This window comes from Gymnodinialimonas sp. 57CJ19 (assembly GCF_038396845.1).
Classification (GTDB): domain Bacteria; phylum Pseudomonadota; class Alphaproteobacteria; order Rhodobacterales; family Rhodobacteraceae; genus Gymnodinialimonas.
This window is the reverse complement of record NZ_CP151587.1, coordinates 1,423,119-1,653,804: the sequence shown is the minus strand read 5'-3', so window position 1 is coordinate 1,653,804 and position 230,686 is coordinate 1,423,119. Positions and strand designations below refer to the sequence as shown.

The 230,686-nt window shown below is 60.7% G+C and carries 184 protein-coding genes, 2 tRNA genes, 7 pseudogenes and 1 riboswitch (2 of these 194 only partly in view); of the genes and pseudogenes, 91 read left to right on the top strand and 102 right to left on the bottom strand.

Annotated elements, in window-relative coordinates:
* The 3 genes in view from hpaD to AADW23_RS08115 are tightly spaced (each overlapping or abutting the next) and all read right to left on the bottom strand, a layout consistent with a single transcriptional unit that may run on beyond the window.
* A protein-coding gene (gene hpaD / locus AADW23_RS08125) for a 3,4-dihydroxyphenylacetate 2,3-dioxygenase (RefSeq protein ID WP_341864003.1) crosses the window boundary here: on the bottom strand, positions 1-183 show its start. Its footprint begins 801 nt before the window's first position; only the first 183 of its 984 coding nucleotides appear in the window; the start codon lies at positions 181-183; the stop codon falls past the left edge of the window.
* Positions 183-1,694, bottom strand: coding sequence for a 5-carboxymethyl-2-hydroxymuconate semialdehyde dehydrogenase (gene hpaE, locus AADW23_RS08120; RefSeq protein ID WP_341864002.1), 1,512 nt, complete (start codon positions 1,692-1,694; stop codon positions 183-185). Before hpaE ends, hpaD begins: the two co-directional genes overlap by 1 nt.
* Positions 1,691-2,080 (bottom strand): 5-carboxymethyl-2-hydroxymuconate isomerase, encoded by a 390-nt coding sequence (locus AADW23_RS08115; RefSeq protein ID WP_341864001.1) that lies wholly within the window; start codon positions 2,078-2,080, stop codon positions 1,691-1,693. Before AADW23_RS08115 ends, hpaE begins: the two co-directional genes overlap by 4 nt.
* Positions 2,081-2,181: 101 nt before the next feature.
* Here AADW23_RS08115 and hpaR point away from each other — a divergent pair, with 101 nt between their 5' ends.
* On the top strand, positions 2,182-2,616 hold the full coding sequence (hpaR, locus tag AADW23_RS08110; RefSeq protein WP_341864000.1) for a homoprotocatechuate degradation operon regulator HpaR: 435 nt from the start codon (positions 2,182-2,184) through the stop codon (positions 2,614-2,616).
* 36 nt (positions 2,617-2,652) lie between these two features.
* Here the strand turns inward: hpaR and AADW23_RS08105 are convergent, their stop codons facing one another.
* The 5 genes from AADW23_RS08105 to AADW23_RS08085 form a co-directional block, all read right to left on the bottom strand.
* The gene (locus AADW23_RS08105; protein WP_341863999.1) at positions 2,653-3,414 is read right to left on the bottom strand and encodes a PhnD/SsuA/transferrin family substrate-binding protein; all 762 of its coding nucleotides are present in this window, start codon (positions 3,412-3,414) and stop codon (positions 2,653-2,655) included.
* Positions 3,415-3,461: 47 nt separating this feature from the next.
* The gene (locus AADW23_RS08100; RefSeq protein ID WP_341863998.1) at positions 3,462-4,544 is read right to left on the bottom strand and encodes a DUF1513 domain-containing protein; all 1,083 of its coding nucleotides are present in this window, start codon (positions 4,542-4,544) and stop codon (positions 3,462-3,464) included.
* Complete coding sequence (locus AADW23_RS08095) at positions 4,544-5,551, bottom strand: imelysin family protein (RefSeq protein WP_341863997.1); 1,008 nt, start codon at positions 5,549-5,551, stop codon at positions 4,544-4,546. Before AADW23_RS08095 ends, AADW23_RS08100 begins: the two co-directional genes overlap by 1 nt.
* 1 nt (position 5,552) lies before the next feature.
* Positions 5,553-7,112 (bottom strand): di-heme oxidoredictase family protein, encoded by a 1,560-nt coding sequence (locus tag AADW23_RS08090; RefSeq protein ID WP_341863996.1) that lies wholly within the window; start codon positions 7,110-7,112, stop codon positions 5,553-5,555.
* Positions 7,113-7,200: 88 nt separating this feature from the next.
* Positions 7,201-8,472 carry an imelysin family protein gene (locus tag AADW23_RS08085; RefSeq protein WP_341863995.1) on the bottom strand — a complete coding sequence of 424 codons (1,272 nt, stop codon included), beginning with the start codon at positions 8,470-8,472 and terminating at the stop codon, positions 7,201-7,203.
* A gap of 221 nt (positions 8,473-8,693) precedes the next feature.
* On the opposite strand from AADW23_RS08085, the gene AADW23_RS08080 reads away from it, so the two are divergent.
* The 5 genes from AADW23_RS08080 to AADW23_RS08060 all read left to right on the top strand — a co-directional run bounded on the left by AADW23_RS08080 (position 8,694) and on the right by AADW23_RS08060 (position 12,276).
* Positions 8,694-9,719, top strand: a complete 1,026-nt coding sequence (locus tag AADW23_RS08080; RefSeq protein WP_341863994.1) for an AraC family transcriptional regulator ligand-binding domain-containing protein — start codon at positions 8,694-8,696, stop codon at positions 9,717-9,719.
* A gap of 108 nt (positions 9,720-9,827) precedes the next feature.
* The gene (locus AADW23_RS08075) at positions 9,828-10,208 is read left to right on the top strand and encodes a glycine zipper family protein (RefSeq protein WP_341863993.1); all 381 of its coding nucleotides are present in this window, start codon (positions 9,828-9,830) and stop codon (positions 10,206-10,208) included.
* Positions 10,209-10,359: 151 nt separating this feature from the next.
* Positions 10,360-10,734 (top strand): hypothetical protein, encoded by a 375-nt coding sequence (locus AADW23_RS08070; protein WP_341863992.1) that lies wholly within the window; start codon positions 10,360-10,362, stop codon positions 10,732-10,734.
* Positions 10,735-10,752: 18 nt separating this feature from the next.
* Entirely contained in the window at positions 10,753-11,598 is an 846-nt protein-coding gene (locus AADW23_RS08065) for an SDR family oxidoreductase (RefSeq protein WP_341863991.1), read from the top strand.
* Between the two features lie 12 nt (positions 11,599-11,610).
* Positions 11,611-12,276: a hypothetical protein gene (locus tag AADW23_RS08060; RefSeq protein WP_341863990.1), complete on the top strand. Its 666-nt coding sequence runs from the start codon at positions 11,611-11,613 to the stop codon at positions 12,274-12,276.
* Here the strand turns inward: AADW23_RS08060 and arsB are convergent.
* The 11 genes and pseudogenes from arsB to AADW23_RS08005 all read right to left on the bottom strand — a co-directional run bounded on the left by arsB (position 12,273) and on the right by AADW23_RS08005 (position 23,168).
* Positions 12,273-13,295: pseudogene (arsB, locus tag AADW23_RS08055) on the bottom strand (ACR3 family arsenite efflux transporter). The gene AADW23_RS08060 and the pseudogene arsB sit on opposite strands and share 4 nt — an antisense overlap.
* Positions 13,295-14,569 carry an organoarsenical effux MFS transporter ArsJ gene (gene arsJ, locus AADW23_RS08050; RefSeq protein ID WP_341863989.1) on the bottom strand — a complete coding sequence of 425 codons (1,275 nt, stop codon included), beginning with the start codon at positions 14,567-14,569 and terminating at the stop codon, positions 13,295-13,297. Before arsJ ends, arsB begins: the two are co-directional and overlap by 1 nt.
* The gene (locus AADW23_RS08045; protein WP_341863988.1) at positions 14,566-15,564 is read right to left on the bottom strand and encodes an ArsJ-associated glyceraldehyde-3-phosphate dehydrogenase; all 999 of its coding nucleotides are present in this window, start codon (positions 15,562-15,564) and stop codon (positions 14,566-14,568) included. Before AADW23_RS08045 ends, arsJ begins: the two co-directional genes overlap by 4 nt.
* Positions 15,561-16,397 carry a helix-turn-helix domain-containing protein gene (locus AADW23_RS08040; RefSeq protein WP_341863987.1) on the bottom strand — a complete coding sequence of 279 codons (837 nt, stop codon included), beginning with the start codon at positions 16,395-16,397 and terminating at the stop codon, positions 15,561-15,563. Before AADW23_RS08040 ends, AADW23_RS08045 begins: the two co-directional genes overlap by 4 nt.
* 78 nt (positions 16,398-16,475) lie before the next feature.
* Positions 16,476-17,297, bottom strand: coding sequence for a 3-methyl-2-oxobutanoate hydroxymethyltransferase (locus AADW23_RS08035; protein ID WP_341863986.1), 822 nt, complete (start codon positions 17,295-17,297; stop codon positions 16,476-16,478).
* Between the two features lie 11 nt (positions 17,298-17,308).
* Positions 17,309-17,767, bottom strand: a complete 459-nt coding sequence (gene rbsD, locus AADW23_RS08030; RefSeq protein WP_341863985.1) for a D-ribose pyranase — start codon at positions 17,765-17,767, stop codon at positions 17,309-17,311.
* The gene (locus tag AADW23_RS08025; RefSeq protein WP_341863984.1) at positions 17,754-18,707 is read right to left on the bottom strand and encodes a ribokinase; all 954 of its coding nucleotides are present in this window, start codon (positions 18,705-18,707) and stop codon (positions 17,754-17,756) included. Before AADW23_RS08025 ends, rbsD begins: the two co-directional genes overlap by 14 nt.
* Positions 18,704-20,254, bottom strand: coding sequence for a sugar ABC transporter ATP-binding protein (locus AADW23_RS08020; protein WP_341863983.1), 1,551 nt, complete (start codon positions 20,252-20,254; stop codon positions 18,704-18,706). The genes AADW23_RS08025 and AADW23_RS08020 overlap by 4 nt, the downstream gene beginning before the upstream one ends.
* Positions 20,255-20,336: 82 nt before the next feature.
* Positions 20,337-21,308, bottom strand: a complete 972-nt coding sequence (locus tag AADW23_RS08015) for a substrate-binding domain-containing protein (protein WP_341863982.1) — start codon at positions 21,306-21,308, stop codon at positions 20,337-20,339.
* Between the two features lie 43 nt (positions 21,309-21,351).
* Complete coding sequence (locus AADW23_RS08010; RefSeq protein ID WP_341863981.1) at positions 21,352-22,311, bottom strand: ABC transporter permease; 960 nt, start codon at positions 22,309-22,311, stop codon at positions 21,352-21,354.
* Positions 22,312-22,406: 95 nt separating this feature from the next.
* The gene (locus AADW23_RS08005) at positions 22,407-23,168 is read right to left on the bottom strand and encodes a phytanoyl-CoA dioxygenase family protein (protein WP_341863980.1); all 762 of its coding nucleotides are present in this window, start codon (positions 23,166-23,168) and stop codon (positions 22,407-22,409) included.
* 143 nt (positions 23,169-23,311) lie between these two features.
* On the opposite strand from AADW23_RS08005, the gene AADW23_RS08000 reads away from it, so the two are divergent.
* The 9 genes from AADW23_RS08000 (at position 23,312) to ureG (ending at position 29,463) form a co-directional block, all read left to right on the top strand.
* Positions 23,312-24,148: an AraC family transcriptional regulator gene (locus AADW23_RS08000; RefSeq protein ID WP_341863979.1), complete on the top strand. Its 837-nt coding sequence runs from the start codon at positions 23,312-23,314 to the stop codon at positions 24,146-24,148.
* A 372-nt stretch (positions 24,149-24,520) separates the two neighbouring features.
* The gene (locus AADW23_RS07995; protein WP_341863978.1) at positions 24,521-25,219 is read left to right on the top strand and encodes an urease accessory protein UreD; all 699 of its coding nucleotides are present in this window, start codon (positions 24,521-24,523) and stop codon (positions 25,217-25,219) included.
* Between the two features lie 3 nt (positions 25,220-25,222).
* Positions 25,223-25,525, top strand: a complete 303-nt coding sequence (locus tag AADW23_RS07990) for an urease subunit gamma (protein ID WP_341863977.1) — start codon at positions 25,223-25,225, stop codon at positions 25,523-25,525.
* A 22-nt stretch (positions 25,526-25,547) separates the two neighbouring features.
* On the top strand, positions 25,548-25,718 hold the full coding sequence (locus tag AADW23_RS07985) for a hypothetical protein (protein WP_341863976.1): 171 nt from the start codon (positions 25,548-25,550) through the stop codon (positions 25,716-25,718).
* A complete protein-coding gene (locus AADW23_RS07980; RefSeq protein ID WP_341863975.1) occupies positions 25,715-26,020 on the top strand; it encodes an urease subunit beta in 306 nt (101 codons plus the stop codon). The genes AADW23_RS07985 and AADW23_RS07980 overlap by 4 nt, the downstream gene beginning before the upstream one ends.
* Positions 26,021-27,730 carry an urease subunit alpha gene (gene ureC / locus AADW23_RS07975; RefSeq protein WP_341863974.1) on the top strand — a complete coding sequence of 570 codons (1,710 nt, stop codon included), beginning with the start codon at positions 26,021-26,023 and terminating at the stop codon, positions 27,728-27,730.
* An 8-nt stretch (positions 27,731-27,738) separates the two neighbouring features.
* Positions 27,739-28,212 (top strand): urease accessory protein UreE, encoded by a 474-nt coding sequence (locus AADW23_RS07970; RefSeq protein WP_341863973.1) that lies wholly within the window; start codon positions 27,739-27,741, stop codon positions 28,210-28,212.
* Entirely contained in the window at positions 28,202-28,849 is a 648-nt protein-coding gene (locus AADW23_RS07965; RefSeq protein WP_341863972.1) for an urease accessory UreF family protein, read from the top strand. Before AADW23_RS07970 ends, AADW23_RS07965 begins: the two co-directional genes overlap by 11 nt.
* Entirely contained in the window at positions 28,846-29,463 is a 618-nt protein-coding gene (gene ureG, locus AADW23_RS07960) for an urease accessory protein UreG (RefSeq protein ID WP_341863971.1), read from the top strand. Before AADW23_RS07965 ends, ureG begins: the two co-directional genes overlap by 4 nt.
* A gap of 38 nt (positions 29,464-29,501) precedes the next feature.
* Here the strand turns inward: ureG and pcaF are convergent, their stop codons facing one another.
* The 3 genes from pcaF to AADW23_RS07945 are packed head-to-tail and all read right to left on the bottom strand — an operon-like array spanning position 29,502 to position 32,085.
* Complete coding sequence (gene pcaF / locus AADW23_RS07955; protein ID WP_341863970.1) at positions 29,502-30,695, bottom strand: 3-oxoadipyl-CoA thiolase; 1,194 nt, start codon at positions 30,693-30,695, stop codon at positions 29,502-29,504.
* Complete coding sequence (locus tag AADW23_RS07950) at positions 30,692-31,381, bottom strand: 3-oxoacid CoA-transferase subunit B (protein WP_341863969.1); 690 nt, start codon at positions 31,379-31,381, stop codon at positions 30,692-30,694. Before AADW23_RS07950 ends, pcaF begins: the two co-directional genes overlap by 4 nt.
* Entirely contained in the window at positions 31,378-32,085 is a 708-nt protein-coding gene (locus AADW23_RS07945; protein WP_341863968.1) for a 3-oxoacid CoA-transferase subunit A, read from the bottom strand. The genes AADW23_RS07950 and AADW23_RS07945 overlap by 4 nt, the downstream gene beginning before the upstream one ends.
* A 105-nt stretch (positions 32,086-32,190) precedes the next feature.
* Here AADW23_RS07945 and AADW23_RS07940 point away from each other — a divergent pair, with 105 nt between their 5' ends.
* The gene (locus AADW23_RS07940; RefSeq protein WP_341864303.1) at positions 32,191-32,952 is read left to right on the top strand and encodes an IclR family transcriptional regulator C-terminal domain-containing protein; all 762 of its coding nucleotides are present in this window, start codon (positions 32,191-32,193) and stop codon (positions 32,950-32,952) included.
* 22 nt (positions 32,953-32,974) lie between these two features.
* Here AADW23_RS07940 and AADW23_RS07935 read toward each other — a convergent pair whose 3' ends face one another.
* Both AADW23_RS07935 and AADW23_RS07930 read right to left on the bottom strand, forming a co-directional pair.
* Complete coding sequence (locus tag AADW23_RS07935) at positions 32,975-33,286, bottom strand: ETC complex I subunit (RefSeq protein ID WP_341863967.1); 312 nt, start codon at positions 33,284-33,286, stop codon at positions 32,975-32,977.
* 65 nt (positions 33,287-33,351) lie between these two features.
* Positions 33,352-34,524 (bottom strand): hypothetical protein, encoded by a 1,173-nt coding sequence (locus AADW23_RS07930; RefSeq protein ID WP_341863966.1) that lies wholly within the window; start codon positions 34,522-34,524, stop codon positions 33,352-33,354.
* A 369-nt stretch (positions 34,525-34,893) separates the two neighbouring features.
* On the opposite strand from AADW23_RS07930, the gene uvrB reads away from it, so the two are divergent.
* The gene (gene uvrB, locus AADW23_RS07925; protein WP_341863965.1) at positions 34,894-37,095 is read left to right on the top strand and encodes an excinuclease ABC subunit UvrB; all 2,202 of its coding nucleotides are present in this window, start codon (positions 34,894-34,896) and stop codon (positions 37,093-37,095) included.
* A gap of 56 nt (positions 37,096-37,151) precedes the next feature.
* Here uvrB and AADW23_RS07920 read toward each other — a convergent pair whose 3' ends face one another.
* Positions 37,152-37,847 carry a hypothetical protein gene (locus tag AADW23_RS07920; RefSeq protein WP_341863964.1) on the bottom strand — a complete coding sequence of 232 codons (696 nt, stop codon included), beginning with the start codon at positions 37,845-37,847 and terminating at the stop codon, positions 37,152-37,154.
* A gap of 517 nt (positions 37,848-38,364) precedes the next feature.
* Here AADW23_RS07920 and AADW23_RS07915 point away from each other — a divergent pair.
* Positions 38,365-40,545: a YjbH domain-containing protein gene (locus AADW23_RS07915; RefSeq protein ID WP_341864302.1), complete on the top strand. Its 2,181-nt coding sequence runs from the start codon at positions 38,365-38,367 to the stop codon at positions 40,543-40,545.
* Positions 40,536-41,213 (top strand): YjbF family lipoprotein, encoded by a 678-nt coding sequence (locus AADW23_RS07910; protein WP_341863963.1) that lies wholly within the window; start codon positions 40,536-40,538, stop codon positions 41,211-41,213. The genes AADW23_RS07915 and AADW23_RS07910 overlap by 10 nt, the downstream gene beginning before the upstream one ends.
* A gap of 289 nt (positions 41,214-41,502) precedes the next feature.
* Here the strand turns inward: AADW23_RS07910 and AADW23_RS07905 are convergent, their stop codons facing one another.
* A complete protein-coding gene (locus AADW23_RS07905) occupies positions 41,503-42,864 on the bottom strand; it encodes a polysaccharide biosynthesis/export family protein (protein WP_341863962.1) in 1,362 nt (453 codons plus the stop codon).
* A 271-nt stretch (positions 42,865-43,135) separates the two neighbouring features.
* Between AADW23_RS07905 and AADW23_RS07900 the strand changes: the two genes are divergently transcribed.
* The gene (locus tag AADW23_RS07900) at positions 43,136-43,876 is read left to right on the top strand and encodes a metallophosphoesterase family protein (RefSeq protein WP_341863961.1); all 741 of its coding nucleotides are present in this window, start codon (positions 43,136-43,138) and stop codon (positions 43,874-43,876) included.
* Positions 43,877-43,882: 6 nt separating this feature from the next.
* Here the strand turns inward: AADW23_RS07900 and AADW23_RS07895 are convergent, their stop codons facing one another.
* A complete protein-coding gene (locus tag AADW23_RS07895; RefSeq protein WP_341863960.1) occupies positions 43,883-44,560 on the bottom strand; it encodes a sugar transferase in 678 nt (225 codons plus the stop codon).
* A 222-nt stretch (positions 44,561-44,782) separates the two neighbouring features.
* Here AADW23_RS07895 and AADW23_RS07890 point away from each other — a divergent pair, with 222 nt between their 5' ends.
* Positions 44,783-45,979: a DUF1972 domain-containing protein gene (locus tag AADW23_RS07890; RefSeq protein ID WP_341863959.1), complete on the top strand. Its 1,197-nt coding sequence runs from the start codon at positions 44,783-44,785 to the stop codon at positions 45,977-45,979.
* On the opposite strand, the gene AADW23_RS07885 is transcribed toward AADW23_RS07890, so the two are convergent.
* The 4 genes from AADW23_RS07885 to AADW23_RS07870 form a co-directional block, all read right to left on the bottom strand.
* On the bottom strand, positions 45,921-46,226 hold the full coding sequence (locus tag AADW23_RS07885) for a DUF5665 domain-containing protein (RefSeq protein ID WP_341863958.1): 306 nt from the start codon (positions 46,224-46,226) through the stop codon (positions 45,921-45,923). The two genes, AADW23_RS07890 and AADW23_RS07885, sit on opposite strands and share 59 nt — an antisense overlap.
* A 169-nt stretch (positions 46,227-46,395) precedes the next feature.
* Positions 46,396-46,611, bottom strand: a complete 216-nt coding sequence (locus tag AADW23_RS07880) for a hypothetical protein (protein ID WP_341863957.1) — start codon at positions 46,609-46,611, stop codon at positions 46,396-46,398.
* Positions 46,612-46,733: 122 nt separating this feature from the next.
* Complete coding sequence (locus AADW23_RS07875; protein ID WP_341863956.1) at positions 46,734-47,252, bottom strand: tRNA (cytidine(34)-2'-O)-methyltransferase; 519 nt, start codon at positions 47,250-47,252, stop codon at positions 46,734-46,736.
* Positions 47,245-48,081, bottom strand: coding sequence for a DUF6206 family protein (locus tag AADW23_RS07870; RefSeq protein ID WP_341863955.1), 837 nt, complete (start codon positions 48,079-48,081; stop codon positions 47,245-47,247). The genes AADW23_RS07875 and AADW23_RS07870 overlap by 8 nt, the downstream gene beginning before the upstream one ends.
* 178 nt (positions 48,082-48,259) lie before the next feature.
* Between AADW23_RS07870 and AADW23_RS07865 the strand changes: the two genes are divergently transcribed.
* The 3 genes from AADW23_RS07865 to AADW23_RS07855 are packed head-to-tail and all read left to right on the top strand — an operon-like array spanning position 48,260 to position 50,106.
* On the top strand, positions 48,260-48,985 hold the full coding sequence (locus AADW23_RS07865) for a hypothetical protein (RefSeq protein ID WP_341863954.1): 726 nt from the start codon (positions 48,260-48,262) through the stop codon (positions 48,983-48,985).
* Between the two features lie 45 nt (positions 48,986-49,030).
* A complete protein-coding gene (locus AADW23_RS07860; protein ID WP_341863953.1) occupies positions 49,031-49,519 on the top strand; it encodes a pyridoxamine 5'-phosphate oxidase family protein in 489 nt (162 codons plus the stop codon).
* 56 nt (positions 49,520-49,575) lie between these two features.
* On the top strand, positions 49,576-50,106 hold the full coding sequence (locus AADW23_RS07855) for a hypothetical protein (protein ID WP_341863952.1): 531 nt from the start codon (positions 49,576-49,578) through the stop codon (positions 50,104-50,106).
* 6 nt (positions 50,107-50,112) lie between these two features.
* On the opposite strand, the gene AADW23_RS07850 is transcribed toward AADW23_RS07855, so the two are convergent.
* The 4 genes from AADW23_RS07850 to AADW23_RS07835 all read right to left on the bottom strand — a co-directional run bounded on the left by AADW23_RS07850 (position 50,113) and on the right by AADW23_RS07835 (position 55,422).
* Positions 50,113-50,574, bottom strand: a complete 462-nt coding sequence (locus AADW23_RS07850) for a DUF427 domain-containing protein (RefSeq protein ID WP_341863951.1) — start codon at positions 50,572-50,574, stop codon at positions 50,113-50,115.
* A gap of 127 nt (positions 50,575-50,701) precedes the next feature.
* On the bottom strand, positions 50,702-52,993 hold the full coding sequence (locus AADW23_RS07845; protein ID WP_341863950.1) for a right-handed parallel beta-helix repeat-containing protein: 2,292 nt from the start codon (positions 52,991-52,993) through the stop codon (positions 50,702-50,704).
* Positions 52,994-53,370: 377 nt separating this feature from the next.
* Positions 53,371-53,790 (bottom strand): DUF4864 domain-containing protein, encoded by a 420-nt coding sequence (locus tag AADW23_RS07840; RefSeq protein ID WP_341863949.1) that lies wholly within the window; start codon positions 53,788-53,790, stop codon positions 53,371-53,373.
* Positions 53,791-53,841: 51 nt separating this feature from the next.
* Positions 53,842-55,422, bottom strand: coding sequence for a lysine--tRNA ligase (locus AADW23_RS07835; RefSeq protein WP_341863948.1), 1,581 nt, complete (start codon positions 55,420-55,422; stop codon positions 53,842-53,844).
* Positions 55,423-55,537: 115 nt separating this feature from the next.
* Here AADW23_RS07835 and AADW23_RS07830 point away from each other — a divergent pair, with 115 nt between their 5' ends.
* On the top strand, positions 55,538-55,954 hold the full coding sequence (locus tag AADW23_RS07830) for a tellurite resistance TerB family protein (protein ID WP_341863947.1): 417 nt from the start codon (positions 55,538-55,540) through the stop codon (positions 55,952-55,954).
* Positions 55,955-55,963: 9 nt separating this feature from the next.
* Here the strand turns inward: AADW23_RS07830 and AADW23_RS07825 are convergent, their stop codons facing one another.
* Positions 55,964-56,506 carry a gamma-glutamylcyclotransferase family protein gene (locus AADW23_RS07825; protein ID WP_341863946.1) on the bottom strand — a complete coding sequence of 181 codons (543 nt, stop codon included), beginning with the start codon at positions 56,504-56,506 and terminating at the stop codon, positions 55,964-55,966.
* 173 nt (positions 56,507-56,679) lie between these two features.
* A riboswitch (glycine riboswitch) is annotated at positions 56,680-56,759 on the top strand.
* 68 nt (positions 56,760-56,827) lie between these two features.
* Here AADW23_RS07825 and gcvT point away from each other — a divergent pair.
* From gcvT to gcvP, 3 genes are all read left to right on the top strand, one after another.
* The gene (gene gcvT / locus AADW23_RS07820; protein WP_341863945.1) at positions 56,828-57,934 is read left to right on the top strand and encodes a glycine cleavage system aminomethyltransferase GcvT; all 1,107 of its coding nucleotides are present in this window, start codon (positions 56,828-56,830) and stop codon (positions 57,932-57,934) included.
* A 33-nt stretch (positions 57,935-57,967) separates the two neighbouring features.
* The gene (gcvH, locus tag AADW23_RS07815; RefSeq protein ID WP_341863944.1) at positions 57,968-58,330 is read left to right on the top strand and encodes a glycine cleavage system protein GcvH; all 363 of its coding nucleotides are present in this window, start codon (positions 57,968-57,970) and stop codon (positions 58,328-58,330) included.
* A 151-nt stretch (positions 58,331-58,481) separates the two neighbouring features.
* Positions 58,482-61,316: an aminomethyl-transferring glycine dehydrogenase gene (gene gcvP / locus AADW23_RS07810; protein WP_341863943.1), complete on the top strand. Its 2,835-nt coding sequence runs from the start codon at positions 58,482-58,484 to the stop codon at positions 61,314-61,316.
* 137 nt (positions 61,317-61,453) lie between these two features.
* Here the strand turns inward: gcvP and AADW23_RS07805 are convergent, their stop codons facing one another.
* Both AADW23_RS07805 and AADW23_RS07800 read right to left on the bottom strand, forming a co-directional pair.
* Positions 61,454-61,996: a DUF4329 domain-containing protein gene (locus AADW23_RS07805; RefSeq protein ID WP_341863942.1), complete on the bottom strand. Its 543-nt coding sequence runs from the start codon at positions 61,994-61,996 to the stop codon at positions 61,454-61,456.
* 961 nt (positions 61,997-62,957) lie between these two features.
* Positions 62,958-63,164, bottom strand: coding sequence for a cold-shock protein (locus AADW23_RS07800; RefSeq protein ID WP_219003840.1), 207 nt, complete (start codon positions 63,162-63,164; stop codon positions 62,958-62,960).
* A gap of 211 nt (positions 63,165-63,375) precedes the next feature.
* Between AADW23_RS07800 and AADW23_RS07795 the strand changes: the two genes are divergently transcribed.
* Positions 63,376-63,933, top strand: coding sequence for a transposase (locus tag AADW23_RS07795; RefSeq protein ID WP_341863941.1), 558 nt, complete (start codon positions 63,376-63,378; stop codon positions 63,931-63,933).
* Positions 63,934-64,270: 337 nt separating this feature from the next.
* On the opposite strand, the gene ettA is transcribed toward AADW23_RS07795, so the two are convergent.
* On the bottom strand, positions 64,271-65,926 hold the full coding sequence (gene ettA, locus AADW23_RS07790; RefSeq protein ID WP_341863940.1) for an energy-dependent translational throttle protein EttA: 1,656 nt from the start codon (positions 65,924-65,926) through the stop codon (positions 64,271-64,273).
* Positions 65,927-66,021: 95 nt separating this feature from the next.
* Entirely contained in the window at positions 66,022-67,977 is a 1,956-nt protein-coding gene (locus AADW23_RS07785) for an EAL domain-containing protein (protein WP_341863939.1), read from the bottom strand.
* 201 nt (positions 67,978-68,178) lie between these two features.
* Between AADW23_RS07785 and AADW23_RS07780 the strand changes: the two genes are divergently transcribed.
* Complete coding sequence (locus tag AADW23_RS07780; protein WP_341863938.1) at positions 68,179-68,778, top strand: nicotinate-nucleotide adenylyltransferase; 600 nt, start codon at positions 68,179-68,181, stop codon at positions 68,776-68,778.
* An 8-nt stretch (positions 68,779-68,786) separates the two neighbouring features.
* On the opposite strand, the gene AADW23_RS07775 is transcribed toward AADW23_RS07780, so the two are convergent.
* Entirely contained in the window at positions 68,787-69,656 is an 870-nt protein-coding gene (locus AADW23_RS07775) for a DMT family transporter (protein ID WP_341863937.1), read from the bottom strand.
* A gap of 246 nt (positions 69,657-69,902) precedes the next feature.
* Here AADW23_RS07775 and dacB point away from each other — a divergent pair, with 246 nt between their 5' ends.
* Positions 69,903-71,273 (top strand): D-alanyl-D-alanine carboxypeptidase/D-alanyl-D-alanine-endopeptidase, encoded by a 1,371-nt coding sequence (dacB, locus tag AADW23_RS07770; RefSeq protein ID WP_341863936.1) that lies wholly within the window; start codon positions 69,903-69,905, stop codon positions 71,271-71,273.
* Between the two features lie 114 nt (positions 71,274-71,387).
* Here the strand turns inward: dacB and AADW23_RS07765 are convergent, their stop codons facing one another.
* From AADW23_RS07765 to gltX, 4 genes and pseudogenes are all read right to left on the bottom strand, one after another.
* Positions 71,388-71,576, bottom strand: coding sequence for a PLD nuclease N-terminal domain-containing protein (locus tag AADW23_RS07765; protein WP_341863935.1), 189 nt, complete (start codon positions 71,574-71,576; stop codon positions 71,388-71,390).
* Positions 71,577-71,649: 73 nt separating this feature from the next.
* Positions 71,650-73,042, bottom strand: a pseudogene (locus tag AADW23_RS07760) (MATE family efflux transporter).
* A 58-nt stretch (positions 73,043-73,100) separates the two neighbouring features.
* Positions 73,101-73,466 (bottom strand): mannan-binding lectin, encoded by a 366-nt coding sequence (locus AADW23_RS07755; protein ID WP_341863934.1) that lies wholly within the window; start codon positions 73,464-73,466, stop codon positions 73,101-73,103.
* Positions 73,467-73,685: 219 nt separating this feature from the next.
* Entirely contained in the window at positions 73,686-75,011 is a 1,326-nt protein-coding gene (gene gltX, locus AADW23_RS07750) for a glutamate--tRNA ligase (protein ID WP_341863933.1), read from the bottom strand.
* Between the two features lie 82 nt (positions 75,012-75,093).
* Here gltX and AADW23_RS07745 point away from each other — a divergent pair, with 82 nt between their 5' ends.
* Both AADW23_RS07745 and AADW23_RS07740 read left to right on the top strand, forming a co-directional pair.
* A complete protein-coding gene (locus tag AADW23_RS07745) occupies positions 75,094-75,495 on the top strand; it encodes a metallopeptidase family protein (protein WP_341863932.1) in 402 nt (133 codons plus the stop codon).
* Between the two features lie 96 nt (positions 75,496-75,591).
* Positions 75,592-76,752 (top strand): ATP-binding protein, encoded by a 1,161-nt coding sequence (locus AADW23_RS07740; RefSeq protein WP_341863931.1) that lies wholly within the window; start codon positions 75,592-75,594, stop codon positions 76,750-76,752.
* Positions 76,753-76,797: 45 nt separating this feature from the next.
* Here AADW23_RS07740 and AADW23_RS07735 read toward each other — a convergent pair whose 3' ends face one another.
* Positions 76,798-77,226, bottom strand: a complete 429-nt coding sequence (locus tag AADW23_RS07735) for a DUF1801 domain-containing protein (protein WP_341863930.1) — start codon at positions 77,224-77,226, stop codon at positions 76,798-76,800.
* 78 nt (positions 77,227-77,304) lie between these two features.
* Positions 77,305-77,964 (bottom strand): SDR family NAD(P)-dependent oxidoreductase, encoded by a 660-nt coding sequence (locus tag AADW23_RS07730; protein ID WP_341863929.1) that lies wholly within the window; start codon positions 77,962-77,964, stop codon positions 77,305-77,307.
* Positions 77,965-78,216: 252 nt separating this feature from the next.
* On the opposite strand from AADW23_RS07730, the gene AADW23_RS07725 reads away from it, so the two are divergent.
* The 8 genes from AADW23_RS07725 to AADW23_RS07690 all read left to right on the top strand — a co-directional run bounded on the left by AADW23_RS07725 (position 78,217) and on the right by AADW23_RS07690 (position 87,239).
* A complete protein-coding gene (locus AADW23_RS07725) occupies positions 78,217-79,776 on the top strand; it encodes a 2-isopropylmalate synthase (RefSeq protein ID WP_341863928.1) in 1,560 nt (519 codons plus the stop codon).
* 111 nt (positions 79,777-79,887) lie between these two features.
* Entirely contained in the window at positions 79,888-80,478 is a 591-nt protein-coding gene (gene wrbA / locus AADW23_RS07720) for an NAD(P)H:quinone oxidoreductase (RefSeq protein WP_341863927.1), read from the top strand.
* A gap of 141 nt (positions 80,479-80,619) precedes the next feature.
* Positions 80,620-81,660: a rod shape-determining protein gene (locus AADW23_RS07715; protein ID WP_219003819.1), complete on the top strand. Its 1,041-nt coding sequence runs from the start codon at positions 80,620-80,622 to the stop codon at positions 81,658-81,660.
* A 37-nt stretch (positions 81,661-81,697) separates the two neighbouring features.
* The gene (gene mreC / locus AADW23_RS07710; protein ID WP_341863926.1) at positions 81,698-82,642 is read left to right on the top strand and encodes a rod shape-determining protein MreC; all 945 of its coding nucleotides are present in this window, start codon (positions 81,698-81,700) and stop codon (positions 82,640-82,642) included.
* The gene (locus tag AADW23_RS07705) at positions 82,639-83,166 is read left to right on the top strand and encodes a rod shape-determining protein MreD (protein WP_341863925.1); all 528 of its coding nucleotides are present in this window, start codon (positions 82,639-82,641) and stop codon (positions 83,164-83,166) included. Before mreC ends, AADW23_RS07705 begins: the two co-directional genes overlap by 4 nt.
* 31 nt (positions 83,167-83,197) lie before the next feature.
* Positions 83,198-85,147 carry a penicillin-binding protein 2 gene (gene mrdA / locus AADW23_RS07700; RefSeq protein ID WP_341863924.1) on the top strand — a complete coding sequence of 650 codons (1,950 nt, stop codon included), beginning with the start codon at positions 83,198-83,200 and terminating at the stop codon, positions 85,145-85,147.
* Positions 85,144-86,283 carry a rod shape-determining protein RodA gene (rodA, locus tag AADW23_RS07695; protein ID WP_341863923.1) on the top strand — a complete coding sequence of 380 codons (1,140 nt, stop codon included), beginning with the start codon at positions 85,144-85,146 and terminating at the stop codon, positions 86,281-86,283. Before mrdA ends, rodA begins: the two co-directional genes overlap by 4 nt.
* 11 nt (positions 86,284-86,294) lie before the next feature.
* On the top strand, positions 86,295-87,239 hold the full coding sequence (locus AADW23_RS07690) for a glyoxylate/hydroxypyruvate reductase A (RefSeq protein WP_341863922.1): 945 nt from the start codon (positions 86,295-86,297) through the stop codon (positions 87,237-87,239).
* A gap of 95 nt (positions 87,240-87,334) precedes the next feature.
* Here AADW23_RS07690 and AADW23_RS07685 read toward each other — a convergent pair whose 3' ends face one another.
* Together AADW23_RS07685 and AADW23_RS07680 are read right to left on the bottom strand one after the other, a co-directional pair.
* Positions 87,335-88,108 carry an SseB family protein gene (locus tag AADW23_RS07685; protein ID WP_341863921.1) on the bottom strand — a complete coding sequence of 258 codons (774 nt, stop codon included), beginning with the start codon at positions 88,106-88,108 and terminating at the stop codon, positions 87,335-87,337.
* The gene (locus AADW23_RS07680; RefSeq protein WP_341863920.1) at positions 88,105-88,689 is read right to left on the bottom strand and encodes a uracil-DNA glycosylase family protein; all 585 of its coding nucleotides are present in this window, start codon (positions 88,687-88,689) and stop codon (positions 88,105-88,107) included. The genes AADW23_RS07685 and AADW23_RS07680 overlap by 4 nt, the downstream gene beginning before the upstream one ends.
* A gap of 76 nt (positions 88,690-88,765) precedes the next feature.
* On the opposite strand from AADW23_RS07680, the gene AADW23_RS07675 reads away from it, so the two are divergent.
* The 14 genes from AADW23_RS07675 (at position 88,766) to AADW23_RS07610 (ending at position 101,964) form a co-directional block, all read left to right on the top strand.
* A complete protein-coding gene (locus tag AADW23_RS07675; protein WP_341863919.1) occupies positions 88,766-89,113 on the top strand; it encodes a metalloregulator ArsR/SmtB family transcription factor in 348 nt (115 codons plus the stop codon).
* Positions 89,106-90,131 (top strand): permease, encoded by a 1,026-nt coding sequence (locus AADW23_RS07670; protein WP_341863918.1) that lies wholly within the window; start codon positions 89,106-89,108, stop codon positions 90,129-90,131. The genes AADW23_RS07675 and AADW23_RS07670 overlap by 8 nt, the downstream gene beginning before the upstream one ends.
* 61 nt (positions 90,132-90,192) lie before the next feature.
* Positions 90,193-91,455, top strand: a complete 1,263-nt coding sequence (locus AADW23_RS07665) for a Na+/H+ antiporter NhaA (protein WP_341863917.1) — start codon at positions 90,193-90,195, stop codon at positions 91,453-91,455.
* Between the two features lie 174 nt (positions 91,456-91,629).
* On the top strand, positions 91,630-92,289 hold the full coding sequence (locus AADW23_RS07660; protein ID WP_341863916.1) for an ATP-binding cassette domain-containing protein: 660 nt from the start codon (positions 91,630-91,632) through the stop codon (positions 92,287-92,289).
* Positions 92,267-94,051 carry a capsule biosynthesis protein gene (locus AADW23_RS07655; RefSeq protein WP_341863915.1) on the top strand — a complete coding sequence of 595 codons (1,785 nt, stop codon included), beginning with the start codon at positions 92,267-92,269 and terminating at the stop codon, positions 94,049-94,051. Before AADW23_RS07660 ends, AADW23_RS07655 begins: the two co-directional genes overlap by 23 nt.
* A 41-nt stretch (positions 94,052-94,092) precedes the next feature.
* Positions 94,093-94,926: a 3-deoxy-8-phosphooctulonate synthase gene (kdsA, locus tag AADW23_RS07650; RefSeq protein ID WP_341863914.1), complete on the top strand. Its 834-nt coding sequence runs from the start codon at positions 94,093-94,095 to the stop codon at positions 94,924-94,926.
* The gene (locus AADW23_RS07645; protein ID WP_341863913.1) at positions 94,926-96,254 is read left to right on the top strand and encodes a mechanosensitive ion channel family protein; all 1,329 of its coding nucleotides are present in this window, start codon (positions 94,926-94,928) and stop codon (positions 96,252-96,254) included. The genes kdsA and AADW23_RS07645 overlap by 1 nt, the downstream gene beginning before the upstream one ends.
* A gap of 75 nt (positions 96,255-96,329) precedes the next feature.
* A tRNA-Gln gene (locus AADW23_RS07640) sits at positions 96,330-96,404 on the top strand.
* A gap of 539 nt (positions 96,405-96,943) precedes the next feature.
* Positions 96,944-97,384 (top strand): FdtA/QdtA family cupin domain-containing protein, encoded by a 441-nt coding sequence (locus AADW23_RS07635; protein WP_341863912.1) that lies wholly within the window; start codon positions 96,944-96,946, stop codon positions 97,382-97,384.
* On the top strand, positions 97,381-98,484 hold the full coding sequence (locus AADW23_RS07630) for a DegT/DnrJ/EryC1/StrS family aminotransferase (RefSeq protein ID WP_341863911.1): 1,104 nt from the start codon (positions 97,381-97,383) through the stop codon (positions 98,482-98,484). Before AADW23_RS07635 ends, AADW23_RS07630 begins: the two co-directional genes overlap by 4 nt.
* A gap of 18 nt (positions 98,485-98,502) precedes the next feature.
* A complete protein-coding gene (locus AADW23_RS07625) occupies positions 98,503-99,417 on the top strand; it encodes a glycosyltransferase family 2 protein (RefSeq protein WP_341863910.1) in 915 nt (304 codons plus the stop codon).
* Positions 99,418-99,422: 5 nt separating this feature from the next.
* A complete protein-coding gene (locus AADW23_RS07620; protein WP_341863909.1) occupies positions 99,423-100,094 on the top strand; it encodes an acetyltransferase in 672 nt (223 codons plus the stop codon).
* A 3-nt stretch (positions 100,095-100,097) separates the two neighbouring features.
* Positions 100,098-101,021 carry a hypothetical protein gene (locus AADW23_RS07615; RefSeq protein WP_341863908.1) on the top strand — a complete coding sequence of 308 codons (924 nt, stop codon included), beginning with the start codon at positions 100,098-100,100 and terminating at the stop codon, positions 101,019-101,021.
* Positions 101,014-101,964, top strand: a complete 951-nt coding sequence (locus tag AADW23_RS07610; protein ID WP_341863907.1) for a GNAT family N-acetyltransferase — start codon at positions 101,014-101,016, stop codon at positions 101,962-101,964. The genes AADW23_RS07615 and AADW23_RS07610 overlap by 8 nt, the downstream gene beginning before the upstream one ends.
* A gap of 142 nt (positions 101,965-102,106) precedes the next feature.
* Here the strand turns inward: AADW23_RS07610 and AADW23_RS07605 are convergent.
* The 3 pseudogenes from AADW23_RS07605 to AADW23_RS07595 form a co-directional block, all read right to left on the bottom strand.
* Positions 102,107-102,651 (bottom strand): annotated as a pseudogene (locus tag AADW23_RS07605) (integrase core domain-containing protein); the annotation flags it as partial.
* A 32-nt stretch (positions 102,652-102,683) separates the two neighbouring features.
* Positions 102,684-103,813: pseudogene (locus tag AADW23_RS07600) on the bottom strand (IS3 family transposase).
* A gap of 63 nt (positions 103,814-103,876) precedes the next feature.
* Positions 103,877-104,008 (bottom strand): annotated as a pseudogene (locus tag AADW23_RS07595) (recombinase family protein); the annotation flags it as partial.
* Positions 104,009-104,098: 90 nt separating this feature from the next.
* Between AADW23_RS07595 and AADW23_RS07590 the strand changes: the two are divergent.
* Positions 104,099-104,443, top strand: a pseudogene (locus AADW23_RS07590) (integrase core domain-containing protein); the annotation flags it as partial.
* A 729-nt stretch (positions 104,444-105,172) separates the two neighbouring features.
* On the opposite strand, the gene AADW23_RS07585 reads toward AADW23_RS07590, so the two are convergent.
* On the bottom strand, positions 105,173-106,327 hold the full coding sequence (locus AADW23_RS07585) for a BamA/TamA family outer membrane protein (protein ID WP_341863906.1): 1,155 nt from the start codon (positions 106,325-106,327) through the stop codon (positions 105,173-105,175).
* A gap of 134 nt (positions 106,328-106,461) precedes the next feature.
* Here AADW23_RS07585 and AADW23_RS07580 point away from each other — a divergent pair, with 134 nt between their 5' ends.
* The gene (locus AADW23_RS07580) at positions 106,462-107,223 is read left to right on the top strand and encodes a hypothetical protein (protein WP_341863905.1); all 762 of its coding nucleotides are present in this window, start codon (positions 106,462-106,464) and stop codon (positions 107,221-107,223) included.
* A gap of 9 nt (positions 107,224-107,232) precedes the next feature.
* Here AADW23_RS07580 and AADW23_RS07575 read toward each other — a convergent pair whose 3' ends face one another.
* From AADW23_RS07575 to AADW23_RS07540, 8 genes are all read right to left on the bottom strand, one after another.
* A complete protein-coding gene (locus AADW23_RS07575) occupies positions 107,233-107,955 on the bottom strand; it encodes an efflux RND transporter periplasmic adaptor subunit (protein WP_341863904.1) in 723 nt (240 codons plus the stop codon).
* Positions 107,956-107,970: 15 nt separating this feature from the next.
* Positions 107,971-109,881 (bottom strand): DEAD/DEAH box helicase, encoded by a 1,911-nt coding sequence (locus AADW23_RS07570; RefSeq protein WP_341863903.1) that lies wholly within the window; start codon positions 109,879-109,881, stop codon positions 107,971-107,973.
* 11 nt (positions 109,882-109,892) lie between these two features.
* On the bottom strand, positions 109,893-112,010 hold the full coding sequence (locus AADW23_RS07565; RefSeq protein WP_341863902.1) for an HlyD family efflux transporter periplasmic adaptor subunit: 2,118 nt from the start codon (positions 112,008-112,010) through the stop codon (positions 109,893-109,895).
* Between the two features lie 6 nt (positions 112,011-112,016).
* The gene (locus AADW23_RS07560; protein WP_341863901.1) at positions 112,017-113,837 is read right to left on the bottom strand and encodes an HlyD family efflux transporter periplasmic adaptor subunit; all 1,821 of its coding nucleotides are present in this window, start codon (positions 113,835-113,837) and stop codon (positions 112,017-112,019) included.
* Between the two features lie 28 nt (positions 113,838-113,865).
* Positions 113,866-139,908, bottom strand: a complete 26,043-nt coding sequence (locus AADW23_RS07555) for an LEPR-XLL domain-containing protein (protein WP_341863900.1) — start codon at positions 139,906-139,908, stop codon at positions 113,866-113,868.
* 165 nt (positions 139,909-140,073) lie between these two features.
* Complete coding sequence (locus AADW23_RS07550; RefSeq protein ID WP_341863899.1) at positions 140,074-140,850, bottom strand: SapC family protein; 777 nt, start codon at positions 140,848-140,850, stop codon at positions 140,074-140,076.
* A 45-nt stretch (positions 140,851-140,895) separates the two neighbouring features.
* Positions 140,896-142,266, bottom strand: a complete 1,371-nt coding sequence (locus AADW23_RS07545) for a TolC family protein (RefSeq protein ID WP_341863898.1) — start codon at positions 142,264-142,266, stop codon at positions 140,896-140,898.
* Between the two features lie 379 nt (positions 142,267-142,645).
* A complete protein-coding gene (locus AADW23_RS07540; protein ID WP_341863897.1) occupies positions 142,646-145,225 on the bottom strand; it encodes an adenosylcobalamin-dependent ribonucleoside-diphosphate reductase in 2,580 nt (859 codons plus the stop codon).
* A 233-nt stretch (positions 145,226-145,458) separates the two neighbouring features.
* Between AADW23_RS07540 and AADW23_RS07535 the strand changes: the two genes are divergently transcribed.
* Complete coding sequence (locus tag AADW23_RS07535; protein WP_341863896.1) at positions 145,459-145,890, top strand: DUF1489 domain-containing protein; 432 nt, start codon at positions 145,459-145,461, stop codon at positions 145,888-145,890.
* A 59-nt stretch (positions 145,891-145,949) separates the two neighbouring features.
* Here the strand turns inward: AADW23_RS07535 and AADW23_RS07530 are convergent, their stop codons facing one another.
* From AADW23_RS07530 to hisS, 4 genes are all read right to left on the bottom strand, one after another.
* Positions 145,950-146,183, bottom strand: coding sequence for a hypothetical protein (locus AADW23_RS07530; RefSeq protein WP_341863895.1), 234 nt, complete (start codon positions 146,181-146,183; stop codon positions 145,950-145,952).
* A 243-nt stretch (positions 146,184-146,426) separates the two neighbouring features.
* Positions 146,427-147,125, bottom strand: a complete 699-nt coding sequence (gene hisG / locus AADW23_RS07525) for an ATP phosphoribosyltransferase (RefSeq protein ID WP_341863894.1) — start codon at positions 147,123-147,125, stop codon at positions 146,427-146,429.
* On the bottom strand, positions 147,122-148,219 hold the full coding sequence (locus tag AADW23_RS07520; protein ID WP_341863893.1) for an ATP phosphoribosyltransferase regulatory subunit: 1,098 nt from the start codon (positions 148,217-148,219) through the stop codon (positions 147,122-147,124). Before AADW23_RS07520 ends, hisG begins: the two co-directional genes overlap by 4 nt.
* Positions 148,216-149,694 carry a histidine--tRNA ligase gene (gene hisS / locus AADW23_RS07515; protein WP_341863892.1) on the bottom strand — a complete coding sequence of 493 codons (1,479 nt, stop codon included), beginning with the start codon at positions 149,692-149,694 and terminating at the stop codon, positions 148,216-148,218. Before hisS ends, AADW23_RS07520 begins: the two co-directional genes overlap by 4 nt.
* A gap of 75 nt (positions 149,695-149,769) precedes the next feature.
* Here hisS and AADW23_RS07510 point away from each other — a divergent pair, with 75 nt between their 5' ends.
* Entirely contained in the window at positions 149,770-149,976 is a 207-nt protein-coding gene (locus tag AADW23_RS07510) for a SlyX family protein (RefSeq protein WP_341863891.1), read from the top strand.
* Positions 149,977-150,054: 78 nt separating this feature from the next.
* On the opposite strand, the gene AADW23_RS07505 is transcribed toward AADW23_RS07510, so the two are convergent.
* Entirely contained in the window at positions 150,055-151,272 is a 1,218-nt protein-coding gene (locus AADW23_RS07505; RefSeq protein WP_341863890.1) for an MFS transporter, read from the bottom strand.
* Between the two features lie 181 nt (positions 151,273-151,453).
* Here AADW23_RS07505 and AADW23_RS07500 point away from each other — a divergent pair, with 181 nt between their 5' ends.
* Both AADW23_RS07500 and AADW23_RS07495 read left to right on the top strand, forming a co-directional pair.
* Positions 151,454-151,882, top strand: coding sequence for a hypothetical protein (locus AADW23_RS07500; protein ID WP_341863889.1), 429 nt, complete (start codon positions 151,454-151,456; stop codon positions 151,880-151,882).
* Between the two features lie 276 nt (positions 151,883-152,158).
* A complete protein-coding gene (locus AADW23_RS07495; RefSeq protein WP_341863888.1) occupies positions 152,159-153,328 on the top strand; it encodes an HPP family protein in 1,170 nt (389 codons plus the stop codon).
* A gap of 42 nt (positions 153,329-153,370) precedes the next feature.
* Here AADW23_RS07495 and dnaE read toward each other — a convergent pair whose 3' ends face one another.
* Positions 153,371-156,904, bottom strand: a complete 3,534-nt coding sequence (gene dnaE, locus AADW23_RS07490) for a DNA polymerase III subunit alpha (RefSeq protein ID WP_341863887.1) — start codon at positions 156,902-156,904, stop codon at positions 153,371-153,373.
* Positions 156,905-157,019: 115 nt separating this feature from the next.
* Between dnaE and AADW23_RS07485 the strand changes: the two genes are divergently transcribed.
* The 18 genes from AADW23_RS07485 (at position 157,020) to AADW23_RS07400 (ending at position 174,371) form a co-directional block, all read left to right on the top strand.
* Positions 157,020-157,340 (top strand): metalloregulator ArsR/SmtB family transcription factor, encoded by a 321-nt coding sequence (locus AADW23_RS07485; RefSeq protein WP_341863886.1) that lies wholly within the window; start codon positions 157,020-157,022, stop codon positions 157,338-157,340.
* Positions 157,337-157,783 carry a hypothetical protein gene (locus AADW23_RS07480; protein WP_341863885.1) on the top strand — a complete coding sequence of 149 codons (447 nt, stop codon included), beginning with the start codon at positions 157,337-157,339 and terminating at the stop codon, positions 157,781-157,783. Before AADW23_RS07485 ends, AADW23_RS07480 begins: the two co-directional genes overlap by 4 nt.
* A gap of 131 nt (positions 157,784-157,914) precedes the next feature.
* The gene (gene xdhA, locus AADW23_RS07475) at positions 157,915-159,363 is read left to right on the top strand and encodes a xanthine dehydrogenase small subunit (RefSeq protein ID WP_341863884.1); all 1,449 of its coding nucleotides are present in this window, start codon (positions 157,915-157,917) and stop codon (positions 159,361-159,363) included.
* Positions 159,360-161,798 carry a xanthine dehydrogenase molybdopterin binding subunit gene (xdhB, locus tag AADW23_RS07470; protein WP_341863883.1) on the top strand — a complete coding sequence of 813 codons (2,439 nt, stop codon included), beginning with the start codon at positions 159,360-159,362 and terminating at the stop codon, positions 161,796-161,798. Before xdhA ends, xdhB begins: the two co-directional genes overlap by 4 nt.
* Positions 161,795-162,544 (top strand): xanthine dehydrogenase accessory protein XdhC, encoded by a 750-nt coding sequence (gene xdhC / locus AADW23_RS07465; protein ID WP_341863882.1) that lies wholly within the window; start codon positions 161,795-161,797, stop codon positions 162,542-162,544. Before xdhB ends, xdhC begins: the two co-directional genes overlap by 4 nt.
* Positions 162,541-164,058, top strand: a complete 1,518-nt coding sequence (locus tag AADW23_RS07460) for an ABC transporter ATP-binding protein (protein WP_341863881.1) — start codon at positions 162,541-162,543, stop codon at positions 164,056-164,058. The genes xdhC and AADW23_RS07460 overlap by 4 nt, the downstream gene beginning before the upstream one ends.
* Complete coding sequence (locus AADW23_RS07455) at positions 164,055-165,140, top strand: ABC transporter permease (RefSeq protein WP_341863880.1); 1,086 nt, start codon at positions 164,055-164,057, stop codon at positions 165,138-165,140. The genes AADW23_RS07460 and AADW23_RS07455 overlap by 4 nt, the downstream gene beginning before the upstream one ends.
* On the top strand, positions 165,137-165,544 hold the full coding sequence (locus tag AADW23_RS07450) for a hypothetical protein (RefSeq protein WP_341863879.1): 408 nt from the start codon (positions 165,137-165,139) through the stop codon (positions 165,542-165,544). The genes AADW23_RS07455 and AADW23_RS07450 overlap by 4 nt, the downstream gene beginning before the upstream one ends.
* Positions 165,541-166,461, top strand: coding sequence for an ABC transporter permease (locus AADW23_RS07445; protein WP_341863878.1), 921 nt, complete (start codon positions 165,541-165,543; stop codon positions 166,459-166,461). Before AADW23_RS07450 ends, AADW23_RS07445 begins: the two co-directional genes overlap by 4 nt.
* A gap of 6 nt (positions 166,462-166,467) precedes the next feature.
* A complete protein-coding gene (locus AADW23_RS07440) occupies positions 166,468-167,226 on the top strand; it encodes an ion transporter (protein WP_341863877.1) in 759 nt (252 codons plus the stop codon).
* Positions 167,226-168,308, top strand: a complete 1,083-nt coding sequence (locus AADW23_RS07435) for a BMP family ABC transporter substrate-binding protein (protein WP_341863876.1) — start codon at positions 167,226-167,228, stop codon at positions 168,306-168,308. Before AADW23_RS07440 ends, AADW23_RS07435 begins: the two co-directional genes overlap by 1 nt.
* Before the next feature lie 174 nt (positions 168,309-168,482).
* A complete protein-coding gene (locus AADW23_RS07430) occupies positions 168,483-169,565 on the top strand; it encodes an FAD-binding oxidoreductase (protein ID WP_341864301.1) in 1,083 nt (360 codons plus the stop codon).
* Between the two features lie 167 nt (positions 169,566-169,732).
* Positions 169,733-170,188, top strand: a complete 456-nt coding sequence (locus AADW23_RS07425) for a hypothetical protein (RefSeq protein WP_341863875.1) — start codon at positions 169,733-169,735, stop codon at positions 170,186-170,188.
* The gene (locus tag AADW23_RS07420) at positions 170,185-170,637 is read left to right on the top strand and encodes a hypothetical protein (RefSeq protein ID WP_341863874.1); all 453 of its coding nucleotides are present in this window, start codon (positions 170,185-170,187) and stop codon (positions 170,635-170,637) included. The genes AADW23_RS07425 and AADW23_RS07420 overlap by 4 nt, the downstream gene beginning before the upstream one ends.
* Positions 170,634-171,284, top strand: coding sequence for a DUF938 domain-containing protein (locus AADW23_RS07415; RefSeq protein ID WP_341863873.1), 651 nt, complete (start codon positions 170,634-170,636; stop codon positions 171,282-171,284). Before AADW23_RS07420 ends, AADW23_RS07415 begins: the two co-directional genes overlap by 4 nt.
* A 100-nt stretch (positions 171,285-171,384) precedes the next feature.
* A complete protein-coding gene (locus AADW23_RS07410; RefSeq protein ID WP_341863872.1) occupies positions 171,385-173,193 on the top strand; it encodes a patatin-like phospholipase family protein in 1,809 nt (602 codons plus the stop codon).
* A gap of 125 nt (positions 173,194-173,318) precedes the next feature.
* Positions 173,319-173,840 (top strand): dihydrofolate reductase family protein, encoded by a 522-nt coding sequence (locus AADW23_RS07405; RefSeq protein WP_341863871.1) that lies wholly within the window; start codon positions 173,319-173,321, stop codon positions 173,838-173,840.
* Between the two features lie 66 nt (positions 173,841-173,906).
* Entirely contained in the window at positions 173,907-174,371 is a 465-nt protein-coding gene (locus AADW23_RS07400; RefSeq protein WP_341863870.1) for a hypothetical protein, read from the top strand.
* Between the two features lie 122 nt (positions 174,372-174,493).
* Here the strand turns inward: AADW23_RS07400 and AADW23_RS07395 are convergent, their stop codons facing one another.
* The 5 genes from AADW23_RS07395 to dctP all read right to left on the bottom strand — a co-directional run bounded on the left by AADW23_RS07395 (position 174,494) and on the right by dctP (position 181,389).
* Complete coding sequence (locus AADW23_RS07395; protein WP_341863869.1) at positions 174,494-177,022, bottom strand: FAD-dependent oxidoreductase; 2,529 nt, start codon at positions 177,020-177,022, stop codon at positions 174,494-174,496.
* A 138-nt stretch (positions 177,023-177,160) separates the two neighbouring features.
* Positions 177,161-177,937, bottom strand: coding sequence for an IclR family transcriptional regulator (locus tag AADW23_RS07390; protein ID WP_341863868.1), 777 nt, complete (start codon positions 177,935-177,937; stop codon positions 177,161-177,163).
* A gap of 10 nt (positions 177,938-177,947) precedes the next feature.
* Positions 177,948-179,327 carry a TRAP transporter large permease gene (locus AADW23_RS07385; protein ID WP_341863867.1) on the bottom strand — a complete coding sequence of 460 codons (1,380 nt, stop codon included), beginning with the start codon at positions 179,325-179,327 and terminating at the stop codon, positions 177,948-177,950.
* Positions 179,327-180,034 carry a TRAP transporter small permease subunit gene (locus AADW23_RS07380; RefSeq protein ID WP_341863866.1) on the bottom strand — a complete coding sequence of 236 codons (708 nt, stop codon included), beginning with the start codon at positions 180,032-180,034 and terminating at the stop codon, positions 179,327-179,329. Before AADW23_RS07380 ends, AADW23_RS07385 begins: the two co-directional genes overlap by 1 nt.
* Positions 180,035-180,156: 122 nt before the next feature.
* Positions 180,157-181,389, bottom strand: coding sequence for a TRAP transporter substrate-binding protein DctP (gene dctP, locus AADW23_RS07375; RefSeq protein ID WP_341864300.1), 1,233 nt, complete (start codon positions 181,387-181,389; stop codon positions 180,157-180,159).
* A 129-nt stretch (positions 181,390-181,518) separates the two neighbouring features.
* Here dctP and AADW23_RS07370 point away from each other — a divergent pair, with 129 nt between their 5' ends.
* A complete protein-coding gene (locus tag AADW23_RS07370; RefSeq protein WP_341863865.1) occupies positions 181,519-183,135 on the top strand; it encodes a choline dehydrogenase in 1,617 nt (538 codons plus the stop codon).
* Positions 183,136-183,285: 150 nt separating this feature from the next.
* Positions 183,286-187,677: a Hint domain-containing protein gene (locus tag AADW23_RS07365; RefSeq protein ID WP_341863864.1), complete on the top strand. Its 4,392-nt coding sequence runs from the start codon at positions 183,286-183,288 to the stop codon at positions 187,675-187,677.
* Here AADW23_RS07365 and AADW23_RS07360 read toward each other — a convergent pair.
* From AADW23_RS07360 to AADW23_RS07345, 4 genes are all read right to left on the bottom strand, one after another.
* Positions 187,674-188,504 carry a carbon-nitrogen hydrolase family protein gene (locus AADW23_RS07360; RefSeq protein WP_341863863.1) on the bottom strand — a complete coding sequence of 277 codons (831 nt, stop codon included), beginning with the start codon at positions 188,502-188,504 and terminating at the stop codon, positions 187,674-187,676. The genes AADW23_RS07365 and AADW23_RS07360 overlap by 4 nt on opposite strands.
* Positions 188,497-189,966, bottom strand: coding sequence for a glycerol kinase GlpK (gene glpK / locus AADW23_RS07355; protein ID WP_341863862.1), 1,470 nt, complete (start codon positions 189,964-189,966; stop codon positions 188,497-188,499). Before glpK ends, AADW23_RS07360 begins: the two co-directional genes overlap by 8 nt.
* Complete coding sequence (gene glpD, locus AADW23_RS07350) at positions 189,963-191,525, bottom strand: glycerol-3-phosphate dehydrogenase (RefSeq protein ID WP_341863861.1); 1,563 nt, start codon at positions 191,523-191,525, stop codon at positions 189,963-189,965. Before glpD ends, glpK begins: the two co-directional genes overlap by 4 nt.
* Before the next feature lie 107 nt (positions 191,526-191,632).
* A complete protein-coding gene (locus AADW23_RS07345) occupies positions 191,633-192,241 on the bottom strand; it encodes an arylesterase (RefSeq protein ID WP_341864299.1) in 609 nt (202 codons plus the stop codon).
* Between the two features lie 76 nt (positions 192,242-192,317).
* On the opposite strand from AADW23_RS07345, the gene AADW23_RS07340 reads away from it, so the two are divergent.
* The 8 genes from AADW23_RS07340 to AADW23_RS07305 all read left to right on the top strand — a co-directional run bounded on the left by AADW23_RS07340 (position 192,318) and on the right by AADW23_RS07305 (position 201,692).
* Positions 192,318-192,986 (top strand): ABC transporter ATP-binding protein, encoded by a 669-nt coding sequence (locus AADW23_RS07340; RefSeq protein ID WP_341863860.1) that lies wholly within the window; start codon positions 192,318-192,320, stop codon positions 192,984-192,986.
* On the top strand, positions 192,983-195,535 hold the full coding sequence (locus AADW23_RS07335) for an FtsX-like permease family protein (RefSeq protein WP_341863859.1): 2,553 nt from the start codon (positions 192,983-192,985) through the stop codon (positions 195,533-195,535). The genes AADW23_RS07340 and AADW23_RS07335 overlap by 4 nt, the downstream gene beginning before the upstream one ends.
* Before the next feature lie 141 nt (positions 195,536-195,676).
* Positions 195,677-196,402: a metallophosphoesterase gene (locus AADW23_RS07330; RefSeq protein ID WP_341863858.1), complete on the top strand. Its 726-nt coding sequence runs from the start codon at positions 195,677-195,679 to the stop codon at positions 196,400-196,402.
* A 155-nt stretch (positions 196,403-196,557) separates the two neighbouring features.
* Positions 196,558-197,259 carry an Ldh family oxidoreductase gene (locus AADW23_RS07325; RefSeq protein WP_341863857.1) on the top strand — a complete coding sequence of 234 codons (702 nt, stop codon included), beginning with the start codon at positions 196,558-196,560 and terminating at the stop codon, positions 197,257-197,259.
* A 3-nt stretch (positions 197,260-197,262) separates the two neighbouring features.
* Positions 197,263-198,225, top strand: a complete 963-nt coding sequence (locus AADW23_RS07320; protein WP_341863856.1) for a LysR family transcriptional regulator — start codon at positions 197,263-197,265, stop codon at positions 198,223-198,225.
* Positions 198,226-198,785: 560 nt separating this feature from the next.
* A complete protein-coding gene (gene acs, locus AADW23_RS07315; protein ID WP_341863855.1) occupies positions 198,786-200,723 on the top strand; it encodes an acetate--CoA ligase in 1,938 nt (645 codons plus the stop codon).
* Between the two features lie 128 nt (positions 200,724-200,851).
* The gene (locus AADW23_RS07310) at positions 200,852-201,541 is read left to right on the top strand and encodes a GntR family transcriptional regulator (RefSeq protein WP_341863854.1); all 690 of its coding nucleotides are present in this window, start codon (positions 200,852-200,854) and stop codon (positions 201,539-201,541) included.
* A 74-nt stretch (positions 201,542-201,615) separates the two neighbouring features.
* Positions 201,616-201,692, top strand: a tRNA-Met gene (locus AADW23_RS07305).
* Here AADW23_RS07305 and AADW23_RS07300 read toward each other — a convergent pair.
* The 12 genes from AADW23_RS07300 to trbB all read right to left on the bottom strand — a co-directional run bounded on the left by AADW23_RS07300 (position 201,649) and on the right by trbB (position 212,907).
* Positions 201,649-203,265 carry a recombinase family protein gene (locus tag AADW23_RS07300; RefSeq protein WP_341864298.1) on the bottom strand — a complete coding sequence of 539 codons (1,617 nt, stop codon included), beginning with the start codon at positions 203,263-203,265 and terminating at the stop codon, positions 201,649-201,651. The two genes, AADW23_RS07305 and AADW23_RS07300, sit on opposite strands and share 44 nt — an antisense overlap.
* Positions 203,266-203,384: 119 nt before the next feature.
* Entirely contained in the window at positions 203,385-203,654 is a 270-nt protein-coding gene (locus AADW23_RS07295) for a DUF2274 domain-containing protein (protein ID WP_341863853.1), read from the bottom strand.
* Positions 203,651-204,850, bottom strand: a complete 1,200-nt coding sequence (locus AADW23_RS07290; RefSeq protein ID WP_341863852.1) for a TrbI/VirB10 family protein — start codon at positions 204,848-204,850, stop codon at positions 203,651-203,653. The genes AADW23_RS07295 and AADW23_RS07290 overlap by 4 nt, the downstream gene beginning before the upstream one ends.
* Positions 204,847-205,833 carry a P-type conjugative transfer protein TrbG gene (gene trbG, locus AADW23_RS07285; protein WP_341863851.1) on the bottom strand — a complete coding sequence of 329 codons (987 nt, stop codon included), beginning with the start codon at positions 205,831-205,833 and terminating at the stop codon, positions 204,847-204,849. Before trbG ends, AADW23_RS07290 begins: the two co-directional genes overlap by 4 nt.
* Positions 205,830-206,519 (bottom strand): conjugal transfer protein TrbF, encoded by a 690-nt coding sequence (trbF, locus tag AADW23_RS07280; protein ID WP_341864297.1) that lies wholly within the window; start codon positions 206,517-206,519, stop codon positions 205,830-205,832. The genes trbG and trbF overlap by 4 nt, the downstream gene beginning before the upstream one ends.
* Positions 206,516-207,799 (bottom strand): P-type conjugative transfer protein TrbL, encoded by a 1,284-nt coding sequence (gene trbL, locus AADW23_RS07275; RefSeq protein ID WP_341863850.1) that lies wholly within the window; start codon positions 207,797-207,799, stop codon positions 206,516-206,518. Before trbL ends, trbF begins: the two co-directional genes overlap by 4 nt.
* Before the next feature lie 4 nt (positions 207,800-207,803).
* Positions 207,804-208,073, bottom strand: a complete 270-nt coding sequence (gene trbK-alt / locus AADW23_RS07270) for a putative entry exclusion protein TrbK-alt (RefSeq protein ID WP_341863849.1) — start codon at positions 208,071-208,073, stop codon at positions 207,804-207,806.
* Between the two features lie 4 nt (positions 208,074-208,077).
* Positions 208,078-208,860 (bottom strand): P-type conjugative transfer protein TrbJ, encoded by a 783-nt coding sequence (gene trbJ, locus AADW23_RS07265; RefSeq protein WP_341863848.1) that lies wholly within the window; start codon positions 208,858-208,860, stop codon positions 208,078-208,080.
* Positions 208,844-211,327 (bottom strand): conjugal transfer protein TrbE, encoded by a 2,484-nt coding sequence (gene trbE / locus AADW23_RS07260; RefSeq protein ID WP_341863847.1) that lies wholly within the window; start codon positions 211,325-211,327, stop codon positions 208,844-208,846. Before trbE ends, trbJ begins: the two co-directional genes overlap by 17 nt.
* Positions 211,328-211,331: 4 nt before the next feature.
* Positions 211,332-211,604 carry a VirB3 family type IV secretion system protein gene (locus AADW23_RS07255; RefSeq protein WP_341863846.1) on the bottom strand — a complete coding sequence of 91 codons (273 nt, stop codon included), beginning with the start codon at positions 211,602-211,604 and terminating at the stop codon, positions 211,332-211,334.
* Positions 211,604-211,927 carry a TrbC/VirB2 family protein gene (locus AADW23_RS07250; RefSeq protein ID WP_341863845.1) on the bottom strand — a complete coding sequence of 108 codons (324 nt, stop codon included), beginning with the start codon at positions 211,925-211,927 and terminating at the stop codon, positions 211,604-211,606. Before AADW23_RS07250 ends, AADW23_RS07255 begins: the two co-directional genes overlap by 1 nt.
* Complete coding sequence (trbB, locus tag AADW23_RS07245; RefSeq protein ID WP_341863844.1) at positions 211,924-212,907, bottom strand: P-type conjugative transfer ATPase TrbB; 984 nt, start codon at positions 212,905-212,907, stop codon at positions 211,924-211,926. Before trbB ends, AADW23_RS07250 begins: the two co-directional genes overlap by 4 nt.
* A gap of 399 nt (positions 212,908-213,306) precedes the next feature.
* On the opposite strand from trbB, the gene AADW23_RS07240 reads away from it, so the two are divergent.
* The gene (locus AADW23_RS07240) at positions 213,307-213,813 is read left to right on the top strand and encodes a hypothetical protein (RefSeq protein ID WP_341863843.1); all 507 of its coding nucleotides are present in this window, start codon (positions 213,307-213,309) and stop codon (positions 213,811-213,813) included.
* A 116-nt stretch (positions 213,814-213,929) separates the two neighbouring features.
* Here the strand turns inward: AADW23_RS07240 and AADW23_RS07235 are convergent, their stop codons facing one another.
* The 11 genes and pseudogenes from AADW23_RS07235 to AADW23_RS07185 form a co-directional block, all read right to left on the bottom strand.
* A complete protein-coding gene (locus tag AADW23_RS07235; protein WP_341863842.1) occupies positions 213,930-215,855 on the bottom strand; it encodes a hypothetical protein in 1,926 nt (641 codons plus the stop codon).
* 10 nt (positions 215,856-215,865) lie between these two features.
* Positions 215,866-220,248: a hypothetical protein gene (locus AADW23_RS07230; protein WP_341863841.1), complete on the bottom strand. Its 4,383-nt coding sequence runs from the start codon at positions 220,246-220,248 to the stop codon at positions 215,866-215,868.
* Positions 220,249-220,429: 181 nt separating this feature from the next.
* Positions 220,430-220,864, bottom strand: coding sequence for a CopG family transcriptional regulator (locus AADW23_RS07225; protein ID WP_341863840.1), 435 nt, complete (start codon positions 220,862-220,864; stop codon positions 220,430-220,432).
* Positions 220,865-220,869: 5 nt separating this feature from the next.
* Positions 220,870-222,864: a conjugal transfer protein TraG gene (locus AADW23_RS07220; protein ID WP_341863839.1), complete on the bottom strand. Its 1,995-nt coding sequence runs from the start codon at positions 222,862-222,864 to the stop codon at positions 220,870-220,872.
* A 15-nt stretch (positions 222,865-222,879) separates the two neighbouring features.
* On the bottom strand, positions 222,880-224,628 hold the full coding sequence (locus AADW23_RS07215) for a DUF3363 domain-containing protein (protein ID WP_341863838.1): 1,749 nt from the start codon (positions 224,626-224,628) through the stop codon (positions 222,880-222,882).
* Positions 224,629-224,875: 247 nt separating this feature from the next.
* A pseudogene (locus tag AADW23_RS07210) lies at positions 224,876-225,430 on the bottom strand (lytic transglycosylase domain-containing protein); the annotation flags it as partial.
* A gap of 154 nt (positions 225,431-225,584) precedes the next feature.
* Positions 225,585-226,094: a S26 family signal peptidase gene (locus tag AADW23_RS07205; RefSeq protein WP_341863837.1), complete on the bottom strand. Its 510-nt coding sequence runs from the start codon at positions 226,092-226,094 to the stop codon at positions 225,585-225,587.
* Entirely contained in the window at positions 226,091-226,549 is a 459-nt protein-coding gene (locus tag AADW23_RS07200; RefSeq protein ID WP_341863836.1) for a DUF2840 domain-containing protein, read from the bottom strand. The genes AADW23_RS07205 and AADW23_RS07200 overlap by 4 nt, the downstream gene beginning before the upstream one ends.
* A gap of 4 nt (positions 226,550-226,553) precedes the next feature.
* On the bottom strand, positions 226,554-226,835 hold the full coding sequence (locus AADW23_RS07195) for a helix-turn-helix domain-containing protein (RefSeq protein ID WP_341863835.1): 282 nt from the start codon (positions 226,833-226,835) through the stop codon (positions 226,554-226,556).
* Positions 226,836-227,584: 749 nt separating this feature from the next.
* Positions 227,585-227,755: a DUF6499 domain-containing protein gene (locus AADW23_RS07190; RefSeq protein ID WP_341863834.1), complete on the bottom strand. Its 171-nt coding sequence runs from the start codon at positions 227,753-227,755 to the stop codon at positions 227,585-227,587.
* Positions 227,756-227,854: 99 nt separating this feature from the next.
* Positions 227,855-228,127, bottom strand: a complete 273-nt coding sequence (locus tag AADW23_RS07185) for a DUF2285 domain-containing protein (RefSeq protein ID WP_341863833.1) — start codon at positions 228,125-228,127, stop codon at positions 227,855-227,857.
* 82 nt (positions 228,128-228,209) lie between these two features.
* On the opposite strand from AADW23_RS07185, the gene AADW23_RS07180 reads away from it, so the two are divergent.
* Positions 228,210-228,440 (top strand): helix-turn-helix transcriptional regulator, encoded by a 231-nt coding sequence (locus AADW23_RS07180; RefSeq protein WP_341863832.1) that lies wholly within the window; start codon positions 228,210-228,212, stop codon positions 228,438-228,440.
* Between the two features lie 13 nt (positions 228,441-228,453).
* On the opposite strand, the gene AADW23_RS07175 is transcribed toward AADW23_RS07180, so the two are convergent.
* The 3 genes in view from AADW23_RS07175 to AADW23_RS07165 are tightly spaced (each overlapping or abutting the next) and all read right to left on the bottom strand, a layout consistent with a single transcriptional unit that may run on beyond the window.
* Positions 228,454-229,452: a hypothetical protein gene (locus AADW23_RS07175; RefSeq protein WP_341863831.1), complete on the bottom strand. Its 999-nt coding sequence runs from the start codon at positions 229,450-229,452 to the stop codon at positions 228,454-228,456.
* Positions 229,449-230,012, bottom strand: coding sequence for a hypothetical protein (locus tag AADW23_RS07170; protein WP_341863830.1), 564 nt, complete (start codon positions 230,010-230,012; stop codon positions 229,449-229,451). Before AADW23_RS07170 ends, AADW23_RS07175 begins: the two co-directional genes overlap by 4 nt.
* Positions 230,009-230,686, bottom strand: the 3' portion of a protein-coding gene (locus AADW23_RS07165; protein ID WP_341863829.1) for an autoinducer binding domain-containing protein. Its footprint extends 78 nt past the window's final position; only the last 678 of its 756 coding nucleotides appear in the window; the start codon falls outside the window, past its right edge — the gene reads right to left on this strand; its stop codon occupies positions 230,009-230,011. Before AADW23_RS07165 ends, AADW23_RS07170 begins: the two co-directional genes overlap by 4 nt.

Sequence of the window (230,686 nt, the reverse complement as noted above, 5' to 3'; positions counted from 1 at the left end):
GTGGTGCCCCCGTTCCTCCATGGCGCGCAGGTAGACGTGGGTCGCATCCTCATCGGTGATTTGCAGGCCAAGGGTATCGACGTAGAACGCCTTGGACGCCGCCAGATCGGACACATTCAGGCACAGGTGGCTAAGGCGTATCGTATTGAAATCAGGGTAAAGATTTGGCGAAGGCACGGGCATCAGAGCGCTCCTAACTTGGTGATCTTGTGGTGACCCAGGGCAAATCCCACGTGCTTTTGCTCCATGTAGAATTCAAACGACCAATCGCCGCCGTCACGCCCGATGCCGCTGTTTTTCACGCCACCAAAGGGCGTCGGCAAATGGCGCACGTTTTCCGAGTTTACCCAGATCATGCCCGCCTCCAGCGCATCGGTGAACCGCAGGGCGCGGGTGAGGTCGTTGGTCCAGACATAGCCCGTTAACCCATAGGGCGTGTCATTGGCGATGTTCAGCGCCTCCTCTTCCGTAGTGAAGGGGATGGAGGTGAGGACGGGGCCAAAAATCTCTTCCTGAGCGATGCGCATTTGGTTGGTCGCCCCGGTGAACAACGTCGGTTTGACGAAATAGCCCGCCTCGCCCACCGCTTCACCACCCGCCGCAATGGTCGCGCCGTCTTGCTTGGCGATATCGAAGTAGCTGGCCACTTTGGCGAAATGTTCTTCGCTGATCAAAGGCCCGATTTCCGTGACAGGATCCAGCGGGTGACCCACGCGGATGTTGTTGACCCGTTCGACTAGCTTGGCCTCGAATTCCTCACGGATGCTTTCTTGCACAAGAAGTCGGGAGGACGAGGTGCAGCGTTCGCCGTTGATCGAGTAGATCATGAAAATTACCGCATCCAGCGCCCGATCCAGATCGGCGTCCTCGAACACGATAACGGGGTTCTTCCCACCGAGCTCCAGATGGTTGCGCTTGAGCGTGTCTGCGCCCTGTTTGGTAATCAGGCTTCCCGTGCGGCTTTCGCCCACAAAGGCAATGGCGCGGATTTTCGGGTGTTCGCACAGGGCTTTGCCCGCTTCTTCCCCAAACCCGTTGACGGTGTTCAATACGCCGGGTGGCAGGCCCGCTTCTTCCGCAATCTCCACCAAAAGTCGCGCAGTCAGAGGCGAGGCTTCGGCCGGTTTGTGGACCACCGTGCACCCCGCCGCGAGGGCCGGCGCGATCTTCCAGGTGGACAGCATGAACGGCGTGTTCCAAGGGGTGATGACCCCCACGGGGCCAATGGGCACGCGGCTGGTGACGTTCATCAAGGTCGGCGATTTCAGGTGTTGGCCGTCGCGGGCCTGCACGACTTGATCGGCGAAATAGCGGAAGTTCTCGGCGCCGCGCAGAGCAGCCTTGGACATGAACTTGAAGGCTTGGCCCGTGTCCCAGCATTCGCAAAGGGCGATTTCCTCGGCGCGGGCTTCAATCGCCTCGGCCACGCGGATCAGGATGCGCTTACGCTCTGCCGCGGGCATGTCGCGCCAAGCCGGAAACGCGGCAGCGGCAGCCTGTGCCGCCTTGTCGATATCAGTCGCCGTGCCATGGGCGACGTCGCAGATCACGCTTTTATCCACGGGCGATATTGTCTGAAACACGCCCCCTGCCCCGGCCACATCTTCCCCCGCAATCCGGTTGCGAATGCCGGTGTCTTGGAACCGCGCCAGATAGCCGCTTAGTTTCGCAATGTTGTCGTCCAGCTTGCTCATGGGGTGCCTTTCAGGTGATCTCGGATCGTGCCGCATTTGGGGGACAGCGTGGCGTCAATGTCGCGCATTTCAGCGGACAACGCGATGGAATGAGAGGCTATCGCAGGCGCAAGAGCCGCCTTGGCTGCATCAAAAATGCGGGTGATTGCATCTTGCTTCACCTCCGCCGGGCGGCCTTCGCGCAACCGGACAGAGATATCAATGAACCCATGTTTCGGGTCTCCATCGGCAATCGCATAATGATCGACACGCGTGGCGCGGACGCGGATGCCCGCCAAGGGAAAGGCCGCAATCGTCGCAGCCTCGGCCCGGATCACCTCACAAAAAGCGGCCATATCCACGGTGCCTTCTAGGTTGGCGGAATAGTCGATCTGGAAATGCGGCATGATACCCTTAACAAGTTAATTGTTGCGAAGTTAAATAAATACGTGTTGTATTGTCAAGCCTGCCTTGGCAGCACAAGACGACGTCACAGATGGCCCGCCCTATGCAGAAACTTCCCCCCACCGCGCGATCTTTGCCCATCGCGCTGATCCGCGCCCGCGAAGGCGTCATGGCCCCGATCCGCGACATGCTATCGGAGACCGGGATCACCGAGCAACAATGGCGTGTCTTGCGGGTCCTGTCCGAGAACGGCCCGTTGGACGCCACCACCCTGGCGGAGCGTGCCAGCCTGCTGTTCCCCAGCCTCACCCGGATCGCGGCGAAGATGCGAGAGAAGGGGCTGGTGACCCAGACGAGGGACGATGTGGACCGCCGCCGCCATTTCATCGCGATCACCGATGAGGGGCAGAAGATCATTGACGAATGCTCTGGCACCGCCGCCCAGATCGCCGCAGATACCCGCGCTCAATTGGGGGACGAGAACTTCGAGACGCTGCTGGATCTTCTTGCCCTGCTGGAGCCGGGCGCAAAGGGGTAGCCCAAGGGGGTGCCAATGCATGGGTGGCAGGCTGCACTAGGGCGCAGAAGTCGGCGTACCCGGCGGGTTTGGCACGGCCAGATAATCTGCCTTGGGGATGCGGATAATCCCCTTCAGACCAAGGGCTTGGGCGTCATCCGGCGCAAGGGTGGCGATGGCGTCTTGCACCGCTTCAAAGACCGTGTCTGCGTCGTTTCGTGCCGCTGTGATTAACGGCAGGCCGGGGGTGGGGGCGGTCCAGTCGAGCACCCTCAGCTGCGCGGCGAATGCCTCAAACCTCTCCATATTGCGCCATGACACCGCATCCAGCGCCGCGATATCGGCCACCCCTTCTGCCACCGCGCGGGCCGAGGCCAGATGCCCCCCCGTCTGCACCCGATCCGCGAAGAAAAACCCGCGCGCCTGAAGGTGCCAATAGGGGGCCGCGAAGCCCGACTGGGAGAAGCTTTGATTATACGCAAACCGCGCGGTTCGGAACGCGAGAAGGTCCATGCGCGGGTCATCGGCCCGCACCACAAGGGCGCTGCGATAGTACCCCGGAGGGCAGCCATCGACGCCGTAATCCGGCGTACCAACCAGCGAAACCTGATCGTGCAGAAACAGCCGATAGGGCATCCCGCAGGTCTGGCTCAGTGCTAACTGCGGGTCACGCCAGACGGTGAATTCATCGGTCTCCTGCGACAGGGCGTCGGGCGCTTGAATACCCCTGCCCCGCAATCCATCGCGGATCAGTGCCCACAGGCGATCATGGGCCGCCGACAGCTCGGCCCGTTGGTACATCATCAAGCTGGCAATCATCGGGTTGAGCCTTTCTGAGAGCGATCGGCGGAGCCGCACCGAAAAGCCTACAGGCGCACCAGATGATTGTCGAAGGCCCGCGGGTGGGAGGTAAGGTTGTGCACCATGCCCCCCCCATCAAACCGCCCCACAACGCCGCCGCCGTTGGTAAAGCAAAAGCCGCCATCCGGGTGTTGGTTCAACCCGCAAACATCGCCCGAGGAAGCGCTTTCGATGAAATCTCCGTTCGCCACGTCGAAGACCTGAAGCAGCCCGCCACGGGGCGAGGTGATGGCCACACGGCGATGATCGCCCGAGAATGACACGCTGCCCGCATAGCCTTGCATTACGCCGTGGCGCGAGGCGTCAGGGGCCAGCAAAACCGCCGCCTCCCCCTGCCGGTGCAGGCCCAGAAGCGCCGGGGCTGTCGTCGGATCACCCTGCCATTGCATTGCAAAGGCCACGGTGCCGTCGGGGGTCACATCAAGGTGCCGGATCGAGTTCAGATGATCTTCCGGCGCCGGCTCAAACTGGTCCAGAAGAGCGCCCTCGGACGACAGGTAGCTCAGGTTGGGGCGCATGATGGGCAGGTTCAGCTTGACCCGGCCGCTATCGGGATGCGTCTCGATCCCGCCATTGGCCACCACAAGGGTGCCGCTTTCCGGCAGGCGCAGAATGTCATGGGGGCCAACCCCACCCGAGGTGAATTCACCAATCCGTCGATAGCCCCGCGCCGCGTCCCATATGCCGATCATGCCACGGGCGGCGTCATAGTCATTCTCGGTGGTGAACAGCCGCGATCCATCGGCCGAAAACACCCCGTGGCCGTAGAAATGTCGGCCCTCTGGCGCCTCGATCCGGGCCACTTGCGTGCCGCTGCTGCAATCTATCACGATCGCGAAGGTGCCGGGACGACGAGCGAAGGCGATCGCCTCGGGGCGGCTTGGGTGCACAGCCGCTGCGTGGCCTCTGTCGGGCAACGGGACCTCGAACGTGAGGTGGCCGGAGGGGTCCAAACCACACAGGGAATAGACCCCATCGGGACGCAAAGACGCGGTGACATAAGCCGGATGCCCCGCATCGGCCCATGAGGTTTGAGGCGACAGGCCCGTCGCCATAAGCCCCGCCAGAACAGCCCGCCGCGCGACCATCAGTCCCCGTCCAGAGAGTTAAAGCCCGCCGAAACCCCAAGGCTTGGCCCCATCTCTGTCAGGATCAGCCTGCGCAATTCGTTGATACGCTGTTGCAAAACCTCGACCCGAAACCGCCCTTGCGGATCGCTGACACCCGCCAGCGACGGGTCCTCCAACGCATCTAGCCCCGCAATCACCGCGCCGAAATGCGCCGCGATATCGGCCTGCATGTCGGGGCTGCCGTCGGCCAACGCCCCGGCCAATTCCGAAAGACCCTGCTGGGAGGCCAAGAGCATTGGCACGCTACGCCCGGACCGTCTCGCCTCGGCCCGATTGGGGCGGGGGCGCTCAAAGGTGCCAAGGGGGCGGCCCAGGCGGACGTCGGCGTTGAACTCCAACCCGGTGGTGAGCGCGTTGAACAGGGCGCGCATCGCCTCGTCTGGGGATTGGTAGCGGTCATTGCTGCCCGCGCTGCGCATCAGATCGGCGTGGGTGTCTGCCCAATCCGCCGCGATCTCGGCGGTGGTCGTGGCAATGTCCGTGGCCATCACCTGAATCAGGTCACAGCGGTAATCCGCCCCGCCCCTTTCGGTGAACGCGGGGTCAAACAGCAGGAACTCCATCGCGTAAAAGCCCCGCCCTGCCACGGAAACGCTGGTGAACTCGGCCAGATCACCCACGACCGGATCGCTATCGTCGATCAGTTGCGCCAAAGCGCGCGGCGTGGCACCGCGACTGTCGGGCCAGAAGGCCAACGCGAAGGCGCGATTGTCGGCCTCGAACGGGCCGAAGCGCAAATGAGCCACATGGGCCCAAGCGTCAAACGCCGTGTGATAGGCCGGGATCAGCGCCGAAGGCGTGCAATCCTGCGCGGCGGCATCGGCAAAGGCGGCGCTGGCCGATGCGAGTTCCGCGACGCCCGGCAAGACATGGCTATCGAGGGCCGCTTCAATGGCCGCCGAATGGTCTTGAGCCGCAACCGATGTGGGCAAGGCGGCAAGCAGGGCAAGGGTGGGGAGGCGCATGTTAAAGGCTTTCCAAAAAGGCAATCAAAGCGGCCCGATCGGTGGCCGGCATGGTGACGACAGCATCGCGGGCGGCTTCGGCCTCACCACCATGCCACAACACAGCTTCCAGCAAGGACCGCGCACGGCCATCGTGGAGGAAATAACTGTGGCCACTAACGGTTTGCGTCAACCCGATGCCCCAAAGCGGCGCGGTGCGCCATTCGCGGCCCGTGGCGCGGCCCTCGGGGCGGTTGTCGGCCAAGCCCTCGCCCATGTCGTGCAGCAAAAGGTCCGAGTAGGGCCAGATCAACTGGAAGCTGGTGGCCGGGTCGCCTTCCTGCCGATGGGTCACGAAGCTTGGCACGTGGCAGGCGGCGCATTGGGCGGCGTGAAAAAGCTCTCTCCCCCGCAAAACGGTGGGATCATCGACGTCCCGACGCGCAGGCACCGCAAGGCTTTGGCTATAGAACGTCACCAGATCAAGGCCGATATCGTCGATCTCAAACCCGTCCTGCTCTGCGTCACCTCCATGGAGCGCCGCGCGGCAATCGGCCTGAGCCAAGGTGCATTCGCCCCACCCGCCGGGATGCAGCGGGTTGGAGATACCGATATCCCCCGCAAAGGCCGCCGCGCTTTGTTCGCGGATCGTGGGGTTGCCCGCCTTGTGGCCGAACCTGCCCAACATCGGTTGGTCGTGTTCCAGCGACCAGACAATCTGTGGGCGACCAGAAATTCCGTCGCTGTCAAGGTCATCGGGGTCGGCGTTGGCAAGGATGTCTTCTGCGGGAATGGCCTCGATCATCCCAAGTCCGATCATCTGGTTTGCCACCCGCGGGGATAGCATCGCGTCGGGGTGTAGCGGACCATAGCCAAGGTTCGTGGCCCGGTATGTGGGCGCGCGCAGGGTGGCAGTCTCGCCATCGGAAAGAGGCACTTCGACCTCCTCATAGGTCACGTCGAAGGCGTATTCCGCCGCGTGGCCCGGCAGGCTGAAGTCCTGCAACTGGGTGCCATAGGTCGGGTCGCCCTGGGTGGCGATGTAGTCCGCAATCTCGGACAATGGCCCGCCGGTGATTGTGGGCGCAGGGATAGAGATGCGCAGGAAAATGGACACGGCGCTATCGTCTGGCCCCTCGGGCGGATGCCCGCGCCCGTCCTTCAAATGACAGCGCTGGCAGGACCGGGCGTTATATAGCGGGCCGAGGCCGTCGCTGGCCAAGGTCGACGCAGGCGGCGTGACCCAAAGCCTGCGGAACAGCCCATTGCCGACGCGGAAGTTCAGTTCATCCTCAAAGCTCAGGTTACTTAGCGGCTGCGAAAACGCATCGGCATTGGCCCTTGGGCGCACGGTCCCTGCCCCGGCAGAGTTTTCCTCAAACGGCAACGCCGCAGAGAAATCCTCCGGCGCTGCGGTGACCGCCGCGATGCGGGCGCGTTCTTCATCGGTGCGGGGAATGACGTCAAGGTGCACATCCGCCAGCCCTTCCCACGCCGGCGCGGGCAACGACGTGTCGCCTTGGGCAGCGATGCCGATGGCGAGGGCAAGTGTGCCAACCAAAAGAGGGAGCGTCTTGTTCATTTTCAAAACCCTAAGGGGCGACACATAGATATCCCTTGTACCGCCCCCTTAAAGAAATGTGACCGACCAAGCGATCGGGAAGCTCCGTTTATTCGAACACGGCCGATGGGTTGTCGAGGCTGTCAGAGCCTTCAAACGCGATGGCATCAAGGTCCAGTTCAACCACGATCCGTTCAATCGTCTGGGTCTGTTCGATGAAGCCGTTGACGCCGCCCATGACCAGCGCTTCGCCTGCTTCATTGCCACGCTCCAACATCTGGTCGTAGGCGAAGCCGCTTTCCGCAGCGGTCACGATCTGGCCCAGTTCGCGCATCGTATTGGACAAACGCACGCGCATTTCCATATCGAGGTCGGGGTTACTTGCCACCACCAGATCAGACAGCGACGGCCCGCTGACAACCGAGCCATCGGCGCGGACGTATTCGCCCAAGTAGACGTTCTGCACGCCCAAACCATCAAGGTAGTGGTCGTTATGGGTGTTGTCGGCAAAGCAGGAATGCTCCTCTTCAGGGTCGTTCAGCATCACGCCAAGGCGCATCCGCTCGCCCGCGACTTCGCCGTAGGACAGCGAGCCCATGCCCGTCAGCATCGCAGAGATGCCCGCATCCGGGTTTTCCGCCAAGGCCGTGCGCACGTCGCCACCCGCAGACCATTGGACCGCCATCCATTCCAGATCGCTCACCAACAAATCGGTGGCGGCAACAAGGTACTGGGCGCGGCGGTCGCAATTGCCGCCGGTGCAATCGTCGCCGGTGGCGTAATCCGTCCAAGGGCGATTACCTGCACCTGCGCCGTGGCCGTTCAGGTCCTGGCCCCACAGCAGGAATTCAATGGCGTGGTAGCCGGTGGCCACGTTTGCCTCGATCCCGTCGGCTTCGTGCAGGGTCTCTTCCAGCAGCGCGGGCGTGATTTCGGACGCGTCAATCTCGGTGCCCGAAAGGGTGAAGGTCGCATTGGCGATCACGTTGAGCGCGGCAAATTCGTTTTCGTCGCTGGGGCCGCCATAGCCGCCATCCACATAGTCGATCAGGCCCTCGTCCAGCGGCCATGCGTTCACGCGGCCCTCCCAATCATCCACAACGGCATTGCCGAAACGGTACACTTCAGTCTGCTGGTAAGGCACGCGGGCCGCAAGCCAAGCGGCGCGGGCGGCCTGAAGGTTTTCGGCGGAGGGTGTCTCTACAAGGGCGTTCACAACCACCTGCAACGTCTGCGCGGTGGTCAGGCTGTCGGCATAGGCGGCCTCGGCAATGTTGCCATAGGTTTCCAGCACATCGGCACGAACTTGGGCGACGGCGAAACCCGTGGACAGCGCAAGCGCGCTGGTGGCGAGGGTAAGGAAGAGGGGGCGGCGGTTCATGTGGGGTGTCCCTTGGTCTGTATAAAACTGGCACCGCGACGACAGAACAGATGCAAGGCCCGCTGGTCGACTCGGCTTCATTGCCATAGCTGACTAATTTAGTCGACTATGGCAAGTCTTAGTTTTTCTATCAGGTATAAAGCCCCTCCCGATGGGCAGTTGTCGTTCAACAAAATTGGCACAATACTGGCGGAAAAGTTTTCTGAACGCGGTGCAATATTATGAGCACACCTACGATGGCGGCAGGGTTCGCCGCCTCATTCGCAGATTTCGCCGTAGACGCGGGCGCGGACCGTGAAAGCCTGTTGCAAGCCAGCAATGTGACCGAAACGGACCTGAGTAATCAGGACAATCGCATTCCCGTGGCCGCCTATCAGGCCATGATCGCTGCTGCGATCGCTCAGACGGGCGACACGGCCCTGTTGTTGCGCCACACGTTTCAATCCGATCTGGAAACCATGTCGGTTGTGGGCCAGATCGTCCACACCTCTGCCTCGCTTGCCCATTCCATCGAGCAGTTGAACCGATACATGCGGCTGATGTCCGACGAGATGCCCCGCCACGGCGGCGAACGGTTTGAGCTGTTTGAAACGCCCGAGGGGTTGTGGATCGTCGATCACGAGATCCTGCCGGCGACCGAATACATCGGCACCGAAACCAGTTTCGCGCGGTTCATCAGCGAATTCCGCACAGCCTTTCCGCAACTGACCTTCGGAATCAGTCTGGAGGTCGCCTACGCGCCGCCGCCCCATGTGGACGAATACCCCAATCTATTCCGCCTTCCCGTGACCTTCAACGCCCCGCGCAATGCGCTTCGGATTGATCCGATCTGGAACACGCCGGATTCCGATTTCGAACCGGGCCACGCCTATGCGTTCGGCATCTTCACCCGCCACGCTGATGCGCTGTTGCAAGAGCTGGAGACCGACACCACCGCCCGCGGGTTGGTGGAGACCCACGTTCTGCCGCATCTGCACGAGGGCAGCATCTCCATGGACCGTGTCGCCAAAGACGTCGGCATGAGCCGCCAAACCCTCTACCGTCGCCTGAAGGAGGAGGGCCTGACCTTCGGTGAGGTCCACGACGCCCTGCGCAAACGCATGGCGCTGGATTACCTTAGCGCCCAAAAGGTGTCGGTGAATGAGACCGCCTATCTGCTTGGGTTCTCGGAGGCGTCGTCGTTCGTGCGTGCGTTCAAGCGGTGGACGGGGCTCAGCCCCACGGCCTACCTGTCAAAAACCGCCTGAAGCCGCATTCTGTTACCAAGTGTCAAACACCTGATACCAGCGGTCATGCCGGTTTCAGGAGCGCTCCCCTATCTGCTTTCTCATCACATTGACGAGAAAGGTCACCCCATGAAGTCCCTCACGATCAGAGCATTTCCCGCCACCGCGATTGCGGGCGTTTGCTTTCTGACAGCCTGCGCCGATAGCGGCGCGAACTACACGCCCATTCTGGACGGCACGCCGACGCCCGCGTTCCAATCGGACCTATCGTCTTGCCAAACGCTGGCCCGCAACCAACGCCAGTTTGACGAAGACACCATGGGGGCGGCGGTTCTGGGCGCAGGCGCGGGGGCGCTATTGGGCCATGTGGATTCCGGCGGCGATGCCTTGGGCGGCGCGATTGCGGGCGCTTTGGCGGGCGGTGTTTCCGGCTCGGTCGAGGCGAACGAGCGGCGCGAGTCAATTGTTGTGGAATGCCTGCGGGGCCGTGGCCACGCGGTCGTCGGGTAAACGGGGGACCACACCATGATCCACCATAGCATCCTTCATTGCCGCAGCCGCCGCTACGTGGCGCTGCACGCGCTTCTGACCGGGTTGAGCCTGCGCTCAATGCCCCGGCGGCGCGGCTAACCCCCATGCCCAAACGAAACCGGAGCGTCCCATGACCCCAGCCACCCCCGCCCTGATCTACGCCGCCTGTAGCGCCCTGCCGATCACCATGCAAATCGGCCTTACCTTCGGGGCACCCTGGGGTCGCTTCGCCAATGGCGGGCGGCACCCCGGCGTCTTGCCACCCGCTTGGCGGGCGCTGGCCGTGGTGCAGGGGGCCTTGTTGGCCGCGATGGCTTGGGTCGTCTTGGCCCGCGCGGATATCATCGCAGCGCAGGTGCCGGCCCCAGTGTTTTGGGGCGCGGTGGGCATTACGGCCTTGTCGTTGATCGTCAACGCCATCAGCCCCTCGCGCCCCGAGCGGTTTCTATGGACACCGGTCCTTTTGGCCATGACCGCCGCCGCGCTGTGCGTTGCGTTTCGTTGAGCATTTGGAGTTAAGAGAATGAAAACCGTCTTTATTGCAGGAGCCACCGGCTATCTTGGCCGCTACCTCTGCGAAGAATATCAGCGGCGCGGCTGGTACGTTGCAGCCCTTGTGCGCGATGCGCCGCGAGCCAAATCCCTCTGCGCCGATCAGTTGATCGAGGCTGAGGCCACGGAACCGGCCACCTTGGTCGGCACGATGTCTGGCGCGGACCTTGTCATCTCGGCCCTTGGGATCACCCGCCAGGCCGATGGCTTGGGTTACTGGGACGTGGATTATCAAGCCAACCTGAACCTCCTGCGCGAAGCAGAAGCGGCGGGCGTTGGCCGTTTCGCCTATGTCCATGTGCTCCATGCGGGCACCATGGGCCATGTCCCCCTTGTTGCCGCCAAATCCGCCTTCGTGGAGGCGCTGCAACAAAGCACCCTGCCCTCCACCGTGATTGCCCCGTCTGGGTATTTCTCGGACATGGGCGATATTCTGGCGATGGCTGAGGCCGGGCGGGTGTGGCTGTTTGGCGATGGCTCTTGCCTGATCAACCCCATCCACGGCGCGGATCTGGCCCATGCCAGCGCCGAGGCGATTGCTCAGGAACGCCCCTGGATCGACGTAGGCGGGCCCGAAGTCTTTAGCCTGAAACAAGTGGCGAGCCTTGCGTTTGCCAGCCGTGAAGCGCCCACCAAGATCACTCTGCTTCCCGATGGCCTGCGTCGCGCGGCGCTTTGGCTGCTGCCTCGGGTCACGCCGCGCAAAATCCACGGACCAGCGCAGTTCTTCTTGACCGCAATGGCCCAGGACATGGTGGGAGAGCGGCACGGAACGCACCGCTTGTCCGACCATTTCAACAACACGCCTCCCCAGTGAATGGACACCGCAATGAACCTGCAAACAACTGGCGGTTTGGCCGCCCTGACCTGCGCCGGAACCTACCTGTCTGGCTTCGCCTTCCTGGTCACGCTTCTGGCCCCTTTGGGCTTTGGCACGAGCCAGATCGACATTAACGCAGCCGTCGCCTTTACGGCGGAAAACCCGGGTCTGATGATCATGTTCAACACGGTGATCTACATCGTGAACGCGCTGGCCTTGGCGGTTCTGGTGATGGCGTTGGACGCCCGGTTGCGGGGGGCTACGCCTAACTTCAGCTCTCTCACGCGCGGGTTTGGGATGGTCTGGGTGACGCTGGTATTGGCGGCTGGCATGGTGGCCAATGTCGCCGTTGAGCGGGTAGCCGTCCTGCCCCCCGACGCGGCTGTGTCCCTATGGCAAACCCTCCACGCGGTAGAGCTTGGTTTTGGCGGCGGTAATGAGATTGCGGGCGGCGTCTGGATCACCTGCATCTGCCTGACGGGATGGCGCGGCAACGGCCTTGCCAAGCCGGTCTGCGCCCTCGGTCTATTGGCGGGCGGCGCAGGCATCGTCACGTTGATCCCGGCGCTCGGGGATGTGGCAGGCGCGGTCTTCGGGCTTGGCGCAATCGCCTGGTTCCTTGCCGTTGCGCTGGTTTTCCTGTGGCCGGGCCGCAAGGGGCCTGTGCCCGCCTAGCGCTGCCCTTCTTCCGGGAACCGGGACCGGGTGCGATTGGCGAACGCCACAAGGGATAGCATCACCGGCACCTCTACCAACACGCCAACGACGGTGGCCAAAGCCGCGCCAGAGTTCAGTCCAAACAGGCTGATGGCCACCGCCACGGCGAGCTCGAAAAAGTTAGACGTGCCAATCAACGCGCAAGGCGCCGCAATCCGGTGCGGCACGCGCAACATCAAGGCAGCGCCGTATGCGACCGCAAAAATGCCGTAGGATTGCAAAAGGATCGGCACCGCGATCAGCGCGATCACCTGCGGGCGGTCAAGGATCACCTGCCCCTGCAAGCCGAACAAGATCACCACAGTGGCGATCAGGCCGATGACAGACCACGGCTTGATCCGCCCCTGAAACGCTGCGATCCGCGCCTCGGATTGCAAGTAGCGCCGGGTCAGGTAGCCCGCCAAGAAGGGCAATACCACGAACAGCACAACCGACAGCACCAGCGTTTCCCAGGGTACCACGATATCTGTCACGCCCAACAAAAACGCCACAATCGGGGCGAAGGCAAAGACCATCACCACGTCATTCACCGAGACTTGCAACAGGGTGTAGCTTTCGTCTCCACGGGTCAGTTGCGACCACACGAACACCATCGCCGTGCAGGGCGCGGCCCCCAGAAGGATCAAGCCCGCAAGGTATTGTTGCGCATCCTCTGGCGCGATCAGGTCGGCGAACACGACCTCAAAAAACAAGACGCCAAGGGCGGCCATGGTGAAGGGCTTGATAAGCCAATTCACCACCAACGTTATCGCCAGACCCTTGGGTTGCTAGACCACATCGCGCAGGCTGGCAGGGTCCACGCCCACCATCATCGGATAGACCATGGCCCAGATCAAAGCCGCAACGACAAGGTTAACGCTTGCCACCTCGGCCGCGGCAATGGCCGAGATCAGCCCCGGCGCGGCGCTGCCAAGGGCGATCCCCGCCCCCATCGCCAGCGCAATCCAAAGGGACAAATAGCGTTCAAACGTACCCATCAGTTCGTACCTTCCTTGAGTTCCGGGGCCAGTCGCCCCGCGGCCATTGCCGATGCCGCCACCATCACGGCCGCTGTCCCCAGCATCAGGGGCAAGCCGCCGACCTGATATGTCAGGCCAGACAAAAGCGTGCCCAACAGCCTGCCCGCAGCATTGGCCATGTAGTAGAACCCGACGTCCATCGTCACTCGGTCAGCGTGGGTGAACGACAGGATCAGGTAAGAGTGCAGTGCGGAATTGACCGCAAACACCGCCCCAAACACCAGCAGGCCCGCCACCAGCACAATCGTCAGCCAGAGCTGCGGCGCGTCCGTGGACAAAGCCGCCAACGTCAAGACGGCGGGCACGATGGCCAAGCCCCACGCCCACTGCCTTGCTGCGCCCAAAAGATCGGCCTGCGTCCGGGATTTGGCGCGAAGGATGCGAGGCGCATTGGCCTGGACAAGCCCGTAAAGGATGATCCAACCCGCCATGAAACTGCCAATCAGGAAGAAGGTGGCGCGGTTCCCGGCCTCGGACCCGTCGGACAGCACGGCGTAGAAATAGATCGGGATGCCAACAACGAACCATACGTCCCGCGCCCCGAATAGAAACACCCTTGCGGCGCTGAGCCAGTTCACATTGGCGGACTTGGAAAACACCTCGGAAAACTTCGCGCCTTTGCGGCCTTTGGGCAGGCCGGTGGGCATGGCAATCAGCACGGCGAGCAAGATCACGGCAAGGATCACGGCCAGCCCCAGAACGGCCGCGACAAACCCCACGCTCGCCAGCAACGCCGCCCCTAGAAGGAAGCCCACCCCTTTCACCGCGTTTTTCGACCCGGTCAGCAGGGCCACCCATCGAAACAACCCGCCCGCGTCCGACGGGGCCAGCAGCTTCACCGCCGATTTGGAGGACATTTTTGCCAAATCTTTCGCCACCCCGCTCGCGCCTTGTACCGCCATGACATAAGCGACCGAGGCGCCCATCGCCCAAGACGGGTCCAACATCGCCAAGGCCAACAAAGCGCCCACCTGCAATCCAAGTCCCGCATAGAGGGTGGAGGTCAGGCCAAATCGGGCTGCGATCCATCCTGCGCACAGGTTCGTGCCCACACCCGCCACTTCATAGAGCACGAACAGATAGGCCAATTGCACCGGCGAAAAGCCCAACGTGTGAAAGTGCAACAGCACCAACATCCGCAACGCGCCGTCCGTCAGCATGAAAGCCCAATAGGCGGCGGTGACAGCGACATAGGCCGCCGCCCCTCGGGGCTTTGCGGCGGCATCGCTCACAGGCGGGCCCCGACCATCATGGCCACATCAACCAAGCGATGCGCGTAGCCCATTTCGTTGTCGTACCAAGCGTAGATCTTCACCTGCGTCCCGTTCACGACCATGGTGGAGAGGGCGTCCACGATGCTGGAGCGTTCGTCGTTGGTGTAGTCGGTGGAGACAAGGGGCCGTTCTTCATACCCGAGGATGCCTTTCAGCGGCCCCTCGGCGGCGGCCTTGAACAGCGCGTTGACCTCCTCTGCCGTGGTGGCCTTTTCAACCTCAAACACGCAATCGGTGAGCGAGGCGTTCAACACCGGCACCCGAATCGCATGGCCGTTCAGGCGACCCTTCAGCTCGGGATAAATCAGGGTGATCGCCGTGGCGCTGCCCGTGGTTGTGGGGATCAGAGAGTTCAACGCTGAACGCGCCCGCCGCAGGTCTTTGGCCGGGCGGTCCACGATCGTCTGCGTGTTCGTCACGTTATGGATCGTGGTGATGGAGCCATGCTTGATCCGCAGGTTTTCGTGGATCACCTTCACCACCGGCGCGAGGCAATTGGTGGTGCAACTGGCTGCCGTCACAATGCGGTGCTGGTCGGGTGCATAGACGTCATCGTTCACCCCCATCACGATATTCGCGGCGTTTCCGTCCTTCACCGGAGCCGAGACCACAACTTTTTTCACCCCCGCCTCAAAATAAGCGCTCAGCGCGGCTTCGGTTTTGAAGACACCGGTGCAGTCGATGACGACATCCACGCCTTCCAAAGGCAGCTCCGCGATGGTGCGCGTCCCGATGAAAGGGAGCCGCGTGCCATTGATGGTCACGCTATCGGCATCATGGGCAAAGTCAGCTTCCCACCGCCCGTGCACCGTGTCGAATTCCAGTAAATGCGCGTGCATCTCGGGATCGCCCACGGCGTCATTGATCCAGGCAATTTTCGCGCCGCGTTCCAGCAAGGGCTTCAACGCCAGCTTTCCAATGCGGCCAAGACCGTTAAGGGCATAGGTCGTCACGTCAGCATTCCTTCGTTGTCAGATTGGCCCAAGGCATCCACCGCCCTTTGCACGGCCAAGGAATCCATGGAGGCGAGCGGCAGCGCGGCAAAGCCCCTTATGCGGTGCTCCAGCACGTCAAACGCCTTTTGAAACGCACGGGCCTTTTCCGCATCGCTGCCAGAGGCGGCGACCGGATCAGGCAGCCCCCAATGGGCGCTGACGGGTTGTCCGCGCCAAGTCGGGCACTCTTCATTCGCGGCTTGGTCACAGACGGTAAAGACGAAATCAAACGCCGGAGTGTCGGCGGTCTGGAAATCCGCGATGCTTTGGGGGAAGAGCCGATCGGCATCGTGCCCGCTTTGGCGCAACAAGGAAAGCGCCTCAGAATTAACCCCGTCGCGTGGATTGGTGCCTGCGGAGTAGGCCTCGAACCGGTCCCCCGCCACGTGACGCAATAGCGATTCCGCAAAGATCGACCGAGCAGAGTTCCCGGTGCAGATGAACAGGACATTGGCCTTGCGGGCGCGGTCTGGGCGCGGGACGGCAGCACTGGGCACGCAAACCTCGGGCCGGCCCCGGCAGCAATCGTTCAGCAGATAATCAACGGTTTCGCGGGCCGCATCCATATGGATTGCGTAGCGCAAAGAGGTGCCGACCCTTTCCTGCGTCACTAATCCGGCCTGCATCAGCGCGTTCACGTAAGTGGATAGCGTGTTGGGCTTGATCAAAAGGGCCCGCGCTAGCTCGGTTGCCGGGACGCGATCTGGATAACGACGCATCAGCAGCCGGAACACCGCAAGGCGCTGCGGATGACCAAGGGTCGACAGGCGGTTGGGAATTAGTATTTCCATAATTCACGAATATATGAATTATTAGGTCGTGCAAAGTGAATGTTTCATGGAAACCCTTTGCCGCGGGTGCCTCTCCGCTTAGCGGTCCACTTCGTTCAGAAACTTTTCCAACGCTTCATCCGGGATCGTCGCAGTCTCGCTATCTTGCGGAAACGCCGCGCCAGCCACATCTGTGCGGAACGCGCTGAGCGCACGGATACGCTCTGCTTCAACCTGCCGATTAAGGCTGGCAAGATCCCCATATTTGCGGGCGTGGCGAGGCACAGTGTCAGTTTCTCCGCAGATGTCGGAAGAGAACAGAAACGCCACCTCGGCGCTTGGACCAGACCCCAGTGAGATGGTCACAAGGCTTGATCGCTGCGTGATTTCCGCCATCAGGCGCGCGGGCACCAGCTCACATTCCACGGCGAAGGCCCCGGCATCTTCAAGGCGGCAGAACTTGTGAAACAGCTCTAGCGCTTCGTCCCCGGTTTTGCCGACAGCGCGGATGTTGCCAACCCATGTGGATTTGCGCGGCACGAAGCCGAGGTGGCCCACGACGGGGATGTCTTCAGACGCAAGAAGCGACACGACCTCGAGCCGCCGCCCGGTCAGCACAGCATCCGCCCCGTCGATCAGGGCGGCGAAGGCTGTGCGCAGGATTTCCTCGTCCGTGATGGCATTGGCGAACCCCAACGCGGCGGTGATGAAAGCGCGGGGTGCACCCTTGCGGACTTTGGCCACGTTGCTGGCGCGACAAACCAGCATCTCGATCCCGGCCTCAGACGCGGCATGGGCCTCGGCCTCTGTTTCGGCGGTCACTTGGGCAAAGGCCCCAAAGCTGCCCTTTGCCGCTTTCAATGACGCAACGGTTGCATCACGGTCGCTGACCTGCGCCGCCCAACTGAAAATCCGAGTCATGGGATACCTGTTTACTTGAGTTTCTTGGCGTATTCTGGCGGCGCGACGACACCGGGTTTCGAGAACCACTTGGGTACATCAACACCGGAATACAGCAGCACGTTGCCCCAAGGATCAAACGCCCCTGTACGCACGATTACCTTCGCCTTCGCCGCCATTTCGCCCAAGATCACCTCGTGGGGGATCATCTCGTGATCGGCGTCGTCAAACTGGTCCTTGAGGTAGTCGAGCAGCACCGGGTTATAATCGGGCAAGGCGTCTGCGTAGCTGACTTTTTCGGTAATGAAAGCATCATTGATCAGGGACAACACCGTTTGCACATCCGGCAAATCCTGCTTGATCGCCAAGTCGATCCGCCAGGCGTCCGACGGGATCGGGAACCCTGCATCGCACACGATCATCAAGTCGCCGTGCCCCATCTGAGCGATGGCCGCCGACAGTTCTGCGTTAAGCAATTCACCACGTTTCATTGAGGCTTCCTTTGTTCTGATGGTTGGTTTGGGCGCTAAAATCAGCCAATTCACGCCGGGTAGCGAGGCTGGGAATGACGCCAAGACGCGTGCAAGCGTGCGCACCGGCGGCAGTGCCCACAGCGATGCTGGACAGCAGCGGGTGCCCTTCGGCCAACGCCGCCGCGAAGCCCGCATTAAACGCATCACCCGCGCCGGTGGTATCGACGACCTCCACCTGAGGCGATGGTACGACGGTATCGTCATCAGGCCCCAGCACCAGCGCACCGTTGGGGCCCATTGTGACAATCACGGTTCCCACGCCGCGCTCTCGCAGGGCCATGGCCAAATCGCGGGTGCCGGTAGGATCGTCGGCGGGCAGACCCAGCAGAATGCGCAACTCGCTCTCGTTAGGCGTCAGGAAATCAACATTGGCGAAGGCATGATCTGGCAATGGCGTGGCGGGCGCAGGGTTCAGGATCGTCTTGGCCCCACCTGCCTTGCCGATTTCCATTGCCGTACAGGCCGCTTCTACCGGGATCTCAAGGACTGCCATGACGACATCACTGGCGGCAATCTGGTCGCTTGCCTTTTCTACGAAGAGGCGGTCCATCAACTCATTCGCGCCCATGTCGAGGATGATGAAGTTGTTCCCTTCCGAGTTCAGCACGATCACGCCCGCGCCCGTCGCGCGGCGGTCATCCTGAATAACGAAGTCACTGCTAACGCCTTCTTCGCGGTACAGGTTCAGCGCCACATTGGCCAATTCGTCCTTTCCCACACAGGTCACAAGACCCACATCCATGCCAAGGCGCGCCAGCCCAACCGCTTGGTTAGAGCCCTTTCCGCCCGGTCCGAAATCGAAGTCTGATCCCAAGATGGTTTGCCCAAAGATCGGCATTTCCGGCGTGCGAATGGTCAGCCCCACCGCGAAACTTCCGACGACTGTTAAACGGCTCATGCTACCGCCTCCTGATTGCGCGTTGCGGTGCCGTGATCATGGGCGCCCCCGACGGCAAGTTCCATGATCGCTTCTTCATTAATTTGCGGTCCCGAAAGATGGCCCGCCACGATACCGTCGGCCATCACAATCACTCGACCACTGTGCAAAACGACCTCGGGCAATTCCGACGAAATCATCAAGATCGCCAAGCCTTCAGCGGCGAGTTCCTTGAGGATACGATAGATTTCCGCCTTCGCCCCCACGTCGATGCCGCGAGTAGGTTCATGTAGGATCAGAATACGTGGTCCGTTCAGCAACCCGCGTGCAAGGATAATCTTCTGTTGGTTCCCGCCGCTCAGCGTGCCGATCTTCTGACCGAGACCCGAAATTCGCGCATCCAGGTTTTCGACACTTTTCTGTGCCTCGCTACGGATCGCGCGGTTCTTCAAAAATCCCATGCTCATGAACCGCTTAAGGGACGAAGATACCGTGTTTTCAGCAACGCTCATTTCCAGCAGAGCCCCTGCGCCGCGCCGATCAGCTGGCACAAGGGAAACACCTGCGGCGATGGTATGAAAAGGACGCTGCGGTAGCAGACGAATGCCGCCAACCATCACGTCGCCCCCGCGCGGGCAGAGGCCAAAAATCGCCTCCGCAAGAATGTCTTTGCCACTGTCAGGCAGCCCCGCCACCCCCAGAATTTCGCCCGCGCGGAGCGAGAAGGTTGCGTCGGCAATCTCGCCCGGGACAGAAAGCTGGGTGACATCCAGAACCACTTTGCCCAAATGCGTATTGGCATCGGGACGCAGGGCATATTGATCGTGGGCATCCAGCGTACGGCCCACCATATGAGTAACCAAGGCTTCAACCGAGATATCAGGTCCGGCGGGCACAGTCGTAATCATCTGCCCGTCGCGCATTACAGAGATGGTATCAGCAAGGTCCAAAACCTCTTGCAGGTGGTGAGAGACATAGATGATCGCCACACCTTCGGCTCGCAGCGCTTTTACGATGTCGAACAGCCGTTCGCTTTCACGAGGTGACAGGGCCGAGTTCGGCTCATCCAAAATCAGAACACGGGCGTTTTGGGAGATCGCTCGGGCGATCTCGACCAATTGCTTTTGCGCCACGGTCAAAGAGGCCACGGGGGTGCTTGTTTCGATTTCACCCAGTCCGATCCGGTCGAGCGCGGCACGAGCGGCCTTGGCACTGCGATGGGGCGACAACGGCGACAGCGCATTGCGGGCGCCAAATTCTGACAGCAAAACGTTTTCGCCCACCGTCAGGTTCTCACACAGAGACAGTTCTTGGAAAACGACGCTCACTCCTTTGGCGCGGCTGACCAAAGGAGAGGCCAGCACAATGGGCGCACCGTCGATAAAGACCTCGCCACCATTGGGCTGCAAATCGCCCGCGATGATGTTCATCATGGTGCTTTTCCCGGCACCATTTTCGCCGATCACAGCATGGACTTCGCCGGGGCGAAACTGGATCGAAACCGAGTCCATCGCCACGATGCTGGCAAAGCGTTTGGTGATGTTGCGTAGTTCTAGAATTGGCTGCATCAGCATCCCCGACAGCAAAATAGGCCCAACAGCAAAACAAGGCAGTGCTGCGCAGGCAGTTCCCGCGCAGCACATTGTGTAATTAGTTCAGGATTTCCGAGATGTTGTCAGGCGTGTAGACGCCGACACCGGTATCAAGGTCATCAATCGCCTCGCCGGACAGGAACTGAACCAGAAGGTTGACCGCCTCATAGCCCTGACGGGCGGGGGCTTGGTCAATGGTGGCCTGGATCACGCCATCGGCGACCAGCTCCACTGTTTGGTCCAGAAGGTCGAAGCCAACGATCTGGACGTCCCCGGCACGGCCATTGCGAGCCACCCATTCGCCTGCGGCAGGTGTTGTGCAGCATTCCATCGACAAGATACCGGTGATCGAGGGATCTGCCAGCATCGCGTTTTCGATGGCCGAATAGATCTCTTGCGGGTCGGTGCCGGTGTTCAGGGTGCGGACAACCTCGATGCCATCAAACTCGGCCAGGGCTTCGCGCGCGCCGCCTTCACGGTCGAGCGACCATTGCGCCGCCGCATCCAGCGTTGTGATGATAACCCTGCCTTCGCCGCCCAACACTTCGCCCATCAACGCGCCGGCCGCACGGCCAGATTCAATCAAATCTTGGCCCGCAAAGACCAAGCGTGCGCTGTCTGGGTTATCGGTGTTGTAAGTGATGACGGGAATGCCCTCACCCACCAAACGGTCAATCAGCGGCGACAAAGCGTCGGTGCTGACCGAAGAAATCGCCAAGGCGTCATACTGGCCAATCAGCGTCTCAATTTCCGAGATCTGCGCGTCCGCATCGGCACCCACGGGGCCAACCATACGGGCATTCACGCCCTCCTCCGCATCGGCGCGCTCCACGCCTTCCCGGATGAACGGCGCGAATTCGTTCGAGACATCATGATATGAGACCAAGATGTCGAAATCATCGCCCGCAGCGATGCCGTCCGCGATCCGTTGCGCCAGATCGAAGTCGGCCAGTGTCACTTCTTCCGCAAAACTTGCGGCAGGCACCATGGCGCCTGCGGCGACCATTGCCAGTGTCCAAGACAGTTTCATTGTTAGTACTCCTCCCTTTGAATTCTCTATGGGCGGGCCCCTCCTAGGCCCGGCCCTGACGGCTGCTCCACTTGTCGATTGCAACCGCAATGATGATCACCAGTCCGATCATCACTTCCTGCATGAACGGAGAGACCCCAGACAGGATCAGCCCGTTACGCAGTACGCCGATGATGAACACGCCCAAAACCGTGCCCAAAATTGTCCCCGTCCCTCCCGACAGGGATGCGCCACCGACGACGACGGCGGCGATCACGTCCAGTTCTAGCCCCACGCCCGTGCGGCCAGCCTGACCGCTTGGCAAAAACGCCATCGCCAAAAAGCCCGCAAAAGCGGCCAATAGGCCCATGATGATGAAGGACCAAATTTTTGTGGTTTCCACGTGGATGCCCGACACACGGGCGGCCTTGGTGCTGCCGCCAACGGCAAAAAGCCGGAAACCAAAACCGGTTTTCGACAGTAACAGCCAACCAAGCACAGCCACCAACAAGAAGAAGGCCAACTGCATCGGCACAACGCCAAACAGATAGCCCTGCCCCATGGCTGTAAAGGCATCGTAGGTGCTTTCCATCGCGCCACGGCGCACGTTGACGGTCACGGGCTGTCCATCGGTCATCAAAAGCGCAGAGCCTCGGATGACGGACATCATGCCAAGCGTCGCAATCAGTGACGGCAAGCGCCCATAGGTGGACAACAGACCGTTCACCAGGCCTGCGGCCGCGCCAATAGCTAGACCCATCATGATGGCCGGAAACAGCGTCCACCCCATCACAATCAAAGCGCCCGTGGACAGGCCGCAAAGCGCGTAGATGGAGCCGATCGACAGATCAATCTCGCCCGAGACCAGCACGAAGGTCATCCCCACGGCCATGATCCCCAGCAGCGAAATTTGTCGCCCGACGTTCAATAGGTTCGTCGTCGACAGGAAGTATTCGTTGCTGATCGACAGCACGACACACATGACCAGCAACGCCAAAAACACCCCCGTTTCTTTCTTTGCCAAGGCGGCGCGCAGAAAGGAGGTGTTCCCCCGAGCGTTTGCAGCTCGGGGTGGTTGTTGGCTGGCGGGGGGAGCGCTTGCTTTCATGTCACCCCCCATCATGCGACCATGAAGCTTCCGGCGGGCACCGTCTTCAATTGTTCAAAGTTACCGTAGTCCCGCATCCGCGCAAACGGCGCGTTGTGAACCGCATTGTAGGACACGATGTAGCCCCAGCGATAGGTGTCACTGTTATTGGCGTCCGAGCGGTGCAACAGGTTGCAGTGAAAGACCAATGCGTCGCCCGGCTCCATCTCTACGTAAATGCGCTCATAGCGTTCAATCGCGGCTTCCAGATGCTCGGCCTGCACGTTGGTCTGACCGTCTTCCCGCAGGTGGTTCAAGCGCCCAAGCTCGTGCGAGCCCTTCAGGACTTGCAAGCAACCGTTTTCCTTCGTGGCCGGATCAAGCGACACGTAAACCGATAGCATTTCGGGCGAAAGGCAGGCGTTTTCATACCAGTAGCCGAAATCTTGGTGCCATTCCCAAGCGCCGCCTTCACGGGGCTGCTTCATCGTCATCTTGTGACTGTAGAGGTAGATGTCCGAGCCGATCAGCGCCTCGGAAATGCGCACCATACGCTCGTCACGGGCCAGCAGACCGTACTTGTCATCGCCCGCCGTGTTCCACAGCTTCAGGAGGGTCGTTTTGCCGGACTTGTCGCCCTTTTGCATGACATCACCGGCGGCGTTTTCTTCTTCCAACTGCTGCCGGGCGGAATCGCGGAAATCACTCACTTCGTCGGTGTTCAGGAACCCTTTGCGAATGAAGTACCCATCGACTTCATATGCGCGTATTTCTTCTTTCGTCGGTGCCAGCATCGGGCCCTCCCATTCTATCTCTGCGCCATCGGTCGATGTTTGCGCAGTATCCTCTTCCCACCTCAACCCTAGGCCCAAATTCGCACCAAAAACATGGACACAATCATCCAATTCATGTATAAAACGCGCATGAGATATCTTCCATGACCGCGACAATCCACGAAAGCCATTACTACGTTCCTAGTAGCGTGCATGATATGAACCTGTTCACCGTTCTGCGCGCCGGATGGCTTGACGCCGCGGCTGGTGACACGGTACGGCGCGCCTTTTGTCCGGGGGATGATATTATCTACTGTCTATCGGGAAAGGGCACCGTCACGATCGACGGCACCAAGGTCACGGTTGCCCCCGGCCAGTTGGTTTGGATGCCCGGTGATCGGCCCCATGCCCATGCCGCATCGGATCAAGATCCGTGGTCCGTGATGTGGTGTCGGGTGCAGGGGAGAAACTTGGCGGCCCTGCGTGAACGGGTAATGGGGAAAACTGAAACCCGCCTTGCGATAAAAGAAGGTCACTCCCTAGTGCGTTGGTTCAATGAACTTTTTGGCGGACTTCGTACGCAAACCATCGACACAGACCTAAAGCTGAACACCGCTGTTTCTTCCCTGCTGGAGCTGATGGTGGAACAAAAGCGGATTGAGACAAAGCGCCAATCCCCCCGCAGCTTGGACCGTGCCGTGGCTGCCATGCGCGCAGACCCCAGCGCCCCTTGGACGGCTGCGGATATCGAGGAAACCGCAGGGGCAAGTGCGGCGCAAATCCGGCGGTTGTTCCAAAAACACATCGGCCTGACACCCCGAGAGTTCCTGCGGGGCCTGCGCCTAACCATGGCCCAAAAGCTGATGCTGGAAACGAGCCAGACGCTTGATGAAATCTCTCTGCATTGCGGGTTCTCGGACCCCTATCATTTCAGCAAGGACTTCCGCCGAGTTGTAGGAAAACCACCTTCAGAATGGCGCCGGATTGAAATTGGCGGATAGGCCACGTCTGACCTCGCAAAACTCTACCCCTGAATACAAGCTTTACCGGAAACTCTCCCCAAAGGCATCGCAGAACTTATCTAGCATAAATTTTAGGCAATTCCCTACACGTCGCCCAAAAATTCGCACCTCGCCGCCGAGCAGGGCCAATTCCGGCCATGCACGCTGCAAGAACGCGGCGTCCTATGCTCAGAGAGTGACCGTTGCGATAAACCTCGGGAGCGTCCGATCACCCTGCACACCGCCATACCTACGGCCGCCGCCAATGCGGCACAGCCTCGGTCCCTTGGGTCCGGGACACTATCGGTTCGCGCCGATAAGGGCGGGCGCACGCGGTTAAAGAACCTCCGTCAATCGGGCTCCACCAAGCTGGTGTTCCCCCGCACGTCGACGCCGGACATTGAAGTTGTCACGGTTAACACAGCGGGCGGCATTACCGGGGGCGATCAGTTTGGCCTGAACGTCGCGGTCGAGCCGCACGCAACCCTGACCCTGACGACCCAAGCGGCAGAGCGTGCCTACCGCGCCCAACGCAGTGAGGTCGGGACCCTGACCACCGAACTCGACGTCCAAGCGGGGGGCCGCCTGAATTGGCTCCCGCAGGAATTAATCCTGTTTGAACGCTGCAATCTACGCCGCAGGCTTAGGGTCTCTCTTCAAGCAGACGCGCAACTTTTGCTGGTCGAGCCCATTGTCTTTGGCCGCACCGCCATGGGCGAGGCCCTGCATGATGCACGGTTCCAAGACCGGATCTCGATCACCCGTGCAGGCCAACCACTTTACATTGATGGTATGAACCTGGGCGGCAACGTGGCGTCGCTACTGCAACGGCCCGCCACGGCGGCAGGGGCTACGGCCATGGCCAGCGTTGTGATGGTGGCACCCGATGCCGCCGCGCATTTCCCGGTAATTCAATCCGCCCTGCCCCCCACCGCGGGCGCCAGCCTATTGGCCGATAATTTATTGGTCATCCGGCTTCTCGCCGCCGACAGCCTCGAGTTGCGCCGCGTGCTGATCCCCGTGCTGGAGCGCCTGAACAACAACACTTTACCCATGTCTTGGAGGCTTTAGCCCATGCAACTTACGCCACGGGAAAAAGACAAACTGTTAATCGCCATGGCCGCAGAGGTCGCCCGTAAGCGATTGGCGCGAGGGGTGAAACTGAACCACCCCGAAGCCATCGCACTCATCACCGATACGGTGGTGGAAGGCGCCCGCGATGGCCGCTCTGTCGCAGATATGATGGAGGCCGGTGGCCATGTCATTACCCGCGATCAATGCATGGAGGGCATCGCCGAGATGATCCACGACGTGCAGGTCGAGGCCACTTTTCCCGACGGCACCAAGCTTGTCACCGTTCACAACCCCATTCGCTGATCCCGCTCAAGGAGACCTCACCATGAAAACCGTCCTATCCGCCCTCCCCCTTCTTCTGGCCACCAGCGCGGTCTCTGCCCATGGCACAGGCGCCATTCACCACCACGCGGGCGACCCGTTCTGGCTGCCGCTTATGGGGGGGTTGTTCTTTGGCGCGGCGGCCGTGGCTTACATCGCCTGGGGGCGAAAATGATCCCCGGCGAATTGCTTCCTGCCGAGGGGGCGATCACCCTGAACACTGGAGCCGAAGCGATCACGCTTGTTGTGGCCAATACCGGCGACCGCCCCGTGCAGGTCGGTAGCCATTACCACTTTGCCGAAACCAACCCAGCGTTGGATTTTGACCGTGACGCGGCGCGTGGGTTGCGGCTCGATATTGCGTCGGGCACCGCCGTGCGGTTCGAGCCCGGCCAACGCCGCGAGGTGCAACTGATCCCCATTGGCGGGCGTCGGCATGTCTATGGCTTCAACGCTCAGATCATGGGGGCGCTGTAAATGCCCGTAGAAATTTCCCGCGCGCAATATGCCGCCATGTACGGCCCCACCACCGGCGACAAGCTGCGCCTCGCCGATACCGACCTGATTATCGAGGTGGAACGCGACCTCACCACCTACGGCGAAGAAGTGAAGTTCGGCGGCGGCAAGGTGATCCGCGACGGCATGGGCCAGTCCCAGGTCACCCGCGCAGGCGGCGCAGTGGATACCGTAATCACCAACGCGCTGATCGTGGACCATTCGGGCATCTACAAAGCCGACGTCGCCCTGAAAGACGGGTTGATCCACGCCATTGGCAAAGCGGGCAACCCCGATACGCAATCGGGCGTCGATATCATCGTCGGCCCCGGCACCGAGGTGATTGCCGGCGAAGGGCGTATCCTGACGGCAGGCGGCATGGACAGCCACATCCACTTCATCTGTCCGCAGCAGATGGAAGACAGCCTGCATTCAGGCGTGACCACTTGCTTTGGCGGCGGCACCGGTCCTGCCCACGGCACCTTGGCCACCACCTGCACCCCCGGCCCTTGGCACATTGGGCGGATGTTGCAGAGCTTTGCCGGCATCCCGATGAACATCGGTCTGTCGGGCAAAGGCAACGCCAGCCAGCCCGATGCGCTGGTGGAGATGGTGAAAGGCGGGGCCTGCGCCCTGAAGCTACACGAGGATTGGGGCACCACGCCCGCCGCGATCGACTGCTGCCTGTCCGTGGCCGACGACATGGACGTGCAGGTGATGATCCACACCGATACGCTGAACGAATCCGGCTTTGTCGAACATACCGTGGGCGCCATGAAGGGCCGCACGATCCACGCTTTCCATACCGAGGGCGCGGGCGGTGGCCATGCGCCGGACATCATAAAAATCTGCGGTGATGCCAATGTCTTGCCGTCCTCCACGAACCCCACGCGACCGTTCACTGCCAATACGTTGGAGGAGCATTTGGATATGCTGATGGTGTGCCACCACCTCGACAAATCCATCCCCGAAGACATCGCCTTCGCCGAAAGCCGCATTCGCCGTGAAACGATTGCGGCGGAAGATATCCTGCACGATCTGGGCGCATTCTCGATCATCGCGTCCGACAGCCAGGCCATGGGTCGTGTGGGCGAGGTTCTGATCCGCACATGGCAGACCGCCGACAAGATGAAGAAACAGCGCGGGCGGCTTTCCGATGAGGTCGGAGAGAACGACAACATGCGGGTGCGCCGCTACATCGCGAAATACACGATCAACCCCGCCATTGCACAAGGCGTAAGCCACGTTTTGGGCGATATCAGCATCGGCAAACGGGCCGATCTGGTGCTGTGGGACCCGGCGTTCTTTGGGGTGAAACCGGAAATGGTTCTGATGGCGGGCTCGATTGTTGTGGCGCAGATGGGTGACCCCAACGCCTCTATCCCCACGCCGCAACCGGTCTACACGCGGCAGATGTTTGGGGCCTTTGGCTCGGCGCGTCAGCATACGTCCGTCAGCTTCGTGTCCGAGGCCGCGCAGGCGGATGGTTTGCGGGACACCCTTGGCCTCAGCAAGCAGACGATCGCGGTGAAAAACACCCGCAACATTGGCAAAGCGGACATGGTTTTGAACGACGCCCTGCCCCAGATCGAGGTGCATCCCGAAACCTACGAGGTCCGCGCCGACGGCGAACTGCTTACCTGCCAACCGGCAGAGGTTTTGCCGATGGCCCAACGCTACTTCCTGTTCTGAGAGGCTCCATGACATCCCTTCCCATCGCCCAAACCCTGCACCGCAAAGGCCATTGGTCCGACCCGACAGAACTGTGCGAGCTTGACTACGCCGAGCGGTTCTTGCGCCGCAAACGGTTGACCACCGCAAAGGGCCGCCCGTTTCTAGTGGACTTGTCCCAGACCACGTCGCTGGATCATGGCGACGCGCTGGAACTGGACGATGGGACGCTGGTGGAAATCGTCGCCGCGTCCGAGGCGCTTTTTCGTGTCACCGGCCCTGACATGGCGCGGCTTGCGTGGCACGTGGGCAACCGGCACACCCCTTGCCAGATCGCGGCGGATCATCTGTTGATCCAGGCTGATCCGGTGATTGGCCACATGCTGGAACACCTCGGCGCGACCGTCGCCCCCGTGACCCTGCCCTTCACGCCAGAAGGTGGCGCCTACGGGCACGGGCGCACGCACTCTCACGAACATGTCGCCACGGCCCATGCCCATTGAAGGCGACATTCTGGCGCTGGCCCAATGGCTGTCCCCCAGCTTCCCGGTGGGGGCTTTCGCCTATTCCCATGGGTTGGAGACCGCCATTCACGATGGCACAATCGCCATGTCAGAGGGGCTACAAACTTGGCTAGAGGATGTCTTGCGCCACGGCACAGGCCGCAACGATTGCATCTTGTTACGCGCCGCCCATGCGGCCCCAACACCTGATGACCTTTCGCAGATCGGCGACGTGGCGCGGGCGTTTTGCGGCTCGTCCGAAAGGGTGTTGGAAACGACCCTGCAAGGCACAGCGTTCAGCACAACTGCCGCCGCCATTTGGGGCGGTGACGCCGCAGATTTGCCCTATCCCGTGGCCGTTGGTGCCGCCAGTGCCGCCATGAACATTGATGTGACCACAACCGCAGCGATGTTCCTACACGCCTTTACCAGCAACCTTGTGACCGTCGCCGTCCGCGCCGTGCCCTTGGGCCAGACCGAGGGACAGGCCGTTTTGGCCGCCCTGGCACCGCTCTGCCTTGCCATCGTAGAAGAAACCGAAACCGCGACGCTGGATGACCTGCAAAGCACCGCGTTCCTCTCTGACATTGCCGCCATGCGCCACGAGGCGCTTCAGCCAAGGATTTTCCGTTCATGACCAAACTCAATGGCCCGCTTCGTATTGGCATTGGTGGCCCCGTGGGTGCTGGCAAAACCACCTTCACCGCCGCTCTAGCCCGGGCGCTGCATCCGCAGCTTTCTATCGGCGTCATCACCAATGATATCTACACACAGGAAGATGCCGAGGCGCTGATGCGGATGCAGATCCTGCCCCAAGACCGGGTAATCGGAGTGGAAACCGGCGGGTGCCCCCATACGGCGATCCGCGAAGATGCCTCGATCAATCTGGCCGCGATTGCCGAGATGGAGAAGCGCCACGACGACCTGCAAGTGGTGATGATCGAAAGCGGCGGCGACAACCTGTCGGCCACCTTCAGCCCCGAACTGGCCGATCTGACCGTCTATGTGATTGACGTTGCCGCGGGCGAGGAAATCCCCCGCAAGGGCGGGCCCGCGATCACGAAATCTGACCTACTGATTATCAACAAGACCGACCTCGCCCCCTATGTCGGCGCGTCGCTAGAGGTGATGAAACGCGATAGCGACAAGATGCGCGGTACGCGGCCCTACGTGTTCTGCGCCCTACGCCACGGGGAAGGCATGGATGAGGTTCTGGCGATCATAACGGAAATGGGCGGGCTACCGCTGTAACCCGCCCATTCCGACTGCGCTTGGTGCAAAATGGCGCTTCAGACCCGCTCTAGCGCGAAGGCGATGCCCTGACCGACGCCGATGCACATGGTCGAAAGGCTCTTTTCGCCAGATTTTAGATCATGGATCGCGGTGCCTGTGATCCGCGCGCCGGACATGCCCAGGGGGTGGCCAAGCGCAATCGCGCCGCCGTTGGGGTTCACCCGTGGATCATCGTCGGCAATGCCCAGGTCGCGCAATGTGGCCAGACCTTGCGAGGCAAATGCCTCGTTCAGTTCAATGGTGGCGAAGTCGTCGGTGCTCAGCCCCAATCGCGCCATCAATTTCTTGGACGCAGGCGCAGGCCCGAACCCCATGATCCGCGGCGCAACCCCAGCGGTCGCCCCACCCAACACGCGGGCAAGCGGGGTCAATCCGTGCGCGTTCACCGCCGCTTCCGAGGCTACGATCAACGCCGCTGCCCCGTCGTTCACGCCCGAGGCATTGCCCGCCGTGATCGACCCATCGGCCTTAACGAAGGTCTTGAGCTTGCCCAGAACTTCCAGCGTGGTGGCGCGAGGATGCTCGTCCGTGTCCACGACCTTCGGGTCGCCCTTGCGCTGTGGGATCGTGACCGGAGTGATCTCCTTGGCCAAACGCCCCGACGCAATAGCCGCCGCTGCACGGTCTTGGGAACGCAAAGCGAAGGCATCCTGATCGGCGCGGGAAATGCCGAAGTCTTCGGCCACGTTCTCTGCCGTCTCTGGCATCGAATCGACGCCATATTGCGCCTTCATCACCGGGTTCACAAAGCGCCAACCGATGGTGGTGTCGTAAACCGCGTTCGACCGGCTGAACGCCGATTCCGCCTTGGGCATCACGAAAGGCGCGCGCGACATGCTTTCCACGCCGCCCGCAATAGCCAGGTCCATCTCACCAGCCCGAATGGCCCGCGCCGCTGCAATCACCGCATCCATGCCAGACCCGCACAAACGGTTCATGGTCGTGCCCGGCACCTCCACCGGCAGGCCCGCCAGCAGCGCCGACATGCGGGCCACGTTGCGGTTATCTTCGCCCGCCTGGTTGGCGCAGCCGTAGTAGACTTCTTCGACCGCGGCCCAATCAATGTCATGGCGCGCCATCAGGGCCGCGATAGGGATCGCCCCCAGATCGTCGGCCCGAACCGACGAGAGGCTACCGCCAAAACGGCCAATGGGCGTACGCGTGTAATCACAGATAAAGACGTCGTTCATGCCAGTTCCTCCGGGCAGATTAGATCGCGCACCTCCGCGTCCCCATGGAGCGGTGCACCAGTTAAAGTTTGTAAATCGTCCATGGAAATGGCCGGGACTTTCTCTCGTAGAATAAAGCGGGCGTCGACCACATCCACAACAGCCAATGACGAATAGATGCGTGTGACACAGCCAACGCCGGTCAGGGGCATGGTGCAGGCCTCCACCAATTTTGGCGCGCCTTTCTTGGTTACGTGATCGGTCAACACGGCGATACGCTTGGCCGATTGCACAAGATCCATAGCGCCACCCACGGCCGGAATACCGCCCTTGCCCGTGGACCAATTGGCCAAATCGCCATTCTGTGCCACTTGGTACGCGCCCAACACGGCAAGGTCCAAATGCCCGCCCCGCACCATGGCGAAGCTGTCGGCGTGGTGAAAGAACGCGGTGCCGGGCTTGAGCGTAATCGCCTTTTTGCCCGCGTTGATCAGGTCCCAATCCTCGTCCCCCGGCGCAGGCGCTTCGCCGAAATCGAGGACGCCATTCTCGGTATGAAAAATCGCTTGCTTCCCCTCGGGCTGGAACCGCGCGACCATTTCCGGGAAGCCGATGCCAAGGTTCACATAGGCGCCGTCTTCAATGTCTTGCGCCGCGCGCCACGCAATCTGCGCGTTGGACAGTTTGATGTCTGAGATGTCGATCATGGGTAAACGGCCTCCGCCCGGTTCAGCGCTTCTTCTTGGGCGGGGTTTGCCACCTCGACCACGTTGGACACGAAAATGCCCGGTGTGATGACATGCTCGGGGTCGATCCCCCCCAAGGGCACGATCCTGGAAACCTGCGCGATGGTGGTTGTCGCGGCCATGGCCATGACGGGGTTAAAGTTCCGCGCGGCCATGCGGTAGGTCATGTTGCCATGGCTATCCCCGAGTTCGCCCTTGATCAGCGCGAAATCGGCCTTCAGCCAGCGTTCGCGCACATAAAAGCGCCCGTCGAATTCCTCGATATGCTTTCCCTCGGCCACTTCGGTTCCATAGGCGGTGGGGGTGTAGAACGCCGGGATGCCCGCGCCGCCGGCGCGAATGCGTTCGGCCAAGGTGCCTTGGGGGACGATTTCCAGCTCGATCTTGCCAGCGTGATAGGTTTCCACAAACACGCTCGGGTCCGCCGAGCGGGGAAACGAGCAGATCAGCTTGTCCACACGGCCCTGTTCGATCAGAGCAGCAAGGCCAACATGGCCATTGCCTGCGTTGTTGTTCACCACCGTCAGGTGCTTGGACCCGTGGTCGATGAGCGCGTGAATAAGTTCAATCGGCGCGCCAGAGCCGCCGAATCCGCCGATCATTACTGTCGCGCCATCGGGTATCCGGGCCACGGCCTCGGCCAGGTTGCCTAGGGTTTTATCCATCTCGCGTTCTCCTTCACCCGCTGGCCTAGCGACCCTGCGGGTCCGTGTTCCAGAAATTTCGTTCGCATGTTGACCTTTGTTCAGATCAAGGATCAATCTGTGCGCATGGTGAACAAATCGACAGATACAATCGCATCGCTCGCCAAGGGGCTTCAGGTGATCGAGTGCTTTGGCGCCGATAGCCCCCGGCTTACCATTTCCGAGGTGGCGCAGCGCACGGGGTTGGACCGTGCCACCGCGCGGCGATGCCTTCTGACGCTTCACGCACAGGGATATGCCGAGTTCGACGGGAAGTTCTTCACCCCCACGCCCCGCATTCTACGCCTTGGAATGGGGGCATTGGCGGCCCTGCCGTTGCCGCAGATCGTGCAGCCTTGGCTGGACCAACTCTCGGATCAGATCGGGCAATCCACATCGGTCTCGATCCTTGATGACACTGAAATCGTCTACCTCGCCCGCGCCGCGCAACGGCGGGTGATGTCCATTGGCCTCCTGCCGGGGTCGCGTTTACCCGCCCATTGCACGTCCATGGGGCGCGTGCTTTTGGCCGCTCTCCCGATCGAGGATCAACGCGCCGTGCTGGAACGATCCGACCTCAGCCCTCGCACACCCAACAGCCTGACCGAGCCCGCGGCGATATTGGCCGAACTAGCCGTGATCCAAGCCCAAGGCTTTTGCGTTATAGATCAAGAGGTTGAAATGGGGCTACGTTCTATCGCCGTGCCCCTGCTGAACGCCCATAACCAAGTGGTGGCTGCGGTGAACGTGGGGGCGGCGGCGTCACAGCCCACCGCCGCAGAGATGGTGACGCACTACAAGGCGCCATTGCTACGGCTTCAGGCGGGCCTGAAGCGCGTTCTTCGATAGGAAATCCGGCGGTTAGTGGCGCTTAGTGCGTCCACGCACCCCGGCGATTGGTGGCGAAATTCTCACCGTAGCCGCCCGGACGGATGATCGGCTTGCGGGACTTGGGCTTAAGGACAACCGCGTCGATCCCGTGGTCCGCTGCATAGGCCTTGGCCGCCTCCGCCGACTCGAACCGCAACCGCACCTGGCTGTCCATGTCCGAGGACGAGGTCCATCCCATCAAAGGATCAATCACGCGCGCCGAGGCAGGCGCGAATTCCAACACCCAATCCTTGGTTTTCGCCGTGCCCGAGGACATTGCGGTCTTTGCGGGTTTGAAAATGCGTGCGCTCATCGTGATCTCCGACTCTGATTGCTGGCTTTATGGGCAAAGGCGCGAGCCAGTTCAATGTGCCAAAATCACTCGGGATTGCGGATTGTCACGGGCAGTCGCACCAAATCCCTGTCCAGGTCGCCGGAGCCGAAGTTGAGCCGGGTAAAATAGAGGTAAGCGGACGCGCCCGTCGTCTCGAAGTTGGCGCTGTCGCTGTCATGGTCGATAAGCGTTGGGTAAAGGTAGACGGTGTCGCGCCCGGTGGCGCGCCAAGGCAGGCGCACCTCCAACAGCGGTTGGCGCATCTCCCACGTGATCAAGTCCTCCGACAGCGCATAGTAGAACCCATAAGGGTTCGGAGTACGCGATGGGTCGCTGCTGGTTCCCACCAGAATGAACCGGTCAAGAACAGTGTTCCACGTCACGCCCTCGTACATCTGGGCGATTTGCGGCAAGGCGATAGGCGCACAGGTCGTCGCACGTAGGGCGCGCAGGTCATCGCGATAAGGATCGGCGAAAAGACCATTGAACCCGGCCCCGTCCCAAAAGCGCCAACTGTCTGGATCCTCCAGCGTGGCCGTCCGCATCAGGCACGTATGCTGGGTCTCCAGCGGGTAGGTCTGCACTTTGAAGAAGGCGTAGAAATGCCCGCCATGTTCGATGATGTTGGACGGGCTGAAGGCGCCGAAAATGCGCTCATCCGGGGCGTATTGCTCGGGGATGGACGCGACCAGATGCGCGGGCGGGGCAAAAGGGTAGCGGAAGCTTGCGCCGCCGTCGTCTGAACGCGCATAGGTGATCGTGTTGTACCAACAACTGAAATAATCCGCCGTCTGGCATTCCGGGTAGCGGTTGCCTTGGTATTCGTTGTGCAACAGCGCGTGCACGATGTCGCCCTGCGCATAGGTGGCGGCGATCCATTCCATGTTGGCGAACTGGTCCGCGTGGCGGGCGCGGGTAGATGACAAGAGGATCTCACAGTCCACGGCGAGGGTATCGAAATCGGGGCCACGCATGCGGCGGGTGATATGGTGACCAAGGATCAGGTTAACGCCCCCATCGGCCTGCACCCCGTCGCGGTATGCGCGCACTGGAAGGTCGGGAATGTGGTGCGCCTCGCAGGCGTCCGTTGTCCAGTCGAACACGATCTCTGCCGGGCCGCTCACCTCTACCGTGCCGCCCATCACCGGGCGCGGCGGATCGGCATCGGCCAATGCCGGCTGCGAGGCTGCGAGTAGGATCAAAAGGACACGGCGCATCACGGGCTCCGACAACGAAAAAGGTGGGCGAAGCCTAGCACAGCCCGTTTGAGGACCGGTCGAAAAGAATTGCGATGTGGGGGGAGAAAGGGGTTGCCAGCCCTGGCTGTGGAGCGAGGGGTGGGTGGGTACGGCCGGGGCCGGCAACCGCTTCTGCTGCTTGCCTGTTCTGTTTACGTTCTTACCGCTTCCAGAGCAAAGGTATTGTCTGAAGAATTGCCCTTACTTCCCTAACCTTTTGGTCATACTTCTGGCCTCCAGCCCGCCATAGCATGACAGCCTCCTGACACCATGCTGTCACTAACTGACACCCTTGCCCCTTGTAGCTTCGCCCGAACGCTCCATTCTATGGAGTAAGGAGAGACGCCCATGCACAACAACTCGCCCGAGCAAATGCCCGACACGGGCCGCGCCGTTGACCAACTGCGCGCGCAATTAAAGATGGAAGGTGGCAAGCCCTTCGTCTTGCACACCGAGTTTGAACCGGCGGGCGATCAGCCCACCGCCATCACAGAGCTGTCTGAGGGCATCCGCAACGGCGACCGCGACCAAGTGCTGTTGGGCGCGACGGGCACCGGCAAGACCTTCACGATGGCGAAGATGATTGAGGAGACCCAACGTCCCGCGATCATTCTTGCGCCCAACAAAACGCTGGCCGCGCAGCTGTATTCCGAGTTCAAGAACTTCTTCCCCGACAACGCCGTCGAATATTTCGTCTCCTACTACGACTACTACCAGCCCGAAGCCTATGTGGCCCGCTCTGACACCTACATCGAGAAAGAGAGCCAGATTAACGAGCAGATCGACCGGATGCGCCACTCGGCCACCCGCGCGCTTCTGGAACGCGACGATGTGATTATCGTGGCGTCCGTTTCGTGCATTTACGGTATCGGATCGGTCGAAACCTACGGCGCGATGACCCAGGATTTGCACGCGGGGCGCGACTACGACCAACGCAAGGTGATCGCCGATCTGGTGGCGCAGCAGTACCGCCGCAACGACGCCGCGTTTCAGCGCGGTACCTTCCGTGTGCGCGGTGACAGCCTGGAGGTCTGGCCAGCCCACCTTGAAGACAGCGCCTGGAAGCTTTCGTTCTTCGGGGAAGAACTGGAAACGATCACCGAGTTCGACCCGCTGACCGGCCAGAAGACCGGCAGCTTTGACAAGATCCGCATCTACGCGAATTCCCACTACGTGACGCCTCGCCCCACGATGCAACAGGCGATGAAGGGGATTAAGGCTGAACTGGTCGCCCGCCTCGATCAGATGATCGGAGAAGGGAAACTGCTGGAAGCGCAACGGCTTGAGCAACGCACCAACTTTGATCTGGAGATGTTGGAGGCCACCGGCGTTTGCAACGGGATCGAGAACTATTCGCGCTACCTCACGGGCCGCGCCCCCGGCGAGCCGCCCCCAACCCTGTTTGAATATATCCCCGACAACGCCATCGTTTTCGCGGACGAAAGCCACGTCAGCGTGCCGCAGATCGGCGGCATGTATCGCGGTGACTTCAGGCGCAAGATGACGCTGGCCGAACACGGGTTCCGCCTGCCCTCTTGCATGGATAACCGCCCCCTGAAATTCGAGGAATGGGACGCGATGCGCCCGCAATCTGTCTTCGTTTCCGCGACCCCCGCCGCGTGGGAACTGGAACAGGCGGGCGGCGTTTTCACCGAACAGGTGATCCGCCCCACAGGCCTGATTGACCCAGTGATCGAGATCCGCCCCGTGGATATGCAGGTCGATGATTTGCTCGACGAGGTCCGCAAGGTCTCGGCCGATGGCTACCGCACCCTTGTCACGACGCTGACCAAACGCATGGCCGAAGACCTGACGGAATATATGCACGAACAGGGCATTCGCGTGCGCTACATGCACAGCGACATCGACACGCTGGAACGGATCGAAATTCTGCGTGACCTGCGCCTTGGGGCCTTTGACGTGCTGATCGGGATCAACCTTCTGCGTGAGGGTCTGGATATTCCCGAATGTGGCCTCGTGGCCATTCTGGACGCCGACAAGGAAGGCTTTCTGCGCTCTGAAACCTCACTGATCCAGACCATTGGCCGGGCCGCACGGAACGCCGATGGTCGGGTCATCATGTATGCTGACAAGATCACCGGAAGCATGGAACGCGCCATGCGCGAGACCGAGCGTCGCCGCGTCAAACAGTTGGCCTACAACGAAGAACACGGCATTACGCCCGCCACGATCAAGAAGAACGTCGATGATATTCTTCTGGGCGTTTACCAAGGCGACACCGACCAAAGCCGCGTGACCGCCAAGGTCGAAAAACCGCTTGTCGGTGCCAACCTGCAAGCCCACCTCGATGGCCTGCGAGAGAAGATGCGCAACGCCGCCGAAAACCTCGAATTTGAGGAAGCTGCAAGGTTGCGCGATGAGGTGAAGCGGCTGGAGGCTGTGGAGCTGGCGATTGCCGATGATCCGCTGGCGCGACAATCCGCCGTTGATGCCGCGGTGGAAGATGCCGCAAAGGCCGGCGGTCGTAGCACCGGGGGGCGCGGCGGCATGCGCGGCGGCAAAGCGCGGCCCGGAAGCTCTCGACGCTAAAAGTCGGGGCCTGCGCTATGCGGGCCCCAAATCGCCTCCCCCACGGGAAACCGGGGTCAGGCTACCAAGGCGCTATCGTCCAACCACAATGCGCCGGCCTTGTAGCCGCCCTTGATGAGTGTGCCGGGCTCGGCCACCTCGGGGAAATCCTTGGCCCAATCGCGGAAACGATCGTTGGTGATGACCTTGGCATTCAGCTCGCGCGCGGCGGCAAGAATGGTGGGGTCTGCGGGCTCTCCGTTCCGGACAACGACGACGCAATCGCCAGGCAGGTTCAGCAGCTTGGCAAAATCTGCGTCGTCCAGATAGCGATCACCCAGCTTATACCCTGCGTTCGCGTCGAAGATCACGCCGGGGCGGTAGCCCATTTCCTGCAACTGGGCCAAAACATCTTGCAGCGTGTCCAAGCGCGGCACCTTTCCGTTCCAATGCATCACGTTCGAACCGTCCACAACGACGCGCGGTTCGGGGCGGGTCAAAGCACCGGATTTCAGAAGGGTATCCGCCTTGCGGGCAACGCTGCGATTTCGGCGCGATTTCAGCTGCGACTTCAACGGCTGCGGCCGCTCCACCTGGCGTTGCGGCAAGGCGGGTGCCGCGCGGCGCAATCCAGCTTTCAGGGCCAAGAAGGCGGCCGCAATTGCCGCCAACAGTGAAATCGCAAGGGGGAGGGTTAACACCGGGCCAAAGGCCGCGATGGAGACGCCAGAACAGGCAAGGAACAGAACAAGAAGTACAAGTGGCGTGCGCATTAGGGGTCACATTGTTGAAAGTGCAGGTCCTACGTCGCATCGCTTGGTGGCTATTATATGGCATGAAGGTCGTATTTGAGTGGCGGCGTGCGGTTTTATGCCATCACTTGAGGGCGATTCCTCTTCGCGCTTTTTGGGGAGGGGGCAAGTCCGCCCTGACGCGCCGTCGGTGCCCTTATGAGATTGGCGTTCAATGGGGCGTTCGACCATCGCCTGTCCCTGGGGCCAAGGAGGCTATCCCTGCCCGGCATGTTGCGCCCTAACTTCACCTAAGCATCTGGACAAAAGCCAAAATCACGCCATGATCCGCAACGCTTCCCGCACAAAGATGCATCCTCCCCTCTGCCAATGACGCTCCAAATCCGGGTAACTTCCCCCTAACGGTTCACGTGTCTTGCGTGCATCGTTGCCCGGATAAAATTTTTGCATGTCGGGCCGAAGGTGTCACCCACGGGGCAAGGCACTTATGATGGATCATGCAGAATCTTTGCGGTCTATTCTTGGGAAGTCGAGTTTGATGATTGGGTATCGCGGGTATCTTGGACTAAGCGCGGCCGTCATGGCGTTGATGGTGCCGGGGTATCTGTTGCCCGGACGCGCCGACGATGCGCAGAGCCTTAATGGTCGCCCGACGCTCAACACCTACGGCCTTCCCGGTCTGATTGATATGCCCACTGCCAATGCGTTGCCCGACGCGGAGTTAGGCTTCACCGTGTCCAGCTCTGCCGTCGGCAATCGGGGCACCTTGGCGTTTCAAGTTCTGCCGAACGTGACGGCGACATTTCGTTACGCAGGCATTGATTTAGCACGCGCAGGCTCCCGGGTCTTAGCCTTTGACCGCAGCTTCGACATCCACTGGCAAGCGCTGGACGAGGATACCTGGGGCTGGTCACCCGCGGTCGCGATCGGCGTTCGCGACATCGCGGGCACTGGTCTTTATGGCGGCGAATACGTTGTCGCTACACGCCATTTCGGCGCGCGGGACCAACTCGCCGTGACCGCGGGCGTCGGCTGGGGCCGTTTGGGGGAACGCAACGGCTTCACCAATCCGTTAGGCGTCATCGACGACCGCTTTGAAACGCGTCCCGGGCGGTCGGTCGGGCGCGGCGGCACGGTTAATTTCGATCAGTTCTTCCGGGGCGATGCGGCGATTTTTGGCGGGGTCGAATGGCAGGCCACCGATCGCCTACGGCTCCAACTTGAATATTCCACCGATACCTACACCATCGAAGCGGCCGATGGGCTGACCGAGGCCAGCTCGCCCTTCAACTTCGGGGCCACCTATCAGCTTTCCGACGGCGTGCGCGGCGGCGCGTATTTTGTGGGCGGAGATACCTTCGGCCTGTCGTTGTCCATGACGTTGAACCCTTACCGCCCGCCCACGCCCCCAAGCTCCGGTGATCCGGCCCCTCGCCCGGTGGCGGTACGCGCCCCGCAAGCCACCCCCTACGGAACAGATTGGGTCAGCCAGCCCGGCGGCGGCGACGTGTTGCGCGATAACTTTGCGCTGTTGTTTGAAGGTCAGGGCCTTCATCTTGAACGGCTCACCATGGACGCGCACCGGGCCACGATCCGAGTGCGCAACACGCAATATAACTATACTTCCCAAGCCCTTGGTCGCGTCCTTCGCGCCATGAGCGCCGCGCTCCCCCCCTCGGTCGAGGTGTTCGAAGTCATCTTCGTTGAAGAGGGGCTTGATACGTCACGGGTGCGCATCGCGCGGCGTGATCTGGAGTTGCTCGAGTTCGATCCCGGCGGGGCCGAAGTTCTGTTGGCCGTGGCCGAGGTTGAAGATGCTCGCACCGTCCAAGACCCCGAGGGCCTTGACGTCACCGTTCCGGCATCGCGCTTCACGTGGGGCATCGGCCCCTATGTGGAAGGGTCGATCTTTGACCCCGACAACCCGATCCTTGTGAACGTGGGCATCCAGGCGCAGGCAGAATACCGCTTCGGCAACGGCTTTGTCGCGGAAGGGGCTGTGCGCGCCTCTCTTGCCGGGAACTTCGAGAATTCGCAGATCGTTAACGAAACTTACCCAGCCAATGCGCCCCCACCCGTCCGCACGGAAGCGGCCCTCTATCGGCAACAATCCGACATCTATGTGGAGCGCCTGACGCTTGCCCACTTCGGGCGGCCCGCTGAAAACCTCTATAGCCGCGTCAGCTTTGGCTATCTTGAGCGGATGTACGCGGGCGTCTCGGGAGAGCTTCTTTGGCAACCCGCGAACTCCCGTCTTGGCCTCGGGGTGGAGGTTAACCACGTTTGGTCCCGCGATTACGACGGCAGCTTTGGTTTGCGCGACTACAATATCACCACCGGCCATGTGTCGGCCTACTACCGCCTGAACGACAATTTCGACCTACAGATTGATGCAGGCCGCTATCTGGCGGGCGATTGGGGGGCGACATTTTCGGTCGATCGCACCTTCCGCAACGGCTGGCGGGTGGGGGCCTATGCCACCTTCACGGACGTGTCGTTTGAAAGCTTCGGTGAAGGATCGTTCGACAAGGGGATTGAGGTCGAGATTCCCTTGGCCTGGTTCCTGGGCACGTCCAACCAGCGCACCACGGACTTCCGGCTGCAACCGCTGCTACGCGACGGCGGGGCAAGGGTGCAAGTGGAAGGCCGTCTGCATGATCTGGTGATCGACTATACCCGGCCCCAGCTGGAAGATTCGGAGGCAATGATATGGCGGTAGCATCCCGTTGGGCCGCGCTGGTTGCGGTAGCCAGCCTTTCGGCCTGTGGCGCCGCGGCTGACGATCCGCTGTTGGGCGTGGCCCGTGACTTGTCCCAAGGCGTGTTCAACCGCTCGGAAGCAGCGCCGGCTGTTGATCCCCGACAGGTGCTGACCCGTGATCTGATAAACCAAGCGGCTGTGCCGCTAATCTTGGTGGACACCCCGCAAGGCACCTCTTCCACTGCGACCCGTATCCAGACGAACCGTTCCAGCGAAACATGGCAGGGCAATGGCGACGCGTCCTTCACGCTTAGTCGCGAAGGTGTCTTGAGCGCCACACGCGGTTTGGGACACGATCTGTTCGCCGCCGATATCGCGGCGACCCGTGCAGCCTTGGTCGCGCGGCGTTCCGGCCCGGTTGAGCGGCTCTATATCCGTGTGGCCGGCGACCTTGCACAAATCAATGAAGGCTACACCTGCGAGATTCGGTATTCCGGCCCAGAACGGCTTGCCAGCTTTGGCACAACCCGCAGCCTCACACGGGCAACCGAGACTTGTCGCCAGCACACCACCGGCGAGACAGTCGAAAACCGCTACTGGATTGACGGAGCGGGGTTTGCTTGGGCCTCGGAGCAGTGGGTTAGCCCGGAAGTAGGGCATTTGCGATTTGAACGCCTTTACCGGTAGCCAAGCCGCCGTAAGAAACCACCGATGATGCCCCTATTATCGACCCCATCGGGTCTGAAGCTCTTCGACGGGCACGTAATCCCGTTTGAAGAGGCCCCACGGAAACAGGCATTTTCGCTGCGGCCTTTTTCGCCATCGCTGGTGGCGTTGTTCCAGTCGCAACGGTTTCCGCCGGCCCGGGCCTAAGCGGCGGGTATCGGCCTCGCGCTGCTTACGATTGGCACGACAGGTGCCGTCTGGTCTTCTTCCGTCGGCACCTCGAAGCCACTTCGACGATGCAAAAAGCCAATTAGTTAACGGCCGCTGCACCAAGGTTGATGATCGACGGCGTAATCTGGTCAATCACCCGATTCCACCGCGTCACGGGCTGTTCTGCCACAAAGATCACATCACCCGGCCGCAGTTCCAACCGCGTGGCCAGCACAAGGTTGGCCGCGTTCGATCCATCCAGACGATACGCCGTGACCGCGCTGAGGTAGGCCGAGCTTTCCAACGCCCGCATCAGGTAAATCTGCGACGGGTTGCCGGTGCTTTCGCTCCACCCGCCCGCATCAAACAAGGCATCAGCAAGAACGGCAGTGTTTTCAAACGGCAGTTCGAAACGGCCCGGCTGGCCGACTTCTCCGGCGATATAGACATACTCGCCGCCTTCCGCGCCGAATTCTACGCGGTCACGGAAGTTCTGGCGGCTTTCTTCCAAAGCACCGCGACGAATGGAAACCTCGGTCTGCAATTCCGCAATTGCGTTGGCGCGGGCGGATTGCGTGTATTGAGCCCGGGCAATGATTTCCTCGAAATAGGCCGAGGCCTGCTCGAAATCATAGGCCGTATCCACAAACAGGCTATCGCCGTCCACAAGCCGAATACGTTGTAGGCCTTGATCGGAGTAAAGATCCGCCGTGGGAATTTGGTAGAGCGAGCCGTCGCGGTAAATTCGGATCACCGAGAAGTCGTCTTCAGTTGTCGACAAGCCACCGGCCGAGGCCAAAACCTCATCCAGATAAACCGGCGTCATACCCACGGGCACCACGCCCGGGTTGCGCACCGCGCCGCCCACCGAGACGCGCTGCGAATTGAATTCCGCGACTTCAAGGCTGAAAGACGGGTCGATCCGGGCAGCGATCAACCGCTCGAAGATCGCGTCTTCAGCCTCGGCCAAGGTCATGTCGCCGACGTTGATGCGGCCCACATCGGGGATCGCGATGCCGCCATCGTCTTGAACGGTGTATCCCTGCCGCTGGTTCTGTGCGGCGACCAATCCGGCCAATTCCTCGACCGTGGATTCACCGCGCGGCGTTGCCAAAAGCAGCACGTCCCCCACGCCGATCCGATAGGATCCCGGGTTTGCGGGGGGCGGCACACGAAGTTCCAGCGCGCCGGGGCGCGTTTGTGCATCGAACACCGGATCGGGCAACCGCGCGGCCCCCCGAGCGCCCGAGCCGCCGCCTGCAATACGCGAAAACGCGGCAGGCAAGGCTTGCGGTTGATAGGCTGAACGGTTCGCGTGGGCGACGACGGCGGGGGACAAGTCGATCACCTGGACGCCATCTTCACCGCCGAATTCCGACACATCGGACGAGATGTACGCCGCCCCGCAAGCGGACAAGCCCAAGAGCCCCAAGCCCGCGACTGCGGCACGAAAACTGAACATAAAGAGGCCTCCATCCAACCGCCGCGATTCTCGGCGACCCTAATAACCCACGCTCCGTTATAGCGTGTCGGACAGCCCGTGAACCGGGACAGGCAGGGATAAGGGCAGAGATTTGTCTATTCAGGTGCAATCAAGTCACGGTCAGGGCTACCTGGCGGATGCACAAACAAGTATTTTCTACTAAGAAGCACGAGCGCGCCCGTAACAGCATGGTTCTGGCGATAAATAAGTTTTTGGTCGGCGAGACTTCGCCGTTAAGGAATTGCGAATCATGACGAATTGGCCAGCGCCTGCCCCAAAGGAAGTTGTCTATGTGATCGGTGACGTTCACGGGTGCGTCGGGAAGCTGGAAAGGCTGCTCGCTCGGATTGATGAAGATGCAGCGCGGCAACCGGATGTACCAAGCAAAGTGATCTTTGTCGGCGACTACATTGATCGCGGCGAAGGCAGCGCCACAGTGCTGCAATTCGTGGCAGAAATGACGGCATCCCATCCCGGCCAAGTGATTGGTTTGATGGGTAATCATGAGCGAATGCTGCTCGACTTCCTCTCCGATCCCACGGGTTCCGCAAGACGCTGGATTCGCTATGGGGGGCTGCAAACCTTGGCAAGTTTCGGCCTTGGCGGCGGGCTTACCACCGATAGCAGAAATGCAGGTGATCTGCTCGATGCCGCAGGCGACTTGATGGAGGCGATGGGCCCCGCCTTGGTCGACTGGGTGGCAAACCTGCCGCTCTCGTGGTCGTCGGGCAATCTGTGGGTCGTGCACGCCGGGGCGAACCCGGAAAAAACGATGGAGAACCAATCCTCTCGGAGTTTGCTTTGGGGCAACGATGCCTTCCTGAAACAGCCACGGACCGACGGGCAATGGGTGGCGTTCGGGCATCAGCCGTTTGAAACGCCCTTCGCCGAGCAGGGCCGCATCGCCGTTGATACCGGGGCCGTGTACGGCGGGTCGATGACCGCCGCGCGGATTGATCCCAGCGGCGACGCGAGTTTTCTGAGCGCCTAAAGCGCCCTAATCACCGCGTCCTGTGGCAATCGTCACCAAGGTACGCCACACGATCCACAGGTCCATGCGAAACCCCGCTTGATTGATATACTCGATATCACTCAATGCCTTAGCTCGCGTGGCCTCCACCCCTTCGGCATAACCCAGAGTGATCTGCGACAGCCCGCTTATCCCCGGACGCACAGACAACCTCCGCCGATACTCGGGGATTTTCGCCAGAAACTCCTGCGCATGGGGCAGCGAATCCGGCCGGGGACCAATCAGGCTCATCTCGGCCCGTAGCACATTCACCGCCTGTGGCAGCTCATCCAGCCCCATGCGGCGCAGCAGCCCGCCAAGCGGCGTTATGCGGCCCGTTTCAACCGGATCAGCGGCGCCGCGCGTGGCCATGCCGCAAGTCATCGTCCTGAATTTATAGACAACAAACGCCCTCCCACCCTGCCCCATCCGAAGCTGGCGAAACAGCAAAGGGCCCGGGTTGAACACTGGGTTCAATCCCACCAAAACGCCGGCAAGGGCGGCGGCAAACGGCAAAAGCAACAGCGCAAAAACCCAGTCCAGCACGGGCCGCGCGCGCCAATAGGCTTCCGACCCGCCGACGCCCATGGGTCGAGTCTGTCTCGGCGCCGGACGCACCCCGACTGGCAGCGCAGTGGCACGGTCAAAATCGGGGACAATGGTCATCGCGTTCCCTTTACATCGGCGCGGCGGGCCAATGGCGGCCCTTACACAAGCAAAAGACCTGACACGCAGGCCCTGCCGCCACTCAATCTCAAGACGTTAAACATCCGGTTAAACTTTGAATGTAGAGTCGCGGGTCTAGGCGCTCAATTGCGCCAAGACGCGAGGGACGAGGCGACATCCCACGCGAGCAGCCAATGGCATTTGGGCTATCAAGGGATTGAAATGGCACATCAAAAGAACCACCGAATTGCGATCTTGGGATCGGTGGGCGCGCCTGCGCGATACGGTGGATTTGAAACACTTGCCGATAACCTCGTGCAATTTCACGCCGCCCATTCCCGGCCCGAGGCGCTTTGCGTCTATTGCAGCCGCCCCGCCTACCCCGATCAGCCGATGATTTATGGCAATGCAACGCTTCGGTATTCTCGGCTTCGCGCCAACGGGGCGTCCAGCGTGCTCTATGATGCCGCCACCCTGCGTGATGCGATCGCCAAAGGCTCCGATGTGGCGCTTTTGCTTGGGGTGTCCGGGGCCATCGCTCTGCCGCTCCTGGCGCGAAAAGGCACCCGGATCGTGACCCATGTGGATGGGTTGGAATGGCGGCGCAAGAAATGGTCCAAGCCCGCCCGCGCCTTCCTTCGCTGGTCAGAGCGTTTGGCCGTGCAGCATTCCGACGCCATCATCGCCGACAATCCCGCCATTGCTACCTACCTGCGCCGCACCTATCGGATTGAGCCAGAGGTCATCGCCTATGGCGGCGACCACGGCCAGCAAGCGCGTCAGATTGCGCCGGCCTCTCAGTGGAACCTACCCAAAGACTACGCGCTGGCCCTGTGCCGGATCGAGCCGGAAAACAACATCCGTATGATCCTCGCCGCCTGTCAAAAGACCGCTACCCCGCTGGTTTTTGTGGGGAATTGGGAAAGCAGTGCCTATGGGCGGGCATTGAAGCAGCAGTATTCGGGTGATCCGGGTCTGCGCCTTCTTGATCCGATTTACGGGGCTGATGCCTTGTTTACGCTGCGCAGCAACGCGGCGGTTTATATTCATGGCCATGCCGCCGGGGGCACCAATCCCGCGTTGGTAGAGATGATGCACTTCGGCCGCCCGACCCTGGCCTTTGAATGTGTGTTCAACCGCTCCACCACCGCGGGGGCAGCGCAGTTCTTTACCGGCGAAGCCTCCCTCGTGGCCGCGCTTCAGGGGCCAACGCCCTGCAATGGCGACGCGCTACGCGAAATCGCCAGGCGCGACTACCTGTGGGCGGATGTGGGTGCCCAATACTTTGAGTTGTTCAACCGACTTGCACAGCGGCGTGCGGCCACGACCACGCGCCCGGAAACGACGCGGGGGATGGTTCTCACCCCCCCACTGCCGCTTCAATTTGACGGGCAATCTCAACGGACCAAGCCCCGATGATGGGCAGAAACTCGATCTGGCTGAGAGCCCACACGATGATCGACAGAAGAACGGTCGCACCAATTACCGTGCCAAGGCCCACAGCCATCCCGACCGCGAATCTGAGCAGCAAGATACGGGGAACCGATTGATAGACCTGAAACATCCGGTGCTGGCGCAGAAAAGACAGCTCCTCCCTCAGGGCGCGCACCTCATCCTCCAGCCGGGGCGGTTGAGGGGCGGCAGGATCGGTCTCCGTGTCCGGCATAGGCTTCCCTTCCTTGTCAGGCGCTTGGGGCGGCTAAAACAGCAATGCCCCCTCGATTAGCTGGTCACGGCGGTCATGAGAAGCCTTTGCCTAATAATGGAGGGAGGCGCCAAGGGCCGGAAAACCGGCGTGCGCGACGGCCTGAGCGGTGAAAGAACCGGCCTCGCCCCTATTGAACGCCAAGGGTCACGGCGGCGTCGAATTCCGCTTCGAATTCGTGGCTCACCACGTCTGCATGGGCCTCCATGCTGTGGTAGCGGACAGACCCAGCGACCAACATCATGGATACAAGCCCCACGGCAACGCAGGCCGCACCGACCACGACCCAATCAACCTTGGGCGTGTCATGCTCATGATCGAGGCGTTGCTTGTTTTTGGCGAACATCAGGTTCCGCTCCGGGGCCATTACTTTCGTAGTCCAGTCGAAATAATCCCGAAAATATGGCGTTCTGCAGGCACATCCACGGCGGTGTTTTGATTTTTTGGGGTCCGGGCCACGGCCAGAGCTTATGAAAGAAAGGCCCGCATCGCCTGATAAATCACCGCTGTTGCCGCATTCGACAGGTTCAGTGACCGGATATGGGCGGATCGCATCGGCAAATGAAACGTGCGCTTGGCCCGCCCCGACAGCACCTCCGGCGGGAGACCCTTGGTTTCCTTACCAAAAATTAGAAACGCATCGGCAGGATATTCGGGCTCATAGACCGAGCCCCCTTCGCCGTCGTTCTCGAACAGAAAAAGCTGGTCTTCCCTTGGGCCGCGATCGCGGATGAAATCTTCCCAGGAGTCATATTCGCTCAGGCGGACGTGTTTCCAGTAGTCGAGCCCCGCCCGCCGCACCGATTTGTCCGAGATGTCGAAGCCCAAAGGGTGGATCAGGATCAACTCCATATCCAACGCGACGCAGGTCCGCCCGATCGTGCCGGTATTTCCGGGGATTTCCGGGTGGACCAGTACAACCTTCATGTCCGGCTGAACGCTGCGCGTTTCCGCCCCTGTGTCAGGGGCCAGCTCCGTATCAGGCATGGGGGCGGTCGCGTCCTGCAATGGCACCCCAACGCCCCGGAGCGGCTTTCGCGGCCCGCGCCTGCCGCGCCAGTTGCGCTTGCACCGCGTTGCGCCATGGCCCTTCCAGCCGGGTCTTGGCGAAGCCATCGGCCCAATCCAACACGTCTTCCGCATCATCGGGGCGCAGGCGCAGTGCACCGTCGATCAGCGTCTGAACCGAGCCTGCGGGGGTATACCACCGGTCCTGCATATCGCGCAGGCGACCCGGCAGAACTTTGCCCAATCCCCGCACAAGGCCATTATCCGCGAAACGCTGGATCAGATGGCCCATCTCGTCGCGGCTGTACGAGATCAGGGGCGGGAAAGTGTCCAGGAACAGCGGCCCGTTTTCATCCATGCCAAACCGTTCAATCCTGGCGTGAAAGCCGACCCGTTCCGGACGTTGCGCGACACGGCGCCAAAACTCGGCCACATCCGTTGCGACACGGTCCAGCAGGCCAATTGCGGCCTTGGGGCCGGCCTTGCGAAACAGGGGCTCGAACATCATATCGTCGGCCACGGCCTTCTGCACGATCACCGGGCGCTGCACGCCAGCATCGTCGATCAACCTCAGGTGCGTTTCCGGCACGCGAATGCCCGCCAGCCGCAGGCAATCCACATAGGCATCATGACGACGGGCCAGCAATTCTTGCACCTCGGGGTCACGACCGCCGCGATAAACTGTCAGGTAATGCCCCGCCAAAGGCCCCGACACTGGCATCAGCGGCGCACCAAAATAGCGCCGCTCCGCAGGGACGGTGCTGCCCTCGGCAAGGGCCACTCGGATCAGGCTGGTGAGGTCAGACATGATTAACAAAGGCCCAAGAAACGAGCGCGACAAAGGAACAGATGGTTGAACGTGCAGCGGCCAAAACAGCGATCCCCCCGAATCTGTAGCGTGGCTTTGGACGAGCATGGACGTCGCCCTGCGACAGCGGCAAGTCACGTTAGGGGTTTGTTAACGCTATCCGGCCTAAATCAAACTTATGCGTTGCGCGAGGGTCACGGTTTTGGGTCTTGGCATGGTGGTGGGGCTCGGTGCCCCTCCGGCCAGCGCCGGGCCGTGGGCAAGGGAGGCGGGCGATGTGTTCATCTCTTTCCAGATATCGGCGGAAGAAGCCCCCTCAGACGTCATCGCTGGCCTGTGGGAGCCGGAAACGTACCTCAGCGCCTATGGCGAAGTGGGCCTTGGGCGCAGCCTGACCCTTGGCGCGGATCTTGGGCAGGGCGATACCAGCCGGCAGGCCGTCGGGTTCTTGCGCTATTCCCTCAGCCCGCCCGAGGCGCCATGGCAGTTTGCCATCGATGCCGGGTTGGGGATGCGACAGGTCGGCGACGCGGACCCCCATGGGCTGGTGCGTCTTGGCGCATCGCTTGGGCGCGGCTTTGGCGCGGGCGGCGAGGCTTGGTATATGCCTCTGCACCACCGCGGTGGATGGGCCACCCTTGATCTGACCGCGTTTTATGATCTTGAGCTTCAGGAACCCATTTTGCAGGCCGAAACCACCCTTGGCTTCAATCTGTCTTCTCGGGCCTCGCTGATCTTCTCCCTCAAGGCCGAGGATTGGCCGGGTGCCGATTTCCTTGTCACGGCCTCCCCTTCCTTTGTGTTTCAGATCGTGGACAGCACCTCTCTTCGCTTAGGGGCGCGCGGCGCGTTGATGGGAAGTGATGCTGTCGGCATGTCGCTGTCGATATGGCACGAGTTCTGACGCGCAGCCCCTCGCCCCCTGTCACACGGGCTGGTAGAGTGCCCCATGGCCAAACGAGACCCGATCCGCCCCACCGATGACGACGCCCGCGCCCTTGCGCGATCGCTGATCGACAGCGCCCGTTTCGCCGCTCTCGCCGTGCTGGACCCGGCCACAGGCGCGCCGGTTGTGACCCGCATCGCCCTTGTTCCCGGCCCGGATGGCCTGCCGCTGACCCTGATTTCCAGCCTCGCCACCCACACCAGTGCCTTGGAAGCGAACCCGACATGTTCCCTCCTGATCGGAGAGCCCGGCCCCAAGGGTGATCCCCTCACCCATCCGCGCCTGACACTTCAGGCCACGGCCGCCCCGGCGCAGAAGGCGGAGCTGCGCGACCATTATCTTGGCCTCTACCCCAAGGCGCAGTTGTATTACGACTTTTCCGACTTCCAACTGATCCGGTTCACGCCAGTCAGCGCCCTTCTGAATGGCGGTTTCGGCAAGGCTTTTCACCTGGTGCCCGCCGATCTCGTGGCCCAAACGCCGCAAATCTGATCGGCACTGTGCGTTACCCATTAGGCACAGCGAAATTTCCGTGCCATTCTGGCGCCATGACAAATCACGCCCTCGACCAAGACCTGATCGGCATCTGGCTGTTGCCCGGCCAACCTCAGACCTATGAGATCACCGATGACGGCAGCTATTACATTGCCGAACCCGATGAGCCGCTGCATTTTCGCGAAGGCGGCTCCCAGATGGTGTGGGGCGGGCGCAGCTATTCCCGCGTGATCGGAGAGGGCGAAACTCCCGTCGGCACCTGGCGCGAGGATGCAACGGGCGACGGCTGGGATTTCACCGCCGATCACGCCTACACGATCCTTAGCGCCACCGACGAAACCGGCGAAACCTTCACCGGCATCTGGGCTTTGCGCAATGAAGGCACCAGTCTTTGGACCTGCGAGAAACAGGCCGATCTGGAGACCGACGGCGCGCATCTGACCTTCCTGACCCCTTCGGGCGAGGCGTTGCGCTATGGCTACGCCGTGGATGAGGGGTTGCTGACCCTTCTCGACCCCGACACCTGGCAAGAACTGACGCGCTATATCAGCGCCGAGCGCATGGTGCGCAGCGCCGCCGGATAAGCCACGCTACCGCCCGAATGTGCCCTTGATCCGCCCGGTCAGATTGGGCGTCACCCACCCGCCATAAATGTCGCCGGGCTGCGGCATCACGCGGTTGTCCCCCACATGGGCAGCATCCAGCGCCGTGGCGAAAAAGGCGATGTAATCGCGCAGCGGCTCGTACCGGGCGGTTGGGGCAGGAAAGCTCCACGCCGCGCGGCTGGCACGGCGGCCGTTGATCACAAGGTCATAGTGAACCGCCCGGCCCTTCCAGTTGCAAAAAGTCTCGTGCCCCACCGGCACAAGAGCAGACATCAAGATATCGGATTGAGGGAAATAATAGGCGGGCGCGTGGTCCGCCACGATCACACGAAAGCCTGCCTGCGTGTCAGCAATCGGGATACCCCGAAACACCGCGCGCAACCGAAGCGCCACGGGCTCTACCGCCGGAGGGCGCGGATATTCGGATACGTTTTCAACAGGTAGCATGGCGATTTTCCCCAAGGCTCGCCTGCGTCTACCGTGCCTGCGTCCCGGACGCCACAGCCCCCCGGACTGCCGCAGCAGGGTCCGGGGGGCTGGGGGTAGTTGCGAAAGCCGCTGCCGTCGGCTTGGGTCAGTTATCGCACCGCGCGGTGACATAGGCCGCGCCCTTCACGGCTTGCGACCACGTCACCCGCAGGGTCTGCCCGCCCACGCTTTGGTAGCCCTGCGCATAGGGGGCCGAGTAGATCACCACGTTCGAGCTGGAGTGCAAAGGCCCATCGGGCAAGACCGACAGCGCGTATTTCACCGGCGCGCCAAAGGGGAGGTAATCGCTCAGGTCGACGTTCCAGCTTTGCACCGCCGAGCCTTCGACCGCCCGAACCGAGATCGGGTTTTCGGTCCGTTTCACGATGCCTTGGAAAACGTTGCCCTTGAACTCCAGATCCGCCGTCCGGTTGAGATCAAGCGGCGCAATGGAATCGTCCACGCCGTCCACGGCCTCTAGCTGCGCGCCGTTTGTCTTCTTGAACAGGTTGCCAGTGATCGACATGCCGTTAATGAAATGATCATCTCCGTGGGGTTTGATCGAGATAAACCGCATCCAGGGTGCCGTGTTCGTGGCAAAGAAAATGTTGCCTTGCACGGTCAGCCCGTGGAACGACAGCCCGCCGGTGAAATTCGGGTTGGGGTCCTTTTCGTTCGTCCATTCGATGTAGCAATTGTCCACATAATTGCCCGTGAACGTGCACTTCGCATTGGCGTCCGCAATCACCAGCCCCGGTGACCGGACCCCTTCCACGATGCCATCGCCCTGGAAAAAGTGATTGCCCGAAATGATGTTGCCCGACCCGGAAATCACCCCGAAATGCAGGAACTTGTTGGCCCGGTTATCCCGGATCTTACAATCGCTGGAGTTGATGTTGAAGCAGATCGACTTGCGTTGGGGCACGTTGATTGTTTGCTCGTTCGACAGGAACTGACAGCGGTCGATCTGCATCCCCTGGCAGCCCTCATCGGCGCTGGTGATCGCCCGGTCCTTGGGGCCGGTGAAGTAGCAATCCTGGATTTGGAACACCAGGCCATCTAGCGCCAGATTGATCGCGGAACACAGGCCGCCGCACAGGAACTCGACATCGGACACAATGAACCGTTGCAGGTTTTGCCAGCCAATGAAGTCCAGCAAGTATTTGAAGCGCGTGAACGTATAGGTCTGGTTGGCCGGAGCCGCGCAGAGCGGTGACGACAAATAGACCTTGCTTTGGGCCGCATTGACGGCCCGTACATAGACCTCTCGCCCCACCCCTTGCGGCGCCGTGACAAGGGAGCCGATCTCGATCGAGGCGGCGTTGGATACGCCTGTCAGCTCAAACGATGAAGACGATGACCACCCGGCGCTGCGCGTCTCCACCGTGTCATTCCACGCTGTCGAGGCGGCCGCCGCGAACTGGCCATTTCGCAGAACACGCCGGTTGGCGTAGGTGTTCTTGTTGCCCACAACCCCTTGGATATCCAACGGCTCATCCAGAATGATCCGACGCCCACAGAGGTCAAACGCCTCAAAATCAGACTGGTTGAACAGCTGTTGCAGGCCCTTTTTCAGCCCGATGACCTCATCCCCGAACGCCTCGGCATAGCCATCCAGATCGAAGTTTTCGTTCAACGCAAGGCGGGTGCTGTCGCCCATGACAATGCGGCCTTCAAACCGGGCCGGATTGGTGAAGGTCAGGTTCGATCCAATAAAGAAATCGCCCGTCGGCACCATCACCTCGCGCCCGTTGGCGGCGGCGTCGGCAGCGGCAAAAGCCTCGCGGTCATCGGTGGTGCCATCGCCCACCGCGCCGAAGTCACGCACATCGACCCAATCCATCATCTGACGGTGGAAAACGCTCGTGACGTCCTCAACCGTGATGCTCTCAATCCGCAGTTGCGCGCCGTTGGGGCCGGTCAAATCGAGCCCAACGTGGGCGTAGCTCGGCCCTGCTCCCCAAGCCAGATCAACACCGCCGCGATCGCCCGTGCCAAGGATCGCGGTGACCGTCACGATCGAGCCGTAGGCGGTGATATCAACGTCAGCCGCCGCCTCGGTCAGACCGGGGACATGAACATCAGATCCCGAGCCCGGCCAAGCGGCAATTCGCACGTCCGGCAGGTTCCCCGACAGCACCTTCAGGCGGGCCGAGATGCGCAGATACATGCCCGGAATGATCGGCGTCTGCCCCATCCAGCGCAGCTTGGTGGTGGCGTCCGTCTTCAGGATTTCAAGGCAATCGCCGAAATCGCTGTCGGCGGCCACAATCGCCGCGTTCGGTGCCGTCGCCCATGTATCGCTACCGGGACGGCCGTCTTGCCGGGACCAATCGCCCAGGCCGTCGGCAAATGCTGGCGGCATCAGGATTAGGCCGTCTGTGATCACCTGGTTCATATCATACCCCTTTTCCGCACGGGACCATGCGCCCGTTTAAAAAAGGGGGCCCCGCGTCATCCAAGACCGGAACAGGGCAACCGAGGCACCTGAACGGTCACCTCGGTTGTTTTGCAATATCTGTAAGTCACCGGGTCCGGCCGACTGGGACGGCAGATAACCCGGATTGCACCGCCATGATTAGGCCATAAAGGTTAAGGGGTTGTTAATGGCGCCGATGACACCCCGAAACTTTCCGATGATCTTTGGCAAGAAGCGGTCGGCAGACCGCGCTCAACCAAGCGCCCGCAGGGCGCGAGGTCCGCACGGCGCGGAGCGCGTGGGCGACGGCGAAGCCGGCGCAATCCCATGGCCGGGCGCACCGCCCGAACAATGGCTCAGACCCCAATATCGGGTGCGCGCAAGATCTGCACCCCGTTGATCCGCCAGCCCTCGGCCAGTTCGACCATCGAATAGCCAAGGTAATGCAGGGTCCCCGCCTGATCGACAACTTCCACCCGCTGCACAATCATCGCGCCCAAGGTCTGCAAGTCGATGAATGCCACCTGCCCCGGTTGCCACACCATTGGGAAGGCTTGCTCAACCATGCGTCCAAAATTCTGAACGTCGCCGAATTGTCCCTGGATCGACGGGCTGGCGTATTGCCAGGCCTCCAACACATCCTCGGCGCGGAAGGCGTTCAACTGGCTGTCGATAACGGCCTCAATCTGCGGGTTGGGGGGCAGAAGCTCTTGAGCTGTGGCGGGCAATACGGCGGCCAATGCGATGGCGGCAGACAGGATCAAGGCACGGATCATGGGGCGTCTCCTTTTGGGATGCCCCATGATCTAGCGCACGCGACGAAAAAGTCAGCCCGCCAGCTTGCCCGCCAAGCCGTCCTCGATCAGTTTCACTGTCTCATCAATACCATAGAGAGCAATAAACCCGCCGAAACGCGGCCCCTGAGATGCCCCAAGGCAGACCTCATAGAGCGCCTTGAACCAATCGCGCAAAGGCTCGAACCCGTGATCCTTGCCCACGGCAAACACGATGGTCTGGATCGCCTCGTCCTCGATCGGGCCGTCATAGGCCTTCAGGCGCGCTGCCAGATCCTCCATCGCCGCCCGCTCTTTGTCGTCGGCCAGGCGGAAGACCCGTGTGGGTTTCACGAAGTCGTTGTAGTAGCGCACTGCAAAGCCTGCCGCTTGATCCAGATCGGGGTGCGTTTCGGCGCTGGCATCGGGCGCGTAGCGGCGGATAAAGCCCCACAGCCCCTCTTTATCCTCAGCCGAGGCGACCGACGCGAGGTTCAGCAGCATCGCGAAGCTGACAATCATGGTCGAGGTCGGCACGTTATGGCCGTGGATATGATAGACCGGGTTTGCCAAGCGCTTGGCGGTATCCTGGTCGGCATAGGCGCGCAGCTGTTGGTGATATTCGTCCACCGCCTTGGGGATCACGTCGAAATGCATCCGCTTGGCCGTCTTCGGTTTGCCGTACATGAAATACGACAGCGACTCGGTCGAGGCATAGGTCAGCCATTCATCAATGCTGATGCCGTTGCCGGAAGTCTTGGAAATCTTCTGGCCGCCTTCATCAAGGAACAACTCGTAGGTGTAGGTCTCGGGCGCTTTGGTCCCGAGAATCTCGCAGATGCGCGAATAAATCGGCGCATTGGTGGAATGGTCCTTGCCGAACATCTCGAAGTCCACGCCGAGGGCAGCCCAACGAGCGCCGAAATCGGGCTTCCATTGCAGCTTCACGTTGCCGCCGGTCACCGGCAAAGTCCATTCGCGCCCATCCTCGTCGTCGAAGGTGATCGTATGATCGGCGGCGTTCACCGACTTCATCGGCACATAGAGCACGCGGCCTGTTTCCGGGTGGATTGGCAGGAAGATCGAATAGGTCTGCTGGCGCTCTTCGCGCAGGGATTTCAGCATCACTTTCATGATGTCGTCGTAGCGTTCCACCGCCCGCTTCAAGACCTCATCGAACTGGCCGGACTGGTAGAACTCTGTGGCGCTGATGAAGTCGTACTCGAACCCGAAGGTATCGAGAAAGCGGCGCAGCATGGCGTTGTTGTGGTGGCCGAAGCTTTCGTGGGTGCCGAACGGGTCGGGCACGGCGGTAAGCGGGCGCTGGAGGTGCGGTTTCAGGCTCTCGGAATTGGGCACGTTCCCCGGCACTTTGCGCATCCCATCCAGATCGTCCGAGAAACAGATCATCTTGGTGGGAATGTCCGAGATTACCTCGAACGCGCGGCGGATCATCGTCGTGCGCAGCACTTCACCGAACGTGCCGATATGAGGCAGGCCCGAAGGGCCATAACCTGTCTCGAACAACGCGTATCCCTTTTCGGGCGGTGCCTTCTCGAACCGTTTCAAGACACGGCGCGCTTCTTCAAAGGGCCAAGCCTTGGAGGTCATTGCAGCGTCGCGCAGATCGGTCATCTCATCTCATCCTATGGAAACGGGCCTATCAATCGGGCCCAAAACGATGACACCGCCCTATTGTCTGAGACGCCCCTCGTCAATAAATGACAGGCACACAAGAGGAGAGACAGCAATGCCCGAACATAGCTTCACCCCAGAAGATAGCCTTGTGGCCGTGATGGTCGGCATTTCCGTGTCCGACCAGACAATCCGCACGTCCGAGTTGCTCTCGATCGAACAGATGGTGAACTATTTGCCTGTATTCGGGGCTTATGACGCGGATCGGATGCGGTTGGTGGCGAACATCGTCTTTGATCTGTTCGAGGATGAAGACGGGGTGGACGCGCTCTTTGGTCTGGTGAAGGAAGACTTGCCGCCGCATCTCTATGAGACAGCCTATGCATTGGCCTGTGACGTGGCCGCAGCCGATGGAAAACTGGCGCAGGCGGAACTGCGTTTCCTTCAGGAAATGCGCGATTCCTTCAACATTGACCGCCTCCACGCTGCCGCCATCGAACGCGGCGCCCGTGCCCGTCACATGACGGTATAGTGGCGCAGCCTAGGCCCGCAGGCGGGTCAGGTTTTCATCCACAAAGGCCCGTTCGCCGGGCGTCAGCACCGTGACCCGAGGGTAGACAGGGTCATGGCGGTCGTCACGGATCGGCATCTGCCAGCCGCGCGTGTCTTTGAAAAACGCTTCCGCACCGGCTTCTCCGAACTCTGCCAGGAAGCCCTGGATCACCGTATCAAGGTAGCTCAGAAGGATCGGGTATACGCCCGCATCCTGGTGCTGCGGCTCGACCGCATAAATTTGCACATCCAACGGGTCTGCATGGTTGTGGCTGATTTGCTCAACCCGGTGTCGGGCATAGGCCGCTTCCCTCTCATCCAGCGCGGCCCAATCGGCGCCGGGAACGGCCGCGATCAGCCCATGGGTCACGGCGGACGAATCACGCTCCACCGTCAGATAGGCCAGATTGCGCAGTTTCGTGCCCTTCCATACCCGCCGCCATCCGCGCACCTGCGCGGGCAACGCATGGGGGGAGTCGTGGGTTTTACGGTTCACCAGGCTGCCATAGCCAAAAAAGTACGGGGTCGTCATGGCATTCGGAATGGGCCAATTGAAGATATCTATCAACCCTCTTGATCCGGCCCCACGCATCTGTATTCTGCGCCTAGCACCCATAGGGAGACTTGGGCTTGCCGACCCCGGCAGGCTTGGGCCGAAGGAGCAACCGCCCCGGTAAACTCTCAGGCAAACGGACCTGTGTCGTGCAAAGATACTCTGGAGAGTGAGGGTAAAACCCCTCCGCCGAAGGGATAACGATCTCAGGCCAAAGGACAGAGGGGGCATCAGGAGGGCACTGCGCATTGCAGTGTTAGCGTGATGCCGGGCCATTCGCCCCGCAAAAAGGGGAAGAAGATGGCGACGGATGATCTGAAGACATTGGTACTGGCAGAGTTGCACGGCGAATTGGGCGCAAAGTTTGTGCCGTTCGCGGGCTATTCCATGCCGGTGCAATATCCTTTGGGCGTGATGGGTGAACACCAATGGACCCGCAAAAATGCGGGCCTGTTTGATGTCAGTCACATGGGGCAGGTGATGCTGCCCATGGGGGCTGTGGAAGCGCTGGAGAGCCTTGTGCCTGTGGATGTGGCCGGGCTGGCCGAGGGCCGCCAACGCTACGGCTTTTTCACCAATGACGCAGGCGGCGTGCTGGACGATTTGATGATCGCTCGCGTGCCAGAAGGGTTGTTTCTGGTCGTGAACGCGGGCTGCAAGGATGCCGACATCGCGCATATGCGCGCCCATATCGACGGGGTCACGGTGATCGAAGGGCGCGCGCTTCTGGCGCTGCAAGGCCCCAAGGCCGAGGCCGCCTTGTCGGCGTTACTGCCGGACGCGGCGAAGATGGCCTTCATGGACAGCAGCTGCCTGGACTGGAACGGCACCGAGGTCTGGATCAGCCGATCCGGCTACACCGGCGAAGACGGGTTCGAGGTTTCGATCCCGGATGAGCAGTCCGAGGCCTTCGCCCGCGCGCTTCTAGCCGATGAACGGGTGCAGCCCATCGGCTTAGGCGCCCGCGACAGCTTGCGGCTGGAGGCGGGCCTGCCCCTCTACGGCCAAGACCTGTCACCAACAATCAGCCCGATCGAGGCCGGGCAGGCATGGGCCATCGGCAAGGTGCGTCGCCCCGGCGGCGACCGCGCGGGCGGCTTTCCCGGCGCCGATGTGATCTTGCCACAACTGGGCGGCAACGCCCCGCGCCGCCGTGTGGGCCTTCTGCCCGAAGGCCGCGCCCCCATGCGTGCTGGCGTGCAGATCTTCGCCAGCCCCGAAGCCGACGCCCCGATCGGAGAGATCACCTCGGGTGGCTTCGGCCCCACCCTTGGCGCACCGATGGCGCTGGCCCTTATTGACGCAGCCACCCCGCGCAATATCCCCCTGTTCGGCGAGGTGCGCGGCAAACGCTTGCCCGTGACCCAGACAAAACTGCCTTTCACCCCTCCCGGCTACAAACGCTGATCCAAACCAACTCAGAAGACGGAGACCCTCCCCATGAAATTTACCGAAGAACACGAATGGCTCAGCGCTGACGGCAATGTCATCACCGTCGGCATCACCGAGCACGCCGCGACCCAGCTTGGGGATGTGGTCTACGTCGAACTGCCCGAAGTCGAGACGCAAGTTTCCAAAGGCGATGAGATCGTAGTGATCGAATCCGTCAAAGCGGCTTCTGACATCATCTCACCGCTGGATGGCGAGATCATCGAGGTGAACGACGCTCTGGCCGACAAACCCGCTTTGGTAAACGAAGACGCCATGGGGGAAGCGTGGTTCTTCAAGATCAAGGTCGAATCCGCCGATGCATTGGACGAATACATGTCCGAGGACGAGTACAAGGACTTGATCGCGGAATAGGCTTCGGTGCTGGGATTTTTTTTGGGGGGGCAGCCCTCCAAGACAAGCCCCCCAAACCACGCCAGTCAATTGGGGGGCCAGCCCCCCAAACCCCCGGCGATATTTTTGAAAAGATGAAGGAGCGCCCGCTTGGTGCGCGATGGAGCCTAATATGCCTTGGATGACCACAGACTATGATCCGACTGATTTCGCAAACCGTCGCCACATCGGTCCCTCGCCCGCTGAGATGACCGAGATGTTGGCCGCCGTGGGGGCGCCTTCGTTGGACGCATTGATTGACGACACTGTCCCCGCCTCTATCCGGCAGGCGAGCGCGCTGGACTGGCCCGCCTTGTCCGAAGCCGAGTTGCTGGATCACATGCGGGCAATCGCCGAGAAGAACAAGCCGATGATCAGCATGATCGGCCAAGGCTATTTCGGCACCCATACGCCGCCTGCGATCCAACGCAATGTGTTGGAAAACCCCGCTTGGTACACCGCCTACACCCCTTACCAGCCCGAAATTGCCCAGGGACGCTTGGAAGCGCTGCTGAACTTCCAGACGATGGTGGCGGATTTGACCGGTCTGCCGGTAGCCAATGCCTCTTTGTTGGATGAGGCGACCGCCGCGGCAGAGGCCATGGTGATGGCGCAGCGTGCGTCGAAATCGAAAGCGCGCGCGTTCTTTGTGGACAAGAATTGCCACCCCCAAACGGTGGCTGTCGTGCAAACCAGGGCCGAGCCGTTAGGGATTGAGGTCATTGTCGGCGAGGCGGACAGCCTGGACGCAACTGGGGTCTTCGGCGGGTTGTTCCAGTACCCCGGCACGTATGGCGCGTTGGCCGACCCGTCGGCCCAGATCGAGGCGCTCCACGCGGCCAAAGCTATCGCCGTGGTCGCCACCGACCTTTTGGCGCTGACCGTGTTGAAAGAGCCTGGCGCCATGGGCGCGGATATCGCTGTGGGCTCTGCCCAGCGCTTCGGCGTGCCGCTTGGCTATGGCGGCCCCCACGCCGCCTTCATGTCGTGCCGTGACGCGCTGAAACGCTCGCTCCCCGGGCGTATCGTTGGCGTCAGCGTCGATAGCCACGGCCAGAAAGCCTACCGCCTGTCGCTACAAACCCGCGAGCAGCATATCCGTCGCGAAAAGGCGACCTCCAACGTCTGCACCGCACAGGCGCTTCTGGCGGTTATGGCCAGCTTCTACGCCGTCTTCCACGGCCCCCAAGGCCTACGCGCCATCGCCGAGCGGGTGCATATGCGTGCCGTGCGTTTGGCCGCCTCCCTCGGCGCTGGAGGCTTCGCGCCAGAGAACAACACTTTCTTTGACACGATGACCGTGAACGTCGGCGACAAGCAGTCGCGGATCATGGCCGCCGCTGTGGCCCGTGGCATCAACCTGCGCGATGTGGGTGCGGATCGCATTGGCATCTCGGTGGATGAGGTCACGACCGACGCGCACCTTGGCGCGCTGTGCGAAGCCTTTGGCGTGGCTGTTGCCCCTGCCGCCGATAGCCCCGCGATCCCTGAAGCGCTGTTGCGCACGTCAGATTACCTGACTCACCCGATCTTCCACATGAACCGGGCCGAGTCCGAGATGATGCGCTACATGCGCCGCCTTTCCGACAGGGACCTTGCGCTGGACCGGGCGATGATCCCCCTCGGCTCCTGCACCATGAAGCTGAACGCCGCCGTAGAGATGATGCCCATCACATGGCCCGAATTCGGAAACCTGCACCCCTTCGCCCCCGCCGATCAGGCGGTTGGCTACGCCGAGATGCTAACGGACCTGTCCGACAAGCTTTGCGACATTACCGGCTATGACGCCATGTCGATGCAGCCCAATTCGGGCGCCCAAGGGGAATACGCGGGCCTCCTGACGATTGCTGCCTATCACCGCGCCAATGGCGAGGATCGCAGCGTCTGCCTCATCCCCGTGTCCGCCCATGGCACAAACCCAGCTTCTGCTCAAATGGCCGGAATGCAGGTGGTCGTGGTGAAGTCTCAGGAAGACGGAGACATCGACATCGCCGACTTCCGCGCCAAGGCCGAGGCCGCAGGCGACAAGCTGGCCGCCTGCATGATCACCTATCCCTCCACCCATGGTGTGTTCGAGGAATCCGTGCGCGAGGTCTGTGACATCACCCATGCCTTAGGTGGCCAGGTCTACCTCGACGGCGCCAACCTGAACGCCATGGTGGGCCTGTCCAAACCCGGAGAATTGGGCGCCGATGTCAGCCACCTGAACCTGCACAAGACGTTCTGCATCCCCCACGGCGGCGGCGGCCCCGGCATGGGCCCGATCGGCGTGAAGGCACATCTCGCCCCGCACCTGCCCGGCCACCCCGAAACCGGTGGCACCTCTGGCCCGGTCTCCGCCGCGCCCTATGGCTCAGCCTCGATCCTGCCAATTTCCTATGCCTATGTGCACCTGATGGGCGGCTCCGGCCTGACCCAAGCCACCAAGGTCGCGATCCTCGGGGCCAACTATATCGCCCGTCGCCTGGAAGAGGCCTACGGCGTTCTGTTCAAAGGCAAAACCGGGCGCGTGGCCCACGAATGCATCCTCGATACGCGCCCCTTCGCCGAGGCAGGCATCACCGTGGATGACATCGCCAAACGTCTGATGGACAACGGCTTCCACGCCCCCACCATGAGCTGGCCAGTGGCCGGCACCCTAATGGTGGAACCCACTGAATCGGAAACCAAGGCCGAGCTCGACCGCTTCATCACCGCCATGCTATCCATCCGAGCTGAAATCGCCGATGTCGAGGCAGGCAAACTAGCAGCCGATCAAAGCCCCCTCCACCATGCCCCCCACACGATGGAGGACCTGGTCCGCGATTGGGACCGGGCCTACTCTCGCGAACAGGGCTGCTTCCCCCCCGGAGCCTTCCGCGTGGATAAATACTGGCCGCCCGTCAACCGCGTCGACAACGTCGCAGGCGATCGCAACCTGATCTGTACCTGCCCGCCTTTGGAAGACTACCTCGACGCCGCTGAATAAACCAAAGCCCCGGCCGCAATCCAAGCGCGCCGGGGCCGTCATGGGCTCCTTCATCTTGGCCAATACACCTCTGGGGGTGGGCGATCTTTTTCCTTGGAAAAGATCGTACAGGGGGCTAGCCCCCTTCCCCCGTCCGCCTAGCGGGACCGTCCAAAGCGTTGGTACAAACCGTCCAACGTGTACGTTTCCGCCACGGGGCCGTGCTCTTCGGGGTAGAAGTTCGGATCAACCGGCACGCAATCGCGCCCGCAGGCCTGAACCATCGTTCCCGTGGTTCCATCCACATACCACAGCCGCCCTCCGGGCGTGCTCACCCAACCGTTCACGCCGTAACGCATGTCGCCCTCAACATCTTGAATGGACGGCACCTCTCCATCATACCCCAGCCCCCACGCGGCGTGGGTATGCCATGACGACACCGCCCTCTGTCCGTTCTCAATCGGCAATGAAGCGCAGCTGGCCTCCCCGCCCCATGACACTTTGGTCGAGCTGAAGTTCCCCTCCGCATCCTGCAAGATGAAGCCGCAAACCTCTCGGTTGAAGCGTACGGAAAGCTGGTTCATGGATTCCATCAGTCCCCTCACAAACGCCAGTTCCTCCGCGTCTTGCGCCAGCGCAGGCGTGCTCAGGAAGGCCGTGACAAGGGCTGTGGCCGCCAAAATCGGTTTGATAGAACGCATGGTTAACGAAACTCCTATGCGATGAGATTGTCGGAAAGCGTAGCGGAGAACGCCGTGCAAGCAACGCGAAACATCGGGGTTTGGCCGAAACTCAAGCGCTTTCGGTGAATGTTTTGGGTAACTGGACGCCAAAGCGCAGCGGCGCAGGGCTGGGTCACCATCATGTCCGGCTGATCGGATATGGCGCCCTCCATCGCGACCTCAAGGCATCGGCCCTTCGCAATGCTCCATGCAAGCGCAGGCGGCTCAGGTCGCGGGGAAAGTTAGTGCGTCGGCGCCCCGCTCGGCGCTAAGTGCTTTAAATCGCGGCCCAATCCGTAAAGCGAACGGGTTGGGGACGTGGCTTTCGTTGAGGGTGCTTTACTTGGCGAGGGGTCATCTCGGTTCTCCTTTGATGCCCCAATTTACCAAATGTCCCGGCCGCTGTCTGTGGATGCTCCACCGACTTGACAGCCCTAGATCGCGGCCCAATCGGTGAAGCGAAACGGCTTTGGCGCGGGCCTGCTGGGGATCGGGGTTGGTTGATTGCGGGGCTGTGCGGGGCGGGTCATGTTGTTTCCTTTGGGCTTGTGGTGATTTGGTGCCGCCACCCTGTTCGGTTCGGCCCTTGTCACACAAAATCGCCGCGCTGATATCCGATATCGCGCCCGCTTTCACAGTCCCTTTTTCGAGCCTGCTCAACCCCTTGGCGAAAATTGGCCGATGCCCTCGCGCCAGATCGGCTGTATCCGGCGCCGGCCTGGTTGCCTTGCCTGGAACGGCTCTACTCCGATGGGAATTGATGCCCCCTCAGGCTACACGCTCCACCCCGCCCGCGCAGCCACGGTCCAACTGCTCGGGGTATATCAATGGTATATCAATCTGCCCGCCCCCCCTGCGACATTCCCGTCTTCCGGGCACAAAAAAGGCGCGTCCGAAACCGGGCGCGCCATCGTCTTGTCAGCGAATGCTGAAGAGTCGCTTAGACAGTCTTCAGGTTCACGGCGCTCTCGCGGCCATCGCGGCCAGCTTCGAGGTCGTAAGTCACTTTTTGGTTGTCGGCGAGGCCAGTCAGACCGGAACGCTCAACAGCAGAGATGTGAACGAACACGTCTTTGCCGCCAGTTTCTGGTGCGATGAAGCCGAAGCCTTTAGTCGAGTTAAACCATTTCACGGTGCCATTAGCCATCGTGTGTCTCCTAGATTGTATTCCCGCCCGCGTGCCTGCGGCGGTTCGGCGTCAGTTGGGTAGCAGATCGAGACTGAGGCCTTGGTAGAGGAGACAGTAGATCGAGGTGCGGTAACGGTCGCAGAGTGCATATGGCGCAGATGGGGGTAGAAATCAAGGGGAAGGTGGGGCGTTCACCGCGCGTAAACCTTGTCGGGGGTAGGCTGCCAGTATGCCGAATTACAAGCGTCCTCGCCTAACTGGCCTGCCCGTCTTCTTCACCGTTTGCTTACAACAACGCGGTTCTTCCGCACTGCTCGACCATTTGGACATTCTGCGAAATGCGGTCATTGTCACCAAGCGTGATCGCCCGTTCGAGATTCTGGCTTACGTTGTAATGCCGGACCATATGCATGCGGTTTGGAGATTGCCGAATGAAGACCCGAATTATTCCCAGCGCTGGGGTCGCATCAAATCCCGGTTCTCTCGCGATGCCCGTAGGGCGGGACTTGTCCCGCCGTGGGAGGCAAGCGGCGGGGTGAACCCCGCCCTACGGCGCAAAGGCGAGGTTGGTATCTGGCAACGCCGGTTCTGGGAGCACCACTGCCGGGATGAGGCCGATTTGGAGAGGCACATCCGGTATTGCTGGATGAACCCGGTGAAACATGGGTTCGTCGAAAAGCCGACTGATTGGGCGGCATCATCGATACTCCGAGACATCCGGCTTGGACGCGTTGAGGCGAAGTGGTTCGGATTAGCAGAAGACGGTGAATTTGGTGAAGCCGCTTGAAGTTTGCTTTCCCTCAAGTTCAACAATGACACGGGCGCATCATGGGGGACCGCATGCTGCATCTATGCCTGCACCAATACAGACGATCACCAGCGCGGAAACCAATGGCCGAACATGCAGCCAAGGATAGGTCGACCATAGCCCCGCGCCCAATGGGTCTTTCAACGTAAGCCAGTTGAGATAAAGACGGCGGTACGCATCACAGCGCAACGCGCGCGTCCATTGGATCATTGCCGCGCCAACGCATAAAACCGCAATGATCCAGCCAAATTCATAGCCATTGCAGGTCAAACGACACATTCCCCTTTGGCGCGGGTTTCATCGCGAAGGCCGACGTTCACCGCACAAATTTCTTGTGCTTCAACCGCTTCGGCTCCAACGCATCTGGTCCCAGACGACGCTTCTTGTCTTCCTCATAGGCCGAGAAATCGCCCTCGAACCATTCGACGTGGGCCTCGCCCTCGAACGCCAAAATGTGCGTGCAAATGCGGTCGAGGAAGAAGCGGTCGTGGGAGATGACGACGGCGCAGCCTGCGAAATCGGTCAGAGCGTCTTCAAGGGCTCGCAGCGTCTCGACGTCGAGGTCGTTGGTCGGCTCATCGAGGAGCAGCACGTTGCCGCCTGATTTCAACAGCTTGGCCATGTGGACGCGGTTACGCTCACCGCCTGACAGCTGGCCAACCTTCTTCTGTTGGTCGCCACCCTTGAAGTTGAACGCCGAGCAATAGGCGCGGGAGTTCATGGTGGCGTCCCCCAACTCGATGATCTCGGCCCCGCCGGAGATTTCCTCCCACACGGTCGTGTTGGGGTCCAATGCGTCGCGAGACTGGTCCACGTAGGCGAGGTCCACCGTGTCGCCATATTCCAGCGTGCCCGCATCGGGCTGTTCCTGGCCCGTGAGCATGCGGAAGAAGGTGGATTTGCCCGCGCCGTTGGGGCCGATGACACCCACGATGCCGCCAGGGGGCAGCGCGAAGGAAAGGTCTTCGATCAGCAGCTTGTCGCCGTAACCCTTCTTGAGGTTCTCGATCTCGATCACCTTGGAGCCGAGGCGTTCGCCGTTGGGGATGATGATCGTGGCACGCGACAGCTTCTCGCGCTCGGACTTTCCGGCCAGATCTTCATAGGCGTTGATCCGGGCCTTCTGCTTGGCTTGGCGGGCCTTGGCACCCTGCCGGATCCACTCAAGCTCTCGCTCCAGCGTTTTCTGGCGGGTCTTGTCTTCGCGGGCTTCCTGCTCCAACCGCTTGGCTTTTTGCTCCAGCCATGCGGAATAGTTGCCCTCGTAAGGGATGCCGCGACCGCGGTCCAATTCGAGGATCCACGAGGTGATATCGTCAAGGAAATAACGGTCGTGGGTGACGATCAGGATCGTGCCTTTGTAGTCGATCAGGTGCTGTTGCAGCCATGCGATCGTCTCGGCATCGAGGTGGTTGGTCGGTTCATCGAGCAGCAGCATTTCAGGCGCTTCAAGCAACAGTTTGCACAGCGCGACGCGGCGGCGTTCACCGCCCGAGAGCGTTTCCACTGGCGCATCATCGGGCGGACAGCGGAGCGCTTCCATCGCAACGTCGATCTGGCTGTCGAGATCCCAAAGGTTGTTGGCATCGATCTCGTCCTGCAAGGCGGCCATTTCTTCGGCCGTCTCGTCGGAATAGTTCATCGCCAGCTCGTTGTATTTATCGAGCTTGGCTTTCTTCTCGGCCACGCCAAGCATGACGTTTTCGCGCACCGACAGGCTTTCTTCCAGCTGCGGCTCCTGCGGCAGGTAGCCGACCTTGGCACCTTCCGCGGCCCAAGCCTCGCCGGTGAAATCCTTGTCGAGCCCCGCCATGATCTTCATCAGCGTGGATTTACCCGCGCCGTTCACCCCAACGACACCGATTTTCACACCGGGCAGGAAGGACAGGCGAATGTTTTCAAAGCACTTTTTACCACCGGGGTAGGTCTTGGACACACCGTCCATATGGTACACGTATTGATAGGCGGCCATGGGTCCACTCCGTTCAAAAAAATCGCTGTTGCGCCCTTCTTTAAAGGGGCGTTGCGGGAACGGCAATCAATGGGTTTGGGAAGGCGACAAGCGGCCTAGGCGGACTTTGCCGCGAAGCTTTGTTCCGAAGGGATGATGATCGGCGCGCGGGCGTCCGCCATCGCGATCAGGGACGCCCGGTCCATCGGGCGGGCAATGCCAAAGCCTTGCAGGCGGAAGCAGCCATGTTCCACCAGAAACGCCGCCTGTTCAGCGGTTTCCACCCCTTCGGCCAAGGTGCCAACGCCCAGTTCATCGCACAGGCGCAGGATGGAGGTGGTGATGATCCGGGCAGAGCGGTCATGGTTAACATTCGAGATCAAAGACCGGTCCAACTTCACACCGCTGACGTCCAACTGGCTCAGGTGGGCGAGGCCCGCATAGCCCACCCCGAAATCATCAAGGTAGACGACGAAACCCTTGTTGCGCAGCTCCACAATTCGAGCGGCGGCGACGCTATCGGTGGTGTCCGAGCCGAAGAAGGTGGTTTCCAGCACCTCGGCGACAAGGGAGTGGGCATCAAGGCCCGCCTGGCACGCCTCATGCTCCAAACGCTCCATGAAGTCCGGATGGGCCAAGGCATCGGAAGAAGTGTTGAACGCCCCGCGGATTTCATGGCCGTTGGCCTGCAATTCCGACACCAGAGAGGTGGTCGCCCGGATCGCGGCGAAGTCGATATCGGCCATACGGTTAAGCCGGGCGGCATAGGAGAGAAAGGTGTCGGGGCCAACGGTTTCGCCATTGCTTCGCTGCCAACGGGCCAAAGCCTCAAACGCGCGAATCTCGCCTTTCTGGGCGTCCATGATGGGTTGGTAGACGAAGCTGATTCCATCGGAATCGAGCGCTTCTGAAAACTCCTCCATCAAGGCATTTTCGACCTCTTGCCGTTCGTGCAACAAGGCATCGTAGCGGGCCACGCGCGGCGCGCCGGGTTTTTTCGCTTCGTAAAGGGCGAAATCGGCGGACCGGATCAGGTCTTCGGCGGTGACATTATCCCCATTGCTGAGTGCGATCCCGATGGAGGCCCCACACGACAGGTTGGCATCGGCCCAGTAGATCGGCGTTCTGATGCGGTCCAACAGGGCATCGGCGATGTGCTGTAGTTCATCGAAGCTGGCGACGCCGGGACAGGCCATAACGAATTCGTCGCCGCCGATACGACACAGGCTATCTCCTTCGCGGGCCGTTTCACGCATCGCGTCGGCCACGTGGATCAGCAGTTGATCGCCCGCGGCGTGACCATTGCTGTCATTGACCGCTTTGAAGTGGTCGAGATCGATGAAAACCAACCCCAGTTCACGGTCTTCGCGCCGCCGTTCCCGAAGCACGGTTTCGATGTCGACCAGCAGCGCCGCCCGGTTTTTCAAGGCGGTCAGCGCATCGTGATTGGCGGCGTGGAATAGATAGGATTGGGCTTCTTTCAGCTCTTCCTCGCGATTGACCTGCGTGGTGACATCGCGAGAGGACAGGACAACCCGGTCATCGCCGTCACGGGATTCAACGACGGCGAGGTTGAATTCGTGCCAAAACACCTCTCCATTGCGGCGCATATTGGGCCGCCGTACAAGGTTGTTGAACTCATACCCCGATGGATTGAAACGGAAATTCTCAATCTCTTCCTCGGCGGGTTTCATATCGGGGGGGAAACAGAACTCCTGCGGGCGGCGGCCCAGAATCTCTTCCAAACTCCGGCCCATGGTATGGCAATAGGCCGGGTTGGCCCACAAGATGCGGCCCTCCATATCGTGGTACACCAAACCATCACTGGCGTGTTGCGCCACGGCCCGAAGGATCGATTCCTGCGCCGAGACATCATCAAGGGTTTGCGCCACTTCCTGAAGCGCATGTCTGGCAGTGTTTGACGCTCGCATCCTGATCAACAACACGGCAAGGGTCAGCATCAAGAGCGAAGCAAGGCCGACCTCCATCGCCGCGAACAGGATCGCGGGCTCAAGTATCATCGGCCAAAGCCCAACGGCCCAAGCGACAAGCATCATGGTTATATTGTTCATGGCAACAGCCCCTTGGAATCCACGGGAACATAGGCCGCTGCTTGCGAACCGGGAGTTAACGCCCCGACGCCATCCGCGCAAAATCAGCGGGCAACTTACCTCAACTTGTCGCTATCTCCCCGTCGCTCGCCTGCGGGGCCAAGCGATTGACAGCCCGCCCCCCGCGCCCCATCAAAGCGCGTCAAACGAAGGGGCCGCGACGTGCGCCACGACTTGCCATATGCTCAACCCGGCCAGACCATCGGCCTGTTTGGAGGGTCCTTCGACCCGCCCCACAAAGGCCATGTGCATGTCTCGCGCGAGGCGCTGAAACGCTTTGGTCTGGATCGCGTGTGGTGGCTGGTTTCCCCCGGAAACCCGCTAAAGGCCCGCGGCCCCGCCCCCCTGCCCCGCCGCATGGCCGCCGCAAGGGATTTGGTCACACACCCAAGGGTGGAGGTGACTGATATCGAAGCGAAACTTGGCACGAGATACACGGCCGAAACCCTGAAAGAGCTGTGCCGCTTGTACCCGGGCGTCCGGTTCGTCTGGTTGATGGGCGCTGATAATCTGGCGCAATTCCATCGCTGGCAGCAGTGGGAGTGGATTATGGGCAACGTGCCCGTGGGTGTTCTGGCCCGCCCCGGCGACAGGATAAGCGCAAGGACCTCCGTGGCCGCCCAAAGGTTCCGAAGCGCGAAGCTACCCGCCAGCGCGGCCCGCCTGTTGGGGCAATCCGATGCGCCGGCCTGGTGTTTCCTGAATGTGCCAATGCTGGATGTCTCAAGCTCGGCCATCCGCGCAAAAGGCGGGTGGAAATAAACGCCAAGTCAAGCGGCGGGGCGTTCGCGCACGGCAAGGGACGCAAAGCCAGACGCCAACACCAGAACGATCCCCGCAAGGGCCAAGCCATCGGGCAAGGCATCAAACACCAACGCGCCCAGCAACGTCGCCCAGATCAGTTGCGAATAGACGAAAGGTGCCATGCGGCTGGCTTCGGCCCGGCGGTAAGCAATGATCAGAAGCAGGTTGCCAAGCATGGAACAGGCCGCGGATATCAAGGTTAACCCCACCACGGGCGCAGTGATGGACGGCATGGCCCAGATCCCCGGCACCGACAGGATCAGCGCCCCGATCACCAATTGCGAGAACAACAAGGCCCGAGGCCGCGCAATGTTGGCCATCCAGCGGCTCATCACCAGGTAGCAGCCATAAAATAGCCCCGCCAGCACCGCAAAACCCATGCCCGGCGTCATGCCAAAGCCCGGTTTGACCACCAGGATCACGCCAACAAACCCGAGGCAGATCAGGCCGAAGCGCGGGGCCGAAAACGGTTCGCGCAGCAGCCACACGGACAGGAGCCAAGACACGATGGGCCCGACAAAGAAGGCACCGAATACGTTCGCAATCGGCTCTGTCGAGAGCGCCGTCAGGATCGAGGTAATGCCCCCCGCCACCAGAAAGCCTCGTAGCCACACGCGCCAATCAGTAAAAAGACGCGGCTCGACGAGATGGGCGACGAAGGGCGCGATCATCAGCGCCCCGATGGCAAAACGGCTCCAGGCGATGAAGATCGGCGCGACCGGGACGCCGCCTGTGCCGACGCCCGCAGACAGAAGTTTGCCCGCCGTATCCCCCGCGGGGATCAGCGCCATAGCAAGCAACATAAGGGGCAGTGCGCGAAGCGTGTTCTTGTCCATTGCCCCCTGCCCTACTCCGCTTCGTCAAGCAAGGAAACCCCGCAACATATTGCACAAGATCGTGTCATTACGGGGGGTTGAGCGTCGCCCCTTAGGCAAGGTAACCTACCCCACGCTGCCAAGTGATTTGAATCGATGATCTCCAGACGGATATTTCTGAGCGGGCTTCTTGCAAGCACCGCACCCGCTGCTTGGGCTGCCGCACCGGAACGGTCGTTGCGCCCGCTTGCGCGCCCCAGTGATTTTTTGCTCCGCACCATCCCCGAGGCCGCCGAGATCGTCCAGGCCGCCGGCCTGAGCGGGCGCATCGGTTTTGCCGTGGCAGACGCTGCCACCGGAGAGATGTTGGAGGTGATGAACCCACTCTTTCCGCTGCCCCCCGCCTCGGTCGCCAAGACCATTAGCAGCGCCTATGCCCTGGACCGGTTGGGCCCAAATTACCGCTTCCGCACCCGGCTTGTCTCGGACGGCGTTGTGGCCGACGGGCGGCTGGACGGAGACCTGTGGTTGGTCGGCTCTGGCGACCCGCTGTTTGACACCGATGCGCTGGCCACGATGGCCGAAAACTTGGTCAATCTGGGGGTCCGAGAGGTCACCGGAAGGTTCCGGGTGGCAACTGGCGCTCTTCCCGAGATATGGCAGATTGATCCCGGCCAGCTACCTCATGTGGGGTATAACCCGGCGATCTCTGCCCTGAACCTCAATTTCAACCGGGTCCATTTTGAATGGGAACGGGTGGGCGAGGATTACACCATCTCGATGGACGCAAGGTCCGCCTCCCTGCGCCCCGCCGTGCAGGTCGCCCGCATGCGGGTGGAGGAGCGCACGTCGCCGGTCTACACCTACTCGGACGCCGCCAGCCACGACGCCTGGACCGTGGCCCGAGGCGCACTTGGCAATGCCGGATCAAGATGGCTGCCCGTGCGCCGCCCCGCCGCTTATATGTCCGAAGTGTTCCAAACCCTGATGGACGATCACGGGGTCCGCCTTGAGACACCGGAATACGTCTTGCACGCCCCGGAGGAGGCACTGGTTCTGGTCGAGCATGTGTCAGACCCGCTCGATGAAATCCTGCGCGGGATGATGCGGTGGTCCACCAATCTGACAGCAGAGGTTGTGGGGCTGATGGCGACCCAGGCGGCAGGCGAAAGGGTGGCGAGCCTCCCCGAATCGGGGGCCGCGATGACCGCATGGATGGAAGAGGCCCTGGGCGCGAGAAATGCGCGGTTCGTCGATCATTCGGGGCTTGGCGTCGATAGCCGGTTGCGTCCGCAAGACATGACCCACGCGTTGATCTCAGCCGGTCCCGACGGTCCGTTGCGGGGGTTGATGAAAGACATCCCCATGCGCGACGGCGACGGCAACGTTATTCAGGAGCACCCGGTTGATGTGGTGGGCAAAACCGGCACGCTCAGCTTTGTCTCAACCCTGACAGGGTTTGCCCGCGCACCGTCGGGGAGAGACCTGGCGTTCACCATTTTCAGCGCCGATCTGGACCGCCGCGATGCGATTCCCGAGGATCAACGCGAACGCCCTGCCGGGTCACGCGCCTACAACGGCGCGGCCAAACGGATGCAGCAAGCGCTGATCGAACGCTGGGGCACCGTCTACGCCTGAACCGACACCGTTTTGACGAACGCCAAAAGGCCACCCCGAGGGGTGGCCTTTGACTTGAGCGAGCAAATAGCGAGGGCGGAAGGGAGGGTTCCGCGACAGCGCTGCGCCGGCCCGTTATACGTTGATCGAGTTGCCGCCCTTTGGACCAGCAACCAGCCAAGCGATGAAGCCCAAGACCGGCAGGACCAGAATAACGACAGTCCAGATGACCTTGGCCAAAGTAGAGGCCGCGGAGGTCCAGGTTTTGAAAATCGCGTAGATGTTGGCGATCAGTACGATGAGGCCGAGAATGCCATATTCCATTGGGTGTCTCCTTGTTGTTGCGTTGGTGGAACAACCTGCGACAGCAACAATGGTTCCCAATTTTTTTTGAGCGTCAGCGGTGGCGGTGGAAGAGCGCCAGCAAACGTGCCTGGCGGGCGAACGGCTCATCCGGCGGAGCCGTCTTCGCCGTCCCGATGATCCGCCGCACCAGCACAAAGGACAATATCCCGAAGACGACGCCGCCCAACGACTGCCCGATCAACACGCCCTCGGCCCCGAACCAGGCCGAGAAGACCAGCACCGGAAGAATGACGCCCACGGTGTGGCGGCCCCAGTTCACCCAAGTGGAGGTATAGGGATAACCGATGTTGTTGAGGCTGGCGTTCGACACGAAGATCATACCGTTGAAGAAAAACAGCAGCGCCAGGGGCCCGCAGAACAGGAACAGCAGGTCACGCGCCTCTCCGGTGGCTGTGAAAAGCGCGGCGATGGGTTCTCGGAGCCCGAAAAGCACCGCGCTGACGAAAACCACCACAAGGGCGGTGAACAGCATGGCGTCGCGGTACGCACGGGTCACGCGGTCCTGCTTCCCGGCGCCGAAGTTCTGGCCAATGATCGGCCCCACAGCCCCCGACAGCGCAAAGAGCACGCCGAAGGCCACGGGCGTCAGACGGCCGATGATGGCCATGCCCGCGACGGCCTCTTCCCCGAAAGCGGCCATGGAGCGGGTCACGAAGGCTTGTCCCACGGGCGTTGCCAATTGCGTCAGGACCGCCGGAGCGGCCAGCGCCACGATGGGTGCGAAATCCAGCCGCAGGTCAGGCAGCGTGGGCCGCGCCAAGCCGCCGTGGTGGCGAAAGATGGGGATCAGAGACACGACCGCAATCGACACCCGCGCACAGACCGAGGCGATGGCCGCGCCGGTCAGTTCCAGATCAAGGCCGAAGATCAGGATCGGGTCGAGCACGGCATTCACCACGCCGCCGACAATCGTCGCGATCATCGCCCGGCGTGCATCTCCGTGCGCCCGCAGGATCGCGCCCCCCCACCATGCCCAGAAGCAGCAAAGGCAGGGATGGCAGAATGATTTGCAGGTAACTGACCGCCAGATCATGGGTCTCGTCACTGGCCCCGAGCAGCGTCACCAGAAACGACAGGTTTAGCCAGACAGTCGCCGCAAAGGCACTGCCGAAGAGAAACCCGATCAGCAGGGTGGTCCCGGCCCGTCGCCGCGCCAGCGCCCCATCGCCTGCCCCCAAGGCCCGCGCCACCAAAGCGCCCGCGGCAATCGCCATGCCTATCCCGAATGACGAGGTGAAAAACAAGATCGCCCCCGCATAGCCGATGGCGGCGGCCAGTTCCTCTTTCCCCAGCATCGAGATGAAGATCATATCGACGAAATCGACAAGGAAAACGGCCATCAAGCCCACCGAAGATGTCAGGGACATGATGGAGATATGCTTGAAGAGGTTGCCTTCCAGGAAGACCGCTTGCGAGTTTGCCATAGGCCTTTCGTGCCACGGGGGCCGCCCCCGTGCCACTCAAATTTGCGGTGCGCCCGCTTTAGCGGATTTCACAGACCGACATCTCCGAGGCGACGGTGGTCCACCACTGGCCCGTCCAGGTCCCCCCATGGGAGGCCGCGACCGCGGGGCAGACCTGGTCGGCATGGCCTTGGTTCCAGATTGGCCCTGCTTCGACCGCGCGGGTGGGCGCGGCCGTGCTAACCTGACAAACCGACATCTGCCCCGCCACCGTTGTCCACCAATGGCCCGTCCAGGTCCCCCCATGAGAGGCGGCGACGGCAGGACAGACCTGGTCGGCATGGCCCTGGTTCCAGATCGGGCCGGCCTCGATAGCCTGCTGGGCAGCAGAGAGAGTGGGCGAAACCAATGCGGTAGCGGCAATCAGAAGAAAAATACGTGTCATGAAAGAAATCTCCGAAGGGGTTTAATGACTTCGATCCTAGGACATTTGCGCGATAAAAAAATCCCCCGGTTTTCCCGCATTTCACGTTTTGCTTATTGCGCCACCGCGCCCTCGGCCTTGGCCGAGGGCGCTTGGTCGCTCGTGCGCGCAGGCCGCAGGCCGAGCACGCGGCGAAACATCTGGGGTCTGGCGGTCACAACGCCGGATCAGCGCATTGGATCAAAGGGACGGCTTCACCTGCATCAGGCGCATGACCCCCGCCATCTCTGGCCCTTTCTCGCGCCCTGTCACCGCCTTGCGCAGGGGCATGAACAGGTTTTTGCCCTTGCGGCCTGTGGCCTCCTTCACGGCAGAGGTCCAGTTGCCCCAGGTCGTGTCGTCATAGGGCAGGTCCGGCAGCATCGCGAAGGCTTCAGCGATGAACGCCTTGTCTTCGTCATCGACCAGCGGCGTGGCACCATCACGGAACAGCGCCCACCAGTCGGCGGTCTCGGAGCGTTTGCCGATGTTGGCACGGGCCACGTCCCAGAACGCAGGCGCGATATCTGCGGGCACCCCAAGGGCCGCGACTTCATCGGCCACGTCCTCAAACGGGGTTTCGTGCAGCACGCTGGCGGTCAGCGGCCAGAGGTCTTCCACATCAAACTTGGTGGGGGCCGAGCCGAAGTGGTTCAAATCGAACCCTTCCGCCAAATCATCCACCGACGCCGCCAGCTCAATCGGCTGGGAAGAACCGATCCGCGCCATATGCGACAGCAGCGCCATCGGCTCCACCCCCGCTTCACGCAGATCACGCAGCGCCAAGGTGCCAAGGCGCTTGGACAGCGCCTCTCCCTGAGGGCCGGTCAGCAGGGAATGGTGGGCGAAAGCGGGCGCTGTCTTGCCAAGCGCCTCCATGATCTGGATTTGCGTCGCCGTGTTGGTCACATGGTCCGAGCCGCGCACCACATGGGTCACGCCCATATCCGTGTCATCCACCACCGAAGCGATGGTATATAGCACCTGCCCGTCGGCCCGGATCAGCACCGGATCAGACACCGAGGCGGCATCAATCGACAGGTCACCCAGAATGCCATCGTGCCATTCAATCCGCTCTTGATCCAGCTTGAAGCGCCAGACACCCTGGCCCCGCTCCGCCCGTAGATCGGCCTTTTCGTCATCAGACAAGGCCAACGCCGCGCGGTCATAGACCGGAGGCAGATGCATATTTAGTTGCTTCTTGCGCTTCAGGTCCAGTTCTGTTGGCGTTTCCCATGCCTCGTAGAACCGCCCCTTCTCGCGCAGCTCATCGGCCGCTGCGGCATAGCGATCAAAGCGGTTCGACTGCTTTTCGATCCGGTCCCACGTCAGGCCCAGCCATTCCAGATCCTCTTGAATACCGTCGGCAAATTCCTGAGTGGAGCGTTCCGGGTCCGTATCATCGAGGCGCAGAATGAACTCACCACCAGCTTTGCGCGCGATCAGGAAATTGAACAGCGCTGTGCGCAGGTTTCCCACATGCAGGAAACCGGTGGGGGACGGGGCGAACCGAGTGACGACGGACATGGGACCAGCCTTTCAGGCAAATGCGGGCAGGAATGCGGGCCTTCCTCTTTCATGTGTGCCCAGATTTGTCCATATCGGGGGGATGAGTGCCGATCTTACCGCCCCCGACCTTGCGACGATTGAAGCGCTGGCCCATGCCGCCCGCGATGCCTTGGGGCCGCCCTGGGCCGGACCTGCCCGAGACGTGATGATTGTCGTCGAAGACGTGGCCGATGTGCAGATGCTGACCGATCTGGGCATGGAAGACCCGTACGAGCTGACCGGGCTATATGATGGTATCCCGATGACCCAGAAATCGGTGCTGGATATGCCCGAAGGGCCCGATACGATCTGGCTGTTCCGCCGCGCCATTCTGGACGAATGGGTAGACCGAGGGAACGTCACCTTGGCCGAACTTGTGACCCATGTGCTGGTGCACGAATTTGCCCATCACTTCGGCTGGTCCGACGCCGATATCGCCTCGGTCGATCGCTGGTGGGAATAATTTTCACCCACGGCGGCACGGCGGGTCAACTCGCAACCATTTGTTAATTTATTTCTGGCACCCCTAGCCTGGGACCAAGGCGCGAAAGGCCCCCAGATGGCTAAGCAAGAGACTTTTGACACTATCGACGCGATGGAGCGGCTTATCGCGTGGGTAGATGGCATTGATGTGCCGATGTGCGTCATTGCGCTACGTCCTGGTGACCGTTTGGAATTTGTCCATGCCAACGCCGCGTTAAGCCGTGTCGCCGGTATCCCCTTAACAGAATTGGTAGGCGAAGCTTCATTGGGCAAGTTCCCGCGCCGCATGGTCGACCGGTTCGAGTCGAATATTCGCCAGTGTCTGGCCGGACATGAGCCGACTTCCTACGAAGAATGCACCATGTTGGACGGGAAAGAGACTTGGTGGCAAACGACCCTGTCCAAACCCTCTGGCTTTGGCGGAAAGGTCGTCCTGAGCGTGACCGCCTCAATCACCGGGGCCAAGGAAAGAGAATTTGCCGCCGCCGAGGCATTGGCAGACATGGCCGAACGCTTCGATGAATTGCGCTTGTTCACCACGATGGCGGCCCATGACGCCCGCAGCCCTCTGGCGACCGTGTCGAGCTTGATTGAACTGGTGCTGGAAGATGTCGAGGACGACGCCGATGGCAAGTCCGAGCTTCTGCGCATGGCCTTCGACACGGTGGACGAAGCCTTGACGCAGATCACCGCGACACTGGAACGCGCCCACGCGTTGGAGCGGGAAACACCGCCCCATAGTGCCGTCGATCTAGGCCGCCTTTGCGTCGATATTGCCGCAATGGTGGATCCAGAAAAGGCCTTGGCCATCGAAACACCGAAGGCCCACGTGGAATGTGACGAAGTGTTGGTCCAAATGGCGGTGCGCAACCTGATGACTAACGCGGCCCGTTTCTGCGACCACCACATCACCGTGGCCCTGTCCGATGACGCGCCACGGGGATTCGTTCACATGGACGTCGCCGACGACGGGCCAGGTCTGCCCGAAGGGACGACGTTGCAAGACCTCACCCAGAAAGGAGAGGAGCGAAGCGGTGCCCACGGCTTTGGGCTGCGCGGAATTGCCAAGCTCGTGACCAGTCGCGGTGGCGCTTTCGAGGTTTTGAAAACCGATGGGGCCGAAAACATGTCCGGGGCGCGGTTTCGGATCGCGTTACCGGGGCGCATCCTTCCGCGACCCCTGCCGGCTGCCGCGCCGCCTGCGCCCGATGCCAGTATCGCTGTGGTGGGCCTGTAGCCGAATACTTTGCGGAAGCATCGCGCCGGACCGCACCTGCGCCTCTTACTCAGGTTTCACGGGCCAGATACCGTCCAAATCACGCAATCCCGCCCGGATGATCTCTTCCAGCACGCTCAGATCAATGTCCGCCAGCTTGTTCACATACAGGCACGACGCGCCCTTCTTGTGCTTGCCCAACCGCGCCAGCATGTCCCCGAAATCCGCATAACCGGGCATGATATAGATCGACAGGTTCGCCTTGCGCGGGCTGAACCCCGTCGCCAGAGAAGAACCGGACCGACCAGATTTATAAGTGTAATCGTAGCGGCCATAGCCAATGATCGTAGGTCCCCACATGCGCGGCTCGAACCCGGTCACCCGGCGAAACAACGCGTCGAGAGCTTGGGCATCGGCGCGGCGGGTGGGATGTTCGACCGCGTCGATGAAGCTGCCAACATCCGCAGCCGTGGCTTTTGTCTTGTTCTCAGCCATTTGCTTGCGCCCTCCGCTTGCTTGAACTCAGCCTATCACAGGAAGCGCGGTCTCAGGAATGTCGGAGGTGCAGCCCTTTCACCAAGGGATCTCGGTGCCCGAGTAATCCACAAACACGCCCGTTCGCGTCGCCCCTTCCATCACATCGCAGAGCATGGCAGCCGTCGCGTCAGCAGGAGTGGTCTTGTGGGTCGCCGCATAATCCGCCGTGAAGGGCGTGGCGACCGTGCCGGGGTGCATGGCGGTGACGATGGCGTCCTTGTGGGTGCGCGCCAGTTCAATCGCTGCGCCTCGGATCAGCATATTGGCCGCCGCCTTGGAGGCGCGGTAGCTATGCCACCCGCCGATCCTGTTATCAGTGATCGAGCCGACCCGCGCCGTCAGGATCGCCGTGACCGAGCGCCCTTTTCGAGGCAAAAGGCGGGGCAAGTGCCGCAGGATATTGGCGGTGCCGATCGTGTTCACCGCAAAGACACGGGCCATGGTGTCTGCGTCGATGGCGCCTAGCTGCTTCTCGGGCGTGGCCCCCTCCGGCGCAAGAATACCGGTGGCCACAAAGACCGTTTGAAACGGCCCCTCCAGCCCGCCGAGCACACGGTCCACGCTTTGCGCATCGCTCACGTCCAAGCCGTCACCGCGCCGCGACAGGGCCGTTACATCACCGCCGCGCGCGCGCATTTCATCTACCATCGCCCGCCCGATCCCGCCGGAGGCACCTATAACCAGAGCTTTCATCATATTTCCAAAACTAGCGGGCGGTCGCACCGGGTCAAACGTCGCGCGGTCAATTTTAGGGTTTTCAAGCGGCGCGGGATCAGTATTGTCTGCGCCCATGACCACTTGCCCGCATATCATTGTTCCGACGGCCTCGCTGCCGTCTGCGCTGCTTGGTCTCCTCCTCCTTAGCCGCCTCTGAGCGTGCCTGTTGGCGCGACCGCTCAGAGGGGAAACCGCGCCGGAGACACCACCACACATGCTAAGGAAACCGATATGACCAACGAAAACCGCGTCCTGATTTTTGACACCACCCTGCGCGACGGCGAGCAATCGCCCGGTGCCACCATGAGCCATGATGAGAAGCTGGAGATTGCCGGCCTGCTCGACGACATGGGCGTCGATATTATCGAGGCCGGGTTCCCGATCGCCAGCGAAGGCGACTTCAACGCCGTGTCCGAGATCGCCAAGAACTCGGTCAATTCAACGATTTGCGGCTTGGCGCGGGCGAACTTCAAGGACATCGACCGCTGCTGGGAAGCAGTGAAACACGCCAACTCGCCGCGCATCCATACGTTCATCGGCACCTCGCCCCAGCACCGGGCGATCCCGAACCTGACGATGGACGAGATGGCCGACAAGATCCACGAAACCGTCACCCACGCGCGCAATCTGTGCGACAACGTGCAGTGGTCGCCAATGGATGCCACACGGACTGAATGGGATTTCCTCGCCCGCACCGTGGAAATCGCGATCCGGGCCGGGGCCACCACGATCAATATCCCCGACACCGTGGGATACACCGCGCCCGAGGAAAGCGCTGACCTGATCCGCCGCCTGATTGCCGAGGTTCCCGGCGCCGATGAGATCATCTTTGCCACCCACTGTCACAATGATCTGGGCATGGCGACCGCCAACAGCCTTGCCGCCGTCGCAGGCGGGGCGCGCCAGATTGAATGCACAATCAATGGTTTGGGTGAACGCGCCGGTAACACAGCCTTGGAAGAGGTCGTGATGGCGATGAAAACCCGCCACGACATCCTGCCCTACACCACCAAGATCGACTCGACCAAGATCATGCACCTCAGCCGCCGCGTGGCGACGGTTTCGGGCTTCAACGTGCAGCCCAACAAGGCCATCGTCGGCAAGAATGCCTTCGCGCATGAGTCGGGCATTCACCAAGACGGGATGCTGAAAAGCGCCGATACGTTCGAGATCATGCGCCCCGAAGATGTGGGTCTGGTCGAGACGAATATCGTCATGGGCAAGCACTCGGGCCGGGCGGCGTTGCGATCCAAGTTGAAAGACCTGGGCTTTGATCTGGCCGACAACCAGCTGAACGATCTGTTCGTGCGGTTCAAAGCTCTGGCAGACCGCAAGAAAGAGGTCTTCGATGATGACCTGATCGCGCTGGTCACGGATGCGGGCAGCGATGGAGAAGGACATCTGGAGGTTAACTTCCTGCGTGTCGTTTGCGGCACGGAAGCACCCCAAACGGCGGAATTGTCCCTGCGCGTGGGCGATGAGGACAAGCAGGCGACTGCGCAAGGTGACGGCCCCGTGGACGCCGCGTTCAACGCGGTGAAAGCCGTCTACCCGAACGAGGCCGTCTTGCAGCTGTATCAAGTGAGCGCCGTGACCGAAGGCATGGACGCACAGGCCACCGTAACCGTGCGGGTGGAAGAAGACGGGCTCATCGCGACGGGCCAGTCGGCGGATACCGATACGATCGTGGCCAGCGTAAAGGCCTACGTCAACGCGCTCAACCGCCTGATTGTCCGGCGAGAGAAGACCGGGGGCGACGTGGCCGAGGTCAGCTACAAAGATGTCGGCTGATCGAAAAGGGTTCCCGCTGATTTGCGCACAGCAGATGTGTGGGAATGCCGGTGGAGGGGCGAACCCCTCCACCATAGTTGTTCATGAGTGTTCTAACTGAAAGGAAGCCTCATGTCCGATGCCAAGCTCGCGATCGTATTTTACTCAACCTATGGCACGAACCACGCCATGGCCCTCGAAGCTGCCGATGCGGCGCGCGAGGCGGGTGCAGAGGTGCGCCTGGTAAGGGCGCCCGAAACAGCGCCGCAGGACGTGATTGACCAGCAGGAGCCCTGGAAGGCGCAACAGGAGAAGATGGCGGACATTCCCGAGGCGACGGCCGACGACATGGAATGGGCCAACGCCTATCTGTTCATCGGGCCAACCCGCTTCGGTGTCATCGCCAGCCAGATCCGCTCGTTCATCGACACGCTCGGCGGGCTCTGGCAGAACGGCGCGCTAGCCAACAAGCCGGTGTCGGCCATGACCTCGGCGCAGAACCCGCACGGCGGAATGGAAACCACGCTGCTCAGCCTTTACGTCACCTTCATGCACTGGGGCGGCATCATCGTGGCCCCGGGTTACACGGACCAGTCGGTGTTCGACGCCGGCGGCAACCCTTACGGCACTGTCACCACTGCGGGCAACGTGAGCGATGAGGCCAAAGCGGCCGCGCGCCATCAAGTGCGTCGTCTGGTGGAATACGCAGACAAGCTTGCCTGACCCCACAAGGCGGTTCCGTGCCGATGCCATTGCTCTGCCCCCCTTGCAGCACGAGGGGGGCAAAGGCTATATGCCGAGTCTGTGGCGGGCGTCCCTGGACAAGGGAGGCCCCTTTTTGAATTGACGATTGGACCGCGCCCCATGGTTGGATTTTTCAGCAACCTGTTTTCTTCTGACATGGCGATTGACCTCGGGACCGCGAATACGCTGGTCTATGTGCGCGGTCGTGGTGTCATTTTGAACGAGCCTTCGGTGGTGGCCTATCAGGTCAAGGACGGCGTCAAGAAGGCGCTGGCCTTTGGCGAGGATGCCAAGCTGATGCTGGGGCGGACGCCCGGTTCCATTCAAGCCATTCGCCCTATGCGCGACGGCGTGATCGCGGACTTTGACGTGGCTGAAGAGATGATCAAGCACTTCATCTCGAAGGTGCATAAGCGCACTACGTTCACCAAACCCAAGATCATCGTTTGTGTTCCCCACGGCGCGACGCCGGTGGAAAAACGCGCGATTCGCCAGTCGGTTCTGGGGGCGGGTGCGCGTAAAGCGGGCCTGATTGCAGAGCCGATTGCAGCCGCCATCGGCGCGGGCATGCCGATCACCGACCCGACCGGCTCCATGGTTGTGGACATCGGCGGCGGTACCACCGAGGTGGCGGTTCTGTCGCTGGCCGACATCGTTTACGCGCGGTCCGTGCGTGTGGGTGGTGACCGGATGGATGACGCGATCATCAGCTACCTGCGCCGCCAGCACAATTTGCTGATCGGCGAAGCCACGGCCGAGCGGATCAAGACCTCAATCGGGACCGCACGGATGCCCGACGATGGCCGCGGCGCCTCGATGCGTATTCGCGGGCGGGACCTGCTGAACGGTGTCCCGAAAGAGACCGAGATCAGCCAAGCCCAAGTGGCCGAAGCCCTCGCCGAACCGGTGCAGCAGATTTGCGAAGCGGTCATGGGTGCGTTGGAAGCCACGCCGCCCGATCTGGCCGCAGACATCGTGGACCGGGGCGTGATGCTGACCGGTGGCGGCGCGTTGTTGGGAGAGCTGGACTTGGCCCTGCGGGAGCAGACAGGTTTGGCGATCAGCGTGGCGGACGAGAGCCTCAACTGTGTGGCACTCGGCACGGGTAAGGCGTTGGAGTACGAAAACCTCCTGCGTCATGCGATTGATTACGATAGCTAAAGCCCCGCCGCGAAAAAGTTTCCCCGAAAGGCGATAGATGGCCCGGGACAGTTACGACGATTCCTATTCCCGACCCGTCCGGCGTTTGCTGTTGGCGGTGCTGGTGATATTGCTGTTCGTCTTCGTCCTGATCTGGCGCATCGACAACCCGCGTGTGGAACGGATGCGCGCCGCGGTGATTGACCGCTATGTCCCCAACATGGAATGGATGATGGCCCCGGTCACAGGCATCGCGCGGATGGCCGAAGATTTCCAAAGCTACGCCCGCCTGTTCGAGCAGAACCAGGAACTGCGCCGAGAGTTGCAGCAAATGCGTGCCTGGCGAGAGGCCGCTTTGCAGTTGGAACAGGAAAACGCTCGTCTGCTGGACCTCAACCGCGTGCAACTGGACCCAGCGCTGACCTTTGTGACGGGGATCGTGCTGGCCGACAGCGGCTCTCCCTTCCGGCGCTCGGTGTTGCTGAATGTGGGCGCGCGCGATGGCATTCTTGACGGATGGGCCACGATGGATGGCTTGGGCGTTGTCGGGCGAATCTCGGGTGTGGGCGAAAGCACCAGCCGGGTGCTGCTGCTGACCGACGCGGCAAGCCGTATTCCGGTGACCATCATGCCCTCGGGCCAACAAGCGCTGTTGATGGGGGATAATTCCGGCACGCCGGTACTCGATTTCATCGACGACCCGCAGGATGTGGCGGCGGGCGATCGGATCGTCACCTCGGGCGATGGCGGGTTGTTTCCGCCGGGTCTGCTGGTGGGACAGGCCGTGTTCACCTCGGACGGGCGGATGCGGGCGCGGTTATCCGCCGATCTGCGACGACTCAATTTCATGCGGGTCATGCGCAGCCACCCCGGCACCACCCTGGATACACCCGCCGACCTTATCGGCCCGCCGTGGCCGCCCGAGGGCATGGCGCTGGACGAGGACGGCGGCTTGGTGCCCGCGGATGCGGTTGGCAGTGAAGCGCCTGAAGCCACCCCATGAGCGTCTTTTCCGCCCGTCACATCTGGACCTACCGCGCCGCGTTCTTCGGATTGAGCCTGGGCATCATCACGTTGAAGCTCTTGCCGTTGAACCTTGCTGCATCGGGCATTCCCGGTCCCGATCTGCTTGTTTTGCTGGCTTTTGCGTGGATGGTGCGCCAACCCTTGCTGGTGCCTATCGGCCTGCTGCTTGTCGTGTTCTTACTGGCCGATTTCCTGTTCATGCGTCCGCCTGGCCTGTGGACGGCGCTCATGCTGATCGCCGCCGAAAGCCTGCGCCGTCGTCGCCTGACGATGACGGAACTGCCATTTCTGGTGGAATGGAGCATGGTTGCCGCGATGGTGTTGGGCATGGTTTTGCTCAACCGCCTGATCATGTGGATGTTGCTGGTGGAATTGGACTCTCTCGGGCTTACCTTGGCTCATGGAATTGTGACGGTCGCGGTCTACCCGATCGTGGTTGCCATCTCGAAATTCGTGTTCCGAGTCCGTAAACTCGGCCCGACGGAGCTTGAAGCTCTCTGAGTCGCTTTAATCCCAGGTCTGCATCGCCCCCATGAAACGAACCGTCAAAGAGCTTGAAGACAGCGCCCGCCAGATCGGGCGACGCGGGTTGATCGTGGGCGGCCTGTTTCTGGGCACCTCGGCGGTGCTGGCCGGTCGGATGCGGTACTTGCAGGTGGAACGCGCTGACGATTTCCGCCTTCTGGCGGAAGATAACCGCATTTCCATTCGCGTGTTGCCCCCGGAGCGCGGGCTGATCTTTGACCGCTCGGGCGTGTTGATCGCAGGCAATGAGCCCGTCTACCGCATCACTTTCGTGCGCGAAGATGCCGATGACGTGGACGCGGTGCTGGATCGCCTGAGCCAGATTGTGACGCTGGACATGGAGGGGCTTGCCCGAAAGCGCGAGGAAATATTCGCCGTGCGCCCCTGGGTGCCCGTCACCATCGCCGACCGCCTGAGTTGGGAAGAAATGTCCTCGGTCGCGGTGAACGCGCCCGCCCTGCCCGGCGTGAACCCCGAAGTCGGCCTGTCGCGCGCTTATCCGATGGGCGCGGACCTCGCCCATGTGGTGGGGTACGTGCGCAATGTGCCCGATGGCTACCGCAATGAGACAGGCGACAGTGATCCGGTCCTGAGCATTCCCGACTTTCAGGTCGGCCTGTTGAACGTGGAAGAAGGTCTGGAAGAAACCCTGCGCGGCAACGCCGGCACCAAACGAGTGGAGGTCAACGCCAATGGCCGCGTGATGCGAGAGTTGGACCGCGACCCCGCCGTCGCGGGCGGCGACGTGCAGTTGACCGTGGACGCCGGTCTGCAAAATTACGTCGAGGCCCGCCTGACGGGCGAAAGCGCGGGCGTTGTGGTGATGGATTGCCAGAACGGCGACATCATGGCGTTGGCCTCGGCCCCCTCCTACGACCCGTCGATCTTCACCCGCCCATTGTCGGCCACGATCTACAACGGCTTGCTGAACGACCCCTATCGCCCGCTGTCGAATAAATCGACCCAGGGCCTTTACCCGCCGGGATCGACCTACAAAATGATCGTGGCTTTGGCGGCGCTGGAAGGCGGCTTTATCTCGCCCGACGAAACCGTGCATTGCCCCGGCTATATGGAGGTCGGCAACCGCCGCTTCCACTGCTGGAGCCGAGGTGGCCATGGCCGCGTGGACCTTGCCCGCAGCCTGGAGCAATCGTGCGACGTCTATTATTACGAGCTCGCTCAGCGCGTGGGGATCGAGAACATCTCGGCCATGGCGGTCCGGTTGGGCTGCGGCGTGCGCCATGATTTGCCCCTGTCCTCCATCGCGCAGGGCCTTGCGCCAACGATGGCATGGAAGCGCCAGCGCTATGACCAGGATTGGGTGGTGGGCGACACGCTGAACGCCTCCATCGGGCAGGGGTTTGTCTTGTCGTCCCCGCTGCATCTTGCGGTGATGACCGCCCGCATCGCCTCGGGCCGCGCGCTGGAACCTTCCTTGGTCCGCTCCCTCAACGGGTTGCCGCGCCGTGGGGAAGCCGCGCCTGATCTGGGGATTGATCCCGAACATCTGGCGCTGGTCCATCGCGGCATGTGGCGGGTCAGCAATAGCTCGCGGGGCACGGCATACCGCAGCCGGGTTATGAGCGATGAATATGCAATCGCGGGCAAGACCGGCACCAGCCAAGTACGCAACATCACGGCTGCCGAACGCGCGGCCGGGGTCATCAACAACCGCGACCTGCCCTGGGAACGGCGCGACCACGCACTGTTCGTGGGCTTCGCGCCCTTCGATAACCCCCGCTATGCGGTTTCGGTCATCGTGGAGCACGGCGGCGGCGGGTCCACCGCTGCGGCCCCCATCGGCCGCGACGTGCTGCTACGGGCCCAAGTGGGCGACGTCCCCCCGTCCGACCTTTACCCCGTCAGCCAGCGCCGCGGCATCCAGCAGATGCACGATAGCCTTCCGATCCTGGAGACCCCTCCCGTGCCATCGGGAAGGGAGCCGCGCCGCGCATGAGCTTTCTGGAGTACAACGTCAAATCTACCCCCACAGGCTGGCGCAAGATCCTGCACCTGAACTGGGCCTTGGCGCTGCTGATCACCTCGGTCGCGGCAGTGGGCTGGCTGATGCTCTATTCTGTCGCCGGAGGCTCGTTCAGCCCCTGGGCCGAGGCGCAGATGATCCGCTTCGCGCTGGGCTTCACCGTGATGCTGATGATCGCCATGGTCCCGATCTGGTTCTGGCGCAACATGTCCGTGCTGGCCTATATCGTCGGCCTGATCCTGTTGCTGTGGGTGGAGTTCTTCGGCGTGTCCGGCGGCGGCGCCCAGCGCTGGATTGACCTTGGCTTCATGCGCCTACAACCGTCCGAAGTGGCGAAAATCACCGTGGTGATGATGTTGGCCGCCTATTACGACTGGCTCGATCTGGGGAAGGTGTCTCACCCGCTCTACGTGGCCATTCCTCTGGCGATCATCGGACTGCCGGTGGGGCTGACATTCATCCAGCCGGACCTTGGGACATCCATGCTGATCCTGATGGGGGGCGGGTCGGTGATGTTCATGGCGGGAATGCATTGGCTCTACTTCGTGTCAGTCATCGGCATCGCGGTGGGCGCCGTGTCAGCGGTCTTCGCCAGCCGAGGCACGGGGTGGCAACTGCTGGCTGATTACCAATACGGACGAATTGATACCTTCCTTGACCCCTCCTCCGACCCCTTGGGGGATGGCTATCACATCACCCAAAGCCAGATTGCCCTGGGCTCAGGCGGGTGGACCGGGCGCGGCTATATGCAGGGCACCCAGATCCAAGGGGATTTCCTGCCCGAAAGCCATACCGACTTCATCTTCCCCACATTAGCCGAGGAATTTGGCTTCATCGGCGGCGCTTCTCTTCTACTGCTCTACGTGTTGATCCTCGTCTTCTGCATCGCCACCGCGATGATGGCCCGTGATCGCTATGCGTCCCTCATGGTGATGGGCGTCGCGGTGACCTTCTTTCTCTACTTCGCGCTGAATATGGCGATGGTGATGGGCCTTGCCCCCGTGGTGGGCGTGCCGCTTCCGCTGGTCAGTTACGGCGGATCGGCGATGTTGGTCTTGATGGCAGCCTTCGGTTTGGTGCAATCAGCCCATGTGCACCGCGCCCGCTGAAGGAACTGCCCATGCCCGCCCCAAACATCCTCTTCGCCGCCAAATCCGAGCGGTGGATTATCTACGAGCCCCACCTGCGCCACGCCCTCGCGGCGGCAGGCATCAGCGACACGGGACTGACGACTGACACCGACACCCCGGCCGAGATCGACTATATCGTCTACGCCCCCAATTCCCCGGTACAGGACTTCACGCCCTACACAGGCCTCAAGGCCGTGCTGAACCTCTGGGCCGGGGTGGAAGAAGTTACCGGCAACACCACCCTCAAAGCGCCCCTCGCCCGGATGGTGGACACGGGCCTGACCGAGGGCATGGTGGAATGGTGCGTTGGGCACACCCTGCGTCATCACCTCGGCATGGATACCCATCTCCAAGGGCAAGACGGCACCTGGCGCAACGACAGCGTCCCTCCCCTGGCCCGCAACCGCCCCGTTACCGTCCTTGGTCTCGGCGCTTTGGGGCAAGCGGTTGCCAAAGCGCTCCACCAACTGGGCTTCCCGGTCAGCGGCTGGTCCCGCTCCGCCAAGACCATCGAGAATGTGCAAACCCATCACGGCGACAACGGCCTCACCGCGGCACTCTCTGAGGCGCAAATCGTCATCCTCCTGCTGCCCGACACCCCCGCGACCGAGAACATCGTCAACGCCGACACCCTCGCCGCGCTGCCCAAGGGGGCCATACTCATCAACCCCGGCCGTGGCCCCTTGATCGACGATGCGGCGCTCCTCTCTGCCCTCGACAGCGGCCATATCGCCCACGCCACCCTCGACGTGTTCCGAACCGAGCCTCTGCCCGCGACCGATCCCTATTGGGCCCACCCCAATGTCACCGTCACCCCCCACATCGCGTCCGAGACGCGCCCGGACACGGCCTCTCAGATCATCGTTGAAAACATCCGCCGCGGCGAAGCAGGAGAGCCCTTCCTCCATCTCGTCAACCGTGACCTAGGCTACTGACACGCAACCACCCCTTCACCTTGGCCTTACACCTCCGGGGGTAGGCGCGCTTTTTCCCTGAAAAAGTCGCCAAGGGGGCTGGCCCCCTTCCCCCCTCACCGCAAACGCGGCGGGTTCTCCGGGTCGCTGCCCGGTGCTGCGGCCACGATCGGGTCCGCCAGTTGCGGCAAGTCAAACCGCAAGCCGACCTTGGCGAACGTGGCGCACATCGGGTCCGTGGCTTTGAAAAAGCCCACATCCAAACTGCCCGCCTCCAACCCCGAGAAACTCAGCGCGTCGCCGACCAATTGCGCCAATGCGCCCTCATAGCCGTCCATCGCCTCAACGAACGCCAGCAAATGCCCCCGACGTCCGTCGTCGTATTTCGTCGCCACCAAATAGGCCAACGACGCCCTCCCGTGGGTCGTCGCCAACCGCGCGTCCAGCGCTGTCAGCAAGGTTTCCGGCAAGCCTTCGGGCGGCAACACCTCATCGGGGCGGTCTTCTACGGCCTCGGGTGCTTGCGCCAAGGTGCCCGACAACCAGCCAATCGCCTCTGCCTCCAGCACCGTCTCAAAGTCCGTTCCCAAATTCACTGCCAGACCCAAACCAGCCTCCGCCAACATGCCCGCCATGACCCGGCCCGACATGCCCACAAACGGCGCCACATCGCCCGCGAAAGCGACCAATCGTTCTTCCCGATCGAAGGCCACCACCAGATCCGCGCCATCCACGGCAAAGACCTTGGGTTTGATGCTGTCGCCGGCGGCCTCTTCCTCCAGCAGCAAGAACATCTCGGACGCGGCCAGACGGTCGAACCACGCCAAGCGCAGCTTTGCGTCATCGGGGGCGGTTTCCATGACCGTGAAGGCCTCGTCCAATGGGGTCATCTTGCCAATTCCTCAGCCACTCGGGCGCGTAGGGCGGGCAAAAGCTCCTCCTCGAACCACGGATTGCGTTTGAGCCACGCGGTATTGCGCCACGAGGGATGAGGCAAGGGAAAGACGTCGGGCCCATGGTCGCGCCATGCTTCAACCCGCGCGGTTACGGTGGCCTTGTCGCGCAAATGCCACGCCTGGGCGTAGCCGCCCACCAAAAGGGTCAGCCGGACGTCTTCCAAAGCGCCCAGCACCGGGGCGCGCCATGTCTTGGCGCAGATCTTCGGCGGCGGAAGGTCCGATCCCTTCGCGTCATAGCCGGGGAAACAGAACGCCATCGGCAAGATCGCCACAAGGTCGCGGTCGTAGAACGTCGCCTCATCCACCCCCATCCAGTCGCGTAGGCGGTCGCCCGAAGGATCGGTGAACGGCCGCCCCGAGGCATGGACCCTCGCCCCCGGCGCTTGCCCCGCGATCAAGATACGGGCGCTGGGGCGAAACCACACCACCGGGCGCGGCGCGTGGGCCGAGTGTGTCTGCGCGAATCGTTCCGCACAAAGGCGGCACCCTGCGATGTCGTCCGAAATATTCATCGGTCCAATCTAGCCAACAGACACAGGACCGAAAGGGGGGTAGACGACAATTCCTTATTTCTATAAATATAGAAACATGAAACAAACAGCACCGCCCCTACCCGAAATCACCCTTGCCGCCACGGCCTTTGCCGCCCTTGGGTCCGAGCAACGCCTCGCCATCGTGCGCCGTTTGGTGCGCGCCGGCCCGGAAGGGCTGACCATGGGCGATTTGGGCAACGACGTGGGTGTCACCGGCTCTGTCCTGACCCACCACCTGAAACAACTCGTCTCTGCGGGGCTCGTGGCCCAACGCAAGGACGGTCGGCGTATCTTGTCGAGCATCGATCATACAGCAATCAACGCCCTCTCGGCGTTTCTCGTGGCGGAATGCTGCGCGGACGTGGCTTGGGACCTTTCAGAAAACGGACATAATCATGGCTGATCAATCCCTTACCCCCCGGCTGTTGCCCACGCTCTGGGGCCGGGTGGACCGTGTAGCGCTGACCGGCGTTCTCATCCTGCTCGTCCTTGCGCTTTTTGACCGCCCCGCCGTGGTGCCAACGATCGAGGAAACGCTAGAGCATTTCTGGGGCACCCTGCCCTTCATCCTCTTCGCGGTACTGGCCATCGGCTACATGAAGGCCACCGGGTCCGAGCGTCTGTTGGACGGCGCCTTTCAGGGCCGCGAGACCCGGATGATCCTGATGGGGGCAATCGTTGGCGGGCTCTCGCCGTTCTGCTCATGCCAAGTCATCCCCTTCGTCGCCGCGCTTCTGGCGGCGGGCGCACCGCTTTCGGCGGTCATGGCCTTCTGGCTTGCTTCGCCGCTCATGGACCCAGCGATGTTCTCGATCACTGCGGGCGGCATCGGCTTTGACTTCGCCGTGGCCAAGACCATTGCCGCTGTAGGTCTTGGGATCATGGGCGGATTGACGGTGAAACTGCTGGCAAACAGCGCCATCTTCGCTGACCCTTTACGCCAACAACCCGCCGCTATGGGCTGCTGTAGCGCCAAGAAAATGACCCTGAACTGGAAGTTCTGGCAAGAGTCTGACCGACGCAGCACCTTTGGGCGCACGACTTGGGACAACTTTCTGTTCCTGGGCAAATGGTTGATGTTTGCCTACCTGCTGCAATCGCTTCTGATCTCTTACGTGCCCGCGGACCTGATCGCTCGGGTCATCGGCGGCGACGGCCTGACGCCAATCTTTCTGGGGGCCTTGGTGGGAGCGCCCGCCTACCTCAACGGCTACGCCGCGGTGCCGCTGGTCGGCGGTCTGATGGAGCAAGGCATGAGCCCCGGCGCAGGCATGGCCTTCATGGTTGCGGGTGGTGTCAGCTGCATCCCCGCCGCCGTCGCTGTCTGGGCGCTGGTGAAACCGCGCGTCTTTGTGGCCTATATCGGCCTTGCCCTGACCGGCGCCGTGATCGCCGGGATCGGTTGGAGCCTTGTCGCTTAAGAGGATGGACGCATACCCCCCCATTGGTTAATCACCCGTGGAGCGACCAGTGGGGGCAGAAATGTATCGGGTTTGGGACTTCATCAACGGCTATTCGCTGCTTCTGATCACGGGCGCGATCATTGCGTTGGTTTGGGCGAATATCGACATCGCCAGCTACCACGGGTTTACCGAATACGTGATCTGGGCCGATGCCCCGATCGGCCATCTGCACGATGACGGCCAAGGCCACATCACCCGAGAGTTGACCCTGCATTACCTTGTAAACGACGTGCTTATGGCGCTGTTTTTCGCCATCGCCGCAAAAGAGGTGTGGGAGGCCGTGGTGCTTGAAAACGGCGCCCTGCGCGGCAAGAAGGCGGCCACGCCCCTGGTTGCAACCCTCGGAGGCATGATTGGGCCGATCTCTGTCTATCTCGGCATCGCTTACGTCTTGGGCTCCACCACCTTTGACGCAGTGGCCAACGGATGGGCCATACCCACGGCGACGGACATTGCCTTTTCCTACCTGATCGGTCGCATGGTCTTTGGCGCGGGCCACCCTGCGGTGCGTTTCCTGCTTCTGTTGGCGATAGCCGATGACGCGGCAGGCCTGCTGATTCTGGCAATTTTCTACCCCTCGGGCGACTTGGCCCCGGTGTGGCTTTTGCTGTCGTTTGGGGCGGCGATCAGCGTTTATGTGCTGGCGAACTGGCTGCCGCGCTACCTGGACCGAGGCGACCAGGTGCGCCGCCGCTCCACTTGGGCGCGCAAGAAATTGTCGTTCTGGCCCTACCTCCTGGCGGGCTGCGCCAGCTGGTACGGGTTCATGCAAGCGGGTTTGCACCCGGCTCTTGGGTTGTTGCCCGTTGTTCTGACAGTCCCCCACGCAGACCGCGCTTTTGGCATATTTTCCGCCGCCGAGGTGCATCTGCACGATCTTTTGAACACCATGCAACAGGCGCTGAAATACCCCGTCGAAATCATTCTTGGCCTTTTTGGCCTGATGAACGCAGGCGTGGCGTTCTCGGCGATCGGAGAACCCACCTGGCTGGTGCTGGCGGGGCTGTTGATCGGCAAGCCGGTGGGAATTTTCCTGTTCGGCTGGTTGGCCGCGAAACCCCTTGGTCTGGGGCTGCCCAAGGGCATGCGGATGATCGACCTTGTGGTGATCGGATGCGTGGCGGCCATTGGTTTCACCGTGTCGCTTTTCGTGGCCTCCGTGGCGTTTGAGGCAGGCCCGATTCAGGATGCAGCGAAGATGGGGGCGTTACTTTCATTCGGGGCAGCGGCCATTTCCCTGGTCATGGGCAAGCTCACACGGGTCCAGAAGCGTGCGCTTTGACCTCCGGGAAGGCTTGCAATAGTCCGCCGAGTTGCGACAATTCATCGAAAATTCCCTGTGATTGGTAAGGGAATAGACATAATACTGCCCCAATGGGGTGGTATGTTTCCAGAATGGTGACATCTCGCGCCTAAGACGAGATGCGCTGGCAGGCAATATTGGGCGACGCAAACGATGTTGGAGTTTTCAGGAGTTTCGAAATCCTTTTGGACCGGGGAGCGCCGTAAGGTGATCCTGGACCGGGCCTCTTTTCGTGTGGATATCGGCTACTCGATGGGCATTCTGGCCCCCAACGGCACCGGCAAAACGACACTTATCAACATGATGTGCGGGCTGGAAAAACCCGATGAGGGCACGATCACGCGCAACGCCCGCATCTCGTTTCCTCTGGGGTTCATGGGCGGCATCATCACCAGACTATCCGCAATGGAAAATGCCCGTTACATCGCGCAGCTCTATGGGCTGGACCCCGACTACGTGGAGGCATTTTGCCGTTGGGTTTGCGGGATCGAAGAATATTTCGATATGCCCGTGGGCACCTATTCATCGGGAATGCGGGGCCGGTTCAACTTCTCTCTCCTTTTGGCGTTGGAATTTGATATCTATCTGATTGACGAAGGGATGCCGAACTCCACAGACGCCGAGTTCAATCGGCGCGCCGGTGGGATCCTTGCAGAACGGCTGAAGAACGCGACCGTGATTATCGTGTCGCACCAGGCCACAACGCTAGAAAAATTTGCGCGTCGCGCGGCCGTTCTACGGGATGGCAAACTATATCAGTTCGACACGCTGGAAGAGGCCAAGCAGCTTTATGACTACGAAACCCAAAGCTAGGAAGTTCCGCATTCGTCGCACAGATGGCGACGCACCGGGCGGTGAGGCGCGGGCGGCTGAGGCCGCGGACGCGCGCGCGACAGCCACAGGAACAACCGCAAGCGCGGCGGCGGCGGCGGCAGCCGCCAGTGTCGCGGCAGCGCGCACACCCCGCGCGGCGCCACAGCCTACGGTGGAAGACACAAGCCTGCCTAGCCACACAGAAGACGGTTTCGGCGACATGGCCCTGCCGGGTTCAGCGGCCGCAGACCGAGCGCAAGGCGCGGCGCCCGCGGCGGCCAGCCCCCAATCCGAAGAGGCCGAACTGGCCGCTATCCGGTCCGAGGGTTTGACAGGGCGACAGCTGCGCATGGCGCGGCGTTCCGCCCAGAAACACGGGCTTAGCCCCTCGTCCGACTTTGACGCCGTGCGCCAGCTGCGCAAACGCGGGATTGATCCGTTTGGGCAATCCAACATGCTGGAACTGGTCATCAACGAAAACCAGAATACCACCGCGCCCGCCGGTGCCGCCGCCAGCGGCAACACGCTACCGGTGCGGGCCGCAACAGCCCAAGTACCCGCAACCCAAGTTGGTGCAGCCCCACCCGCAGGCGTCGCCCATACCGCCGAATCCCGCGCGGCCGAGATCATGGGCGTGCAGCGCGACATCGCCAATCGCCGTCGCCGCAAGTTGATCCAACTCGCTACCCGGCTGGCGCTGTTTGTGTTCCTGCCCACGATGCTAGTCAGCTATTATTACTACGCCGTTGCCACGCCGCTCTACGCCACCAACACGGAATTCGTGATCCAGAAGGCCGAAGCCTCGTCTGGCGGCAGCGGGCTTGGCGGGCTGTTGGGGGGCTCCAGCTTTGCGACGGTCCAAGAATCAATCACCGTTCAGAGCTATCTGGAAAGCCGCGAAGCGATGCTGCGGCTGGATGAGGAATTGGGCTTTCGCGATCACTTCTCGGGCGATGATATCGACCCGCTCGTGCGCTTGGCCCCCGATGCCTCGGACGAGCAGATGTATAGCACCTACCTGCGCAACCTGACGATCGGTTATGACCCGACAGAGGGCCTGATCCGCATGGAAGTCCGCGCAGCCGATGCCCAAACCTCGCAAGCGTTTTCAGAAGCGCTGATCGGTTACGCCGAAGAGCGGGTGGACCAAATGTCATCGCGCCTGCGCGAAGACCAGATGGCCGGGGCCCGCGAAGGTTTCCAAGAGGCCGAAGAACGGTCCCTGCAAGCGCAGATGCGCGTGTTGGAACTGCAGGAACAACGGGGCGTTTTGTCGGCAGAAGCCGAGGTAAACCAAGTGTTTAACCAGATCGGCGTCTATGAAATGCAGCTGACAGAGGAACGTCTGCGCTTGGCCGAGATTAACGCCGCCGCACGCCCCAATGCGACCCGCGTGCAAGTGGCGGAGGCCAATATCGCCCGCTATGAAACCCTGATCGCGCAACTGCGTGCCTCTCTGACCAATGAAACCGCGGGCGAGGTCTCCCTTGCGCGCATCCAATCGGAACTGGTGATTGCCCAAGCCGATCTGGAAACCCGTCAATTGATGCTGACAGAAGCGCTGCAAGCGATGGAATCGGCCCGCACCGAAGCGAACCGCCAGTCGCTCTATATTTCCATGGGTGTCTTCCCGATTGCCCCCGACGAAGCCGCCTATCCCAAGGCATTTGAAAAGACCCTGCTTGCACTTGTCGTCTTTTCTGGCATCTACCTTCTGATATCAATGACCGCCTCGATCCTGCGTGAACAGGTAAGCTCCTGATCCGCACCACCTCGGGGCCAATGGCCCCGGGGGACCGATAGATGAAAACGGTAGAGATCGGATCGCTTAGCGTCTCGAACGCGGCACCTTTGCTGGTAATCGCTGGCCCTTGCCAGTTGGAAAGCATGGACCACGCGCGGATGATCGCCGGGCATATGGCGCAGGTCTGCGCCGATGCGGGCGCGCAGTTCGTGTTCAAGGGCAGCTATGACAAGGCGAACCGGACCTCCCTTTCCGGCAAGCGCGGGCTTGGGATGGACGAGGGATTGCGCATCCTGTCCACTATTCGCGACGAATTCGGCTGCCCCGTGCTGACCGACATTCACACGCCCGAGCAATGCGCTCCGGTGGCCGAAGCCGTCGATATCCTGCAAATCCCCGCCTTCTTGTGCCGCCAGACGGACCTTCTGCTGGCCGCAGGCAAAACCGGTGCCGCGATCAACATCAAGAAGGGGCAGTTCCTCGCCCCTTGGGACATGCAGAACGTGGCCGAGAAGGTCGCCAGCACGGGAAATGAGCGCCTGATGCTGACCGAGCGGGGCGTTTCCTTTGGCTATAACGCGCTGGTGGCCGACATGCGGTCCCTGCCCGAGATGGCGAAAACCGGCTACCCGGTCATCATGGACGCGACCCACGCCGTGGCGCAGCCCGGTGGGCTTGGCGGATCATCGGGCGGACAGCGAGAGTTTGCCCCCGTGCTGGCGCGTGCCGCCGTGGCCTTGGGCATCGGCGGGGTGTTCCTTGAAACTCACGAAGACCCCGACACCGCGCCGTCTGATGGGCCCAACATGATCCGGCTGGATGATATGGCGGGGGTCATCAACACGCTGATGGCGCTGGACGCTGTCGCTAAAGCGAACCCGGTACGCCTGTGATGCGGGGGCTGCTCAAACCCCTCCTCGCTGCGCTCCTCGCAGTGGCCCTGTGCGGGCCGGTTCTGGCGCAGACGGAAGGCAGCCAACCCGACGGCACGATTGCCGTGGAAAGCGACCGGGCCCAGGATTTCGCCACCCGCGACCGGATCATGGATATTCTCGGCCAGCTTGAGGGCTACGATGATGTGCGCGCTACGGTTTCCAACGGGATCGTCACCCTGCGCGGCACGGTGGTGGACGCCACCCGCATCGCCGCCCTGAACGAGCTGGTCGCCCGTGTCGAAGGCGTGGTGGCGATAGAGAACACCGTCGCCGAAAGCACCGATGTGGTGGAGCGTCTGAACCCCGCCCTGCACCGCATGCAGGAACGCGTGGCACAGGCGATCGCCTTCTCTCCGCTGATCCTAGTGGCGCTGGCGGCGGGCGTCTTGATGTGGCTGTTCGGGTTCTGGCTGGCCAAGCGATCTTGGCCATGGGACCGAATCGCCCCCAATGCCTTTATCGCTGACATCTACCGCCAGATCGTGCGCTTGGCCTTCATCGTGCTTGGCATTGTGCTGGCGCTCGATTTGCTGAACGCGACGGCGCTTCTGGGAACGATCCTGGGGGCGGCGGGTATCGTCGGCCTCGCCATCGGCTTCGCCGTGCGCGACACGGTGGAAAACTTCATCTCCTCCATCATGCTGTCGATCCGCCAACCGTTTCGCCCCAAGGATCTGGTGGAGATCGAAGGCGATCTTGGCCACGTCATCCGCCTGACCAGCCGCGCCACGATCCTGCTAAGCCTTGATGGCAACCACATTCGCATCCCCAACGCGACGGTCTTCAAATCCCGCATCATCAACTATACCCGCAACGACGAGCGCCGCTTTACCTTCCTCGTGGGGGTCGATCCCGCCGCTGATATCGCCGAGGCTCAGCGGATTATCCTGGCTGCCCTGAAAGAATTGCCCTTTCTGCTGGAAACCCCCGGCCCCGGCGTCTGGGTGGAGGGGCTTGGGGCCTCGACCATCGACATCACGGCGGCGGGCTGGATCAAGCAGCACGAAACCGGCATCGGCATGGCCAAGGGAGAGGCCATTCGTGTGGTCAAAGCCCGCCTGGAGGCCTCAGGTATTGCCCTGCCCGAGCCCACATACCGCCTCCTTAGGGCCGAACAGCCTGCCAAAACCGATGCAACACCGGCCCCCGCCAAGCCCGCCGCGGCACAGGTCGAAGTGCAGAACGTGGGAACCGAAGAAGGCGTCGCATTGGAACAGATAATCGAGGCCGAACGCGAGGCCCTGCCCGATGATGACCTCCTCCGCCAGGAAGCTCCGCAAGAATAGCGGGAGTTCGGAGCAAAAAAACGCAATCGGGGACTTGATCCCGATGCCTCCGCGTCGTATCTCCAGCGGCGTAGTTGGGGTGTAGCCAAGCGGTAAGGCAACGCTTTTTGGTAGCGTGTACCGTAGGTTCGAATCCTACCACCCCAGCCACTCCAATCTTTCCATACAAGATCTATAGTTTACTGTTAGCCTGTGCCGCTAAACGGTACAGGGCGCTGGTACGGGTTTGTGTGTCGGGATCACCTTGCTTCGCGAGTTGACATTGGGGAGGGCAAAAAACCGTTCCATAGTGCCCCAAAAGGGACGGGTTGGTCATCGGCATGATCAGGGAGAAGCATAGCGTGACGCGGTTGATGTCGAGGAGGCATTAGGCTTCTAGACATCCTCGACGTTCTGCGCTGTTGTAAGACAGATCGGTTCCCGGCTCCAGGCGAACACAAGTGCGAGGTTCCGGAACTAATTGCCTAGGACCCTTTGCCGACCTTGTGCATTGTGTTGGAGATGACCGCTCCTATCTCTCGGTGCAACTATTCTCGACCTATCGCGATTGTTGCCTACAAGCGCACGGCGATTGAAAGTGCCTGAGAGAAGCTGTAGTCGGGAGTTGATCGTGCAGCATGGTCTCATCCACACGTGCCCGTCTTACTTTAAATCGACTATCTGCTCAGGACAGGGAAAAGGTACTCGTGATGTATAGCATAAACGACTGTAAAATAGAAGATTTTCCCAAAATATCCGACGCTCGTGGAAACTTAACGTTCATCGAGGGACAAAATCACATTCCCTTTGACATCAAGCGATTTTACTATTTGTACGATGTACCCGGAGGGTCCGAGCGCGGTGGACATGCTCACAAAGGCCTACACCAAGTATTGATCGCTATGTCAGGTTCGTTTGATGTAGTCCTAAATGATGGTCAACAAACGCGTCGCTACCATCTAGCAAGATCACATTACGGACTGTATCTGACCCCGATGATCTGGCGCGAGATTGATAACTTCTCCTCAGGGTCGGTCTGTGCGGTACTTGCATCCGAGCGTTATGATGAAGACGATTACTACCGCGACTACGAAGATTACATCGTGGCTCGGGGTCTTGATCCCCGCACCGTAGTGCGCGGCAAACAATGATTAGTTTTCTGGACCTTGCGCAGACCTATGACGAACTGCGACCCGAAATCGATGCAGCCATTGCCCGTGTAACCGCTAGCGGTTGGTACATTCTAGGCCCGGAGATCGACCGGTTCGAGAGAGACTATGCCGCGTACATCGGCTCCGATGTCGCCATTGGGTGCGCGACCGGTCTAGATGCACTGATCTTGGTTCTTATGGCGATGGATATTGGCCCGGGCGATGAAGTTATAGTGCCAGCACATACCTTTGTAGCAACGTGGTTAGCGGTAAGCCGCGTCGGTGCCCGTCCGGTACCAGTTGACGTAAATTTCGACACGCTAAACATGACGGCAGAGGGATTAGAAGAAAAACTCTCACCGGCAACTAAGGCTATCATTCCCGTTCATTTGTATGGCAATCCCGTAGATCTTGCCCCGATCTTAGCGTTCGCACGGAAGCATGACTTGCGTGTCATCGAAGATGCAGCGCAAGCACATGGCGCGCGATGGGGTGGTCGAAGAGTTGGTGCTCAGAGTGATGCCGCCTGTTGGAGTTTCTACCCAGCCAAGAACCTTGGGGCACTAGGCGACGGAGGAGGTATCACAACGAATGACCCGGCTTTTGCCGCGCGTATTCGTCGCCTCGGTAACTACGGCTCAGTCCGGAAGTACGAAAACCTCGAAATCGGTCTGAATTCACGGCTCGATCCAATTCAAGCTGCTATTCTTTCAGTGAAACTAGGCAAACTGGATACATGGAACGCGCATCGATCTGAGATTGCTCGGATATACTTGAGTGGCCTTCGCGATTCTGAATTAATCTTGCCGAGCGTGCGCGATGAGGCGGACCCAGTTTGGCATTTATTTGTGGTGCGCACCGATCATCGCGATGCGATCCAAGCGGGGCTTGCCGACGCCGGCATCCAGACCCAGATCCATTACCCAATCGCTCCATTTGATCAAGCATGCTACTCGGACCTAAATCTGAGTGGACAGGACTTTCCGGTGGCGGCGGGGGCGGCGAAACAGGTGCTCAGCCTGCCGATCGGTCCTCATATGCCGCTCGACGACGCTCACCGTGTCGTAGACGCAATCAGGCAGCTATTACGTGCCGTTTAAAAATGGACGACTAGGCGAATGACTACTTTATCCATTCTGGTGCCCACCTACTTCCATGAAGCGTATCTAGATTCCTGTGTGACCTCTGCCTTATCTGCCAAGTTAGCCCCTCACCACCGAATTGAGGTACTGATCTTGGATGATGGCTCCACCGATGGCACGCCTGACGTCGGCAAGAGGCTACAGCGGCAGCATGGAGATAGTGTCACCTATGTCTGGCAGGAAAACACTGGTCACATACCGCGCAACCTCAACACCTTGGCGAAACTTGCATCAGGCGACCTCCTGATGCTGTTTGCTGGCGATGACGCTTTTCCGGAAGGGTGGGATGCATCTGCTCGAATAGCGCACTTTGAAGATGATCCTGAATTGGCACTAAGTTTGTGCCAAGGCCAAGTATTAAACGCCAATGGGAATCTTCAAGACGAGTTGCGGCAGCCATCTGACGTCATGGATGCACTTACAAGATTGCCCAGCACACAAATCCTGGATGAGTTTCTCGAACGACAACCGTTTCAGCTGTTTTTGCAGGCAGCTATCGTCCGGCGAGACGTTTATCGGGATGTGGGAGGCTACAACGAAACTTTGGCTGCCGATGATACCGCGATGGCACTGCGTTTATTCCGTACAATGGTAGCCGAGGGACTGACCCACCGCGTAGATGAAGACATATCCTTTCTCTATCGCAAGCACAGCGGTAATCTACATCGGAACCATCTGCGCGCCCTACACACCAAAATACAATTCTATGTGTCTGAGATTGCTCCAGAGCATCGGCCTCGGTTCGCAAAAAAGTTATTGTTCAATCTCGAAGGATTGTCTTGGCGCGTGCTGTGGTCGCATGCCGTTCGCGAAATGCTACATGGTGCGCTAGAGCCGAAACTAGTTCACAGGTTGTTAATTAAAGCGTCGTTAAGAAAAATTAAGAGGTAGAACCAATGAAGGACCTAATAATTATCGGCGCCGGAGAGTTTGCCGACATAGCCTACGAATACTTTTCTGTAGACTCCGATTATACTGTAGTGGGATTCGCTGTGGAGGAAGCTCATATTACGGATGCCACACACCGTGACTTGCCGGTTGTGGCGTTGGAAACTGTAGAGACGACGTTTCCTACAGAGAGTGTGCATGCGTTCGTTGCAATCACCAATACACAGCACAATCGCTTGCGTGAGCGCTTAATGCAAGTAGCGCGAAGCAAGGGGTACAAACTGACAAGCTTCATAAGCCCGCACGCGTTCGTCTGGCGGACCGCCAGAGTTGGCGAGAATGTATTCATCTTTGAAAACAATGTGGTGCAGCACGGTGTTGACATCGCGGATGGTTGCATTCTGTGGAGTGGAAATCACGTTGGACATCAGTCGAGGATCGGAGCGTGTTGTTTCCTTTCCTCTCAAGTCGTCATTTCGGGCTATTGCAACATTGGTGAACGTTGCTTCCTAGGTGTCAACTCGACGATTGCTGACCACGTATGCGTCCCTAAGGACAGCCTAATCGGCCTCGGGAGTGTTATTTCGAAATCCATTGATCAACCTGGCGCGATGATAACGGGAAATCCGGCCGAAGTATCGCGAGTTAGCACCTATCGCTTTTTTAGATTGAAAGATTGAAATATGGGCTGGACAAAGCTAGGTAAGATTTATTGCCCTGACGGCACGCAGAGCTGGGCCCAACATAGCTTCATGACTCCGGTTCCTGTTCAAATGTCTAGTGAAGTGATCCGCCTGTATGGCGGTATGCGTGACGGCAGCGGAGTTTCGCGAATTGGGTGGATTGACGTTGATAGTGCCGATCCTAAGAACGTTTTGCGAGTCTGCCAGTCGCCGGCCCTCGATGTTGGCGCTCCAGGGATGTTTGATGACAACGGGGTAATACTCGGTGACGTAATCCGCGTTTCCGACAATAAATTACGCATGTATTACGTCGGCTTCCAACTGGTTGAGAAAGCCAAATTTTTGGCTTTCACCGGGGTTGCCGAGTCGCATAGCCGTTTTGAATCATTTGAGAGGCTTCAACCTACACCAATTCTAGACCGCGCCCCTCAAGCCCCATTTATCAATGCACTTCACAGTATCGAGAGATCTTCGCAGGGATATCGGGCGTGGATTTCATGCGGCCAACAATGGCAAATGATTGATGGTACTGCCTACCCACAGTACAATTGCTGGACGGTCACTAGTAGAGATGGAGTGATCTTTGACATGCGGCAGAGCGTGAAGATCCTTGACGTTACCGGCAGTGAATACCGAATTGGCCGCCCAAGGGCCCATCGCTTGCACGACGGAACTTATGAACTTCGCGTAACCTCTGACACATGGGAGCGGCGTTATTCAAGCAATCTAGCTCGCTCGGAAGATGGAATCCATTTCGTCCGTACTCAGATCGATGAGTTGCCGCGTGGTCCGATAGGTAGTTGGGATTCTGACATGACTTGTTACCCGGCCCGCATCGACACTTGGTCAGGATTGAGCTTCATCTTTTACAATGGCAATGGAATGGGTCGGACCGGCGTAGGAGTCGCCGTATTAGATGAGTAGCGTGAGAGGACTTAAGATCCGGACGTATGCGCCCGAAGATTCAAAGCGGTGGAATGACTTTGTCGCAAAGTCGCGCAACGGTACATTTTTGCATAACCGCGGCTTTATGGAGTACCATTCGGACCGGTTCAATGATGCCTCACTGATGGTGGAACGCGACGGCAAGCTGTTGGCCATTATGCCCGCAAATTTAGATAACGATACGCTCTTTTCCCATGGCGGACTTACCTACGGCGGAATAATTGTCGGCCGGTCGATGGGCACTGCTTTAATGTGTGACGTCGTGGATGCGATCCTCACAGACCTGTCGAGGATGGGGATCTTGCGGCTCGTGTACAAACCGGCACCCCATTTCTATCACAACGCCCCGACGGAAGAGGATATTTACGCGTTAGTTCAAGCCGGTGGAACTCTAGTTCAATGTGATGCTTCTGCCGCTATCGCATTGAAACGCCCGTTGACTGCGTCCCAATCACGGCGTCAAGGAGCAAAGCGGGCAGCTGCTGCCGGTATTACTGTCAGGGAAAGCCGAGATTGGACTGCGTTTTGGGGTGTTCTAGAGATAGTTTTGTCCAGCCGCCACGAAGTACAACCAACCCATTCACTCACGGAGATCCGGTTGCTCGCCGAAAGATTTCCCGAGAACATTCGACTTTTCGGCGCTTACCAAAAAGATGAATTGTTGGCTGGCGTCGTGGTGTTTGATTGTGGCCGTACGGTGCACGTTCAATACATGGCGAACCATCCCGATAAAAGAATGTTTAGTGGCCTGGATCTGATCTTATTATCGCTGATAGGGGAAACTTTCGCAAATCGGGACTGGTTTGATTTTGGCATTTCCACAACTGAAGGCGGTGCGAAACTGAATTCTGGCCTGGCTCAGCAAAAGGAAATGTTCGGCGCACGGTGTGTTCTCTACAACCGCTATGAAGTTTCTCTTTAGGATGATCCGCTGCGGATCTGTATTTTGAGTACGGCGTAAGAAGTTGGAATATGTGAGCCAGTGATAGTTAATGCAAATTTTTTGACCTGAGCCCCAAGCTTCCTCCGCCTCGCGGAGAGTCCTTGGGATTGGGTTGATGGCCTTACGCGGTTAGTTTGTTCTTGTTCGTTCTCTCTGCAAATTCCTTTGGCGTCAGATTTCCGAGCGCCGAGCGTGGTCTGTCGCTGTTGTAGTCCTCTTGCCGTGCTTCCAGCGTCTCGCGAGCCTCGGCCAGTGAGCTGGAAAGCGTCTCCTTCAAGCATTCATCACGCAACTTGCCGTTAAAGCTCTCGATGAAAGCGTTCTGGGTCGGTTTCCCTGTCGCAATGTAGTCCCAGTTGATGCCGGTTTCCTGCACCCACTTGAGCACGGCCATGCTGATGAACTCGGTGCCATTGTCCGGGACGATGCTGTTAGGTGCGCCTCTCTCTGCAATCAGTCGATCCAACTCCCTCGTGACCCGTAGGCCCGATAGCGATGTATCGGCGACCAGTACCAGGTTCTCCCGCGTGTGGTCATCCACCACGGTCGGATACGAAATCTGCGACCGTCCGTCAGCGCGTCAGAGACGAAGTCGAGCGACCAGCGCTGGTTCGCACCATCTGGCACCACCATCGGCTTCCTCGTGCCCAGAGCCCGCTTTGGACCTGTCGCGCTTTTGTGCCGCCCCAAGTGCTCGTTTAAGCCACCTTGCGTTCGAAGGCGACAGGGCTTTTCCAGCCCAATGCTGAGTGGCGGCGGCGCGGATTGTAGAAGCCATTGATGTACTCGAAGATGGCCATCTCGGCCTTCCGCCGTGTCTTCCAAGGATGCCGCCAGATCAGTTCAGCCTTGATTGTTTTGAAGAACGTCTCGACGGCAGCATTATCATAGCAATTGCCTTTCCCAGACATCGATACCTTGAACCCGTCCTAGCGCAGGATCTTCTGAGAATCATGAGAACAATATTGCGACCCGCGATCCGTGTGATGGATGCACCCTTTGGGCGGTTGTCGGAACGCGATGGCCATCTTCAAAGCTCTGATCGCAAGGTCGCGTTTCATGCGGTTGCTCACGGCCCAACCGATCACACGCCGAGAATGTAAGTCCAAGATCACGGCCAGATACAACCAGCCCTCACGCGTCCAGACATAGCTGATGTCACCTGCCCATTTTTGGTTGGGCGCATCAGCGTTGAAGTCACGATCTAGTAGGTTTGGCGCGATATTGAACTTATGATTGCTGTCTGTGGTGACCTTGTATTTGCGTGTTCTAACAACGGATATGCCGTTCTGGCGCATCAACCTGCCAACACGACGGTGGCCCACGTTCAAACCGATCTCTTTCAACTCTTCGGTCATTCGTGGACGGCCATAACTGCCCAGGCTGAGGCGCGATTGTTCTTTGATATGCGCCAGCGTCACAAGATCAGACCGCTGCCTGCGACTGGCTGGACGACTGCGATACGCCCGTAACCCACGCGTGCTGACGCCAACGACATCACACAACCGACTGGCTGGGAAGCTGCACCTGTGTTCTTCGATGAATCTAAATCTTATTGCTTTAGACCCGCGAAGAACTGGGTGGCCTTTTTTAAGATCTCCCTCTCCTCCTTCAGGAGCCGTATCTCGCGTCGAAGCCGATCATTCTCTTTGGCGAGGTCTAAATCTTCGTTCGACACTAACTCCGTGTCTCGGTGCGCAGTGATCCATTTGTTCAGCGTCGACATGCCAACGCCCAGATCGTCGGCCACTTGCTTACGCGTAAGCCCACTGGTTAGCGCGATACGCACCGCATCCTGGCGGAATTCGTCCGTCCGTTTCAGTCCCATAGTCAGTCTCCTTTGTTGCAGTAAATGCTGTCAAAGGAGCGGCATCAAACCGCGACAGGTCCAGATTCCTTCCCGCTGGCGTCCCAGCATGATCTCCCGCTCGAACTCTGCAACACTGCCTAAGAGGTTCAGCATCAGCTTCCCGGTCGGGGTCGTCGTATCGAGATTCAGGTCGATAATCTTGAGGTGTGCGCCAAGGGTTGCCGCGGGTCGATGCGATCAGGCAGGTGCAGATAACGGAACAGACGTTTTACCGCTGGCGTAGGCAATATGCTGGAATGAGAGCCGGCCATCCGATCAGACAACGGCCCAGAGTTCATTGCTCAGGCTGTCAGGGATTGGATTGCGGCGGTCGGCACAAAGACCGCCTACATCGAGCCGGGATCACCCCTCTCGGGACATCGCTCTGCGATGCCTTACGGTCAGTGCTTGGGAGAACGGATACAGCGAAAGCTTCAACGCGCGCTTTAGAGACGTGCTGCTTAATGGAGAGATCTTTTACAGCCTGCGCGAAGCACAAATCCTGTTCGACCAATGCAGGACCCAAGACGGCCCCACAGTGCTCTGGGCTACCGCCCACCGGCCCCGGAAACTATCGTCCCGATGGAACCCAGGCCGATCATGCACTAACAATCAAACTGGATCATTTAGGTGGGGCTGATCACCCTGTCGTCTAGGCCATGCTCAGCTATCGCTCGCTCAAGAAGTATCTGTTACCGGATTTCTATTTCAGTAAATTCCCTTGCTTCTACTGACTCCTGACGCGAAAGAGAGGATGCTGTAGCCTTGGATCTGCGCAGGTCGTCCAGGGTTGCGAGATATACTTCACGAGGCGTCTTGGTTTCGTCCGGACGAATAACACCTCGTAGCTGAGCGAAGTGCCAATCCGAATATTCCATTCGCTCCCAACGAAGCCTCTGCGCTTCGGTTGAGTCTCGTGTACCCAGCGCTTCTACGATTTGTGTCTTACCCAACGCGCGTTAGAGATCCTTGGGATCCGCGCGAACGAAGTAACAGGATTGGTCGCGCTTCTTGAGATACTGAGTGCTACTTGTCATTCCAAAATGGTATAGGCTGATGGCACAACTCAAAAGGACAATATCTATTGTTTATCAGCAATATAGATTAAAACAGGGAACATAAAAGAGTACATACTTCCCAACCTACCACCCCAGCCACTTTTCCTTACTTGTACGCAAGACAGTTCCGCGGGACGCGGCCCACGTGCGTGTTAAGCCCAGCTGTTACGCGCAGCGCTGATCTCGCCAGAGTTGCGCAGTTACACGCCCCTTGAGGGCGCCCAGGCAGTCTGTTGGCGCGGTGCTTGATCTCTCAAGGAGGCGGGGGCCAGAGCGTCCCTTAGAAGCTCTGGCTGAAGGAGATGCCGAATTCTTGGGTTTGGTCGTAGTCACGCTCTTCCAGCGGCATTGCTAGAAACAGGTTGAACGGCCCGATCCCCGAGTCGATGCGTAACGACACGCCGACGGAACTGCGCAGATAGGCAGCGTCATCCACCGGATTCGCCCCAGCCACGCCGCCGTTGATATCGTCCAAGCCCCAAAGGCTACCGACGTCCAGGAAAACGCCCGGTGTCAGGGTCGAATCGTCCCCGAAAGCATTGGGGAAGCGCGCGTCAAAGCGACCGATGCCGTAAGATGTGCCGCCCAAAGCTGGCGTGTTGGCAACGGCAAGGTCGCGCGGGCCAAAACCCCCGAACGCAAACCCCCGCAAAGAACTGCTGCCCAACACAAAGCGATCGCCGATGTTGGATGTGCCCTCCATCGTGGCCATGTGCCCCAGCCGAACCGAGCTTCCGACGACGATATTGCCATCCGAGAACGCGTGAACCAGCGTCGCGCGGGCGGTGACAATCGTGAAGCTGTGGTCGCGGCTGGTGTGGCCTGTTTCCAGTCCAAAGCTGAACCGCGCCCGGCGCAGGGGGCCATCGCCTTCAATGGGCAACGCCGCCTGATAGGTCGCCCCTAATGAGACGCGCTGCTGCTGCCCCTCGTCGTTGCGAATCAGGATGGAGTTGGTGGGATCAACGGTTCCCACTTCGTTGCGAGACAAAGAGACATAGGCCGACAGGCGCTGACGCTCGGACAGGTCCCAGGTCAGTCGAGGTTGCAACCGGGTCGCGGCGGATTCGAAGCCATAGACATCGCCCGCCGTGGTTTCAGAATGGGACAGCGTCAGGCCGAACCGCGGTGAGTCACCAAAAACCGTATCGTTGCTATAGGCGACGTTGAAGCGAGTCGCGCCTTCTTGCGCCTCGATCCGCATGCTGAAATCGGCATCCTGTCCCAGGAACCGTTCTGTCGCATAGCCGAGCCCGCCAACAAATCCGGAATCGGTGTTGTAGCCAATACGCGCCGACAGGTTAGCAATCGGGTTCGGGTTGAACGCCTCTTCTGCGGCAGCGGGCGCGACGTCGCCATCGGACGCGGTCTGCGCGTTCGCCAGCCCCCCATACGCGCACAAAAGCGCAACGATAGTGAATTTGATAAAATGCATGCTGTCCCCCGACACATATCCTTCAGTTTACGCTAGGGAAAATGTTCGAATTCTCCAAGACTTCCATTATGAAAACCCCGCAAAAAATCCCGACTGTGACTTTTAACAACCCGCCACATGCTCCATCGTGTGGCATGGACAAAACACACGCCCAGCTAAGTCACCTCGCGCACAACGCCGATGCTTGTGAAAAATCGTGGTCGATCACCGAAAATGGCATCGAAGAGCGGGTGCTGTTCTTCTTTGAAACCTCGGTTCAGGCGGCAGAAATGATCGCCACTGCCGCGGTTGATCTGGGACTACCCAAAACGTTGCTGTCCGCATGGTCGTCCGCCCTGCCCGGTGCCGATGCCATCGGACTTGCGCTTCGGTGTGATCGGACATCTGTCCGGGTATACACCCAATATTGGGAGGTTCTGGCCGCCCGAGTCGATGCCGGGAACCTTCAGCCCTTCCCCCTCTACAAGGGCTTCAAACTGCTGCCCTCAGGCAAGGTGCGTACCGACGATTACTACTGCCGACCGGTCGCGCCGAAAGCGGATTTCTGGCCGTTCATGGCGCAGACCTTCGAAGCCTTTGGACTGGACAGCGCACAGGCGGACGTGGCCTTCGCCGATCTGGACGCTGAAACGGCGATTTGCACCCGGACTTTGGGGGCAGAGCGGAGCTCTTGGTTGACGACCGTGCGGCGGGCGCAAATGGACCGTGCTAAGCTTGCCGACTGGGCCGCCCCCTTGGCAGCACGTGAGGGCGGCCAAGCGATTGTAGAGGCTCTTGCCCAGAACGATCTGGTGCATTTGGCGGGCGGGACCGACACCCAGAAGGGTCCGTTTCTGACGATCTATCTGGAAAGTAGCCCGTCAGATGTCTTGGCCGCGCTCGCCCAAGCCGATTAACGCGCTCGGTCAGTTCGCCACGGCGCAGCTACTGCCCGCAGGGATCGCAAGGTCCGAATTGTCGATCCCGGCCCTGACGGTGAAGGTGTTGGAAGTGGGGTCGATGAAAGGGTCAATCGCCGTGACCGAGGCGGCCACATTGGCTTGGGTCAGTTCCACCGACAGGGCGATGTCCTGACCGATGGAAAACTCTCCAAATGCGCCGGCAAGGAACACCAGTTCGGCTTCCAGCTCGCTCACCTCGATGATCCGCAACAGGGGCTCAGGCCCTATCAATTCGCCCACGGCGATAGCCACTTCGGCGACATATCCGGCGAAAGGAGCGCGGATGGTACCACGGTCCACCTCGATCTGTGCGCGCGCTTGTTCGGCGCTTGCAAGGGCCAGATCGGTGCGCAGGGCTTCGATCTCATCGCGGGAAATCAGGTTGCGGTTCAGCAGGCCTTCGCTGCGGCCAAGGCGTTCTTGCAGACCGTCGATGGTGATCTGGGCCACTTGCAAATCCGCCTCGGCCAAGCGGGTATCGAAATGCACCAAGGGGTCGCCCGCTTCCACGAAATCGCCGCGCGTGACCTCTACCGCGATGACGATGCCGCTGCGGTCCGAGCCGATGTCACTGGTGCGTGCGGGTACCAACAGGCACGTCAAAGGCGCGGCCATTTGCGCCGCCGACGGCCCGGCCAGCAGCAAACCCACCATGGCAACAGCCACCTTCATTCCCATCCGTGTCATCCGACGCCTCCTGTTTCAGCGATAGCCCAACCGTTTAATCATATCTTGTTCGCGCAGAAGTGTCTGCCGCCGCATACTCCGCGATCTGCGGTCCCGATCCGCTTGAATCTGCGACAGGCTTCGGGCGGGAAACGCGCCCAGACGCAGCATCCACGTCGCACCGCGCCGCGCGAGGGAGAAGGCCCCCTCGATCAATCCGCGATCCTGAAGGCTGACCATCGTGTCATAGCTGCCCGGATCACCCTGCCGCCCGGCGCGCCCATAAAGCTGCCGCTCCAACCGCCCCGAGGGCATGACAGACCCGATGATCACATGCAGCCCGCCCGCCGCTTTCACGTCCTCCGACAGGGAAATGTCGGTCCCACGCCCCGCCAGGTGGGTGGCGATCGTGATCGTGCCCTGTATGCCAGCGCGGGCCACCAGCTCTGCCTCCTGCGCCTCTGACAGCGCATCAAGAACGGCAACTTCACGTTGCATCCGGGCGAAGGTCGCTTGCAACGCGGCGCTTTCGGCCACGTCATTCAGGCCGATCAGCACGGCGCGAGTCTTTGCCACCTCTATGGCGCGGCGGGCGACGGCCTCCCACTTTCTGGCCTCGGTGCGGAACACTTTCAGACGGCTCCCCTGCAACTGGCTTTTAGCGTGGGGGGCGACGGGCCAGACCGCCAGACCGTAGATGGCCCAGAACTCTCCTCGGCATTCCTTGGCGGTTCCGGTCAGTCCGGACAGAATGCGGTACTGGCGAAAATAGGTCTGTTGCGTGATCTGCCCGACGGTGCGGGTCTCATTACTGGGCGGCACGCCCGCGACCAGTTCGACCATTTGCTGCAAGCCGTAGTCCCACTTCCGATCCGGCATCAGCCGCCCCGTGGCCTGGTCGATCATCACGATCTCATCGTCTTGCACGATATAGGCGACCCCCTCCAGGAACCCATACCGCGCCATCAGCGCCGTCTCGGCCAGTTCGATAATGTCCGAGGTCCGTGCCAGCGGATGACGCCAGCCCGAGGCAGCGCGTTGCAACAGGGCGAGGCCCCGCGTGGTCAACCGCCAGCTGCCGCGCCTGTCACGGACACGTTCCGCACCCTCTGTCAATGCGTCCGCGAACGCCACAAGCTGACGGAAAAGGTATATGTCCACGGGCGGCGGTGGGTCCGCAGGCTCGGACAGGATCATCGGCACAGTGGCGTCATCAATCAGGACCGAGTCCGCCTCATCAATGATCGCAAGCGCCTGCCCGGTTTGCCGGGGCCGATGACTATCGCCCAAGGTGCGTTGCTCTCGCTTGTCGCGCAGGTGATCAAACACCACGATCTTGTTGGTGCCGTAGACGATGTCGTGATCGTAGCCCACGCGCCGGTCATCATCCTTGTCGTCCTGCTGCATCACGGCCAAGCTTACGCCAACAAAACGCGCCATCGGGGCGATCAATTCGTGGTCGCGTTGCGCCAGATAGTCATTCACCGTCACAACATGGACCGACACGCCGACGCTTGCCGCCGTGATCGCCGCCATGCCCGCCGCCAAGGTTTTGCCTTCGCCGGTTCGCAATTCCACGCATGTGCCCGACAGAAGGCGCAACGCGCACTCGATCTGGTTGTCGCGCAGCCGCAAGCCCGTTTCCCGGCGAAATACCTCCAGCACCGCGCAGAAGCGTTCCGCGCCTTGGGTGGGTTCCATCAGATCCTCGGCCCTCAGCGGCTTGGCGAAAAGCGCACGTAATGCGTCCGCTTCCAATCCCTCGTAACGGCTCCGCTGGTTGGCAATGGCCTTTTGCATGGCCCCGATGCGGTCAGACCGCGTGGCCAACCGCCATGCGATCCATTCATCCCAGAACAACCGCATCCGCGACAGAGGGGCCACTTCGCGGCGCACCGGGCGCTGCCGGGAACGGGCGAATGCCTTCAATGTCGCGCCCTGCGCCATGCCAACGGCCCCTAGAATCTCGTGACCCGCAGGAATAGCCGACGCAGGTGGAATTGCGCCTGCGCCAAGGCGCTGGCGCGGCCAAGATCAACCCTTGCCTCCACATGAGCCCCCGCCCATTGCGAGAGGTCCCGATCTGGAGCGGCCCAGATGATCCACCGGGAATCTAGCGCCATGCCCGGATTTCCGGGTTGTTCAGGCACCGGCCCACCCACAGAGCTGAGCAGCTCTGGCGGCACTTGCTGCCCGACATCCACCACCCGTTCGCGGGCGAAAGGCACGGTGAAGCTCTGCTCGTCGGGCAGGCGAAACTCGACCGTCGCAGCGCCATCGGCACGGCCCGAGTATGCCGCCGGGATCGCGGCCACGATCTGAAGCGCATCGGGGCTAATGACATAGCCCAACCTGTCGCCCCTAAACACGAACGTGCCCGGCGTTGGCGCTTGTCCCGCGGTCCAGCTCAAGCGCCCATCCAGCGGCGAGCGGACCGCCAGCGCATCTTCCAAGGCCTGCGCGTTGGCCAAGCTGGCGCGGGCGACTTCCAGCTCGCGCTCAAATCGTTGGCGCTCGGCCACGCCAAGGCCGCTCCGCTCCAATGCGTCCTCAAGGAAGGCCACGTTCATCGCCAAAGCCTCACGGCGGGCCGATTGCACCGGGTTGGACAATTCAACCAGCGTCGCGCCACGGGTGACCACGGCCCCTTCGTCCGCTTCGCTTTCGGACAAGAGCCCCGCCGTTGCCGCAGAAACCTCGGCACCGGGAAGCGGGACGATGCGCCCCTCCCCACGGGCGAAAAACGGCAGAGGGACAAAGGCAAGCAAGCCAATTGATACGATCATAAACAGCGCCAACCGCACGCTGGCCCGCCGTGTCCGGTTTTGAACCCGCGCCATGCGAACACCCTTTTTGACAACTTTGAACAGAGGCCAGACCACCCCCATGACGATGGCCCATCCGGCCAGTAATATCCCGAAAATATAGAACCATGACGACACGATCAAAGCGATGGTCATGGTCAGAAGCAACCGGTAGCCCAAGGACGCGACGCCGTAGATCGCCAAAATCCGCGCCTCTCCGGGGCGCGGCTCCACCTCTTGCCGCAGGCCGATGATCCGTGACAGGAACCGATCTTGCAGATACTCGCCCGATCTTTGGGCGAGGTTTGGCATCTCCAACCAATCGGCCAGCACGAAATAGGCGTCAAACTTCAGCAGCGGATTGCCGTTGAACACGATGGTCGAGATCGAGCCGATCAGCACGAAGTTGAACAGAAGCGCCCGTTCCAGCCCCGGTTCAATCTGAAGCCAGATAATCATGGCGAGGGAGGCAATCAGAACCTCTGCCACGATACCCGCCGCCCCGACGATCATGCGGGCATATTTGGACGGCAAGGTGCTGGCGGCCGACGCCTCTACATAGGGGACCGGGAACATGACCAGCAGCATGACGCCGAATTCCCGCACCTCTCCGCCGAAGCGCTTGAGCGCGTAGCAATGGGCCAATTCATGCAGCCCCTTCATGATCGGATAGGCCAGCGCCAGTGACAAAAGCCCTCCCTGCGAAATCAACGATTGATCCGTTGTTTGCAGCAAAGCCTCCGCATTCATCATCGCCATGACGACGGCCGTCACCACCAGCGCCGCAATCGTCAGCCCCCCAAGGGGCGTGAACAGAAGCGACACAAACGGGTAAGTGACCCGGACCAAGGCGCTTGGGTCAAACAGCTTCACCTTCACGGCCAGGGGGCTGATAAACCGCTGCTCTACCGCTGCGGTCCGGCGTTTTCCGGTCCGGTCGCTCAGGTGTTGCGGGTCCAAATCGTGATCCGACAGCAACAGGCCTGAACCGACCAATTGCATGACCCAATCCACCAATTCCCCCTGGGTCGGTGCGATGGCGGGACGGCGCATCAGGACGGCCCAGATATCCCCAAGGGTGCTGCGCCCATCGAACATTTGCCACAGCTCCTGGGCACGTTCCGTCAGGCGCAGGTGTTGCCCTGTCACCGTGTCAGACAAAACGATAAACGCATCGCCCCGAAACATTTGATGGCTGGTTTCAACTGCCGCCCGGCGGCGAAAACACTGGTCGGACAGAAGGTGCCAATCGGGATGCCTGAGGGTTCCCATAGGCGCTTAGCTCCACCGCCAAATGGTACGCCGCAGCCAGCGCGCTGCGCCGCGCGTATAAGCGCCAAGCATAGAGGTTTCGCCCCCCTCAACCCGCACAACACCACGCATACCGTCGAGCAAGACAACATCGGGCTCGGCCTCGATATCCATCCACGCCGAAAACGTGTTCACCCCGTCGCGTACCTGCGGGTCCGAGGTGATACTGCTTAAGGTTACGTCAATGGGCGCACCGGGATGGGCGGTCAGCAACAAGGTGCCCGCCACCGGGGGCGCAAGGTCCGCGACCCATTCCTCGTCGATGAAAACCAGCACGCGGAAACCATCGGGGGCAGCCAGTTCCAGCAACGGCTCCCCCAGGCGGACACGACCACCGACGCGCCGCCACGCATCGCCGCCGACCACGACTGCCGCGGTCTCTGCCTCGAACCGGGCCAGATCCAACTGCCGTTCCAGCAAATCAAGGCGGACCTGAATTTGGCGGCTCTGCGCTTCCAGGCTTTGAACGCCCGCGCTATCGCGCTGCGCGCGGGCGGCCTGCATTTCGCTGGCGATTTCGGTCAGTTCCGACTGTGCCTCCGCGACCTGCAACACCAGCTCATTATCTTCGAGCGCCACGATTACTTCGCCCGGTGCAATCGCGTCGCCCAATTGAAAGGGGGCTTGCGCCAAGAACCCATCATAAGGGGCCGAGACAACGCGGCGTTCCTGCGCCTCGATCCGGGCGGAAAACGTTGGCTGAAACTGCGACGGCCACAGGGCCAGCCCGATGATGGCGCAGATGGCGAACAGCGCGAACAGCTTCAGACGCCAGACCGTAGGACCAAAGATGCCGCGGACGATCGCCCAACTCCAGTTGCCCAAACGGCGCCAGATGGAAGGAAACGCGCGGTTCTGGATCGTGAGAGAGGTGCTGAGGACCTGCGCCAAGAGATCGGCAGACTCGGGATGCACCTCCCCTGCTGAGGAGCCATCGGCCCAGATGCACACCACAACTGCCTTTGGATCATCGCCGCCATAGACCGGCAGGGAAAGACCACGGCTGCCCCCCAAGACACGAATACGCGCCATCGTGTCTTCCAGAAGGATCTGGTCCTTTGGGTCGGGCAGTTGGTCATCGGCGACCGCGGGAAGGGTGCTATCTTCACCGGCGGCGTCCACCACGTCCACGATCTGCGGTGACCGGGCCCGTACGGCATGATCGGCGATCGCCTCGATCTGGCTGCGGGCTTCGCTGTTGCGGTCCACGACGCCGCCGCCGGACAGGGCGTGCAGCTTGGGTTTGTCGCCCTTCAGCCAAGTGACGGCAATCAAATCTGGGGTCAGCGCCTTTTCCAGACGGGCGACCCATTGGTCGGTCAGTTGCCGACGATTCCGCGCGCGCGAGGCATCCAACAGAATCTGGCTACCCACCTCGGTGCCAACGGCAATCGCGCCGATCTGGGCGCTGCAATCGCTGAGCGCGGCGACCAGAAGCCAGCCCACCCGCGTTTCCACCAAGGTTAACTGTGTCTGAAGATCCGCAGGGGCCACTCCATCAAGGCGTAGCATCAAGACGAGGTCCAGCCCTGCGCCGCCCACCATGTAGTGAGCCGCCCACCCGTTCGTGACGCCGGCCACGGCCTCGACCGCGCCGCCGCCATCGGGGGTGTAGGCATCAAGGGTCGGCATCATCCGCGCTTCGTCGATCTTGCCGAACCGCGCCGCCTCTTGCCACAAGCCGTCGCCTTCCCGAAGGAACGCCTGAACGCCCGAGAGGCCCTGCAACGACCCAAGATGTCGCCCCAGAGCCTCGCGGAACAGAGGGTATTCAGTGCTAGAGGCCATAGGGGACCAATATATTCAAATCATTGACCTATGTGCCTATGCGCCAGCCACCCATCTGCCAAGGGGGCGTTTGATCTGTTTGGGAAATGAAGGCCGCAATCTCGGCCTCCAGCTGCGCAAGATCTGCCGCGCCGCCAGGTTGCAAGGCCGCCTGATCCTCGGGAACTGGCGCATTGCCTTGGCCCTGATCGCTATCCTGCTCTGGCGGTGCGCCATCTTCGGTGATCGGGTTCGCTTCCCCGCCGCCCAGAAGTTGCCCCTCAGAGATCATCCGGAAACCCGATAGCCCATCCGCGCCGCCAGCCTCGGCCAGAAGCGACAATAGATCATCTGTCGCGGCTTCGCCAAAGAACTCGGCCAGCTCGAACAGCAGATCGAGGCGCTCACCTTCCAGCGTGCCTAGGTTGACCGTGCCGCCCAGATCAAGCCCCTCCTCATCGGCGCTGACGCTGATGATCTCGGAGCGGGCCGAGGCGAAGTTCACGCCAAGGGTAAGCTGAACCAACAGATCGAGGTCGCGAACAGCGGGCGTCAGGAAGGATGTGACCAAGTCCTTGCCACCACCTACGGGTTCGAACCGAAGCCGCAGGAATTCGCCCGCCGCAATGTCGGTGCCGAAGTCGAGGCTGAATTGGTCATCACCGATGCCGCCGATCATGACATCGCGCCCGATTGACGGATCGTCCTGTGTATCGCCGATCAACGTGTCGTCACCGCCAGACCGGATGAAGGTGCTTTCAAAAGTCCGCTCTCCGAATTCGATGGAGCCCACCCGGGTCAGCAAGCCATTATCGCCTTGCAGCAGATCGTTGCCCGCGTTGCCGATCAGCAAGTCACTGCCAGCCCCGCCGATTTGCACGTCCCGGTCCGAGCCGCCGGTGATCGAGTCATTGCCGCCGGTGTCAGGTTGCGTCGACTCCACCCGGTTATAGAAGCCCGTGGCGCCTTCGGCCTCGACCCGGCCTGCGTCACCAATCACGATGTTCAGGCCCGCTGCGCTAAGCGATGTGTCATCGCCCTCGCCCAGGATCACCCAATCATCACCGGCACCAGAGCTTACGGAATCGTCGCCGCCGTGGGCCGGGTCTTCGATCACGCTCTCAAATACCGACCGGACGCCCGTGTTGAAGGTCAGAACAGCCATGTCGCCCGCAATCACATCGTCGCCACCGGCAGTGGTGATGTCATCCGCACCGGCGCCGCCAAAGACGTGGGTTGTGCCATCACCGGCAGTGATGATGTCGCCTGCCCCGATGATGCTTTCGATGGTCTCAATCCGCACCAACTGGCCGCCAGCATCCGCCTCGATCCGCCCGTTGTCGCCCAAGACGACACCGCCGCCAGAGCCAAGGTTCACCTCGTCAACGCCGACGCTGCCAATGACCCATTCCGCGCCGTTGCCAGCATTGATGCTATCATTGTCACCGACCGCGCCGTTCGTGGCCGAGGTGGTGGCCACAAGGGCCTGTACGCCGTCTGCTGCGAAGCTGAGCAGCGCGGTGTCACCGAAAATGATCGCCTCACCCGCTGCGGTGGCGATATCATCGGCACCCGCACCGCCGACGACAATATCGCGGCCCGTTCCGGTCAAGGTAACAACATCCGCGCCACCTTCCGTCTCCCGCAGGGAGCGAACGGCCAAAAGGCTTGCAGTGTCATAGGCGCGGTTCGTGCCGGCAATCTGATCCACAATTCCGAAGTCCGCGACCACCAGATTGCTGCCGCTGCCAGTGATCAGATCACTGCCCGCAGCCGCCAGGGCATCGCCGGTCTGCGCGTTGAAGCCCGCATCGGGCTGCGCTTGCTCGGTGATGATGGAGATCAACTGAGGCTGCTGATCCAGGCGAACCGATTGATCAATACGCAGGCCGTTATCGCCATAGATATGATCCGAGCCGCCCAGGGCGTGCAGTGTATCGTCGCCAGAGCCACCAAGCAGATGGTCGTTGTGGTTGCTGCCCGTGATCAGGTCGTTACCGACCCCACCGTAAGCGATCACGAAACCCGAAGCCCCGCTGGCGTCAATCACGTCATCGCCACCGGCGGCAAACTGGCGGCCCGACCCATCGAGGGCATCGGTGCGGCTATTGTAGCGCTGGCCGTCTTGGGTGGTATCGCCAAGGATCGCCAACATGCGATCTGCGCCACCCGCCTGCGCACCCGCAGTCACGCGGATCGTATCGGCGCCACCGCCGCCGTGCACGACCGTCAACGCGCCTTGCGCTGTGCTGTCGATATTCAGCGTATCCGCTTTTGAGCCCAAAAGAAGCTCCACCACTTCCATGTTTGTATAATTGATGCCTGCCCGGAAGGTTTGCAGATCTGGCACTGCAATGGTGCCGAAGTTCAGTGTCAGATCCGTCGTGCCCATATCGAAGCCCGACAGGTTGCCTTCCTCCAAAGTGCCCGACTGAACCGCTGCACTGCCATCGTTGAACATGACGAGGCGGTCCGTTTGCTCATCCTCATTGACCGGGTTGGAGACCTGCACCAGGTCGGTATCGGTCTCGGTCGGGAGGGTCACGCCCTTGATGATCGCGCGGTCCGCGCCGGGGCCTGTGCCGCCGAACAGGAACAGCGGCCCTTGGATGCCGGACAGCAGATGGTTCTGCGCGCCGGGATCAATGGTGGGCTGTGGCTGGCTGGTCACCGTGCCAATCGTCAGGTCAATCGTGATCGGCTGATCCCAATTCGCGTCGGTGAAGGTCACCGTCTTGTCAGCGGCATTCCAGCGAGGGTCGGTGCTGTCGGCGATGGTCTGGCCATCGGTCAGGACCGAGACGACCACATCGGCGGTCGGCTCTTTCGACAGGACCAGCGTATAGGTGTCCGGCGCGCTGGCGGAAACGATGGTATCGCCGTTGGTTTCCGCTACCAGGACCTCGCCCTTGTCATTGTCAAAGATGCGCACATCGACTTCGGTCGGGTCGGCCACATCAACCCAGGACGCCTGCGTGGTGTCCGTGGCATCAAAGGTAATCGCCATGGTCTGGCGTTCGCGGTTTTCCTCGATCGTGTCGTCGATCGCCGTAATGACGATGTCGATTCCGGTCGCGTAGTTAGCATCGGTGAACGTCAAGTGCAGCTTGCCATCCGCCATATAGGTCATCCCATCGGCGCTGGTGACAGTGTAATCGCCTGCGGGATAGTCAACCTCGTAGACAATGGTTTCGCCGGTCTCGGGGCGGCGCGAAGCGGTGATGTTCAGGGTCGCTGTCGCCCCACCTTCCACGATGTTAACCGAGGATGGGTTGCCATCGACGCGGATGCCAAAGGCATCGTTGTCGAACACGGTGACTTCCGCATTCGCGATCTTGGTGGTGTTGATCCGTTCCGCAATCGGCGCGGCCGCAGCCGTTTCAGCGACAGCCTGATGGCTCACCACGATCTTGCGTGTGCCTTCTGCCGCATCGTCTTCAGGTGCTTGCACATAGACGGTCTGCCAGGCGGTGGTGTTTGTGAAGGTCAGTACCTGAGCCTCCTCATACCCCGAAGTCGCGCTGGACGAGACCATGATGGACTCCGCTTTGCGCGTCCCGGCAAGGCTGCGATCCTGCGAGGAGGACCGTGTCGCCGACACCGTCAGATAGGCAGTAGCTGCAATCGCTTCGGTCATACGCACCCGGTAGAAGCCATGGGTGCCGCCTTCTTCCAACACTGCAAGGCCGCTGGTGTCGATCTCGAACAGGCCAGAGCCTTCGTTGGCGACATTCAGGCGCAAGCCGTCCACAAAGATCTCGTTATAGGCGGGATCGGCGGACTGAACCGCGTGGTTCACAATGCCGGAGGATCCTTCGACCTCAAGCGACACGATATCCGTCGTCACATCACCCGCAACGCTGATGAAGTCCGAGCCCAAGCCGCCGATGACCGTGACCGTCATGTTCGCCGCCGTGGACTGCACGTAGAAGGTGTCATCGCCTTCAAGGCCGTCAATCTCGGCCCGTTCCACGCCCTCAAAGCTGACGTTCAGACCCGCACCGAAGATGCCCTGTTCCGTGATCAGGAAGCTGTCGTTCTTCTCGGTTCCCAAGACGACGATGGTGTCCACCCCGGCCCCGCCGTCGATGGCGAGCGGTGCGTTGATGTTATACAAGAAGCTGTCGTCGCCGCCGCCGCCGAATGCCTCTGCATCGCCGCCGCCCGCTGTTTTGTTCGGGTTCGCTGCCAGAACAAAGGCACGCACGACGAACAGGTCGTTGCCATCTTCGCCATACAGCTTGGTCAGGCCCTTGTTGGAGTAGACGTTGAATGTGTCCTCACCGGTGCCACCGAATACCACCATCGGGTGGCTGTTGCCCACAGACAAGAAGCCCTGTGTGGTTTCATTCGTCTCGATCTCGTCCCCCAAAAGCACATTGGGCGCGATCCGGTCCGAGCCGAACATCTGACCGATTTGGAACGTATCGTCCCCTGCCCCGCCATCCAGCGTCATCAGGGTGCTCGTGTCATCGGAGGCAATCATATCGTCGCCGCCGAGGGTATTCACCCGCACACGACCGTTGATCGAGCCATCGTAGTTGATCCGCTCAAACTTGTCGGAGCGCGAGCCATCGGGGTTTTCGTTCAACAGCGCGATGAAGTTCTTGCGGACAAGGACCTCATCCGCGGCGCCGTCGCGGCCATTGATCGTTAGAATGTCCGCGCCGTCATTTGCATTGCCGGAATCCTTGACCGTGATGACATTGCTTACCGCGCCGCTACGGCGGTTGATGATGTATTCATCGGCATTCGCCTGACCATCCAGCAAGAACAGGTCCGCCGGGTCACGCTCGCCCAATTCAGTGACGGTAATCGTATCTTTCCCGTTGCCGGTCAAAACTTGGAAGTCGCCGCTAAGCGTGCCGGGTTGGATCAGAACGCTGTCGGCATCGTCGCCGCCATAAATAGAGGTCGCATTCGCCGAAATCGCGCCGAAGACATTAGCGGAGGAGCCCATGCGGTAGCTGTCGCCGAACGCGGGGGTAACGATGTTTCCGTCGTTGCCAAAGCGGTCCATGATCAGATTCATGTTGCCCGTGACCGTCACGGTACTGGCAGCCGTTTGTTCAAAGTCGTCGCCAACATAAAGGAACAGGTTCTTGGGCGTCTCGCCCGCTTCCCCAATGCTCATGTTGGCATCAATGGTCAGATCATCGGTGAGCGCCGTCGTTTCGCGCACGTAAATGTACGTATTGCCCAGAGATTTCACCCCGAAGCCGTCATAGTAGTTTTCGTCAATCCGCAGTGCTTTGAGGTTTTCGACAACCGCGCCGCCAAGGCCCGCATCCATCGCAAGTCGATCCACGTTCAGTTCAAGATCATTGCCCGATCCGCCGATGCCCACGCCGGCCTGCAAACGCGCTGTCGTCGTGGTGATATTCACGAGGTTATCGGTGTTCCCGTCAACGATATTGGTCGCGCTCGCGATCGTCACGATATTGCCGGATTGAACCTCATCCACGCGGATGTCGCCTCTGGAAGTGAGCCAGATTTCATTCACCGCTTGCGCATTGAGAAGCGTAGCCGATCCGGTCAGCAGGATGTCGAGGGATTGCCCAACATCGCCGATGTTCCCCAGCTTCGAGCGCATCGTCAGGCCAGCCGCCGAAAGTGTGCCGGAAACCGCCCCTTGAATTGATTGCTCGGCCAGGATGTCGGCAAAACCCGTGACCGAAAGCCCGGCGTTAGCAAGGGTCAGCACGGTGAATTCATGCATGTAAAGCGCACCGCCAACCGTGCCTTCAACGGTCGTGCCGATGTCGGTCTCAACCCGCTGGCCCGACGCACCGAAGCTGCCGTCTACGTCCAGCACCAACCGCCCCGCGGTGATATCCGCCGATGGGTCCGCGTCGTCGTTTGCAAGGTCCGTGACATCGCCGCCCACATCCAGCGTCACTGTCCCCCCAAGGGTGTCGATATCGCCAATTTTCAGGCCGTTCGCCATGGTCAGCGTCAAGTCACCGCCGACAAGCGCCCGTTGCACTGTCAGATCGCCACCCTGTTGCTCGATCGTGGCGTTCCCTGTGGCTTGCACCAGCAGCACGCTGTCGCCCGAGGCGTTGATCGTGAAGGCCGTACGAGCCGAGCCGATCTCGCCATCGGAGATCAGGCTGATGTATTCTTGCGCCGTGGCCGCAGGGCCCGACGCTCCGGACACATCCACCAGGTCGCCTGTCGTCAGGATACGAAGGAACCCGCCGCTGTCGGCTTTGCGTACATTCAGGGTATCGCCATCGTGGCCGATCCCCGCCATCCCGGTCGAGATCATCTCAAGCAACAACGGAGCCATGGTAGAGGTTGCCCGCAGGTTCACATCGGCAAAGGGCTGCGCCGAGACACGTTGCACGTCCCACAGGTCTTCGAAGTAGTCCCCGTTGCCGACCGTCACGCTTCCGGTCTCAGGCACCTTGTTGATCGCGTTGGTAATGTCGGTCCAGTTGCCACCGGGCGCGGACCAGTTGACCGATTGCGGATCGAAGACTGCGTCAGCGGTGCCGTTGTATTGGAACAACTTGTAGGTGCGCGCGGTTGCGTCGCCGCCGGTCTGGTCGGGCCAGACGTTCCAAAGAACCAGAACTTCGCCAGCTTTGACCGTTGCCGTTGGATGCGAGCCATCCAGGAGGTCTGCGAAGACCATGTCAACCTTGGTCCAATTGCCGCTATCCGCCTCCAGCGCACCCTCGGCGGGCGCAGTGCCTGCGGCCATGATCGTCTCGCCGCCAGTGCGCACATAAATCTGATGCACCACGTCGATCACGTCTTGCGTTTGCAAGGCACGGCGCAGGTTCTGGGCGTCCAGACGCTTCTGTTTTTCCGTGTTGGACAGGCCATCGTGGATATCCACATCGGCGGTGAAATCAATGTCCACGGGCTCTGTCAGCGTGCCGATACGGCCTTCACCGGCGGCCTTGTCGCCGGCGGCGTTCAAGATCACCTCAGGCGCAATGATGTTGGCGTTCTCGGCGGCGGCAGTCGCGCCCCCAAGGATCGCACCGACCTGCAGCAGCGGGTAGAGCTTGCTGGCCACAGCAGACGGCAAGGCGCTGTTCATGCTGCCGATTTTCTGTAGTTCCACGTCGATGGCGGCGTCGCGTGCCGCGTCTTCCAGGAACAGGCTTTCGACGTAGGTGGCTTTTGGCGTCGCGCGATCCTTGTTGGCCTCGTGCAAGACGGTGAAGCGGTATTCCAGCGCCGTGTTGATCGACGCTGCCGTAGCCGCCCCATCAAAGCCCGGCACAAGGGCGTCAAACGTGCCCGCCGCAAGATCAGCGCTGATATCGCCCCGTGCGGTGGTGAACATGGCAACGATATCCGCATTGACGCCTGCCGCTTCTTCGCCAAGGCGAACTTCGGTCACATAGGCTGTCAGCGTCGCGTTGCTGGCCTGCCAAAGCGCATCATGGATGATGCGGAATTTGTTTACCGCAGCTTCAATCGCGTCAGCCCGTTCTTGGGGCGTCGCCGCCGGGAATTCAGCATCTACCAGCGCCTGAAGGCCAATACTTGCCCCCAGATCCGGCTTATCGACGGCATCGACGTGGATGCTGTCGATATAGGTACGCACGGCGCTGGCAGCGCCCACATCCTGACCTGCAAGGAAACGGTGGATAGAGCCATAGGTCTCCGCCAAAGAGGTGCCGAAGCTATTGGCCAGCTGTCGCGCGGCCTCGGCCTTGAAGGTGGACATATCTGCAACGGCCACAGTTTCGCCCGCGTTGAAGATGATCGCGTAGTAATCGTTGTAGCTGGCCGTATCGCGGTAAGATTTATCATACTCCGCCGCGTGAATATCGGCAAAACGCGCGGTCTGTTGCGCCCGTGCGTCGGCCTCGGAAATGCCATTGGCTGTGGCGGTATTGGTGACCAAAGTGTTGAACGCCGCCACGGAATTGAGGTCAGCGCTGACTGGTCCAGAACCGCCCGGCGTGCGGACCAAGGCCCAATAGTCGTTATACTCGGAGTTTGCGGTCCGAACCGCGCCGTCCAATGCGCGGCCAGCGATGGTACGGTTGGCATCAGCCAGACCGAAGCGATCTTGGTAGGCCGCCAAGCGGGCCTCTGTCAGCGCGGTGTCATCCTCGAAGTTGTAGTCGAGGATATTGCCGCTGAGGGTGCCAAGGCTGACAATGCCGTTCAGCGTACCGACGGAAATCGTGCCTTCTGGCTGATCTTCGCGGATGAAGTCCGTGGTAATCACTTCGGGCTTGACCAAATGCATATCGCCGCTGGTTTCCACCATATGAACGCCTAGGGCAGACGCAGCTGCAAAGCCGCCGCCAACAACCATGTGGTTGGTATCAATCAGGATCGGATTGGTTGTCGTGCCGATGGTCGACTGGGTCGATTGCAGCTCTACCCGGTTGCCTTTGACATGCGGTTCCGAGCCCGCGCGAACCTCGGCAAAAATGCCCTGTGGCGCGTTGATGTAGACATTGCCGCCATTGGACCATGCTTTGCGCAAAATGACCGAGCCGTCGGCATTGGTGTTGGAGCCGATGCCGATCTCGATGTCGGAATTTGACACGATATCAATGATCTTTGCGGTAGTCGGCGCCGTCAACTCAGGCGAAGCAAAGGACCGCGCCGAGCGGGCAGCAGGTGCCGGCGGGTCAACAAACGTCACCAGCGTCAAATCAACCTTGCCGTTTGTGCGCATGGCTTGGAAGTCGCCGCTGATCGAAATCCGGTCGGTCGCGATTACAGCGCCGCCGTTCATGCCCACTGCTTTGCTGGCCGTACCGAACACATTGTTGATCGACACCGACGCATGCGCCGCCGTCTCGATGCTGCCCGTAATCTGCAAATCGCCGACGCTCTCAATATGAACCGTCGGGATCGCGCTGGAGGTCAGGAAGCCCACTTCGATCGCGTGGTCGGCACGCAGGCCGATATCCCAGTATTTCTTGATACCCTCGACGGTCGTCTTCTCATTATAGACCGTCTTTTTCTTCAGATAACCGCCGCCCTCGGACCAACGACGCTCGGTCACGGTCTTGTTTTTGTAGTCTGAGAGATACTCGCCCTTGTCGGCATCGGATTCGTCGAAATCGGAAGTGACCACATTGAAGCTGTTGTTCAGGTCGTCATTTGTGGGCCCGAAGTCGGTTTTCAGATCTCCGCCTTCAGTGAACAAATCGCTCAGCTCGACCTCCAGGTTGACGCCAGTAGAGCCATTGTACCCCTTGAACTGATAATATGTGCTGCCCGACTTGACGATATCGCCGTTTTTCAGGTCGACCTTCGCGTTCGATACATTCGAGAAGCGCCCGATAATGTCGGCGTTCTCTGTCGGTTGTCCGTCGATCGGCGTCCCATTGCTGTTGAGCAGAACGTTCCAGCCCCCCAGCGCCTGAATTTCATTCAGCGCTTGGATCGACTCGCTTTCCGACAGCGGCCGTGGGTCCACGGGCTCAACGTTTTCCGACAACAACGTGCCCGCGCCTGCGTTGAAATTGAAGAAGAAGTTGAACGTCTTGGTGTAGCGCGTCTCGATTGTCTGGAGCGTCAGTTTCTGGCCCGCAGTCCAAATGTAGAACGTATCCTCTTTCGGGTCATAGGTCGTGCGGGTCTGGTTCAGGCTGGTCGTGCCTTGCGCCGTGAAGGTCACGCCGAGGAAATCGTTGGTGTCCGGATCACGGGCGATGTCGCCCCTGTAAACGGTGACATCCATGCCACCGGCATTCTCGGTATAGACGGTGCGCTTGGCGACCCAGTTTGCGGGTTTGCCCAAGGTATCAGTGATCTGGATCACGCCTTCGCGGTCCAGGCTTGTGTCGATATTGTTCAGGATCAACTTTTCGGTGGAGTGGTTCTGAATCCGCAAGTTCGCGTAGCCCGAAGCCACCAGAAGTTGGCCCTGACCTGTCGAGAACACGTTGCCCGTAATCTCAATCCGGCCCCCGGCAAAGGCCATGTCGTCCAGAATGATCGCCTTTTCTATCGCGTCCCAACGGCCCCGCAGCGGCACTTGCGTCCCGTTGACCGAGGCGAAAGTAATGCCGCCCAACCCTTCATCCGCCGACGTAATCAGAGACCGGCTTGTGGCCGGTGGGGTGAAGGTCTCGGGGATATAGATCGAGGCTTCCTGCACGCCAGATTGGATCAACCCGTTCACGTTCACATTGGTCGCAACGATGGAGACCACGCCATTGGCGATCACAGCCGATTTCGACGCGGCGGCGATCTTGGCTGCCTCAATGGCGTCAGCGGCAGTTGTGCCTGCGGTGCTGCCCTCTGTGGCGGACGCGCCATTGCCGGATTCAACGCCGTAGTTGGTGTTGCTGTCACCCTTCTTGCTCAGGCCCGGACCGCGCGATTCAATTGCTTCACGCCAATCAATGACGCCGTCGTAGGTCTGCGGATTGGCGCCTGCGTGATACCAGTCCGTCGATACGATGAAATCACCGCCTGACGAGATATTCACCGTTTTGGCAAGGATCGTCCCGGTCAGACGGATTGCGCCCGTGGATGTTGTGACTTTCACCGCGCCCAGATCGTTGACCAATGCGCCCAACAGATAGAGATCAGGCGGCAGGTTCGGCAGGGTCGCCGGGATCAGGTTCTCCGGGTTTGCTGGATCAGGCACAGAGTTGTTGGCGGCATAGATTGTGGCGATGGCGTCAATGTAGGCATAGTCGCTCTTGTTGCCAGAATTGACGAGGATATTGATCTCGGCCTCTGCCGCGCCGGAACGAACGGTGCTGCCGGGGACCAGGGCGTCGTTCGCGTAGATGTTGCCCGGCGCGAACTCCAGATAATCGCCCGTCGCTTCGCTGATCCGCGCAATACGCGTGTCTTTGATGACCACATCGTTGACCCGGTGCATCATGAACAGGTCCGACTTCACATCAACCTGCACGTCCTTGTGCGCCAGAAGGGTCGGATCTGTGCCGCCGACAAGGGTGCTGTAGGACGAGGCCGGGGCATCGCTGTGGATGTAGATCGAACCGGGTGCCGCCGTGATGTCGGGCATGGTGATGAAGATCGCCTGCAACGACTCGTTTACGACAGGAACGCCGCCCGTTTCGCTTGGCGGGGTCAGACCAAGTTGGCGCATTTGCACTTCGATCTGCGCCAATTGCGCCGCGTATCGCACCAAGGCGTCGGGGTTGGAGTTGTGGTCACGAATCCAGCCTTGGATCTGCTGGTACTGCGCCGCCAGAAGCGTCGCCAATTCGCCCACCGAGATCACCGGATCATCAAGGCGCGCCGCGCGCACCACAACGATCTGCTCGAAGAAGGCATTGCGCATGTAGGCCAGCGCGTTCGAGTTCACCGCGACATCTTGCAACTGCTGGCTTGGGGAGGCCCCAAGATCATGCCACAGCGCCGTGTTGGTATAGTCGGTCGCCTGGGTGACAATCGGCATCGTGCCGCTGCCCAAGAACACGTAGAAATGCCCTGCAGTCCCGGTACAGCGATCCATATTGGCCGCGTCCAACTGGACCACATCGCCTTGGGCCACATCAATGGCGAGGTTGTTCGAATCCCAGAACCCAATGGTGTAATCCTGGTTCTCGGCAACGCCGATCTCGGCCTTCTCGGCGGCAGTCAACTGACGTGTTGCATCGCCTGAGTTGATGTTATCGGCCCATTGGTTCAACGAGTTGGTGCCGACGTATCCGACCTCATAATAGGTCTGATAGTTCACGCCCGCCCGCAAAGACGCTCCGCTGTCGATATTGACGTTGTTGGATGCGGTATGACCGCCCTGATTGGTGACGTTGTAACCGTACGGCGGAACGGCCAGCACCAGCACCAAGCCGTCGTTGCTTTCTTGCAGCAGGCCCCGTTCGGCGGAAAGCACGAGGTTCCCGGCAGAGTTGACCTTGCTCGTCCCGGTCACATTCACCGTGGACGTCAGGTTTGTCGTGTTGGTCTGCAACGCCACCCCAAGCGAGATGCCCAGGGACACAAGGCTACCGTTGGCCGCCGTACGCGACACGGTAGAGTTCACGATGCCGTTGGCCTTACCTGCATTCAGTTCGACCCGCGATCCTTCGATTGTGGAATCGTCCACATCAATTGAGGTGGTGCTATAGGTCTCGGCCTTGGCGTTGATGCCAAGGTTGGCAGACAGCGCGCCGGTCTGGAAGACGGCGGCGTCGGTCGTGTTGCGCAGGTTGGCGCGGGTTTCGATCATTACCTCGCCGCCAAGGTTGTCGATAAACGCGCCGTTCATGGACACGTTCGTATCAGCGTGAATGGTCTGGAATGTGGTTGCCACCGCAAGACCCGCAAGGCCGGATACGGCATCAACGGCCACGGAATCCGCGACCGAGTGGTTGGTCAGCGCCCGCACCGTGACGCGGCTTGGGTTGGTGAACGACCCCTGCCCTTCGATCCAGGTGTCGCCCAGAAGGACGTTGGACACGGACTTGTCGGCGCTGGTCCCGATGTCCGAGTTGGTCCCAATAATGCTAAGCCCTGCAAGGTTCCCCGCCCCCGAATAAACGGTGTTGGAGTCCGAGGAATTGATGATCGATTCCTTGTAAACCTTGTTGTAGCTGTCGATCTGGATCGCCCGGCCACTGATTTTCGTGCGCCCCGCGCCCTGCTCAAATTCAACAATCGCATCGCCAACCGCCGCAAGGGTCAGGCTTGCGCCCGCGCCCGATGCCACCGCGAGGGAATAAGCGTCGGCGTTGCCGTCCATCTCCCGATCTGCGCGGGCAGCGATGTTGACGCCGTCGCCAAGAATTTCCGTGCCAGAGGCAATGGTGACCTTCGAGGTCGCATTATCGCGCACGTTGCTAAGCGCGCCCAAGGCGGTAAGGCCGCCGCCACCGCCTGCGGTGGAGCGGGCGAACATATCCGTGGAAAGGTCAGAAATGATGTTGACCTGTATTGATACCAACTCGGACCCGGCTTTGATATTCACACCCACATCAACGGCATGGCTCCGGCCCGCATCGGTGTAGGTATGCTGAGAGCCAAAGGCACCCAGGCCCGCGGAAACGCCCGTCGCCGTCGAGCGCAGGAACAGGTTCGCCCGCGCCGCCAGATCGACCAGGTCTTGCCCGACGACCACGGCATTATCGACATCGACGTAGGTCTGGCCATCGGCCTCGGCTCGGGCAACGTTGACCTCTACCGCAACGGGGCCAACGCTGACGCCAGTGGTCTTGGTCTCGTTAATGTTGACGTCCGTTGTGGCCAAAGCCGTGACCGTAAGCCCGGTCACGCGGGCGTCTTTGATCGTGGCCGCAACGGTCGATTCATGCCGGTTCGTCACAACAGCCGCACCAACCGCAATCCCGATGGCAGTGGCCGCTACATTAAGGTTAACCACGTCGCTGCCGAAATTCGCAACCTCGTTGGCCTTTACGATAATGTCGCCAGTCATCGCCCGGACCTGAGCGTTCCGGCTCCCAAGATCAATCTTGGCCTGCACATCATTGGCCGCCGTCATCGTAATTTCGAGGCCGCCGCCGGTCGCCGCAATACCGCCACCGGCAATCGCAACACCCACACCATTGAGATCAACCATTGTGGCCAGCGAATCCGCTGCGACGGTAAGATCGCCACCTGCGTCCACAATCGTGCCGCTGCTGGCGTCCGAGGTGATGAACGCATGAGAGGTGTTTTCCACATCCACATGCAGGATGTTTACGTTAACCGAGATCGCGCCGAGCCCGACCGATACGGCGACGCCGACCATGGTGGAGGGCGTGCCAAGGGGCACGGAGTCATCAACGATGGTTTCCGCAAAGGAGGTGATTGAGATATCGCCACCCGCCGTCAGCAGGCTGTTGTCGGACAAGGCCTCGACCGTGGAGTAGTTGGTTACCGTCACGCCGATACCGGCACCGGCAACTGCGCCGCCGATCCCGATGGCAATCGCCACGGATGCGGCCGCCGCTTCGACGTGGTGGGTCTCGATCGCGTCGGCGTTGATCGTGATCGCGCCGCTTGCCTCAAGAACCGATCCGCTCACAACCGCTCGCGTGCGATGTTCACGGTCTGCGGCGGCGTCGCCGCCCACGCGGCTAAAGAGGATCGACACACCGATCGAGCCTGCACCCGCCACCAGACCAGCAGAGGCCGCCGCCGATACGGAAACGATATGGGCGGTCAGATCCGTGTCGCTCGTCGCTTTAACGTTGATGCCGCCGTGATCGCGAGCGCCCGTCCCCACAGGGCCCTGAACGCTGAGCCGGGCGTTGGTGACAAGCGCTTCGCTGACGTTGCTGACAAGATTCTCGGCCCGGCCACCGGCGCCCGAAAGAGCCACACTACCGAGCAAGCCGAAGGAAGCGGCAACCGACGCCGCAACCGCCTTGGCAAAGGCCGTCGCGTTGTTTTCTGCCAGAACCGAGATCGACCCACCTGTTCCGGCGCTACCCGCCAAAACCATAAGGTCAGAGGCCAAAGCGCTGTCTTCAATCTTGGCAACCGCGCTGTTAGAAATATCGTTGCTGGCAATCGACACACCAATGGACACGGCCACACCGACACCCAGTCCGGAAACCGCTGCTGCAACCGATGCACCGACGGCAACCGCGTCGATGTCGGACGTATCCGTGGCGGAAACGGCAAGGCTTCCGACCGTCAACATGTTGTTCGCGCCCGCCGGTCCGTTGTCGCGCGACACCTCGGCCAAGGTGTTCATGCGCACCGTGTTGTAGACGCCTGCGCCGGCGCCGGACAACGCGCCCGCCAGATCGGTGGATACGGCAACCGCCGCCGAAACAGCAGATCCGCTGGCGTTAATGGTGGAGGTGTTGGTCGCCGTTACATCCATCTCGCCGGTGACGTACATCCGGGCATCTTTTACCCGTGCCGTGATCTCGAAGTTGTCGTCCTTGGTGCCGATCTTGTTAGAGACCACCACGGCCCCGATGGACACGCCCAAAGACCCGCCCGCCGCGCCCGCCGCCACAGAGGCCGCAACACTTACAACATTGGCGTCGATATCAGCCTCGTTCAGTGCACGAACCGTAACCGATCCCGCCTGTCCGTTGTTGATGTCGGACAGTTCGGCAATCGTTTCGCCGGTGATCCGGTTGAAGGCGAAGGCCCCAGAGGCCGAGACCGAAATCGCTGTCGCGCCGGAGGCCGTGACAGCCACCGCTGCGGAAACGGAAACTGTATTGATTTCAAGCATCTGCTTGGAGCCACCCGAACCGCGCGTGGTATCCGCGAGGATGTTCAAGGCGCCGCTGCCAGCGCTGAGCCCAAGCGCATGGGACAGCCCCGAAACGCGCGCCACCGTGGAGGCCTCGATCTCGTTCACTGCAACCGCCGCCGCCAGGGCAACCGCCGCACCGCCGCCGCCCGCGACCGAGACGCCAACCGCAGCGGCCCCGATGACGGCTGTAATTTTCGATACGTTGATGGCGTGGACCGTGATGCCCTCTGCGATCACCCGATCAGAGGCAGAGCTACCCACAATCTCGGCCAGCACGCGCGATTGGCCATAGTTGCCAGCACCCGCCCCGGCACCTGCCGCCGACAGGCTGAAGCCCCCGGTTGCCGCAACCGCGACAGAGGCGGCGATGACAACGGCGGTAATCTTCTGGTCCGACAGCGCATTGACGTTCAACGCGCCGCGCAAGGTGACATCACTGTCCACAATCCGAGAGGCGACGATGTAGCCTGCATCTGCGGGAAGGCCCGCGATGTTGCGCCCCAACCCTTCGGTCGAATTGGTCGAGGCCGCGATCCCGAGAGAGAACGCCCCGCCAGAGTCGCTCGCGGTTACAGAAACCGCGACGCCCAGAACGACAGTTGTGATGATGGATTTGGCCTCTGCGTCAACGGAAAGCGTATCGGCGTTCGCAATTTTTGCATCGTTTACAACGGCATAGGTCGCGCCGCGAATGATGCTGCCACTCCCCGCGCCACCGCCCGAGAAGGAGGCTTTGCCACCAGTCGAAACGGAAATCGCCGCTGCCAAGGATACGGAAACGATATGCGCCGTGTTCTCGGCATCCACGAAGATGTTATTCGCGCCGACCGCTGACCCAGTGGCGTTGATTGTGCCCGAAAGGCGCGAGCCAACCTCGCCCGACACTCGGTTTACCCCAGCCGAGAAGCCCACGGCCCCGGACCCGGTTGTGCCACCAACGGCCACTGCCGCGCCAAACGCGATGGACACGATCAGCGAAGAGTTGCGCGAAAGGACCGCAAGGTCGGCGCTGTTGTTCAGGTTAATGGTCGCGGCGCCGATCTCGGCCACCACGTGGCTTTCGATATCCGAATAGGCAACGCTACCCGCAATTGCCACGGCGATCGGTGACTCTGGCCCCACGGCCGCCGCCGCGCCCACGGCAACGACCACAATGCCCGAAGCGTCGTCGGCGCGCACGGTCAAGCCGCGCGTTTGGCCCGCTTCATTCGGCAGAACAGCGGTGTTGGAGGTGTTCAGGTTCAATGTCGCGCCATCGGCAACCGTGGCGCTGATCGTCCGGTCAACCTTGGTATGGGCCAGGTTGAAGCCCACCCCGACCATCTTCGACCCGCCGATTGCCGCCGTAATGTTCACCACTTGCGAGCGTAGGTCTTGCTCTCCAACGCCCGTGTCGCTGTTGAAGGCATCGTCGCCAAGACCTTCAATTGCATTGTCCAGATAGGGATCATCCGCCGCCGCTGTCGCGGACCGGCGAGAGCCTGCCAAAACCTCAACATGGCCCGCTGCGTTGATCGTCACCGGCCCCCCGACCGAGGAGGTGACCGACCGCGTGATGTTCACGAAGCCGAAGGCCAAGCCGACGCCGCCGAACGACAAGCCAACGCCCAGTGCGCCCGCGATAGACGTGACAGAGGAGCTGTCCTGCGCCGATACCGTCAAATCATTGACCGACCACGTCTTGGCCGTTGTGGGTGCAACCGTTGCGGAGACATCCCCTTCCACATGGGTGATCGCCAGCGATCCGCCCAACGAGAAACCGCCAGACCCAGCACCGCCCATGGCGATGGTCACGTTGGTCTGATCGGCCCTTGCCGTGACCGAGACATTTCCCGGCGTCGTGACTGTGCCGTTGACCTGCGTTGTCACATCCGTGTCGATCAAGTTGATCGCTATGCCAGCCCCGCCGGACGCGCCAGCCGCCGGATCAACCGCGATCGCGACGGCCCCCGCAAGTGCCGTGTGGTCCGAGACGTTCACCGCCTCGGCCCGGATTGCGCCCGACCCGGTCAAGGTCGTTGCTTCATCCGCGGTCACCTTGGTGCCAATGTTGTTGCGGTTCACTGCCGCACTGCCCGCCAATGCGAACCGCTGAGAGCCCGCCCCCGCCACGGCAATTGACACCATGGTCAGGTCGCTGGTGGCAATCGTGCTGAGCAATCCGGAACCCGCGCTCAGGCTTGTGTTGGTCAACACCACTTCCGTGCCGCGTGTAACGCCGTTCTTTTCGCCCTCTTTCGCGATGTTCACCGCAATCGCGACACCCACGGCTGCTTGGCCCGAGGAAATCGCCACACCACCCGCCGTGGCGGCCAGTGCTGTTTCGTCGAAGGCCACAAGCGTAACGGCCCCCGTGCCCGAAACGTCCAGATCAGCGCCTTCGCTTTTGACCACTGTGGACGCGCGGTAGATGTTGAAGGCAACCATGCCCACACCGGCACCGCCCTTGGAGCCACCAGATACGGCCGCCCCGAAGCTCAGGTTCACCAGCGTGATCGAATTCACAGCAATCGCTTTGACCGATCCCGTTGGCATTGTGGGCGCAGAAACGACGTGATCCAGATGCGTATCCAGTAGGCTGTCCATCACGACAACACCGACCGAGACGCCGACGCCCGCCGTACCGCCGTAAGCGCCCGCGCCCGAGATATGGACCCAGACGGAATCGTTGCGGGTGGCAAGGTCGACCGCGCCGGGGGTGGAAAGGTTAATCTTCCCGTCGGATTGGCCCAGGAAGCCGGCATCAATCTCGGATCTGGCGACCGTCACCGTGACCGAGCCAGAGACCCCAACACCCTTTGATCCCGTAGAGACCGCGACCCCAACGGCAAGGCTGAAGTAGACGGCCTTATCCGCCGCTTTCATCAGAACCGACCCGGCGGTCAGGTCCATCGCTTGGCCCGGGTTCGTCGCAACGGTGGCCGAGATGTCTTTATCACTGACGACAACGACGAACGCCCCGGCAACGCCGACACCCTTGTCGGTGGTCGTCACGGCAGCGCCGCCTGTGACCAGAATGCGGTTCGCACGATCCTCGGCCCGGAGGCTAAGGGTTCCGGCGTTCAGTGTCGCCAGACCGGTGATGTCGGCGTGAACGAAGATGTCTTCCTCATACCCAATGGCAGAACCCGCAACCGAAACGCCTGTCTTGCTGTTAGATGCCTGTTGGCTAACGCCCGTGGGCAGCGCGGAATTGCCACCAGCGGCCCCGGCGGCTCCGCCCGACGTCGTGCCCGATCCGGCAGAAGGACTGGCCGGGGGCGCGGGTTTGGCGATGGCCGCGGCAATCGCGCCGCCAATGATGACGCCTTCAACGCCCGCATCAAAAGTTACGTCGCCGTCCACGTCGATGCTGCCGCCGCCGACACCTCCGCCAACAATCGCATCGGCTCGTCGGTCGCTCAGGAACGTCAGGCCGGAAATACCCACGGCGACGGAATTCGACTGCGACACCGCGCCTGCGAATTGAACAATCGTCGTCAGCTCGGTCGCGTCCACATCAAGGTCGCCCGACAGCGTGATATCCGCGCCCGAACCGATGCGGCTAATGGCCGAGCTGTTGACCGTCGTGTGGTTCCACGATCCGTTCAGCGACAGCGCGCCGCCCTTCCCGCCCGCCGCAGCAAGGCCAAAGTTCAGATGCCGTGCAGAGCTGGCCATGGTGACATCATTGGCGATGATCGTCGCGTCGCCGATGGTTGCAGTCGCTCGGGTGGATTCAAACAGGATCGAAACCGCAGCGCCCACGGCGTTGTCAGTTTCTTGGTCGCCCAATGGGTTTTTAACGGCCTTGGAGCCCTTAACCTCATTTTTGTAATTCTTATAGAAACTGCCCAGGCCTTCCTTGAAGCCCTTGTTACGCTCTGGGCTAGCGCCGTCACCCGTGGACGGACCGAACGGCGCGAAGTTGCCATGCAGCGCGATCATATCGTTTTGCGCTGCCGCCGTGACGCTGACGTCATTACCGGTGCCAACGGCGCCGTTGTCTTCGCCTGTCGCGGTCAGAACAACTTTGGCGCCATCCTTGATTTCTGCGTTCGCCGTGTAGTCTAGCACAATGACAGACGTGGAGATCGCAAGGCCAAAGGTCTCGCCCCGCGCATAGCTTTGGGCCCAAACGTCAAACAGGTTGCCCGCCAGACCAAAGTTGTCGTCCACGTAGTTCGCAGCCGTCCCGAAGACGGTGACGGCGGTGCCCGTGGGGGTCACCTCTTCCCAACTCAAAACTTCGCTGGCGAAATCTTCCGTGGTCAGATCAATTCCCGTCTGAGGTCGCTTCGCCCGCCAGCGAGTGTCCCCATCCTGCACCAGATCCCCGGCAGAGATATTCACGGACCCGGTCACAGGCGCGTCGTCGCCATCGGTCAGCACACCGTTGTCGAGCCGGTACGTCGGGTTGCCCGCCGCATCAAGCACCGGCTTCACAAGGTTGCCGCCCCAGATGCCGAAGGGGTCAATCTTGTTCTCGGAACTCGCGTTCACACTGACTGCGCCTTGCGCCCGCAAGGTCATGCCGGACTCGATCAGCGCATCGGCGTGGATGTGCATATCTGCCACGTTCAGCGCGACGGCACCTGCTTTGTCAGTGGAGCCCGACTTCGCGCCCTCGTTCGAGCTGAACGCCGTGGCAATCATCTTGGGGCGCACCGATGCAATCGCATTAACGCTGGTGTCGCCACCGACCTTGATCAGGCTGGCAGACCCATCGGCATTTCCAATCGCGGCCTCGACGGTGTCGTGATCAATCTGGATGCCGATCGCGCCCGAAATCTGGAATTTCGGCGGCTGTGGGTTTTTCGACGGCTCCATCTTCTTGTTCACCCATTGGATGAGCTTGTTGTCGGATTTCTTCGCCGCTTGGCTAACCGCGACCGTTTTCACGGCATCAGTCGGCACAAGGCCCTTGATCACATCGTCAATGAAGTTGCCGCCAGACACGGTGCCCACCGCCGCGCCCGCCGTCGTGCCAACGGTTTGGAACGGAATGATGTAGCCAATCTTCTTGAGCAGCGCCATTTTGTGGTTGCTGGCCTGCACAACTAGATTGCCACCAACGCTCAGGTCCGCGCCCGCAACTCTGGCGGTGGTGGTGTTTATGCCGACTTCTACCGCGATACCCACCGCAAAGACGCCGTCTTCCCCGGCGCTGGCCGTGCCTTCGGTATAGATGCGCTCGATCGTGTCGGCTGCGACGCGCAAGTCTCCGACAATGTTGCTCCCCGCTTTGGGGGTTACGGAAACCGTGTTCTCGATCAGTGTCACCGTAACAGCGATACCGACACCGAAGCCCGCAAGGCCGCCAGACCCGGCGGTGACCGAGTTGGACATATCCACGATGGAACGCAGGTCCATGTCGCCGGAAATCTGAAGGTCAGCGTCGATAGTGACGTGCTGATAGACCTGCCCCAGGCCAAAACCCAAGCCGGCCAGAATGGAGATTGGCTTGGCCGAGTTCACACCCTCGGTCACCACGCGAATATCAAGGTCGCCGTGCTCTCCGGTGCCCGTGGTGGTGAAGCGCGAATGCTCGGTCGCGACAAGATCAATATTCGCCACAAGGCGCGAGTTGGCCGAAATCAGCGCCAGCGATTCCAAGAAATCCAAAATGCTGAGGCCTGCGCTTTTCACAGATTCCAGGAAGTTGAAGCCGCCGTCGTCCGTATCGCCGGTCGAAATTTCCTCGGCGGGCAATTTGCCTGCACGCAGGTCAATCCGAATATTGCGGCCTTCAATGTCCGCAATGCCCGACGTGCCATCGACGCCGAACGAATAATCAATGGATGTCGCGTTGATCTTGTAGAAACCCGAAGTCCAACGCCGGTCTTCGTCGCGGCCCACGAACATCACATCCCCGGTGGACGAAATCATTGTGCCACGGGATTGAGAGAATTGGGTGGTCTTGAAGATCAGCCGGTTGGTGTCGGGCGTGCCGCCGGTCTGGATGATGTCATTGGTCACCGAGATCGATTCACTTTCGATCGTCACATGACCGCCGCTGGTGAAGTTGGCGTTTTGAGTGAACGTCAGGTTGCCGTTAAGGTTCGCCTCGACCCGCGTGGTCCGCAATTCGTCAATCTTGACGGGGGTGGCCCCCAAGGTGATCGCATCGGTGATCCCGGCCAGAAGAACCGAAAGATCTGCGGTGACTTCACCGCTCATGGAGAAGAACACTTCGTCCAGCGGATTGGCCGCGCCAGTGATGGTGGGGGTTGCAGGGGTGCCTGTGGGGCTATCGACGATGATCGTGTTCTTGCCGCTGGACTTCGCGATGGTGTCAGCACCGCCGCCGGTACGGTAGATGAAGTTTCCGGTCCAATCAGTGGCCGTCACCGACTGCGCCGAGGTATCGCCGCAGATTTCCAGCGTCTCAATACCGCCGAAATTGGTGGCTGTCGTCCCGCCAACGCCGACGTCAAAGCGCCCGCCCGTGGCCGAGGTAACGGTAAAGTCGCCCGCCAAACCTGCCTGGCTCAGCAACAGATGATCCGTTCCGGCCCCGCCGGTCACGCTATCCACGCCTTGGCCCGTGATGATCAGATCATCCCCGGCCGAGCCCGTGATCGTGTCATCGCCCGCGCCGCCGTCGATCATCGCCGAGACGCCGCTGCCCAAGGTCGAGGTGACAGAATTGCCGCTGAACACCACGTCCGACAGGCCCAAGGCCTCCAGCATCGAGGAATCGACGTAAATATCGGTCACGACCGGGTTGGGCTGCGCCGTTGTCGGTGCCCCGGCAGAGCCGGAATTATCCACCTCGATGCCTTCAAACCGCAGATCGCCCGTGGTGATGCTGGATGTAATCACCAACTGCCCCGCCGTGATCGTCGCGGACAAATTGTCGACGAGGTTAAAGGCGGCAAGCACGTCCGCCATCGTCTCGGCACCTTGTTGCAGGTCCACATAGCCGATGGTGCCATCCCCGTGGATGACTTTCAGGTCATAGGCCCGTTCACCGTTGTCGAAGGCTTCGGCCGCAAGGGGAACACCATACTCGTCGCGGTTAACGACCTCCATCGCGTCGTTGTCGGACATTCGGATCGGCAGACCGGCCCCGTTATTGAGCGTCAAAAGTTCGGTGGCTGCCGTCAAAGCGCCCGCGCCAAGGCCACTGGCGTCGATCACATCGGCAAGGCCCGAGCCGAGCAGGGTGTAATCCTCAAAGCCCGCGTGATTAACAGAAGCGCCCGCGCCGAAGGAGACTGTCGCATCGGTCAGCGTCAATACCTGCGTAGGTGTCTGCGCGGTCAAACGGTCAAAGCCCTCTCCGCCGTCCAGCACGACATCTGCGGCGATCGCGCCCGCGCCGGTCAGGGTCAGGTAATCATTGCCATCGCCCAAGGCGGCACTGTCGTCCGCCCCAAGGGTCACGTGGTCTGTGCGGTCAGACCCGGTGATTTTCACTGCCCCCGACCATCCTGCGACGTCCGCCACACCGGCAATTTCCGTCTCAAACGTAAGGTCAGCAATCTCTACCCCCGAAAGGGTTTCCACAGCACTCGCACGGGTGCCTGCCACTTCGGCGCCAACGGCCGTAAATGCCACCGCCGCGCCGCCTGAGGTGGCGGTGTTGGTGCCTCGTGCCGTCATGGCCAGACCCAGATCGCGGCCCGTATAAGCCGCTTTGAACTGCAACTCGACCCGCGTGATCCGCCCGTCCCCATCACGGGTCACCACCACATCATAGGCGGTTTGATCAAATTGACGCAGCGCGCTGATGGCGGTTTCCACTTGGAAAGTCTCGGCATCGAACGACAGGGTCGCCGTGGACAGGGCGACGCCATCAAGGCCCACAATCTCTAGCTGGAAGCCATCACCATCCGCCGTCGAGGCGGGCAGATCCACCCCAAGGACAGAGCCCGTATCGGCCTCGTTGTCGTGGAACAGGCCGGAAGCGCCAAGGAAGTAGGAGCGGAAGCCGATTTCCTGAACCGTGTCACCGGTCCCGCCACCGCCGACAAAGCTATCGTGGCCTTCGCCGCCTGACAGGGTGTCGTCCAACGCGCCGCCAATCAGATCATCGTCGCCGCCCTGGCCGAACAGCGCGGCACTGGCGTGGGTTAGACCCGAGGCATCAAAAACGTTGTCGTTCTCATCCCCGATCAAGCGGATCAGCGAGAAGACCCCGTTAAGAGTATCGACAGCACCCACCGTGGAAACCGTGATAATTGCCGCCGCAGTGTTGGCAGCGGTGTAATCGCCCACAAGGTCTTGGCCCACATAGGTCGCGCCAGTGGTGCTGGAGTTGTTCATCACATCCGCGCCGCCCGAGGCGATGAAGACATTCTCAGCCCCTTGCCCACTGATCAGCAGGTCAACGCCCGCCGCCCCTTTCAGAATCGTGCTGCCCGTAAACGCGGCTGCATCAATGGTGACGCCCAAGGTGTCGGTCTCATCGGCAAGAATAACGGCGTCGACGATACCAGAATGGGTGGCCGTCGTTGTCGTACCGCCCACAAGTTGCGCAAGCTCGGTCCCGGTCAAGGTTACGATCCCGGTGGCGTTGCGGTACGCTAGGGTGTTCGCCCCGGTGCCGCCCTCTGCCGTCGCGCCGTCCAGCGTGACAAGACCCAGTTGGTCGTCGCCATCAAGGCCACGGATCAAAGTCGTAGCCGCGTTCCCCAACAAGGCATCGTTCTTGGCCGAGCCGATCAGCGTTTGCACGTCGCCCGAGAACTCATTGAGGCCTGCGGCGACGCCGTCCATCAGATCGACAATCACATCGCCGGTGTATTCCCCGATGTCGCTGCCATCGCCCGAATAGCTTAGCGTCAGGTCACGCGATCCCGCATTCACGCCGCGCGCAATGGTGGAATAGGCCAGCGTCACAGCGCCCGCTGTAATCACGCCTTTGTAGACGTCGGTGACGTGCCAAACGAGGTCTGGCGTCGTGCCCGTCAGCGCCATGATCAGCGTATCGTCATCGCCGGACGTGCCTTGCCCCTCGATGCTTTCAACGTTCGCGAAGGTCGCAACAGCGCCCTGCGCGGTGCCGTTACCAAGCACGGTACGGTAGCGGCCATCGGCGCCGTTGCCGTCCAACACTTCAACGCGGAATTCGCTGCCCAAGGGGTCGGTGTAATGTGTCCCGGCTGCGTTCAGCTCTGGTGCCGGGGTGTTCGGGTCGCCGTCATCCACGTAAGCGATTTCATTGGACCGCGCGTCTGTGTCACCGCGCAAAATGTCTTCATCTGCGCCCGCATCAATAGTGGCCGCCGAGGTGAAGCGAGTCAGCGTGATGATATCTTCGCCCGCCCCCGTCTGGATCAAAACGGTGTCAGTGGCGGCGATAACCTGGTCGTCGCCCGCGCCGGTAATCGCGCCGGTAAAGCCGCTGATCGACAGGAAGCCCGTGGCCTCTCCGAGGCCGAAATCAATCGTCACGTCATAGGACTGGTTGCGATAATCAACGGTTGCGCCACCTTGGCGGGCATCCAGAACCTCTACGGCAAAGGCCCGAAGGTCCACCCCACCGCCACCGGAAACCTCAACCGTAGGCTCCCCTTCGGTGCCTTGAATAAGAACATTCAGACCCGCAGCATAATCGAGGATCAGGCGGTCATCCCGGTCGCCGCCAACGATCTCATCCACGCCAAAGAAATTGGCTTGGGTATTGGCGTATTCAATCCAGTCGCTTGCCTCTTCCGGGGTGGCCGGGCTTTCGGGGAAGTCATAGAAATTCAACGTCCCGCTGCCGGCGAAAGTCGCGCCCGTGCCTCGGCCCGTAATCCTCCATTCGATCAAATCATCGGTGCCAACCAGCTTATCGACGCCGCCCCCAAGGTCGATATCCACGCCGCGTCCCGCACGACCGATATCAATACCGCCTGTGCCGGTCATGCCGGTGGCGCCTTGGGTCTCAAACATCGTGGGTGACAGACGCGCGACATCAACCGATGCATAAAGGCGGATCTCACCGCTTTCAGCATTCAGATCAGCGCCTGCAAAGCCGGTGGAAACGGATTGCCCCGACAGGTTCACATGCAGATCATTTCCGCCACTGCCCGCCAGACCTTCGGCCCCAAAAATCGTGACGCCGACGCCGCTACCGGTGCCGCCCACGCCCGAAACCGAGGTCCGCTGCTGCAAGGTCACTTCGCCCGAGGACGACCACGTCAGCCCATATTCCGCCGCGCCGCCTGTGCGATCGGCGATGATATCGCGGGTCGCCTCAGCGGTGATCTTCTTGACGCCGGTGAACTGCAAGAACTCATCGCGGCCACCTTCATAGGTGACGCGGTTATCCAAGGTACGGTCCGCTGCGGTGGGATTGGTGGCATCGCCCGTGGGCTGAAGGATCGCCAATTCGCCAGAGCCGGCCGTATCGCTGAGCGACCAGACAAGCCCGGCCGATGCCTCTGGACCGATGATCTCATCGTCACCGGCGCCCAGATTGATGCTGAACTGGTTGAAGTCAGCCAGACTTAGAATGGATTGGTCAATTGTCAGCTTGTCAACGCCGGAACTGCCGCCTACGGTCAGGTCGGTCAGGATCGAATTGCTTTCATCCCAACCGCCCGTAACGATGCGGTTCTTGCCGTCAATCTCGACGATCCGGCGTTCCGCCACCACGTTGTCGGCCCCCGCGCCTGTCACACCTTGGATCAGCTGCACGCGCCGTTCGGTGACGTTGTCAGGGTTTTCTTCCGTGCCGCGATTATATTCAACTTCGGCCACACGCAGGGTGGCTTCGCCCGCGCTCATCGTCATCGCGACCGAGGTAAGCGGGTCCGCCGACAGAAGCAAACGCGGCTCCAACGTATCAATACCGGCGCGGCGCTTGGGCAGATGGGTCCGGTCACGCCCGAAAACACCGCTTACAAAGCCGTTAAGCCAGTCCGAGAATACCGGCTGGCTTGAAGCTTTCTGGATTGGCAATACCGGGGCCTGTGGCGCGTCGGGGGTGGACCCGCTCCAACGCCATGCTCCTTCGAATTCTTTCTTCGCGAAAGGAAAACTCATTGTATCGCCCAAAACAGGGCCGCGTAAAACCGCGACGGTGAAAACATACTCCAGCTCAAATCGAGCCAATTAATCGTATTCAAATGCAGCCGTGGACCGGCCATTCTAATCATCTTTGCAGCGCAACAGGCCCTAATTGCCCGTTGCGCCGGTGGTATGAGCGCCCTAGTGGACGCCCGCAGGTTCTGCTGCCGCATCATCCGGAAGGCCCATGCCTTCCACCAGCGACGCGGATTTGGTGACAATCGCCTCAACCTGCTGCATCGACAGAAGGTGCATCTGGATCATCTCCAGATCGCCGGTGCGGAACATCGAAACGATTTGCTCGTCGCTGATGGCCCGGAATTTCTCGGCCGAGACACGCAGGAAGCCCGTGACACCGCCCCGGGTGCCGTCGGAAAGCGTGAAGTCCACCCGCGCCTCTTCCAGCAGATCGGCGGCCTCTAGACGATCGCAGAACGCTTGGGTGCGATTGAAGGTGGATTGGTATTCTTCGGCGAACCGCAGGACGGTGCGCAGGTAGGATGTTTCCTGACCCTCGGAATCGAACATCCGCTCGCCCTTGCCTTCGTTGTTGAGACCCTCAAAGCCCTCATCAATGCACAGGGTCATCTGGTCACTGCCGTCTTGCACAGCGAACACAAACGGATACCGGCGGAAGAACGCAGGCACATAGGCACCGGTCCAACCGTTGTCCTCGTCCACAAAGCCATTGCGGTCCTGCTGCGTCCCCAACAGCGCAAGGCTGACCAAACCCGTTTCAGTCTTGGCGAAAACGATCGGTGCTTCTGAGCAGATCCGCGAGAATTCAACGTCCACGATGGGAACGGAGTTCACCTCTTTCGCGAATGCGAAGGAGGTGATTTGCCGGATCGACATGTCGCGGTGTGTTTCACGGTTCACTGGGACGACGTTGTCGTAGATCATCAATTGCTTGGTCATTTGGTTCCTAAAATACTCTTACGTTCATGGCTGCGACCGGCCGGTTTAGCTGCCGCTGAAGTCTTGTGACAATGTATCCACATCGAGGGCGCCGAAGAGGGCAAGCAACTGCGCCTGCAATTGCACCACCCGAAGCCGCGCGATCTGACCTTGCAGGGAAAGTGTGTCACGACGAAGACGGGCCTCAAGGGCGGCTTCCGGCCCAATGCGGCCTGCGTTCTCTTGCTCGATCGCGGCGCTCAAGCGGCGGCCTGCGGCTCCTTGTTCGGCGCTGATCGCGTTTACGGCACGCAGGCTGGATTCCAATGCGCTGGTCAGCCCCTCGTAGCGGCGCTGGCTCAGGTCGATAATCTGTTCGACCCGCAGGTTCGCAATCTCAACCCGGGCTTCCGCTTCGCGAACGCGGCTGCGGCGGGTGCCGCCTTCGTAGATCGACCAGTTGAGATCAACGCCCAATTCGGTGGATTGCACGTTGGAGCCGCCGCCAAACAACGACCCTTCGGTTTCTTCGCTCTCAAATTCCAGGGTCACGTTCGCCGTGGGGCGGAAAGAGGCCCGCACAACCTCTAGCTGGCGTTCAGACACGGCGACTTCGGCGCGGGCCACCTGAATTGCCGGAGACAATTCCAGCAACCGCTCGGCGCTGAAAGTGCCCACAAGGTTGTTGTAAGTAGGAATCCCCACAGCCGCGCCCGCATAGGCAACGCCTGTCACGTCAGGGCCGGTGAAGCGGTAAAGGTCAAAGAGGGCGTTTGTCAGGTCCAGGTCCCGCTCGGACTGCACAACGCGTGCTTCCAGCACATCGCCCTGGGCGCGGAACAATTGATCTACTTCGATCCGACCCGCATCGACTTGCAGGCCGATGTCACGCTCTAGCTGCGTCCGGGCGCGGATCAGGATGCGAGCTTGCTCTACCCCGATCTGGGCGCGGGCCACATCAAGGTAGGAATTGATCAACATGCCGGAAAGGTCGTTGCGCGCCACGGCCGCTTGGGCAGAAACCAACTCAGCCTCGGCCTGCGCCACGGGAAGGGCACGGAAACGCACTGCATCATAAAGCGGCTGACGCACCGAGAAGGTCACCCGCGTGGTTGGATATTCGGACGTGCCTTCCTGGAAAGTGCCGTTGTCCTGGCTGATAATCTCTTGGCTGGTATTGATATACTGGATGCGCAGACCGACTCGAGGGCGGCGTTCACCGCGGGCTTGCTGGACAAGCTCCTGCGCGACATCAAGCTCTAGATCGAGAATTTGATATTGAACCTCCCGGTCCAACATCCGCTGGTAGGCTTCCGTCAAAGAAAGCGTTTGCGCCTGACCCTGCCCGGCCCCGAAAGTTGCAAGACTTGCAACAATCGCCGCTGCACCAGCATTGCGAGCAAAACTTCTCGCCATTCCCTTGACTAAATACAACATTAAGACATTCCCAGAGCGTTTCCCAGATGATTCACATACGGGCTGCCCTCGGGTCAAGTGAATTAAAGAGGTTGGTGGGCTTGTCTGTTGATATTCATACGAACTGTGTGGAAAAGGTTAACGACGCTTGCAGATCGAGACGGGGGAGGCAGCGATCATGGCGTCTGGCGGTGTCGTGAAATTGAAATTGTGAAAATTAGACGTCCCCCGAAAAAACAAGCGGACAAACTGCGCAAGCCCGTGCACCCATTCCACAGCTGTCAGATCAAGGATCGCGACGTGTCGCGCATGGCGCCATCACGCGTAGGTTTCTTTTTTAACAGTAGCCTAGCGCCGAATGCCGGCCCATGCCCGCATCCGGCTTTCAAAATATAAAAGGTCAACCGCATTTCGAGTGGCCACAAGACCCACAGGTAAGGCACCCTTCCATCATCCGCAGGTCAAACTGCCCGCAAGAGGGGCACGCAGGACCGGGGCGGTGGTTGAGGTTGACCACATCGGCTTGCGGGTCGGACTTCAGGCCCATCCCTTCACCTGCCAAAAAGCCCGTGGCGATCATGTGTTTCTCGATCACACCGCCGATGGCCGCGAGGATGGAGGGGACGTATTTTCCCTGCATCCAAGCACCGCCGCGCGGATCGAAGACGGCTTTAAGCTCTTCCACCACGAAAGACACATCGCCGCCGCGCCGGAACACGGCAGAGATCATCCTTGTCAGCGCCACGGTCCAGGCAAAATGCTCCATATTCTTGGAGTTGATGAAGACCTCGAACGGGCGGCGGTGGCCGTTTAGAACAATGTCGTTGATCGTGATGTAGATGGCGTGTTCGCTGTCGGGCCATTTGACCTTGTAGGTATTGCCCTCCAGCTCTCCCGGGCGCTGAAGCGGTTCGGACATATAGACCACTTCGCTGCTGGTGCCCGAGGACATTTCCAGCGGTGTAGTGGCGGAATCCTCGCTCACGACAGAGGGCTGCGCCGGGCCGTCGGGGTGGTGCGCCGCGCCGCCCCGGGGGGACGGAACGGCGCTGCCCGGCGTACCGCCGGGCGTGGCAGTGGTAAGCTCCGCGATGGTGACCCCCAGAACATCCGCAACTTTGACCAATCGATCAACAGTCGCTTCTTTACCGTCCTTGACGACACCATGGAGGTACCCATGGCTAAGCCCCGCGTCTAAGGAGACCTGACGCAGGCTTGTCTGGTTTGCATCCACAATCGTCTGAATGCGCTCCCGGTACCCCTCTCCAGTTGCTACAACCGGCGCCTCCTCATTCACACTCAAAACACTTCCCGTCACATCGTTCGGACGGTAGGTCGTGCAGCCTTTGCAGCCGGTGGCATAGGCCTCGGCGTAGACGTCCTTGAAGGCCTCGAAGCTGATATCTGCGGGGACGTTGATGGTCTTGGAGATGGAGCTGTCGATCCAAGGCTGCGCGGCGGATTGCATGCGGACATGGTCCAGAGGCGCGAGGGTTTGCGCGTTCACGAAGTAGTCGGGCAGCGGGCTGTCGCCGTGAAGCTCCCGCCACTTGGCGACGGCGAAATCAACGACTTCTTCTTCGGTTCTGGAACCATCCACTTGCAGCACTTTGCGGGTGTAGGCGTTGGCGAAGATCGGCTCGATCCCTGATGAGACATTGCCCGCGAACAGGCTGATCGTCCCGGTGGGCGCGATGGAGGTCAGCAGGGCGTTGCGAAGGCCGTTCTGCGCGATCAGCGCTTGGACATCGGCGTCGAGGCGACGGATCATCGGGGCCTTGGCGTATTCCTCTGCATCAAATAGGGGAAATGCGCCTTTTTCAGCGGCCAGTTCAGCCGAGGCCCGGTAGGACGCGTTGGCGATCAGGGCCATCCATTCGCCTGTCTTGGCGGCGGCCTCCTCGGACCCGTAGCGCAGGCCACACATGGCCAAGGCGTCGGCCAGCCCGGTGACGCCCAAACCGATGCGCCGCTTGGCGGCGGCCTCGGCGGCCTGAGCCTGCAACGGGAAACGAGAGGCATCGACAACGTTATCCATCATGCGGATCGCGGTGGCGGTCAGATCGGCCAATTTTTCGGCGTTCAACGTGCCGTCGGTGAAGGGGTTTTCCACCAGCTGAGCAAGGTTCACAGACCCCAGAAGACAAGCGCCATAGGGCGGCAGCGGCTGTTCGCCACAGGGGTTGGTGGCGCAGATCGTCTCGGCGTAGTTGAGGTTGTTTTCAGCGTTGATCCGGTCGATGAAAATCACACCGGGTTCGGCGTAATCATAGGTGGCGCGCATGATCTTGTTCCACAGATCACGGGCCTGAATGGTGGTGTAGACGCGGCCGTCAAAGACCAGATCCCAAGGGCCATCGGCTTTGACAGCCTCCATGAACGGATCGGTTGCCAGCACCGACATGTTGAACATGCGCAGGCGGGCGGGGTCTTGCTTGGCAGCGATGAAATCCGCGATATCGGGGTGATCGCAGCGCATCGTGGCCATCATCGCGCCCCGGCGCGACCCGGCAGACATGATGGTGCGGCACATGGCGTCCCAGACATCCATGAAGCTGAGCGGCCCACTGGCATCCGCCGCCACACCTGACACGGCAGCTCCCTTGGGCCGGATGGTCGAGAAATCGTAGCCAATCCCCCCGCCCTGCTGCATCGTCAGCGCGGCCTCTTTCAGCATGTCGAAGATACCGCCCATGCTGTCGGGCACGGTGCCCATGACAAAACAGTTGAACAAGGTCACGCTACGGCCCGTGCCCGCGCCTGCTACGATGCGGCCTGCGGGCAGGTATTTGAAGTCCTCCAGCGCCGTGTAGAACTTGTCCTCCCACTGCTGTTTGTCGTCTTCGACCTCGGCCAACGCACGAGCAATACGGCGCCAAGTATCTTCGACGCTGGTGTCCAGGGGCGTGCCATCCGCCTCTTTGAGACGATATTTCATGTCCCAGATTTGTTCGGCGATGGGGGCGGAAAAACGGCTCACGGGGGTCAGTCCTTGATCGAAGTATGTGTGGAGGCTCAGGACGAGCGTTATGCCATAGAAGTCCGGCACAGACTAGCCGTCGCAGCCCCGTTGCGGCGTCACGTCAGGGCAAGGGCGTGGGGTATGCAGGCTAAGACTGCGCGGGCATTAGGAAATTCGGGGCGGGGGTCAAGGGCTTGCCCCTATGGTGTGTCGTGCTAGGTTGCGTGACACATCATCTTGGGGGATGGGCCGTGACGGCAACGACACACATGCTGAAGCTCTGCGTGGGGGCGACCTGCGTAGAAGACCTGCTGGAATGGCAGCAAAGCGCACGGGCGAAAGGCCCCGATGGCTTGCCACGCCATGTGACCCGCATGTGGCCTAAACGCGCGGACGAGGTGCTGAACGGCGGCTCGCTTTATTGGGTATTTAAAGGGGCGATCTTGTGCCGTCAGCCCATTGTGCGATTTGATCCGGTGGACCGCGGCGACGGCATCAACCGCTGCGGCATCGTGTTGGACCCAAAGGTGACACGCGTGGCCGCAACGCCTAAGCGGGCGTTTCAGGGCTGGCGCTACCTGAAGCCCGAGGACGCCCCCCGCGACCTGCGTGCTGGGGCAAAACAGCAAGAGGCGCTTCCACCGCAACTGGAAAGCGCCTTGGCCGAGATTGGCGTGCTGTAGCACGACAAAGGGCCGAGCATCTTGCGACGCCCGGCCCCTTCGATTTCAAGTCCATCAAATCAGAACGAGTTGATGACCGCCGACAAGGCAGAGCGGTAGTCGCCGCGCGCCGTGCGTGTGTTGGAGTTCAGCGGCATGGTCGAGCCGTTGTTGCCGATTGGAATCGTCAGGCCAAGGGCGAAACGATCGACCGTTGGCTCGATCCCGCCGAACAGCGCGCCGATGTCTGTCAGGCCGATGTTGGTTTGACCAACGTGGCGGCACCATCGAATTGGATGCCGTGAGCGTGGCACATGGACGGGAGTGCGGCCAGCACCCCCATGAAAATGGCAGGTCTGATCATTGTGTCGTTCCTTAAATCAAAATTTGGTCTGCGAAAAAATTGTCGTTTCCGGCTAAAAATGCCGAAGGTCTGCTCGAATGCTCTTAAGATACGTTAACGAAAGGTTAACCGGCAACTGGAGGGAAACCAGCACCTTCCAAAATGTCGATTTTCTAATGCCTGTAACCTCAATGCCACAACGGCAAGAAATGGCTTATTTGCTTGAGGCGACGCTTAGCAAATCCATCACAACCGATAGGCTTTCGCGCTCTGTCGCGCCCCAAGTCGCGGTACGAGACCGGAACAAGGTGGCTTCCGAGCGGTGAATCATCCCGTCTTGCAAAATCGCCAAGTGGTTGGCCCGCAAAGTTTCTCCGGTAGACGTAATGTCGGCAATCGCCTCGGCTGTACCATGGGCCACGGTGCCCTCGGTCGCGCCTTGGCTGTCGATCAACCGGTAATCCGCGACGCCCTTTTCGCGCAGAAAGTCCCGCACGAGACGGTGATATTTCGTGGCGATCCGTAAACGGTGGCCGTGCACTGCGCGAAAATCCGCCGCGACCGAATCGAGGTCATCCAGGCTGGTGACGTCCACCCACCACGCAGGAACCGCAATAATCAGGTCCGCGTGGCCGAATCCCATCGCCTCGATTACCTCGACCGCTTGATCCCAAGCGGGGATGCGTTCCTGCACCAGGTCACTGCCCGTGACGCCCAAATGAATACGCCCCGCAGCCAGTTCACGGGGGATCTCGCCCGCCGCCAATAGCCGCAGCTCAACCGGCAGACCTGCAATTTCTGCCCCGTAATCGCGGTCCGAACCTGTGCGTCGCATCTCGATCCCACGGGTAGAAAACCAGTGGAATGTCTTCTCCATCAACCGCCCCTTCGAGGGCACACCGAGCGTAATCATTGCGCGGCCTCCTTCGCGGCGAGAACCAACTCGGGCCGGATAACGCCCCCCACCGCTGGAATTTCACGACCGCCCCCCAGTACACGGGTCAGCGCGTCATACCGCCCGCCCGTCGCCAACGGCGGGTGACCGGGGGTGGCTGAAAGAATGCCAAAGACAAAGCCGTCGTAATACTCCATCTGCGTGCGTCCGTAGGAAGCCTCAAATGGCAGCGTTTCCACGGCTATTCCGGCATCCGATAACGCTGCGACACGGGCTTCGAACCGATCCACCGCGCCTTGCAGGCCGGGCAGATCCACCGCGAAGTTGGACAAGATGCCGGCGGCTTCCGCCAAGGGGGCCCTCAGGGCCAGCAGCTCGGACAGAACCTCGGCTTGGGTGGCGTCAATCAGGGGGGCTTCGGCCTCGGCCTCCAGCAGTTTGAGACGGGCGGTCATCTCATCGGTGGTGCGCAAACCAATCGGCGGGCCGGCCTTGGCGATCATCGACGCAAGACCTTCGTCGCGGGCGGCCGCAAGATAGGCATCGCGCCCCTTCGGTGCCGGTGCCGCCCCGGTGAACCGATCCAGCAAAGCGCGGAAACGGCGCGGACGCCAAACGTGGCGGCGCAACGCATCCTTGCGGGCCTCTGTCGTGCTTAGCGCTTCAATCGCGGCCAACAGCACCCCGATGTCACCCGTGACGGCACGGGTCGGGATATCTTCCAGAGCGTTGCAAAACAGCGCGAAAACCTCGGCGTCCGCCGCAAGCGGCGCATCGCGGTCGAAGACCTCATATCCCACTTGCAAGTACTCGGAAGGCATTCCCGCCCCGACACTTTGCATTCGGAAGACCTCTCCCAAATACGTGTAGCGGGCGGGTTCTGCGCCGCCAGACATATGCATTTCCACCACGGGCACGGTGAAGTCGGGGCGCAGCATCAGCTCGCCCCGGTCCGGGTCATGGGTGGTGAAGGCGCGAGCGCGGATATCTTCGCCGTAAAGGTCCAACAGCGTATCGGCACTGACGAGCATTGGCGCGTCCACGGGGACGGCCGCACTGAAGGTTGCCTGAAGCGCTTCCGCCTCGGCTCTGATGGCTGCTTTTGAGGTCACTGGTGCCGCGCAATGATTGCTTGGACCTCAGCGATAAGGTCAGTGACTGAGACTTCTGTTTGCGCGGGTTGCGACTTCCATTCTTCAAGCGTCGCGTCTTGAGCCAGATTCGCGCCAAGCACGAGGTCCTTGAGTTGCACCACGCCCCGCGCCGCCTCATCCGAGCCCTGAATAATCGCCACCGGAGAGCGGCGCTTGTCCGCGTATTTCAATTGGTTGCCGAAGTTCTTCGGATTGCCGAGGTAGACCTCTGCCCGAATACCCGCATTGCGCAGGGTCGAGGCCATGGCCTGATATTCCGCCATCCGGTCGCGGTCCATCACAGTCACGATCACGGGGCCCGCATCTTCGCCCTTGATCTTGCCAGTGGCCCGCAGCGCAGCCAGCAAGCGATCGACCCCGATGGAGACACCCGTGGCGGGAACCTCTTGCCCGGTGAAGCGCTTGACCAGATCGTCATAGCGCCCGCCCCCGGCAACAGAGCCGAACTGGACCGTCTGGCCCTTTTCGTTCTGCACATCGAAGGTCAGCTCTGCTTCATAGACCGGGCCCGTATAGTAGCCGAGGCCACGCACGACGGAAGGGTCGATGATGATGCGGTCGGGGCCGTAGCCTTGGGCGGCGAGGAGCGTTTCAATCTGCGTCAACTCGGCAACGCCAGCCTCGCCAATGGCGGAGCCCTCAACAAGCTTGCTGAGGTTCTCCACGGTTGCGGCATTGTCGGCGGCCGTGGCAGCCATGAAGCCCATGATTACTTCAGCCTGCTCGCCATCTAGCCCCGCGCCCTTGGTGAAATCACCGCTGTCATCTTTACGGCCTTCGCCAAGCAAATCGCGCACGCCCTGCTCGCCCAAACGATCCAGCTTATCAATCGCGCGCAGAACAATCCCACGCTCGGCCTCTTTGTCGTCACCCGACAGTCCGGCGACTTCCATGACCCCATTCAGCACCTTGCGGTTGTTCACCCGAACCACGTAGTCGCCGCGCTCGATCCCCACGGCCTCCAGGCAGTCCGACAGCATCGCGCAAATCTCGGCGTCCGCCGCAACAGAGCCCGCGCCGACCGTATCGGCATCACATTGGTAGAACTGCCGGAAGCGGCCAGGGCCGGGCTTCTCGTTCCGCCAGACGGGGCCTTGGGTGTAGCGCCGATAGGGAGAGGGCAAATCGTTCCGGAATTGCGCCGCGACACGGGCCAAGGGCGCGGTCATGTCATAGCGGAGCGCCAGCCATTTATCGTCCTCTTCAAAGGCGAAGACGCCCTCATTGGGGCGGTCCACGTCGGGAAGGAATTTGCCAAGGGCCTCGACCGTTTCCACAGCGCTCGTTTCCAGCGGATCGAACCCGTAGCGATGGTAGACCTCGGCGATCTTACGGAGCATCGCTTGCCGCTCCACCACCTCCGCGCCAAAGTAGTCGCGGAAGCCTTTTGGCGTTTCGGCCTTGGGGCGGGGCTGTTTTTTCTGCTTGGCCATGGGCTGAGGTGCCTTCAATTCATGTCGCGCACCGTCTAACGGGTGGGGTGAGCCGGGGCAAGGAGGGCTACACAAATGTCACAGATCACCAAATTGGAAGAACAACTGGCGCATTTGACGAAAGCAATGGACGACATGTCGGACGTTGTGGCGCGCCAAGACGCCGAAATCGCCATCCTGACACGGCGCGTCGAAATGCTGATGTCCCGCGAGGCAGAGCGCGAAGCCGACGGCAGCAGCGGCTCCATCCCCCTCGCCGACCAAAAACCACCCCACTGGTGAGCCGCCCAGATCCTTGCAAGGATCTGTTCAATCCCTTGCAAGGGATTGCGGAAAACTCTTGCAAGAGTTTTCGGCGCGTCAGGCTGGAACGGGCATCGCCTTGGGGCGGGACCGGAGCAGGATGTAACTTATTACCGCCACGTTCAATGCGTTGAAGCCGATCCCGTTCAGAAACGCCCATTGGTACGACCCCGTCACGTCGTAGATGACCCCGGAAAGCCACCCGCCCAAGGCCATGCCGACGATCGTGGACATCATGACAAAGCCCACCCTCGCGCCGGCCTCTCTGGCGGGAAGATACTCTCTCACGATTACCGCATAGGAAGGTACGATGCCCCCTTGGCTCAGGCCAAACACCATCGAAACGAGGTAAAGTGACATGAGGCCGGTGGTGGGCAGATACAAAAAGAGCGCCAGCATTTGCAGCGTCGATCCGATCAGCAGTGTCAGAACGCCCCCAAGCTTATCGGCCATCACCCCCGAGACCAGCCGGGACGCCACGCCGAACAGCAACATAAGCGACAGCATTTCGCCCCCAACGGCCGGACCATAGCCCAGATCTACGCAATAGGCGACGATGTGAACCTGTGGCATCGCCATCGCCACGCAACATCCGATACCCGCCACCGCCAAGAGCAGCGTCAGGGCCCGGGCGCTGAGCCCCGTCCTGCTTGCCCGCAGCGCCGCCGCCGCATCCGAGGTCGCCATTGCGTTCTTGGGCAGCCCTTGGCGCAGGGTCCATGTCAGCGGCAGCATCACCACCACGCAGGCAAGCGCCACCACCACATAGGCCGACCGCCAGCCATCTTCCGCCAAGACGCCCGCCAATACCAACGGCCAGACCGCACCCGAAATGTAGTTCCCGGACGCCGCGATCGCCACGGCCAGCCCGCGGCGTTTCAAAAACCATTGCGAGACATCGGCAATCAGCGGTCCGAAACTGGCCGCAGATCCAAAACCGATGAAGAACTGCGCCGCCGCCAAGACACCGATCGTTGGCGCCATCAACGCCGCGCCGTAGGCGCTCCCCATCAGGACCGCCGTCGCGGCCAATGATCCCGCCAGCCCAAAGCGATCCACCGCACGACCGATCAGATAGTTGCCAAGGGCAAAGCCAATCATTGTGGCGGTATAGGGCAGAGAAGCCCCAGCCCGTGACACGCCAAACTCTGCCTGGACGTCGGGCAGGATCAAAATGATCGTCCACATCCCGGCGCTGCCGATGACAGACACCAATAAGGCCAGCGCCAAGCGCACCCAGGACACCCGCGTGTCGAATATGGAAGTTTCGGTCATTCCCGGACCCTAGTGCGCCCGCCTACTGGGGGAAACCTGCAATTTTATTCCCCGTGAAATGCGCCACCGCCCGTACGGTTCGCTCAAAGCTTGGGCGATTTACTCAGCAAGATCAAACCGCGCAGGCGCTTAAGCAAATGCCGCGTTGACATGAGCGTGATCTCGGCTCCAAAAAGCGCCTATGGATACAAAACGCATTACCCCCGCCCTAGCCCTTCCCTTCGCCCTCTTTCTTGCGGCTCCCGCAATGGCCGAGCCTGATTGTTCGGGCGGCGGTTACGCTGCGGACGCGCTGGTCGTTCCTGACGCTGCAATCGGCGAGATCAGCGTCTCGACCCAATACGCCTGGGACGGTGGCAGCCGCTTGTTCGAAGTATGCAACCTGCTGACCGAAGGCGGCGACTTCTTTGCCACTTGGTCGCTGTTCTCGGGCGAGATCGACACAGCCTACCCCGGCATCTGCGTGTCCCTGACCAACACAACCGGAGAGGAATGGTTCTCTTGCGCCGAGCCCGATGTTGTTGCCGCCGCCTTTGCCGCCGCGCCTCAGACGGAAGAGGGGATCATCCGCTTTGACACCTGGAGCGCCGAGGCACCCACGCTGCAATAACGTCGCTGGAACCTTTCAAAAAGCCTCGACTCTTGTCGGGGCTTTTTTTGTGCGCCCGGCTGTGAACACGCCCGCGAAAATGCGGCAGAGGGCGCTTCGTGCTTCTCAGGCAGGCTTACCCCGCCATAAGACGCGACTGACTGACACGATGCCCACCGTTTTCGAGATTTTCCCATCGGTTTTCTCCCGGGCCACGGCTTCGATCTTTACTATCTCCGTCGTGCCAGAAATACCGGGGGCGCGGGCCGCACATGGAACGCGAGAAGGAGTGCCATTGTGTCGATACTTGGTCTATTTGGTCCCACGATTTCGCGTGTGCCTTCGGTAGAAGCCGCACGGGCGGGTCTTGGTGCATTCATCGGCCTCGCGATTGCGGGACTGTTTGTCCTGTCCCCCTCCGTCGATCTGGAGCTTGGTCTGTACCTTGTGGCCCCCTTCGGCGCGAGTTCCGTTCTGCTGTTCGCGGTTCCAAACAGCCCCTTGGCCCAACCCTGGTCTGCGATTGTCGGAAATACCGTGGCGGCGAGCATTGCAGTTGCGGTTGGGATGGTGATCTCGGATCCGGTGCTGGGGATCGCACTTTCCGTCGGATTGGCCATTGCCGCAATGATCCTGTGCCGCGCGTTGCACCCCCCTGCCGGGGCCGTGGCGATGACCGCCGCGATGAGCCCGGACGCGGTGCGCGAACTGGGCTTCATGTTTGCGTTGACCCCGATCGCCGTCGGGACCGTTCTGCTTGTCCTTGTCGCGGTGGTCTATGGCCGGCTGACCGGGCGGCACTACCCGTTCCGGCAGTTTGAGGATCCCAATGTTCACGGCACGAAGGACCGGGAGCCGATGGAGCGCCTTGGCCTTTCCGAACAGGAGTTGACGAACATCCTCGACCGGTACCGCCAATCCTTCAACCTTGGGGTCGAGGATTTGGCGCGGCTTATCGGAGCCGCCGAGATCCAGGCCGCAACCCACCGGACAGACCTTATGGCGACCGCAGACGTCATGTCGACTGATGTGGTCACGGTTCAGGGCACGGCCCGGTTGGCAGAAGTAGCCGACCTCTTCCGACAGCATCGGTTCACGTGCTTGCCTGTTCTCGGGGCCGATGGCCTCTTCGTTGGGGTCATCTTCCAGATGCACCTGATCGACCAGGCCAGCAAGGATGCCAAACGCGGTGATGGCACGTTTGTGAATGCCATGCGTCGGTTGACGCGGAGAACAGCGCAAGCGCCGCTTCGTGCCGCTGATATCATGGCCTCCGATGGCCCGCGCGCGGATGCCGAAACACCGCTCGCCGCGCTGCTCCCGTTGATGGCCGAAAGCAGTGTCGACGCGGTTCCGGTGCTAGCCGACGAGCAGGTCATAGGAATCGTGACACGAACGGATTTGATCAGCGCGTTGGCGCGCAGCAGTTTGGATATTGGTGACAAAAAAGCAGTGGGTGCGGTGTAAAACCGGCCGCGCCTTTTCAGAACGGGCCTTGACGAGGCACATTCAGACTTCCTCCACCATCACCACGCCTTCCAATGACCGCAATGCGCCTTTGATCTGGGGCGAGACCGGGAAGTTATCGCCCAGGATCACCTCTACCTCGCCGGGCAAATCGGGGGCCATCAGGCACAGGTGGATTGGCCCCTTCGACGCCTTTGCCCCCTCCGCTGCCGTACGCTCCAGAAGCGATTCAACAGAAACGATGCCCATTTCATCTTCGATAAAGACCCGCAGGCCATTGGCCTCTCCGGCAATCGCGTTGTCCACAGGCTGAACCGAGCGCCCCAGAAGCTTCAACTGATCCGCCTCCAACGTCGCTTCGGCCTGGATGATGACGTTGTTCCCCGTTTCCAGATGCTCTCGCGAGGCCTCCAGCGTGTCTGAGAAAATCGTGATCTCGAAAAGGCCCGTCGGGTCGGAAAGGGACACGAAGGCAAAGCGGTTGCCCTTCTGGCTCTTGCGCTCCTGCTTCACGCTGACCGCGCCCGCCATCTTGGCCACGAAAGGCCCCTGCTGCACCCGCGCTTCGACCTCTCGCAAGGTCATCACGCCACGTCGTTTGAGGGCGGGCTGGTAATCATCCAAAGGATGCCCCGAAAAATAGAAACCCACCGCCTGATGTTCCGCGGCCAGCCGCTCATTCGGGAGCCAATCGGGGGCGGAAGACAGACGCGGCTCGGGCAAGTCTTCGCCCGCATCGCCAAACAAAGACACCTGATTGGACGCTGCCTGGTCGTGGATCGCGGCAGAGTACGCGGTCAGCCCATCAAGACTATCAAGAATGCGGCGCCGATTGCGGTCCAACTCATCAAACGCGCCCGCCCGTGCCAGCATTTCAAGGGAGCGCTTGCCAACACGTTTCAAATCCACCCGCCGCGCGAGGTCAAACAGCGTGGCGTAAGGCTTCACGCCTTGCTCGGTCGTGCGCCCCTCCACGATCATTTTCATCGCCTCAACGCCCACGTTCTTCAACGCCCCGAGGGCGTAGTGAATCTTTCCGTCGTTCACTGTGAACGTCGCCGCAGATCTATTGACGCAGGGGGGGAGGGTTTCAATCTCCATCCGGTCAACCTCTTGCTTATAAACGGCAAGTTTGTCGGTCAGATGGATATCGCAATTCATCACGGCGGCCATGAATTCGACGGGGTGGTTCGCCTTCAGCCAGGCCGTTTGGTAGGACACCACGGCGTAAGCGGCGGCGTGGGACTTGTTGAAACCGTAGTTGGCGAACTTGTCGAGCAGCGCCCAGGTTTCGAGCGCCTTGGCCTCATCCACACCGTTTTCAGCCGCGCCCTTGAGGAATTTGGGCCGCTCGGCGTCCATCGCTTCCTGAATTTTCTTACCCATCGCGCGGCGCAGCATGTCGGCGCCGCCAAGCGAGTAACCCGCCATCTCCTGCGCGATCTGCATCACCTGTTCCTGGTAGACGATAATGCCCTGGGTCTCGTCCAGCAGATGGTCCACGGTGGGGTGCAAACGGTCGCGTTCGCTGGTGCCGTTCTTGACCTCGCAAAACTTCGGAATGTTCTCCATCGGGCCGGGACGGTAGAGCGCCACAAGGGCGATGATATCCTCGATGCAATCCGGTTTCATGCGCCGCAGCGCATCCATCATGCCGCTGGATTCAACCTGGAACACCGCTACCGTCTTGGCCGAGGCATAAAGCTCATAGGAGGCCTTGTCGTCCAACGGAATCGCGTTGATCTGGTTCTCGGCCCCCTCTGGCGGCTCATAGAGACGAGTGCCATCGGGCCCTTCATGCAACTGCCGACCCGAGGCGTGGATCAGATCAATCGCGTTTTGGATTACGGTCAGCGTCTTCAGGCCCAGAAAGTCGAACTTCACCAGACCGGCCGGTTCCACCCACTTCATGTTGAACTGCGTCGCTGGCATGTCCGAGCGCGGATCGCGGTAGAGCGGCACCAGCTCGTCCAGCGGTCGGTCGCCGATCACCACGCCAGCGGCGTGGGTAGAGGCGTTGCGCAGCAGTCCTTCGATCTTCTCGGCATAATCCATCAGGCGGCGCGTCGGGTTCACGCGGCCATCGCGCTTGTCCTGCTCACTCTCGCGCATTTCTTCGAGGAAACGCGGCTCATCCTTGATCGCCTGCGCAATGCCCACAGGCTTCACACCCTCCACCGGGATCATCTTCGACAGGCGGTCCACCTGCCCGAATGGCATCTGCAACACGCGGCCCACATCGCGCACGGCAGCCTTGGACAGCAGCGCGCCAAAGGTGATAATCTGCCCCACCCGGTCACGGCCATATTTTTCCTGCACATAACGGATCACCTCTTCCCGGCGATCCATGCAAAAGTCGATGTCGAAGTCCGGCATCGAGATACGCTCGGGGTTGAGGAAGCGTTCAAACAGAAGGCTGTAGCGAAGGGGATCGAGGTCGGTAATCGTCAGGGCGTAAGCCACCAAACTGCCCGCACCCGAACCCCGCCCCGGCCCCACCGGAATGGCGTTATCCTTGGACCATTGGATAAAGTCGGCCACGATCAGGAAGTACCCGGGGAAACCCATGCCTTCGATGATCTCCAGCTCAAAATCGAGCCGCTTCTGGTATTCCTCAACGCTCGTTGCGTGGGGGATCACCCGCAAGCGTTCCTGCAACCCCTCATTCGCCATGCGGCGCAGTTCAGCCACCTCATCATCCGCGAACTTGGGCAGAATCGGGTCGTGAGTCTCGGCACGAAAAGCACAGCGCTGCGCAATTTCGACGGTGCTTTCCAAGGCCTCGGGCAAGTCCGCAAAAAGCGCCGCCATTTCTTCGGCTGACTTGAAATAATGCTGAGGCGTCAGGCGGCGGCGTGGCTCGGATTGGTCCACATAGGCCCCTTGCGCCACGCACATCATCGCGTCATGGGCCTCGAAAATTTCCGGCTTGGGGAAGTAAACGTCGTTGGTGGCGACCAACGGCAAGTCATGGGCATAGGCCAGCTCCACATGGCCACGCTCTGTCAGCTTTTCGGCCTCGGGCAAGCCGCCTTCGGTGGGGTGGCGTTGCAGTTCCACATAAAGGCGATCGGGGTAAATCGCGCAAAGCGCTGTCAAAAGTGCCTCGGCCTTCGGCCTCTGTGCGGCGCGCAGGTGCTGGCCAATAGGGCCTTCAGGCCCGCCCGTCAGGCAAATCAACCCATCCGCGTGTTCCGCCAATTCCGACAGCGTCACATGGGGGGCCGTGCCATCGCCCCGCAGGTACAGGGCAGAGTTCAGCTTCATCAGGTTTTCATACCCAAGGCGATTTTGCGCCAGCAACACCATCCCTGCCGGGGCCTTTGCCTTCTCTCCGGGTACGGCAACCTCATATTCCACGTCGATCTGGATACCGACGATGGGCTGCACGCCCGCCTTCTTCGCCATTTCGGAAAATTCAAGCGCACAGAACATGTTGTTCGTGTCGGTCACAGCCACCGCAGGCATCCCCGCATCTGCAACCATGCCGGGCATCTTCTTTACCTTCATCGCGCCTTCCAGCAGCGAGTATTCAGTGTGAAGGCGCAGGTGAATGAACTTTGGATGCTTTGACATCCCGCAAGGGTATCGCAGCCCCTGACAGCACACCAGCACAACGCAGCAGGATCTTGGGGATAATTTACTTAGCCAAAGGGCTATCTTTTCCCTCGCAGCACTGTTACTTACCCATATGGCTAACAATCTGGATCACCTCTTCACCGCCCTCTCCGACCCCACCCGCCGCGCTGTTATCGCGCAATTGGGCGGTGGCGAGGCCCCTGTCTCGGCATTGGCCCAACCACACGACATGGCGCTGCCCAGCTTTCTCAAGCACCTGGCGCAGTTGGAACGGGCGGGGCTTGTGACCTCTCGTAAAGTTGGGCGCACCCGCATCTGCACGCTGCACCCCGAAGCCCTGAGCACGGCGCAAAGCTGGCTCGACCAGCAACGCGCGGTTTGGGAGGGCAAGTTGGACCGCCTCGATGCATTACTCAGCAAGGACACCCCATGACCGAAGCCAAGACCCTCACCTTCACCCGCACTCTGCCCGCGACGCCGGACCGAGTGATCGCCGCACTCACCAGCGTTGAAGATCGCACGATCTGGGGCACGCCCAGCCCCGACATGGCCCTGCTGATCGAAGACCAACCCGCCGCCGCCCCGGGCGTGCGCGAAACTTCTCATGTGGGGCCCGTCGGCACGCCCTACGTAACGGTCTTTACCGACTGGATCATCCTCGACCAGGACCGCGTGACCTATGCTGAAACGCTAGAGGCCGACGGCGCCGCCTTCGCCACCAGCCTTGCGGATTTTCACCTCACGCAAGACGGCGGCAATACCGCGCTGTCGCTCACTGTCACCGTCTTCAGCTATGCCGGGGAAGATGCCATATCCGAGGTCGCCCAAGGCTGGACCCACGCAGTGAATGCCCTCTCAACCCATCTCGACGCTTGAAATCTGCGCCCGCACAGGGTTTGCTGAGGGCGGTCACGACCAAACCGGGCCCGCCCTCTACGCCGCATCGAGGGTCGGGACGACCTCCCAAGGCTTGAATTCAGGCCAAGTAACGCGGCGGGCATTGCCACATGACGACCCGGTTCCTTTTAAACGGAGAACCCTGCGCGGTGGAATCATCCCCCACACGCACATTGCTGGATTGGCTGCGCGAAGACGCGCGGCTGACTGGCACCAAGGAAGGCTGCAACGAAGGCGACTGCGGCGCCTGTACCGTTATGGTGACAGAGGCTGACGGCACCTCCCGTGCGCTCAACGCCTGCATCTTGTTTCTACCCCAGCTCGAAGGACGCGCCGTGCGTACCGTCGAAGGCATCGCCGGCCCCGATGGCACGTTGCATCCTGTGCAACAGGCGATGGTGGATCTCCACGGCAGCCAATGCGGCTTCTGTACACCGGGCTTCATCACCTCGATGGCCACGGCTCATAAGAACGGCGCCACGGATCACGAGGATCAATTGGCCGGCAACCTCTGCCGCTGCACGGGATACGCCCCAATCCTCCGTGCCTGCCAGGCCGCAGCCTCTGCCCCCGTCCCTGACCACCTGAACGCCGACGCCTCGGCCCTCGCCTCTCCCCCATTCCTCGTTCCTGAAATATCCCAGGGGGAGTCCGCAGGACGGGGGACAGCGTCCCCCCGCCCCGCTCCGGCGGGGCCAACAAAGACCCCCTTTCAGCCCACATCATCCGATGAACTCGCCGGATGGTACGTCGACCACCCGAACGCCACACTTGTCGCTGGGGCCACTGATGTAGGCCTTTGGGTGACCAAACAACACCGCGACCTCGGCCAGATGGCGTTCCTCAACCAATGCGCCGACCTCAAGGGCATCACCACCGGCCCAGATACCATCCGCTTCGGTGCCATGACCTCCGTGACCGATGTGCTAGCCACCATGAAAACGCACCACAAGAGCTTTGCCGAAATGCTCAGGCGCTATGGCTCGGTTCAAGTGCGCAATGCCGCCACAATCGGCGGCAACATCGCCAACGGCTCACCCATCGGTGACAGCCCCCCCGCGTTGATCGCCCTTGGCGCGACCCTGCATCTGCGCCGGGGCGATATGCGGCGCGACCTTCCCTTGGAGGATTTCTTCATCGACTACGGCAAACAGGACCGGGCTGCAGGCGAGTTTGTGGAGGCAGTTTCCATTCCCGTGCAGCCCGACACCCTGCGTGTCTACAAATTGTCCAAGCGCTTTGACCAAGACATCTCCGCCGTCTGCGGTGCGTTCAACCTGACTGTTATGGACGGCGCGGTCACCGCGGCCCGGATCGCCTTTGGGGGGATGGCGGGCACGCCAAAGCGGGCGACAGCGGTGGAACAGGCGTTGCTTGGCCAGACTGCAACCGAAGAGACCGCATTTGCAGCGCTTGAAGCCTTCGCACAGGATTTCGCGCCGTTGACCGATATGAGGGCCTCGTCCGATTACCGCATGAACTCGGCGCAAAATATGCTGGTGCGTTATATGGCGGAAATGTCAGGCCGAAACGTCAGTGTGTTGGAGGTACGGCCATGAGCGTCCATAAGTCCCTTCCCCACGACGCCGCACGCCTCCATGTTACGGGCGCAGCCCGCTATGTGGATGACATCCCGGTTCCGGCAGATTGTCTGCATCTTGCCTTCGGCCTTTCCACCATCGCCAAGGGCCACATCACGGCAATGGACCTATCCGCAGTCTGCTCATCCGCAGGCGTCTTCGCGGTTGTTGCGGGGGCCGATCTGGCTGAAATACCCGATTGCTCTCCGTCCAACCATGACGAGCCGCTATTGTCCGACGGCGCCATTCATTACGCGGGCCAACCGCTGTTTATGGTGGCCGCGAGCTCGCATCTTGCAGCTCGCCGAGCGGCGGTTTTGGCAGAAGTGACCGTACAAGAGGACGACCCGCTATTGTCCATCGAAGAGGCGCAAGCTGCCGACAGTCGGTTCGAAGAAGGGCCGAGGGTTTATGCCAAGGGCGATGTGGATGCAGCCCTGAATGGTGCAACCCATCTTGTGGAAGGCGCGCTTGATATAGGCGGGCAGGAGCACTTTTATCTGGAAGGTCAATCTGCCCTCGCCCTGCCGCAAGAAGGCGGCGACATGGTCATCCATTCGTCATCACAGCACCCGACCGAAATTCAGCATAAGGTGGCTGACGCACTTGGCCTGCCGATGCACGCCGTTCGTGTCGAGGTGCGCCGGATGGGTGGCGGATTTGGCGGAAAGGAAAGCCAAGGCAACCATTTGGCCATTGCTTGCGCTATCATGGCGGCCCGCACTGGACGACCTTGCAAGATGCGTTACGACCGAGATGACGATTTCATCATCACCGGCAAGCGCCACGACGCGCGGGTAGAATACCGCGCCGGGTTCGACGGGGATGGCCACCTGCTTGGGGTCGACTTTACCCAACACGTACGGTGTGGGTGGGCGATGGACCTATCTTTACCAGTGGCAGACCGGGCCATGCTTCATGCTGACAATGCCTATTTGTTGCCCGCCACGCGGATCACGTCGCACCGGTGGAAGACCAACACGCAATCGGCCACGGCATTCCGGGGGTTTGGCGGGCCTCAGGGTATGGTGGGAATGGAGCGCGTGATGGATCACGCCGCGCAGCAATTGGAAATAGACCCGCTAGAGTTGCGGAGAAAGAATTTCTACCGGGAGGCGCACTTTGTCGATGAAGGACCCTCCGGGGGGAGTTTTTCAGCCAAGATGAAGGGGGAGCGGCTGGCCACAGCGGATCTGAAGGGCCGTGGCGCTGTGCAGGTCTCGGGGGGCGGGGGCGCCAAGAGATTTGGCGGCGCCCATTCGCCGAATCAGGGGGGAGAGATTGAGAATACCACGCCCTACGGGATGGCGGTGGAGGATTTCGTGCTCCACGCGATGACCGAGCGCCTGGAAGAGACATGCGATTATGCAAAACGTGTGAAGGACGTAGCCCAGTGGAACGAGAAGGAACCGGTGCTGAAGCGCGGCATTGCGTTGACGCCGGTAAAATTCGGGATTTCCTTCACGCTGACCCATCTTAATCAGGCCGGCGCGTTGGTGCATGTCTATCAAGATGGCTCCATCCACATGAACCATGGCGGCACGGAGATGGGCCAAGGTCTGTTCCAGAAGGTAGCACAAGTTGCGGCCAGCCGGTTCGGGGTTCCCGTGGGGCAGGTAAAGATCACGGCAACAGATACGGGCAAAGTGCCCAACACCTCGGCCACAGCGGCGTCTTCGGGCACAGACCTGAATGGGATGGCAGTAAAAGCCGCCTGCGATAAGATCCGGGCGCGGATCGCAGAGGCGGTGGCGGGGGAACTTCAGGCGCAGCCTGAGGAGGTTGTTTTCGCAGATGGGAATGTGTCTTCGCCCCGCGCCGCCCTTTCCTTTGCCGAGGCTGTGCAGTTTGCCTATCTAAGGCGTGTTTCGCTGTCGGCGACGGGCTTCTACAAAACGCCCAAGATCGCGTGGGACCGCATCGCAGGTCAGGGCCGTCCGTTTCTTTATTTCGCTTATGGCGCGGCCTGTTCCGAGGTTGTGATCGACACATTGACCGGCGAGAACCGCATTTTGCGCACCGATATCCTTCACGATGCGGGAGCGTCCCTGAACCCTGCGCTTGATATTGGCCAAGTCGAGGGCGGTTTCGTTCAAGGCGCAGGCTGGCTCACCACTGAGGAATTGGTGTGGGATAGCAAGGGCGCGCTCAGGACCCATGCGCCGTCCACCTACAAGATCCCCTGCGCCTCGGACGCGCCGGATATCTTCAATGTTGCACTTTATGATGCGCCCAACCGCGAGGACACGATTTACCGTTCGAAGGCGGTGGGAGAGCCGCCGTTGATGCTTGGGATCAGTGTATTTTCTGCCTTGTCCAATGCCTGCGCCGCCGCCGGGCCCGCCTTCCCCGACCTTCAGGCGCCCGCCACGGCCGAGGCAGTGCTGGCCGCGGTTACGAGAGCGCGCCAATGACCGCAATTCGCGTGACGATTGCCGCGGTGAAGGGCTCTGCCCCACGGGACACAGGCACTGCGATGCTGGTTTACCCCGACAGGATCACCGGCACGATTGGCGGCGGCGCGTTGGAGTGGGAGGCCATGGCCATGGCGCGTCAGATGCTGAAGGAAGGGTCGGACGCGCAGACGCGAACATTGCCTCTTGGCCCGTCTCTCGGACAATGTTGCGGCGGTGTTGTCACCCTGGAGCTACGTGCCGCCAACGATCTGCCCGAGCCGCCCGCGACGCAGCTCTGGATCTGGGGCGCGGGCCATGTGGGGCGGGCGCTGGTTCACACCCTGTCGCCGCTGCCGCAGATTTCGGTGTCCTGGATCGACACCAACGACGGGCGTTTTCCGCGGGAAGTCCCTGATAACGTGCAGAAAATCGTGGCCACCGATATGTCACGGATGATGACTCACGCCCCCCATGACGCGCATCATCTGATCGCCACCTATTCCCACGATATTGACTTGGCTCTGTGCCACGCCGCCCTGTTCCATAGCTTTGGCAGCGTCGGGCTTATCGGCTCTGCCACCAAGTGGGCTCGCTTTCGTAAACGGTTAACACACCTCGGCCACAGCAGCGCCCAAATTTCGCGCATCATGTGCCCAATGGGTGACCCAAACCTCGGCAAACATCCACAAGCCATTGCGATTGGCGTCGCGGCGCGGCTACTTGTCGGGCAAACGCTGCAAGAATCAGCAATTGGGGGAACATGACGATACCGCTGCTCGAAATTAACGGCCTGACCAAAGCCTACCCCGGCGTCGTCGCAAATGATGGTGTTTCCTTTGCCATTCAACCCGGAGAGGTTCACGCCCTGTTGGGCGAAAACGGTGCGGGCAAATCAACGCTGGTGAAGATGATTTACGGGTTGGTAAAGCCCGACGCCGGTGTCATGGCCCTTGATGGTGTGCATCACACCCCGGCAGAGCCCCGTGCCGCCCGCCACATGGGCGTCGCGATGGTTTTCCAGCATTTCAGCCTGTTCGAAGCCCTCACCGTGGCCGAAAACATCGCGCTCGGGATGGAAAACCCGCCAAAGCCCCGCGATTTGTCCAAGCGCATTTCCGATGTCAGCGCCGCTTACGGCCTGCCACTGGACCCCGAAAGCCTTGTCGGAGACCTTTCAGCAGGAGAGCGTCAACGGGTCGAGATTATCCGCTGCTTACTGCAAGATCCCAAGTTGCTGATCATGGATGAGCCGACATCGGTTCTGACCCCGCAAGAGGTTGAGATCCTGTTCCACACCCTGCGCAAGCTCAGCGCAGAAGGCACCGCAATCCTCTATATCTCTCATAAGCTGGAAGAAATTCGCGCACTGTGCGATGCCGCTACCATATTGCGGCAAGGCAAGGTTGTGGGCGCTTGTGACCCCAAAGCAACCTCGGCTGCGCGCATGGCCGAGATGATGGTGGGCAAATCCCTTGCCGTGCCCGCCCGCGCGGCGGCGGCACCGGGCGACGTTTTGCTGTCTATTCAGGGGCTGAACCAACCCTCTGCCACGCCCTTTGGCACCGCGCTGAAAGACATCTCGCTCGAGGTTCGGGCAGGCGAAGTGCTGGGTATCGGCGGGGTTGCGGGCAACGGGCAGGATGAGTTGCTGGCCGTCCTTTCCGGCGAGCATCGCACCGGGCCAGGCGCTGTGACGTTCATGGGGCGCGACATCGGCGAGGACGGGCCGACGGCACGCCGCGCCAGCGGCCTGTTGTCGGCACCGGAGGAGCGGTTGGGCCACGCCGCCGCGCCAGACATGAGCCTGACGGAAAACGCAGTCCTTACCGGGAATGCGCGCAAGGGGCTGGCTACAAGGGGCTTTGTCAATTGGCCCAAGGCCCGTGCTTTCGCCGACGATATCATTGCAAAGTTTGACGTACGCACCCCCGGCAACGCCACCGCCGCGCGGGCTCTTTCAGGGGGCAACCTGCAGAAATTCGTAATCGGACGAGAGATTTTGCAAGACCCGACGATCCTGGTCGTTAACCAACCAACCTGGGGCGTTGATGCCTCGGCCGCTGCCGACATCCGGCAAGCTTTGCTGAACCTTGCCGAAGGGGGGGCGGGCGTCATTGTGATTAGCCAGGACCTTGATGAATTGCTTGAAGTATCAGACCGTTTCTGCGCCTTGAATGAGGGGCGCTTGTCCGCCCCGCAACCGGCGCGCGGCTTGTCGATGGAAGACATTGGCCTGATGCTGGGCGGCGCCCACGGCATGGCAGAGGCCGCGATATGATCCGCCTTGAAAAACGCCCCACCCCGTCGCGCTTTTGGTCCTTCTCCACCCCCATTGCGGCGGTCATCCTGACGATGATCGCGGGCGGGTTGATGTTCGCGGCCCTTGGACAAGACCCGCTGGAGGTGATCCGCGTCATCTTTTGGGACCCGTTGTTTCACGAACGCTTCGCGTCGTTTTCACGCCCGCAATTGCTGGTGAAGGCTGGCCCGCTGATCTTGATCGCAATTGGCCTGTCCCTCGGATTTCGCGCGGGCATCTGGAACATCGGGGCCGAGGGCCAATACATCGTCGGTGCCCTTTGCGGCGCCAGTGTTGGCCTTGCGCTTTACCCGTCCGAGCATTTCCTGATCCTGCCCGGCATGATCGTTGCGGGCCTTTTGGGCGGCACTCTTTGGGCGATGATCCCCGCGATCCTGAAGACCAAGGCCAACACCAACGAAATCCTCGTCTCTTTGCTGTTGGTTTACGTGGCCGAGGCGCTTCTCGCCTCTGCCGCGACGGGCTGGCTGCGCAACCCCGATGGCCAAGGTTTTCCCGGCTCTCGCAACCTTGCCCGCCACGCAGGCACCGCCAACCCCGAACTGATCGATGGCACGGGCATCCACTTGGGCGTTATCGCGGCCCTGATCGCCGTGATAGCCGCCTATGTCTTGTTCCAAAAGCACATGCTTGGCTATCAGATCAAGCTGGCAGGCCAAGCCCCCCGTGCCGCGCGTTTCGCGGGCGTCAGCCCCACGCGTATGGTGATCCTCTGCCTTGGCGTGTCCGGTGCCCTCGCGGGCGCCGCTGGTGTGTTCGAGGTTGCTGGCCCCGCCGGGCAGATCACCATTGATTTTAATGTCGGCTACGGTTTCACCGCCATCATCGTGGCGTTTCTGGGTCGGCTGAACCCCATCGGCATCCTGCTGGCGGGCCTCTTGATGGCGCTGACCTACATCGGCGGCGAGTTGGCGCAATTGCTGCTGCAAGTCCCCGCCCCCGCGATCCAAGCGTTCCAAGGAATGCTTCTGTTCTTCCTTCTGGCTCTGGACGTCTTGTCAAACTACCGCGTCCGACTGGGATGGGAGGCAAAAGCATGAATACGCAACGCCCCGCTTTCACGATCTCGGACATTCCCGCCACCGCGGTTCACACCGCCGTCGGCCTGTTCCTGGGCTTCGGGACTGCTATCGCGATTTTGTTGGTCGCCGACGGTCTTTGGATGCTTTTCTTGATCCTGATCCCTCTGTTCGCGCTACAATTGTTGGGACATGGCATCATGCATTTGATCGTCTGGGCACTCGCTTGCCTCTGGTCCCTGCTGCGCGGGCGTCCCCTGCCCACACGGCCGCCATCGCTGCCCCGCGCCAAAACAGAAAACGCCGAAGATGGGCCTAAGCCATGGCTCCGCGACAACGCTCTGTTTCTGTCGTGGGCCACCGCAACCATTCTTATCATCGCGAACGCTTGGCGAACGGGTATCTTTACGGAGGGGTTTCTATGATTGATCCCGTCACCCTGATTGTGGCCCTTGTCACCATATCCACCCCAGTCCTGCTTGCCGCATTGGGAGAGCTGATCGTCGAAAAATCCGGCGTCCTGAATCTTGGGGTGGAGGGAATGATGATCATGGGCGCGGTCTGCGGCTTTATCGTCGCCAACCAAAGCGGATCGATCACTTTGGCCTTCATTGCAGGCATGGCAGGCGGCGCGGGCCTGTCAGTGATCTTCGCCATCCTCACGCAATTCCTGATGTCGAACCAAGTGGCCACGGGCCTTGCGCTGACGCTGTTCGGCCTTGGCCTCGCCGCCCTTCTGGGCGTGGGGTATGAGGGGCAACCGATCCCCGAAGTTGCCAAGCCTCTGCCCGAAATGCTGCGCAATATCCCGGTGATCGGTCCCATTCTGTTCAGCCATGATCTTGTAACCTATCTGGCCATCGGTGCCGTATTCGCCATTGGCTACGTCCTGAAACACACGCGCATGGGTCTGGTCATCCGAGCTGTCGGCGAAAGCCACGATGCCGCCCACGCCCTTGGCTACAAGGTGGTGCGCATCCGCTGCGCCGCGATCTTGTTTGGCGGGGCCATGGCTGGCCTCGGCGGCGCGTTTCTATCGCTGGTCTACGTTGAAAACTGGGTGCAAGGCATGACTGCGGGCGCGGGCTGGATCGCCTTGGCGCTGGTGGTTTTTGCCGCGTGGAAATCGGGCCGCGTGTTGTTTGGCGCTTGGCTCTTTGGTGGGATCGCCGCATTGCAACTGCGCCTGCAAGCGGCCGAGGTGCCCGTGCCCGTTTCGCTGCTGGATGCCTCCCCTTACCTTGTCACGATCATCGTGCTTGTGGTCATGTCGTCCGACCGCGCCAAAGCCGCCATCAACGCCCCCGCCGCCCTTGGCAAAACCTTCCACGCAAGTGGGTGATCTCAAATGCCACTTTCCTTGTCCCGATCTGACATCATCGAAATCCTCGACGGTACGCACCCCCGTCTGGGCCGGGTTGTGGCGCTGGCCATCTATGGGTTGATCTGCCTCTCGGCGGTTGTGATTGCCCTTGAAACGATGCCAGACCTGTCACCACGCGTGAACGCCGTTCTGGTCGCTGCAGAGATCTTGATCCTGACAGTATTCGTCATCGAATACGCCTTGCGGTTGTCCTGTTCGGAAAAGCCCCTGAAATACGCGTTCAGCTTCTGGGGCATCGTTGATTTCCTCGCCATCGTGCCCGCGTTGGTCTTCCTGCTGCCGGATTTCGCCACCATCCGGGCGATCCGCCTTCTGCGCATTTTGCGGCTGCTGAAACTGTTCAAAGCGAACCGCGCGCTTGACCGTATCGCACGGGCCCTGGACCAGGCCAAAACCGAGTTCGCGATTTTCTTCTTCATTGCCTGCGTGGCGCTTTATCTGGCGTCCGTGGGCATCTACCATTTTGAGCATGAGGCCCAACCTGACGGGTTCTCGTCGATCCCCGAAAGCCTGTGGTGGGCAATCGCCACCTTCACCACAGTGGGCTACGGCGACGTCTATCCAATCACCGTGGGCGGGCGCATCTTCACCGGCATCATCATGTTGATCGGCATCGGCATTATTGCCGTTCCCGCCGGCCTCGTCACTGCCGCCTTGACCGAGGCCGCACCCGCAGACCACAAAAACACACAACAACCAGAATCCAACAGAGGGGATGAATAATGAAACTCACGACCAAACTTCTGGCCAGCGCAGCGCTTGCCACTGGCCTCGCCGGTGCGGCCTTTGCAGACGGCCACGACCCGTTCCAAGTCGGCTTTATCTACGTCGGCCCTACGGGCGATCTGGGCTGGACCTATGAACATGACCAAGGCCGCTTGGCCGTTGAGGAAGCCTACGGCGACCAGGTTGAAACAGTCTACCTTGAATCCGTGCCCGAGGGTGCCGACGCCGAGCGTGCGATTACTACGATGGTCCTGGGTGGCGCGGACATGATCTTCACCACGTCCTTTGGCTACATGGAGGCAACCAACGCCGTTGCTGCCCAGTTCCCCGATGTGCTGTTTGAACACGCCACTGGCTACCTGCGCGAGCATCCCAACGTCTCCACCTACTCAGCGCGCTTCTACGAGGGCCGCGCGATCCAGGGCCACATCGCGGGCCAGATGACCGAAAGCAACATCATCGGCTACATCGGCTCCTTCCCGATCCCCGAGGTCATCCGTGGCATGAACTCCGCCTTCCTGCACGCCCGCGCCGTGAACCCCGATGTCCAATTCCGCGTGGTCTGGGCTTACACTTGGTTCGACCCGGCAGCCGAAGGCGCGGCCGCCCAGGCGCTGATCGACGCGGGCGCTGACGTGATCTTGCAACACACCGATTCCACTGCTCCCCAGGCGGCAGCGCAGGAGGCCGGCATCTACTCCTTCGGCCAAGCCTCGGACATGGCGCAATTCGCGCCTGCGCCGCGGATCTCCTCGATCATCGACAACTGGGCACCTTACTACATCGAGCGTGTCGGCGCTGCGATGGATGGCACTTGGGAACAGTCGGACCGTTGGGACGGCATCGGCCCGGGCATGGTCGGAATCGGCGAAATGACCGAAGCGATCCCGGAAGAGGTCCGCGCCTCGGCGCAAGAGATGATCGACGCCATCGCGGCGGGCGAATACCACCCCTTCACCGGCCCGATCAACCGCCAGGATGGCACCGCTTGGTTGGCTGAAGGCGAAGTGGCCGATGACGGCACGCTGGCAGGCATGGACTTCTTCGTTGAAGGCATCACCGGCGACATTCCCAACTGATCCGCCTCCGATACTAATAGCGAAAGGCCCGCCCCATCCGGCGGGCCTTTTGTCCCGCACCGCTGCTCCTTCATCTTGGCAAATACAACTCAGTCCCGCCCCCTCGAAATACGCAGCCCTCCAAGACATCACACCCCCTTGCCCACACGCCTTCCCCATGTCACGCCTACGCCCATGACCTATGATTTCCTCATCATCGGTGGCGGCATCGCCGGCACCTCCGCCGGGGCACGGCTCGCGGCCCTCGGCACCACCTGCCTCCTGGAGGTTGAGCCCGCGCTGGCCTATCACACCTCCGGCCGGTCGGCCGCGCTCTACGAGGCGAACTACGGCCACCCGGTGACGGTCGCGCTGAACCACGCATCGCTGGATGATCACCACACGCTCGATGGCGGCTTCCTGTCGCCGCGCGGGTTGCTGATGCTGGCGAGCGAGGCCGAGGCGGACGCCTTCGATCACGACGTCAAGGCCATGGACCTGACCGAGATCTCGGTCGCAGAGGCCTGCGCCCTCGTCCCGATCCTCAACACGGACCATATCACCCGTGCCGCGCATCACGACGCGGCTTGGGATATCGATACCGATCGCATGGTGCAGTACTTCGCCCGCGCGATCCGCGCCAATGGATCGGTGGAGACCGGCCAGACCGTCACCGCCCTGTCACGCACGGACGCCGGGTGGGAGGTCACAACCAATAGCCAAACCCTCCATGCGCATCACATCGTGAATGCAGCCGGCGCCTGGGCAGACCAGATTGCTAGCCTCGCGGGTATCGAACCGATCGGGCTGACCCCCTACAGGCGCTCCATGGCACGGATGCCTGCGCCGGGTGGCCACGACGTCAGCCGCTGGCCGATGATTTTCGGCGCAGGCGAAGACTGGTACGCCAAACCTGATGCAGGCGCCTGGCTGGTCTCTCCGGCGGAAGAAGACCCCTCCATACCCCATGACGCCTACGCCGATGATATGGTTCTGGCCGAAGGCATCGCCCGCTACCAGCCTTTCGTGACCGAAGACGTCACCCGCGTCACTAGCACTTGGGCGGGTTTGCGCACCTTCGCCCCGGATCGCTGCCTTGTGATCGGCCCCGATGCCGCTGATCCCAGCTTCCTCTGGTCCGCTGGACAGGGGGGCTACGGGTTTCAGACAGCCCCCGCCGCCAGCCAACTGCTTGCCGATCTTGTCTCTGGCACAGCCCCTTCGCTGGACCCATCCGTGGTAAAAGCGCTCTCTCCATCGCGGTTTCAATCGGTTTAATCAGGGCGCCTCTTGCACAACAAAACTTGGGCTTTGAGAGGATAAGCGCTCCAAGCCCGCGCAAGTTTCCGCCAAGGTCGGGAAACCCGGAACTTGGAACTCGCCGCAATCAGACCTATTCTCTGTGTCAAAGCTTTTATCGGCCAACCAAACGACCGGAGACCCTAATGCATTTCCCCTTCCTGCGTGCAGGCGTAGCTGCTGCGCTTCTGACCCTGCCCGTTGCGGCCTCGGCCCAAACCCATCTTGAGCGTTTCGAGGCGCTGAGCGAACAGATGACAACGCTCACCTATCAGGGGCTGGCAAGCCAATACCCTGTCCTTCAAGGCATCCTTCCGTCTGCCGAATGGGGCCGCCCGGAACGCCGCGCCGGGCGCTGCGCCTTGCGTGACTATGAAGATGCCGTGGGCGAGGCAGGCGTTGATGCCATGCTGACCGAGTTTGAAACCGCCATTGCCGCCGCCCGCCCTGCCGACCTGCTGGATGGCACTTTCAGCGCTGGTGTGCCCGAAGGGCTGACGGCGGCCCAAGTGCAGCAAATCAATACCGAATGCGGCCTGCTGGAACTGCAAATGCAGCGCCTTGCCGAATCCGGCGCGATGCAGGCCCTGCAAAGCCAGTGATCCGCACCGCCCCCCTTGCGCTGGCGCTCGCTGTCAGCGCCCTCCCCGCTCAGGCACAATCAACGTTTGAGCGGTACGAGGCCGTGACCGTAACCATGAATGCCATGACGTTCGAGGCCATGGTCGCCCAGACCCCGGCGCTGGAGGGGCACATGCCCTCGGCAGAATTGTCCGACGATCTGCAAGCCGCCTATAGCTGCATGTTTGATGGCTTCGTGGATCTCGCAGGCGACGCAGCCGTGACGCAAATGGTCACCGAGATGGAGGCCCATCTGGCCACGCTCACCCCCGCAGAAGTTCTGGCGGGCAGTGCCAATGTGGTGCGCCTTGAAGGGGTCAGCGATGACCAGACCACAGCCATCGTCATGGGGTGCAATACGGTGGAAGCCTTCATGGCCCACCTGTCATCGACAGGCGCGTTGCAAATCTTGATGCAGGCCGACCAATGACCGAAGAACAGTCGCCCACCTACACCGATGGACGGCTGAGCGCCCCCTACGCCCTGCGCAACCGGGATGCGATCACCGATGCCCTTAGGCAGTTGGCCCCACCAACGGGCCGGGCATTGGAAATCGCCTCGGGCACCGGGCAGCATGTGGTCGGATTTGCCAAAGCCCTGCCCGGCCTTCATTGGCAGCCTTCAGACCCCGATGAAACGCGGCGAGCGTCCATCGAGGCCTGGACCAGAGCCGAGCAGTCTACCAACATCGCGCCCCCCATGGCGCTTGATGCCAGTGAACCGGGCTGGTCGCAGCAGCACGGCCCATTTGATCTGATCTTTCTGGCCAATCTTCTGCACCTGATCCCCGATGCCGCTGCCGCGACTTGTCTGTCCGAGATGGCAAACGCCCTGCGCCCCGGCGGCCGTGTCGTGGTCTATGGCCCCTTTCTTCGCGACGGAAAGACCACCTCTGACGGCGACGCCGAGTTTGACGCCCGTATCCGATCCGAGAACCCCGGCGCCGGATACAAAGACGTCCGTTGGGTGCTAGACGCTTGGACAAATGCCGGCCTGTCACCCGATACGCCGCAAGATATGCCAGCCAACAACTTGCTCTTGAGCGCCATAGACCCTAACCAAGGCGACCTTACGTAACGAAACATTTCGCTTTCGCCTAATCCGGTGTTTATTATCTTTGAATTCATGGCCTTCCTCGGGATCGCCGGCACCGAAAAGACGATCAGAAAGACAATTGATGCAAAGCGACTTTGCGCCCGAAGGCTTGTTCAACCTCCTGCAAGGCCCCGCCTTTGCGCGGTTGTCCCATACGCCCGTTGAACGCGGCCACAAACTGATCACCGCCGGAACGCCCGCCGAGGCGATGTACCTGGTATTCTCGGGCCGGTTCCGGGTGGAGCGTGACGGCGTGGACCTGGCCGAGATCGGCGCCGGGACTGTGATCGGAGAGATCGCTTTCTTGACCGGATCGGCGCGCACCGCAGATGTTGTCGCGGCCCGTGACAGCATCGTCTACCGGATCGACCGCGCGGCTTATGATGCCCTTTGTTCCGAGGTAGAAGGTCTGCCCCAGGCCATGGCCGCCGAATTGGCCCATCGGCTGGACAAGACATCCGCCCGCGTGACCCCTGACCCGGGCCGCCCACCTGCCCGTACATTCTGTATCCTGCCCGCCGCCAATGCGCCCCTGCCCGAACGCTTCGTGCCAGATTTGACCCGCGCGATTGAGGCCCATCACACCGTAGCCCTCGTAACCGAGGCCGCCTTCAAAGAGGCCATGGGCGAACGCGCCGACCCCTCTGCGCCCGAATCCATCGCTTGGCTGAACGCCCAGGAGCAACGGGCGCAGATCGTGCTGTTTGTGGCCAATGCCCTGGATGGTGACTGGTCGAGAGCCGCGTTGAAGCAAGCGGACCAAGCGGTGATCGTGGCGCAAGCGATCAACTATCAAGAACCGTCCGAGCTGGAGTCTTTCGCCCTTCAGATCCTGCCGGAAAGCCAACGTCGCCTTGTGCTGCTGCACCCACATCGGATGCAGAAGGCTGCGGGTACCGGACGTTGGCTCGATTCACGGCCGGTGTTCCTGCACCACCACGTGGCGCTGACCGGGGGCGATGCCGACATCGCACGCCTTGGCCGGTTCCTGTCGGGCAACGCCGTGGGACTCGTGCTGTCAGGTGGCGGCGCCTTTGGGGTGGCCCATGTGGGCGTTTACCGCGCGATGGGCGAAATGGGCCTGCCCGTGGATATCGTTGGCGGAACCTCGGTCGGCTCTGCCATGGGGGGCGCGATTGCCCTTGGTGTGCCCGCCGAAGAAATCGGCCCAAGGGTAGAGCAGATCTTTGTGCGATCGGGCGCAATGCGCAAAATCACCGTGCCCAAGTTCGCCTTCCTCGATCACAAGGTGCTGGACGGCGCGTTGCAGGAACACTTCGGGTCGGAACCCATCGAAGATCTCTGGCTGCCCTATTACGCCGTGGCTGCTGACCTTTCAGAGATGTGCAAGACGGTCATTACCCGTGGCCCCCTGTGGGAGGCGATCCGCGCCTCCTCCGCCATTCCCGGCGTTCTGCCGCCCTTCTTTACCCGTGAAGGCCGGATGCTGGTCGATGGCGGTTGCATTGACAACATGCCATTCCGCACCATGCATGGCCTGAAGTCTGGCCCCAATGTTGTGGTAAACGTCCAACGGGCCACCAACAAAACAATCCATGTGGATTATGCCAGCCTGCCCGGTCGTGGCCAATTGCTGCGCCAAACGGTCAACCCCTTCGCCAAGACGCACACGCGGGTGCCCGGCGTTATCTCTACAGTTATGCGGTCCCTTTTGGTCGGCCAGTCGGACATGCGAACTGCCTTGAATCCCGCGTCTGACCTGATGATCCGCCCTCCCGGCCTGAAAGGTGCGGGTTTCCTGGCCTGGGGCCAGCACAAGCTGTTCTACGAGATGGCCTACAAACACGCCCTGGAAGAGTTTACCGAACGCGACGCCCAAGGCGATCCGCTGATGGCCGCTTTGCGCACCGCCGCGACGGGCCGCGACTAGACAGACGACCCATGATATTGCTACCTTTCGGTCAATCCGGAGGGACCCTGCCGATGATCAAGACAGCCTGAGACACCCGCACGCGGAAATGCGTGCCCTTGGCGATCTTATCTCGGAGCATTTTCATGCAACCTATTATCTATGACGTGGCTGTCTCTGCCGACGGCTTCATTGCGGGCCCCTATTCGGATGTTTCCGCCTTCCCCCATCAAGGCGCAATCGTGGACGATTACCTCGCCCGACTCGCGCGCTATTCAACCGCCCTCATGGGACGGCGCACCTATGAATTCGGCCTCAAACATGGGCTTGCCTTGGGCGCAAACCCGTATCCGGCGATGCGGTGTATCGTTGTGTCCTCGACCCTGAATCTACCCGGCGACAATGTCGAGGTCTGGCGGGATCTGGCGGGCCTGAACCGCCTAAGGCAAGAAGCCCCCAGCCCGATCTACCTGTGTGGTGGCGGGGTTCTGGCCAGCGCCATCGCGCGGGCCGGGCATTTGACACAACTGACGTTGAAACGCGCCCCGGTCGTGTTGGGCGCGGGCACGCCGTTGTTTGCAGGGCTAGAGCAGGCCCACACCCTTCACCTTGTGACGCAGAAGGACTACGGCGAAGGTTCGCTGCTCCAAAGCTCAAGGTTTTCCTGACCTTGGCATATGCCCGCGCGGCCCCCATGGTGGCGCGGGAAACTCTTCATCAACGGACGTAAACTCATGAAACATATAGCCTTTGCAGCGGGCTTGACCCTGCTTGCCGCCCCCGCCGCTTTCGCGCAATCCGAGATTGAGCGCCTGGAGGCCGCTACCCTTGCCGCGAGCGAAAACATGGAAGCCTTTCTGACCGCTCGCGTGCCGGAAATGGCCGCCGCCATGCCGGATTGGGCGTGGGACGACGAAATGCGCAGCGCAGCGGCCTGCACGCTTGACGCCATTCGCGCCGAAGGTGGCGATGCGGCTGTCAGCAGCTACCTCGACGAAATGGATGTGTTCGCCACGGTTCAGATTACCTCGGTCGAGCAGATGGCATCAGCCACGCCCGTTCCGATCAACCCAGACTTCGCCATGCAGACTGGGCAGTCCTGTGGCACCGCGGAAATCGCCATGCGCCGCATGCAGGAAAGCGGGCTGATGCAGGCGATGATGGACCCTAACATCATGGGTCGCTTGATGAACCAGTAACGCGCTTCTCTTCGGGCGGTTACCCGCCCTCTTCGCAGCGCCGCTACGGGGCGGCGGGAGGGGCGAGGCTTGCGGTTCTTGCTTTGCAAGAACCGCGGGCCAGCGTCTCGCCCGCCGGTCAGTCAAAACCCCGGCGCGTTGACCCGGATCGTTGTGTTGCTGGGGTCGTAGGGGCTGTCTTCCACGACCTCGGCATCAAACAACTGCCGGAACATGCGCACTTGTAGCTTGGTGCCGACCTCGGCCAGATCCGGGCGCACATAGCCCATGCCGATCTGTTTGCCGAAGGCCACGGAATACCCGCCCGAGGTCAAGCGACCGACCTTTTCGCCGTCTACCACCAGCGCCTCTCGGCCCCATGGGTCTGCATCAGCGGGGCCGTCGATTAGAACCGTTACGCACTTCGAGCGGATGCCCTTGGCCTCCATCGCCTCTTTTCCGTGGAAGTCTTTGCTCAGGTCTACGAACCGGTCCAACCCTGCCTCTAGCGGCGTCGCATCGCGGCCCAGTTCGGTCCCGAACGCTCGGTAGCTTTTTTCCTGCCGTAGCCAGTTCTGCGCCCTTGCGCCCACCAGTTTCAGTCCGTGCTTTTCACCCGCCGCCATCAACTGATCGAAAAGGTAGTTCTGCATCTCCATCGGGTGGTGCAATTCCCACCCCAACTCGCCGGTATAAGCGACGCGGATTGCATTGACGGGGCACATCTTCAGCTCCAGCTTGCGGGCCGACAGCCAGGGGAAGCGCTTGTTGGACAGGGCCGAGGCCGGGTCCGCATCGCAGACCAGCTCTTGCAGCACGTCACGGGATTTCGGCCCGGCAATCGCAAAGACGCCATGTTGGCCCGTGCAATCGTCCAGCCACATCGGCCCGAACCGATCCACGTTGTCGTTGATCGCTTGGGCCAGGAAATCACTGTCATAGGCCTGCCACGCGCCTGCGCTGACCAGATAGAACGTATCTTCGGCCAGCCGAACGATGGTGTATTCCGTGCGGGTCGTCCCCGCCGCTGTCAGCGCGTAGGTCAGGTTGATACGACCCACCTTGGGCAGCTTGTTGGTGGTGAACCAGTCGAGGAACCCAGCCGCGCCCGGACCACGCAGCTTGTGCTTGGTGAAGGCGGTGGCGTCGATCAGCCCGACACCATTGCGCACCGCCTCGGCCTCGGCCTTCGCATACTCCCACCAACCCCCGCGCCGGAAACTGCGGCTGTCATGGTCAAAGCTGTCAGGCGCATCCAAGGGGCCAAAGTAGTTGGGCCGTTCCCACCCGTTCACGCAGCCAAACTGTGCACCACGGGCTTTCATCCGGTCATAGGAAGGTGCGGTTTTCAGGGGGCGGCAGGCGGGGCGTTCCTCATCGGGGTGATGCAGAATGTAGACGTGGTCATAGCATTCCTCGTTCTTGCGGGCCGCATATTCCGTCGTCATCCAGTCGCCGTAGCGGCGCGGATCGAGAGAGGCCATGTCGATCTCGGCTTCGCCCTCCACCATCATCTGCGCCAGGTAATAGCCCGTGCCACCCGCAGCCGTGATGCCAAAGCTGAACCCTTCAGCTAGCCACATGTTCTTCATCCGAGGCGCGGGGCCGACCAGCGGGTTGCCATCGGGTGTGTAGCAAATCGGGCCGTTGAAATCGTCCTTCAGACCGCTTTCCTCACACGTCGGGATGCGGTGGATCATCGCCATGTATTGGTCTTCTATCCGGTCGAGCGCCAGCGGGAACAGGTCCGCCCGGAAGCTGTCGGGCACGCCGTATTCAAACCGGGCGGGCGCGTCCTTCTCGTAGACCCCCAAAATCCAGCCGCCGCGTTCTTCGCGCACGTAGCTTTGCGCATCGGCATCGCGGATAACCGGGTGTTCTGCGTGGCCCTCGGCGCGGTAAGAGACCAGCGCCGGATCTTGATCCATCACGATAAACTGATGCTCCACCGGGATCGCGGGCATCTTGATCCCCAACATCTGGGCGGTGCGTTGCGCGTGGTTGCCAGAAGCCGTGACGACGTGTTCTGCGGTCACGACAACCTGCTCGTCCGAGGGCACAAGGTTACCGCCCTTCTCGATCATCTTCGTGCAGGTCACTTCCCAAGCCGAGCCGTTCCAGTGGAACGCGTCTGCTTGCCATTTACGCACGATCTCCACCCCGCGTTGCCGTGCGCCCTTGGCCATCGCCATCGTGACGTCGGCGGGGTTAATGTAGCCATCGGTGGCGTGATAAAGGGCGCCTTTCAGGTCATCGGTGCGGATCAGGGGCCAGCGTTCCTTGATCTCATCGGGGGTCAGAAACTCGAACGGCACCCCCACGGTTTCGGCGGTGGAGGCATAGAGCATGTATTCATCCATCCGCTCGTCCGTCTGCGCCATGCGCAGATTGCCCACCACCGCAAAGCCCGCGTTCAACCCGGTCTCGGCCTCCAGTTCCTTGTAGAACTTCACCGAATAATCGTGGATGTGGGTCGTGGCGAAAGACATGTTGAACAAAGGCAAAAGACCTGCCGCGTGCCAGGTCGAGCCCGACGTCAGCTCGTCGCGTTCCAACAACACCACATCATCCCACCCCGCCTTCGCCAGGTGATACGCGATCGAGGTGCCAACGGCCCCGCCCCCCACAACAAGGGCTTTCACATTCGTCTTGAAAGGCTGAGGGGTGGTCATGGGCGGCGCTCCGGCTGAAAAGTGTTCCGCCCCATACCTGCCCTATGGGTACATAAAACGCCTATCCCATCCGACCCATAGCCGCAGAAAAGCGACATGAGGGCAAAGTTGCGGCGCACTGTTACGGGAAGAAGGGGCCTACGGGTCCGACGAAATCAGCAGCGATAAATCACTTGCCGCTTCGCGCAACGACTCCAGATAGGTGATCGCGCGGGCTACATCAAAACGCTGTGTCGGGGCGTGGAACGACAGCGTCGCCATCAACCTCTCGTTGGTGTCCATGATCGGAACCGCCAGCGCGACCATATCGGGCATGAATTCTTCCCGGTCCAACGCGTAGCCATTGCGGCGTACCTCGTCCAACTCTGCCATCAGGGTGGTCGGGTCGGTGATCGTATTATCGGTGTGCTCGGTCAGGCTTGCAGCCTTGATGTAGCGCTTGAGGTGATTGGGCGCGAGCGCACTGAGGTACATCTTGCCCGACGCTGTCGCATGGAACGGTACGCGCGTGCCTTGAGGCAATTGGATGCGCAGGGGCCATTCGGTCTCGACACGTTCCAGATACACCATGCAGTCGCGGTCCGGCAGGGCGATGTTGCAGGTCTCTCCGATCTCACGGCTCATGCGGCGCAGGATCGCCTGTCGCGCGGTACGGATGCGCAGCGACGACAGGGTCGAGGCCGCGAGAACCCGCATCCGGGGGCCGGGCGAATAGGTCCGCCCGTCCATGTCGCGTTGCAAGAAACCCTCTTCTTCCAGTGTGGCGAAAAGGCGGTGGATCGTCGGCTTGGGCAATTCGAGGTTTGCATTCACCTCGGTCGGGGTCACCGGAACACCCACGCGCGCTACTTCCTCCAGCACCATCAAAAGCCGGAGGTTCGTCGGTATCGTATCGCGGGGACGCTCTCCGTCCATCCTAATCTCCTTACAGGTCTGGCAGAAGCGCGGTTGAAAGCGCGGGCACCAGGGCCACGATGATCCAGATCGAGATCAATGCGATCAGGTAAGGCCACGTATAGCGCAACAGTTTGAAGTACGGCACCCCCGTAACGCCAGACGCTACGTAGAGGTTCAACCCATAGGGCGGCGTGATGAAACCGATCGACGCGCCCACCAGGAAGATCACCGCAAATTGCACAGGCTCCACCCCAATATCGTGGGCAATCGGGGCCAGGATCGGCGCAAGGATGATTGTGACGGGCAGGCTTTCCAGCACCATACCCGAGATGAAGACAATCACCATCGCTGTGAACAGCACCGCATAATAGCCGCCCATCGAGGTGACGAATTCCGTCAGGAATGCCTGAGCACCCATCACCGACAGGATTTGCTGCATCACCACGGAAACCGCGATCAGTGGCGCAAGGATGCCGGTGATCTGAGCCGAGCGCATCGTAATCGACGGCAACTCCAGTGGGCCGAAGCCGCGAACGACCAACATGCCGCCAAGGCTACGTTCGTCCACGGGACGCTCTTCCCTTTTCGCGAAACCCGGATGGGTGCGGTCCACGATCTTCGTGATGGCAAGGCAAGCGAAACCCACGATCACACAGAAACCTACGGTCACGCCCGCCGCCTCGGTCGGAGAGAACTTGCCCGTGTAGATGCCCCACAGCACAAGGCCGATGGCGAAGAAGCCAAGCCACGCGCCCACACCGGTTTTGAATACGCGCACGATCGACAGGTTGGTGATGATGCCCCACTTGTTCTTGAAGCAAACCACGAAGCAGGCGATCATCATCGCCAAGACCATCAGCGCGCCCGGGATGATGCCCGCAATGAACAGGTCGCCGATGGGCAGGTTCATCAAGAAGCCATAGACGATGAAAATGATCGACGGCGGAATGATGATCCCCACCGTACCGCCCGCCGCTGCGGTGGCCGCGCTGAACCGCTCGTCATAGCCGCCCTTCACCATTTCGGGGTGCAGCATGGAACCGATGGTCGCCGTGGTGGCCGAGTTCGATCCCGAAATCGCCGCGAAAAGCCCGCAAGCCCCCAGCGCCGCCATGGCCAACCCGCCTCTTATCCAGCCCAGACAGGCGTAGGCGTAATCAGTCAATCTTCGGGCAATGCCTGATCGGTTTATGAGATCGCCGGTCAGGATGAACAAAGGCATCGCCAGAAGCGCAAAGCCATCGGTGAACACGCGGCTGAGCGCGGCGGCAATGTTGTCGATGGGCAGTCCCAGAACGAACGACATGCCGATAACCCAGTAGCCGATCACCAAGAAGACCGGTACGCCCAGCATGAACAGGGCCGTGACGCCCAAGGACAGCAACGTGATAAGGGTTCCGTCAGACATCATTCCCCTCCGATCACGGCTTGCTCGATCAGCGCATTGCCGGAGCGATAATTCCCAAGGTCCTGCAACCAGTTCTCCATCACCCTTGCGACGAGGAACACGAACGACAGCGGAACGGCCAGAATGAACCACCACTGCATCAACCCATCGGTTGCGGGCACGATCTGGAAGTTAGAGGCCGCATTGGCCACGACCCGGCTGCCCGTCACGACAACCACCCACGAGAACCCCATCCACAGCAAGGCGTCCATGGTCAGAAGCGCCATCTGGGCGTGCCGGCCCATGTTCGCGCGGAACTCGTTGAACGACAAATGCGTGCGGAGCTTCACGTTATAAGTGCACCCCACCCACGTCATCACAAGGAACAGGAACGGCGGCAAGGACGTGGTCCAGGCCCAGGGCCGCAACCACTGCGGCGTATTGGTGAAATCCATGCCCAACATGCCCGGCACGAAACGCTGGATCACCCCAAAGAAGATGATCCCCCCAATTGTCAGGTACGACACGACCATGGTGTAGGATTCGAGATGACGCTCGATGAACGGCACATAGCGATACATCAGCATGACGATGACACCGCCCAGAAGCATCAGGATTAGCCCCAACGTCCAAGCGCCCGGCTCGCGCAGCGCTTCCCGGATCATCCAGCTGTCGCCATCGGCGAAGGCCGCCATGATCTGGTCCATGCCTGTGAAAATCTCTCCCATCAGTCCCTCCCCGGACGTGTGAAAGTTGCGTTTTGCAGGCGTTTCGCCGCGTCTTAGAAACTTGCGGCGACCCAAGGGCCGCCGACAAGGCTTTTCTCAATGAAGGTGATCCGCGTCGCAGATCAGCCGCGCCACCAGCGGCGAGGCTCCACGTTCTCGGCCAGCGTATCGGCTGGGATCTGACGGGCGACATCGTAGATCTCTTGATAGGTGTCGGCACCGCCGGCCCATCCGTTCAGACGCTCGCGCCACTGCTCCCATGGCTCCGGCACATACTCTGGCGCGCACATCTCACGGGCCATCTGGATCTGATCTTCACCCAGTTTCGCCACGCGCACGTCGTTTTCGGCGAAGATCGTGCCGGGCATTGGCGGATCGGTGTGACCCACCGTGTTGACCAAGGCGGCCTCGTTGGCGGCCTGCACGTGAACCTGTGTCAGATAGGCGGATTCCATGATCGCATCCTGCAACTCTCCGCCCATGCTGTCGAAGAGTTCTGCGTTCATGCCCGTATGCTCGGTGCCGCAGAAGAACTTCAGGTCGACCGACTGGCTGACCACGGGCGACATGTTTGCGTAGGCCACGGCCGAGGCCCATGTCTCGGCGCCGTCGACAAGACCCTGACGGAGACCGTCGAGGGTTTCTTCCCAGGCAATCGGCGTTGGGTTGAGGTTCATCAAATCCATCGCGATGCGACCAAGCTGCGTGCCCGTCACCCGGTTACGGGTGCCAAAAAGCTCTTCCAGCGTGGTCACCGTATCGCGCTCGGCGAAGGACGCGCCCATCTGCAATCCGCGCAATTCGGCATGGCTGAACAGGAACTTCACGCCGTGGCGCTGCTCCAGCGGGTCACGCAGAAGGCGCTGAGATTCAGGCGAGTAGAGGAAGTGATACTGATCCGCACGGGACCGGAACATATAAGCATAGTCCAGCACGTTGAGATAAGGCGCGGAACCGGCCGAGTTCTGGGTGGAGGCCGAATAGAAATCAACCACGCCCAACTGCGCTTTCTCAAGACAGTTCAGCTGACCACAAATCTGGTTGTCACCGATGAATTCGATGCGGATCGCACCATCTGTGCGCTCCTCCAGATCGCGGGCGAACTCCAGAACACCCGCGCGCTCAACCAGCAGGTTGCGTTGATTGAAGCCCGCCGCCCCCAAGGTCAGCGTGTGCTGGGCTTCGGTGCCGTAGCGGCGATCGTAGGTGGATTCCACGGCGCGTGCCAACGAAGGCAACGTCACCGCGCCAGTCAATGTGGCCGCGCCCATCACCACCGAAGACACCCCGTAGGTGCCCGTCAGTTTCATCAGATCACGGCGTGATATCTGAGCCAGAGCCTTTGATGCGTTCATCTTCATTGTCGCTTACCTCCCAATAATGCGAAATATTGATACTTGCGGTCTCAATACTGGTCCGCATATGGTCTCAAGAGCAAGAAAAAACTTTTCGGTGCCACGACACGACCTCTGGGAGGAGCAACAATGGCCGAAGTATCAGCGGATTACGTGATTGTTGGCGCGGGGTCGGCAGGTTGCGTATTGGCCAACAGGTTGTCCGCTGATTCGAAGAACTCGGTCATCTTGCTGGAAGCCGGGGGGCGCGACTGGAACCCGTGGATCCACATCCCGGTCGGCTACTTCAAGACGATCCATAACCCGAACGTCGATTGGTGCTACAAGACCGAGCCTGATCCGGGCCTGAACGGGCGCTCGATTGAATGGCCCCGTGGCAAGGTCTTAGGGGGGTCATCTTCGCTGAACGGGTTGCTCTATGTGCGCGGGCAGGCCCAGGATTATGATCGCTGGCGGCAAATGGGCAACGCGGGTTGGGCGTGGGACGATGTGTTGCCGCTGTTCAAACGCGCTGAAAGAAATGAAAGAGGCGCCGATGAATATCACGGCGATCAAGGCCCGCTTTCTGTCTCGAACATGCGTATTCAGCGGCCCATCACAGACGCATGGGTCGCCGCGGCACAGGCCGCCGGGTATCCGTTCAACCCCGACTACAACGGGGCTTCACAGGAAGGGGTGGGCTACTTCCAATTGACGTCGCGTAATGGCCGCCGATGCAGCGCCGCCGTGGCCTACCTGAACCCGGTGCGCGGGCGAACGAATCTGACGATCATCACCCACGCACAGGTGGACCGCGTCACGTTGGACGGCAGCCGTGCGACGGGCGTCAGCTACACAGACCGGGCGGGCAATTCGGTGACGGTCAAAGCCGGTCGCGAGGTGATCTTGTGCGGCGGATCAATCAACTCTCCGCAACTGTTGATGACATCGGGCATCGGAGAGGCGGCGCAACTGGCCGAGCACGGGATTGATGTCGCGCAAAACCTTTATGGCGTCGGCAAGAACCTGCAAGACCACCTGCAAGCGCGGCTCGTCTATAAATGCAACGAACCCACCTTGAATGATGAGGTGTCGAGCCTTGTGGGACAGGCGCGGATCGGATTGAAATACCTGATGTTCCGGTCCGGGCCGATGACCATGGCAGCCAGCCTCGCCACCGGTTTCATGCGGTCCCGTGACGATCTGGAAACGCCAGATATCCAGTTCCACGTACAGCCCCTGTCGGCCGAAAACCCCGGCAAGGGGGCCGACAAATTCAGCGCGTTCACCATGTCCGTTTGCCAACTGCGCCCTGAAAGCCGTGGCGAAATTCGCCTGAGGAGCGCGAACCCACGCGATTATCCGAAGATCATCCCCAGATATCTTTCGACCCAGACCGACCGTCAGACCGTGGTGGCAGGCGTCAACATTGCGCGTACCATCGCGCGACATGCGCCGCTCACCTCTAAAATCAGCGAAGAATTCCGTCCCAACCCCAGCCTCGACATCAATGACTACGAAGCAACGCTGGATTGGGCACGCGACCACACCGCCTCGATCTATCACCCGACGGGGACCTGCAAGATGGGTCAAGGAGAAGACGCCGTGGTAGATGCAAGGCTGCGGGTGCACGGGATCACGGGGCTTCGGGTCGCCGATTGCTCGATCATGCCGGAAATTGTGTCGGGCAACACCAACGCGCCTGCAATCATGATTGGCGAAAAGGCGTCTGACATGATCCTGGAGGACCTCAAAACCACCTCTTAGATGACCCGAAGTAAGGCCGTGGCAGCACGTATTGCCCCGGCATCGCCACATTTTCAGCGCGCCGCGCCCAACTTTTGACACCTCCGACGCCTACCTCTCACGCAAGCAAAGCAATCAGCCGTAAAGGCGAGGCACAGCGAGCAGGACGACATGGCGACGATTAACGGCAACGGCTCAGACAACAATCTGAACGGCACAAGCGGTGATGATGAGATCACAGGCTTTGCCGGCAACGACACCATTTCTGGCGGCGGCGGCGATGATATTATCGACGGCGGTGCTCCTTCCCTTGCCCCGACACCCCTTGACCTGAATTGGAATGCCCAGGGCGGCGACGGCACAAACCTTGCCGGCGGCTTCACCCAGAACACCGGTGGTATCAACGTCGGCGTAAGCTTCACCAACGACGGCGGCGGCACCACGGCACAGGTCGAAACGGACCCAACCTACGTGGGCAGCGGCGAATCCTTCAACGCCAACTCCAACCTTGCCATCCGCGGCGACGGCAGTGCCGATGTCTGGACCGTTGGTCTGGACTTCTCGTCTGTCGGCGGTTCGGGCTTTGCAGATGAAGTGGAAAACGTCTCCTTCCGTCTGCACGACATCGACCAAGCCGGCTGGCAGGATGTGTTCACCATCAATGCCTATGATGCCAATGGCAACCTGATCCCGGTCGTCCTGACCGCTTCGGGCGGCGACACGGTGGACGGCAATACCGTAACGGCAGGCCCCGGCGCGACGGGTTATAGCGACCCCGAAGGTTCGGTCCTTGTGGAAATTGCAGGGCCCGTTGCCAGCATTGAAATCATCTACTCTAATCTCGGCACAAGCGCCCAATTGGGTCTTGTGGGCGACATTCAATTCGACGCCGTTCCCACCGATGATGACGTGCTTTCGGGGAATGCGGGCAACGACACAATCACCGGCGGCTTTGGCGACGACCTTCTGGATGGCGGTGCGGATAACGATTCGCTTGAGGGTGACACCGGCAACGACACGCTTTTGGGCGGAAGCGGCAATGACACGCTGGATGGCGGCGCGGGGCAAGACAGCCTTGTTGGTGGCGGTGGCCACGATGTCATGGACGGCGGCACGGGTCACGACACTCTGAATGGTGGCGGCGGCCGCGACACCCTGATCGGCGGTGACGGCGACGATAGCCTTGTGGGCGGCGGCGGATCGGACGTTTTGATCGGCGGCGAAGGCGCTGACACGCTGGATGGCGGCAACGGCAACGATATAATTACCGCCGGCGGCGGCGACGTCGTTATCGGTGGCGAGGGCGGTACAGACACCAACGACCAACTGATCGTTAATGACGTGGCCGAAGTCGTCTTCGACACCCTCAACCCCGAAAATGGCACGGTCTACTTCGACGACGGCTCCACCGCGACCTTCACGGGCATCGAAACTCTTGTGGTCAACGGTGGTCCTGACGGCATCGTTCAAGGCACCCAAGGCGATGACGTCATCGACAGTTCCTACTCGGACACCAACCTTGAGAAAGTCGACAACAACGACGGCACCCTTGGCACCACCGGCGACCAGGACGCCATTGAAGCGGGTCTTGGGAATGACACCGTCTATGCCGGTGAGGGCGACGATAGCGTGCAAGGCGGCCCAAGCGGCCCGCTGCCCTCTGCCGCAGAGAACTTCAGCTGGGTTGCCGAAGGCACCGGCACCGATGTCTCGGGGGGGGTCACGCAGGATACCGGCATCGCCAATATCACGGTCAATGTCACCAATGACGGCGCCCTGACCCAAGCCACCACCACCGGCACCACGCAATATGTGGAAGGCGCAGAGCCCTTCGACGCCAACTCTGGCCTCGCTCTTGCTGGGAACGGTGGGCCTGACGTGGCGACCGTTGACTTCGCCTCTGACGTGCCGCTGACGGATGTGTCTTTCCGAATAAACGACGTCGATGCGGGCTCTTGGGAAGATATCCTGACGGTCAACGCCTATGACGCGGACGGCAACCTTGTGCCTGTCACGCTGACCTCGGAATCCGCTGCCGATGTAGTTTCCGGTCAGACTGTTACCGGCGCCGGCAACGACAACCCGAACGAGCAAGCCGGCTCGGTCCTGGTGGAAATCGCCGGGCCAATTACCAGCTTCGAGATTATCTACGAGAACGGCAGCACCGGCGGCCAAGTCGCCTATCTTACCGACGTTCATTACACCGCGACTGAGAACGACGATGACGTTCTGCACGGGGACCAAGGCGGCGACACCATTGACGGCGGCGCGGGCGATGACGTTATCTTTGGCGATCAACTGGCCATAAACCCCGCCGATATCCCTTCCGGTACAGGGGGCACGGCGACCTCTGCCACGTTCCAGAACGACAGCCCCTATGCGGTGGAATTGGCACAGGTCGATAATACCGGCGCAGTCGTTTCTGTCATCACGATCCCCGCAGGCAATAGCTTTACCGCCCCCTCGACCACGCAAACAAACTGGTTGCTACTGGACCCGACCAACGGCGATATCCTTCAGGTCTATGAAGCGCCCGCCGATGGCTCTACCCAGATTTTCAACAGCTCTGGTGCCGACAGCCTGATGGGCGGTCTGGGTGACGACACGATTTCGGGCGATTTCGGGAACGACACCATCGACGGCGGCGCAGGCAACGATAGCCTTAGCGGCGGTGCCGGGCAGGACGTTTTCCAATTCTCCGACGGTTTTGGCACCGACACCGTGGACGGCGGAGAGGCCGGGGACGACCTCGACACCCTCGATTTCAGCGCCTTGAGCACCGGCATTGACGTGCTCTTTGATGGGGATGAGCAAGGCACCGTTTCCGACACCGGCTCGGCCGACAGTGTTGAATTCACCAATATCGAGCAGGTCGACGGCACCGCTCAAGACGACACAATCGACGCCGGAGCTTCAACCGCCGATCAGACGCTGATCGGTAACGATGGCGCCGATAGCATTGTTGGCGGCTCGGGCAATGACGCGCTTTATGGCGACGGCGGCACCAGCACGCCCACCAACGGTACGTTGATCTATGCCGATGATTTCGACAACGGCAACGATGGCGGCTGGGGCACAACGCCGACCGACAACACCGACCCCTACTTCGGTTCCGTCCTGGGACGCATTGAAGGCACGGCCTCTGCCACGGATATCGAGGCGGAACGGACCCTCAACTTCGATCCCGCCTACAACGATGCAGTTATCGAGTTCGATTTCCACCGGGTCGACAGCTGGGACAACGAGGAATTCCAGATCTACGCCAATGGGCAAGAGATCTTCTCGGATATCTTTCAGCACGCCACCGATTATACCAGCGGCGCGAACACGGTCACCATTGATGGCGTCACGTATACGGTAACACTGACCTCGCTGGGTGCGCCGGCGCAGAACGGCTATACCTCCGGCCAAAGCTGGTCTCAGGATCAAAGTTTCCGGGTTCGGATTGAAGTTGAAAACGCGCCGGAGACCCTGGACCTTGGCTTTGGCTCGACCCTGAATCAGGCGGTCACCGACGAAAGCTATGCGCTGGACAACTTCGCGGTAGTATCCACCAACGACACGTCAATCGACCCCACAGACTTTATTGGCGCAAATAACGACGACACCATCGAAGGTGGGGCTGGCAACGACTCCATCTACGGTGAAGAAGGCAACGACAGCCTGTCGGGCGGCACCGGAAACGACACGCTTTATGGTGGCGCAGGCGATGACGTGCTGGACGGCGGCGCGGGACAAGACAGCCTGGTAGGCGGACAGGGCGCCGACACGCTATCGGGCGGAGACGACGCCGACTGGATCTTCGGCGGCTCGGGCGATGTGATCGACGGTGGCGAAGGCGGCGACGACAACGATACGCTCTATCTGGGCGACGAAGGCGCGGTCATCACCTACGATAGCGGGAACCCGGAAAACGGCTCGGTCCTGTTCAGCGATGGCACAACGCTGACGTTCTCCAACATCGAAACGATCATCCCCTGTTTCACCCCGGGCAGCCGTGTCGCGACTGAGCGGGGCACTTTCAAGGTCGAACAGCTTCGCGTCGGCGACCTGATCCAGACGCGCGACAACGGCCTGCAAGCGATCCGCTGGATTGGCACCAAAACCCTGACCCAAGTGGATCTGGCCAAGGCCCCGCATCTGCGCCCTGTCCGCATCCGCAAAGGCGCCTTGGGTGCGGGCGTGCCGAACCGGGATATGGAGGTCTCTCCCCAACATCGGATGCTGATCGAAGGTGTTCAGGCCGAGTTGCTGTTCGGGCACGATCAGGTTTTGGTCCGCGCCAAACATCTGCTGCACCTTCCGGGCGTTGAGGTTGTCACAACCTGTGAACGGGTGACCTACATCCACGTCATGTGCGACGCCCATGAGGTGATCTGCGTGGATGACGCCTGGACCGAAAGCTTCCAACCCGGCGACATGGTGCAGAACCAGGAAGCCCGCGAGATTTTCGGCGACCTTCTGCATGTGTTCCCAGAGTTGGGGACGGAAAAGGGCCGCGAAAACTATGTCTCGGCCCGGTTGAGCCTGAAGGCCCACGAGGCGCAGCTTCTGACCCTTTAAACGCGGCGCAAGGGCACGTCCCGGCCCGTTTGCAGCGCTGGGATTTGCGCGCGCGCTTTCTCGACCAGCGACAGGTCCAAATCCACCAGCGCCATCTTCGGCGCCCCCTCCCCCATGTCCGCCAAGACGCGGCCCCAAGGGTCCACGGCCAAGGAATGGCCATAGGTTTCGCGCCCGTCCGCGTGGGTGCCCGATTGCGCCGCGGCAATCACGAAAGCGCCCGTTTCAATGGCGCGCGCGCGCAGCAAGGTCTCCCAATGAGCCCGGCCCGTGGTGACGGTGAAGGCAGAAGGTATGAAGACGACAGAAGCGCCCGCCTGCCCCAACACCCTGTAAAGATAGGGGAAACGCAGATCATAGCAGATCGTCAGACCGAAACCGCCCCAAGGCGTATCGGCCAGTACCAGCGCATCACCGGGGGCGTAGCGTTTGGATTCACCGATCGGGGCCTGCCCCTCGATCTGCACATCAAACAGGTGAACTTTATCGTATTCGGCCCGGATCAAACCTTGGTCGTCGATCAAGGTGGTATGGTTCAGAAACCGCCCATCGGGGGCGAGAACGGGGGTAGATCCATTGTGAATCCAAAGCCCGTGTTTCGCGGCCAGCTCTTGGCACGCCGCAACGAAAGGATCATCCGCTGCCTTCACCACCTGCGTCAGGGCAACCTTGCGGTTGGCGTTCATCAGCCCGGCTACTTCGGGCAGGGCCAGCACCTTGGCCCCCTGCCCCGCAGCATCGGCGGCCAAGGCGCTGACCGTGGCGATATTGGCCGCGTGGTTATCGGCCGAACACATCTGCCCGATGGCAAGGCGCAGGCTATCCATGGTCGGTCAACGTCCGCGCAATGGCATCCTTCCACCCCGCGTATCGCGAGTCCCTTGTGGCAGCGTCCATGGCTGGGGTGAACGTCTTGTCCAAGGCCCAAGCCTCGGCGAAGCCTTCTTGATCGGCATAAATCCCAGCCCGCTGGCCCGCGATCCAAGCCGCCCCCACGGCGGTGGTTTCCAGGACCCGAGGCCGATCCACCGGCGCCCCAAGGATGTCTGACAGGAACTGCATCGTCCAATCCGACGCGGTCATGCCGCCATCGACGCGCACGTTACGGGTGTCGCCGGGATAGTCCGCCGCCATGGCTTCCAGCAAATCGCGGGTCTGGAAGCCGACGCTTTCCAACGCCGCCCGCGCAAATTCCGCCGGACCGGAATTACGGGTCAGCCCAAAGACGGCCCCCCGCGCGTCCGGGTCCCAATAGGGCGCACCGAGCCCGGTGAAGGCCGGCACCATATAGAGCGTTTGGTTCGGGTCCGCCGCCTCGGCCAGCCCCGCGCTTTCGGAGGCATCGTCGATGATCTTCAGCCCATCTCGCAGCCATTGCACCACCGCACCCGCAATGAAGATAGAGCCCTCCAACGCATAGGTCGGCTTGCCGTCAAACTGGTACGCAATAGTCCCCAGCATCCGGTTTTGCGATTTCACCAGCGTGTCGCCCGTATTCAACAGCGCAAAACAGCCTGTCCCATAGGTGGATTTCAGCATCCCTGGCGCAAAACACGCCTGCCCCACGGTGGCGGCCTGTTGGTCGCCCGCCACACCCAGGATCGGCAGAGGCGCACCAAACAGCGACGTCTCGCCGAAGTCGGCGCCGCAATCCAACACCTCGGGCAACAGATTGGCGGGAATGTTGAGAAGGTCCAAAATCTCATCGTCCCACCGCCCCTCGGCGATGCTATATAGCAAGGTCCGCGCGGCGTTGGTTGCGTCTGTGACATGGCGTTTGCCGTCGGTCATGCGCCAAATCAGGAAGCTGTCCATGGTGCCGAAAGCCAGCTTCCCGGCTTCGGCCCGTTCCCGCACGCCGTCCACGTTATCCAGAAGCCAAGCCAGTTTCGTGCCGCTGAAATAGGGGTCCAGTAGCAGGCCCGTCTTGTCGCGCACCATATCCTCGTGACCTGCGGCCTTCAGGTCGGCGCAGAATTTGGCCGTGCGGCGGTCTTGCCAGACTATGGCGTTGTAGACCGGCTCTCCGGTTTCGCGGTCCCAGACCACAACCGTTTCGCGCTGGTTAGTGATGCCAATCGCAGCAACCGCGCCCCCTTGATCCAAGGCGCCTTTGCAGGTTTCCAGCACCGTGTCCCAGATTTCCGCGGGATCATGTTCGACCCAGCCGGACGACGGGAAATGCTGCGTGAATTCTTTCTGAGCGCTGGCCTTGGGCCGCAACGCCGCGTCAAAAACAATCGCCCGAGTGGAGGTGGTGCCTTGGTCAATGGCGAGGATCTGGGTCATGTCATTGTCTCCCTAACGGTCGCCATGAAGCTCTCCAACGTGGCGATCTGCTCGGCGCTCAGTTTGAGGCCAAGTTTCGAGCGGCGCCAGACCACATCTGCGGCCTTGCGTGCGTATTCCCGGGTCATCAGCCAGCGCACTTCGGCCTCTGTCAGGGTCGCGCCGAAATCTTGGCCCAAATCATCGGCCGATTTGGCCGTCCCCATAATGTCTGCGGCCTCGGTCCCATAGGCGCGGATCAGGCGCTTGGCCCATCGGTCCGTCAGAAACGGATAGGCCGACTTCAATTCAACAATCAGCCTGTCTACACCGTCCACCGGGAAGTCCCCGCCGGGCAAGGGCACGCCGGCGGTCCAATCGCCTGTTGCCTCGGGGAAATGCGGCGCCAGCTTCGCCCAAGCATCCTGTGCCAACACCCGATAGGTGGTGATCTTTCCGCCAAAGACGTTGAGCATCGGCGCGCCTGCGTCATCCAGTGACAAGACGTAATCGCGCGTGGCCGCCGTGGCCGATTTCGCCCCGTCATCGTAGAGGGGCCGCACGCCGGAATAGGTCCAGACGACATCCTCAGGGGCGAGCGTTTCCTTGAAGTACTCATTGGCGAAAGCCAGCAAATAATCGCGTTCCTGCGGGCTACATTCGGCGCGGCGCGGGTCGTCATTATGTTCGGCGTCCGTGGTGCCGATCAGAGTGTAGTCCGTTTCATACGGGATCGAGAAGATGATTCGCCCATCGGTGCCTTGAAAGAAATAGCTCTTGTCGTGGTCATAAAGCCTGCGCGTCACGATGTGAGAGCCGCGCACCAGCCGCACCCCTTCCGTAGAGTTCTGCCGCGCCACGTTGCGCACGATATCAGCCACCCAAGGCCCACCGGCATTGACCAAAGCGCGGGCGTGAAGCACCTCTGCGCCGTTTTCGCCCGTCACCTCGATCCGCCAAATCCCGTCCTCGCGGGTGGCCGAGGTCACTTCGGTCCGCACCATCACCCGCGCCCCCCGCTCGGCGGCGTCGCGGGCGTTCAAAACCACAAGGCGGGCGTCTTCGACCCAGCAATCGGAATACTCATACGCCTTGGTGAAGCGGTCTTGCAGCGGCGCCCCTTCGGCGGTCCCATCAAGGCTGACGTTGGCCGTGGCGGGCAGGATTTTGCGCCCGCCCAGATGGTCATACATGAACAACCCCAAACGGATCAGCCAATTGGGACGTCGTCCCCGCATCCAAGGCATGACCGTCCCCAAAAGCTTGGAAGTCGGCGTCGAATTATCGAAGCGCATGTCCTTGGACAGCGGCAACACAAAACGCATCGGCCAACTGATATGGGGCATCGCCCGCAACAGCGTTTCGCGTTCTTCCAGCGCGTGGCGCACCAGCTTGAACTCAAAATACTCAAGATACCGCAATCCGCCGTGGAACAGCTTGGTCGAGGCGCTGGAGGTCGCGCCGGCCAAGTCTTCCATCTCGGCCAAACAGACGCTTAACCCGCGCCCAACAGCATCGCGAGCGATGCCGCAGCCATTGATGCCACCTCCGATGACAAAAAGGTCGTATGGCTCATCCATGGGCATGTCCTTGGGCTACTGGCCTTGGGTGTCAGGCTGAAAACCTCATTTCACCCCATGTTCGTTTTGTCAATTTTAACGCTCGTTTATGCGCGGGTTTGGCAAGACTATGGCGCGGCGGCGCGGGCGATCAGTGCCTCAACCTGCGGGCCAAGCTCCTCCACAATCAACGCGACGCCTGCGGGATTGGGATGAATACCATCGCGCTGCATGTAATCGGCCACGGCCGCACCCGCCGCGACAGGCGCCCGGAAGCCTTCAAAGAAGTCACGGGCCAGAAGGGTGCTGAACTCTTGCGAGAGCGCGGGGTACATGGCGTTGAAATCCCGCTGGAAATCCGGGCCGTAGTTGCCGGAGGCGACGATGCCGACCAACAGGACCTCTAGCTCTGCGGTGGCGGCAATTTGCAAGATACCCGCAAGGTTCGCCCGGCTTTCTGCCGGGTCAAGGCCGCGCAGAAAGTCATTGCCGCCCAAAGCCACGATGATTGCATCCACCTCGGGCGTCAGGCTCCATTCCAGCCGGGCCAAGCCGCCAGCGGTCGTATCGCCTGACACGCCCGCGTTGATCAGCGTCACGTCCTGGCCGCGCCCAATCAGCCATTCCTGCAACTGCGGCACCAAGCCATCGGACTGCCGCAAGCCGTAGCCCGCCGTCAAACTATCGCCCAAAGCGAGGATCGTGGTCGTGTCTGCCGCAACAGGGGTCGCGATCATCGCGACGACAGCGACCTTGCCCCACCGCCGCAAGACCCCATATCCATTCCACAAAAGCTTACAAACGCGAGGCGTCATGGCGGCAATCCTATCCTTGAATGACGTGGCGCTATCGTTGGAAGGCAACGCTGGTCCGGTCGATATCTTGCAGGGCATTTCGCTGGATGTCGCCCGGGGCGAAACGCTGGCGCTGACGGGGCCGTCTGGGTCTGGCAAGTCATCGCTCCTTATGGTGATGGGCGGGTTGGAACAGGCCTCTGCCGGGCAAGTCACGGCGTTGGACCATGATCTGACAGCGATGAATGAAGATCAACTCGCCCGGTTTCGCAGGCAACATATGGGGGTCGTGTTTCAAAGCTTCCACCTGATCCCTACCATGACCGCGCTGGAAAACGTTGCAACACCGCTGGAACTGGCGGGCGTGCCCGATGCCTTTGCGCGGGCCGAAGCGGAATTGGCCGCCATGGGCTTGGCCGCGCGGGCGGGGCATTACCCCTCGCAGATGTCCGGCGGAGAGCAACAGCGCGTGGCGCTGGCCCGCGCCTCTGCCCCGCGCCCCGATATCCTGTTGGCCGATGAACCGACGGGAAACCTAGATGGGACCACGGGCGGGCAGATCATGGATCTGCTGATGGACTTGCGCGACCGCCACGGGGCGACTTTGGTTCTTGTGACCCACTCCGCCGATCTGGCCGCGCGGTGTGACCGAGAGGTCAGCCTGCGCGATGGCAGGATCGCCCCATGAGCGACCGTCGCGGCGGGTTTGGCGTAGCGGTAAAGATCGCACGGCGAGAATTGCGGGCGGGCCTACGCAGCGGCATGCGCGGGTTCCGCGTGTTTCTTGCCTGTCTGGCCCTTGGGGTCGCGGCGATTGCGGCGGTGGGCTCTGTCCGTGTCTCGATTGAAGAAGGCTTGGCGCGGGAGGGCGCGACGATCCTGGGGGGCGATGCAGAGATCACCTTCACCTATCGCTTTGCCGATGCCGACGAACGCGCGTTCATGGAAGGTTGGGCCGAGAGCATCTCGGAAACGGTCGATTTCCGTTCGATGGTTGTGGTGAACCGCGATGAGGTCGAGCGCGGCCTAACCCAAGTGCGCGGCGTCGATGCAGCGTGGCCCCTATACGGAGACGTCGGGCTTGATCCGCCGATGCCCATCGCCGATGCCCTTGCGGTTCGGGATGTCCCCGGCGCGGTGATCGCGCCGCTGTTGGTGGACCGTCTTGGCCTGTCCGTGGGCGACAGGTTCCACCTTGGCACGCAGGAGTTCGAGCTTCGCGCCATCTTGGTGGACGAACCCGATGGCGCCTCTTCCGGCTTTGGGCTTGGGCCGCGCACAATCGTGTCTTTGCAAGGGCTTGAAGGCTCTGGCCTGATCCAGACCGGCACGCTTTATGAAAGCCAGTACCGCTTGCAGCTTCCCTCGGGCACGGACCTTGAAGCCGCAGAAACCGCCTTCGCACCGCTGGAATTGCAAGGTGCCCGTTGGCGCGATGCCCGTAACGGCGCCCCGGGCGTGGCGCGGTTCATTGACCGCATGGGCTCGTTTCTGGTGCTGGTCGGGCTGGCCGGTTTGGCCGTGGGCGGCGTCGGCGTCGCCGCTGCTGTCCGCGCCTATCTGGAAGGCAAAATCGCCACCATCGCGACCCTGAAGACTTTGGGCGCAGAGCGGCGCACGATATTCACCGCCTATTTCCTGCAAATTGGCGCCCTGACGCTGGTGGGCGTCAGCCTCGGCCTGATCCTTGGGGCTGCGGCACCACTGGCGTTTGGTCCCCTGATCGCGGCGCAATTGCCGGTTCCGGTTGTCATCAGCCTCTACCCCGCGCCGCTGCTGGAGGCCGCTTGGTACGGCACGCTCACGGCGTCGATATTCACCCTCTGGCCCTTGGCGCGCACCGCCCAGGTGCGGGCGGCGGCACTGTTTCGCGATGCCTCCCTTGGGGCGCAAAATTGGCCGGATTGGCCGTATCTTGCGGTGATCGGCGTGTTGGTTGTGGCCCTTGTCGGCTCAGCCGTTTGGTTGTCAGGCATCATGTTCTTGGCCCTTGGCACAGCGGCGGGGCTACTGCTTTCGCTGGCGCTTCTTGGCGCTTCGGCCTGGGGCATACGCGCCCTATGCAAACGCATGGCACGGGCGAGGTTTGTTCGGGGGCGCACGGCCCTTCGCGCCGCGCTTAGCGCCGTTGGCGGGCCGGGGTCCGAGGCCGGTTCCGTCGTGCTTTCGCTTGGGCTCGGCCTGTCGGTTCTGGCAGCCGTGGGTCAGATCGACACCAATCTACGCAGCGCCATTCAACGCGACCTGCCTGACGTCGCCCCGAGTTACTTCTTCCTCGATATTCAGCCCGATCAGCTGCAACCCTTCCTCGACCGGGTCGAGGGTGACCCGCTGGTCAGCCGTGTTGAGACCGCCCCGATGTTGCGCGGCGTCATCACCCAAATCAACGGGGAGAACGCGCAAGAGGTGGCGGGCGATCATTGGGTCTTGCGAGGCGACCGGGGCGTCACCTATCGTGCTGGCCCGCCCCCGCCCGAAGAAATTACCGCGGGCTCTTGGTGGGCCGAAGATTACGCCGGCCCGCCCCAGATCGCCTTCGCTACAGAGGAAGCCGCTGAAATGGGCCTGACCCTTGGGGATACGCTGACCCTCAACATTCTGGGGCGCGACATCACTGCAACCATTGTGGCCCTGCGCGAGGTCTCGTTCGAGAACGCGGGCATCGGCTTTATCGTCACCATGAACGAGGCCGCCTTGATCGGCGCGCCCCATTCCCACATCGCCACCGTCTATGCCGCCCCCGAGGCCGAGACCCAGATCCTGCGCGACGTGGCGACTGATGCGCCCAATGTGACCGCCATCCACGTGCGCGACGCGTTGGATCGTGTGGCAGAGGCCCTGCGCGGGATCGCACGGGCTACGTCCTATGCCGCGCTGGCCACGCTTTTGACGGGGCTTATCGTGCTGATCGGGGCCGCCGCCGCAGGGGAGCGTGCCCGCGTATTCGAGGCAGCGGTGCTGAAGACCCTTGGCGCATCGCGGGCGACCATTCTGGCGAGTTTCGCCATCCGTGCAGCCCTCTTGGGCGCGGCGGCAGGGATCGTGGCCATCGCGGCAGGGGCCCTTGGCGGATGGGCCGTTATGCGCTTCGTCATGGAAACCGATTATGTGTTCGAGCCGGTTTCGGCCACGGCGATCATCATCGGCGGCGCTGTGGCCACGTTGCTGGCTGGTCTGGCCTTTGCGTGGCGGCCGCTGTCCACGCTTCCGGCCCATGTGTTGCGGGCACAGGACTAGACAGCAGACGCGGGTTTCCTCTTGCCAAACCGGGCCTGGATGCGCACCTGTTGAGACATGTTGAAATCGATGAGATCTATTTTGGGGCGGAGGTCGCGCAGCCATGGACCAACCGAGGTCGCGGAGGGACCTACACAAGATATGCCCCTGCCAACGCTGCAAACCTACATCATCGGCGACATACACGGGCGGGCCGACCTGCTGGAACTGATGCTAGAGCTCATCGACGCCCATATTGGCGGTACGGCAGCACAGAACCCGCAATTGGTTTTTGTGGGCGACTACATTGATCTTGGGCCCGACTCTGCTGTTGTCCTGTCCCGGATGCGAGAGCTGCAAGAAAGCTTTCCCGACAACGTCACCTGTCTTATGGGCAGCCACGAACGCATGCTGCTGGATTTTCTGGCTGACCCCGCCACCCGAGGCCCCCGCTGGATGCGCTCGGGCGCGGTCGAGACGTTACGCTCGTACGGTGTGGCGACTGCCGATCTGGAAGAAAGCCCTGAATTTGATGCCTACCCGGCAGCGGCAAAAGCCCTGCGACGGCGGCTTCAAAAAGGCATGGTGCAATGGTTGGAGAGCCTGCCCCTCAGCTGGTCCTCGGGCAACCTGTGGGCCGTGCACGCCGGGGCCGATCCCGGCCACGATATGGACGCGCAATCAGCCCGCGTGCTTTTGTGGGGGCACCCGGAATTTGACAGCGGCCCCCGTGGTGATGACGTCTGGATCGCCCATGGCCATACGGAAGTGCCCACCCCCATCGTTTCCGATGGGCGGATCGGCACCGATACCGCCGCTTGGCGCACCGGGCGTTTGACCGCCTGCGCGATCCGTCCCGATGGGCATTACGACTTCCTGCAAACATAAGGCGTTGGCCTGAAATTCCCCACGCTCCAGAACCGTTGCATGGCTGAAGAGCACGGCCTGCGCCCCTGTTCTTGGGCGGGCGTGACCTCGCCTGATCGGGGCCTGCCACGGGTGTCGCCATTGACGTTCAGCTTCTGTGGGGGAAAACTGTCTTTATGAAAGAAACATATGACCTGTCCGACCTGCAAATGCTGGCACGGGATTGCCTGACACGTGCGGGCGTCAGTGGTGGAGTGGCGCAAATCGTCGCCCGCGACGTGGCTCTCTCGGAAGCGGGGGGAAAGGTGGAGGCCGGGTTTTTGTCCTTACTGCGTGACATCCGGCTGGTCCGATATGGCCGCCTCTACCCCGATGCGACGGTTTCCCTGGACACCCTTGCCCCGGCGGTGATCCGCGTCGATGCGGGCCATGGGTTTGCGGCAGCTGCCGTGGCCCAAGCGTTGCCCTTGCTCGTGGATACCGCCCGGGCGCAGGGCATGGCGATGCTCCACCTTATCCATGCCAGCGACCCCGGCCCGCTCACCGGCGCGATGGCCGAAATCGCCGCCTCAGGTCTTGCAGCCGTTTTGGTGCGCCCCCAAGGGAACGCCTTTGCCATTCGGCCGATGGAACGGCAGGTCAGCGCCTTGGATCACGGGGCGCAGTCAATGCTGTCGGCGTTCATGAATGACGCTCCCATGGTGGCGGATTCTCCGCTAGAAGGCCCGATGATGGAAACAGCCTGGTTGACGGCCCTCGATCCAGGCCTCACTGCGGCCGAGGAGTTGTTGAGCCAATTGCCAGACCCTAGCGGTATGCCGATGCCCGGCACCGTCGCCTTGGCGCCAGAGCTTTTGGCGCAGATCGTGAATGCCTAGAATATGACATCTGGATTGTTGAAAGGTCTGACCCTGAGGGGCCTCGAAGTGTTCGAGACGCTGGCCCGCACCGGCTCTGTTGCCGCGACGGCGGCAGAATTGGGCATGAGCGCCCCGGCGGTATCTCAGCAGATGAAGAACCTGTCAGCGGCGCTTGCGGTAGAACTGGTCGATGCTTCGCGCCGCCCCATGGTGGTAACCCCCGCAGGACGTTTGTTTCTTGCCCAAGCCAAGGAGGCACTGCGCGCCCTGCGCGCGGGCCAACGGGACTTGAAGGCGCTGGACCTGAGCCATCTGTCGTCCCTGTCCCTAGGGGTGATCGAGGATTTCGAGAACGAGGTCACGCCCATACTGGCCACCCGGTTGGCCGAAGCCATGAGCCAATGCGCCTTCAAGCTGCAAACAGGGGCGAGCCATGTGTTGCAAGGACGTATTGCGGCACGGGAACTGGACATCGCCATCTGCGCCGCCGGGGAATCCGCGCCCCGCCATACGGCGACGCTACCTTTGGTAGACGACCCCTACATTCTGGCCGTGCCCAAGGGCACCGACGTCAGCCGCGGATTGCAATCGTTGGAGGATCTACCCTTCCTGCGCCGGGATTTGGAACAGGTCATGGGCCAGCAGATCGAGGCGTATTTGGATCACGCCGGCGTGAAGCCGCAGAAACGGTTCGAGATGGATTCAAACCAATCCATCTCTGCGCTTGTGGCAGCAGGCACGGGGTGGACGATCACGACTGCCCTGTCGCTGGCACGGGGCGGCCGATTTGCCGACGGCATTGAACCGCACCCCCTGCCCGGTGCGCCAATAACCCGACAGATCGTGCTTTATGCCGCCTCGGATTGGTCGGGCGGCATTCCCGAACAGATCGCAGAGTTGGCGAGAGAATTGATCGGCGTACACTTCACCGAGCCGGGCATCGAGAAGATGCCGTGGTTGGGAAGCCGCCTTAGGGTGATGTAGGGACGTCGGAAGCGCACCACGCCGATGCGGGACGACCGCTTGGGGGGTGGGCAACCCATCCCAAACTGGTCCTATTGGGGGGCCAGCCCCCCAAACCAAAATGGGCCTATTGGGGGGCCAGCCCCCCAAACCAAAATGGGCCTATTGGGGGGCCAGCCCCCCAAACCCCCGGGGATATTTTCAGAACAAGGAAGCAGGGCGCGCGCGCAGTTGGGGTAAGGGCGCGGGATCTGGTGGTCGCGCGGGGTGGCATATGGCGGGGGTGTGAATTAGTTTACTGCATTTCGTTACATCGGTAAAAATCCCTGACTTGATTATCGCCACGTCAAAAAAGGCATTCTAACGGCCGGATGAACCTGCCATGTTACCCGCGACGCAGACGATCCGTGGGCCGGGAGGGCCGTGGAACGGGTTGACTGCATGGGGAGGGTTCCTTTGATCTGTGACCGCGATTGCGTAGCGTGCCACCGCACCTCTTCTGCCAATGCAGAGACCCCTACCCGTTTGTTCCGAGCCTTGGCCCCTTGCGCCGCTCGACCCACGTACTAGGAGAAACACCCGTGCCAAAAGATCACCTTCCTGCCCTGTTGCCCGACGCGCACATCAACGCAGCCCGCTATGAAGAGATGTATGCGGCCTCGATCAACGATCCCGATGCTTTCTGGGGAGAGCACGGAAAGCGTATCGATTGGATCAAGCCTTACACCAAGGTCAAGAACACCTCCTTTGCCCATGACAACGTGCAGGTGAACTGGTTCGAAGACGGCACCCTTAACGTCAGCGCCAACTGCATTGACCGCCATCTGGAAACACGCGGGGATCAAACCGCGATCCTGTTTGAGCCCGACGAGCCGGGCGATGGCGCACAGCACATCACTTACAGGGAGCTGCACGGCCACGTGTGCCGTTTTGCCAATGTCCTGAAGGAAATGGGCGTCGGTAAAGGCGACCGGGTCGTGCTTTATATGCCGATGATCCCCGAGGCCGCCTATGCGATGCTGGCATGCACACGGATTGGGGCGATCCACTCCATCGTCTTCGCGGGCTTTTCGCCCGACGCGCTGGCCGCGCGGGTCAATGGCTCGAGCGCAAAGGTCGTTATCACCTCGGACGGGGCCCCCCGCGGTGGCCGGGTGACCGAGCTGAAGGACAACGTGAACAAGGCGCTGCTGCACAACGTGATCGGCACCAAATGCCTTGTGGTAAAGCGCACGGGTGGCCAGGTCGCATGGGTCGACGATCGGGATGTCTGGTACGATGACATCGCCGCAAATGTCAGCGACGATTGCCCGCCAGAAGAGATGAACGCCGAAGACCCGCTGTTCATCCTCTATACCTCGGGCTCGACCGGACAGCCGAAGGGCGTGGTGCATACGACGGGCGGCTATCTCGTCTATGCGTCGATGACCCATGAATATGTGTTCGACTATAAGGAAGGCGATGTCTTCTGGTGCACGGCTGACGTGGGCTGGGTCACGGGCCACAGCTATATCGTCTATGGCCCGCTGGCCAACGGCGCCACGACGCTGATGTTTGAAGGCGTCCCCACCTATCCCGATGCGGGCCGCTTCTGGGAGGTCTGCGAAAAGCACAAGGTGAACCAGTTCTACACCGCCCCCACCGCCATCCGCGCGCTGATGGGCAAAGGTACCAGCTTCGTCGAGAAGTACGATCTGAGCAGCCTGAAACTGCTCGGCACCGTGGGCGAGAACATCAACCCAGAAGCGTGGAACTGGTACAACGAAAATGTCGGAAAGGGCCGTTGCCCCATCGTCGACACATGGTGGCAGACGGAAACCGGCGGCCACATGATGACCCCCCTGCCCGGCGCCCACAAGCTGAAGCCCGGATCGGCGCAGAAGCCGTTCTTTGGTGTGAAGCCACTGGTGCTGGACCCAACCACCGCCGAGGTGATTGAGGGCAACGATGTGGAGGGCGTTTTGGTGATCGCCGATAGCTGGCCCGGCCAAATGCGCACCGTTTGGGGCGACCATGACCGTTTTGTCGCCACCTACTTCAGCGACTACAAGGGTTACTACTTCTCGGGCGATGGCTGCAAGCGCGACGCCGACGGCGAATATTGGATCACTGGCCGCGTTGATGACGTGATTAACGTCTCTGGCCACCGCATGGGCACGCCTGAGATCGAAAGCGCCCTTGTTGCCCATGAAACCGTGTCAGAGGCCGCCGTGGTAGGGTATCCGCATCCGGTTAAAGGCCAAGGCATCTATTGCTATGTGACTTTGATGAACGACGAGACGCCCTCGGACGAGTTGAAGGCAACGTTGCAGGCTTGGGTCCGCCAAGAGATTGGACCGATTGCCAAGCCCGATGTCATCCAATGGGCGCCGGGCTTGCCCAAGACCCGCTCTGGCAAGATCATGCGACGCATCCTGCGCAAGATTGCTGAAAACGACTACGGCTCGCTTGGGGATACCTCCACCCTTGCCGACCCATCCGTGGTTGACGACCTGATCGCCAACCGCGCGGAGACTTAAGCCAAGCGTTGCGCCGCCGCCGGGGCCCAACCCCTGCGGCTGCGCGCTCAAAGGCCCGCGACGATTGGCCCGTTGCGCGTTATGCTGCGCTGCGGCATAAATCAGTTTCATCAAGCCGGAGCCGACCCATGGCGCGAACGCCCCTTTATAAAGCTGCCGAGACCGAAATGATCTCTCGAATCGCCAAAGGCGACTGGGAGGTTGGCCGACGCTTACCGAATGAGTTTGTTCTGGCGGAAGAATTCGGCGTCAGCCAAGGCACCATGCGCCGGGCGCTGATCAGCCTGGAGCAATCGGGCTACCTCAGCCGCAAACCGGGGCGTGGCACCCTTGTGGCGACCCAAGCGCCCACAGAGCCGGCAGCAGCATCCGTGACGCCCATTTTGGTAGACGCGGACGGCAAGGCCCTGTCCCTTACACCGTTTCGTGGCCGCACCGAAACCCGTGCCGCCACCCCGGCTGAGGCGAAAGCCCTGGGCACCGACCGGGTCGCCGTGCTGGAGCGCACCCTGAAGCACAAGGGCCGCCGCGCCGCGCTGGAAACGACCGTTGTGCCCGAAGACCTGGTTGCAGCCTTGAACGAAGACGCTCCGGTCCCCTTGGACGCCCTATTGGAACACCACAACGCGACCGCCGCCCGGCTGACCGCCGAGGCCGGGGCGGCAGTGACAGACATGGCGAAATCCGTTGCGTTGTCCGTCGATCGCCATTGCGCGCTTCTGGTGGTCCGCACCGATGCCTTTGCGGCCAACGGCACCATGATTGCCCGCCAAATCCTTCAGATTGCGCTGGAAGACGCCCGCTTGGCCCACCAATAGACCTCAAAGGTCAAAACAGACCATTTTTCGTGTTGACGCAACGCGCTTGCCGCCGTACCCACTGGCTCGCGTTTGGCGGAGTAGCTCAGTTGGTTAGAGCAGCGGAATCATAATCCGCGTGTCGGGGGTTCAAGTCCCTCCTCCGCTACCATCAAACCCCGACACATTGGGCTTTCGCCTAAAAGTGCTGCCAAAAACCCTTCAACTGTGACGTCAAGGCCGTGCTCTTTGGGAGTGACGATCACGGCGCTGACCAATTCGCGTAAGATGGCAACGGCATCGTGATTGTCGGCGGCCAAACATCCGCCAGACAGGTCGGCGAGAGCTTCCAGATATCTCTCAACCGAAGCGGGATGGAGTTCGATCACCTCCGGTTCGGTGTCGAGGCGAGGTAACTTTGCTTGGGCGGCTTTGGCCATTTCCTGTAACCGGTGAATTTCGGCTTCCGCTTCCGGACCGTCTGTTACGCCCTTGATGTAAAGGGCACGGGCGCGATCAAAAGCCGTGCGGGCCCTTGCTGCCTTTCGCTCCAGGCCTGCGCTGTTCTGCTTTGCTTCACGGTTCAAGCGGGCGCGTTCTTTGTGGTACTCCTTGAGGTATGTACGCACATAGACCGGATCCTTGAGCTCATGGGTCAAGCCTTTGAATATGGCGGCCTCTATCCGATCGATCCGCATTTCTGCATGATTGGTGCACGATCCACTCTCGGTACGGGTCGAACACCTGCCCCAGACCGACCCCTTTCGCCGTTTTGAGATCGCGATGCCACCACCGCACAATCCGCACCGCAGAAGCCCCGAAAACGGTCGCGCAGGATGGCTTAACCCGCGACCGCGACGGCCTTCAGTCTGTTGATGGGCGCGGCTCTTTCGTCTGAGTTGCGCCCTATCCCAAAGGGCTTGCGGGACGATCCTGAGATGCGCCGCCGGGACACGGTGCCACTCCGTCGGATCATTGACTCGACTAACTCGCTTGCCGGTATCGGGGTTCCGAACCATCGTGACGCGGTTCCAAACGATCTCTCCCCGATAGAGGTCGTTGACGAGAATGCCGTAGCCACGTTGTGCGTTGCCATTTAGCGTCGACGCATTCCACTTTTCGCCGCGCGGTGCAGGAATTCCATCGGCGTTCAGCGCCGCTGCGATAGTCCGGGGACTGTCGCCTGAAGCATAGGCTTCGAAAATCCGGCGCACGATTTCCGCCTCATCTTCGACAACCGCCAATTCGCCAGATTTCCCGACCACGGTCGTATAGCCAAACGCCTTTCCGCCGGCGTGCCTCCCATCGCGGATGACCCCGGCCTGGCCGCGATGAACCTTCTTGCGGTGGCCATCCATCCAGATCTGCCCGAGCAATCCGTGGACCCCGACGCTAATCGCATCGGCTGTTCCATCATTCACCGTGCGAATTGGGATGTTCAGATACTCTAGGCGCTTCCATATCCCGGCCAGATCGCCTTGGTCGCGGGACAATCGGTCCAGGGCTTCGACGATCACAAATTCGAAACGCCCTTCCTTCGCTTCCGCCAGAAGATCTTGCATCCCGTCGCGTCCGATAAGCGTGGCGGAAGTTCGTGCCCGATCCACGAATGTTGCGACAATTGTCAGTCCTTCCCGGTCGGCGAGCGTTTGGCAAACCGCAACCTGATCGTCGATGGATCGATCTCGTTGGAGATCGGTGGAGAATCTTGCGTAGACGGCTGCTCTTTTCCGGTTTTGGGGCATCTGACTGAACCTCTGGCGTGATCGCGGCGCGCGTTATGCTGCGCGAGGGCACGGACAAATCGCAGAAGGCGTTCGTCCTTCTTCTTGGAGTCCCTGCGCGGATCATAGGCCATCATATTTCAGGATTGCGAAGGCTTGTTTTGGGGTGCCATTTTCTCGGCACTACTTTGCCGTCCAAGCGTTCGCCGCGCGGTGACAAAGCCGCGATCTGTTGCCATGAAGCGTGCTAGCATGGGGGCAACGAGCTGTGTGGGTTCTGAATTCTGGCTCGTCTGGCGGCTCAGGACGGCGGCATAGTCGACGAGATCTCGATAAACCTCGGCAGGAAGTGCAATCGTGAGTTTCACTGGCTTGTCGTCCGGAATCGCGCTGAGTTTTAGCTTCGTCATCGTACTTCTCCCAAAGGCTCGAGGATCAGATCTTGGGTGATCATCACGCGCACCGGGAAGCCAGCGCGGATTGTCAGGGTTGGTGGGACGGAGATTTGTTGCCGGACGATCTCATCGCCGGTGCGTCCAATTGTTCCTTGCGCCGCTTCGCGGATGGCAGTCGCGACGTCGTCTTCGCTTTCCACCCCGCTTTCCAAGCCGACATTAAGGATCGTCGCGAGACCAGAGGCGAGGAAGATCCGGCCCCAATGGTAGTTGACCCGGTCTTGCAGGCCCGCAGCACCCGCACCGTCCGTACCGGGTTCGCGATTGAGGCTGATCGATCGGCCATCGGGCAGGATTAGCCGGGTCCAGACCAAGAGAAGGCGGTTCTGGCCGATGGTGATATTGCTGTCGTATTCGCCAAGAAGCCGCGCGCCCTGGGGGATCAAAAGGAAGCGTCCGGACGGGCTGTCATAGATATTGGACGTGACTTGCGCGGCGATCTGGCCCGGCAGGTCCGAGCGGAGCCCAGTGATGAGCGCGGCAGGGATGATGGTGCCAGCCTGTAGGATGTAGGGGCTTGATGGGGTCACCAGCCGTTCTGAGTTAACTGGATCGTCAGCTGCTCCGCGTGTCGGGAAGGCGTTCCCGCCTGTTGCAGTGCCTTGAGGCGCGGAAGAGCCCTGCGGCGAGGGGAACGTGGTTGAACCCAATGGGGTGGACCCAAGGCTTGCACCGCCGTCTTGAAACCCGGTTTGCGCTTCTGCGAAGAGGGCGCTCAGCCTTGCGGCCTCGATCTCTTGCAGTCGAAGCTGTTCCGCCGGATCGATCCCGGGCGCTGAAATGCCCGTGAGGGGTGGAATGGGAACCGAATCGCCGCGTTCCTGCGCACTCAGAATGGGCCGGCCAAGCTCACTCGGCAGCGGCGGCCCCAGACGCGGCACATCGCCGTAGTTGGTAGGCAATTGTGAGAGGCCCTCTGCGGCTTGAATGCGTTCGGTCGAATACAACTCGGAAGGAACGTCGCTGGCCCGAGGACCTTGCAGGGACACGATAAGAATGGCGCCTAGGCTTAGCCCACCGATTCCGACAAGAGCTGCGATGGCTTTTCGGGAAAGACGCATGACGCGCGGTGGATCGGGGCGCAGACGGAGGTCCTGGGCGATGTCCTGCTCTTCGCGCGGGCCTTTGGGATCGCTGGTTGGAGCTGTCATCTCTGCTCGTCCCCCGCAGCACTTGGATTCGCGCGTCGATGCTCGACGCCATCCATCCTCACGATCCGCACCACTTCCTGTCGGGCTTCTCCCAGTCTGAGTTCGGCAGCCCCAAAGAGCCGATCGACGATCAGGACATTCCCCGCAACGCGAGTGTTAACGATCTGGCCTTGGCCGTCTGGCCCGATCACGAAGAGGGGCGGCATCTCGCCTTGGGCAATGCCAGTCGGGAAAACCACATAGACCCTGCGGCCATCGTCGAAGACCGCAACCGGACGCCACGGCGGGCTGTCGCCTTGCAGGCCATAGCGATAGTTCCTGTCTGCTTCCGACGGGATGGTTGGACGCAGCAGAGCTGGCAGGCGCGGTCGTGTCGGTTCGGCCGGATAGGCCCATGCGACGGCCGGCATCCAGATCTCTTCGCTGGCGCGCAGCTCGATCAAGTAATTGCGCCGGTCGGTGCTGATGATGAGATTGGTGGTGATGTCGGAGCGCGTGGGTTTGACGAGGACGTGGACGCGGGCGGTTCGGCCTGCGCCGCTGGTGGTGTCGCCGATAATCCAGCGGGCGGTGTCGCCCGCTGCGATGGGGCCGGGGCCAGTCAGTTGCTCGCCTGCTTCCAGCGTGATCGTGGTGATCTGGCCGGGCGAGGCATAGACCTGATAGAGCGCGCCTTCACTCCACGGGAAGACTTGCAGGGCATTGTAGTAGCCCTCCGGGCGCGGCTCGATCCGTGCTGCAGCATTGGCAGCGGCGATCCGAGCCTCCGACGTGCCTGCATCGGGGTCGCCGCCTCGGGATGGGGTCCAAGGTGGCGGGATGTGCACCGGACTTAGTGGTTCTTCCGTCTCGAGAGGTGGAGGCGGAGGCGCCAAGGAGGGGACCTGATCGTCATAAGCAAAGTCGGGCGAAGGTTCGTTCGCACATGCCGTCAGGACGGTCGTTGCGAGCAATATGCAGGAAATGGTTCTGAGATGGGTCATTGGGCACTCTCCCTGGACCAGTTGATGGCGTGGACGTAGACGCCGAGCGGGTTTTGACGCAGCCGCTCAGCATCGCGGGGCGGTTGGATCACGATGGTGAGGATGGCGGTCCAGCGTTCGGTGGCGGCGAGCTGGCCATTCTCGTAGCGCCGCTCCATCCAGGCGACGCGGAAGCTGGTGTCAGACGCGCGAATGACACTGGAGATCTCGATGGCGATCTGGTCCTCGCCAACGGCTGCGAAGGGATCGTTCATCCGTGCATAATCGTTGAGTGCGACGGCACCGCGATCCGTGGTAAAGTCGTAGGCGCGCAACCAGCTTTGACGCAGCACGATGGGGTCGGCAGGCACCTGCCGAACGTTCTCGATGAAGCGGGCCAGATGCCAAGCGATCTGCGGATCGGTGGGTTCGTAATCTGCGAGGGCGGGCGCAACCGCCTGCGCGGCGCCCAGATTGTCGACTTCGACCACATACGGAATGACGGTACTTTGGGTCGATTGCCAGATGAGCGTGACGCTCAGACCGGCGACCAGCGTGAGGCACCCATAGGCCATGAAGCGCCAGTTGCGGGCTTGGACACGGGCGGAACCGATGCGATCGTCCCAGGCTTGCGCGGCCCTCTGGTAAGGCGTGACGGGCTCGGGCGTGGTGGAGTAGCGAACTGTTGGACGTCGGAACATGGTCAGGATCTCTCCGATAGGCTGACGGCTGACCCACCGCCGCCATGATCGCCGGAGCGGATCACATGGGCGGCGGTGCTGACGCCGTGATGGATGGATTGCTGCTGTTTCATGCGGCGCGCCCAAGCGGGTGGGCCTGCGGTCGCAGTCGGTGCGCCGGTATGTGCGGCATGACTGCCGCCGGTTGCAGCGTAGGCGGAGCGCGCGCCGGATTGGGCACTCTCCGCAATCGAGCGTCGAAGCGGGCTCGTGGCGGCTCCGACTCCGGCCTTTCCAACGGCGGCGATGCCCCCTGCGGCCTTCCCGGCTATCGTTGAACGCGATGCCGATCCAAGTTGGTAGGCTGTGGATGCCCCACCAGCCAACGCGCTTGCGCCGCGGACACTGGCGCCCGCCGCTCCAAGAGCCATGCGTCCGGCGGCGGCGCCACCGACTGCCAGACCGCCCGCTGCAACGGCCGTCCCGACGGCGCTGCCTGCGCCGAGTTGTGGGCCGCCCGAGACGATCCCATTGGCAATGCCGGGACCGAAGATGCCCATGGCCAAGAGTGCCAGGGCGCCCAGAACGACCGACATGGCGTCTTCGATGGTGGGCTCATTGTTAAAGCCAGAGGTGAAGTCTCCGAAGATGGTCGAGCCGATCCCGACGATGACGGCGAGGACAAGAACCTTCACGCCTGACGAGATGACAAGGCCAAGCACGCGTTCCGCCATGAAGGCCGTCTTGTTGAACAGGCCGAAGGGGACGAGGATGAAGCCTGCGAGAGTGGCGAGTTTGAATTCGATCAGCGTCACGAAAAGCTGGATCGCGAGGATGAAGAACGACAGCAGGACTACGAGCCAGGCAAAGAACAGGATCGTGATCTGCAGGAAGTTTTCGAAGAACGACACGAAGCCCATCAGATCTGAAATTGATTCAAGGATCGGACGACCGGCGTCCATCCCAACCTGCGCGATGCGGCCCGGCTGCAACAATTCGTCGGCGCTGATTGTACCGCCGGTGGCAACGAGCCCGAGCCCTGCGAAACTGTCGAAGACAGTCCGGGCGAGCGTGTTCCAGTTGCCGATCAGGTAAGCGAAGACGCCAACGAAGAGGGTCTTTTTAACTAGTCGGGCGATGATGTCATCGTCAGCTCCCCAGGCCCAGAACAGCGCCGCGAGCGTGATGTCGATGACAATGAGGGTGGTCGCCAGAAACGCGACATCGCCACCCAGAAGGCCGAAACCGGAGTCGATGTAGAAGGCAAAGACCTCCAGGAACCGATCAATGACACCGACACCGCCCATGACCTCACTCCGTCCCGGCCGGATCGGATGGCAGACCAAAGAACCGGCGACGCGACTGGTCCCACGCTGCGCGGCACGCCTCGTCGGTCGCGTATTCTTCCGGTGTTAGGCCGCGGCATTGCTCTAATGTGATGCGTAGCGAGTGTTCGGGGGGAACTTGCTCGACATTTTCCGGGCCTACCGAGCGGCTCAACTCAAAGGCCGCAGCAAGGGCGGCCAAACCTCCCAAGCCAATGGCAATTCCGCGCAAGACATGATGTGTGGCGAGTGGCATCTGCTTAATCCCGGAACAGACGGGTCGCAGCCGGTGCATAGCCACTGCCGTAGTCGAGAAAGCGCGTGAGGTTCTCGCGGCCCTGTGCTTCGGCGGATGCGACACGCGCCGCCTCCAGCGACACCGCGCTGTTCTGAGCGGCGATTGCGGCGGTGAGATCGGCGATTTGCGCCGATTGAAGTGCCATGAGCTGGTTACCGGCTTGAGCCACCTGCAACGCGCCCGTTGCTCCTTGGCTTTCCCGGACGAGTGCGGCCATCTCGGTGCGGGCACCGTCGATATTGCCGACGACACCGGCCTGAATGCGCAGCGCATCCTCGAAACCGGTGACTGAAGCCTCCCACCTGTCCCGCGCGCCGCCGATCATCGCGTCGAAATCGCCTTGCCCGGCAGCGGTGCCATAGTCCTCCGCGAAGGCCGCTTCGATTGTTGCGACGTCGAAGGCGAGGCTTTCGGCTTCGGATAGCAACCGCTGGGTTTCTCCGAGGGCACTTTGCAGCTGTCCCAAGGAGGAGTGCGGCAGGCTGGCAAGGTTTAGCGCCTCGTTCATCAGCATTTGCGCCTGGTTCTGGAGCTGGTTGATCTGGTTGTTGATCTGCTCCAGCGACCGTGCGGCGGATAGAATGTTCTCGGCATGGTTCTGCGGATCGTAGACGATGCGCCCGGCCGCCCCGAAGAGGAAGGCCTGGGCCGGCGTGGTGAGAATGGGTGTGACGGCTAAGGCTGCGGCAAGCAGTGCAGTCGTCAGCTTACAGGCTTTCGCCCGAGGATCAGGATTGAAGGTCATCATCGGTCTCCTTTGGTGTTGGATTTGGTTCAGAGTCGGGGGAAGCGGCAGCGGAAGGATCGAGAAGCTCCACGGCCCAATCCAGACCGCGATGGTGAAGCCAGGCTTTGGCAAAACCCTCACGACCATGTTCCACGAGAAGATCGCTGATCGCGGTCTGGTCGATCTTTGAGGAGGCCGCAGTGAAGGCGAGTGCGACGTCGCCGAGACCCAGCGAGAAGAGCCGGTTCCCGCGTCGGGACTGGCAATAATAGTCGCGTTTCGGGAAAGCCCTCGCAACGATCTCGATCTGGCGGTCGTTCAGCCCAAAGCGGCGATAGGTATCGGCGATTTGTGGCTCGAAGGCCCTCTCGTTGGGCAGGAAGATGCGAGTTGGGCAGCTCTCAACGATGGAAGGCGCAATCGGCGACGCATCGATGTCGGCCAGCGACTGGGTTGCGAATACGACAGAGGCGTTCTTCTTGCGCAGCGTCTTCAGCCACTCGCGGAGTTGGCCACCGAAACTTACATCGTCCAGCGCAAGCCAGCCTTCGTCGATGATGAGCAGTGTGGGCCGCCCGTCGAGCCGATCGCCGATGCGGTGGAAAAGGTAGGAAAGGACGGCCGGTGACGCCGTGGTGCCGACCAGCCCTTCGATCTCAAAGGCCGAGACGGATGCCGCGCCCAAGTCCTCAATCTCCGCGTCGAGCAACCGACCATGGGGGCCGCCGAGGCAATAAGGTCGCAAAGCTTGTTTCAGATCATTGGACTGTAGGAGAACGGCGAGGCCAGTAATCGTGCGTTCCCCGATCGGGGCTGAGGCGAGAGAGGTCAGCGCGGTCCAGAGTTGCTCTTTCACATCCGCCGTGATCGCGATGCCTTCGCGGGCAAGGATCGCGCCGATCCATTCTGCGGCCCAGGCCCGCTCTGCGGGATCATCGATGCGCGCGAGCGGTTGTAGGTAGACGGCGCCGTCGTCGCCATCGATAAACGCACCGCCCAAATCATGCCAGTCACCGCCCATTGCGAGTGTGGCGCATCGGATCGAGCCGCCGAAGTCGAAGGCGAAGACTTGCGCATCCGGGTAGCGGCGAAATTGCAGCGCCATGAGAGAAAGCAACACCGACTTGCCTGCGCCGGTTGGCCCGACGATGAGCGTGTGACCGACATCGCCCACATGGGTCGAGAAGCGGAACGGCGTCGATCCCTCCGTGTCGGCGAAGAAAAGCGGCGGGCCGTCGAGATGGTCGTTGCGCTCAGGTCCCGCCCAAACCGCCGAGATCGGGATCATGTGCGCGAGATTGAGCGTCGAGACCGGCGGTTGCCGGACGTTGGCGTAGAGATGTCCGGGCAAGGAGCCGAGCCAGGCTTCAAGCGCGTTGAGGGTTTCCGGGATGCAGGTGAAATCGCGACCCTGGACGACCTTCTCGACGGCCTTGAGCTTCGCCTCTGCGGTGCGTGGATCCTCATCCCAGACGGTGATCGTTCCCGTGACATAGGCCGCGCCCGAGATGTCTGCGCCAAGCTCCTGGAGTGCATCGTCGGCGTCGGCCGCCTTATTGGCGGCATCACTGTCCAGGAGCGTCGAGGCCTCGTTGGTCATGACCTCCTTCAGGATCGCGGCGATGGACTTGCGCTTGGCGAACCATTGGCGTCGGATGCGGGTGAAGAGTTTCGTGGCATCGGTCTTGTCGAGGCAGATTGCCCTTGTGCACCAGCGATACTCCAGTGGCTGGCTGTTCAACTCATCAAGCAGGCCCGGCCAGGTCGCACTTGGGAGGCCGATGATGGTGAGCGTTCTCAAGTATTGGGAACCGAGGCGCGGGGTCAGCCCGCCGACGAGGGGTTCGTCTGCGAGCAAAGCGTCCAGATGCATCGGGGTGTCCGGGACACGCACCCGCTGTCGCCGGGTCGAAACCGTCGAGTGGAGGTAGGTCAGCGTCTCCTCGTCCGAGAGCCATGTGACCTCCGGCATGAAGCCATCCAAGAGATCGAGCAGGCGATCTGTTCGAAGGGTGAAGGCTTTGACCTGTTCGAGAGGATCGGCACCTCTGTCAGGCGCGTTCTCGAAAAGCCAACCACCAACACGGCTCGCCTCTTCCGAAGGTGGCATCCAGACAAGCGTCAGGAAATAGGCGCTCTCGAAATGCGCGCCAGCCTCTTCGAACTGCGCGCGACGTTCCACGTCCACGAGGGCCGAAATCGGATCGGGAAAAGTCGAGGTTGGATAGTCCCGCGCCGGGACCCGCTGCGCTTCGACGAAGACCGCCCAGCCCGAACCAAGCCGCCGCAGCGCGCTGTTGAGTCGGGCGGATGTGGCGACCAGCTCGGCGGGCGTGGCGGAATCGAGATCAGGGCCGCGAAACCGCGCGGTGCGTTGCAGGCTGCCATCCTTGTTGAGCACGACCCCGTCGGTGACGAGTGCAACCCAAGGCAGGAAATCAGCCAGGAGGGTGGATTTGGAGCGGTATTCGGCCAGGCGCATCATCGGATCAAACCCCGAACCAGGAGGGATAGCGCAGGTGCCGCCTCGCGACTTCGGCGATCTGGGCGTCTCGCTTGGCAAGCCAGACTGCAAGGAGATGACCGACAAGCCAAAACAGCAGGCCGACGATCCAGAGCCTGAGTCCAAGTCCGACGGCTGCGGCGAGTGTGCCATTGGCGATTGCGACAGCACGCGGTGCTCCGGCCAGCAGGATCGGCTCAGACAGGGCGCGGTGAACGGGCGCGTAGAAACCGGGAATATCGGTCGAGTGGTCCTGCATCAGATCAATGCCCCTCCGCCAAAAGAGAAGAAGGACAGGAAGAAGCTCGACGCGGCAAAGGCGATGGTGAGCCCGAAGACGATTTGAATGAGCCGCCGAAACCCGCCACCTGCATCGCCAAAGGCAAGGGTCAGTCCGGTCACGATGATGATGATCACCGCGACGATCTTAGCGACGGGCCCCTCGATGGATTCAAGGATCGATTGAAGCGGTGCCTCCCATGGCATGCCGGATCCCGCAGCCAGCGCGGGATCGGCGAGTGTGAGGACGGCGGTTGCCGCGAGAGCAACCAGGACAGGGCGAGATAGTGGCGAGCGGGTCATGGACGATCTCCATGGGGTTTGGCGAGAAGCTGTTCGAGGGCGTAGTCGCCTGCGGCGGTCAAGCCGGTGACGCGGGCGAGCTCAGATAAGCGCCGATCTGCGCCTCGGCCTGTGAGCACCGCGACGAGATCAATGGTATCTGCGATAAGTGCGCGAGGGACGGTAACAACTGCTTCCTGGATCAGCTGTTCGAGGCGGCGTATCGCACCCATGGCGGATCCTGCATGAATGGTTCCGATGCCGCCGGGATGGCCGGTGCCCCACGCCTTGAGGAGGTCAAGGGCCTCCGCCCCGCGGACCTCCCCGATGGGAATGCGGTCGGGTCGAAGCCGAAGGGACGAGCGCACGAGGTCGGACAGGGAAGCGACGCCGTCTTTCGTTCGGAGCGCGACCAAATTGGGCGTGAGGCACTGAAGTTCGCGGGTGTCCTCGATTAGGACCACGCGATCTGAGCTCTTTGCGACCTCAGCCAGCAGCGCATTGGTCAGCGTCGTTTTTCCGGTCGAGGTTCCGCCTGCGACAAGAATGTTGGCGCGGCCGACCACTCCGTCGCGCAGAAATTGTGCCGCATGGGGAGTCATGATGCCGCTGGCGACGTAGTTCTCAAGCGTGAAGACTGCGACGGCGGGCTTGCGGATCGCGAAAGTCGGAGCCGCGACAATTGGTGGAAGGAGACCCTCGAACCGTTCCCCCGTCCCAGGAAGTTCGGCAGATATCCGGGGGGAAGCGCCATGGACCTCCGCGCCAACATGATGCGCGACAAGGCGGATGATCCGTTCGCCGTTCGTCGGGGAGATTTGGGTCCCTGTGTCAGACAGCCCCTCCGACAGGCGATCGAGCCATATCCGACCGTCCGGATTCAACATCAACTCGACGACGGTTGGGTCCTCGAGCCAACCCGCGATCTCGTCGCCAAGCGCGCTTCGCAGCATCCGGGCGCCGCGGGTTGAGAATTCGGGTTTGAGAGGTGTAACTGCCATGGTCGTTCCCGCGTTGGATTACGGGATCGATCAAGAAGACTGTTCTTTGTTTAGAAGCAACAGCAGACAGGGCGTGGTAGTGGCGTGGCGTAGAATGGCAGGGATAAGTGTAAGGGTGCTACCTCCAATTTGGGATCGACGAGGCAACGTGAACGGCCCTTTGCTGCCCTTGGCTGGCACCCTAAGATGCTGCGGCAGCAGCCCGCTTTCCGGACATTCGCTGCAACCCCTAAAGTAGGTCCTTGACCAAACGGCAGTTACGAAGTCACCGCGCCAATTATCCAACTTGGAAGAAAAATCTCTCGTCGAATGTTTGCTCAACAGTCTGCGATGCTTACATGCGTTCATGCCAAACCCTCCAGATGAGCGGGATAACCCAATTTGAAAGGAACAGAATTGATGATCAGCAAGGTTGCTCCTTTAGGCGGTAAGGCAATAGGAAAAGCCATAAGTCGGGAAGAAGCGTGGTGGCTTTGTCAACGCTATGGCCTGAAACCATTTCCTTTGAATGATGTCTCAGCCGTGAGTTTCGAAGAGGACGCTGAGAGTGGAGCCAAAGTGTGGACGGTACCCTGCGAACATACCGAATATCCGTATGATCTAGGAGCCTTCGAAAACCGGCGCCGTGATGGTTTAGCTACGTTAGAGAACGGCCTTCCAGCTTGGCCGGTTGCAGAAGAAAATGGGATTGCATTCCAAACTTTCAGACAACGGCTCAAACGAGGCTGGTCGGGTGAAAGGGCAGCAACTGAAGGTGTGCGGGAAATAGCTCATGATCCCGATGATGAATGGGAAGTCATAGCGCTGGAAAACGGTCTATCTGTTCGCGCTTACCGTAGTCGTGTTCAGGCAGGGTGTCCCGAGGCCATCGCTGCGACTATGGGACTGAGTTGGCGAAATTGGTGAGTTAACACCCTGGAACAGCTCGGGCGGCCCAAACCAGACATTTGCCCAGGAGGTCTGGCGCAGCGCTGCAGCCCGTCAAAGCCGAAGTTCGAGATTATTGAAAAAAGAGCGTGTTGTCATTGAATCGACGAAAGAGCTGCGACCCCAGCTCCAAGTTTTGAACGCAATCGAGGTTCAATTGAACACATAGTCTGCAAAGAGTAGGCAAGATCACCTGCGGCCTCCGCTTCAACCCTGAAGCAGAGTTCATTAATCCAGTCACCTACAAAGGCTATCCAGGCATCAAAGTCTGCGAATGCGCCAGCAGCAACTAGACAAATGATGATTTCTTCATTGTAGCGCCTGTCGTCGTTGGATTCGTCTCTATGAGAACGCGCTACCGCCCTCACGCTCCTCGCGAGGTCCTCGCTTCGCAAGCGGCTCGCGACCTCCGCAAGGCCGTGAACAAAAGAGAACCGTTCCGCCTCTCCCAAATTCTCAGCAAAGCGAAAATTGCTCTCTTTGATCGCCTCCAAAGCTCGGTCGGCTTTCTCACTCCCAACCTGAAAAATGCCCGTGGTGTTGATTAGAACGGTGATACTTTTGGCGGTTAGCTTGCCGTCTGCGAGGCTTCTGTCTAGGACAGCTTCCAACTCCTGAGGAATCGGGTTTCGAAGCGATGAAACAGAGCCTTCAAGGGGCCCAGGTAACGAGCTCTTTATCGTTCGCGCTCGATTGAAGCGGCTGTCAGGGTTCTCTAAATCGAACGTGTCACGAAGCGGTCCTTTAGGAAGACTTCCCGACGCGGCTCCTACAGCGTTAAACAGCCGACCAAGAAGCTCCTGTTTGAGTTGCGCGGGGCTAGCGTAGTCAGGCAGCCAACGAGGCTCATCCCGCAAATCTATCAAGCCTTGAAGATAAAAACGATGCCCGTGATTTTCCATTGTCCACGCTGAAAAGTCAGCGGTGTCAATTCTTTCCTGGGCCTCCCTCGCCAACATGGCTGCATGCGCGAATGTAGCCAATCGTCTCCTAAATGGTGGCCAGTACTTTAGAACACGTGTTCTGCTGACTTCGCTCTCAACAAGCGCAATGAAGCTCGTCATCAGTTGAAGAGGTCCGGATTTATCTTCCGGGTTAAGACCGATAATTTGTTGGACGATATCGCCCAAAACTATTTCCAATTCGGGCAAGTTGTGACCTGCAAGCAAGGTGGCTTCCACAATACCCACTTTCGAAAAAACATCCCCATGATCTCTCACCCATTCAGCCAATCCAATTAGCTGTTGATTTGCGAAACGAGAGGTCTCAATTACTTTGCTTATTGCCGGATGGCTACATAGCAATAGTGCCATTCGGGGCCCTCCTTCATCATCCCAAGCCAAGTAATCTCCAATCGCCTTCGAGACGACCTCGCTCGCCAAAACAGGAAGGGTGCTTTCATCGCCCTTGCCACTTAGGTTTTCAAAATACTCAATGTCTTTGGGAACCATGTCTTCAGCGCTGACGTACCCACTTTCTATCTTCCCCCGGAATGCCCTCAGAAAGGCAATCGGCGTCTTCATGATGTCTTGAGAAAATTCCTCCAGTTCATCAGACGTCAAAGTTCGTTCTGTGAGTAAGGCGCGCCATTCGCTTAGGCCAGTCAGAGGGAATCCATGTTCATTCAAAACAACATCGAACTCCTTCAGTCTCTCTGATGCCTCTGGTAAGAAAACGAAGAACTCTGCGGCGAAGAAACTCTCGCCAGCGTTCGAAATTTTCAACGCGACTCTGTCGCTGGAGATTTGTTCGCGCGACAGGGTCCATTTGTTTCCGGCATGATCTTTGATCTCCGATTGGCCCCCTTCGATAGCGAAGGCATCGCTCACTCTTTCGAAGAATAGTGATCTGGCGAACACGACATCTTCTCCGTAAGTCACTAGCTCCTCAGCCTCAAAGCCTATCGCCTGCCGAAAACTGCGTTCATCGACCAGTTTTCTGCGTAGGAACATTGGGAGGATTCCGAGCAATACGGAGCTTTCAACTGGCTCAGCAACTTCCAAGTCCGTGCCTGTGTCCATGGTGCTACCTTCAGGTTGCCATGCGGGATAAGAGCATTTGCCTGATCGAATTCATAAGCCATTCGTAGACTTCTGGATCAGAAGATTGAAGAACGTCAAAAACCTCCTCCTTCAGCCATTGTGAATACCTCTCCGAAGCGTCAGCATCCTCGATATCAAGGTGTCGAAGCGCCAGACCGTTGCACACAATTCCCCAACCGCTTTGTGCGAGCCCAGAGCCATCGTTCTCGGTGATCGAACCGGCCCAATTGCGGATATCAAGCAGTTGCAAAATCCAACGAGAACGAATGCGAGCCAAGTTATCGGTTATTTCGGGCTTCCATTGCATGACCAAGGCCGCAACCAGGTCGTTCCGCATTTTATCAAACCAAGCCACTTCCTTGGTCAGCAGCAACCAGCCTCGCATTTGCGTGAGAAGAACGTTCTCTCGGAACACCTTCAGGTTAGATGTTTCGGCAAGGGTCGAGTTCCTAACCTTTGTGCCTTCCAAAAATTGAACTAGCTCGTCCCGGCATGTTGGGAAAAGCAGATACCCCGCTCGCCGTAAAAAATTTCGGCAATGCCTCAACCTTTCGTCTGAAAGTTCTCCACTTTGGTGTAATTCTGCAAGGATATCGAGAGACGTAAAGACCGGTGTTTGGGAGTTGTTTTCATCCACATGTTGGTATTGATTCAGGTAACGATCGTCACTAACAATACCATCTACCTTTCCCGCAAGCTGTAATGCCGCGACGTTAGGGTGCGACTTCAGAGCGTCATCGCTAAATACCGTGTCAACATGGACATTGCCTTGAGAGATGCCTTCCCTAAGGGCCTTTCTGGCACATTCAATGATACGCCCAAATTTTTCAGTTTGCCCATCCATCTCAACCAGAGCATTCGCCCTTCGAATTGCTCCTTTTGGAACAAAAACCTTTATTCCGGCATCAGCGATGCTGGTCAGAAGGTTTGTGGTTTGAAAGTATGATACTGATAGGTCATCTAAGAAAAGGTTCGCACCGTCTTCAATCCCAGGTTCGTCAGGCCAACGTTGTTCGCTTCGCGAAAGAAAATTTCGTGTGCGCTGTTCGTCTTCGGGCATTAACAGGCCAAGGCCGACCAGCTTGTCGACCACGCCCTGACAGCTACATAGACAATTGCTGAACGCACTGAGATCAACATCTTCATCCATCAGGGACCCGACTTTGTGAACTGGTGCGCTTCTGATGACGACGGCTTGAGGGTTGCCGTCCGAGGCCTTGGCCGATGTGAGCATTTCAGACAATTCTATATCGACAAGGGTAGCCAACTCAGCATCTGGAGCCATTGATGCGTGATACTCATGCACTTTTCCGGTGGTGAGGGCGGTTAACAACGCTCTTGCAGATTTGATCTGGCTCGGCTGATGGAACACCAGTTTCCTGCGTTCACCGAATAGCCATCCGAGCGTCGAATGCGGTATGTGTATCTCGTCATAGCGACGCAGTACGTCTCCAAGGATGTTAAGGCTGGCAAGCGTCACAAGGGCCGTACTTTCAAGGCCTATGCGCTGCACTTCTGCTGTCACCTCGCCGCGCAAACCACTGTACGCCGAAAAAATGCTTCGCTTACGCGGATCAGCTTGCTTTTGGTTGAGCACAATCGATGAAATCTGCATTTCGAGCGAAGACCTTCGCAGCTGTGTTGCCACGAACGACAGCGGCATTTCACCCTTCCGATACCTCTCCCAAACCTCGTCCACATGCTCGTTCCAGTTCGGCATCTCTTTAGCAATGTCCTCTATGGACATCTTCTGGACGGGACCATCCTCGCCAGACAACTTTGAGGCTCTATCAAGCCAACTGAAAACCTCAGTGCTTTCTTCCATGCCACTCTCATTAGCTGTCATGTAGCATCCCAACAAAATCTCAGGGTTGTCTTCCCCAGCTTTAGCTGCAGCTTCGAGCAGCGCTTGAAGACGGGGGCTGTTTGTTGCTCCAGATAGCTGTGCGAGCGCGTGAAGCTCGTCTGGGTTGCGGTCCTCTCTATCCTGCCACTCCTCTTCTATGAAGGCGCTCAGCTCTTCCCAACGACCTGAAGAAATCAGCAAGTTCTGATGCAGGTTGCGGTCGTTTTGCTCATTCCGTTCTTTCCGGAGCTGAACAACAGCTTTCAAAGCTCCTTCAAAATCTCCATTTCGAAATTGTGTCCAAGCTGAAGCAAACCGAAGCTCGAGTGACGCTTGAACCAATTCTGAAGCCTCTTGAAGGACAACTTCGACCTCTTCTTGCCTACCGTTTGCGAACAGAAACCTAACAACACGCTCGGCCTCAGATTGAGAGCGTGTTTCGGCAATTAGTTGTCGAGCAAGTTCAAAGAAGCGATCTGAATAACCTTGTTGGCCAAGGTGACCAACCAAAACAGCTAAATTTGTTGTACTAGGAGACTCTGAATATGTTCTTTCCAAATCACCAGTGTCAGGACCTGACTCACCTTGCGCGATGATCTGTTCAAGTCGATCTTTTTGTCCTGCACTTAGTCTTTCAGAGTGCCTATTGATGGCATCTTTGGCAGGTTCTAGACGCCCTGCCTGAACGCATGCCTGTACTTCAAATTGTAGGAAAGCTTCAGGATTGAGATGAGATTCGATCGACTCACGATGTGATGTGTAATAGGTCAGTGCGTCTGCAGGATTACCAGCTGAATTAGCCATTACAAACCGAGCAAACGCGATTTCAAAACTGCCTCCAGGGCACCTTGCTTCCTGGCGCAATAGGACTTTTTCAATTCTCTCGCGGTCAATCTTTAATTCAAAGCCAAGGCCAAGCGGGATGTAGTGGATTGCTGTTTCAACATCACCAAGCAGAGAAGTCAGGTTCTCAATCGCAGCCTCGCCATCGTCTGGATCGTGGAGATCCAACCAAAGAGCATAACTCCCGTATATGTGTTGCGCGTCTAATCCAAATTCTGCTGCAGCCCTCATTGCACGCTTAAATAAACGGGATGCCGCTTTTCGCGTGTTCATTGACTCAGGATCATCCCCGAGCGGGTATTGTCGTCGCACGAAAGGAACAGAGGTTCTGAAAGATGCCCTAAGATCTTCTGGCAGAACAGTTAGAAGATGCGCCATACCCGCAAAGTGGAGTAGAACTGGAGTTTCTGAAAAATCCTCTTCGTGCAGCGCGTTTGCTAAGTCATGCGCCGCGTCCCAGTTCTGCGCGTCTAAATGGCAGCTTAGGAAAACCGCTCTGCCGTCTGCATCAAGATCACTTGGGGCAAAGTCCGCGTCATGAAACCACTGCAAGGCTTGTGCGGTGTCACGGCCATGTTTGACGGCGAGGAGAGCGGCCGTGACTTTCTCAGGGCCATCAAGCGGCGCAAGTGCTTTTAAACATTCCTTCCAATCCGAATGCTTAGACAAGAATGCTTGAGCAATGGTAGCGTCGTAGCATTCGCCAAGTGCTTTCGAGGCCGCAATTGCATCAGCGGAGTCTGTTCTTCTATCCGAACGCGACAACCAACGTGCGCACGCTCCAAATGCACTTGATCGAGCCGCATCAGATGCCTGACTAAAATCGCCGCTTTCCAACTGTTTGAGCATCTTTAGCGCCGAAGAGACGAGATCGCATCCTGGAAAGAAACGCGCCTTGCGCAATGCCTCCATTTCATTTTGGAGTTCCAAATCCAGTAAGGCGCGAGCTTTGTCGCTTATCGGTTGGCCAAGTCCATGCTTTCCGGCAATGCGCTCCATGTAGCCATCAATGTCTTCTTCGCTTTGGACGAGGCGAACTCGGAAGAACCGCTCCCTGACACGAGAGAAATTTCCCAACATGACATCAATGTCGCTGGGGCGAAGCAGATCATAGGAAAACGCTCGGAGCCGCCTTATGACGTGACTCAATTTCACATCCCCAGAGAACCCTTCAAAGCTCTTATACTTGGCGATCACCTCAGTGAGATAGCCCAGAATACTGTCGTCATTCTTCTCCAGCCACTGGTTTGGAGATGTGAAGAAATCTATTGTAGTCTGCGCAGGCTCTGTAGAAACCGCCAGTGAGTACTTGAACGGCAGGCCGTCCTTGAGGAGTTCTGGATGCAACTCAGCGAACAAAATGAACTTAATGATTTCACGTATAGCCTCTGGGGCGCTGAACTTAGACTTGACGCGTTTGCACTGTATCAACCCCGCTGGCTCTCCTTGTAACGTTAGCCATACGTCCCTGCCTTGGTCCGCTCCAGTGAGCATAAGTGTCGCTTTGTCGTAGTAATCTTCCGGATTTTTCTGGTTGGTGAATATCTCCCACAGAAGAAGTTCGAAATTTGCATCAGTTAGTTCATTTAGCGGAGCTTGTTGTGTGCTGGCTTCAAGATCTTGAACCTTCGGTATGTCCTCAAGTTCTTGGGCAACCTCATCTTTGGAAAAAAACTTTACCAAGCCGTTCTTTCTCCTCTATTCAGCTGTTGGGAATGCGCTTTCAGAAACACTAGCACCCAATGACAACCGCTCCCAGTGGCTTTCAACCGGCTTGGCAGAGGTGAATGGCCGGTGTTCGCCTAGGGCGTGTCTGCTTCGCATCTGCAGCGAATGGCTGGAGTCCGCCCAATGACGCGCCTCCTCAGATTTTGCCCCCCGTATCGGCCTCATCCCCTTTGATGTCGCGGCTCAGTTCTTTTGCCAACGTTGACCCTTTTGCCAACCTTCTTGCAAGGGTCTCCACAAACCCGGCGTAGCGCTCCTTTCCTTGGGCCATTGCAGCCTCTCGAAGGTCGTCCTGGACGGGAGGTATGGCGGACAGCCAAAAGCGGATGAAGAGCGCCAGCGCCTCGCCCGCGATTTCCTGATCGCGCTCGAACCGTTCGATTGCCCTCGTCATTCGATCTAGGCGGCGAACGAGGGCTGCCTCGCGCTGATCTGCCTCATCGGGCGTCAGGAAGGAAGCCAGCGCCGCCTCGACGATGTGTGTCTTTGGGACGCGCCTGCTGGCTGCTGCGGCCTCAAGCCGGTCGAAGAGGGCGGGATCGAAGTAAACATTGAGGCGGACCTTTGCCATCGGTTCTAATCCGACAAGCCCATGTCGCCACTCCGGTCCATTGCGGCCATCCGCGCCGCTGAACGTTCGCGCTCGAGAACTGTCTGGGCGGAAGCTGTCTTGTCTTGAGTGTCATCCAAGCCCTCGAATTCCGCCTCGCGCGGAGAGCGGACTGGCGCGTTCTTCTCTTTTTCAGACAACTCATGCGCTCGATCAATGCCGCCTTCTTCGTCTTTGGCACTTGCGGCATCGGGGTCTTTGGCAGGGGAGGCTATTGGTGCCATCCCGCTCCAATCGTCCAATTCCGATTTGAGTGGGGACCGCGCACTGCAAGTCGGCGGTCCAATCACGCGCGTCTTGAGTTGGGCGTCGGCATAGTATTTCACCTTTCGTGCGCGGATCGGCGCGGCGCCGGACACCAAGACAATCTGATCGTCGGGCGGCAGTTGCATGATCTCGCCGGGGGTCAATAGCGCACGTGCTGTCTCTTGCCGCGAGACCATCAGATGTCCGAGCCAAGGCGACAGCCGGTGGCCTGCGTAGTTCTTCATGGCACGCAATTCGGTCGTGGTTCCGAGAGCATCGGATAATCGCTTCGCGGTCCGCTCGTCATTTGTCGCGAAGGCGACGCGAACGTGGCAATTGTCGAGGATCGCGTTGTTCTGTCCGTAGGCCTTCTCGATCTGGTTCAGCGACTGCGCGATCAGGAACGCTTTCAGACCGTAGCCCGCCATGAACGCCAGTTGCGTCTCAAAAAAGTCGAGGCGGCCCAAGGCCGGGAACTCGTCGAGCATGAACAGGAGCCGGTGGTGCTGCGTGGTCGCTTCAAGCTCTTCGGTCAATCGTCGGCCGATCTGGTTCAGGATTAGTCGGACCAGTGGTTTCGTGCGCGAGATGTCGGACGGTGGCACCACTATATACAGCGTCACCGGGCGTTCACCGGAGACCAGATCGGCAATCCGCCAATCGCAGCGCGATGTGACATTGGCAACCACCGGGTCACGATAGAGGCCTAGGAACGACATCGCGGTTGAAAGAACGCCAGAACACTCGTTCGGGGATTTGTTCAGAAGCTCGCGGGCGGCCTGCGCCACGACCGGATGCGGCCGATCCCCCAGATGCGGCGTATTGAGCATTGCGTTCAGCGTCGCGTTGATGCTGCGCCTTGGATCGGAGAGGAAGGTGGCGACCCCGGCCAGTGTCTTGTCTTCGCCGGCATAGAGGACATGCAGGATCGCGCCGACCAGTAGGGAATGGCTGGTCTTCTCCCAATGGCTGCGCCGGTCGAGGTGCCCATCGGGATCGACGAGGATGTCGGCGATGTTCTGGACATCGCGCACTTCACGGACGCCGCGCCGAACCTCCAAGAGAGGATTGTAAGCGGCGCTACTCGTGTCCGTTGGATCAAAGCGCAGCACCGGCCCGATGCGCGCGCGCCAGCCAGCAGTGAGCTGCCAGTTTTCACCCTTGATGTCATGGACGATGGCAGACCCGGGCCAGGTCAGCAGGCTGGGAATGACAAGCCCCACGCCCTTGCCGGACCGGGTGGGTGCAAAACAGAGCACGTGTTCTGGACCATCGTGGCGCAGATAGCGACGGTTCAGCCGACCGAGGACCACTCCGTCTTCCCTGAGCAGTCCCGCCACATCCGCATCCGTAGCCGTTGCCCATCGAGCCGAGCCGTAGGTGCTGACATCGCTCGCCTCGCGGGCACGTAGCACCGACATGAGGATTGCGACGGCGATCGCGGCGATCCCACCTCCACCCGCAATCGCGGCACCCTCGACGAAAACGCGGGGCGCGTAGGCGTCGTACCAATACCACCAGAAGAAGAAGTCCCAAGGTCGGTAGACGGGCCAACCGAAGAGATCGGTCAATGGCGGGCCGAGTGCCGCTTGATGTCCGAGGCGGAAAGCGACCCATTGTGTCGAAGCCCAAAGGAACGCGAGGACGACGAGACTGACAATCACGAGTTGGCCCCAGAGGATTGCGGTGGCAGGCGAAGTATCAGTGCGGCGCATGGGAGTTCCTTTCAATCAACGGCTGAGGCCGCGACTGCGGCCGAGGGTCCAGTCGATGCCGCCGCCTGATCGGACCATCCCGGAGACGGAACGTCCGAGCTGGCGGTCCAATTGCGGTGTCCAGGGCACCAAGGAGAACCCCAACCCGTCGTCGATCATGGCGAAGCGGCCTGAGGCGAGGTTGAGGCGTTGGCGGTAGGTCCCTTCGACAGCGTCGCCCTCGTGGTGGCGGTAGCGCATCAGGCCCGTCTTCGTTGCGAGCTTTGCTGCCTGCGCGTCCAGTTCGCGAGCCCGCAGCGTGGAGAGGAGGTCGCGGGAGAAGTTCACCCGCTGGCCCTGCCGTTGCGCCAGCCCCATGTCCACGAGATGGTTTGCGCGGCAGGCCATGGCCGTCCGCACCTCAGCCCCAAACCCTGATCCACTGAGCTGTACGCGATCACGAGCCAGTTGCAACCGATCGAGCCAGGTCGCGCCTTTGGCCCCGATCTGATTGGACAGATCCAGATCGGAGCGACCGACCAGTGCCAGCCGCGCCCGACCGCCCGCTTTCGGCGTCCACAGGCGCGTCTCGACAATGCCATCGGGGGCAGTGTCGCCGGTCGCGGCGATATCTGGAAACCGCAAGTGATGAACACGTCCATCAACCCCGTCGATGATTGCATAACCCGTGCCGTGATGTTCATCCTGTAGGCCGCGCTCAACGAGCCGTCCGAGAATTGGGGTCGAGGGTGTGCCTTCGATAGCGAAGTCGAAGTCCGCACGGTCCGGGCCAATTGCCAGTGCGCGATGCATCGTCTTGATGATGTCGCCGCGCAGGCCAAGATCGCGCAGTGTATTTTCTGCCCCCGGCTTCAACTCCCAAACGGCTGGGAGGACGGGGGTCGCTAATCCCAACCGCTGCAGCTTTTGCGCGCGCCCGATCATCAGGCGGCGCAGCTCCGGGTCGCGGGGCTCTGGCGTGCCCCGGCGCAGATCGACAATGCCTGCATGATCGTCAGCTAGTGCACGCAGGCCTCGATCAAGGTCGGTCCAGCGCTCAGTGGTGACTTGGCGCTCCAAGTCGCTGGTGATCTCGCGCGCACTTCGGGGACCGAGTTCGAGCTGCACAAGATCTTCGGCGCGAGCGCGTAGACCGTGGGAGATGTAGTCCCGCGAGATGACCAAATCGCGGCCATCGTCTGCCTTGCCGCGCACGAGGATGTGGACATGCGGGTTGTCGGTGTTCCAGTGATCGACCGCCACCCAGTCGAGCTTCGTGCCGAGGTCGCGCTCGGCGCGGGCCATCAGGTCACGGGAGAAGGCGCGCAGGTCTTCGAGTTGATGGGCATCCTCGGGCGACACGATGAAGCGGAAGTGGTGCCGATCCTCCTCCCAGGTCTCAGTGAAAGCACGACCTTCAAGCCTGTCGCTGTCGTGGCCAAAGAGATCGGCGCGTTGCCCATCCTGGCCGACCCCGTCGCGCCGCAGATACCCGATGTGTTGGGAAAGCGGAACAGACCGATATCGGGCCCCGCTGTGCCGAACTACGCGGGCCTTGATGATGACGCGACGGGAGTCACGCGAGAACCCTTTGGCGGTTCGGGCAAATCGTCCCCGGCCTCCGATCGAACGGCCGCTGCTCGATCCGCCGAAGCGCTTGCCCGTATGGCCAGTCTTCCGGGCCGCGCGCATCACTTCGCCGACGAAGCGGGTCGCCCGGCGTGCAGGGGGGCTGCCGTTTCGGATGCGACCTGGGCGCAGTCGGACGTCGTCGTCCCGGCTCATGGCTTTGATCCTTGCCAAAAGGAGTAAGCACCGTAAAAATCTATTTCTATCAGATGCTTCCCGAAAAAGTCGGCACGGTCGGTCCCGACCTGGCACGGTAATATGGCCAAAAAAACAACCGCATGCCTGGCCACGGTGCCAGTCCTTTTATCTCGCAACTCTTTCGTTGAGTTTTCATGCGTCGGTCCACTCAGGCACAATTCCTCGACAGAGCAAGACAGGCTGCGCCATGGTGCGAATTCGGTGTTCATGGCAATTCCATCTCGCTGGTAGGCACAAACAAACCGTGCGGAACCTCGTGATCACCGGATTGGGGGCTGGTTTCACCCTGGTCCATGCGGGCAACCGGAGGTGCGGTAAACAGCGGTGCCTCACGCCAATCGTGCGGTCGCAGTGACAGTTCATCAGCAAGAGAACCATCACGCTGCGCACCAATGATCGGCACCAGAATGGCAAGGTAGGTGCGCGTTTCAGCGGGCAGCGGGCGTCCTGAAGTGAGGTATTCTTCGTATCGCGCAGGTCCCGCATTGTAGGCCGCAAGAAAGCCCGGTGACCCAAAACGATCATACATAGCGCGCAGATAAGCCGTTCCGGCGAGGATGTTGTCGCGGGGATCGAAAGGGTCATCTCCGAAGCCGTGAGCTCGGCGCAAGTCGGCCCAAGTGGCGGGCATGATCTGCATCAGACCTATGGCGCCGGCACTGCTGACAGCGCGCGGATCGCCCGCACTTTCGACCTCGATCACAGCGCTGATCCACGCGGCTGGAACGCCAAACCTTTGCGCGGCTGCTGCGATGTGGGCGTCAAACGACTGTTCTCCGGCTGCAGCAAGCGTGCGATCTTGTGCCATCGCAACCGATGGCGCCAACGTGGGCGGCTCGCACATGGTTAACACGAGAGTCGCGGCAAAAGCGGAGCGAGAAAAGCTGGTTGGGGACGAGAAACGGGTCATGTGATCACTCTCCGCGCGTCCAGAGAGGGAGCGCTTGGCCGACAATCTGGCTTGCGTTGATCGTGCCAAAGTACCGTCCGTCGAGGCTGTCATCGACATCTGCATTGAGGAGGAAAACCTCGTCTTTGCCGAGCGTGACGCACCCCATCCAACTCGGAAGGGGGCGTCCGTTTCGGTCCACTACTGCAGCCATCGCGACAATGGTGCTGTTCACCGACACGGAAAGGCCGTCGCGACAGACCGACATGCCGGAGGTCGCCGCGACGCGCTTGAGAAGAAGGGTGTCCGCGCCCAGGTAGCCGCGCTCGATCGTCCAATCGGACAAGTCCGAAGGCAGTTGAATGGCTGCGAGATCGCCAAGCATTGGCGCGTTCCATGGACGCAGGACATAAAGGCCGACAGGCACGCTTTCGGACTGGTTCCACACGAAAAGGGGTGTCCGGTCCAACTCTGAAGCCGTGATCAGACCGACAGAAAGACAGACCGCGATGAGGGGAGGAGTTGCGATGGTCATGGCGTCACCGCGCGACGTTTGAGCCAAGCGGCATGCCGAGCCGGTGTGTAAGGCCGGGGCTCATATCCCGCGGTCAGACGGTTGTGAACGTGCTGCCAATGGTTGGGACATACATCCTCCGGCGCGATGCCGTAGCTCTCCACGATGTCGACCGCGACCAGTGCCGCCTCGACCTTCGGCCAGCCGGACAGACGCAAAAGGACGCCTGCACCTGGCGAGACATATGGAACGGTTGAACAGCGTTGGCCTGCCTTGACGGCGCGAAGAATGTCGAGCCGACTTTCTACCGTGCCGTACTCATTCGACGACCAGCGCACGAGTGCGAAGATTGCGCCCGGCTCGAAGGCCACCCGCTTGTCCGCGCGCGTCAGAATGGTTTCCTCTGCAACGCGCCCGAAGCGGATCCAGCGCTCGACGCGCCCCTCAATCCAAGTGAGATCGACCGTTGTGCGCATTGTCTCAGCGGTCCCGACGCAGATAGGCGGGCGAGATCGCGGCATGGCGTTTGGCAGGAAGCACACAGTCCCCGGTCTCGTCAGAGGTCGAGGTTTTCTCGCCCCGGGTGACCCAAGCCTGCAAATCATCGACCGCATAGACGACGCGCCCGCCGATCTTGGAGTAGCGAGGCCCGGTCCCATAGGTGCGGTGTTTTTCCAGTGTGCGTCCAGAGAGGCCGAGCAAGCGCGCGGCTTCCGGGGTTCTGAGGTAGCGGGGCGGTAGGCCTAAATTTGGATCGGGCATTGGGCATCTCCGGTTGGTATGCGCCGCAGCGGCGCGCCGCGAACTGTCGGAGGTCATCAAAGCGAAGAATTGACCTTGAGGGGGATGACGAAGATGGCTCGGGGATTTCATCACCCCGCCGCTTGCCATTAGGCTCGAGTGGGATGGGCAAACTTGTTGGCCGTGACTTGGTTTTTCGGAGTGCTCAATACTGACCGGTGGTCGGGCTTTGACCGAGAAGAAGGGAGCGGTACCCGCGTTCGGTCAGATGCGTTGCGTGAGCTGCGAGGCGGGCGATTTGCGCTTTGATCGAGCTCGTTCTCCAGGGCTCTTGGTCGACCCGGGATGGCCCGAAGACATGTTGGGCAATTGTCCGATAGCTGGCCTCCACCGCCCGCGCATCCAGCAATCGGCATGCCGACAGGATGCGGGCCCGCTGCTGCCGGGTCAGTCGATCTTTCGTGTGGCTGCGTCCGAGAAGGTGCTCCCGCAAACGCCGCGCGGCGACGACGCGTGTGCTCCAATGCTCATCCAGAGGCAGCAGAATGCCTAAGACGCACCTTAGATTTTTGACATCAAGGACAAGGGATGGGCCTGATTTGATCCGGAGAACGGCGACAGTCTCATCGATACGCACAGCGTCCAAAGCAACGTTTTCGAGGTTCAGCGTTGGGATAGTTTCGCCCGGAACTTCAGCAAGATAGCAGACCGCTGCAGGCGCTACTTGCGGTAGCCAGAATACAGATGCCTCGGGCGATTCAAGGTCTGGATCAACCGGGAAATCGCAACCCCCAGGCTGCGGGAGACGACAAGCCATCCCGCATCAGGGGGTATTGCGCGCAGTATTCTGGGTTTCGGCGCAGACACTCCCAGGCCAATCCAGAGACATCGAGCGTTTCGATGTAGGTGTAGTCGGCTTCGTTCCGCCAATCTCGGGCCATCGACCTTCCCCCGCAAGAAATCACATCTGGCGTTGGTTTTGGAGTGCCCGACCGTCGATGCCGAGTGTCAGATATGACACCTGACAGGCACTTTTGATGTTAGGACGGGGTCGATCTGACAAGGCCGAGATACCCTCTGTCCCGCAGCCAGAGAGCCCTTTTTAGGGTCTTGTCGAATAAAGCACGCGAACCTTGTGGATCGCTCTCGACGTCAAGATCCAGAACGATTTCCGCAGCTTCTTTCCAGCTGGCCTGCTCGTGATAGGCGTCCAGAAGTCGAAGAAACGTCTTCATCATTTCGCGGTCCAGTTGGTCCGCACCCGTAAATTCAGCAATGCCATCGCAATTGATAGACAAAGCGAAGCCCTCCAATCGACCCCATAGGGGCATCCCATGGAGACATGTAGAGTATACTCCGTGGTTAAATACTCTGCAACGCGGATGAGTTCCGCGCATGGACAGCAGACGTATCCTTGCAGTTAATCTGAAGAAATTTCGGGGTGAGCGCAGTTTTTCGCAAGAAGATCTGGCTCATCTCGCTGAGCTTGACCGCACATACATAAGTGCGCTCGAGCGATCGCGGTATTCCGCGAGCCTCGATGTTCTTGACAAGCTTGCGGCCGCTTTAGGGGTCAAATCAAGCGAGTTGTTAACGGGAGAGACGTCGCCGATGGAGCCGGAATAGGAACGGCCTTCGCTTAGAAGTAGCCGTAGTAATCTGGATCAACGAAGGTAGGTTCCGGTTCAAACTTTGGTGTCTCTACCACGGCGGGCGGCGGAGGAGATTTGTGTTCCACGACGGTCGGCTGGCTTTCATACTCATTTGGCTCAGGTTTAGTTTCGATCCCGTCAAACGCTTCGAATTCAAAGTGGTCTTCTTTCATGTCGAATTGAAACGGATCGTCCTTTGTATCCATCGCTGAAGGGGGATCACTGTGTTCAAGTTCAGGCTGCAAAGGGTCTGGCTTTTGCTCTGTAGGGCCTAAAGTAACCAGAACGCCGTCGTTCTCTTCATCTTTGAGCGACCCGTCCGCGACAAACACGTCCTCACGGTCGGCGTCTGGTTTTGGCGCGTCGATCAGTTCACTGTCCGGCAATACCCATTCCTTCTGGGGAGCCATTTGTTCATCCGCCGACGGCAACTGGCCGGAATCTGTAGGGTCGCTTACCTCAAGTTTATGCACATATATGATCTCTGACGGGACGTAGAACGGTACGTCTTCCGGCCAAAGGTCAAGCTCAGGGCTATCTGAAACCGGGATACGGAACCAAGAAAGAGATCCGTGTCGATCTTCCGCAGCAAATAGGTCCCCGATCTCGCCAGGATGGCCAGTTTGCGCGTAAAATTCTGCAGCCAAATCGACACAAGCTTCGGTCAAAAGGCTGTAGTTATAGGTCTCGTTCTCTAAAGCACGCGCCTCGTTCAGCAGGTGATCATAGGTCACCTCCGGCAATGGCACCGATGCCCAAACAACCGTGTCAGCAACCAACTCTGCAAGGTGATATGCGCTCTCATCTCTATAGATTCCGTCGTCCGGCATGAATGGTAGCGTCTGCGGAAACGCAAGCTTCGTCGTCTCGTGCAGAATGTTCGCACCAATCGTGTACTGGTGCTCGCCGTCTTCATAGAACGAAATATTGGCGTGGCCGGGTAAGCTGTTGTTGTAAACGTTCAGTCGCATTTCCCAAGTTGTCATGGCCGCTCCCCCGAAATCGAATAGAACGAAAAGCCGTCGCAGGCTGTCGTTTGGACGGTGATTGTCAGGTTGCCAAACAGGGTCTCCATGTCCCGATCAAGCGAGGCATACCCTCCCACCTCTTCGGTGAGCCAATTGGGATATGGCGGGACCATGTCCGCATCGGTCAGAGCGAAGTCGTTTACTATGAAGGAAAAGGCCTCAAAACTCGACCCGTCGTTTGCAACTCGGTCGCGCGGGACCAACACAAGACTTTGCAGATTTCGAGACGGGTCGGAGGGTGTCGCTTCGACCTCTGTGGCGCAGGATGGGATCCAACCATCATGCAGGTCAGGAGCTGAAAGCGAGATTGTTGGGTTGGAAAACTCGGGCCGAATGACGTGCCCCAGTTGCGCCTGACTGTGCGCACGATGGACGATTTCGGAAAGAACGCGGGTGAGATCACGATGACGCTGATCCGTTGATTGATCAGCTCGCGACACCGAAGAAAGGCCCAGAACGCTTAGTCCGACGGCCGCAGCCAGCAGGCAAACTGAGAAGGTTTTGATTGGTTTGGTCATCTGTAAATCTGCCCCTGCAAGGTCGCGCGCATGACAGCTTGGAGCGTATTTGCAACCCTCAGCCGCTCCCTCGCTTCTCTCATGTGCTTGACGATTGTGCTGCGATGCAGCCCCATTATTTCAGAAATATCATCGATGGTTTTGCCATCGCCAACCCAGGCGAGAACTTCCCGCTGGCGTTCCGTCAGCTCCTCACCGTCAGGAACTTGCGGGAGCAGCCTGGTCGAAAGATCGAACGCGCTCAAAACGCAAAACAACAGCTTTCGGTTCTCTACCCAAATCCGGTCGACTTGTTCCTGTTGTGCAATATCGTCAGCGCTTAGGCCAAAACCGGTGATCAAGCCTGAACCATAGTTGCGAAGGCTGATGGTGTATCCGTTCACCAGGCCAAGATCGAGACAGCGTTCGTGAATTGCAACCTGACGAGGAGAGAGCTTGCCTTCCGACTTCAATCGGCGCGTCAAATCCCAGCTGACTGCGCCCTGACTATTCAACGCCCATTCAGTATTTACGTCAGATTCAAATGCCGCACCGTTGACAAAGAACTCGTCGAACTCGTCGCCGTAGCTCGACTTCACAATGGTATCGTGTTGAGATTGTTGGGTGTTCGCCTGGCGTCGGCGCGACGCCGCATAGAAAATCCGCAGAAACCCCGCGTTCTCTAAATCAACATG

Excerpts from the sequence above, each read along its gene's own strand:
- hpaE (WP_341864002.1), bottom strand. The coding sequence starts at position 1,694 with ATGAGCAAGCTGGACGACAACATTGCGAAACTAAGCGGCTATCTGGCG.
- AADW23_RS08115 (WP_341864001.1), bottom strand. The coding sequence starts at position 2,080 with ATGCCGCATTTCCAGATCGACTATTCCGCCAACCTAGAAGGCACCGTG.
- hpaR (WP_341864000.1), top strand. The coding sequence starts at position 2,182 with ATGCAGAAACTTCCCCCCACCGCGCGATCTTTGCCCATCGCGCTGATC.
- AADW23_RS08105 (WP_341863999.1), bottom strand. The coding sequence starts at position 3,414 with ATGATTGCCAGCTTGATGATGTACCAACGGGCCGAGCTGTCGGCGGCC.
- AADW23_RS08100 (WP_341863998.1), bottom strand. The coding sequence starts at position 4,544 with ATGGTCGCGCGGCGGGCTGTTCTGGCGGGGCTTATGGCGACGGGCCTG.
- AADW23_RS08095 (WP_341863997.1), bottom strand. The coding sequence starts at position 5,551 with ATGCGCCTCCCCACCCTTGCCCTGCTTGCCGCCTTGCCCACATCGGTT.
- AADW23_RS08090 (WP_341863996.1), bottom strand. The coding sequence starts at position 7,112 with ATGAACAAGACGCTCCCTCTTTTGGTTGGCACACTTGCCCTCGCCATC.
- AADW23_RS08085 (WP_341863995.1), bottom strand. The coding sequence starts at position 8,472 with ATGAACCGCCGCCCCCTCTTCCTTACCCTCGCCACCAGCGCGCTTGCG.
- AADW23_RS08080 (WP_341863994.1), top strand. The coding sequence starts at position 8,694 with ATGAGCACACCTACGATGGCGGCAGGGTTCGCCGCCTCATTCGCAGAT.
- AADW23_RS08075 (WP_341863993.1), top strand. The coding sequence starts at position 9,828 with ATGAAGTCCCTCACGATCAGAGCATTTCCCGCCACCGCGATTGCGGGC.
- AADW23_RS08070 (WP_341863992.1), top strand. The coding sequence starts at position 10,360 with ATGACCCCAGCCACCCCCGCCCTGATCTACGCCGCCTGTAGCGCCCTG.
- AADW23_RS08065 (WP_341863991.1), top strand. The coding sequence starts at position 10,753 with ATGAAAACCGTCTTTATTGCAGGAGCCACCGGCTATCTTGGCCGCTAC.
- AADW23_RS08060 (WP_341863990.1), top strand. The coding sequence starts at position 11,611 with ATGAACCTGCAAACAACTGGCGGTTTGGCCGCCCTGACCTGCGCCGGA.
- AADW23_RS08040 (WP_341863987.1), bottom strand. The coding sequence starts at position 16,397 with ATGGAAATACTAATTCCCAACCGCCTGTCGACCCTTGGTCATCCGCAG.
- AADW23_RS08035 (WP_341863986.1), bottom strand. The coding sequence starts at position 17,297 with ATGACTCGGATTTTCAGTTGGGCGGCGCAGGTCAGCGACCGTGATGCA.
- rbsD (WP_341863985.1), bottom strand. The coding sequence starts at position 17,767 with ATGAAACGTGGTGAATTGCTTAACGCAGAACTGTCGGCGGCCATCGCT.
- AADW23_RS08025 (WP_341863984.1), bottom strand. The coding sequence starts at position 18,707 with ATGAGCCGTTTAACAGTCGTCGGAAGTTTCGCGGTGGGGCTGACCATT.
- AADW23_RS08020 (WP_341863983.1), bottom strand. The coding sequence starts at position 20,254 with ATGCAGCCAATTCTAGAACTACGCAACATCACCAAACGCTTTGCCAGC.
- AADW23_RS08015 (WP_341863982.1), bottom strand. The coding sequence starts at position 21,308 with ATGAAACTGTCTTGGACACTGGCAATGGTCGCCGCAGGCGCCATGGTG.
- AADW23_RS08005 (WP_341863980.1), bottom strand. The coding sequence starts at position 23,168 with ATGCTGGCACCGACGAAAGAAGAAATACGCGCATATGAAGTCGATGGG.
- AADW23_RS08000 (WP_341863979.1), top strand. The coding sequence starts at position 23,312 with ATGACCGCGACAATCCACGAAAGCCATTACTACGTTCCTAGTAGCGTG.
- AADW23_RS07990 (WP_341863977.1), top strand. The coding sequence starts at position 25,223 with ATGCAACTTACGCCACGGGAAAAAGACAAACTGTTAATCGCCATGGCC.
- AADW23_RS07985 (WP_341863976.1), top strand. The coding sequence starts at position 25,548 with ATGAAAACCGTCCTATCCGCCCTCCCCCTTCTTCTGGCCACCAGCGCG.
- AADW23_RS07980 (WP_341863975.1), top strand. The coding sequence starts at position 25,715 with ATGATCCCCGGCGAATTGCTTCCTGCCGAGGGGGCGATCACCCTGAAC.
- ureC (WP_341863974.1), top strand. The coding sequence starts at position 26,021 with ATGCCCGTAGAAATTTCCCGCGCGCAATATGCCGCCATGTACGGCCCC.
- AADW23_RS07970 (WP_341863973.1), top strand. The coding sequence starts at position 27,739 with ATGACATCCCTTCCCATCGCCCAAACCCTGCACCGCAAAGGCCATTGG.
- AADW23_RS07965 (WP_341863972.1), top strand. The coding sequence starts at position 28,202 with ATGCCCATTGAAGGCGACATTCTGGCGCTGGCCCAATGGCTGTCCCCC.
- ureG (WP_341863971.1), top strand. The coding sequence starts at position 28,846 with ATGACCAAACTCAATGGCCCGCTTCGTATTGGCATTGGTGGCCCCGTG.
- pcaF (WP_341863970.1), bottom strand. The coding sequence starts at position 30,695 with ATGAACGACGTCTTTATCTGTGATTACACGCGTACGCCCATTGGCCGT.
- AADW23_RS07950 (WP_341863969.1), bottom strand. The coding sequence starts at position 31,381 with ATGATCGACATCTCAGACATCAAACTGTCCAACGCGCAGATTGCGTGG.
- AADW23_RS07945 (WP_341863968.1), bottom strand. The coding sequence starts at position 32,085 with ATGGATAAAACCCTAGGCAACCTGGCCGAGGCCGTGGCCCGGATACCC.
- AADW23_RS07940 (WP_341864303.1), top strand. The coding sequence starts at position 32,191 with ATGGTGAACAAATCGACAGATACAATCGCATCGCTCGCCAAGGGGCTT.
- AADW23_RS07935 (WP_341863967.1), bottom strand. The coding sequence starts at position 33,286 with ATGAGCGCACGCATTTTCAAACCCGCAAAGACCGCAATGTCCTCGGGC.
- AADW23_RS07930 (WP_341863966.1), bottom strand. The coding sequence starts at position 34,524 with ATGCGCCGTGTCCTTTTGATCCTACTCGCAGCCTCGCAGCCGGCATTG.
- uvrB (WP_341863965.1), top strand. The coding sequence starts at position 34,894 with ATGCACAACAACTCGCCCGAGCAAATGCCCGACACGGGCCGCGCCGTT.
- AADW23_RS07920 (WP_341863964.1), bottom strand. The coding sequence starts at position 37,847 with ATGCGCACGCCACTTGTACTTCTTGTTCTGTTCCTTGCCTGTTCTGGC.
- AADW23_RS07915 (WP_341864302.1), top strand. The coding sequence starts at position 38,365 with ATGATTGGGTATCGCGGGTATCTTGGACTAAGCGCGGCCGTCATGGCG.
- AADW23_RS07910 (WP_341863963.1), top strand. The coding sequence starts at position 40,536 with ATGGCGGTAGCATCCCGTTGGGCCGCGCTGGTTGCGGTAGCCAGCCTT.
- AADW23_RS07905 (WP_341863962.1), bottom strand. The coding sequence starts at position 42,864 with ATGTTCAGTTTTCGTGCCGCAGTCGCGGGCTTGGGGCTCTTGGGCTTG.
- AADW23_RS07900 (WP_341863961.1), top strand. The coding sequence starts at position 43,136 with ATGACGAATTGGCCAGCGCCTGCCCCAAAGGAAGTTGTCTATGTGATC.
- AADW23_RS07895 (WP_341863960.1), bottom strand. The coding sequence starts at position 44,560 with ATGACCATTGTCCCCGATTTTGACCGTGCCACTGCGCTGCCAGTCGGG.
- AADW23_RS07890 (WP_341863959.1), top strand. The coding sequence starts at position 44,783 with ATGGCACATCAAAAGAACCACCGAATTGCGATCTTGGGATCGGTGGGC.
- AADW23_RS07885 (WP_341863958.1), bottom strand. The coding sequence starts at position 46,226 with ATGCCGGACACGGAGACCGATCCTGCCGCCCCTCAACCGCCCCGGCTG.
- AADW23_RS07880 (WP_341863957.1), bottom strand. The coding sequence starts at position 46,611 with ATGTTCGCCAAAAACAAGCAACGCCTCGATCATGAGCATGACACGCCC.
- AADW23_RS07875 (WP_341863956.1), bottom strand. The coding sequence starts at position 47,252 with ATGCCTGATACGGAGCTGGCCCCTGACACAGGGGCGGAAACGCGCAGC.
- AADW23_RS07870 (WP_341863955.1), bottom strand. The coding sequence starts at position 48,081 with ATGTCTGACCTCACCAGCCTGATCCGAGTGGCCCTTGCCGAGGGCAGC.
- AADW23_RS07865 (WP_341863954.1), top strand. The coding sequence starts at position 48,260 with ATGCGTTGCGCGAGGGTCACGGTTTTGGGTCTTGGCATGGTGGTGGGG.
- AADW23_RS07860 (WP_341863953.1), top strand. The coding sequence starts at position 49,031 with ATGGCCAAACGAGACCCGATCCGCCCCACCGATGACGACGCCCGCGCC.
- AADW23_RS07855 (WP_341863952.1), top strand. The coding sequence starts at position 49,576 with ATGACAAATCACGCCCTCGACCAAGACCTGATCGGCATCTGGCTGTTG.
- AADW23_RS07850 (WP_341863951.1), bottom strand. The coding sequence starts at position 50,574 with ATGCTACCTGTTGAAAACGTATCCGAATATCCGCGCCCTCCGGCGGTA.
- AADW23_RS07845 (WP_341863950.1), bottom strand. The coding sequence starts at position 52,993 with ATGAACCAGGTGATCACAGACGGCCTAATCCTGATGCCGCCAGCATTT.
- AADW23_RS07840 (WP_341863949.1), bottom strand. The coding sequence starts at position 53,790 with ATGATCCGTGCCTTGATCCTGTCTGCCGCCATCGCATTGGCCGCCGTA.
- AADW23_RS07835 (WP_341863948.1), bottom strand. The coding sequence starts at position 55,422 with ATGACCGATCTGCGCGACGCTGCAATGACCTCCAAGGCTTGGCCCTTT.
- AADW23_RS07830 (WP_341863947.1), top strand. The coding sequence starts at position 55,538 with ATGCCCGAACATAGCTTCACCCCAGAAGATAGCCTTGTGGCCGTGATG.
- AADW23_RS07825 (WP_341863946.1), bottom strand. The coding sequence starts at position 56,506 with ATGACGACCCCGTACTTTTTTGGCTATGGCAGCCTGGTGAACCGTAAA.
- gcvT (WP_341863945.1), top strand. The coding sequence starts at position 56,828 with ATGGCGACGGATGATCTGAAGACATTGGTACTGGCAGAGTTGCACGGC.
- gcvH (WP_341863944.1), top strand. The coding sequence starts at position 57,968 with ATGAAATTTACCGAAGAACACGAATGGCTCAGCGCTGACGGCAATGTC.
- gcvP (WP_341863943.1), top strand. The coding sequence starts at position 58,482 with ATGCCTTGGATGACCACAGACTATGATCCGACTGATTTCGCAAACCGT.
- AADW23_RS07805 (WP_341863942.1), bottom strand. The coding sequence starts at position 61,996 with ATGCGTTCTATCAAACCGATTTTGGCGGCCACAGCCCTTGTCACGGCC.
- AADW23_RS07800 (WP_219003840.1), bottom strand. The coding sequence starts at position 63,164 with ATGGCTAATGGCACCGTGAAATGGTTTAACTCGACTAAAGGCTTCGGC.
- AADW23_RS07795 (WP_341863941.1), top strand. The coding sequence starts at position 63,376 with ATGCCGAATTACAAGCGTCCTCGCCTAACTGGCCTGCCCGTCTTCTTC.
- ettA (WP_341863940.1), bottom strand. The coding sequence starts at position 65,926 with ATGGCCGCCTATCAATACGTGTACCATATGGACGGTGTGTCCAAGACC.
- AADW23_RS07785 (WP_341863939.1), bottom strand. The coding sequence starts at position 67,977 with ATGAACAATATAACCATGATGCTTGTCGCTTGGGCCGTTGGGCTTTGG.
- AADW23_RS07775 (WP_341863937.1), bottom strand. The coding sequence starts at position 69,656 with ATGGACAAGAACACGCTTCGCGCACTGCCCCTTATGTTGCTTGCTATG.
- AADW23_RS07765 (WP_341863935.1), bottom strand. The coding sequence starts at position 71,576 with ATGGAATATGGCATTCTCGGCCTCATCGTACTGATCGCCAACATCTAC.
- AADW23_RS07755 (WP_341863934.1), bottom strand. The coding sequence starts at position 73,466 with ATGACACGTATTTTTCTTCTGATTGCCGCTACCGCATTGGTTTCGCCC.
- gltX (WP_341863933.1), bottom strand. The coding sequence starts at position 75,011 with ATGTCCGTCGTCACTCGGTTCGCCCCGTCCCCCACCGGTTTCCTGCAT.
- AADW23_RS07745 (WP_341863932.1), top strand. The coding sequence starts at position 75,094 with ATGAGTGCCGATCTTACCGCCCCCGACCTTGCGACGATTGAAGCGCTG.
- AADW23_RS07740 (WP_341863931.1), top strand. The coding sequence starts at position 75,592 with ATGGCTAAGCAAGAGACTTTTGACACTATCGACGCGATGGAGCGGCTT.
- AADW23_RS07735 (WP_341863930.1), bottom strand. The coding sequence starts at position 77,226 with ATGGCTGAGAACAAGACAAAAGCCACGGCTGCGGATGTTGGCAGCTTC.
- AADW23_RS07730 (WP_341863929.1), bottom strand. The coding sequence starts at position 77,964 with ATGATGAAAGCTCTGGTTATAGGTGCCTCCGGCGGGATCGGGCGGGCG.
- AADW23_RS07725 (WP_341863928.1), top strand. The coding sequence starts at position 78,217 with ATGACCAACGAAAACCGCGTCCTGATTTTTGACACCACCCTGCGCGAC.
- wrbA (WP_341863927.1), top strand. The coding sequence starts at position 79,888 with ATGTCCGATGCCAAGCTCGCGATCGTATTTTACTCAACCTATGGCACG.
- AADW23_RS07715 (WP_219003819.1), top strand. The coding sequence starts at position 80,620 with ATGGTTGGATTTTTCAGCAACCTGTTTTCTTCTGACATGGCGATTGAC.
- mreC (WP_341863926.1), top strand. The coding sequence starts at position 81,698 with ATGGCCCGGGACAGTTACGACGATTCCTATTCCCGACCCGTCCGGCGT.
- AADW23_RS07705 (WP_341863925.1), top strand. The coding sequence starts at position 82,639 with ATGAGCGTCTTTTCCGCCCGTCACATCTGGACCTACCGCGCCGCGTTC.
- mrdA (WP_341863924.1), top strand. The coding sequence starts at position 83,198 with ATGAAACGAACCGTCAAAGAGCTTGAAGACAGCGCCCGCCAGATCGGG.
- rodA (WP_341863923.1), top strand. The coding sequence starts at position 85,144 with ATGAGCTTTCTGGAGTACAACGTCAAATCTACCCCCACAGGCTGGCGC.
- AADW23_RS07690 (WP_341863922.1), top strand. The coding sequence starts at position 86,295 with ATGCCCGCCCCAAACATCCTCTTCGCCGCCAAATCCGAGCGGTGGATT.
- AADW23_RS07685 (WP_341863921.1), bottom strand. The coding sequence starts at position 88,108 with ATGACCCCATTGGACGAGGCCTTCACGGTCATGGAAACCGCCCCCGAT.
- AADW23_RS07680 (WP_341863920.1), bottom strand. The coding sequence starts at position 88,689 with ATGAATATTTCGGACGACATCGCAGGGTGCCGCCTTTGTGCGGAACGA.
- AADW23_RS07675 (WP_341863919.1), top strand. The coding sequence starts at position 88,766 with ATGAAACAAACAGCACCGCCCCTACCCGAAATCACCCTTGCCGCCACG.
- AADW23_RS07670 (WP_341863918.1), top strand. The coding sequence starts at position 89,106 with ATGGCTGATCAATCCCTTACCCCCCGGCTGTTGCCCACGCTCTGGGGC.
- AADW23_RS07665 (WP_341863917.1), top strand. The coding sequence starts at position 90,193 with ATGTATCGGGTTTGGGACTTCATCAACGGCTATTCGCTGCTTCTGATC.
- AADW23_RS07660 (WP_341863916.1), top strand. The coding sequence starts at position 91,630 with ATGTTGGAGTTTTCAGGAGTTTCGAAATCCTTTTGGACCGGGGAGCGC.
- AADW23_RS07655 (WP_341863915.1), top strand. The coding sequence starts at position 92,267 with ATGACTACGAAACCCAAAGCTAGGAAGTTCCGCATTCGTCGCACAGAT.
- kdsA (WP_341863914.1), top strand. The coding sequence starts at position 94,093 with ATGAAAACGGTAGAGATCGGATCGCTTAGCGTCTCGAACGCGGCACCT.
- AADW23_RS07645 (WP_341863913.1), top strand. The coding sequence starts at position 94,926 with ATGCGGGGGCTGCTCAAACCCCTCCTCGCTGCGCTCCTCGCAGTGGCC.
- AADW23_RS07635 (WP_341863912.1), top strand. The coding sequence starts at position 96,944 with ATGTATAGCATAAACGACTGTAAAATAGAAGATTTTCCCAAAATATCC.
- AADW23_RS07630 (WP_341863911.1), top strand. The coding sequence starts at position 97,381 with ATGATTAGTTTTCTGGACCTTGCGCAGACCTATGACGAACTGCGACCC.
- AADW23_RS07625 (WP_341863910.1), top strand. The coding sequence starts at position 98,503 with ATGACTACTTTATCCATTCTGGTGCCCACCTACTTCCATGAAGCGTAT.
- AADW23_RS07620 (WP_341863909.1), top strand. The coding sequence starts at position 99,423 with ATGAAGGACCTAATAATTATCGGCGCCGGAGAGTTTGCCGACATAGCC.
- AADW23_RS07615 (WP_341863908.1), top strand. The coding sequence starts at position 100,098 with ATGGGCTGGACAAAGCTAGGTAAGATTTATTGCCCTGACGGCACGCAG.
- AADW23_RS07610 (WP_341863907.1), top strand. The coding sequence starts at position 101,014 with ATGAGTAGCGTGAGAGGACTTAAGATCCGGACGTATGCGCCCGAAGAT.
- AADW23_RS07585 (WP_341863906.1), bottom strand. The coding sequence starts at position 106,327 with ATGCATTTTATCAAATTCACTATCGTTGCGCTTTTGTGCGCGTATGGG.
- AADW23_RS07580 (WP_341863905.1), top strand. The coding sequence starts at position 106,462 with ATGGACAAAACACACGCCCAGCTAAGTCACCTCGCGCACAACGCCGAT.
- AADW23_RS07575 (WP_341863904.1), bottom strand. The coding sequence starts at position 107,955 with ATGACACGGATGGGAATGAAGGTGGCTGTTGCCATGGTGGGTTTGCTG.
- AADW23_RS07570 (WP_341863903.1), bottom strand. The coding sequence starts at position 109,881 with ATGGCGCAGGGCGCGACATTGAAGGCATTCGCCCGTTCCCGGCAGCGC.
- AADW23_RS07565 (WP_341863902.1), bottom strand. The coding sequence starts at position 112,010 with ATGGGAACCCTCAGGCATCCCGATTGGCACCTTCTGTCCGACCAGTGT.
- AADW23_RS07560 (WP_341863901.1), bottom strand. The coding sequence starts at position 113,837 with ATGGCCTCTAGCACTGAATACCCTCTGTTCCGCGAGGCTCTGGGGCGA.
- AADW23_RS07555 (WP_341863900.1), bottom strand. The coding sequence starts at position 139,908 with ATGAGTTTTCCTTTCGCGAAGAAAGAATTCGAAGGAGCATGGCGTTGG.
- AADW23_RS07550 (WP_341863899.1), bottom strand. The coding sequence starts at position 140,850 with ATGACCAAGCAATTGATGATCTACGACAACGTCGTCCCAGTGAACCGT.
- AADW23_RS07545 (WP_341863898.1), bottom strand. The coding sequence starts at position 142,266 with ATGTTGTATTTAGTCAAGGGAATGGCGAGAAGTTTTGCTCGCAATGCT.
- hisG (WP_341863894.1), bottom strand. The coding sequence starts at position 147,125 with ATGATTACGCTCGGTGTGCCCTCGAAGGGGCGGTTGATGGAGAAGACA.
- hisS (WP_341863892.1), bottom strand. The coding sequence starts at position 149,694 with ATGGCCAAGCAGAAAAAACAGCCCCGCCCCAAGGCCGAAACGCCAAAA.
- AADW23_RS07510 (WP_341863891.1), top strand. The coding sequence starts at position 149,770 with ATGTCACAGATCACCAAATTGGAAGAACAACTGGCGCATTTGACGAAA.
- AADW23_RS07505 (WP_341863890.1), bottom strand. The coding sequence starts at position 151,272 with ATGACCGAAACTTCCATATTCGACACGCGGGTGTCCTGGGTGCGCTTG.
- AADW23_RS07500 (WP_341863889.1), top strand. The coding sequence starts at position 151,454 with ATGGATACAAAACGCATTACCCCCGCCCTAGCCCTTCCCTTCGCCCTC.
- dnaE (WP_341863887.1), bottom strand. The coding sequence starts at position 156,904 with ATGTCAAAGCATCCAAAGTTCATTCACCTGCGCCTTCACACTGAATAC.
- AADW23_RS07485 (WP_341863886.1), top strand. The coding sequence starts at position 157,020 with ATGGCTAACAATCTGGATCACCTCTTCACCGCCCTCTCCGACCCCACC.
- AADW23_RS07480 (WP_341863885.1), top strand. The coding sequence starts at position 157,337 with ATGACCGAAGCCAAGACCCTCACCTTCACCCGCACTCTGCCCGCGACG.
- xdhA (WP_341863884.1), top strand. The coding sequence starts at position 157,915 with ATGACGACCCGGTTCCTTTTAAACGGAGAACCCTGCGCGGTGGAATCA.
- xdhB (WP_341863883.1), top strand. The coding sequence starts at position 159,360 with ATGAGCGTCCATAAGTCCCTTCCCCACGACGCCGCACGCCTCCATGTT.
- xdhC (WP_341863882.1), top strand. The coding sequence starts at position 161,795 with ATGACCGCAATTCGCGTGACGATTGCCGCGGTGAAGGGCTCTGCCCCA.
- AADW23_RS07460 (WP_341863881.1), top strand. The coding sequence starts at position 162,541 with ATGACGATACCGCTGCTCGAAATTAACGGCCTGACCAAAGCCTACCCC.
- AADW23_RS07455 (WP_341863880.1), top strand. The coding sequence starts at position 164,055 with ATGATCCGCCTTGAAAAACGCCCCACCCCGTCGCGCTTTTGGTCCTTC.
- AADW23_RS07450 (WP_341863879.1), top strand. The coding sequence starts at position 165,137 with ATGAATACGCAACGCCCCGCTTTCACGATCTCGGACATTCCCGCCACC.
- AADW23_RS07445 (WP_341863878.1), top strand. The coding sequence starts at position 165,541 with ATGATTGATCCCGTCACCCTGATTGTGGCCCTTGTCACCATATCCACC.
- AADW23_RS07440 (WP_341863877.1), top strand. The coding sequence starts at position 166,468 with ATGCCACTTTCCTTGTCCCGATCTGACATCATCGAAATCCTCGACGGT.
- AADW23_RS07435 (WP_341863876.1), top strand. The coding sequence starts at position 167,226 with ATGAAACTCACGACCAAACTTCTGGCCAGCGCAGCGCTTGCCACTGGC.
- AADW23_RS07430 (WP_341864301.1), top strand. The coding sequence starts at position 168,483 with ATGACCTATGATTTCCTCATCATCGGTGGCGGCATCGCCGGCACCTCC.
- AADW23_RS07425 (WP_341863875.1), top strand. The coding sequence starts at position 169,733 with ATGCATTTCCCCTTCCTGCGTGCAGGCGTAGCTGCTGCGCTTCTGACC.
- AADW23_RS07415 (WP_341863873.1), top strand. The coding sequence starts at position 170,634 with ATGACCGAAGAACAGTCGCCCACCTACACCGATGGACGGCTGAGCGCC.
- AADW23_RS07410 (WP_341863872.1), top strand. The coding sequence starts at position 171,385 with ATGCAAAGCGACTTTGCGCCCGAAGGCTTGTTCAACCTCCTGCAAGGC.
- AADW23_RS07405 (WP_341863871.1), top strand. The coding sequence starts at position 173,319 with ATGCAACCTATTATCTATGACGTGGCTGTCTCTGCCGACGGCTTCATT.
- AADW23_RS07400 (WP_341863870.1), top strand. The coding sequence starts at position 173,907 with ATGAAACATATAGCCTTTGCAGCGGGCTTGACCCTGCTTGCCGCCCCC.
- AADW23_RS07395 (WP_341863869.1), bottom strand. The coding sequence starts at position 177,022 with ATGACCACCCCTCAGCCTTTCAAGACGAATGTGAAAGCCCTTGTTGTG.
- AADW23_RS07390 (WP_341863868.1), bottom strand. The coding sequence starts at position 177,937 with ATGGACGGAGAGCGTCCCCGCGATACGATACCGACGAACCTCCGGCTT.
- AADW23_RS07385 (WP_341863867.1), bottom strand. The coding sequence starts at position 179,327 with ATGTCTGACGGAACCCTTATCACGTTGCTGTCCTTGGGCGTCACGGCC.
- AADW23_RS07380 (WP_341863866.1), bottom strand. The coding sequence starts at position 180,034 with ATGGGAGAGATTTTCACAGGCATGGACCAGATCATGGCGGCCTTCGCC.
- dctP (WP_341864300.1), bottom strand. The coding sequence starts at position 181,389 with ATGAACGCATCAAAGGCTCTGGCTCAGATATCACGCCGTGATCTGATG.
- AADW23_RS07370 (WP_341863865.1), top strand. The coding sequence starts at position 181,519 with ATGGCCGAAGTATCAGCGGATTACGTGATTGTTGGCGCGGGGTCGGCA.
- AADW23_RS07365 (WP_341863864.1), top strand. The coding sequence starts at position 183,286 with ATGGCGACGATTAACGGCAACGGCTCAGACAACAATCTGAACGGCACA.
- AADW23_RS07360 (WP_341863863.1), bottom strand. The coding sequence starts at position 188,504 with ATGGATAGCCTGCGCCTTGCCATCGGGCAGATGTGTTCGGCCGATAAC.
- glpK (WP_341863862.1), bottom strand. The coding sequence starts at position 189,966 with ATGACCCAGATCCTCGCCATTGACCAAGGCACCACCTCCACTCGGGCG.
- glpD (WP_341863861.1), bottom strand. The coding sequence starts at position 191,525 with ATGGATGAGCCATACGACCTTTTTGTCATCGGAGGTGGCATCAATGGC.
- AADW23_RS07345 (WP_341864299.1), bottom strand. The coding sequence starts at position 192,241 with ATGATCGCGACCCCTGTTGCGGCAGACACGACCACGATCCTCGCTTTG.
- AADW23_RS07340 (WP_341863860.1), top strand. The coding sequence starts at position 192,318 with ATGGCGGCAATCCTATCCTTGAATGACGTGGCGCTATCGTTGGAAGGC.
- AADW23_RS07335 (WP_341863859.1), top strand. The coding sequence starts at position 192,983 with ATGAGCGACCGTCGCGGCGGGTTTGGCGTAGCGGTAAAGATCGCACGG.
- AADW23_RS07330 (WP_341863858.1), top strand. The coding sequence starts at position 195,677 with ATGCCCCTGCCAACGCTGCAAACCTACATCATCGGCGACATACACGGG.
- AADW23_RS07325 (WP_341863857.1), top strand. The coding sequence starts at position 196,558 with ATGAAAGAAACATATGACCTGTCCGACCTGCAAATGCTGGCACGGGAT.
- AADW23_RS07320 (WP_341863856.1), top strand. The coding sequence starts at position 197,263 with ATGACATCTGGATTGTTGAAAGGTCTGACCCTGAGGGGCCTCGAAGTG.
- AADW23_RS07310 (WP_341863854.1), top strand. The coding sequence starts at position 200,852 with ATGGCGCGAACGCCCCTTTATAAAGCTGCCGAGACCGAAATGATCTCT.
- AADW23_RS07300 (WP_341864298.1), bottom strand. The coding sequence starts at position 203,265 with ATGCCCCAAAACCGGAAAAGAGCAGCCGTCTACGCAAGATTCTCCACC.
- AADW23_RS07295 (WP_341863853.1), bottom strand. The coding sequence starts at position 203,654 with ATGACGAAGCTAAAACTCAGCGCGATTCCGGACGACAAGCCAGTGAAA.
- AADW23_RS07290 (WP_341863852.1), bottom strand. The coding sequence starts at position 204,850 with ATGACAGCTCCAACCAGCGATCCCAAAGGCCCGCGCGAAGAGCAGGAC.
- trbG (WP_341863851.1), bottom strand. The coding sequence starts at position 205,833 with ATGACCCATCTCAGAACCATTTCCTGCATATTGCTCGCAACGACCGTC.
- trbL (WP_341863850.1), bottom strand. The coding sequence starts at position 207,799 with ATGGGCGGTGTCGGTGTCATTGATCGGTTCCTGGAGGTCTTTGCCTTC.
- trbK-alt (WP_341863849.1), bottom strand. The coding sequence starts at position 208,073 with ATGCCACTCGCCACACATCATGTCTTGCGCGGAATTGCCATTGGCTTG.
- trbJ (WP_341863848.1), bottom strand. The coding sequence starts at position 208,860 with ATGACCTTCAATCCTGATCCTCGGGCGAAAGCCTGTAAGCTGACGACT.
- trbE (WP_341863847.1), bottom strand. The coding sequence starts at position 211,327 with ATGATGCGCCTGGCCGAATACCGCTCCAAATCCACCCTCCTGGCTGAT.
- AADW23_RS07255 (WP_341863846.1), bottom strand. The coding sequence starts at position 211,604 with ATGCAGGACCACTCGACCGATATTCCCGGTTTCTACGCGCCCGTTCAC.
- AADW23_RS07250 (WP_341863845.1), bottom strand. The coding sequence starts at position 211,927 with ATGACCCGCTCGCCACTATCTCGCCCTGTCCTGGTTGCTCTCGCGGCA.
- trbB (WP_341863844.1), bottom strand. The coding sequence starts at position 212,907 with ATGGCAGTTACACCTCTCAAACCCGAATTCTCAACCCGCGGCGCCCGG.
- AADW23_RS07240 (WP_341863843.1), top strand. The coding sequence starts at position 213,307 with ATGATCAGCAAGGTTGCTCCTTTAGGCGGTAAGGCAATAGGAAAAGCC.
- AADW23_RS07235 (WP_341863842.1), bottom strand. The coding sequence starts at position 215,855 with ATGGACACAGGCACGGACTTGGAAGTTGCTGAGCCAGTTGAAAGCTCC.
- AADW23_RS07225 (WP_341863840.1), bottom strand. The coding sequence starts at position 220,864 with ATGGCAAAGGTCCGCCTCAATGTTTACTTCGATCCCGCCCTCTTCGAC.
- AADW23_RS07220 (WP_341863839.1), bottom strand. The coding sequence starts at position 222,864 with ATGCGCCGCACTGATACTTCGCCTGCCACCGCAATCCTCTGGGGCCAA.
- AADW23_RS07215 (WP_341863838.1), bottom strand. The coding sequence starts at position 224,628 with ATGAGCCGGGACGACGACGTCCGACTGCGCCCAGGTCGCATCCGAAAC.
- AADW23_RS07205 (WP_341863837.1), bottom strand. The coding sequence starts at position 226,094 with ATGACCATCGCAACTCCTCCCCTCATCGCGGTCTGTCTTTCTGTCGGT.
- AADW23_RS07200 (WP_341863836.1), bottom strand. The coding sequence starts at position 226,549 with ATGCGCACAACGGTCGATCTCACTTGGATTGAGGGGCGCGTCGAGCGC.
- AADW23_RS07195 (WP_341863835.1), bottom strand. The coding sequence starts at position 226,835 with ATGCCCGATCCAAATTTAGGCCTACCGCCCCGCTACCTCAGAACCCCG.
- AADW23_RS07190 (WP_341863834.1), bottom strand. The coding sequence starts at position 227,755 with ATGGCCCGAGATTGGCGGAACGAAGCCGACTACACCTACATCGAAACG.
- AADW23_RS07180 (WP_341863832.1), top strand. The coding sequence starts at position 228,210 with ATGGACAGCAGACGTATCCTTGCAGTTAATCTGAAGAAATTTCGGGGT.
- AADW23_RS07175 (WP_341863831.1), bottom strand. The coding sequence starts at position 229,452 with ATGACAACTTGGGAAATGCGACTGAACGTTTACAACAACAGCTTACCC.
- AADW23_RS07170 (WP_341863830.1), bottom strand. The coding sequence starts at position 230,012 with ATGACCAAACCAATCAAAACCTTCTCAGTTTGCCTGCTGGCTGCGGCC.